This is a genomic window from Microbulbifer maximicatervae (SeqCode) (assembly GCF_052467225.1).
On the sequence record NZ_CP174303.1, the window covers coordinates 3,939,359 to 4,170,044 of the forward strand.

A 230,686-nucleotide genomic window follows, 5' to 3' on the forward strand; every position below is an offset into this window, starting at 1 on the left:
GCAATCAATGCCCACAGCTTCACCATGCATCAACCTAAAAGCCTCATCACGCTCCAACCAGCGGGATAACGTATGTCCAAAGTCCATTGGTCTGGATAAGTTCTCTTCTTTTAAGTCTCCCGCAATACTATCCAGCATGGCATCAATACAATTTATCAGCAGTTTATAGGATGCATCTCCCGGCAGGCCATCAGGTTCTAAAAAACTGTTTTCCAACAGAGTGGCACCCTGAGCTGACAAGGTATCGAGCACATCCTTGTTGAATACCACTCCAACCTTAATCATTTCACCAATCGCACTTTTTAATACCCGCTGTGGATTAGTTTTCAAGAAGGAGGGATCAATAATGGTATGCAAGGGACAATGAAAAGCACCAATCCCATTCTTAATATTGTGGTTCACACTGACTTTAATGCCGATAGAGGAGTCAATCATTCCCATTAGAGTCGTTGGAATACGTATCCAGGGAGTATTGCGTCGCCACACCGCACTGACAAACCCAATCGTATCGGTTACCGCCCCTCCGCCCATAGCTAAGATTGGCTCCCTGTAACGAAGAGGGTTTGCCTTCCATATCTCATCAATCATACTGATAAGACTATTAATATTTTTTGACTGTTCGCCACCCTTCATAACTATCGGGATGAACTCAACCCCCATGGACTCTTGCCACTCGGTAATACCCTTCCCATAGAGTTCCCATACCTTGTCATCAACACAACAAATAATTCTGTTCTGCGGCGGTCTTAGGAGTTCTATAAGGAATTTATTACCAGGATTAAAGAGTCCATGGTGGTACCAGATTCTTTGGTTTGTTGGAGCCTGACAAATAGTATCTGAAATTTGTACGATAGAATGATGGCTTTCATCTTCTCTTAATTGAGCCTTAATACTGGGCTCTATCCCTGCGGCTAATTCGAGAACACCACATGCATGAAGCAGTCGCGGCAGGCTCAAGTATTTCTCATCATCGCTATCTAGAATGGATTCAATAAACAGCCGCTTCAGATTGTAATAATCTCGCTCAAACAAGTAGCAATACCACATCCCTCCCTTTTCTTTTCTAGTAAGCTCAAGTGCCCGATCAAGGACATCTTCCATGGCCTGCCGAATAAAAACAGGGTCACCTCGAAGGCCTTTTCGCATCACTATGCAATTTTCTACGCCTTCACAACGGGTAGCCAGAAAAGAGAAGCTTACTCCCAGATTAGTTTTTAGCGTAAAAGACAGCTTTTTGAAGTCCTCGATATCACCGAAGCGCTTCTGCACGGTTTCATCTCGATTCACTACTACATCAGTAATGTTGTGAGGAGCAAGGTTCCACTTTGCTATACAGAGTTCAAGTTCATGGCAACACTGGTTGAGCAGCATACCTTCGGAATTTTGCCTAAAGATGCTTTCCAGGTTGGCTTCCGGATGCGGGTTGTGATGAATGAATCCGACACTCCTGGACTTCAACTTCCATTGCTCGTTAAGCCTTTCGGCTCTATCCACATAATTTGCGATATGCTTTTGATAGCCAACAACAACATTTACATTGTTTCTGTCGGCGATCCTTTCCATTTCACGCAGCTTTTCCAGCGAGTCTGCACCTGGTTTTTCAAGGTATATATTCCTATATCCTTTATTAACTACCGATTTAAAAATCCCCTTCGCGAGTGGAGTCCTCACCGAGATAACAACCAAATTTTTAAAGGAGGGATGCGCATCAGGTATTTGCGCCACCGAGGAATAAGTTTTGAAATCGCCATACTGAGCTTTTAGCCTTGCCATCTCATTTCGGAAAACCATCCCTTTTTCAGATGACTCGACATCACTGGAAAGCCAATACTCTTCAACAATCGCATCTACCACTACATTTCGCATATTCATTAGCTGAGACAAATGCAGCCATCCGATTGACTCCCCAGGCAGACCGACACCTACCACCGTGACATGCACCACATTCTGATTCATAGCGGCAACATTTAACCTCGCATCCGCTGGCACTACCCAGCTCGTCAGAACCGGGCTTCCACTTCTAACTTATTGCTAATGTGCGCTGATTAACGACTCAACTCTTTTTTGATGCCTGAGGGTATAGACCGCGATCAACACTTCTATATGTCGTCTTTGCGGCTCAATAGACATCAGGATGCGCCGATAAGGTTTCACCTAACGGCTATCGCTTTGCCAAAGCCATTAAATTGCGGCTAAACACCCAACCAATCAAATAGCCAACAACGATTGCCAAAAGCTATCGCACGCATTTACATTAATAATTTTTATCAAATAGCATCGACCGATAGTATAGATCCCACTTCCAAACAACGACCGACAAGACAGTGATAAATAAGGAGCTATCCATGTCACGTTACATCGAATCCCAGCTGAAACCCTTTAACGCCAAGGCTTATCAAAACGGTGACTTCTTCGATATCAGCGACGCCGAGGTTAAAGGCAAGTGGGCCGTATTCTTCTTCTACCCCGCGGACTTTACCTTCGTCTGCCCCACTGAGCTGGGCGATCTTGCCGACAACTATGAAGAGTTCAAGAAATTGGGCGTTGAGATCTACTCCGTATCTACCGATACCCACTTCACTCACAAAGCCTGGCACGACTCTTCCGACACCATCGGCAAAATCCAATACCCGATGATCGGCGACCCCACCGGCACCATCACCCGCAACTTCGGTGTGATGATCGAGGAAGAAGGCATAGCCGATCGCGGCACCTTTGTAATCGACCCGGAAGGCCGTATCCAAATTGTCGAGATCACTGCCGGCGGAATCGGCCGCGATGCCAGCGAGCTGTTGCGCAAGATCAAAGCGGCCCAGTACATCGCCGCTCACCCCGGTGAAGTCTGCCCGGCCAAGTGGAAAGAAGGCGAAGAGACCTTAGCCCCCTCCCTAGATCTGGTAGGAAAGATTTAACCCAAATACCTCTGACCCGGCCCATCAAAAGGTGGGCCACAACCAAGCCTTAAATTGTTAGAGAAAGGACACACCGATGTTGGACGCAAACCTGAAAAAACAACTGGACACTTACCTGCAGAATATCGTCAAACCGATCGAGATTCGTGTGTCCACAGATAACAGTGAAAAATCCAAAGAGCTGGAGGCGCTGGTAGATGAAATCTCCGGACTCTCCAACAAAATTACTGCACAGCAGAGTCAAGCCAAGCGCACGCCGAGTATGGCCATCGCCCCTGCCGGAGAGGAACCCCGGGTTAGCTTTGCCGGTATTCCCCTGGGACATGAATTTACCTCACTCGTACTGGCACTATTGCAAGCGGGGGGCCATCCCTCAAAAGCAGACCCGGAGCTACTGGAGCAGGTACGAAACCTGAAGGGTGAATTCCACTTTGAAACCTATATCTCCCTCTCTTGCCAAAACTGCCCGGATGTTGTCCAAGCGCTGAACCTGATGGCAATCCTCAACCCAAACATCACCCACGAAATGATCGACGGTGGCCTGTTCCAGGAGGAAGTTGAAAAGCGCAATGTTATGGCTGTACCTGCGGTTTACCTCAATGGTGAACACTTCGGCCAAGGCAGGATGTCCCTCGAAGAGATTGTTGGAAAACTGGATACTGGCGCAGCCGAGCGTAAAGCTGAAGAACTGAATGAAAAAGCACCCTACGATCTTTTAGTGGTAGGGGGTGGCCCAGCGGGCGCAGCGGCTGCTATTTATGCCGCTCGCAAAGGCATTCGCACTGGCATAGTGGCAGAACGCTTCGGCGGCCAGGTAATGGATACCGTAGGCATCGAGAACTTTATCTCTGTACCTTATACCGAGGGCCCCAAGCTCGCAGCCAGCCTTGAGCAACACGTAAAAGAGTATGGTGTTGATATCATTACCGATCAACGCGCAGCCAACTTGCGACGCAACGAAATGGTAGATATCAAACTACAAAGCGGTGCTACCCTATCCAGCCGCTCTGTAGTATTGGCTACCGGTGCCCGCTGGAGAGAACTGGGGGTACCTGGCGAAGCGGAGTACCGCACCAAGGGCGTAGCCTACTGCCCCCATTGCGACGGCCCCTTCTTTAAAGGTAAGCGTGTAGCCGTTATCGGTGGCGGCAACTCGGGCATCGAAGCAGCTATCGACCTCGCCGGAATCGTCGAGCACGTCACTGTACTGGAGTTCGCGGATAAACTGCGCGCAGACGAAGTACTGGTACGGAAAGCACAGCTGACAGATAACATCGATATTATCGTCAATGCGCAAACCACCGAAGTACTCGGCGACGGCAACAAAGTTAACGGCCTGGCCTATACCGATCGAGAGAGTGGTGAAAACAAGCAACTCGACCTGGCAGGCGTCTTCGTACAGATTGGCCTGGTACCCAATACGGAGTTCCTTAAGGAAACCGATATAGAGATGAATCGCATGGGCGAAATCGTGATCGACGAGCGCGGCGCAACTTCAGTCCCCGGCGTCTACGCCGCCGGCGATGCGACCACTGTCCCCTACAAACAGATAGTGATCTCTATGGGTGCAGGTGCAACTGCTTCGCTGGGCGCATTTGACTACTTGATTAGGTCTTCGGTTGAATAACACCAAAGCGTTAAAAAGGGCCAGTCATTGACTGGCCCTTTTTATATTCACTTTAAGCATGGACAATATAGGAGAACAGATTTCAAGATAAGACCTGAGCCCACATAAAATATCATGCGCCATTTATAAACCTATATTTATAATGGACACTAAATCCGCACCTTTAATTTATATATATTATTAACAAACCAAAAACAAACTGGTTAAACCCTATAAAATACCACTTGGCATCACCTATCAATTACTAATCGAAAGAAAACTTTAGAGTAAATAATAGACTCATTATCTTGGGAGCCCCCCATGAAGAAGCCAAGCCTAACGCTATTTTTATCCCTGCTACCAACCTTTGGATTACCTTTAGCCTCAAACAGTTTTGCTGTGAGCTGTGGCGACACGATTACTACCCAGGAATCCCTCACAGAAGATCTCTCTTGCGAAACCAATCCAGCCCTCACAATCGACGGCCCCGGTGGCGGGCTGAACTTAAATGGATTTACTGTTACCTGTATAGAACCATTACATGAGGGCATCTATCTAACAGGCCTAGCTGCAAGCCTATTTAATGGTGTAATAGACAATTGCAATGACTCAATAGCACTTACGGAAGATGGTGTTCATTTTGTCAGTGATATTGAGATTAATAATCTTGTAGGTGTGGGCGTACGTATTGAAAGTAACAGTAATTTTGTTACCGGCATCGTGATACCTTTTAATGGTACGCAATATGCAATAGGCATAGAAACAGCTAATCCCGCAAGCCTCAATCAGATCACTGGAAATTTTCTAGAGTTCCCGGGATTTTCAGGAATATATATAGAGGGGCGAAGCAATACAGTCACCGGAAATGAAATTCTTAACCCTGGTGATTTTGGCATAGCTCTTGATTCTGATGGAGGGAGCAACTTAATCCTACTTAACACTATAATCAGTGACAGTAAAGCGAGAATACTCAACACTCTCAATGGCGATGGAGATGTGGGAATATATGTAAGTTCAGATTCAAATCTCATATCCCAAAACAGTATATCGAACAGCACCACTGGAATCAGAATCAATAACAGTGACAGCAATACAGTAAGCAGCAATGAAGCTGACAATAACATTGACTATGGCATAGTGATCGAGGGAACTAGCGCAGAATTCAATAACATTTTATCTAATACAGCCAATGACAATGGTATATTCGACCTTTACTCCCCTGATGATCCGAACTGCACATCTTCGAACAACTGGATTGGCAATAGTTCTACCATTAATGACCCTAACTGCTTGGATTGAGGCTTTGCCAAACTAAATCCATAAAATTATCTAGTTAAGCAATAGCCGAGCGGTATATTGCTTACTTATAAAGTATAAAAAAGTAAAGAATCTCTTAGCAATCATTCGTAGCTAATACTCCCCGATAACGGATTGAGAGTGAAATCAATACTCACATCTTCATAGCCCCCAAATTACAACCATGCCAGCACTAATGGGATAAAGCTAAAACTGACTTCTACCAGAAAAAAAGTATTACGCAAAAGTTCCAGGCACCCATAAACCTTACTGAAAGTAAGATTCAATATTTACAATGGGTTTTAAAATCAAAGCCATAATTTAAATTAAATATTATCGAAAACAAATAAAAAAGCTAATAATAGTAAAAGTAACGCTAGCCCAGCTTACGCACTCATCCAATCTAACCATAGAAAATGAATCACCCTCAATAACATAACAACCGCGAACAAGGAATGGAAAGTATGAAAAAACTAAAGTTAGCCCTTGCCTATTTTCTTTTGCCCGCTGCTGGAATAGCAATTTCCTTCGAAAGCTATGCTGTTAGCTGTGGAGATACCATTACCTCCCAAGAAACACTGACTCAGGACTTAGTCTGTGCCACTAATCCCGCACTAACAATTACCGGTCCCTTGGGCGGACTTGATATGGATGGATTTACTGTTACGTGCTCTGCCTCAACAGACGACGGCATACTCCTAAATGGCCTATCTGCTAGTTTAACCTCTGGAGTTATCGATAACTGTAACAACTCTATTATGTTACAAGACGATGGGTCCCACTATGTTACAAGTGTTGATATAGATGATCCTGATGGAGTAGGAGTACTTATTTCAAGCGATAGTAACTTTGTCACCGGCATCCAGATACAATCTGATGGCGTAACCTCCGGAAATGGTATAGAAACTGAAGATCCCGCTAATTATAACCAAATCATCGGAAATACTATCGATAGCACCGGTGGAGATGGAATATATCTAGAGGGAATCTCAAACAATGTTACTAGCAATATAATCACAAATGCTGGTGGTGACGGTGTTGATTTCGATCCCGATGGTCGTTCAAATATCCTTATATTGAATGTTATTGATAACAGTACAGACGTTGGCATTGAGATAGATTCCAACTCTAATCTCATTTCTCAAAATGTAGTGACAAATAACGTGACAGGTATCAGGGTTGAGAGCGCTGATAACAACACCATTAGTGTAAATAGTGTAAGTGATAACAATGACTACGGAATATCTATTGAAAGTGGAAGCGCCGACGGTAATACCGTCTTATCTAACTCCTCCTTAAACAATGGGATCTTTGACCTTTACTCACCCAACGATCCAACTTGCACTGATAACACTTGGATAGGTAATACTTTTGTTACCCGTGACCCTTCATGTTTAGAATAAATTAAACCCTAAATAACTCAAAAATAAAGGCGATAATCAAGTTCTGTATCGCCTTCTCTCAATGACTATCATTTGGGCAATAGAATACCTTGTAAGTTAAATCATACATTGTTACCGGCAGTCCTCTATCAAGCTTTCTTCAGCAAGAATTTCAAACCGACAATAAGTAAAACCTCCCATTAAACTAATGTCCCACTAAATCAGCACTTACCTCTCATAGCATCTATCTAGGCCATCTATCAAACTCATACTTGTATCAACCCCATTCACAAGGAGTACGTGCCAGATTGTCGGCCAAATTCCGATGATCAGGCTAGTGAACGGTGATTGATACGACCTCAACCTTGAAAATGCAATGGAAAACGACATTGGTCGTACAGTCTCATCACTAAAGGAGTTTATGATGAAGAATATTGCACCTCTAGCCGCCAGTATTGCCCTGGCAATCATTAGCCAGGGCGCTATCGCCGACACCAATACTGCAACGGTTTACCAAGAAGGTCTTGGGAACACTGCAACAGCTGATCAAAGTGATCCAACCGCCACAAACAATACCATCGATCAAACTCAGATCGGTGATAACAACACCAGCTATGCGGAGCAATCCGCTAACAGTGATGGTGGCACGATCATTCATAACCAAACTGGCGATATGAATACCGCCGAGTCCTATCAGGATAACTCTGTAGGCGCCTATATCGAGATCAATCAGGGAGACAACAATCAGTACGTCTTCACTCTCCAGTCATTTGTTGACGGTAGCACCATGTCCATTACCCAAGATGGGGATGGCCACAGTGCAACCTTAACTCAAACCAATAGTACCGATGATGTTATTGTGGTGACTCAAGCTGGGGTAAACCAAACCGCATTTGTTACCCAAACACTGACGTCAAACAGTGAAGTCTATGTAGATCAGCTCGGCGACTCCAACCTGGCGACCCACAATCAAGTCAATGGGGACTCCAACTACTCCTACTCATATCAGGACGGTACTACCAACACCCTAAATGTGATTCAAACCAACGATGATCACGAGAGCAACCTCTGGCAAATTGGCGACAACAATGTTGCCATTCATAACCAGACGGGTTCAGATCACTACGCACTGACCGAGCAGCTCGGAACTTCCAACTTTGCCAATATTACGGCAACAGGTATTGGTTCTTCCGCTCAAACTTACCAAAATGGTGTGGGTAACGCCCAGACAACAACGCAAATTGGCGATGCGCAATCTGCTTTTGCCAATCAAACCGGAAACGCAAACGTAGGTGTGATTCTACAGTAAACGCTTCATCTCGCAGTGCTGCCCATAAATGGGCAGCACCCATGGACTCATTGGCACCGAAAGACCATCTTCCAAAGAGTTATTTCCCAAATAACTCTTCCCTTACATCCACATACCTAGCAATAACCCAAGTTCTTTACCAACTTATATAGGCGACTTCGTGTTCGTCATAGGTACAATCCGCACCGTTAGTTAGTCTCTCCGTCCCATCTATCAGGATGGGTCGCCTCTATCTGATGACGCAACATACCTTTACCCCACGCATAACTAGACAAAGGATAGCCAAGACTTCCTCGCCGTTCAGCAGCCCTATTCGCCACTTATCCTAATTTTAATCCAGAAGAAAAAGATTCCTCTAAGATGGCAAGCATTCAGCAGGTGAACACAGAGAGAATAGTTGTGCGATATATTCAAACTAGATTTTCAAAGACAAACGCAAAGTTAAAGTCGCTTTTCTTAGCCGCCGGCCTGTTTTCTACTACAGCAAGTGCTGGTGGCATTGATGGAGAATGGAAGGCCACTATCCAAACAGAGAGTGACAAGGTACTTCCGATTGTCCTCCATTTTGATCAGGATAACGATAAATGGACGGGCGTACTGGATAGCCCTTCACAAAATGCCTATGGCATAGAGATGTCATCCTTGGACATTAGCGGCAACAACATATCCTTCGAAATTGAAGACTTACAAATCAGCTACGAGGGGGCGTACAACCCAGTAGTTGAGCTTATGTTCGGATCATTTACTCAAGGGAAGTCACAGACTCTTAACTTCAGAAAGATAAATACTGCTAAACCGGATAACCGTCCACAAATACCAACAGGCCCCTATCCCTATACTGTTGAAGAGGTAAGTTTTAAAAGTACAATCACAAATAATATAATCTCTGGAACATTGACCAAACCAAACTCAAGGATAAAAGCTACTGCGATCCTGATTAGTGGTTCGGGGCCGCAAGACCGGGATGAAACCGCATTCGGCCATAAAGCATTTGCGGTAATTGCCGACTATTTAACCCGGCAAGGGTACGCGGTATTGCGTTATGATGAACGAGGAATTGGTGACTCTACCGGGAGTTTCTCCACGGCAACTACCGAAGATTTTGCCAATGATACCAGTGCAATTGTGGATTATCTGAACAGTCGTAACGATCTCCCCAAGGGTAAAACGGGCTTGATTGGGCACAGCGAGGGGGGGATGATTGCCCCCATGGTAGCCAGCAATCGTGATGATATTGCGTTTACAATTCTTCTCGGCGGCCCAGGGGTTAAAATGCAAGAGCTCTTTTTCGACCAGTGGCACAGGGATAGAAAGCACAGCGGTGTGACTGAGAAAAACCTACAAGAGTTACGCAAGCTTGATAAAATTATTTTTGAACAATTTGCTCGTCTTCCCATAGGGGGAACTATCAGTGATGGCTTACATCAAGCTCTTCATAAGAGTGTTAAACTCGAAGGTTTGGAAGGAGGCAAACTGGAAGCTCAAGTTGAGGTACTTAAGAAACAGTATTCCACCCCTTGGTTTCGTTATGCATTGAACTTCAACCCTGAGCCCTATTTAGAGGGTACAAAATGTCCTATTTTGGCTCTTAACGGCTCACTGGATTTTCAAGTTGATGCGGAAATGAACTTAGGCAATATAGAAAAGGTGTTGAGTAAATCCAATCATAAGGATTATGAAATTATTGAACTCGATAAAATGAATCATCTCTTTCAAACAGCCGAAACCGGCAGCTATGCCGAGTATGCGGAAATAGAGGAAACCTTTTCCCCTATTGCCCTCGAGATGATGTCAACCTGGCTGAACGAGAGATTCTGATTTTAACTAAACTCTGTGGCCCCAGAACAAGGGGCCATTTTATTAACATGTATTAATTTATGAAGTTACTGAAGTCCCCCGCACCTACGACAAAGTTCTTAGCGTATCATTTTGGCGGCTGGCTAATATTCGCCCTAGTGAACTCCATTTCTCGGGGCTTACTTACCGATGAAAGTTTCGAGCAGCTCGCCATACATGCACTCACCCTGATATTAACCTGCGGAGCTTTAACGCTAATTATCCGAGAAGTGATTTATCGCTTTGACCTCTTAGATAAAAACTGGAGGCAACAGTGGCCCTACTTCTTTCTATCTTCAATATCACTTGCATTTGCATGTGCCTATATTTCAGTTATCTTTCTATTCTCATATTATAATTTAATGGGGTATGCCATCCCCGAATCAATTTGGCACAACATACTTGGCAACTGGCTTATCATGACTATTTTATTAGTAAGCTGGACCCTGATTTATGTTACAGCAGTTAATCAAGACCGTTTACTCAAAGCTGAACAGGAAGCCATTCAACTTAACCTACAGCTCAATGAGGTTAAAATGGCAGCACTTATGGGGCAGCTTAACCCACATTTCCTTTTCAATGGACTAAACAATATCCGGGCCTTAATTCTTGAGGATGCTACTAAATCAAGAACGATGCTGACAAACCTCTCTGATCTACTGAGATATACATTGATGGCACATAAACAGAAAACCGTGCCACTCAGAGATGAGCTGGAAATTGTTTGTCAATATATCGACCTCCTCAAAATACAATATGAAGATCGTTTGACTTTCAGGTTGATAACTGATCCAGAATTGATGGGAGAACGAATCCCTCCTCTTATTATCCAACTGCTTACAGAAAATGCGATACGCCACGGAATTGAAAAGTCCAAGCATGGCGGTGAAGTAACCATCAGAGTATCCCATGAAGAGGAACACCTAGTCATCACGGTATCTAACCCAGGGACCTTAGAACTAAACACACCTCTAGAAACAAGGCCCAGCAAAAAGAAAAATGAAAATACCGGATTGGGGCTAGCTAATATAAAAAAACGATTGACTCTTCAATATGGTAACAACACATCCTTCCAGATAAAGCAACAAGGGCAGCAAGTTATTGCCCAATGCCATATTCCTACTTCATCTCTACAGTTGGCGGTATAATAAGTGAAAGCCATTATTATTGAAGATTCCAGACTCGCTCGTAATGAATTGAGAGAGCTGTTAAAGCCTCACAAAAATATAAATTTAGTTGCAGAGGCAAAAGATTGTGAGCAGGCAGTTTCTCTGATTCTAAAAGAACAACCAGACTTACTTTTTTTAGACATTGATCTACCGGACGGGACTGGCTTCGACATACTAGAACAGCTTGAAACTGCACCCCAGGTTATTTTCACAACCGCTTATGATGAATACGCCATACAAGCATTCGAAGTCAACGCATTAGACTATCTCCTCAAGCCGATCAACCCGGAAAAATTAAAGCGGGCCCTTAACAAAACACTAAGTGATTCTTCCTTACAGGATGATAATCACTCATCGAACTACCTAGACACCGACAACAAGATCTTTATCAAGGACGGAGAGCGTTGCTGGCTAATAGAAATAGGAAATATCCGTTATTTTGAAAACTGTGGAAATCATGCTCAAGTATTCTTTGATAGCAACAAACCGTTCATTTATAAATCATTATCTAAAATTGAGCAGCGTTTAAATCCTGAGATTTTCTTTCGCGCCAACCGCCAGCAAATCATAAACCTGAATTTTATTCAGGATATTCAACCATGGGTCAACAGCGGACTACTAATAACAATGACCGATGGAAAAGAAATTGAGGCTGCAAGACGCCCCGCTACTCGCTTACGGGAGATGCTAAGTTTGTAGGTCAGCCGTATAACCTGCTGTCAGTTATCATACTGGCAGCAGCATCTCTATTACTCACCTCGTATACATACTCTGCCGCTAATCTGAAACATCAATCTTAGCGGCAGACTTTTAATCCAGTAAAGTCTAAAGATGGACAGCTTGCCAAACTACCTGAATATCGGTTCACCTTATGGAATATGTGTCCATAATAGGAGATGACACAATTCTTTGCTCATTTTTAATATCGTTCAAAAGACGTCCTGAAACACCCCCTCACTTATGTAAAAAGGAATCTATCAAATGTTCAAACGAGCTTCCTGTTTTGTTTTAGTAGCCCTTTTATTCAGTATTACCAATTTGGTGGTAGCGCAGCCAAATAACCTAGAAGAGAATAAAAAACTCGCAATGCAAGCTGTGGGTTTGTGGCTAAGCGGAAATAAGATAGATCCCATGACAATTTTATCTCCTAACTATATAAACAACCTGGATTCTGCGACAACGGATAGCGCAGGCCCACAAAAGCGTAACCTCAAACAATTTGAACAAGAAGTGGCTAAGTTTCACAAAGCATTCAAAGACATCAAGGCAGTCAGTACCAAGCAAGTAGCTGAAGGAGATCTAGTCGCAACTCATGTTACAGTCAGCGCTAATCATGTCGGCTCGTTTATGGGGGAAACTCCAACCAAAAAAATAATCACCTGGGATGCTGTGGAATTCTCCAAGATTCAGGACGGCAAAATAGTCGAAGCTTGGGTCACTTGGGATAAATATGGATTCCTAAAGCAGCTTGGTGCACTGAAGTAGTCAATTGCGGAGTAATACTATCCTTGACAGCAAGTCAGGATACATTCCCGAATGCGGCATTCATGCTGCTCTGACCCCAAATAATCAAGATCGTCGATATTTTGATCGGTGTCTTTTATGAGTTTAGAAACTCCATCTCGAGAACTTGGCCCACAAGAGGCCTTGTTTATAGAGATGACAAGGCTGTCCTATGGTGGCTTACAATTTGTTTCTTTCATTAGAGTCTGCAAATCGTTAAGTGTTGACACTTTACGCACAGGGTTAGAGTACCTACACAGACGCCACCCTCTTCTACGCGCTCGAATCCAAAGAGGGGAAAAACTTCGCTGGATTTGCGACGTTGACTTCAATGATATCCCGTTAAATATATGCCAAGTTGGTGATACCCTCAATTTAGAGGATGAGTTTAGAGATCACGGCATAAACTGCCTGGACAGTGAAAAATATGTATACAGCATAAAGCTCTACCTCAACAAAGGAGGTCTCGTAGAGTGGATTTCCGTCATCAATATTCATGCGGCATTTGATGGCAGATCAGTAATGACTATATTTTCAGATTTAGACAAATTTCTGCGATCTAACGAAACACTTGAACAGACCAAGTCACTACCACTACAAGAGAGTATTGCAAGCCAGCTAGAGTCAGCTGGATACTATGGAGAAAAAGAAGTTGAACATAAGAACACTGACGATTTCATCTGGCCGGTAGAAAAGCAAGTCGCCCCCAAAGAGCGTAGGTCCTGTGCTATTTCATATGTTATGCCGCCAGAAAAAACTCAAGAACTCGTCAATTGGGGCAAGAGTAACGGCATAAAAATTACTGCAATTTACTGTGCCATTGCATCTATTGCCGCGCGAGCAGTACCGGTTGACAAAAAATTAACAGAAGTCACTTTATCGATGGATGCCAGGGGGCTATGCTCCCCTAACATTCCCTTAGGACATATTGGAGCCTTTTCCGAAACTGCTAGCTTGAAGCTCCCCCCAAATATAGAGTCTGCCAATGTTGTTGATGTTGCCAAAATGCTACAAAATCAAATCATTTCGGTATTGCTCAAGCAAAGGCCTATGAGTAAAAATCTCAGCTCAGACTATAAGATGAGCGATATAACCCATATGGCTACTGAAATCACAGCACAGCACAAATCATTTCCCGCAGGGATTATTGTTTCCAATGGAGGCAGCATACCCTTTTTAGCTGATGAAATGGAGTACTTTGAAATTCAGATGCCGATGATTACTCTAACTAACGGCATTAATCCATTAATGGCTGCAACCTTTACCACTTACCGTAATTCGGTCTTTGTTTTTGGGTATTGTGAACCATTGATTAGCAGGCATAGTATTGATTTATTTGTTAATGAATATATGCGTATATTAAATGGCCTTATTTCGGAATAGCATTCCATGCAAGCAAATACTTTAAGCAAACAACCTTAAAATGGAAACCCTGAAAGCAGCCATTAAAAAATTAACTCTTATACAAATAAGCACCTCACAAACCCGCTAAAAATCAACTTGCTCTTTGAAGTGCCAAGCAATTATTTATATTAGCAAAGCTACTTAATCTGGAACATATTGCTCATCCTATAAGCTGAATAAATTTCTTGCATCGTCTCTTCTGTGGCCTTGTTAATTTTCCCAATCATGGAATTTAATCCTGTACCATCAACAGTTGTTCCAAATGAATGCTTACCAGGCTGAACAATTAGAGACTGAATGCCAAATTGAGCCAGCTCCACGCGGTAGTTTTCTCCGATTCGCTCTATCGCGTGCTTGGTAGTATTATATGAGCCAATAAAAGGTAATACGAATCCTCCCCTAAACACTTGACTTGTGGATAACAGCTCCACTACTACGCTGTTTCATTTGCGGCAAGACCGTGCGAATTATTTGTTACAACCCAAACACATTAATTTCAAAAACCAAGATACATAATCTAGCCGCATTACTTCCGCTAGATATCATTGCATATGCTATATCAATAGAAAGGCGGAGCTTACCAGCGTCGGATTTCGAGACAAGTCACCACCATCTAGAACAATTACACTTTCTACTTAAGCTCCGTGTAAACTCCTTACTATATTGCTTATAGATTTTGATTTATTACCATTCAGTCTTTGAAGATATAAAATAAAAGTTAATATACCCTTGGGGGTTTGTCTTTTAAAAGGCAAAACCCATAAGGAATAGATGGTTTTGGGTACAACATGGCAAGTAAGTTCAACGCCTCTTTCAAAAAGACTATTATTGCACTTGTGTATATTGCTGTTGGTTATGCTTTTTTCGCCTACGTTTATAACAATTTTTTTACGCAAACAACCACATTCCCCCGAGAGTCGGTCACCTATGATCTTACTCACAATACCGATTATCTCCAGCAAAAAGACACGATTAATATCCTCGTCGTAGCAGGCGGAGGAGTCAGAGGCTTAATTCCTCTACATGTACTGCAGTATATTGAAGACAAATTAGGGAAACCCCTTGATCAGGTGTTCGACGTTTTTTCAGGGGTTTCCACTGGAGCCATTATCGCAACAGGCCTCAATATTCCTGATGAAGCTATTCCCAGCAGAAACGGGCAAAAGCTATCCCATCTCGACTATCTGGTTGATATCTATGAGAACGAAGTAAATTACCTTTTCTCTCCCCCTTGGTATCACAAGTTCCTAACCGCAGGCGGTCTGTTTTCACCCTCTTACTTTGGCAGCCGATTACATGAGGTAATGGAAAAACATTATACTAAAGACCTTAACTTTACTGAACTTGGGAACTACGTAATCATTCCTTCTTTAAACTTAAAGGACGGACAGATACATCTTTTCAAGAACAAAGGTGAGACGGTTAATTATCTCCCCACCGATCGGCTTTATCAATTAATGACAGCTGCGGTAAGTGCTGAAACTGCTTTTCCGCCTGTCGTATTCAATTATTCAGAAGATGAAGGTATCCAGCATTGTGAGCCTGAATTTGCAGAGTCGGAAAACGAATCCCAATGTGTGTTTGCAGATGCAGCTATAGCTATGAACAACCCGGCCAGTATGATTCTTCGAGATGTTATCAACGAATTTCCCGATAAAAATTATTACATCCTGGTATTAGGTGCTGGCAGCCCTCGACTCCTTAGCTCAACAACAAACTACGACACATTGAAAAACTGGGGACAAATAAACTGGTTTCGAGATGCATTAACAAATATGCAGCGCTCAATGGATACACACCAGCTCCATACACTGGAAATTGCAAAGTCTTTATCTGAAGAAGGGAGGATAGAATACGACTATCTAAATATCGAAATTCGAGAGCCTTTTATCGGCATATTTGAGCATAAGAAGCTCCCAAAGTTAAAGGACTATTCGGACCAACTAATCAAAGACAATCAGGCCCAAATCGATCTAATTATCGACCATTTAAAAAGTGAGAGCATTAAAAATTCAAGTGATAAGTCTTGACAGGTGACTCTTAAATCAACATGGGGGAAGCCTAGAAGGTTTCCAGGCATCTATGTGTTACCTCCTTGCCCTACCTGTATATTTACAAATGCCTGGTACTGACTTAAAAATACTTCGCCAGAGAGCTTTTGTAAAAAGCTACTTCTCTCCAAACGGTCCATCACCGGACCTTTAACTTCAGAAAGATGAAGTCGAACACCTCTATTAAGCAAGTTACTGTTTATACTTTCCAGTACTTCCAAGGCACTCCAATCAATTTCATTAACGGCACTACACATCAGGATAACATGCCTGACCTGGGAATTACCTCCTAGACGGCTATAAATACGCTCTTCCAATGTACTTATATTAGAGAACATCAGACGGCCATCTACTCTAAAAGTAAGAATCTCAGAAGCAGTTTTAACTGGGTGTCGATCTATATTGCGGAAATGCTCAGTGCCTTCGATTAATCCTACCTCTGCAATATGAGGCTTTGATGCGCGCCAAATGAATAATAGTAGCGATGCCCCCACTCCACAGAGCACGCCCGACTCAACGCCAAATAATAGAGTAACGAAGATTGTCACCGCTACAGCAAGAAAATCCGCCTTGGAAAATTGCCAAGTTTTACGCAAGATAGAAAAATCTACCAGTGAAAGTACTGCAACAATAATAGTGGCAGCGAGAGTAGCTTTCGGAAGAAAATATAGTGGTGACGTTAGAAAAAGAGCCGTGAATCCAATGCCCATTGCGGTAAATAGGCTGGCAAACTGTGTTTGTGCTCCCGCGTCAGCATTTACAACTGAGCGTGAGAAGCCGCCACTTACCGGAAATCCGCCAGAAAAACCTGCCCCAACATTTGCAAATCCTAAAGCCACTAGCTCTTGGTTGGAATCAATTCTTTGTCTACGTTTTGTGGCTAAAGTCTTTGCTACGGATATCGATTCTACATAGCCGATGATAGCAATCATTAGCGCAGGTAACGCAAGTGACTCAAATAGGGAAAGCGACAGCTTTGGCAAGGTAAATTGAGGCAGCCCCGAAGGAACACTGCCAACAAGGGCTACTCCCCATGCTTCAAGGTTAAAAGTATATGAGAAGTACACGGTTATCAGCACTGCTACTGCGGGGGATGACTTAGACAGAAGATTAGCGGTATCAGCTGTAATTCCTAATCTTTGCAATAGTTTTGCCGCACAAGCTCTAGATAGGTATAGAAATAGCACCACCCCCAAACCGACTAACAAGGTCAACTGATTATAGCCACCCAAGTTTTCAAACAAGCCAGGCAACAGCTCTAATATTGTATCTCCATGAACCGATAGCCCCAGCAATTGGGTAACCTGATTAAGTGCAATTAATAATGCAGAGGCAGTTATAAAGCCAGAGATTACCGGGTGTGATAAAAAGTTAGCGAGAAAACCTAACTTTAATATACCTAATACGGTGAGAATTCCCCCGGACAAGAGCGCCAATATCGCTGCTGCAGTGAGGTAGTCTACCTCACCGCTCGCTGTTACCTTTCCAAGAGCAGCGGCGCTCATTAAGGAGATTACCGCTACAGGTCCTACGGATAGTGTTTGACTGCTGCCTAACAGGCCATAGACTAGCAGCGGAACAATACTCGCATAGAGGCCCACCTCAGGTGGCAATCCTGCAAGCAAAGCGTAAGCAAGGGACTGGGGAATAAGGAGCACGGTAACAATTGAAGCCGCCAGTAGGTCCTGGGTTAGCAGCTGCCGATTATAGGAGTGAATAGTTGCCAGAATGGGAAACCATCTGGTGAGATGCTGCATCGCCATGATCTGTTTTCCGCTCTGGCCTTACGGCCTGAGTTCTATCACCTTAAAAGAAGGGTTTGAATTGCAGCACCGAAAGTGCTGCATTTTAGAGCTAGGGTTCAATCGATATCAGCACTGCACCAATATCGAATCCTGCGGCCTGGGCCTGGGAGTTGAGCTGCTTTTTATCTGCCCCCATCAGGACCTTAGCGCCGGCCCATACCTGGCTGGAACGATTACCCGTCCGGCAAAACGCGTGCACTTTGTCTCCTTCCTGTAAAACATCACGAAATGCCTCGCAGTGATTTCGCATCATACGTCCGCGAGTAAAAGGAATAGCCACAAATTTAATGCCCACCGCCAATGCGGCCTGCTCCATTTCCACGTAGGAGGGGTGAGTTTCACTCTCACCTTCCGGGCAATTGCATACTACAACTTGTACCCCACTCTGAGCCAATGGCACCATACTTTCACAGGCTATATGCTCAGAAACGCTCACCTGTTCATCTAATTGTTTAATATTCATTGTCACCTCAGTTCTATGCATTCAACTGAATAAATATATCGATCAATAATTTCGTCTAAAGCTGATTAAGCGGCACTTTCAAATAAACCGTACCATTCGATTCTGCCGGGGGCATTTGCCCCGCTCGAATATTCACCTGCACAGACGGTACTATCAGCCGCGGCACAGATAAAGTGGCATCGCGCTTGCGGCGCACCGCGACAAAATCTTCCTCGGCAACCCCATCGCGCAAATGAATATTCTCCCTGCGTTGCTCTCCCACGCTGGTCTCACACTGATAGCCCCGCTTACCTTTAGGCGGGTAGTCGTGACACATAAACATGCGGGTTTGGTCGGGAAGGGACAAGATCTTACGCACTGAGCGATACAGCTCTGACGCATCGCCGCCGGGGAAGTCACATCGCGCACTGCCAACATCCGGCATAAATAAGGTATCGCCAACAAAAAGCGCATCGCCGATTAGCCAGGCCATATCTGCGGGGGTGTGGCCGGGACTGTAAATCACTTTCGCTGTCAGCTTACCCACCTGGAAAGTCTCACCATCCTTAAAGAGATGATCAAACTGACTGCCATCTGCCAGGAACTCCCGCTCAAGGTTAAATACATCGCGGAAGATTTTCTGCACCTGGCAAATGTGTTCACCGATTCCGATACGTCCACCCAATTGCTGGCGTAAAAACGGTGCCGCTGATAAGTGGTCAGCATGGGCATGAGTCTCCAGTATCCACTCCAGAGTCAGGTCTTTCTCTTGAATAAATGACACCAGCTCCTCAGCACCTCGGCTACTGGTGCGACCCGAGGCTGAATCAAAATTCAGCACAGAGTCCACAATAGCGGCGGAACCCCCTTCCCTGTCGTACACCACATAGCTCCAGGTTTCTGTATCCCGATCCAGGAACGGCTGTACTCGGGCACAGTGTTCTTCATGAGCCATCTTCTGCTCTCCCGTATTCACTACACCAACAATATACAATGTGATATTATATAAAACAATATATTGTAATTGTGTAAATTGATTTAGTTCCTATGCCTGATACTGAACATCTCGATCTCAACAAAATGCGCGATTCCGCTGGCCAGGCGGCAGCGATGCTGCGCTCCCTGGCCAATCAGGACCGCTTGCTACTTCTATGTCAGCTCAGCCAGGAAGAGTTAAATGTAGGCGAATTGGAAGAGCGCCTGGGTATTCATCAACCAAGCCTGTCCCAACAACTGGGTGTCCTCCGACGCGAAGGCCTGGTCGAAACACGCCGCGAGGGAAAAAACGTCTTCTACCGGGTTGCAGACCCGCGAGTACTCGCCCTGCTGCAAACCCTTTACCAGCTCTACTGTGCGGAGTAATCCCATGACCATCGATTGGACCGCTTTCACCCCGGGCACTTCACTCGCCGGGGGGCTGCTGATTGGCCTTGCCAGTGCCGCTTTACTCGCCTTTAACGGTCGTATCGCAGGTATCTCTGGCATCATTGGCGGACTGCTTGACCAAATCCAGGGCTCCCTATGGCGCCTGGCCTTTATCGGGGGGCTATTGATAAGCCCTCTTGCCTGGAAAATCTTTGCAGCAGTGCCCGACATTGATATCCAGGCAGGTTATCCCACCTTAATTGCAGCGGGATTACTGGTGGGCCTGGGCACGCGGATGGCTTCCGGTTGTACCAGTGGCCATGGTGTTTGCGGCTTGTCCCGACTCTCCACTCGCTCGCTAACCGCCACCCTGATATTTATGGCTGGGGGCTTCGCAACCGTGTTTCTAATGCGACACCTCCTGATCGGCCAGCTGGGGCAATGATGATGAAAACCAATATCAGTGCACTTTTGGCCGGGCTCACTTTCGGCCTGGGGTTATTGCTCTCCGGTATGGCCAACCCAGAGAAAGTTCTGGGCTTCCTCGATTTAGCCGGCGCCTGGGACCCCTCTCTGGGACTGGTGATGTTTGGCGCTATCGCCGTGGGCCTGCCACTATTCCATTTCATCAGACGGCGGGGACAGTCTATCTGGAAGCAATCGCTTCACCTGCCGGCAAGTAACCAGGTTGATCGCCGATTGGTATTGGGCAGCCTTCTATTTGGCGCCGGCTGGGGACTGGCGGGGTTTTGCCCCGGACCGGCGATTGTCGCTACCGGGGCGGGACAACTTAAAGCGGTAATTTTTGTACTCGCCATGCTCACGGGTATGGGGATATTCCAACTCTTCGGGATCAAGCGCACTGCCGCAGTGGAGTAACTTACGCCCAAGCACAACGGTGAGGCAGCCGCCGTCTATCTTGTTTGAGCAGTTCACACAATTGCGGCAGGAAGAGAGCGGAAACAAGTGTAAGGATGCGGCTACTCCACCTAATCCCTCCATGGCTTCGACGCTACCAGCCCAAGTGGCTGGTGGGAGATAGTGTTGCCGCCCTCCTGGCCAGCATGATGCTGATCCCACAGGCCCTCGCCTATGCCGCACTTGCCGGCTTGCCCCCATATCTAGGGCTCTACGCTGGGCTACTCCCATTAATAGGATACGCACTGTTTGGCTCCAGCTCGGTGCTGTCAGTAGGTCCAGTGGCCGTGCTCGCCCTAATGACCGCTTCAGCTCTCACCCCCATAGCCTCACCGGGAAGTCCCGAGTACATTTCCGGCGCCATATTATTAGCACTCTTGAGTGGAGCAATCCTGCTACTAATGGGGTTTCTTGGCCTCGGCAGCCTCGCCAACCTCTTGAGTCTTCCGGTTGTTGACGGTTTTGTCTCCGGCGCCGCGCTGCTGATTATTGCCGGGCAGATTGCCCCCTTGCTGGGAATATCAAGCAATGGCGATACGGTTCTCGAGATATTGATCAGCACCTTTAACCACCTGCCCGAAACCGATCGGGAAGCAGCTCTGCTGGGGCTCATTGCACTGGCCAGCTTAATTGCCGCCCGTCTAGGCTTGCCCTTCCTGCTCAGGAAAATCGGGGTCGGCCCAGCACGATCCAAATTGCTTTCGCGGTTGGCGCCCATGCTTATCGTGGTGATTGCCATTGTGCTCACCGCTATTTTTCACTGGGAGAAGGAATTACCCGTTGTGGGGGTTATTCCCGCTGGCCTACCGCACCTAAGTATCCCCTCTATTAACCCGGGGCTGATTTACAAACTGCTTTTGCCCGCCCTGATTATTGCCCTGCTCGGCTTTGTCGAAAGCTTATCTATTGCTCACTCTATCGCCCAGCGGCGCGGCGAGAAGCTCAACACTAATGCGGAGCTGCGGGGGCTGGGCGCCTCCAACCTTCTCAGCGCATTTTCAGGAGGGTTTGCGGTAACCGGCAGCTTTGCACGGACAGCCGTTAATGATGAGAGTGGAGCAAAAACCCCCCTCAGCGGCGTGATAGCCGCAGTGCTAATCGCCCTGCTACTTCTGTATGCCACCAAAGTCTTTACCGAACTGCCAATCTGCGTGCTAGCCGCCACCATCATTGTTGCAGCCGCAAACCTGATCAACTTCCAGGGTATGGCCCACCACTGGCGCTACGATCGCACCGATGGACTGGCTATGGCCGGCACATTTCTCGGGGTAGTGTTTTTTGGCGTGGAAACAGGGATTGCCTTGGGTGTCGGGCTCTCATTCGCCACATTGATCTGGCGAGCCAGCCGGCCACATATCGCTGTCGTGGGGCGCGTACCGGGTACTGAGCAATTCCGCAATGTACTTCGCCATACGGTGAAAACCGACTCTGAGATTTTGTTCCTGCGTATTGATGAGAACCTGTTTTTTAGCAACATCAATGCGATTGAGGAGCGACTTTTTGTAGAGATAAAGCGGCATCGCAATACCCACCATATGGTGCTGATCTTATCGTCTGTTAACCGGATCGACAGCACAGCGATAGAGCGTCTGTTACAAGTAAACCGGGACCTGCAATGCCGGGATATTCAGCTGCATCTGGCTGAAGTAAAAGGGGCTGTACTGGATCGCCTGGGCCACTCCAAACTACTACAGGAATTGAGCGGCCGCGTGTTCCTCTCTCCCTACATCGCAGAGCTTGCTCTTCGCCACCATCAAATCTCCGATAGCGACAAACCACCCAAATAAGTTAGCGCGACTTGTAAGACAACATCAAACACTGGCAAAATATCCAGTATTTGAGCAATGAGCGCGATGGGCGGAAACAACCTTACCTCTGAACAACAGGCAATTGCAGATCATGCCGGTGGTCACGCCAAGATCATTGCCGTTGCCGGCTCCGGCAAAACCACAGCTCTGCTGCACTACATAAAGAACCGCCTTGATGCAGGTATCGCCCCCGATCGACTGCTGGTATTAATGTACAACCGCAGTGCTCGGGAGGACTTCGACCGTCGCTTACGGCAGCTGGCTGAAGGCTCGACACCAGCGGTACATACCTTTCACAGTGTTGGATATCGTTTATACCAACGCATGATCGCCAATGATCATATCGCTGCTGCCAACCTATCCCCCCTGTCACAATCCACAATCCAATTACAAATCTGGAAGGCCATTGAAGAGTGCGCGCCCACTCACGAACTCGAAGAGATTAGAGCACGGAAGCAATCTGAGATTGAGGCCGCTGAATTTTTTATCGACTACACCAAAACGATTCTGTCGGGAGACCTCAGCGCATTTCAGGAACTGAAGCTCGGCGATGAATACATGTATTTTCTGCAAGTATTTCGCACTTTTGAAGCTTGGCGCCGCAGCCAAAATGCGGTTACCTACGCCGATCTGATTTATGACCCAGCCATGCTGCTCAGCATGGATGAGGAAATGGCCGAGGAGTACGGCAGCTATTACGAAGATATCCTGGTGGACGAATACCAGGATATCAATGAGATACAGCACTTTTTACTGCGAGTTCTCTACGGAAAATCTGGCAACGTCATCGCGATTGGCGACCCAGACCAAACCATTTACGAATGGCGAGGCTCCAAACCGGATTTCCTGCTCACATTTTTCGATGGGGATTTTCCCCCTTCGAATATTTATCACCTGAGCCGTACTTTCCGTTACGGCCACCAGCTATCCTTGGCCGCCAATCACTTTATTGAGAACAATCGCGATCGCGCCGATATATTCTGTGTTTCAGCCAATGAAGATCAGCAAACAGAAATCGAGTTGGTAAAAACCGATAAGGAGGGACGCTGGCTTGTAGAGCACCTGCGCCGATGTCAAAAGCAAGGTCAGTCATTCAGGGAGGTCGCCGTACTGGTGCGGCTGTGGTCTATCGCCGCTCCTATTGAACTGGCACTGCTGGCCAATAATATTCCCTACCGTTCAGCAAGCCGCAACACCGTCCTTTCGCGCCGGGAGCTCCGCCCCTTATTTTGGAGTTTAAATATTGCCTCCGGTCGATTCACCGAACTTCCACCCAAGCGTCGCCAGCAGGGACTTTACGAATGGCTGACCTCTCCCCATGTGCGTATTCCGCGCAAAGTCCTGGAGCCCATCTGCTCCTCTCTGGCAGTGCTGGACAAAGGCTGGGGCAAGAAGCTGATTGCCCTACTACCTGAAAACCTGAGCAAACCCCAGACCAAACGCTTGCGCCAACGGGCAGACCTGCTTACCCAGATCGAGAACTGGCGCGGTCACGCCGGAGAGCTACTGCGTCGCCATATCGGTGAACTGGAACTTCTCAGCGGAATCGCTGACGACGCCTTCACCCGCCAACAAGGGGAGGAGAGGCAGCAAACCATCCTCGCTTTCTGCAAGTACCTGGACACACTGAAGCAGCCGCCCACTGAAGCCCTGGCACATCTACAAGAGCTGCAACGCCAACACCGGGAGGGTGAACAAACTGAAGCGGATGCCATACAGATAACGACGATGCACCAGGCTAAAGGTTTGGAGTGGGAACAAGTGATTATCCCCACCCTCACCCAGCACAATATGCCCTATCAACCTCAACGGGACTTCAGCACACCCGCGTCACTGGAGAGCGAACGCCGCTTGATGTACGTGGCGATGACCCGAGCCAAGTCAAAACTCTTCTTGTTGGCCCCTGCAGAAGACTCCAAAAAGAATGATCCAGAGGCTTCGCAGCCTTCATTATTTATTAATGAAATGCAGCTTCCTTTAAGTAAATTGATGGCAGACTCCTTAAAGGAGCGTCCGGAAAAAATCGACACCGATGTACCGGTTTCACGCCAAGCGCTCCACTATTTAGAAGCTTGTGATTACAACCCCAATATCAGTGCACCCAGGGCACCAATGCGAAAACCCGAACCTGGAGAGGGACTGCGGCATCGAAAACTTGGCTATGGAAGGGTTTTGGGATGGGAGGACAAGCGTATCGAGGTTTTATTTAGCGACGGTAAGGCTCGGCGGTTTGATTGGGAGACTTTGTCACAATATCTGATGTAGCAATACCTAGGAACGTGCGTACCAAAAAAATTAATTCACTCCGCTGTTATCAGGTTACCTAATGCAAATATCTATCAAGAGCCTTCTTCATAATCATCTTTCCCAACTGCTTTCCATTACGACTAAAATTCCGCATGAAATATTTCACAAGCAGCTGGCACCTGACATGTTCAGCTTAGCTGAAAATGCAAAAATTGCGGCCAATTTTTCTCTTCGCGGATACTGCCCGCTCGTTGACCAGAAAATTGTGACATTTGAAGAAGATGGGAATACAAAGGAAGGTATTCTGAGAACTATCCAAAAAACACTAAACTATTTAGATTCTTTACCCGAAGTAACCGATCTGGACAGTAGTAGAAGAATCAATGATAAAGCAGGTTTTACAACCGTGGATCTCCCACAGCCACAATATATCCATCAATATATACTTCCAAACTTTCTATTCCACATAAGCATGGTTTATGCAATTGCACGCCACTGTAGTGTAACCCTTAGTAAAGGCGATTTTGATGGGTTCCACAGCTATCCGGCTGAATTTAGCTTTATGTAAAACTCACCAAAATACTTCAACACCAAATTCTACCAGCTCTTTACTATCAAACTACTTCGCCGAACATACCCCCTCACGGCATTAACCAGAATATCACCATGAGCTGTAACTATTACTATGGTGCTAAAAATTCAGACTCAGAAAATTTCACCTCATTTAAAATAACTTGACCAATTTCATAAAAAAAAATATAAACGCGATACAATTCGACATCTACACCAAACTTTTCATGGAATAGAAGTAACCGGTATGAAAATCTCTAAACTATTATTAGTCCCCTTAGCTCTAACAATCTCTAATGGCTCTTTAGCCGAAGAGAGCCCATTTTATATGGGCTTTGGCCTAGGCTACTATGACCTTGATGGCCAGAAAACTCTATCCGGCAACTACCTTGAGGGGCAGCGCTTCGGCGATCAAACAAATTCTGTCAATATTTATTTGGGCTATAAATTTAGCCCTCACTTCTCTTTGGAAGCTGCATACAGCAATTTTGGCAGCGCCTCTGACAAATATTTCGCCTCGGGCACCTATTATGACGAATCGGAGGAAGAGTACAGACACTTTTACTACGAGGAAGACGAAACACTTGAAGTCAGCAGTTTTCAGCTGAATGGTGTCGCTCACTACCCGGTTCTCGAAAAACTGACCTTGAGTGCGAATCTTGGTATTTCCTACACCAGGGTTGACAGTGAGTTCAGACCTTACGGTTATTGGGCCCCAGAAGTTGAAAGGTACAGTGAAAAAGATGTGGACCTAACTTACGGCCTTGGTGCTACCTATGACTTTACCGATAAATTTTCAGGAAAGCTTCAGTGGAAGACAATCGATAACGACATTGTAGCCGTTAACGGGTTTGACCTATCACTGGAAGCCCGCTTCTAATCCACCTTGCAAGTAGTAGGGGCTACAGAGAAAGCAGCTGCAGCTCCCTTCACTTACCAGAGTTAAAAACAATCAAATGCCTCTCAGCCACCTAGAGATAGCCGGGAGTCAATCGGCAACCAAGAAAATCTCGGCTTGCACTAAATACCCCCAAAGTGCCTAATCTTTAGCCAACATAATGATTTTTAAGGACTTTTTCATTCTTTAGGTTGACTTGCACCAGGGGCATCTATAATATCCGCACCCGTAACGCGCTCGTAGCTCAGCTGGATAGAGTACCTGGCTACGAACCAGGCGGTCGGAGGTTCGAATCCTCCCGAGCGCGCCATACAAACAAAGGGCTTATGCTTAACGGCGTAAGCCCTTTTTTGTTATAGCGCGGTAAAACCCGCATGCATATATCACCGCCAGCACTACCTTTATGCCTGAGTCGGCCCCACCGCTATCAACTCCCCCAGAACTCCACTACTAGACATCTGTCACCAGGCCGTAATACAAGAACTTCTAGGAAGTATTCCTCACATTGAACCCATTGCTAGGAGCTAGTGATGGAATTGGCGGTTCACTGCCAGAAACATAAATTGCCGGTGATACAGATAAATTTATACAAGCAGGGGCTGAGCCAGCTCCTCTTTCCAAGAAGAAAGCCAGCGATTGGGTAAGTACTAGATTTTAACTGAGCTCCACTAGCAACAATTAAGTGCGCGAACCCCAGTCGACAAACAGTCAACGGAAAGCCATTATCAGGTGTAATAGAATTACGCATCAGCACTCTCTGCTGAAGAGCAATAATCATACCCCCTCGCGTACAGGTCATTTTAGATGTTAGATAAATTGAGGGGCGAGTTTCTCGATGATATAACCTACCTCCTCCACATCAACTCATGAATGCAAATGATGCTCTCAACATCACCACCAACCTATAAGCAATACACCTTATAGTATCGACTCAATAATTCACAACTTAGCTAACGTTACTATGCTAATAGGAACGTAAGATCGAATCAGTCACCATAAATCAGATTGGCTGATTGTAAGCAGCCCTCTTTTACACTTGCTGGCGCGATCGTAATTATCCCAAAAGGAATGACGCAGGCATAAACTATATCGCTTATAGTTAATGAGCACAGAACATGACACGTTTCCTATCTTTTCTGACATGGAAAAAAATACTTGTCGGCTATTTTTCAGTAATCTTCATCTTTGCTGCCATATATAGTGAATGTGACTCCTGTATAAATGAAAATCTCGATTTCACAAAAAGCATCTACTTCAGCATTGTAACAATAACAACTTTGGGCTATGGAGAAATTCACCCTATCAATGAACTCGGCTATCTACTAACCTCCATTGAAACACTGACGGGAATTGCAACATTTGGGTTACTTTTGAATGAATTTACAAAATACCAATCAAACCGACAAGAAAAATTAAGACAAGAAAAAAGAGTTGAACAATTAAAAAATGCATACCACTATTTTCGAGTTCATATGGCCGACTTTTGTGCCGCGGCTATCAGCACCATAACCCACAAAGAACAAGCCCCAGCATCCTATGACATGATGGGTTTTAGAGCATATTTGGAGAACAATAATAATAGAAATGCAAATATCCTTAAGGAAGCCCTTCCTCGAGACTACAAGTTCAGAGCAATGGTCATGACGGAATACAAAATATACGCCCGACAAATAGAATTGGCTTGCTCAACGATAAATCTCCACGATACAAGGCTATTGGACTTCTTCTATACCCATATAAGCCAGTCTGTCCGACTTGAAGCTGTGAGTGAAGCATCAGAGACCTTATCGGAAACTCTATTCAATCTAATCAATGACATTATGGCAGGAGTCGATGCAAATGGAGACAGGCGTGACCGAGACATATATATGGGTTATATCAATTCACTAGAATCGCACGTTAGCCAAGGCTAATAAACCGCCAAGAGGTTAAGGGCAAACTAGATCCAAGCCTTAATATTTATCTCAACCATAAGTCATCCTGTTCGGGGTATACAAGGGCCCCACCTAAATAACAGATACTGCCGTACATGCTATATCCAGCTTCCAAAGTTCCAATTCAAGTATTATTTATCAGTAGCAAGTAGCAATTTTTCGAATTGTACTACGATTTAAGTCGGGAGAGGTCTGCTTAATGGCCTTTCATCTTCGCTGACAATATCCACTACTTAAAACCTAAGATAATTTTTAATAGAAGATATTACTTGGAATTTAATGGGCACTAAAACCTGAACTTTCTTCCTAGTAATTTAACACTGAGTTCCTATGGCAACTTCAACTCAGATCATCAACACTTTCCCTGCACCGATTGACCTGATCAAGATGTCGCGAGAAGGATGGCTGCACCGGGGTTACCCAAAGGGCTTCCCGTGAGACGAGTGACAGAGCATAAATGGGGTCAAGTTGCGTGAAGTCTTTCGCCAGACGCCTCCTACAATTTGATAGCCTCCTTTGCAGTATTTGGCTACAACTGCCCTTAGCGCCACTCAAAACAGCCCCCAATTTTGACACTATCAACTTCCCCTTAGAGGGCAACATAACCAAGTATGCGCATCCTACTGATATCAATCCAACTACTATTTCCATTTACACCCTAGAGGTCGCACTATGAAAACAAATTTTTTAGTTATGGCAGTTGCACTTACTACTTTCAGTGCACATCTACAGGCAAATAATAATACTTCCATTGTACAGCAGACCGGTACCGGCAACATGGCAATGACGGATCAATCCGACTCAAGCACTCAGAACAGCACCATTCTACAAGTGCAAAATGGCAACAATAATTTCTCTGAAGCAATCCAATTTGGAGCTACCCTTGATAGCTCCATCAGCCATACACAAATAGGCAACGCAAATACCACTCTAAACTTAGAGCAGGAAAATGCTGAATTATCCAGTATGACTATCCTACAGAATGGTGATGGAAACACACTGTCAAATTTTCAGATTGATTCTATTGGAACGACATTATCCCAGACACTTTTTGGGATCAATAATGGAACAGCCGGCACGCAAATTCGCTCTTCTAATGACACTGCCATCTCCTTACAACAAGGCGATTCTAATACTACCTTGCTCACCCAAATAGATAGCACCAATAATTTCATGAATATGACTCAGGATGGCACTAACAATGTCGGAGTATCTATACAGATTGAAAGCTCACTGGGTACCGTTCAAATTTTACAAATCGGAGATCAAAATGAGAGTGGAATATCTCACAGCTTAAGCATTTCTGATTTTGCCAGCTCTACACAATTTGGCACTGGAAATATATTCAGCCTTGGTCAGAGTGCAGGCGGTAATAATTTTGCTATTGGAGATCAAGTTGGTGAGCTAAATACCGTGTCAGCCAATCAATCCAACAGTTCCTTTAGCCAATTAAATATAAGCCAACAAGGCATGCAAAATTCACAAACACTGTTTCAGACAGGCTCACAAATTAACTCATGGACCACCCAAAGTGGCATGGAGAACTCTGTAATGTCGAATCAGAGCGGAATGAACCACACTTTAACATCCCTTCAAAACGGGACCCTGAACAGCCTCACAGCTAGCCAAAGTGGAACCTCACAACTTGCCAATGTGACCCAGCTGGGAACAAGCAATAGCGGAACGATCAGTCAGTAGTCGCCGCAGAGCCTCAAAAGCCTCTTATAACCTCTAGAAAGCCCTACCCGCGGCTCCTGAGCCAAATCCCTTTGTGAGAAAGCAGAAACAGACAAACAGGCTTTGCGGTCACCAAACACCAAAAAAGCACTTCATATGAAAAAAATGCTTGACTCTACCTACACCAATCTATATTGTGCGCCTCCTCGACGCGCTCGTAGCTCAGCTGGATAGAGTACCTGGCTACGAACCAGGCGGTCGGAGGTTCGAATCCTCCCGAGCGCGCCACTTTCAAGGGGCTTACGTTTTTTGACGTAAGCCCCTTTTTTATTGCGACAACCTCAACACCAAAACACAGCTAGGCTTTGGATTATGGAAACAAGGAGAAGTTTTCAAGGGGTAGCGCCATGGATATCACGACTCTGAATGTACTTAAGCAGCTAGGTTTGTTAGCCGCAGTCTTTACCCTATCTACGGCCGCACTGGCCATTGAATGCGGCGACACTATATCTGAGCCCACCACTCTATCTCAGGACCTGAATTGCGAGTTGAGTATCGCCAATCCTGTAGCACTCACCATTGTAGGCCCATCAGGGAGCCTGAATATGGCGGGGTTTGAGCTTAGCTGCGTATCGCTGGACCCAACCCAAACAGATTTCTACGCAATAGACCTCCAGGGCACCGCAGCATATCTCAGCAACGGCCAACTAACCAACTGCACCAATGGTGTCATCACCTCCAGCTCAGGCTTCCACTCCATCTCCAATATGGAAATAAATAGCGCTGTAAGAAATGCAATTTTGCTATTCGGCAACGGCAATACCATCACCAACGTCGATATTACAGGTCCTGCTACTTCAACCATCTCTGATGGTATTGAGGTTTTTGGCGATTACAACACCATTAGTCGCAGTTCGGTACTAGGAGGCGGAGACGAAGGCATTGAAATCCTGGGAGACTATAACAATATCTCCTTTACTACCGTTTCTGGGTTTAGCGAGGACGGCTTCGAGATTGACGGCAACTTCACATTTGTATCTAACAGCATCATTGAGAATAACGGTGAAGCTGGAATCCTGATAAACGGTAATTTCAACAACATAGCAAGTAACAATGTGGCGGATAATGGGCAGGTGGGCATTAATCTAAGTGGCGGCTCAAGCAATTCGATTGCAAGCAACACGGTATCCAATAATGGGCTATCGATACTATCAAGCAATGGCGGTATTATCGTTACTGACTCGAATAGCTTAAACAACCGGATTACCGGGAATACCCTAAACGGCAACCAGCAATTTGACCTCGCAGATCCCTTTGACCCCGACTGCAATGAAAGAAATCTTTGGAGTGGAAACCAGTTCACTACTTCAGACCCCACATGCTTAGACTAACTACCCAAACTAGAGAAGTGGCTTGCGCTGCAAGACCGGACACCTCCAGTCTCACGAAGGCTATATCCGGGATTTAAACAGAAGCAAATAAGACTCAAGTACCAAAATTACTGTTCAAAGTTAAACCAAGTTGAATCAAGAGTCTCAATAGTTAAAAATGCATGAGGAGCTGTCAAAATCAGAAGTAAGGGACTACATGACTGATATCCTCAAAGATATACTTCAGTTCGTACAGAATGTGGGGCTTAAGAATGGCCTCTTTGTCATATTTTTCATCTTTGCGCATTACCTCCTCTTCTGGATGTACAGTGGGCGCCTGAAGGACCGACAAGTTGAAATTGACCGGCTTGCAGCAGATAATAAAGAATATAGGGACAGGTTTTTAAAGTTGATGGACAACGCCTTCTCTTATTCACCTCCCACTAGGAAAAACGCGCCCAAGAAGCCAATTAATGAAAAGGAGTTTGAGTAGTGCTCTATCTATTGCCGGCAATTGCTCTTGTCTTCATTTTCGCGAAAATATATCAGCTTCTGGAAGTAAAGAAGCATGATCAACACTTATTTGAGTTTTGTCAGCTACGGAGAGATACGATCGGCTATCTCTCCGATTCTTATACCGACCTATCAAGAAATGATTACATAGCCTTACGCAAGATCAATGATGCACTCAGCACCATCATTGCCGGATATAAAGAGCACAGAACGGTTGTGTTTAATCTCAGGTTATTTTCAGAGTATGTCAATCAGCTAAAAGCCTTTGAGAAAAAGGCCGAGAAGATATCAACCAGCAATCCAGATATACAAGAGTTACTAAACAGAGTTCATCAGTCTATATTTAATGCCTTTCTGGCATTTACCCCCTACCTAAAATCAGAACTCGCGTTCAATGTAGTGATGAAATTGATCTCTCTGGGAGTAAATGCCGGGGCCAATTCATTCAGGGCACATTTGCTAAGCCTTAAAGAAGCCAAAACCCTGCTCAATACATTTAAAAAGCATTCCTCCCCTTGCTGAGCCCCTCTTTTTCAGCCACCGAGAGCTTTTTGGCTATTTGCATGGCAAGCGCTATCAAGGGCAAATTTGATACCAGCCAGTACGCCAAGCGCTGATATCAATCCTGCTGGGAGTCAGCCAATAAGGCTGGACTCTGTGGACACTCAAGATTCTATGCGTGAAAAGTAACTAAAGGCGGAATTTTCAGTCAAGCAAAAAGCACTGAAAAATTAATGGGTTAATACAGAAATACACTTATTTTTTGAAATGTGTATTATCCTAAATTAGGACAGCACTCCATCCAGCATCAAACTATTGATATTTAACTAAATAGTCATCTTCAGCTCATATTAAACCATTCGGTCATCATCGATATATCGATAATTTCGAAAAAATCGATATACGAAATAATCATTACCAGAAAACTGAAAATAAGACGCACAGACCTAGAAATCGCACTTTTTTCTCACCGAAAGCCCTTACAACCGAGAAAAAACTACGGACCGTTCAACCCATAAAAAGTAATATCATACGTTTTTTCCGCCCCCCCTTCTTACCCGACAAAACCCGCTCTCTCCATTTAGTCAATATCAAAGATTCGGTGTCTATATCCTTGCGACGTAAATACCTTATAGGTGCAGAAATGGAACTCAGTTATTTCCTTATTATATGTACAGTGATCATCGTGATTTTCACTGCCTGCGCCTATCTGTACAACTACATCCTTACAGCAAGCGCAACATTTTATCACTCACCAGTGCAAGAGGATGAGACTGCGATACGCAATCATCTCAATGATAAAGATACGATCAACATACTTGTCATTGACGGTGGTGGTATCCGTGGACTCATACCACTATATGTCATTAAACACTTGGAAAAAGCACTGGGGCAACCAGTTGACGAGCTTTTCGATGTGTTTAGTGGTGTCTCGACGGGCGCTGTCATTGTTACCGGGTTGAATGTCCGCTCATCTCACCTGGCTAAAAACTATGCCAATGTCGATTCAAAAACAGACTTGCTTATTAACTTATACAAGTCGAAAAGTAATTATCTGTTTTCAACGCCTTGGTATCATAAACTGCTTACGGCATCCGGTCTTTTTTCTCCAAAATATTTGGGTCGCCGCCTTCACAAAGTGATGGAGAAGCACTATACACCAGAGCTTAACTTCACCGATTTGAAAAATTATGTGATTATCCCCTCACTCAGTGTAAATACTGGTGAACTTCACCTCTTCAAAAACCGAGGAGGAGATACCAGTGAGCTTCCTACCAACAGCCTATACCAACTGGTCACAGCTGCAGTTAGTGGGGTTTCACTGTTTCCCCCAGTTGGCTTTATGGCTGACAGCAAAGAAGTGGGCCATAAATACTTTGCCGACGCAGGTATTTCTGCCAACAACCCTGCAAGTGTTGCGCTCCTGGATATCATCAAAGAGTTCCCTCACAAGAACTACTATGTGCTGATTCTTGGGTCCGGCACCTCCCCGCTAACCAGTTCGCAGGTGAAATATAAAGACCTGAAAAACTGGGGCATACTACAGTGGGCACGAGATGCTATCTCAAGTGTTCAAAGATCAATGGATGAGCAGCAATTGCACGCCCTGGAAATTGCTTCATTACTCTCCAACAATGTAAAGATCAAATATGACTACCTCAATGTAGAGGTAACTGAACCCCATGTCGGTCTATTTGAATACGACAATATCGATTCACTCAAGATTCACTCAGATCGACTCATTGAAAACAATAAACAGAAGATACAACAGGTAATTGACCAATTGGCCACTGCCAACGGATAAAAATCTCATCACAATATAAGGCGACAACTCAACAAAACGGTTGCCGCCTAATCTAAGGACAGTGGCATTCACTCTATCAGAAAATACACGCTTAGCACCCATCATCCGCTCACCCGCCTGCCAGCAAACCAACCAACAAATATTTTACTGATTTATCGTTAGTGACATTACTCTTCAGAAGCAAAATCAAACGGCGTTTAACCATGCCAAAGCTACGCTATCTAATCACAATTCTAATTACACTGACTTCTTGCCTCTTTGTGAATGTTAGAGCTGGAGAGCTTCATGATCGTGAGGCTCGAAACAGGTGTATAAAAACCTGTAAGAATAGCTACTATGACTGCATTAGAGATAATGAAAATCAAGACTGGTGCGTAGAGAAGAAGATCCACTGCGATAATATATGCTATGAGTACGAAGAAGATCGCTGGCACTGGTATCGGGATAAATCTTCCAACCATTAACCAATAAACAGATATATGTAAGCCGTCCTATAGGACATCAAAGCAACATAGGATAGCTGTGCATTAAGCGTATATTTTGCTAAGATCCAGGTCCTGCATAAATTATCTACCAATAAGAAAATATGAAACTCCTCTCTATAAACGTATCCAAAAAAGTAGATTGCGAATACAAGGGTAAAACTGTAACAACGGGGATCTTCAAGAAGCCAGTCCAAGGAAAAATTTTTGTTGGAAAGAATAATTTGGAAGGAGATGAGCAGGCAGACTTAAAAAATCATGGCGGCAAAGATATGGCCATATATGCGTTTTCTAATGACCACTACCCTTACTGGGAAGACCTGTTAGGCAGAAAGAGCCTTAAGTATGGCGCATTTGGTGAGAATTTAACGGTAGAAGGGCTTCGAGAACAAAATATCTTTGTTGGAGACCAATTCCGCATAGGCAGTTGTATCCTTGAGGTAAGTCAACCCAGAATACCCTGCTTTAAGCTAAGCATGGCCCTAGATAATGACGCTGCAGCCAAGATTCTCACTAGCAGCTTTAATTGCGGTGTATATTTTAGGGTTGTTAAGGAGGGGCATATTAAAGAAGGGGTTTCGATTTGTAAGATAGCTGAAGCTCCAAACTCAATCGACATACGATCTATGTTCAGAGCTTTTTTTGATAAGCAATTTCCCAATACCAAGCAAGTACTCCAGGCTGCAAGTCAGCTACAACCCTTATCCAAAGAGTGGAGAGAGAAAGCTGTAAAGCGGCTCTCTAAGCTCTGACAATTGAGTAATTTATCACATCAGCCTACTAACTACATTCCTTCCGAAAGTCAGCCTCCGGGAGGGCTGTGTAGTAAAAGTTAAAACCCGGCACTACCCCGGACTTAAATGTGTTAACCGTAGTTTTTTGGGTAAAATTACTAACTTATTAAACAAACAAGGATTAATAGGCTTCCTCAAGTTGATATTACTGCGCGAGCTATGCTCGAACACCCCCTACTGCCATCTACCAATATATTTGCGGATAAAATGATAGGTATTATCAGGCATGCAAAAACTTAAACGGATCATGTCAGAATTGGCCTAGGTAATAGAATTCCTGACTCAGCACTTAACGGTTTAGCGCTATCAAAAGGGTTCACTAATGTACTTGGATGCGCCCAACACACTGGAATCTTTTACTAAGATCACAGACACCAACCATTTAAAACCATACATCAAACTACAGCTTATTATATACCCTGCAAAATTTAACATAGGGCTTCGAAGATATTAACAAATAAAAAGCAACTGAAAAAATAATTACCGCCCAAGTATACTGAATAAAATATAAAATCCATAAATATATAATAAACGGCAGAACTAACACTGATAATTTCTTAACCCCAATACTGGCAATATGCAATGATGCATAAATACAAATAAGTACTGTCAAAGAAGCGCACACCAACAAAAGGGATGATGAAGTTATGGTAATCATGAGCACCCCCAGTACAGCAAAAACAGCAACCCCAAAGCATCTCGTACCAGGTTCAAGTGCTCCCATGCTAATGGGGGCGGCCATATATCCAACTATATGATAGCCAGATACGATCACCATAAGTGCTGCCCAACTATCAGCATGAGCAAGTACAACTGCCGCTATCAACCAATTAGTAAGCATCGAGCGCCTTGATAAATTATGTACAGGATCTAAAACAGCTAACCATCGCGGCATTTGCCCTACAGAGGCCATTGCAAATAGAATTCTTGACGAGGCCCCCAAATAAGTATATCCAGATGCCGAGGGACTTATCACACTGTCTGCAAGTAGTATCATCGCAAGAAAGTGCAAGCCAAGCAGTGTCGCCAAGTCCAAAAGCGGCGAGTCAAAATTAATCCCTTGCCAACCACCATTTTCCACCAGAAGATCGTTCGGCACTGAGGCCATAAAAGCATATTGCAATGCAAGATAAACAAGCGTCATTATTGTAATTGATAAAGTAACGGCCAGAGGAATATTGCGCTTGGGATGTTTTATCTCACTGGCAAAGGCAACACTGATCTGGAAGCCATTGAACGAATATATTAGACCCGCCCCAATAACAGCGGAAAAAGCGCTTCCAAACCCAAACTCCTGATTAGAGTCAATTGAAAAATTTGACCCACTTGTATCACTACTAAATACAACTATAAGCAATACAACTATTGCAAAGGTGGGAGTAAATATCTTTAGAACAGTGACAACATTGTTAATCTTGGCAAGAAACCGTATTCCATAATAGTTAATCAGCAAATATACAAAAAGAATACTTAACGCGAGAACCTTCCCCCAAGGAGTCAAGGTGTGATTGTCAATTAACAAAGAGGAATCTATAGCAGATGAGAGGTATTGGGTTGTTGCCTGCGCCTCGGTCGCAACAACCATTAATGTGCCAAACCAGTTAGCAAACGCGAATGGCATTCCAAAAATACTATTGTGCGACAATGCACTGGATTGAGCGAGGGCTCCACGGACTGGGTAGAATGCAACGACACGGCTTAGGCACAAGCCAACCATCAAGACCAAAAGCGCCGCTAATACCCAAGCTCCAAAAGCCCAATTACCTGCATAGTTTGCCGTAAGCTGTGCACTAAACAACCAGCCCGAACCTATCATACAGGTGGCACTAAGCAGCGTAGCACTCAACAGAGAAACGCGTTTTTTTCCGCCTTTGGCACAACCCATATCGACCGTTTTCTAGAGTGTTATGCAGGCGTCTTCTCTATTTAATCTGATAGCTCCTGCTACTAGTATCTTTAGTTTAGCCAGCCCAGTTCATCTCAACCAAAAACAGTAAGTTATCTCTTTCTACTTCAGGTATAAGTCAAAATTAAAAATGGAGATATTGTATAGAAGCCTTTAAAGTCCCTATCGAAATTTGACATGAGCATCAACCCGCCTTTCCAAAAGCTCAGGGCTGCCTGCCGGGAGGCACGTTCAACATATGCAGCAATGAAAGTTAACGCAACTATACAGAGGGCTGAAGGAAATCCCAGCGGTTGCATCTTTCAACATCAAGGTATTCTTTCAAGATTGACGCCATACGCCCCCGCATCCGCCAGAATTTTTCTGGCACATAGTTAGTCGCAAAAGCTATAGAGGCCTTACATTCAGGAACAACTAAAAGGTAAGCCGTAGCCGCATCATCAGTCACGCCACCGTGATGCAGTACCAACCATGGCTTATCTTGCTCCCCTAGATTTATACCACCCACCCGCCAACCAAGGGAATATTTTTCCTTGTTGATTTCGCCATTGCGTAATTTCAATGGCATAGAAAGCGCTCGTAGGGCATCTGTAGACAAAAATCCATTTTCATAGGTAGCTTGAGCCATTCTTACCAGATCAGAGGGTGTTGATATAAATCCTCCACCTCCAAAAAGGAAACTCCTATCTCGCTTGGTCGTTGATTTAACATGCACACTCTCTTTACTGGTACTTGAATAATAGGCCGCTTCATTTTCGTGCCCTGCAAAAGAAGTGTCCAACTCTGTGGCTTTCATTCCCAGGTAATCCCAGATTTCGGAACTGAGATAATCAACGTACCCTTTTTGCGAAGCCTGCTCTACAACAGCGGATAGCAAGATATAACCATTCGATGAATAACGATATTCTGTTCCAGGTTCAAATAGCAGAGGGTGTTTATCAAATACGTAAAATGCATCAAGTGGGTGTTGATGATCTTTTACATTGGAAAACTCAGCCAAATCTCTTTCCGATGTATCATGTGGCACACCAGCGGTATGTGCGGCAAGTTCAGCAACACTGAATAGCCGAGTATAATGGGGCCTCTCTACATACTTACTTACCGGATATTGCAGATCGAGTTTACCTTTAGTAACTAGCCGAGCTACAGCTAATCCCGTCATCGGTTTAGCCAAACTACCAACTGAATACTGTGTACTTGAATCGGCTTCCAAACCCTTTTCAATATCAGCAAGACCTACCGCTTGGGCAAAAGCCACACGATTATCCAACCCTATCGCAACGGATAAAGATGGTAAATTGTACTCCTTCTTTAATTCTGCAACCTCAGTCATAACTTTAGAAAAATTATTCTCGGCTGCTGAGGCTTCCATAGGAAACCCTACGAAGAGCACCATTAAACCAAATAGCAAATAACTTCTTAACATTTTTCTCACTTCAAATTCACTATAATAATTCTGGGAATCATAAATTCGTAAATAATAGCTGATCTACTACCTAGTAAAGCCTCCATCTTCAGCTATGAAAAGGGGGATCACACTTAATCAGTTACAGTTTAATTAGACGCAATCAATACTGAACTTGGATTCAATAGATCAATTATTTTTTATATCGACACGCACTTTAATTATACAGAGACATACTTGACCCATCTCTCATTGGAGCATCCATAAGGGGTACCCCATATAAGTTGCTAAAGTAGCACGGCTATCGCTATATCGAGGCTATCAAAATTTGGGTAAGTTCTTTGGGCATATCTAGCATCACATCATGACCACAGGGAAGGTTTATCGTCTCCCAACCAAGTTCTCTCTGGGCTCTCTCAAAGAACGGCCTACCAATTCCTGGTGCCCACCCCGACGCATAGATGTATCGGTGCCGAGCTACTTGCTTCCATAAGCCCTGTAGTTGAATCGGTTGCTCAAATGACCCCAGTGGATGGTCGACACAACGCCGATCCACCCACGCCTGATCTTGAATGTTAACCCCGAAATCTATTGCAGGACTTGGCGCTACGCGAAATCCATCACCCTGAGTTCTGGCAATATCCTGAAAACTCAACCCGACCTCTACAGGCAAAAGATCTAAGACGTTTTGCCCATCCTCTGGAACTAAGGCATCAAGATAGACAAGGGATCGTATATGCTGGTGCACCTTATCAGCCACACCGGTTATTACCACTCCACCATAACTGTGGCCACACAAGACAATATCCGTTAACTCTTCACATGCGATAACACCCAGAATGTCTTGTATATGCGTATCCAGGTTGATTGTGCCATCTAAAAGGTGCGCCCTTTCTCCGAGCCCCGTCAGAGTTGGGCTATAAACCTCATGGCCGTACCGCCTAAGAAACGCTGATACCCGCTTCCAACACCAGCCTCCCTGCCAAGCACCGTGTACCAGAACAAATGTTGCCATAAAGACTTAACCCCACAACCAGGCACTCCACCTGTATGAATTATCGCCACTTTTAGCTTCCCCCCCCATCCCAAATGATAAACGGTTGACAGGTGTAGGACGACTGACCTAGCATTATTGATTCTAGGTCAGGCGTCCTAGGTCCTGTAATGCTAGTTAAAGAGGAAGTACAGCATGGCAAATCTATTTCAATCCTTCGATTTATCAGGTCTTCGACTTACAAACCGCATGGTTATGGCGCCGATGACGCGAAATCGAGCGGACAAAAATGGAGTCGTAACACCCATGATGGTTACGCACTACCAACAACGGGCAAGCGCTGGCCTAATTATCGCTGAATCATCTCCTATCTCTACGCAAGGTGTGGGATACCCTTACACCCCAGGTATATACACCGCTGATCAAGTTGATGGTTGGAGGAAGTTAACCCATGCAGTGCATCAAGCTGGTGGGAAAATTTTTATACAGCTGCAACATTGCGGGCGCATTTCCCATCCTGACCTGCAACCAGATAAAAAGGCTCCCGTGAGCGCATCTGCAATTAAACCAATTGGGCAAGCGGTTACCTACGAGGGGCATAAGGACTTTGCTCTTCCTCGTGCACTAGAAACTAGTGAGATTCCAAAAATCGTGGAGCAATTTGGCTTTGCTGCACAAATGGCTAAAGAGGCTGGCTTTGATGGAGTTGAAGTTCACGGCGCTAACGGGTATCTGATTGATCAATTTCTGCGTGACGGGACTAATCATCGCAGCGACCTCTATGGTGGAAATATAGGGAATCGCATGCGTCTTTTAAACGAAATAATTGATTCCGTGATGGAAGCTTGGCCTTCAAACCGTATAGGCGTGCGTCTAACACCAGAGAATAGTTTTAACTCAATGTCTGACTCTAACCCACAAGAAAATTTCGAGTATGTTTTAGGGCAGCTAAGTAACCGGAATATTGCCTACGTTCATATTCTGGAAGGCGATATGATGAAAAAAGAGAGAACCGTAAATTATCCAGCTTTACGCAAATGCTTTAAGGGTGTGTATATCGCGAATAATGGCTATAATCTCGAACTGGCCCAAAAATCCCTGAAAAGTAATAATGCCGATCTAATTGCATTTGGAACACCATTTTTAGCCAACCCTGATTTAGTTTACCGACTAAAACAAGGCATATCACTCAATCAAGCCGATCACTCAACTTTTTACGGTGGAGATGAAAAAGGCTACACTGACTACCCATTTGCCTCAACCCAAATAGAAATTCAGTAAAGTAATCGATATGGAAAAACTAGACACCCGCGACCGAATCATCGCAACAGCAGATGACTTATTTTATCAACAGGGTTTTGAGCATACCTCATTCAAGGATATCGCTAATCTTTTAAATATTTCTCGCGGAAACTTCTACCACCATTTCAAGACTAAAGATCAAATTCTATCTGGTGTTATAGAGAGAAGATTGCAAAAAACCCAAGCAATGCTGGAAGAATGGGAAGCACAAGGGAATACATCTGAGCAACGGATAAAATGTTATATCCGTATTGTCATTACCAACTGGGATAAGATCAGAGATTTCGGCTGTCCCGTAGGTACTCTCTCCAATGAACTTGCCAAGTTGAACCATGTAGGGCGAGAGGATGCCAATAAAATTTTCAGTCTGTTTCGGGAATGGCTAAAAACACAATTTACACAACTAAATCCCAACACTGATGCCGATAAACTAGCTCTACAGGTTCTCTCTTGGAGCCAGGGTGTTGCAACCTTAGCAAATGCTTTTCAGGACAAGGACTATGTTGAGTACGAAGTCAATAAAATGTGCTCTTGGGTTGACACATACAAGGCGAAAGCTTAGCGCTATTTACAAGGAACTATGAGTATATGTTTGTTATTTTATTAAAATTTTCAGAAAAAAAATCACAAGCAGCAAAATATATGACTGGCCACAGAGAGTGGTTACAGAAAGGTTTCGATGATGGAGTTTTTATACTGTCTGGAAGTATAAAACCTGGAATTGGTGGCGGTATCCTAGCATTTAACACCACTTATGAAGAATTGCTAATACGCGTCGAACAAGACCCTTTCGTATCTGAAAAAGTGGTTAGTGCCGATGTCATAGAAATTGATTCATCCAAAGCTAGTCCGCAGCTTGAATTCTTATTAAGACCCGAGGCAAACAGTTAGGTAATTGGTATGGCCGCGCAACTTATTCAAAGCCATGATGGTAAATACCGTTGTAACTGGTGCGCTTCTGCACCAGATTTCCTGGAGTACCATGACAAAGAATGGGGCTTTCCAGTTAGTGACGATTTTCGCCTATTTGAAAAGCTATGCCTGGAAGGTTTTCAGTCTGGTTTAAGCTGGCGTACAATTCTTGCCAAAAGAGAAAATTTTCGGGAAGCTTTTTATGGATTTAATTTTAATAAAATAGCCCGTTTTACCAATACAAATGTGGAAAAGCTGCTATTAAATGAGGGAATAGTCCGACACCGAGGTAAAATCGAAGCCGTTATTAATAATGCCAAATGTGCCAGGGAAATCGTAAAGAACGAAGGATCTCTTGCATCATTTCTCTGGAGATACGAACCTAAAAAAGAGATGCTTGGCAAGCCTCAGTCCATGTCTACCTCAAACGAATCGATCACACTATCGAAAGATTTGAAAAAGTTAGGCTGGAAATTTGTAGGTCCAACAACTGTCTATGCCTTTATGCAAGCAATGGGATTAATTAATGACCATCTAGAGGGATGTGTAACGCGATCTAAGGTAGAGAGTGCAAAAAATAGGTTTGTAAAACCCTGATGCTTGACTAGAACTAACCCGCACGATCATAGGTAATCTATAAAAGGGTAGAGCTTGATAGGGGATGCACCCAAGGTAAAAGATATTACCTCTGATACATCCCCTATCTTACTCACCAAGCTGCTCACATATAAAATTGTATAGTAATTTTAATCGATAGGAGGACATACGGTCCCCAGGCCTAAGTGAATAAAGGTTTAGCTCAGCGGTTTGGAAGCCTGTCAAAATCGGAACTAATCGCCCCTCTCTAAGGTCATCATCAATAATAAAATGGGGGATCAGTGCAATGCCCTTCCCCTCTAATAAAGCACAATGGAGTAATTTACTGTTATTAGAAGTCAACCTAGGTTCCAGATAAATATCGAGCCATTTACCTTTATCTTTAAACTGCCACACACTGGGTTTACCCGGTAAGGTATATACCAAACAGTGATGGTCACTTAACTCACGGGGGTGGCCTGGCTCCCCATATTGTTTAAGGTACTCAGGCGCAGCACAGGCAACTCGATGGTAACTGGTAATTTTTCGGCACAACAAGGCGCTATCAGCTAGTTCATTAGTTAGCCGTAGCACAAGATCAAACTTCTCTTCTAACACATTCACATAATGATCTCCCATTTGAATATCTAGAAGGATTTCCGGGTACCGATCCATAAACATATTCAAAATGGAACCGAACTTGGATAACCCCCAAGACATCGGGACGCCAATCCGTAACTTTCCTCTAGGGCTATCATTGGATTCACATAAGTCATCCTCTAAAGCATCCCACTTGCTGAGCATTTCAAGTGCCCGCATGTAACACCGTTCCCCGGAGCTAGTCACCTGCATATGCCGAGTACTGCGGCGCAAAAGCGTGGTTCCCAGGCGAGATTCCAATCGCTCTACCGACTTAGAAACCCAAGCTGCAGATACACCTAAACGATTTGCAGCAGTAGTAAAGCTTCCACACTCCACGACCGCACTGAAAACCCTCAAGCTCTCTAATTGATTAATTCCTGCCATATTCAATAAATTGTTGAAACTGTAATTACCTAATGTCTGATTTACACAACAATTCGTTAATTGTCAAAATATAAAAAATCTTAATAGGTAAGAAATATTTATGGCTACCAAATATCACAATCTATTCAACACCGTTGAAATCGGAAACTTACGTATTCCTAACAGGCTCGCAGTCGCACCGATGACAAGGGTCAGCGCCGGGCTGGATGGTCGCGTTGGTCCATTGATGGAGGAGTACTATGAGGGATTTGCCCATGGAGGGTTTGGGCTGATTATTACCGAGGGATTACATACTGACAGACTTTATAGTCAGGGTTACAAGTATCAACCTGGTATGGCCTGCCACGATCATGCACAGAGCTGGAAGCCGATTATCTCAAGAGTTCATAGACAAGGAGCCCGGATATATGCCCAATTGATGCATGCCGGCGCCCTTTCGCAATATAACCCTTATACCGATCAAAATGCTGGCCCCTCTATGGTTCGTCCCCAGGGAAGTCAAATGCCCTTCTACTATGGAGAAGGCCCCTATCCCATGCCGGAAGCCATGACACAGCGAGATATTGCAATGGTTGTTGAGGGCTTCGCTCAGGCTGCCCGCCTGGCACAACTTGCCGGCTTTGACGGTGTTGAGATACACGGTGCCAATGGCTACTTGTTAGACCAATTTTTAACCACCTATACCAACAAACGAAAAGACTGTTATGGAGGAGCACTCACTAACCGTTTACGTATTTACAAGGAAACACTTGAATCAGTAAGGACAGCGGTCGGAAAGGACTTTGTAGTGGGCGTTCGTTTCTCTCAGAAAAAAGTGAACGATACCAGCTATATTTGGCCTGAAGGCGAAGCTGGAGCTGCCGAAGTTTTCGAGCTAATGAAGCAATGTGGTGCCGACTATATTCATACCACCGAACCAAAAATAGACACTCCCGCCTTTGAAAACAGTAACTCATTAGCATGTCTGGCAAGGAAATATAGTACTCTACCGGTTATTGCCAACGGCAGAATTACAGGCCCAAAACTCGCAGCTCAGGTCCTAGAAAACAATGAAGCAGATATTATCTCGCTTGGTAAAACGGCCCTGGCCAATCAGGACTGGCCAAATACCATAAAACAAAATCAGACTCCAAAGAACTTTACTTTTGATATGCTTTCACCCCATGCGACACTGGAATGTGCTCGTGAGTATTTTCAAAGAAACAGCTAAATAGTTACCTGAGGACGGCGGAGGAATTTAATTACCCTTCCCCTCCTTGTAGACCAGACAATGGCTCTAAGCGAGTGAAGGGTAATCTTAAAATTAGCAACTTTAGCTTTCTGACACCTTAAATTAATTAATTTTTATTATGGAAAATATCTAATGTTTTCAGAGATAGCTCTATCAAGTCAGCCGTTTGATCACTATCTACATTCTTGACAACGCTTATAGAGCGGGCATGATCAGGGCAAAGCATTAGCATGGTACTTCCGCCAACTCCTTCACCGCTCATCAATTTAATGTTTGGATGCTCCTCGATAACTCTAATCAGCTCCGCATCCTCCTCCGGATCATACCAATTGCTTAAACTGATAAAGTCAACAATCCAACCAATACCGTAGCTAACTTCCTCACCACTTGTTAGAGTTCCTGGGCTAAAAAGCTCAGAAAGCGATTCATCACTCAGATAGCCACTATCAAGATGTGACATAGCAAACCTAACCAGGTCACTTGGTGTAGAGAGCATACCTCCGCCAGCATATTTATAGCTACTATTTACTTCTGGAGAGTTGATTAGACTTCCTCCCCAGTAAGAATAAGCTCTTTGCCTGTGGGAAATTATGGGAGAGTTTTCATCAAAAGTACTATTTTTGAGGTTCAAAGGATCAAATACTTCCTCTTGAACTAACTTCTTAAATTCAGTTCCTGATGCAGACTCCATTGCGGCAGCGAGCAATGTCCAAGCATAGGTCGAGTAATTAGAGTCTGTCCCGGGGTAGAAAAGTAAATCGTCATCCTTAAAAAGGTCTAACGCATCTATTGTGGAACTATATTCCACATTGTAAAGAAATTCTCCCAAAGATTGGTAGTGGCGAATGCCGGAAGTATGACTTGTTATCTGTCTTAAACTAATATCAGCGTGTGAATCAGGCCAAGCTTCTACCAGCGAAGAGACATAGGTGTCCAACTCAATAATCCCCTGTTCTTTCAACCTCATGAGAGCAGCTGCAGTGATAACTTTCGAAACACTGGCGATTCTCAATTTGGTTTTTCTAGTCATTGGAACATGAGATTCGAGGTCAGCAAAACCATAACCTCTTGCCCATCGAACATGCCCATTTTCCCCTACAGCCACACTAATTCCAGGCACAGACTCCTCAGAAACCGCATTTATAAAAAGACTATCCAAGTCATTCGTATGCGCTACTGAATTTTCAGCCAGAAATACCGAACATAAAGAAAGTACAGTACTTAAACTTATACGTTTGTACATATTATTAAATCCTTTTAACCTTCACATACTAAATAAAGACATTTACTAATTGACTTTATCACTCAAATATAACCCGGACAATTAAAAAATACCCATCAACTGCACTAGTTAGCTTTAAACACTCTACTCAATAATTGATATATAGGAGGTTTTACAAGAACACACATAAACAGACTTTTAATTTAAGGGATATCATTCTCCACCCATAAACAAGTAGTCGTTGGCGAAATTCGAAAGTACTACGTGACTGCAACCTGTGACAATATCTTTATCCGATCAAGATTAGAGAAACTTCAACATCCAGCACAACAATAATACCCAGAATTAAGCTGTCTTTTTAATTTATATCTAAATAACTTCAGCAATTACTTTTTCTTCAACTTCCGTTACTCTACACTTACTCAGACAACATTACCTAGAGTTAGGGCATTTAAATTCCGCTTCTCCAATACCCTAAAACAGACAAGTAATGACTAAAGTTATCGCTCCAAAACTGAAACCCAAAAAATACTCTTTATTTTTTGATAGTTTTCTGTAAACATTCATACTAGTCCTTATCCATATAGAGAATAATAATGAAGGATTATGTGATTATTGGTGGTGGTCATAACGGCCTGGTCTGCGCTTGTTATTTAGCAAAAGCAGGGAAAAAAGTAACGATCCTTGAACGCCGGTCTATAGTCGGGGGGGCAGCAGTAACTGAAGAGTTCTACCCAGGTTTTAGAAATTCTGTAGCAAGCTACACAGTAAGTTTGCTCAACCCGAAAATCATCAAAGATCTCAATCTCCGTGAACATGGCTTGGAAATCAAGTTACGGCCACAAGCTAACTTCTTTCCACTTTCAAATAGTCAAAGTCTCTCTTTCCATAAAAATATCTTGGATACACAAGCTGAGATTGCACATTTCTCAGAAAAGGACGCAGCCACCTTACCTGACTTTTATGCCATGTTGGAAACCGTTGCAGATATTTTGCGCGACGAATTACTCCGCTCCCCCCCTAATGTGGGCGGTGGCTTTGTGGATTTAGTTCGTGCTGGGGGCTTTGGCTTAAGAGCGAAAAAGTTGAGTATGTCATCTCGTCGCGATGCACTTGACCTGTTCACCAAGAGTGCTTCAAGTGTACTGGATGCCTGGTTTGAAAATGACCATGTCAAAGCTGCATTTGCTTTCGACTCTATAGTCGGAAATTATGCAGCTCCCAGCACTCCTGGCTCTGCCTACGTGCTGTTGCACCATGTATTTGGCGAGGCTAACGGTGATAAAGGCGCTTGGGGACATGCTATGGGCGGTATGGGCGCTATCACTCAAGCCATGCGAAAAGAAGCTGAGCGCCTTGGGGTCAATATTCGTACAGATGCTGAAGTCAAAGAAGTTCTGGTAGACCGCAGTCGTGCCAACGGCGTACGACTTAGCAGTGGAAAAACTATTACGGCCGACAAAGTAATCGCCAATGTTGGTCCCAAGCTGCTTTACTCCCGGATGATTGACGAACAACACCTAGAGCCAGAGTTCCGCCGCCGCGTACGTGGATTCAGGGTGGGTTCCGGTACTTTCCGTATGAATGTGGCGCTGTCTGAACTCCCAGACTTCATCTGTAAGCCTGGAACTCACCTACAACAGCATCATCAATCTGGGATAGTCATTGGTCCAACAATGACCTACTTGGAGCAGGCGTTTGTCGATGCAACTCAATACGGCTGGTCAACACACCCCATTGTAGAAATATTGATCCCCTCCACCATCGATCCTACTCTTGCTCCAGAAGGCAAACATGTCGCCAGCCTATTTTGCCAGCAATTCGCTCCAGAACTTCCGCAAGGAAAAAGCTGGGACGACTATCGTGACCAAGCTGCAAAAACAATTATCGATACCGTCACTAACTATGCCCCCAATTTTCGTGATGCGGTAATCGCCCAACAAATTCACTCACCGCTAGATTTAGAGCGCAAATTTGGCCTCATGGGAGGTGATATATTCCATGGTGCCCTAGGACTGGACCAACTATGGAGTAATCGCCCCTTTATGGGCTTTGCAGATTACCGCACGCCGATACAGGATCTGTATCTCTGTGGCTCGGGTAGCCACCCGGGAGGCGGAGTTACTGGAGTACCTGGGCATAATGCTGCTATGGAGATTCTCAGAGATAGATAAGAGTGGCCTGCAGTATGCGGGCCCTTTATCGCTTTACTACCAATTAGCTTTGATTCCAACTAGTAGCTCTAAAGATTCTGCTATTTTAAATAGTTGGAACACCTATTTCGAACACTTCACAGATTCCTCTGACGCTACAAAATATATGAGTGCCAAACAGTTATTTCCTTTGAGGATGATTGAATATCTAGTGCCCAGCGCCACAAAAACCTTTATTTTGATTATCGCCCTCTACCATTTATAGCCATCAAGGTTCTTCACGATTTTAACGGGTATCTGCCGCCGCAGCTGATTTAGAAAATAGCACTTCTATAACAGTTTATTTATCTTGTTGGTTCCTACACTTATGACCTCTATACCTCTTACATAAACATTCCATATTTAAATAATAACCAAGATCATATGCAACCATAAGCTGAGCAAGTGATAATCTTCAGCTGTGAGAAATATTGGATAAATGACATAGACCTCACTATGAACCAATTAATTTAATATTCGCATACTAAAGAATCTTAGCTTATTCACTCAATACTTTAACAAATATTAGCAACCACAAAACCCTCAACACCTAAAGCAATTAATATAATCTTTTAGACAAATATTTTCTGCTTTCCCTCGCATAAAAACTGGCGCCGGTTATTTTCTAATTAACTATCATCGAGTTGTAAACATGTACGACGGTACTATATTATGCGCCCGCACATAAATTAAGTGCGAAAACAAAAATGGCTGTACCACTACTTAAAACCTATTAATTTAGAGGGATCAGATATGAACAGAAGTCATATTTTTCTTTCATTGGTAGTGCTCTCAGGGGCTTCCCATGCAGCCCCCCTTTACAACTTTGTTGAGATAGACCAAACCGCAAGTTTTATAAGCGGTCATAATGTTGCAAAACAACCGGTAGTCAATGATGCCGCGGTAAGAAAAGAATATACGTTAATGGAACGCACCGCTTCTTTAAGTGCTGTTTCGGTTACTCCAGACGGTAGGCAATATACTGCAGAAGTAGATCAAGAATCCTTATCGCTATTGGAGCAAGCGATCGCAATTATTGAATCTCATGGTTTGGATTCAAGGATTTTTTCATCAAAAGGACAGGCGCCCACCATGTTTCGTGGTGAGGAACAACTGCTCCCCACAGTTGTAATTGGTACTGACGATAGAGTTCAAATTACTAATACCGTGCAAAATCCTCACTGGTACAATGGCCGCATTGATGTAGGCTGTACCGGTACATTGATTACCGCAAAGCATGTGCTAACGGCAGGACATTGTGTTTCTGATGGCTCCGGCAACTGGTATAGTTCTCTTGATTTTACAGTGGCTCAATCTGGTAATTATGAGCCCTGGGGGAGTGAATCCTGGACAAATGCTGTGACTACCAGTGCTTGGCATAATAATTCAGATACGAACTATGACTATGCAATTATTGTGTTAGCGGAACCACCACACAATGGATATTCCGGATGGGGTGTCTATTCTGGCGGCACTCATAGTGTTACTGGATACCCAGGAGATAAGCCATTTGCTACTATGTGGACAGATTCCGGTAGCACGTCTTCAAGTACATACAGAGTGTGTTACACATTAGATACAGCTGGCGGTCAGAGTGGCAGTGGGATTAAAGACACGTCCAACAGTGTTCGCGGAATCCACACAACTGGATCATCCTCGCAAAACTGTGGAACGCGTATAACCAGCTCCGTCTATAACACTTTGCAGGATTGGATTGAGAATTACCCATAAAGTAAAATTACCTCACCCAAATTTAGGATATGGCGCCATTGGGCGCCTTTTTTAAAAGTATGAGAACGCTAATTTCTTTAATATTTTTTCTAAGTGCATGTGGAATGATGGCAGATGATGAACCCGAATGGCAGCGAATAATGGTGAGAGGCAGCCTAAATACACCTGATCCAGTTTTACAGGAAGTGCAGCGTCTGGAAGAATTAGGAAAGGTAAAAGATGTAGTTATTCTTGAGTCCTATCCATTACAGATATGGTTTAGTTCCGATTTTGAGACAGCTGAGAAGCTGAAGTCCCTGTCAAATAAATATAGTTCATCTCGCTAGCTTTCTCTTTACCTACGCGCGAATGATAATTTTTTATAGGTTCGTGCTAATAGTAGAAGCCCGCCACAGCAGATTATAACTCCGAAACACCGAAATTAATCTAACGACCTTTCCTCCTTGTTATTCTAGTTCAGATTTTTTTCGACCATAGCAATGCTCCACGAATCAAGGAATAATGAGCTTTAAGCAGAAATCTACTCCTCAGCTAGTAATAGGTGCATATGCAAGCTCGAAACACTAACCCGAGATCGTCCGGTCAAATGGTAGTCCCTACCGGTTGCCATAGTTCTTCTAGGAGGGATAGTGGTGAAGCCGCGCAACTGACACAGGCCCCACCACTCTCATTTCCCTAATCTCCAAATGCCGAGATAACAACATCTTTATCTTGGTCATCACTCCAAAGCAGATAAGATCGATTTTTACGAATGTCAACGATTACGAAGATAAAATGATCGATGCCTTTCCTTTTCTTTATCTCGCCCATAGCAGATTTCAGCTCGTATCTCCTATTAATCAACGACATTTCCTTACATCTTAACCGGGTTAAGATCTACCAATGCTTATACGCTTCATGTAACTGACACCTTTCGCCAATTCTGAAATATCTTGAATAATTCATTCTGTGAGGAGCTTGGTGTTATAATTCAGGTGTCGTGATAATAACAAGGTGTAAAAATGGCAAAGTATATTTATCTCCCCGTAAACAGTGAAGAAATGCTAGAGTTTGCGGAGAATATGGCGAGCGCATGGAGTATTCCGAAGAACCATATTCTTGCCAACAAGGTGACATCCGGTATTGGTAAGTCTATGTACCGATGGATTGATAAATGTCTTAGTAGCCTAAAGTCTGGTGATACTCTTTATATTGTTTCTCATGGTACCGGCGCTGGCGATGGTGAGCAAATTGGTGCTCAACGCAATAACGGTAAGAATAAACAAACAAAAGTTTTCGAGAGGGGCGTAGAGTCGTGGCAGGGTGGAGAGTGGAAAACCTACACTCCCACGCAACTAGCAGCTACTTTGGTTAAAGAAGGTTTGCCTGGTAGTTTTGTGGACCTGCATCTCTGTGCTTGCGGGTCAGGTTATGACGGTGAGAGGCTAAGGCCCTGGGCACAGCGTTTACGTGAGGCGATGGCTACTACCCATAAAAGCCTAGAGGTTACTGGGTACCTTGGTTGGTTTGACGCTACTGGTAGCTCTGTCAAAATTAAGGTTAATACCAAGTATTATGATTTGAATGAGCGTGCAGTGACTTTTTCTTGATGGTTATCGATTTAAGAGTAGTATAAGCATCTACTAGAATACTCAAAATTCTCTGCGAGCTAGAAAGCGAATCGCCAACTGTGGTCGTGTCAGACTCTAATATTGAATCGGGCACGTCCAAGGTTCGGGGCATTAAATCTTATTATTTAAGACAAATTCTGGCATATCATTTTTTGATTCATAAATGTAATGCGGCTCACAATTACAAACTTAAATCAAATTCCCCTCAAAGAGTTATACTTTGAAGATTATTAGGTATTGCAATGATATCCCTCCCCCCCTTTGGCTTCCGCTTTAAGCACTTGACAGGCTGAGTTGAACTGATACAGCTGATTGAGATATAGCAATATACGGGGTATGGGCCTGTTAAGTTTTTTTACCTTTCATGACCCTACTAGCTAGCGGCCAGAGCGCAGCCTCAGCCGTCCGAAGGGAAGTAGCAACGTACCTGTGATTGTTAGCTGCCTTTGCGTAGTTACTCATTATATATTTCCTGTATCTCAGCATAGCCAATTACTCTTGAGCCTTCTCGAACCTGTAGATTGGCACCTACCTCTAGGCATTTTGGGTATGCTTATAGTGTAATGAGGACGCTATCATTCTCCAGCCTACTAATATTGACTTACTATCTAATCTTTAAAACTTCATGCATATAACAACTTAGTCAGCAGTATTTTGGTTCTATTAGAATTTTAACGTAAGGTGGCGCAGCCATGACAAAACGGAGCGTAGACCAAAACATCAGACGCGATAACTATTATGTATTTTTAGCTCTTCGCTTAATTATCTCTTTCAAGTTCCACACATTGACATATTTTACCCCGGCAGGATCACCAGCCTTAACCCAATACCGCCCACGAGGCCATTCAAACACATCTCCGCGTTTTACAACCACTGGCTCCGTATTAGAAAATGTTAATTCACAGCTACCAGATATAATAAAGCATATGCAATTTTCAGAAGAGCCTGAAAATTTGCTACTGGCATCATACTCGTACGGACTCACGCGAAACTCACTTTTGCCTGGGTACAATGTACGAATTTCTTCAATGTTCTCTTTATAGACTTCACTTACAGGAAACTTTCGTATATTAATACTCATTGCTCATCTACCACACATAGCATCAGGTGCAACGGCCACGACAAGCGAAGCTTGACGGGTCCGCTGGAGGCCGAAGCCCAAAACATTGTGCAACCTTTTGTTATATATTTTCAGCTATTTTCTTTATAAAAATTATTTTACTTTGCAGGGGACTGCCTTTGTTTTCATACCCACACACTTGATATCCGTGAGATATAAGAAGATGCAGCATTGAAGGAAATCTATTCATCGATTTAACGCTAATAAACTGAAATCCTTTGTTCATCACCCACCGCTCTTGGAGCTCAAGTAGAGACTTTCCTATACCTCGGCCCCGGTAATCTGGGCGGACTGCACCAGACCAACTATAAAACTCTGTTTCGGATACTTTATAACCAATTTTGTAGCCTACTTTCTTATTACCAACTGAAGCTACCAGTAATAAGTAAAGGCGCCCCTCTAATCTTTGCTCTATTTTATCTTTACTATTTTTAGTGTCGAACTCTGGAATCTCAGAATTGATCTGTATGACATCTTCTATCGTGCCTTCGCTGAAGGAAATGTTCATGTCGCCACCCCGGTTGGTGCATAATGTTCGGCTCTGCGTTAATCAAAAGCGGAGGCCGCTTTTGGCTGGAACTTTTATATCTGACAGCATCCGATTGTTAGGGACGCTGATTTCTTAGCTCAATTTCACCAAATGTCATATAAACAAGAGGTCCACCCGCATCAGCTCTGTAAGCTCCATTTGCTTCAGCCAAACGACTGGCAACGGCTGAAAACTCCCATGCTTGATCTTCGGAAACATGGACCTTTTTTGAGGTAAAGAGCTTTACTCCGTGCTTTTCACCATACTCTTTAACTAAACGTGAATGTTGCTGAAGAGGTTTTAGCACTGAAGGGTGATCCCACCCCCATAGAAAGCTTCTATCTTTCGGATTGTAAGTACCTATTATTTGAACAGGAGCTACAGCGATCCGACCATCCTCAAGCGACCAAAATATAAGGCCTTTGTCTTGGTCGACATTCCATGTTTTAGCAGACCCCAGCCCCCATGTCTTATCGTGAGCATCAGTTTGAATTCTTAAACCTTCAATGCTCCCTTCAATAAACTTTTCGACCTCCACAGAGTAACCTCCAGCATGCGTGTTAATTGATATGAATAGTACAAATATAACTGATACTAAATTTTTCATAACTCTCTGATACTTGATTGCCTTAACGACTGGTTTTTGAGCTGAATTAGAGCAGCGAAAGGATTGTGATTGTCAAACGCAGAGCTAAGCAAGAATCCCAGAACTGAAAACCCAATAGTAAATTGGACCGCAAACAGCCCACCCTGCGACTACAAATTTGAAAAAACTATCCCGCCTTGGCGCTCCTATACTTGCAAGGCCCGTAAGATCTTTCTCTTGAATTGGTTTTATAAGTCTGTAGGTTTTTACCAGCAGCCATCCAACCAGAAGTGGAAGTAATGTCAATAGAATGATAGTGCCGATTGTAAGTAAAGCTTCAGGCGATGATTTTCTCATTTATCTTATCAACTATTTAGAGTATTGGGGATAAATATACCGAGCGCACGCCAGTGCGTCCGGTGCTTTTACTAGTTAGGCATAGTACTGAATCGCCTACCAAAAGGCGGCAGTAGCTACCATACCCACATAACACATGAAAACAGCAGGCCTATGACATGTACATAGCTGGACAAGCTTGTCCGGCCTGATTATGTGTAGCTTTGTTATCCATGGCTTCTAGTCTTCAACATAGATTCAAATAAAAGTATGAAAAAAGCGCCACTTATAACTGGTAAAATTATTCCGAAAATGAAAATAATAGCAGCCAATGAGCGACTACCTGCCTTATAGCGTCTATAGCCCTCTATGAACGGATACAAGAGGAATCCTATCAGTACGCTATATATGATGAACTCCGGAACCCTCAGTAAAGCTCCGCCCCCTAACCTTTCCAGGCCGAGGAGGTAGATTACCGGATAAAGAAGACCGGCCAGTACAAAAATAACTAAAAGATAAAGCCACTTACTCAAAATTCATACCTCTTTATTGGAGCATATAACACTAAGCTTAGGGGCTGGCCACGCAGTGAGCCGCCCCAGCAGCCAAAGGCTGTGACAACAGTGCCTTGTTATGTATTTATACGCGTCTTTATTGATTTGTAGGTAAATATCACTGCACTGAGAGCAATACTGTAAATAAACGAGAAAACACCAAACACTATTACCCCGGTTATTAAACCACCCTCAAATTCAACGCTTAGGACAAATACGCTAATGATAGCCAAAACTAAACATATGAACGTGGCAAGATACGGATTGATAGAAAAGATATTTGGCCAGAACCTCTTGCATAAAGCCCAGATCAGCAATGACGGACCTAGAAACACTATCTGTAGGATGATGCCAATCGCTAAGAACATTAATTCTATCAACCTCTACCTAGATATTTAACAACTACAACGGGGGCTGCTGCGTAGTGTAGGCAGTCCCACGAAGGGCCAAAGCCCCTTAACAACCTGCTTGTATTTGTTAACTTTGACCATATTCCGATAACAGCTCTAGAGCTATAAAAGCAGGCTTTTTCCCAATGCCTTTAGAATGAGCAGACACTTCAGGGTGAACCCTAGACCAATCATCAATTTCCAATAACTCTTTATTGGCTCGATCTGTCATTACATCAAACTCGTAGAACTCTTTTTTCTTCGTTAGCCATGTGCCCATCCATTGAGTTCCATACTGCTCAAAAATATCGGAACAATTCAATAGAATTCCCTCATTCGCGGACATCCCCTTTTGGGATAACAGCAAGCTTAACCATGGGTACATACTTTCATCATTTATAAATTTGTCCGCGCACTCTTTCATTTCAAGGAACGAGAGTTCATTTTGTTGTTCAGTATTCTTGTTTCGAATTCGGCGAAGCTGTTCGATATTCATGATAAAGTTAACACTCTAAAACCGGCAGCCGGAGCGCAGACTCTCCGGCACGCGCCCTTCGCGCGTAAAGTTAATTAGTTTGTTATGAATTTCCCTCACGCAGCTCCCCGATAAAACTATCTACTAATGACTTGCGAACCGACATTGGCCAGCTCACTGAAAATGTAAAGGGTATTCGCAGGTAACCAGAAAGCAGGTGACATATTCATCTTTACGCTTTATAAGTACTAATTTTCTATTCAAAGAATAGCTCGCGAAACACGATATTGGGTAGTTGGCCCATTGAATCGGATGTGAAAAAGAATGAATCTAACCTACTTTTTTTCGAAAGTTTAGTCTCTAGGACCTCAACCCACTGTTTTCCATTACTTCTGAATATAGCCATTGTGTTGTTTTTTGAAAGGACTTCAAACTCTACGTCCAAATTCAAAAAATTGAATGTATACCTCATACCATTTCTCATAACGCCCTGTTAAGTGGCCAAAGTAATCGTGGTAAAGTGAGCGAAAGCGAACCACGCTTACTTTGGCCCGCCACGACAGTTTGTTATGCTTGCGTTCATATTAATACTGGTAACACCCATAAAAATAAAATAAAACAGAAATTTACCGAACACAAAAGCCCCCTATAAGATGGCTTAAAACTCATTAGCTTCAGCTGATAAATTGAATGTAAGCTCCAAATTATAGAGTGAATAATAACCACCACAAACAGACTTGATATCGTCCAAAGTAACATTTCTACAGGATCAACTACAGCATCAGTTCTCGGCCAGTAATGACTATGATCATATAACCTCATGAGGCCATATACATAGACAAATGCAGTAACAACAAAACCTACAAAATATTTCATTAGGATTTAAAATTTTGGACTAGAAAGCATAACAGTTAATTCAAAAGAAGCTTCTTTATATCACCCTGCTTTATATTTCTACGCCCGATTTCCTTTCAAATCTCAATAAAATCAATAAGTTACCTTATTTTTGTGTAAATACGCAAGAATATATACAAAGCAGCGCCTTTATAATTCTGTATTTTCTCAGCTTTACATCACCTTTGGCACCCTTTAAGTATCAATGAGTTACTGAGTTTCAACTAGCAGTAGGTGCAGCTTCTGCTGGCTTTTGTTATTGAAAGTACAACTGTACACTTTTCGATCAGCGCCAACTAATTTACATGGCCCAAAACTGATAATCTGAGGGTTATGGCTTGCTAGCCACTTGTGCCGTCTAAGCAACCCCATCACTGATATGTGTTTGCACGCGGTATGCTCCATATCATCAGGCATAGCCTCCCATCCAAGCTGTAAGCCTAAACTTCACTGTGTTGTAAACACTGGTCGATCCCCTCTTCCTTGACCTTATTGATATCCTGATTTTTGTCACACGGCGTCAACAGATTCTCCGTTGCTACCATTCTTATACGTGGCGGTAACGATTCTGCGGGGCTGACTATACAGGTTCGGAAGAGCGTGACGAATTGAAATCTAGCGATGTGGAGGGACACCTTGTATGTTAGGCGAGGAACAGAAAAACCAAAGCATAGATTCCGTCAAAAGTGGAACCTCATCTGCTGGAGCTGGATTAATCACTGACTCAGCACACAAGAGCTAGGGAGCATTGTTGGGAATATTCCTCCTTCATCAAAAGGCTAGGCATCTTCACTTAGCGTAGGCTCTGTCTTTAGCCCAATCCTGAAGGCTGCTTGAAGCAGCTGGTGGGCTCGGCGACATTCATCTGGAGGATCTGTGTATAGCAAGCCAAGCATTAAGTACACCTCTTGTGGCGCTGGCAAGGCTTGCTTACCCTCTCTTCCTGTCGGATAAGAAGGTCTGCTTGTTAAACACCTCCAAGACATCAGCACGGCCACTCCGAATTCGCTACCTAATCACCTTTGGCACCCAAGAGGCATACATATCAGAGCGCGTACATCGCTCCACGAACAGAGGCGCAATGATTCTTCTTGGAATCCCTCTTTCAATTATTGGGTGCCTCAAGTTGCCCTACCTTCAAGCATATTCAGGCCTTTGCTTTCTGCTGCTTTTTGATCCGCACATAGATTTCTTCACGGTGGATGGGGAGTGATTTGGGGGCGCTTATGCCTATCTTCACTTGATTGCCTTTCACCTCCAGCACTGTGACTGAGACATTTGCTCCAATCCTTAGAAGTTCACCTGTCCGTCGCTTTAAGATCAACATACTTATTTCCTTCGATGGTCAAAGTTTGGGCGCTTCCGAGGTGGGGAAGCTTGGGCTTAACGTTTGGAGGAAATATGGGGTGGTGCGCGGGGGCGGTAGGCAGAGAAGAGGAAAAGGCGGGCGCTAGGCTTCCAGAGCTTGGGAAAAGGCCCCAACCTGCTGAATGTACTCCACTTTATTGAAGACGAGCGGGTTTCTAGCGTATTATCCATATAGCCATTTTGATAGTGATGATATCAATTTGGTCAGCTGGCCCCGGGTGTTCCTAGCACCTTGGGTCAGCGCCTTTTACTTACTCTTACGTCACGCTACCGTTCTCCTTTGAGGGATGGGTCTTTTAGAAAATTCTCGGCTCTCTTGAAGCTTCCAAAATCTTTTAAACTTCTGAAGCCTTTTTAATCGGCTCGCTCAATTACGGCCAAAATACCAAAAATATCTATCGATTTTACGCAGCTTTGAGATTTAAACAAACTGAATAAATTCCAATAAGATTATTTTCGCGCCTATATTTTAATATATTTGCGGCTAAGGAAATCTCAGTCAACTATTGGAGAATTCAGCTCACATTGGAATTTACCCCATGCTGTTCTGAAAAGATTAAAGAGTAATGCTCTCAATTACATAGCGTGCTAGTTTTATGCTCTTAGAGACAACACTCCGTTGTTAAATACAGCAAGTGCGTGAATCCGCTGCAGGGATAAATTCTGAGTGCAGCATGGAATTGCCACCTTGCAAGCTATCTCCCCCATTCGTGTTAATGCTTGGTTATTCCTAGATTCAGACCAATCGTACAGACCGCTTTTGGAGAGGTCATTTTAAATTCTGGGCTTTACTGGAAGAAAAGGCCCTCACTGCCTGTATGGACCTTGTGGACCTTAACTCTACCCGTGCCAATATCACTAATTAGAAATGGCTTTAAAGGCTTTGTGGTATTAGTGAAGGCTATGCAACAAGCTTACAGACAGTTCAATAAAAATTGTGTACATGGAATAGGCCACTACCGGCATTTCCTCTTAGTTACTCCCTGCTTATCTAGCCCTACTCTAAATACTCGACGCCACAAGTGCGGATTTTCTATCCAAGAGTAAAACTACTCATAGACTGAACACAATTTCCCGGCCTTTCATGGCTATCGCCCCTAAATCAGAAATGAGTAGCTTTTAGAGCTGATGTTTGTTGCGTAACTGACACATTTTTAATGTCTTTAGATATTCAGAAACCATCCTGTAAAACCTGGCTTAAATATGCACACCAAACTCGAACACAAATTCTTGTTTACGCTATTGCAAAAAAAATGAGGTAAATCAATTAATCCAGAATTAAAAGTTATCAAATACAAAATTGCCATAGAATCTATCAACCACTAAATTTAATACTGTGCTAGTAAATGCTTAGCAAAAATCTTTGCCACCTTAGTTAACCGAACGGAAGGTCTACCCCCCATGAAATTACTTCAAATGCTACCTGCTTTTTTTTCCATTTTATCCCTCAGTGCCGTTAGCTTTAACAGTTCTGCTCAAATTGACTTTGAAAGTATACCCAATAGCGCTCCGGTAGAGGGCATGGCTATTGGCAATCAATTCGAAGAGCAGTATGGCGTTAGGTTTTCTATGAGTGATGGTACCTTGCCGGTATTATCAGAAGTAGGGGCTCCACTTACTGCTTTTGTGGGGCCAAACAGTGCAGATGATACTCCTGCTGAAAATCAAAGTGTGGGCCAGTTCTTTTTAACTGATGATAATTACCTGGGGCTAAATGCTGACCTTATTATTGACTACACTTATGCTGTGTCCGCTGCCAGCGGTGCCTTACTTGATATTGATGGTGAAGAGGAGTGGACTATTACAGCCTACAATATTCAGGGTGACCTAATAGGCACAATTATCATTAACAACAAAGTGGTAAATACGGGTGATGGATTAGCAACAGCTTGGTCTTTCGAGCACGATGAAGCTGACATAAAGCAATTACGTTTCTCGGGTACTAAGCCCAACCAACACTATTTTGGTCTTGCATTTGACAACTTTTCACCTTCCTCGCCCTCATCTTGTGAGCCCTCATTAGATTAGTCACCTTAAATGAACGAAGGATAAGCTACTGCAAGGTAGCCGCTAAAAGTCAAAGCCCGGCCTTGCCGGGTTTCCTAATTCATAGAGCGTCTTATTTCGTTGCATTTCCCTCTAAGTACACAGGACGCCGAATTGTGAAAAATAGATACTCCAGTAGAAACTGTACTCACAAAGACAAAACATTTGATAAATTTTTTATTATTTTGGATACAGAATAAATTATATCAAAATACTTAGTACTACTTACTACCATTCGAGGGTACTGAGCATTTGAATTCGCGCTATATAAGCCAACTTCGATCTTGCTCACCATTCCCCCTCCCACCCATATTTGTAAATATCATCGCTGGTCATGAAATTTACATCTCCTTTTACTCTTAAACCAGAGAAAAATGCTTGTTATAGCGGATATTAATAGCATTATTTTTAATCCTTCAAACTATGGCCATCCTAGATCGTTGGGTACACGGCATAGGCGACTGCTGACGCCTCCTCTCAACCCCTGCTAGTCTGGCCCCGCTCTAACCTTTAAGTGTCCTAAATTTTTGAGGACAAAACCCTATCAAATTTGAGAAATATACTTAAAGAGATATTCGATTAGAATTGACCACAATATCCAATACCTCTCCTCAACACAAAAGCAACCTACTCAATATCATCACATTAATTCAGCATTTAACAGCCATGAACTTCACAAACTTGTATCCATTCTTAATAAATCAAAATTTTCGAATAAATCACCTCCATGCTAAACAACAAATACCTCTCATATCGACTCTTCAACTTGGCGCCTATATATGGCATCGTAAGCTAGTGTTAGCTAAGGACGGCCTCCAAATTCATGCAATCTATAAGCAAAAAAACTATACAAAGATATCAGTATTGAATCGGCAATTTTTATGCTTAATCGTTGCACAAGAAACCATATCGCACCGATTAAAGGGATATTTCATTAAACGGAATTTAAGAATGAAACGGAACCTCAGATCTATCGATCTCAATTTACTACCGGTATTCGAAGCCATAATGGAGCATGGTCAGCTGGGTAAAGCGGGGGAATGTATCGGTATGAGCCCACCGGCAATGAGTGCCGCACTTCAGCGATTGCGACATACTGTGGGCGATGAACTTTTTATTCGCAGGCGTATTGGCTTTTTGCCAACCCCAAGGGCTGAACGCTTACATGCAACGGTGAGTGAGGCACTCAGGCAAATACGTGAGGAGATTGAAGAGAAGGTTGATTTTGATCCCTTCGTAGAAAAGCGTAATTTTAATATTATCGGCGGCGACTATGCCGATATTATCTTTTTGGGGAGCCTGCTTAACCACCTGGAATCTATCTCTCCCAATATAACTGTTGAGATTTGTCCGCTTGAGGTTGGCGGCTTGGAATCCAAGATGAAACACGGTGCAGTAGATTTTGCACTCTATTATCAGCCCGTAGATTCCAAAGAATTACAGGCAGAGCATATTGCCTCTGATCGCCTGGTTGTTGTAACCAAAAATAATCACCCCAGGATCCGCAGAGAAATTAGTTTGGAGCAATTCAATGCCGAAAGGCATGTCACTCTACACCAGAATACCTCAGGTTTGACCCACCTCGAGAATCATGTGGGGGAGTGGGGAGATAACAGCTCGCAACGGGTTGGAGCTCAAGTAGACCAATTAGGTAGGAAAGTAGCTGTTCGAGTCTCTCATTTCCAAAATATGATTCCGGTCGTTTTGAATACCAACTACTTGTGCACTATGCCGGAGGGCATGGCACAGCAATTTGCCGCACATAACCCCATACAAATACTGCCCTTCCCTGTGCCAATTGCACCCCTGGAGATTTACCTTGTATGGCCCCGGATTTGCAATAGCGATATTGTGCACCGCTGGTTGCGGCAACAACTGAAGATTGCTAGCAACACAAGTAAAGAACCCATTAGCGCAGATCTCGCCAGCTAATCAATAGCTGATGCCAGCAAAGGTCCTCGCTAACTTATAAAATTTAAACCATTTTTGGAAAAGTAGCTACTAGAGATACCTCCTATCCTTTGAATACGTATGAGCCATATCATTACCCAGAACAATTTCTATTCATGCAGGACATTCTAAGTCAATGTTCTCAGCAACCCGACTCTTGACTCTCTTTATTTCAGCCAACTGGTAGCCGGTAGTTTCTAGCTACCACCCCTCCCTAGGCTGCCCTATATAAAACCGTTAACAAAGTTATGTCTGGACACCCAGCAAATAGGAAACTTGAGACGCCACACTCATTGACACAATATAGGGGATACAATAATAATACTGGATATTAAAACAGTTAAATCCCTATCTCATGGCCCAGCCTCGGCATTCGCAGATATCCCTCGATGCAACCCCTTACTATCACTGCGTCTCCCGTTGTGTGCGCAGAGCTTTTCTTTGTGGGAAAGATATCCAATCCGGGAGAGGTTATGAGCATCGGCGTCAGTAGATTGAGGGCAGAATGCAAAAGCTGGTCGGCATCTATGCGCTTGATATTGCTAAGGCTGGGCATTTCACCCAAACAGTGGCTTTATCTGAATTGCAACTTTGAAAGCCGCTTCAAGCGTCTAGTCGGCGCAACTGAAAAAGCCAAAGAAGTCTGTACCCCGCAACATAAACGCTGGGTGCATGGCCTGCATGACTGTGAAATCTATCTCTCTAGCAGCACCTAAAGCAATTACAAACCACTAATAATCGAGCTAACCATACCGCTATCGCCCCGCATGATCAAATTATAATCAACCAGGAAAATGTGCGACTAACTAATCTGATACCTACTTCTTGACTACCAGCAAGCCCAGAGAAGATGAAATACACGATTTGAAAGCAATTCTTTCAATTTATGGGTGTCCTGGATCGTACTGGTCCTGGAGCGCACGGGGTGTCCTAGATTGTTTTTGTTAGATGAACACTAGTATTCACCCTTAAATTTATCAAACTTGGACCCTTCGAGCTTTCCCCACGGATCCGTAGGCAATTGAATATCGACTCTGTCCACTCCCTTGCATGAATACTTTAGCTGCCGCAATTTCGTGTTTGTGTTCGTCGTTACTCCCAACACTCCCTTCTTGACCGCTCTTATCAGAAGGTGCTCCGCATTAAACCTTCCGGAAATCGCCCCATTAATCTCCTTCCAAGAGCCTGTGCTGTTTTCGACTGGGACGCATGCGGCACACAAGACAGTCTGTGCATACGTCTGCGTTATGCCAAGGCAAAAAAACGCCTCTGTGCGCGTACTCCATCTGTGATTTGCGTCGGCTGCGTATCCCACGTATGTATGGTTAGTTGTCGAATTGTGAATGATATATATACACCTGTTTGTTTTGGGCGCAGGGTTATGAGAAGGGGACGCGCATGCAGGCCCCATATTCCAACTACATTGTTGAAAGTCGAAACCGATCGATGCCATCTTTACTACTCCTTTTTGAAGAGTTGATTCTTGCCCGCCAACGCCTTACCTGTGTTTTTTACACATATTTGAGTCCTATTCAAAGCCTCAAACAGAGAAATAGTCATCCCCCAATCGCGGTATATAAAATTTAGCCACTTATAAGACTGAAACCATTTGAGCTTTACAGCATATCTAGAGCCTTATGAAGTAAGGCGTATATTGATTAGGTAATCCCCTCCCTATTTAGTTAGCTGATCTTGCCTGTAGTAGGTTGATGATGATGTCTGGGTGTCCTAAATCGTGCCCTCATTGCGCCATGAAATACCCCCCCCTATTATTCCTATCATTAAAAATGATGCTAAGGGAAAAATTCACACGAAGGTCATATTTTGAATTACCATTCCTTCAAATCACATCGTCAGTTTCAGAAAAGATTTGAGGACGAATAGTATCGACCACCTTTTGATATGGCCACGGCGACGCTATTATCCCACACTTATTTTGAAGCATCGCCTCTACCGCTCTTTTGAATTCATCCCACTTTTCCGAATAATTCCCTTTCTGATAACACCTCGAACAGAAATGTCCCACTAAATTTTTTTCGTCTACCCCTACTGCGACAACAACTATACAATCTGAAATTTCGTCTATTACAAAATACTCATTATCACCATTCATGGTAAAGGCTGTATATTCACACTAACCATCATTTATACCTGACATATTTTGGAACTATAAAGTTAGTATATTGATGCTTAACGACTAGCCAACGACCCCTGAGTTTTTAGCAGGGAATCGTCCCGCGCCTTGTTAGATTTTAGCCAAGTAGAACGGTAAATCATAACCAGCTTCTCCAGACTTTTTTGTCTCTACTTAAGCAGAGCCTATTAAACTGTTTGGGCGTTAAGTTGCGACTGAAAGGGATAGTAGATGCGATAAAATTCCTTACCATCAAATGAGACTTTCGACCGCAACCACCCGTGCTTGCGAGCAGAAACAATGCTTCGCAGTAACACAAAAAATACTAGACCATCATCTTCGTTTTAGAAAAAATTTCACAGACCTCTATAATTTTTTATTTCTATTCTGTATATATACATTTAAGACTCTGTATAATTCAAAAGCCATGCACTCCACTGCTGACAAAATCTAACACTCAATTAAATGAAGCGTCTTTATAATTTTGTATTTTTTCTTTTTTATATCACTCTTGAAATTCTTTAAGCATCAATGAGCTACTAAGTTTCATCCAGAAATAGAAGCAGCAACTGCTGATCTTTGTTATAGAGCGTACAGCTGTATATTTTTCACCCAACATCCATCTATCCACACAACAAAAACCAAGTGCCGTGACGGAGAATTGATAAAGATCTCGATTGCAAATTACGATCGCTAAGATACAGCGTTATGCAATACTATAATCTATTATTAGTTCCCGCCTTTAGATCCACAGCGTATCATTCTGTTAAATAAATAATTTTTACACCCCAAAAAACTCGTAAATACCCTAAAACTCCCCAACCTCTAACAAAAATATAGCTCACCCCAATTTATTGCGTCAATTTGGAATTTAATAACTATAACTTCCAAAAAACTGAACTTAGCACTAAGGCAAAAGCCCTAGGATAGAGCACTTGTACAGCAAGCCACACAAAAATCCCATACCTCCACTTCAACTCAGTGCCTAAATACCACCTCGCAAAATACTATTAATTGAGCAAAGCCTCCTAATTTCACACCATCAATAGGGAAGAACACCTAAAAATATCAACACTAAATCTACATCTTCTATATCTAATCGTTACACAAGAAACCATATCGCACCGACCAAAGGGAAATTCCAATAAAGCGAATTTAACAAACAGAGGAACCTCGGTTCTATTGAGCTCAACTTGCTAGCCGCCGGCAATAAGTGCTTGGCCTCAACAACTGCAACGCAGTGAAGACAACAAACTATTTATGCGCGGATATGGTGACTTTTTATTTTGCCGTCTCCACAGAGGGGCGCAATCTAAACAATATCGAGGGTGCCCATACTGATATCATTTTTTGGAGTACTTCAATAGTGAGAGACATATCACCCTGCACCAGAAGAAATTAGATATCGCACAACTGAATAACGCTGCAGAGGAGGATAACAACCCTAACAAAGTGGGAAGCCGAGTCGAGCAACTGGAGGAGAGCCATGCCGCTCGCTGTGAATAGCAACAAGCTGTGCACTATACCCAAGGACATAACACCGCAATCTAGCCCAAACACCGCTATCCCGATTGGCACCAGGAGACTTGCCTAGCGCGCTCAAAAATCTGCGCTGCGATATTGTGCCGCTGGTGTCGCCCAAGATCCTTGATTATTGAAGACTCCCAGCAATACAACAGCTAAGTAACCCCAGAATAGGTGCGGGCCAGTAAGGAGACCCATCTATTAATTGACTTTATTTTGGACACAAAAAAAACCCGCTAAAAAGCGGGTTTCTTGGCCGTTGCAATGCAACTATATATATGGTCGGAGCGGCCGGATTTGAACCGACGACCACCACACCCCCAGTGTGGTGCGCTACCAGGCTGCGCTACGCTCCGATTTTGAAAAATCGCTCACTTCGCTAAGTGATTGATTTTTAAAGACATCGTGTCTTGATGTGGCGTGAATCATACCTGAGTGCGGCTGGATTGCAAGCCCAGGTTTACAGTTTTTTATAAATTATTTTTCCCTTCCAGCAGGGCCACCACGTCCTTTAGTTCTGCGATCACTTCGGGTAGTACTTGCTGTAGCTGTACCACCTCTGCCCGCTCGCTACCGGTTTCGATCTGCTGGCGGGCTCCACCAATGGTATAGCCCTCTTCGTACAGGAGCGCACGAATCTGGCGGATCATGATGACATCTTGGTGCTGGTAGTAACGGCGGTTGCCGCGACGTTTGACGGGTTTCAGCTGGGGGAATTCCTGCTCCCAGTAACGCAGGACATGGGGTTTAACGGCGCACAGTTCACTCACTTCACCAATGGTGAAATAGCGCTTACCGGGGATTGCAGGCAGCTGAGCGTTATTGCTCGGTTCCAGCATGCTCTTCTACTCGTGTCTTGAGTTTTTGCCCGGGTTTAAAAGTGACTACCCTGCGGGCCGAGATGGGGATTTCCTCGCCGGTCTTGGGATTGCGACCGGGACGCTGGCTTTTATCGCGCAGGTCGAAATTGCCAAAGCCGGAGAGCTTGACCTGCTCGTTATTTTCCAACGCATTGCGGATCTCCTCGAAGAAATATTCGACGATCTCTTTCGCTTCGCGCTTGTTAAAGCCCAGCTCTTCGTACAGTTTCTCGGCGAGCCCGGCCTTGGTCAGTGCCTCTGTCATTGGATCCTACCAATTGATTCAGAGGCGTCGACTCCAGATCGGAAGCGGCCCAAACCGCGGCGGCTTTCAACCCGGTAGCAGACGCTCTCGGGGTGCAATTCAGCCTGCACCCGAGAGCATCATGCTCTACTAGCGCAGACTAGCGTTATATTTTTCTTCTAGTTTTCCGACCACCGCATCTACAGCGGCATTGATTTCGTCGTCATTAAGGGTGCGTGACGAATGCTGAAACGTCAACCCCAAAGCGACACTTTTTCTATTTAAATCAATACCTTTGCCCTGGTAGACATCAAATATCTTGAGGTCCGTCAAGGTTTCACCTGCAACTTCGACAGCAGTTTCCACCAGGCTGGCGGCAGGAACCTCTGCATCAATCAGCAGGGCCAGATCGCGGCGCACTTCCGGGAACTTGGACAGCGGGCGGAATGCGGGGGTTTTGCCCTCGCCGATCGCTTCCAGGCTCAGTTCAAATACGAACGCGGGCTTGGACAGGTCCAACTTCTTCTGCAACTGCGGGTGCAGGGCTCCGATAACCCCCACTTCGCAGTCGCCGCGCATAATCTTGGCGGTTTGGCCGGGGTGCAGCGCAGGGTGTTGGCCAGCGACAAAGCGGAATTCATCGGCTACACCAGTGCGAGCCAACAGGGCTTCTACATCGGCTTTCACGTCGAAGAAGTCCACGGCGTCTTTGCTGCCAGTCCAGTTTTCTGCGTAACGGCTGCCGTAGGCAAGCCCGGCAATCATTTGCTCCTGGTGCAATTCTGCACCCGGCACAAAGCGCAGGCCGGTTTCAAACAGGCGCACGCGGTTTTGCTGGCGATTCAGGTTGTACTGCAACGCTTTGCACAGGCCCGGCAACAAGGTGGTGCGCATAACCGCCAGCTCAGCACTGATCGGGTTTTGCAGGGCCACAGGATCGGCTTCCGGATCAAACAGTGCGGCGCTGTCGCTATCGATAAAGCTGAAGGTAATCGCTTCGTAGTAACCGCGGCTCAGCAGGGTTTGCTCCAGGTTGTCCTGGGCAATGGTGCTCTCCGGGCGCGGGGCGATTTCCAGTTCGGCAGTAAAGCTTTCACTGGGGATACGGTTGTAGCCGTATACACGGGCCAGCTCTTCCAGCAGGTCTGCTTCGATGGCGATATCGAAACGGAAGCTGGGAGCGAGGAAGGTCCAGCCTTCGTCGTTCTGGTCGATTTTTTCCAGGCCCAGACGGGTGAGGATATCGACGATTTCATCATCGGCCAGTTTGATGCCCAGACCCAACTCTACTTTCGCACGGCGCAGGGTAATATGGCGCTCGGCGGGCATAATTTCAGTCAGCTCGCGCACGTGTACCGGGCCGGGTTCACCGCCGACGATATCCAGCAGCAGCTGGGTAGCGCGCTCTACCGATTTCTCTTGCAGGTGGTAATCCACGCCGCGCTCGAAACGGTGGGAGGAGTCGGTGTGCAGGCCGTAAGAGCGAGCCTTGCCGGCAATGGCCAGCGGGCTGAAGAAGGCGCTCTCCAGGAAGATATGCTGGGTGCCTGCGGTAACGGAGGAATCCAGGCCACCCATAATACCGGCCATCGCCAGAGGTTTTTCCTCATCGGCAATTACCAGGGTGCCCTCTTTCAGTTTGACTTCCTGGCCGTCCAGCAGGGTCAGCTCTTCACCAGCTTCTGCCATACGCACTTTGATACCGCCGGAAAGTTTTTCCAGGTCGAAGGCGTGCATGGGTTGGCCCAGTTCCAGGAGTACGTAGTTGGTTACGTCCACTACCGGATCGATACTGCGCAGGCCGCTGCGACGCAGGCGCTCTTGCATCCACAGAGGCGTTACCGCTTTGATATCGATATTGCGAATGACACGACCTACGTAGCGCGGGCAGGCGGCTTCGGCCAGCAAGGATACGGGCATGCTCTCGTCGATCTGCTGGGGTACCGGAGCAACTTCCGGGCCCTGAACGGCGCAGCGATTCAGTACGCCCACTTCGCGAGCGATACCGGCAACACCGAGGCAGTCGGAACGGTTCGGGGTGAGATCCACTTCAATGGTCTCGTCGTCCAGCTGCAAGTATTCACGCAGATCGGTACCGGTGGGTGCATCTTCTGGCAGTTCCCAGATACCGTCATTGTCTTCGCCCAGTTCCAGTTCGGTCTGTGCGCAGAGCATACCGAAGCTCTCTACACCACGGAGCTTGGCTTTCTTGATTTTAAAATCGCCCGGCAGCTTGGCGCCTACCAGGGCAAAAGGAATTTTGATTCCGGTGCGCGCATTGGGAGCACCACACACAACCTGCATTTCACCGTCGGGGTGGCCCGCCACTTTACACACGCGCAGCTTGTCCGCATCCGGGTGCTGTTCACAGGCGACAATCTCACCGACAACCACTCCGGAGAAATCGCCCGCAACTTTTTCTATACCGTCCACTTCCAGGCCGGCCATGGTGATTTGATCGGCCAGTTCCTGCGTGGTGAGTTCCGGGTTTACCCATTCCCGCAACCAGGAGTTGCTGATTTTCATAGTTGATCTCTTTCTGTATTCCGTCAGCGCAACTTGGTGCGCATTTCGCCTGGGGCTATTTCGCCTCCCAGGCCTCCACAATTCGACTGCTGTTGCGAAGGGCCATTGCCATTCGCGCTGTCACTTGGCTTAGAACTGTTTCAAGAAGCGCAGATCGTTATCGAAGAACAAGCGCAGGTCGTTTACGCCGTAGCGCAGCATGGCGAGGCGCTCGATACCGATACCGAAGGCAAAGCCGGAGTATTTTTCGCTGTCGATATCGCAGGCGGCGAAGACATTCGGGTGCACCATGCCGCAGCCGAGAATTTCCAGCCAGCCGGTGCCGGAACATACGCGGCAGCCTTCACCGGAACAGGCGGTACACTGGATGTCCGCTTCTGCGGAAGGCTCGGTGAACGGGAAGTAAGACGGACGGAAACGCACCGGTACTTCCGCTTCGAAGAAGGCTCGCAGGAATTGGTCGATGGTGCCTTTCAGGTGGGCGAAGCTGATGTTCTCGCCGATTACCAGGCCTTCTACCTGGTGGAACATGGGCGAGTGGGTGACATCGGAGTCGCAGCGGTATACGCGGCCCGGGCAGATAATTCGCAGCGGTGGAGACTTTTTCTCCATGGTGCGGATCTGCACTGAGGAGGTGTGGGTTCTCAGTACGGTGGTGGGGTCCACGTAGAAGGTGTCGTGCATCGCGCGCGCGGGGTGGTGCGCGGGAATATTCAACGCTTCGAAGTTGTAGTAGTCCTGTTCGACTTCCGGGCCGTTCTCAACAGAGAAGCCAATGCTCGCAAAGAATTCTTCCACGCGCTTTAAGGTGCGCGTGATGGGGTGGGCATTGCCCTGCTCTTCGCCGCGCCCCGGCAGAGTGACATCAATGGTCTCTTCGGCCAACTTCGCATTGATGGCGGCCTGCTCCAGCATATTGCGGCGCGCGTTAATTTTTTCCTGAACCTGCTGCTTGGCTTCGTTGATCTTGGCACCCGCCGCCGGACGCTCCTCAGCCGACAGCTTGCCAAGGCCTTTCAGCAGTGCCGTCAGCTGGCCCTTTTTGCCCAGGTAATCAACACGCACCTGATCCAGTGCGGCGAGGCCATCGGCCTTCTCCACCAGCTCCATAGCCTGCTCGGTGAGGGACTGCAAATCTTGCATCGAACTGTTCCCGTTTGAATCCAACTTCGATTAATTTTTTCTGCTTTGTTCGGCCGGTACTTTCTGTACCGGAGGGAATTTCCCCAGGCACCGCCACCGGTAAAAAATAGCGGAAACTCCATAAAAAAATAGGGAAGGGCCACTACAGCCCTTCCCTATTTTGAGTATTCAGTTTTACAACTGAAGTGACAGCTTACGCTGCCAGGGCTGCCTTAGCTTTTTCAACTACGGCAGCAAAAGCGACTTTATCGTAAACAGCCAGATCAGCCAGTACACGGCGATCCAGTGCGATGTCCGCTTTTTTCAGACCTGCGATCAGGCGGCTGTAGCTCAGGCCTTCAGCACGGGACTGGGCGTTAATACGAGTAATCCACAGAGCGCGGAAGTTACGCTTTTTAACGCGACGGTCACGGTATGCATACTGACCAGCTTTAATTACTGCCTGCTTGGCAACGCGGAATACGCGTGAACGCGCACCGTAGTAACCTTTAGCCTGCTTCAGAATCTTCTTGTGACGACGACGCGCCTCTACACCACGTTTTACACGGGCCATACTTCTATCCTCTTAAACCTTTGCGATTTGGGCCAATTACTTGGCGCGCAGCATACGATCGACCAGTCCAGCATCAGACTTGTTCATAGTCTGAGTGCCACGCAGCTGACGCTTGCGCTTGGTGGTCATCTTGGTGAGGATGTGGCTCTTGTTAGCGTGCTTGTGCTTGTAGCCCGCAGCCGTCTTCTTGAAGCGCTTGGCAGCGCCACTGTGAGTCTTTGCTTTCGGCATTTTGTACTCCAAAGTTAATATTCGCCTGTAAAACAGGCACCTTTAGTAACTGCCGACAACCGAAGTTACCGGCACTGCGAGAGTGGGGAGGCAGCCGTCGCCCAACCACTTCTCAAAGGAGATCCCGGGAATGACTTCCCCAAACCTCACTTTTTCTTTTTGAGCGGAGCAATCACCATCAGCATTTGACGACCTTCCATTTTCGGTCGCTGCTCTACGGTGCCCAGCTCTTCAAGGTCCTTTTCGATGCGCTGCATCATTTCCATGCCGAGCTCTTGGTGAGCCATTTCGCGGCCACGGAAACGCAGGGATACTTTGGCCTTGTCACCCGCTTCCAGGAAGCGGGCCAGGTTGCGCAGCTTGATCTGGTAGTCACCGACATCGGTGCCCGGGCGGAATTTCATTTCCTTGATCTGCTGCTGCTTCTGCTTCTTCTTGGCGGCATTCTTAGCTTTTTTAGCTTCGAATACGTGCTTGCCGTAGTCCATGATCTTACAGACTATCGGCGTGGAGTCCGAGGCAATTTCAACGAGATCCAAGCTAGCTTTCTGTGCAGCTTCCAGCGCTTCATCCAGGGAGACAATGCCTACCTGTTCGCCATCAGCGCCTATCAGGCGGAGTTCTGACGCTTCAATCTGATCGTTTATGCGGGCCTTTTTGGACCGTCCCTTAGTGTCTCGTTTAATAGCTATGGTCTCCCAGTTGCCAAGTTGTTATGCATTATCTTCTGTCAAACGACCGCGACGATTCACGTCTTGCTCGAGGATCTCGAGGAATGACTCATACGTCATTGTACCAAGATCTTCACCGCTACGGGTACGTACTGCCACGGTCTGACTTTCTACTTCCTTATCGCCAATTACCAATAGATAAGGAACACGCTGAAGCGTGTGCTCGCGGATTTTAAAGCCGATCTTCTCGTTTCTCAAGTCAGCTGTGGCGCGGTATTGCAGCTCACCCAAACGATCTTGCAAATTGCGACAATATTCGGCCTGGCGATCGGTGATATTCATGATCGCCACCTGCTGCGGCGCGAGCCAGGTGGGGAACGCACCTTCGTAGTGCTCAATCAGGATTCCGATAAAGCGCTCGAAGGAACCCAGGGCTGCGCGGTGCAGCATTACCGGGGACTGGCGCGAGCCATCTTCCGCTACAAACTGGGCATCCAGGCGGCCCGGCATGGAGAAGTCCACCTGAATGGTACCGCACTGCCATACACGGCCGAGGCAGTCTTTCAGGGAGAATTCGATCTTCGGTCCGTAGAAAGCGCCTTCACCCGGCAGCTCTTCCCACGGCAGGCCAGCGGCATCCAGTGCGTCGGCCAGGGCTTTTTCAGCCTTATCCCAGCTCTCATCGGAACCTACGCGCTTCTCCGGGCGAGTGGAGAGACGGTAGATAACGTCCTGGAAGCCGAAATCCTTATAAACGGAGTGCAGCAGATCCATAAAGTCAGAAACTTCTGACTGAATCTGGTCTTCGCTACAGAAGATATGGCCATCATCCTGTACAAAGCCGCGCACGCGCATCAGGCCGTGCAGGGAACCGGAGGGCTCGCTGCGATGACAGGAGCCAAACTCCGCCAGACGCAACGGCAGGTCGCGGTAGCTGCGCAGGCCCTGATTGAATACCTGTACGTGACAAGGGCAGTTCATCGGTTTAATGGCGAACTGACGCTCTTCACTGGTCAGGGTGAACATGTCATCGCCAAACTTATCGGCGTGACCAGACTTTCGCCACAGGCTGAAATCTACCAGCTGCGGAGTCTTGATTTCTTTGTAGCCGAATTCGCGCTGGCGGCGACGCATGTACTGCTCGATAGCGCTGTAAATGGTCCAGCCGTTCGGGTGCCAGAACACCATGCCGGGGGCCTCTTCCTGGATATGGAAAAGGTCAAATTTCTTCGCCAACTTGCGGTGATCGCGCTTCTCTGCCTCTTCGATGCGACGCAGGTAAGCTTTCAGTTCTTTTTTGTTGGCCCAGGCAGTGCCGTAAACACGGGTCAACATTTCATTGCTGGAATCGCCACGCCAGTAGGCACCGGCCACTTTGGTCAGTTTGAACGCTTTCAACCTGCCAGTGGAAGGTACGTGGGGACCGCGACACAGGTCTTCAAAGTCGCCCTGGCGGTAGAGAGAAATATCTTCATCACTGGGGATGCTGTCGATAATCTCAGCCTTGTACTCTTCGCCCATTTCGCGGAAATATTTCACCGCTTCTTTGCGCGGCATCAGGCGGCGGCTGACAGTGATGTCTTCTTTGGCCAGCACTTCCATACGCTCTTCGATCTTCTCGAGATCTTCCGGCGTAAACTGGCGCTCGTAGGCAAAATCGTAATAGAAGCCGTTTTCGATAACCGGGCCAATGGTGACCTGGGCTGTCGGGTACAGCTGCTTAACTGCTTGTGCCAGCAAGTGCGCTGTGGAGTGACGGATCACTTCCAGGCCTTCGGGCTGACGATCAGTAATAATTGCCAGATTTACGTCGGTATCAATAACGTAACTGGTATCGACTTCCTTGCCGTCTACAACGCCAGCAAGTGCGGCTTTTGCCAAACCTGGGCCGATATCAGCGGCTACATCGTGTACGGAAACCGGAGCAGAAAATTCTCGACGGGAACCATCGGGGAGAGTAACAACGGGCATTGTTTATCCTTTGTTCTCAGTGGCGATCCCTACCAAAGACCGCATGAAACTATCCATGAATTTTTTCATGGAACTCTTGATCGGGATGGGCAATCCATCCTTTTGAAAGGTGGTAGACCCGGGCGGATTTGAACCGCCGACCTCTGCCATGTCAAGGCAGCGCTCTAACCAACTGAGCTACGGGTCTAAAGCTCTACAGCGGGGGAACCCTGTGCTGTGAAGAGCGCGAACTTTAGCACCGCTTTTCAGTGTTTTCAACAACTTACTGAACTTTTGTGTAAAATTTTTTAAGAGCGACCAAGCACCAACAAGGCAGTGCGGGACTATCAAAATGTAGATCCAAGTCCCGCCCTTCAGCAAGGATTATTCCACACCTTTTAAGTGGGTAATCTCATCACGCAATTTTGCTGCTGCTTCAAATTCCAGGTTCTTCGCATGCTGGTACATTTGCTCTTCCAGCTCGGCAATTCGGGCCCAGCGCTGCTTATCGGTAAGGGCCTCAACATCCACCTTGTATTCGCCTTTACCCTCGGCAACTTTGCGGCGCCCTTTCTTGGGTACGCCGGGGGCCACCGCTCCCTCCAGAATATCCGCCACACTCTTGCGGATACCCTTGGGGGTAATGCCGTGCTCCTCATTAAAGGCCAACTGCTTCTCGCGGCGACGACGAGTCTCTTCGAGTGCTCGCTCCATAGAACCGGTGACTTTGTCCGCGTAGAGAATCGCCCTCCCCTCCAGGTTTCGCGCAGCCCGCCCAATGGTCTGAATCAGCGAGCGATCGGAACGGAGGAAGCCCTCTTTATCGGCATCGAAAATTGCCACCAGGGCAACTTCCGGCATATCCAGGCCTTCTCGCAGCAAGTTAATGCCAACTAGCACGTCAAACTCACCGATACGCAGGTCCCGGATAATCTCTACCCGCTCGACGGTATCAATATCGGAGTGTAAGTAGCGGACGCGGACACCACTTTCGGAGAGGTATTCAGTCAAGTCTTCCGCCATCCGCTTGGTCAATACGGTAATCAGCACCCGCTGATCGGCATCCACGCAACGGTGAATTTCAGACAGGGCATCATCTACCTGGGTCAATGCTGGGCGAACTTCCACTTCCGGGTCCACCAGGCCGGTCGGGCGAACCACCTGCTCGACCACTTGCCCTGCATTCTCCTGCTCGTAAGGGCCGGGAGTCGCAGAGACAAAGACCGTCTGGGGCGCCAAGCCCTCCCACTCCTCAAATTTAAGGGGGCGATTATCAAGCGCCGACGGCAGCCGGAAGCCATACTCCACCAAGGTTTCCTTTCGCGACCTGTCCCCGCGATACATGCCGCCAATTTGCGGCACCGTTACATGGCTTTCATCGATAAACAGCAGTGCATCGCTGGGCAAGTAATCGAACAGCGTGGGGGGCGGCTGGCCAGATTCGCGACCGGAGAGGTAGCGGGAATAGTTCTCCACCCCATTGCAGTAGCCAAGCTCCTGCATCATCTCCACATCGTAGCGGGTACGCTGATCTAGCCGCTGCGCTTCGACCAGCTTGTTGTTGCCACGCAGTTGCTCCAGGCGCCCTCGCAGCTCATCTTTGATTTCATCGATAGCACTGACGATGGTCTCTCGCGGCGTAACATAGTGACTCTTGGGAAAGATAGTGACCCGAGGCACCTTCTTGAGCTGCTCTCCAGTGAGCGGGTCAAATATAGTGATCTCTTCGATCTCTTCATCAAAAAGAGACAGGCGCACCGCTTCCAAATCAGAGTCTGCCGGGTAAATATCGATAATATCGCCGCGCACCCGGTAAGTGGCGCGACGGAAATCTGCATCGTTGCGGGTGTATTGCAGTTCAGCCAGACGCCTGAGGATAGTGCGTTGATCAACGAGATCACCGCGATCCAAATGCAGTACCATCTTCAAATACTTGTCGGGGTCACCCAAACCGTAAATTGCCGAAACTGTGGCGACCACAATCACATCGCGCCGCTCTATAAGTGCCTTGGTGGCCGAGAGGCGCATCTGCTCAATATGTTCGTTTACGGATGCATCCTTTTCGATAAAGGTGTCCGAAGAGGGAACGTAAGCTTCCGGCTGGTAGTAGTCGTAGTAAGAGACAAAATATTCCACCGCATTCTTCGGGAAAAACTCTTTAAACTCACCGTAGAGCTGAGCCGCCAGCGTTTTATTGTGAGCCATCACAATGGCCGGCCGCTGCAGGCGCTCAACAATATTCGCCATAGTGAAGGTCTTACCCGAACCGGTAACACCCAGTAGCGTTTGATGGCTCAAACCATCATCAATCCCTTCTGACAACTGCTCTATCGCCAGAGGCTGATCGCCCGCTGGCTGATACTTGGATTCCACCTTAAAAGGTCGCGACTCCATACACTTCCCCCAACCGCTTAATCATTCATGCAACACAGGATTGTAGGCTGTCGTCATACGACCCACAATTACAAGAGAATAGCGTCCTACCCTTCCTAACTCTGACCTGCGGCATTTTGCGCATGACCCCAAAAAATAATTTCCTGACAAATCAATTAGTTAAAGATGAAAAAAGGGGTTGACCTGTTCGGAAGTGCTCTATAATATACGCGCCATCTCAACGGCACAGCCGAAAAGATATTCCGCCTTAGCTCAGTTGGTAGAGCAAATGACTGTTAATCATTGGGTCGCTGGTTCGAGCCCAGCAGGCGGAGCCAAATTTCAAAGCGCAGCTTAATTTGCGCTCTATAAATTAGATTAAATTCCGCCTTAGCTCAGTTGGTAGAGCAAATGACTGTTAATCATTGGGTCGCTGGTTCGAGCCCAGCAGGCGGAGCCAAACAAAAGCCCGGATAGATTCCATCTATCCGGGCTTTTTCTTTTCTGTTCAAATGTTTTTTAATCTGCATAGAGCTAGCGGCCAGCCGTACTGGTTAGCCGCTCAAAATAACCAGCTAGCGGGAGCCAGCCTCCCCAACTAACGGCAACCTCTCTACCGTCGCTCCTCCACTTGGTTTTCGCACCTGCCCCTGCCTCGACCAGACAACATCGACCAGCCCCTGCTTGGGTGAATAGCCTTTTACTGCCCGACATAGAATCCTGCGGACCTGCTCGCAATCATGAGAGCCGCACGCATCCCTAAGATCCGAAACCAGGAGCTGCAAAGCCTCGCTATCGAGACGCTCCTCTTCGGCGCGCATAATCATTGGATGGTCCGTGCCCAGCACGTTATCCCCCAACAACAGCTCTTCGTACAATTTCTCCCCAGGGCGCAGTCCAGTGAGCTGAATTTCAATATCACCATCAGGGTTTTCTTCATCCCTTACCGTGTGCCCCATCAAACGAATCAAGCGCTCAGCCAGATCGTAGATGCGAACCGGTTCACCCATATCGAGAACAAATACATCCCCGTTGCGCCCCATACTCCCAGCCTGCAATACCAGCTGAGCCGCTTCGGGAATTGTCATAAAGTAACGGGTTACTTTTGAGTGGGTCACAGTTACCGGACCACCGGCATTGATCTGATCCGTGAACAAGGGAATTACCGAGCCGGAAGAGCCGATAACATTACCAAACCTGACCATACACACACGCATCTTGTTGAAGCGGCGACCAAAATCCTGGCAAATCAGCTCAGCAAATCTTTTAGTGGCCCCCATAACATTGGTTGGCCGGACAGCCTTATCAGTAGAGATAAGCACAAACTGCTCAACCCCACACTGCTCCGCAGCCTCAAGTACAGAGAGAGTGCCCAGAACATTATTGTCGGCACCAATAACAACGTTCTGCTCAACCAAGGGCACATGCTTGTATGCGGCCGCATGGTAAATTGTATGCACGGAGAAGCCCTGAATGATTTCCGCCATACGCTCAGTGTTACGCACATCGCCAAGCAGCGCAGTTACTTCAAACTGGACCCCGTCATCCTGATGCTGCTGTCGCAGCTCGCGCTCTATCTGATAGAGAGCATATTCAGAGGACTCAACAACAACCAACCTGGCAGGCTTCCATTGCGATATCTGCCTGCACAATTCTGACCCGATGGACCCACCAGCACCAGTAACCAAAACCACCTTGCCACTGATGGAGCCAGAAACTAGCTCCTTTTGCGGCTCAACAGGAGCGCGCCCCAGGATATTTTCATAGGTCTGCGAAACATCCTCTGCTCGCCCCACACCGTCGAGCAGCTCCTCCACTCCAGGAATGGCCTTTACCACCAGGCCTCGCTCTCTGAGCGCCTTGGTTATCTCCCTGCGGCGGCGCCTGGGCACTCCCGGCATAGCCAAAATAACTTCTGCTATATCTTTACCCGCAACCACTTCAAGAATGTCTGCGGGGTTATACACGAGCAGCCCATCAATAAATGTCTTTTGTTTGGAGGCGTTATCATCAAAAAAAGCAACGGGCTTATATAGCTGCCCATGAACCAACGCCTTATACATTTGCAGACCCGCAGTACCAGCACCATAAATGGCCACCCGGGTTTTATGAATTTCAAGCGCTGTCTGATAGTAAAGGCGGACCAACCAGCGGGACCCACCCACGGCAATAAATGCAAAGCACCAATAGATCACAGGGACAGAACGAGGAACCCCTGCAGTAGTCAAGTAGGAAAAGAGCGCCAGCATCACTGCAGAAAGGGTTACCCCTTGCAGAACCGCAATAATAGCTTTTTGCCCCATGTACCGGATAATTGTCCGGTACAAACCTAGCCGAAGAAAAATAAAACTAGTAGCGGCTAACGTTAAGCCCAGGCAGGCAAACATTCGCCACTCAAGAAATTGTGCGACACCATTGAGCCGGATTGCCATAGCCAGCAGAAAGGCCAAACTTAACATCAGCATATCAAATGCCAACATCAATACCGGCTTTTGGATTCTCTTTACGCCTCGCCAAACCCTTGTCACATGACTCCCCGGAATCTACCTACAAACAAAAAACCATCCTCTACAGAGGCTACTCAGACCTTCTCAAGTACGGCAACTGCTAATGCCGCTGAAGAGAAGAGCACCATCACGCCCAACTGCACAACGAGCGCTTTTTTTGCTCCAACCCGAATCGCATATCTTTGATAAAAGTGCTCGCGATGAGCCTCCCACCAACGCTGACCGCCCAACATTCGCTTTAATAACGTATAAGTAGCATCCAGCCAAAAAGGTGCAAATATTAGCACCGGCATCCAAAGCTCAAACGCTCCCCGTTGCCAGCCATACAAACTGAGAGCAACCACCGCCAAACCTATACCTGTTGAACCGGCATCACCCAAAAAAATCTTCGCCGAAGGCCAATTGAAGACCAAAAAAACAGACGCACATACAGCCAGCAATGCACAGAGCCAAGCTAGCTCAGCATCTCCATTTAAAGCGCAAACCAACCCCAGAGAAGAAAAGCCGACAAGCGTCATTGACCCCGCCAAGCCATCCATCCCATCCATAAAGTTATAGAGGTTGATAGCCCAGGCTCCAGCCAAAATGAATATTGGGTAGAGCCACCAGTCCAACCTTCCCGGTAGTGCAATTAACAGCAAGGCTACCGCCAGAAGATGAGCTGAAAAGCGAAAATGTATAGCTACACTCCTCAAGTCATCCAGGGCGGACACAGCTAACAGTAACGCAAACGCTCCCAACACCAGCGGAGACAAATCAAGTGGGCTAGCAACTACCGCGACCAAGCAGCCAAGCAGGAAAGCCCACCCACCTGTACGAGGAACCGGCACCGAGTGCATCGAACGATTATTTGGTATGTCGAGCGCAAAATTGCGCATTCTTACAATAAACACCGATGTAGCGCCGTAGCTTGTAGCCACAGCAAGCAATAGTGGAATTACCCACTCCCAAGCCACACTACTCAACCAACCAACCCCTTATCACTTTCACGCAAACCAATCCCTCCAGCCACTCTTAACACAGACAAATATTTGCATCGCAAGCAATTACAATTTACACAGCCCTGAAGGAAAACCCTAGAGGTAGTCCAAGCAGAGAACATTCGCTAATGATTAAAGGAAGATCAGAGCGGGGGGTAGAACACAATAAATTACGAGGCTTTGTGACTAATGTAATCCAAGTATTACATTTTACCGGGGAAAGCAGTTGAATGGTACCAAGGGGGCTCATCTATCGCGACTCTCTTGTCTATCAACTCAAAACCCCGACCGGAGGCAACTATGGACCTACCAGTCGGGACCCGTAAATCTTCAGAGCCGAATTATACCCCTGTTCTTGTCCAGGGTTGCTGCACCTACACCTTTAACATTCAACAACTGCTCTACAGATGTGAACGGGCCGTGCTCTTCTCGATACTCAACTATCAGCTGCGCTCGCGCCTCGCCAATGCCATCCAATTTCTCAGCAAGCTCAATGGCTGAAGCACTATTAACATTGACTGACAGCACAACTTCCTTGGCATCAACACTCTCCAACTCCTCTGCATATATAGAGGGGTTTAGAAAGAGCGAAACAGCTAGTGCAAAAACAACAGAAAACAATCGGTAGGTCAATTTCATGGTCAACTCCCAGTGAATTATCAGTTTCACTTTGGGACTGCAATTACCTCCCCTAAGCAATGCCATGATATCAACAGGCGACTTTCTGTCGGCTCAGGCCTAATTACACATCATTACAAGCTACGAAGCAAGATAACCATCCTAATCTGCCACTTCAGCCAGTACTGACTTTAGGGCCGCTAGAGGTTCAGGAGCCGCGGTGATGGGACGACCCACAACCAAATAGTCAGAACCTTGCGCCAAAGCTTCAGCAGGCGTCAAAGTGCGTCGCTGATCCCCGGCATCAGAGCCCGCGGGACGAATTCCCGGCGTCACCAGGGAGAAACCGGCTCCGCATTCACTTCGCAGCAGTTGGGCCTCCCGTGCGGAGCAGACTACACCGTCGAGACCGCAGGATTTAGCTTGAGAGGCCAGGTGCAACACCTGCTTTTCCAGCGGAGCAGCCACACCAACTGCAGCCAGTTCCTCTGCAGTTGTGCTGGTAAGTACAGTAACCGCAATTAATAGAGGCTTATCTTCGCCAAATTCCCGCAGGGCCTCGGCGGCAGCCAACATCATCCGCTCACCGCCACTTGCGTGAACATTAACCATCCATACCCCCAATTTCGCAGCAGCTTTAACGGCCTTTGCAACAGTATTGGGGATATCGTGAAATTTAAGGTCCAGAAATACCTGGAAGCCACGGTCAACCAGCGTTTTCACCAGGTCTGGACCAGCGGCAGTAAACAGCTCCTTACCAATTTTGACCCGACACAGCGACGGATCGAGCTGATCTGCCATTGCCAGCGCAGACTCAGCATTGTCGTAATCCAGAGCAACGATAACCGGAGAAGAAACTTTAGACTGCAAGAAAAACCTCATTCATTTCAAAAGCCGCCCCGACCAGGCCCTCAGCCCGATGAACAGGACAGTCATTACTTTACTCGCCCTCAATCCCCTTAACGGAGCGTACCGAATCCCAGTGTTTGCAGCTCGGGCACAACCAGTGCAACTGATTGCCCGAAAACCCACAATTGCTACACCGGTAGTGAGGGCGGCTCGCTATTAGCTGATCAATTAGCGTCTTGAGCAAAGAGAGATTCTCTCTCGCCCTACCCTCCGTACTATCTATATGCAGATCGAGAAAGCGTCCCAACCCCCTCAACGATGGGCGCAGCGCCAGCTGCTTCCCCATAAATGCGGCCGCCGCAGCCTCACTATCCTGCTGCTGAATACGCTCAGTCAGGGCAATCAATACACTATTAGAGGGGTGTTCTTTCAACAGGGATTCAAGATAGCGATCCAACCCCTTGCCATCCCCTAAATCCCCATAACAAGTAATCAACAGTTCAAGGATTTCAGGAATATAGTCTGGACTCTGCTTGGGAATCCGCTGCAAAACCTTGATCGCCTCTCTCGGCTTGCCAAGCAGATATTCGAGGCGACCCCACAGCAAATTTGCCCGCACTGAGCTGCGCTCATAACTCAGAGCAGAATCGATATGCTTCCTCGCACTTAGGTAATCCTTTGCCGCTATTGACTCCTCTGCCAATTCGCAACAAAAATGAGCCTGAACCGGGGCCCAGTCAGCCGAGAGGCGCTTGAACCGTCGGCCATGCAATAGGTTTACAGCGTGAATCGCTTTAGCCCACTCCCTTTCATCCCGGTAGACTTCAATCAGACGCTCCAGGCTAACAGCCTTTAACTCCTGAGAGGTCTCAACCAACTCCTGCAGCAGGCGCTCAGCTCTATCCAGCCAGCCAGCAGAAATATAGTCACAGGCAAGTTCAAGTTGAGCTTTGTTTTGACTAACCCTGGACAAGCTCGGGCGCCCGAGTAAATTTTGATGGACTCGGATCGCCTGATCGTACTCCCCTCTTCGGCGCAACAGACTACCAAGAGCCAGGTGGGTATCAAAAGTAGCCTGACTTACTTCCAAAGAGTCAATAAATTTATCAATAGTATCGTCATGGCGCTCACTCAATAAATAGTTTAAGCCCTGGGCGTAAGACCTCACCAGCGCATGCTCTTGCTCACTATAATCCGCCACTTTCTTTTTGGCGCTGCCTCGCCCCAGCACCCAGCCGATCGCGATTGCCGCAAGCAGGAAAAAGAAATAGGTAAAATCGAGCAAATCAGTCTCCAGAAGCCTTGCGGTGGGCGGTGTGTAATTCCCGCTCCATTTTCTTCAATTGCTTCTCGAGCGACCGCACTTGGCGACGCTTGGCATAAACAGGCTGCAGGCTAACGACAAAACCCAGCAACAACCCCAGCAACAAGAAACCAATCAACCAAAAGCCTACACTTCCCGCCGGCAGTTGATAGCCCACAATATTTGGCTTGATAGTCTCCGAATTGGCAACTGCGAAATAAACCCCCAAAGCGATGCAAAGCAGGGCGACGACCCCATAGACGATGCGTGTCAGCCAACGCAAAAATGACAAGGGAACCTCCACGTTCCACAAAAAACTTTATCGATTAACGACGAAGCTCACCCCGATTAATGGCAGTATTTATACTGCTGCCAGGGAATCTAATCATACTTCGATACTCGCCTCATCGTGCATACTTCGATTCACTCTGTCGCGCAACTCTTTGCCAGGTTTGAAATGCGGGACATATTTCCCGGCGAGATCAACCGCGTCCCCAGTTTTGGGATTCCGGCCCGTACGCGGGGCTCGATAGTGAAGAGAAAAGCTACCAAAGCCGCGTATCTCTATACGCTCACCCTGGGACAGGGCATCTGACATGGTGTCGAGCACCACTTTTACCGCCAGCTCTACATCCTTAACTGGCAGCTGATCCAACCTCAACGCAATCCTTTCGATCAGTTCGGACTTGGTCATGCGCTCCGCAACCTTTGTAAGTCATTGATTATTCTGGAGTAGAGCACCAATCATCTAATAGAAAGCCGGACTGGGCAACCCCAGTCCGGCTTTCGGGTCACTCCAAATGATCCATTTGGAGCTGTGAACACTCAAAGACAATTAGTCTTTGTTGTTCATTTGCGCCTTAATCAGGTCACCGATAGTAGCGGGCTGAACTTGTTCAGACTGCTTCTTGCTGTGATCCTTGATAGCTTGCTTCTCGTCGTCCTGGTCTTTGGCTTTGATAGACAGGCTGATCACGCGGTTCTTGCGATCCACGCTGGTGATCTTAGCTTCTACTTCTTCACCTTCTTTCAGAACGTTGCGAGCATCTTCAACCTTGTCGCGGCTGATTTCAGAAGCGCGCAGTACACCTTCTACTTCGTCCGCCAGGATGATTACTGCTTGCTTAGCGTCAACTTCCTTAACAGTACCTACAACGATGCTGCCGCGATCGCTGGTGGTAACGTAGTCGGAGAACGGATCGGACTCCAACTGCTTGACACCCAGGGAGATGCGCTCACGCTCGGAATCGATACCCAGGATAACAGTCTCGATTTCGTCGCCTTTCTTGAACTTGCGAACAGCTTCTTCGCCAGCTTCGTTCCAGGAGATGTCGGACAGGTGGACCAGACCGTCGATGCTGCCGTCGAGACCAATGAAGATACCGAAATCAGTGATGGACTTGATCTTACCGGAGATTTTGTCGCCCTTAGCGAATTTACGCGCGAAGGCATCCCACGGATTTTCCTGGCACTGCTTGATACCCAGGGAGATACGACGACGCTCTTCGTCGATATCCAGAATCATCACCTCTACCTCGTCGCCAACCTGGACAACTTTGGACGGGTGAATGTTCTTGTTGGTCCAATCCATTTCGGAAACGTGTACCAGACCTTCCACACCTTCTTCCAGCTCGGCAAAGCAGCCGTAGTCGGTCAGGTTGGTTACAACCGCCTTCACGCGGCTGTTCTCTGGGTAACGCTGCTTGATGGATACCCAAGGATCTTCGCCCAACTGCTTCAGGCCCAGGGATACACGGCTGCGCTCGCGGTCGAACTTCAGTACTTTTACTTCGATCTCGTCGCCAACGTTCACGATCTCGCTCGGGTGCTTGATGCGCTTCCAAGCCATATCGGTGATGTGCAGCAGGCCGTCGATGCCGCCCAGGTCTACGAAAGCACCGTAGTCGGTCAGGTTCTTCACGATACCCTTGACGCTCATGCCTTCCTGCAGGCTTTCCAGCAGAGCTTCACGCTCTTCGGAGGTGGCAGCTTCCATAACGGCGCGGCGGGAAACAACTACGTTGTTGCGCTTGGAGTCCAGCTTGATAACTTTGAACTCGAGCTCTTTACCTTCCAGGTGCGCAGTGTCGCGAACCGGACGAACGTCAACCAGAGAGCCGGGCAGGAACGCACGGATATTGGCAACATCAACAGTAAAGCCACCTTTAACCTTACCGCTGATAACACCTTTAACCACTTCGTCAGCTGCGTGAGCTGCGTCGAGGATTTTCCAGGCTTCAGCGCGCTTGGCTTTTTCGCGGGACAGACGGGTTTCACCGAAACCGTCTTCTACAGCTTCCAGGGCAACCTGTACTTCGTCGCCCACCTGCAGCTCAACTTCACCTTTATCGTTGGCGAATTGTGCAGCAGGGATAACGCCTTCAGACTTCAGGCCCGCGTGAACGGTAACCCAGTCTTTATCTACGTCGATTACAACACCAGTAACAATTGCGCCCGGTGCCATTTCAACGCTTTTCAGGCTCTCTTCAAATAGATCAGCAAAGCTCTCGCTCATTACATTACCTATAGTGCTGGGTCCAGCCGTTGGTAACTGTTAAGTCTAGTCAACCGCCAGCCGCGACCCCAACCGCGCTGCCAGCACGCGGGTCGGATTACGATAACGGCCGGGCGATTCTGGCTGATCCCGGCCGCTGTCGTTAGAAAACTATTTACTGCCCGAACTTCAGGGTGAAATACGGTCCTGAACCAAATCGAGCACTTTTCGGAGGACTTCATCGATACTCACCCCCGTACTATCCAGCTCAACCGCATCCTCAGCGGGAGCCAGGGGGGAGGCTTTTCTGTTCATATCCTGTGCATCTCGGGCACGGATGTCCTCCAGCAGGTCGCGGAGGCTAACAGAAACCCCCTTCTCCTGCAACTGAGCGAAACGCCTGTTAGCGCGCTCCTCAGCGCTGGCGGTTAGGTAAACCTTGACCGGCGCGTCGGGAAACACGGTAGTGCCCATATCCCGACCATCGGCAACCAAGCCGGGGGGCTGGCGGAAGTCCCGCTGGCGCTGCAGTAGCGCTGCCCGCACACCGGGAATTGCCGCAACCTTGGAAGCAGCCATGCTTACCCGCTCCATACGGATATCTGCGGTGACGTCACTCTCTTCCAGCCACACCTGCAACTGACCGGCACTCACGGTAAAGCGCACATCGAGATCTTTCGCCAATTCGGTCAGCAACTTGTCATTGGAGAGGTCAACTTCCTTATTAACTGCGGCCAAAGCTGCAGCCCGATAAAGGGCCCCGGAGTCCAACAAGGAAAAGCTCAGGCGATCAGCCAAAAGCTTTGCAATGGTCCCCTTACCCGAACCACTGGGACCATCAATGGTAACTACTGGTGGCAACCCGTTTGTATCACTCATATTTTCTTTACAACTCAACATCTCTGGCGGATGCACTCAAGCGAACCACAACCGCCCAAACCTGAATGCCCGTGTCACGCCAACTGCAACTTGAGACCCGCGCCCGTTGCCAGTTCGGCAAAGTTCGGGAATGAGGTCGCCACATTGGCGCAGTGAAGGATGCGGATTGTATCCTTTGCGCGCAGCGATGACACTGCAAACGCCATAGCAATACGGTGATCCCCCAAGCTATCGACGGTGCCGCCAGAAAATACCGCACCCTCTTTGCAGCCCTGGATCACGATACCGTCGGGTGTTGGCTCAGCTTTCACCCCAAGTGCAATCAAGCCATTTGCCATCGCCTGAATCCGGTCACTCTCTTTGACCCGCAACTCCTCCGCACCAGTCAGGACGGTCTCACCTTCTGCACAAGCTGCCGCAACAAACAATGCGGGAAACTCATCAATCGCCAGGGGTACCTGATCCTCAGGGATGCGAATTCCCTTCAAGGGCGCATAGCGAACACGAATATCCGCCACCGGCTCACCCCCCACTTCGCGCATATTCAGCAATTCAACATTGCCGCCCATTGCACGGAGGATATTGATAACCCCATCGCGGGTCGGATTGATCCCCACATGCTCCAGTACAACATCAGAACCGGGAGAGATAGCGGCAGCAACCATAAAGAATGCGGCTGAAGAAATATCGGCAGGCACATCGATGCGACAGGATTTCAGTGAGCCGCCGCCCGCTAACTTAGCCTGGGCACCATCCCGCTCCACCTTATAACCAAAGCCCTGCAGCATGCGCTCGGTATGATCTCTTGTGGGCGCTGGCTCAACGGTAGACGTTTGACCCTCACTATAGAGCCCAGCCAGCAATACCGCTGATTTCACCTGGGCACTGGCCATCGGCAGCGGGTAATCGATCCCTTTCAATGCACTACCACCCTTAATCAAAAGCGGCGGACGGCCTTCCGGGCCAGTCTCAATATCTGCACCCATCTCACGCAGGGGATTAGCCACGCGATTCATCGGGCGCTTTGACAGGGACTCATCGCCAGTGAGTGTTACGTCGAAATCCTGTCCAGCAAGCAATCCAGCCAACAGGCGCATGGAGGTCCCGGAATTACCGAGATATAGCGGTCCGGGCGGTGCCTGTAAGCCATTAAGGCCCACACCATGAATTACAACCCGACCATTGTCCGGCCCCTCAATCACGACCCCCATATCGCGGAAAGCCTGCAGGGTTGCCAGTGCATCCTCACCCTCCAGAAAGCCCTCAACTTCTGTAACTCCCTCGGCCAGGGAGCCCAGCATAATTGAGCGGTGCGACATGGATTTGTCTCCCGGCACCCTGAGCTTGCCATTTACAGCCTCGCCCGGCTGCACGATAAAAGTAATCTCTTGTTCTTGCATAGGTTCCGAATACGCTTGTTTTGCCAACATTTTGGTGAAGTGATCCCGTGCCGCTTTAGCGCGAGTAAAAACCCCCATCAGGGCAGCGCTATCACCGGAGGCAATAGCGTCGCGCAGGGAAGAAAGGTTGAGGCTGTATAGGTCGATGGCCTTTAAGATGGCATCCCGATTGGCGAGCATAATATCTCGCCACATAACCGGGTCACTGGAAGCGATACGAGTAAAGTCACGGAAGCCTCCCGCCGCATAGCGGAAGATATTTTCGTTTTCCGCATCGTGGGCCAAAGTGTCCACAAGGCTAAAAGCGATGACATGGGGAAGATGGCTCGTAGCAGCCAGAACCTCGTCGTGCTCCTCCACTGACATTGTCAGGGGCTCAGCTCCCACAGCCTGCCATGCTCGCTCCACGAGCTGCAAATGAGCAGCTCCTGTATTCGCAAGCGGCGTCAGGATAATGCGGTGATCCCTATAGAGGTCATATCTCGCCGCGGTAACACCACTTTTTTCAGAACCAGCAATTGGATGCCCTGGCACCAAAAAATCTGGAGCACTCCCCCACACTTTTTCTGCCGCTGTCACCACGCTACCTTTTACGCTGGCGCCATCTGTCACAGTGACTCCCGCCGGCAGGTGTTCTTTCAGCTGCGCGAATACAGACTCAATCGCCAGTGTCGGCACAGCCACAAACACCAAATCGCCCGGCTCCAGCTGCGGCAATACCAGCTCGAGACTGGTGCTGGCCCGATCAACAATACCGAGCGCCCTAGCTTCATCGCAGACACTCTCTTCCAAAGCGACCCCGATAACCTCTCGGCAAGCCCTGGCAGCTTTCAGTGCAAGGGCAAAACTCCCCCCAATTAAACCGATCCCAACAACCAGCAGTCGGCCAATTTGAGCTTGCGCCATCACAGCACTCCGCGAGGGTAGGAACCCAGCACTTTCAGATCTGAGGCACAGCCTCCAACCTCTTTTAGCGCCTCGGCAATTCCCTGGGTATCGCGGTGGCCGCTAAAATCGATAAAGAACACATAGGTCCAATTGCCAGACTGCGATGGCCGGGTCTCTACCCGAGTCAAATCGACACTGTAGCGACGAAACGGCTCCAGAAGATCGTGCAGAGCACCCGGCTCATTGCGCATTGACACCATCAATGAGGTCTTATCATCCCCACTCGCAGGCACTTGCTGGGTACCAATAATCAAGAAGCGGGTGGAATTATCCGGGCGATCTTCTATTTTCTCCGACAGCACTTTCAGCCCGTAGAGTTCCGCTGCCATATCGCCAGCTATCGCCGCAGCATTCCACTCACCCTTAACGCGCTTGGCCGCATCCGCATTGCTGGCAACTGCAACACGCTCCACATTGGGATAATGGGCATCAAGCCACTTGCGGCACTGCGCCAGGCTCTGCGCATGGGAATAAATACGAGTGATTGACTCTGGGCGCGTTACATCTGAGATCATCAAGTGATGATGGATTCGCAGCTCCACCTCACCGCAGATACTCAGATTGGAGTGCATAAAGTTGTCCAGGGTGTGGTTGATCACCCCTTCGGTAGAGTTTTCTACCGGCACAACACCGTAACTGACGGCACCTGCCTCTACTTCACGGAAAACTTCATCGATTGCCGCCAGCGGCCGGCTCTGGGCAGAGTTGCCGAAGTGCTTTAATGCCGCCTGCTGGGTAAAGGTACCCTCAGGGCCCAGGTAGGCCACTTTGACAGGCTCTTCCAAGGCCAGGCAGGCCGACATAATTTCGCGAAACAGTCGCGCCATTTCTTCATCAGTCAGCGGGCCATTATTGCGCTCCATAGCCTTGCGCAGCACTTGTGCTTCACGCTCCGGCCGATAATAGAGAGCATCCTCGCCAGTAGCTTTCTTAACCTCTGCAACCTCCAGGGCGCAGCGAGCCCGCTCACTAATTAAGCGAGCAATCTCTCCATCAATACTGTCGATCTGATTGCGCAGCTCCAGCAGTCGCTGGTCACCACTCACAGTTTCCTCTGCCATTCGTTTATCTACTTTCTCTAGAAATCATCAAGATTGAATTAACCACCTAAGCCTTGCGCGCTTCAAAATCTGCCATAAATGCTACAAGCGCTTCCACTGCCTCCATGGGAACGGCGTTATATAGCGACGCGCGCATACCACCCACAGAGCGGTGCCCCTTTAAGCTCAACAAACCCGCTCCTTCTGACTCAATCAAAAACTGCTTATCCAGGCGGTCGTCAGCCAACACAAAGGGCACATTCATGCGGGAGCGACTTCCCTCCTCAACCGGACTGGAGAAAAAGTCACTGCTGTCGAGGAAATCGTACAGCATTTTGGATTTAGCATCGGCCTGCTTAGCCATCGCATCAACCCCCCCCTGACCTTTCAACCACTGGAAGACAAGACCAGACAAGTACCAAGCGAAAGTGGGTGGCGTGTTATCCATAGAGCCCGCTTCTGCAGCCACCTTCCAGCTCAAACTGCGAGGAATATTTTCCAGTGAGCGATCGAGTAAATCATCCCGAATCAAGGCTACAGCGATACCTGAGGGGCCAATGTTTTTCTGCGCGCCGGCATAGATAACGCCGAACTTTTCCACCTCAATCGGTTGAGACAAAATAGTTGAGGACATATCCGCCACTAGCGGGCACTCCACTTCCGGCACATAGCCAAACTCAACACCGCCAATCGTCTCGTTGGGGGTATAGTGGAAATAAGCCGCATCACCACTCGACTGCCAACTGTCTGCCGCAGGTGCATAGCTGAAGTTGCGATCCTCACTGGATGCAACCACATTTACCTCACCGTAGCGACGAGCTTCTTTGATCGCTTTGGCCGCCCAACTACCGGAGTGTATAAATTCAGCTTTGGATGAACCGGCACCGAGAAGATTCCAGGGCACGGCACTGAATTGCCCAGTTGCCCCGCCCTGAAGAAACAACACTTTGTAGTTGCTCGGCACACTGAGCAGATCGCGAAGGTCCTGTTCGGCCCGCTCAGCTACTTCAACAAACTCTGGAGAGCGGTGGCTGACCTCCATTACAGAGCAACCGAGCCCCTGCCAATCGAGCAACTCCCTTTGCGCCTGCTCCAGTACGGGCTGCGGTAAAGCGGCAGGGCCTGCACAGAAATTAAACTTCCTCATGAGCTGATTTCCACAATACAAAAAAGGTTTCAAATACAACTAGATGTGCCTACGCACAAATTGCCATTCAGGGGGATAGATATCGCGCCTTTAGCGTTTTTCGTGGGAGCCAAAGGCAAGAAAGGCCGCGATAAACGCAGCCTTTCTTAGTGGTCTGGAGCGGTGGGTCACTCTTCCCCACCGTTTTCTTCACCGTCATCTTCGGTCTCTTCAATGCGACCGAGACCAACCAGCTTCTCGCCAGTCTTCAGGCGAATCACTCGCACCCCCTGCGTGTTGCGCCCAAGTACAGACACTTCATCAACACGGGTACGCACCAGAGTGCCCTGGTCGGAGATCAACATCATCTCCTCACCTGGGTGCACCTGACAGGCCCCAACCAAGGCACCGTTACGTTCACTTTCCGCGATCGCAATAACACCCTGGGTACCGCGTCCCTTAGTGGGGAATTCGCTGATAGCTGTGCGCTTACCGTAACCATTCTCAGTAGCCATCATCACAGAGCCACCCTCTTCAGGGATAACCATAGCGATAACCTGCTGACCTTCCTGCATACGAATACCGCGAACACCACGGGAAACACGGCCCATAGAGCGCACATTGGACTCGGAGAAGCGCGCTGCCTTACCGGCACTGGTAAACAGCGCTACATCGCGCTCACCATCGGTAATCGCAGTGGCTACCAGGCGATCGCCCTCCTCCAGCTCAATTGCACGCAAACCAACACTGCGGGGGCGGGCAAAAGCGGTGAGGGGGGTTTTCTTCACGGTGCCATTGGCAGTGGTGAAGAAGATAAAGTGATTTTCGTCGTACTCAGACACCGGCATCATGCTACTGATACGCTCGCCCTCTTCCAGGGGCAGCATATTAACCATTGGGCGACCACGGGAGGCTCGGCCAGCGGTGGGCACTTCGTAGACTTTCAGCCAGTACACCTTGCCCTTATTGGAGAAGCACAGAAGGGTGTCATGGGAGTTGGCGATCAATAGATGCTCGACGAAGTCCTCGTCTTTTACCTGGGTCGCGGATTTACCCATACCACCACGGCGCTGGGCCTGGTAATCGGTCAGAGGCTGGCTCTTGGCGTAACCACCGTGAGAGATAGTTACTACCTTGTCTTCCGGGGTAATCAGGTCTTCAACGGTCAGATCCTGGCGAGACGCAACGATATCGGTACGACGCTCATCGTTAAAGTCCTTTGACAGCTGCTCTAACTCTTCGCGGATCACTTCCATCAGACGCTCGAAGCTACCGAGGATATGCAGATATTCTGCAATCTGCTCCAGTCGATCCTGGTATTCTGCCAGCAGCTTGTCGTGCTCCATGCCCGTCAGGCGGTGCAGGCGCAATTCGAGAATTGCCTGAGCCTGGGCCGGGGACAAGTAGTAAGAGTCGTCGCGCAAACCAAATTCTTGCGGCAGATCATCTGGACGGCAGGCATCAGCACCAGCCCGCTCCAGGAACTGCTGTACATTGCCCACAGGCCAGCCTTTAGCCAGCAACGCCTCGCGGGCATCTGCCGGTGTGGCGGAAGATTTGATCAGTTCGATTACCGGATCGATATTGGCGATGGCAATCGCCAGACCTTCCAGAATATGACCGCGCTCGCGGGCTTTGCGCAACAGGTAGACCGTACGACGGGTAACGACTTCCTGGCGGTGGCGAATAAAGTGCTCGAGCAGTTCTTTGAGATTCAATACCTTGGGCTGGCCATCAACCAGGGCCACCATATTGATGCCGAAGACGCTTTCCAGCTGGGTCTGGGAATAGAGGTTATTCAGAACCACATCACCCAGCTCTCCCCGCTTAAGCTCAATCACTACGCGCAAGCCGTCTTTGTCGGACTCGTCGCGCAGCTCAGAGATACCCTCGATCTTTTTCTCTTTCACCAGCTCAGCAATACGCTCGATCAAGCGCGCTTTATTCAACTGGAAGGGGATCTCAGTAATGATGATAGTTTCGCGATTGGTCTTGTCATCGCGGATCACATCTGCTTTGGCACGCACATAAATGCGGCCACGGCCAGTGCGGTAGGCAAGGAGAATACCGGCGCGGCCATTGATGATGGCGCCGGTGGGGAAGTCCGGCCCGGGGATGTACTCCATCAGGTCGTCGACGGTCAACTCGGAATTATTGATCAGAGCCAGACAAGCCTTGATCACCTCACCCAGGTTATGGGGAGGGATATTGGTGGCCATGCCCACCGCAATACCGGAGGAACCATTGACCAAGAGGTTCGGCACACGCGAAGGCAATACCTCCGGCATTTGCTCGGAGCCATCGTAGTTATCGACAAAATTAACAGTTTCTTTATCGAGGTCGGACAGCAGCTCGTGGGCCAACTTGTCCATACGAATCTCGGTGTATCGCATAGCAGCTGGACTGTCACCATCGATAGAACCGAAGTTACCCTGGCCATCTACCAAGGTGTAACGCATAGAAAACGGCTGCGCCATACGCACAATAGTGTCGTAGACCGCAGTGTCTCCGTGCGGGTGATATTTACCGATTACATCACCAACGACACGCGCTGATTTTTTGTAAGGTTTATTCCAGTCGTTTTTAAGCTCGCTCATCGCGTAGAGCACGCGGCGGTGTACCGGCTTGAGGCCATCGCGTACATCCGGCAGTGCGCGCCCGACAATCACGCTCATGGCATAGTCGAGATAAGACTGCTTGAGTTCTTCTTCGATATTAATCGGAGAGATTTCTTTGGCTAATTCGCCCATGGCTTACGGCGTTCCTTTTATAGCGCGGGCGTACGTACTGTGCCCGGGATAAGCGGGCGATTCTACCATAGTTTGAGATGTTTGGAGCCGCAGGACTCGGAGATATACAACTGCGGCACAAACCACGGTTGTCGCCCCCATTGACTGCAGCTACAGTAAAACACCCCCACACAAGCCACCAGATAACTCCTCATGCAACAAGCTGTCGATACCCTGATCCACGCACGCTGGATCATACCCGTCGTACCCGAGAAAAAAGTGTACGAAAACTGTTCGCTCGCGATAGAGAAGGGCAAAATCTCTGCCCTGGTACCCACAGCTGAGGCCTCAATTCGTTTTCAGGCAAAAGATGAAGTCGATCTGGGGCAACACGCATTAATTCCAGGGTTAATTAATACTCACAACCATGCGCCCATGACGCTATTGCGCGGCTACGCTGATGACCGCCCACTTAAAGAGTGGCTGGAGCAGCACATCTGGCCGACAGAGCAACGCTGGGTAGGTCCGCAATTTGTAGCTGACGGCAGCCGGCAAGCGATTGCCGAGATGCTGCGCTCTGGTACTACTACTTTTTCTGATCAGTACTTCTTCCCGGAAGCCGTCGCCATTGCTGCGCGGGAAAGCGGAATCAGGGCCCATATCGCCTTCCCCGTGCTGGATGCCCCAACCCCCTGGAGCCGCAATAGCGACGAGGCTCTGCACAAAGGATTGGCGTTACGCGATGATTACCGTGCGCACGATCGAATTGAGGTGGTATTTGCACCTCACGCCCCCTACACCGTGGGGGATAAAACACTGGAGAAAATTGCAGTCTGCTCTGCCGAAGCGCAGATCCCCATGCAAATGCACCTCCACGAGACCCACGCTGAAGTTGAAAGCGCCCTGAAAGCTAATGGAGAGCGGCCCACCGAGCGGCTATTCCGCCTTGGGCTATTGGGGCCGCAGACACTTTGTGTACATATGGTGGCCACTAATCAACAAGACATTGAGCTAGTGAGTTCAAGTGGCGCCCATGTTTCTCACTGCCCATCATCTAATCTCAAGCTCGCCTCAGGCTTCTGCCCAGCCTATGACATGCTGGAAGCCGGCATCAACGTATCCCTTGGCACCGATGGCGCTGCGAGCAATAACACCCAAGACCTGTTCTCCGAAGCCAACACAGCCGCACTACTGGCAAAAGCTGTTAGCGGGAACGCAACAGCCCTACCCGCGCATCAGACACTGAGCATGGCGACCATCAACGGAGCCAAAGCACTGGGAATTGAAGATATAACCGGAAGCCTGGAAGTAGGCAAAAGCGCAGACATTGCTGCTATCAATCTCGGCGGTCTAGAACAGCAGCCTTTGCATGACCCAGTGTCCCAGTTGATTTATGCCAACGGAGGACACAATGTCAGCGATGTCTGGGTTGCAGGGCGACAACTTTTAAAGGAGCGCCAGCTACAAACCTTAAACGAAACTGAGGTTATCCAGCGGGCGCAAATATGGCGTGATAGAATCAGCGGAAATTTACGCTAGATAACTGATTCCGGCCCAATCACTGAAAAATGCCGGTTACGAGCGACGGAGTTTGCAGAGAAGTTCATGAGCAATGTAGATCCCTCAGAAATCGCCAAATTTGAGCAACTTGCCAGCCGCTGGTGGGACAAGGAAGGCGAGTTCAAACCACTACACGAAATCAATCCACTGCGTGCAAATTACATTGACCGGTATGCTCCGGTTGCCGGTAAGAAGCTCCTTGATGTGGGCTGCGGTGGTGGCATCCTGGCTGAAGCCATGGCGCAGAGGGGAGCCGATGTCACTGGTATCGATCTAGGGGAAGCCCCACTCAATGTCGCCAAACTCCACGCCCTCGAAAGTGGCGTCAGCGTCAATTATCGCAAAGTGGCAGTAGAGGACCTGGCAGAAGAAGCGCCCGAGAGCTTTGATATTGTTACCTGCCTGGAGATGCTTGAGCATGTACCAGACCCCTCTTCTGTCATTCGCGCCTGCGCAAAACTTGTAAAACCTGGCGGCAAGCTATTTTTCTCTACGATCAACCGCACCCCTAAAGGGTGGCTGTTTGCCGTAGTCGGAGCAGAATATGTCCTACGCTTACTGCCCAAGGGCACTCATGAATACAGTAAGTTTATCCGCCCCTCAGAAATGGGCGCCTGGCTGCGCGATGAGTCCCTGGAAGCGCACGATATAACCGGTATGACTTATAACCCGGTTACCCGAAGCTACAAATTGAACCCCCGGGATGTCGACGTCAATTATTTGATGTATGCCAGCAAACCAGAATAAGTGAACTGCAAAATGAAAGCCGTTTTATTTGACCTGGATGGTACCCTGCTTGATACAGCGCCAGATTTTATTGTTGTATTAAATCAACTGCGCCAACAGGAACAGTTACCTCCACTGCCTGACGAGACGATCCGGGGAACTGTATCCAATGGTTCCAGGGCGCTAGTCACATTGGGGTTTAACAAAGAAGAAGGTGACCCCGCCTTCCCAGGATTATTGCAAAGGTTGCTGGACCTCTACTTGGCACATCTTGCAGAGAAGACGACCACTTTCCCCGGTATCGACAATCTGCTCGACAACCTGGTTGAAAAAAACCTTCCCTGGGGGATTGTCACCAATAAACCGGAGGCCTACACCACTCCTCTGATGGAGGCTTTTACCCATCTACCGCCAGCCTCTGCAATTGTTTGCCCTGACCACGTCAGCAAATCCAAGCCGGACCCCGAGCCCCTATTTTTAGCCTGCAGCCAGATTGGCTGCGCTCCCGCTGAAGCAATTTATATCGGCGACCACAAGCGCGATATCATCGCCGGCCAAAAGGCTGGTATGCCAACTATCGCTTGCGGGTATGGTTATATTGACTCTACAGACAACCCCGCCAATTGGGGGGCAGACCACCTGGTAAATTCCGCCAATGAAATTTGGCCCCTTCTAGAACAACACTATTTTTGAAACTTGAAGCAATACCGGGCACCCAAGCCCGGTGACAGTATCGGGATATTTCATGTCAGACTTTGTTGGCGACTATCAAGCGCCCTCCGACCTATTAAAGAGCAAAATTATTCTTATCACCGGTGCCGGGGATGGCATAGGTAAAACTGCAGCAAAGACTTTTGCTGCTCACGGGGCGACAGTAATTTTGCTAGGCCGTACAACCCCCAAGCTAGAAGCGGTCTATGACGAAATCGAGACTGCCGGCGGACCACAGCCGGCTATTTTCCCCATGGACCTGGGCGCGGCAAAAATAGAGGATTTCGAGAGCCTCGCAGAAGCTATTCGCAACGAGTTTGGCCGCCTGGATGGACTCCTGCACAATGCCGGCCTACTCGGGCAACGCACCCCTATCGGCAATTACAATTTCAACACTTGGCAACAAGTAATGCAGGTGAATGTTAATGCAGCGTTTGGACTAACAAAGGCAATGCTGCCCCTGCTAGAGGAATCAGAAGCCGGCTCTGTTGTCTTTACAAGCTCCAGCGTTGGGGTTAAAGGGAGAGCCTACTGGGGGGCCTATTCAGTATCGAAGTTTGCCACCGAAGGGCTGATGCAGGTACTCGCCGATGAACTGGAAGGGGTTTCCAACACCCGGGTCAACTCCCTAAATCCAGGGGCAACCCGTACATCAATGCGAGCAACTGCCTACCCAGCAGAAAACCCTCAGTCGGTAACCTCTGCAGAAGATATTATGCCCACCTACCTCTATTTAATGGGCAGAGACAGTAACGGAGTTAGTGGGAAGCACTTCAGCGCTCAGAAACAATAGATACCCTGTCTCCTGGACAAGAATCCGGGCTTCGGTCTCGGGTACTTGTCCATATAAGTCCTATTGGCATTGCACTTGATAGCTACTCACCGAAGCCCTTGTCATCACTGTCTTTTGCGTCTACCCCCTCTCCAACTGGCGGCATATGCTCCGGAGCATCGGCAAATACATCACCTTCAAACTCCATCATATGCGAACCATCAAACAGCTCTATATCTTGAGCATCTCCCGAGTACTGGTTGTAGTCAACGGACTGATCATCCCGCTCACTAAATACAACCCCCACAGCATAAGCTGCAGATCGATCAGACACCGCAAGGCTTATTGCCTCGCAAGACATATACCCAACCACAACAGCAAACAGTGCTGCAGGTGTTAGCAACCCCTTCATTTTTCCGCCCCCGGATAATTAGCCTTATAGTTTTGCTTGTATCGGCAGGTTTTAGTCATCTTTCTGTCTCAGCATGGCACGTCCAATACCACGACACCCAAGCCTACACAATTAACTCCATAAATTCTTTCATGTTGTTTCCCCCAAATGTGTGAACATCTTCTCAAATTTATTTGTCCAGCCTAATCTTGTCAGGCAGAATGAACCCATAGTTAGCAAATAAGCCAGTGTCCTGAATCATGAAAACAGCACTTATTTTCAGCATGCTCGTACTCATTTCCCCATCAATCTTCGCACAATCAGTCGCCAGCCAAATCAAGTCTTGTTCCGAGACCAAGCCGCAGGATAAGCGTCTCTCATGCTATGATCAGATCGCCGCTTCTTTGGAGCAACATGCGGTTAGAGACTTCGGCCGCGAACAGAAACTTGCAAGCGAGGAAGCACCTGAAAAAATTGACGCCAAGATAACGGCTATTCAAATGGGTGCTTATAACAAGCGATTCATTACCCTTGATAACGGTCAAGTGTGGAAGCAAAATGACTCAAGTAGAGTATTTTGGAACGTTGGTGATTCTGTAATTGTTGAAAGGGCCTTGCTGGGCTCATTCTTTATGAAGCCAGCCGACGGCAGCCGAAAACTCCGTGTAAAACGTATTAAATAATCTTTATAGCCTCCACGGGTGCCCTCATGCACCCGTGCCACCTGCCTCTCCCACCTCAATTATAGTGACCTATTAGCCACTTCCATCTCCAGCAGATTTCTACACACTCTTCTATAGTGAGAAAGGAATAGGCGCCAAAAGCGCCTGAGAGACTAATCAGCGTGTAGTACTTACACAGCCAACAGAAGGTTTAAGCACTTGTCCCGAGAACATTTTTACTCAAGGGATGAAGAATGGCTGAAGGATACAGGCGAACCACTCTCTGACTCCTGCCAGGGTGCCAGCGAGCCCGACCCTCAAGTCGAGCGAGACCCTGACTCGGAAGAGATTCATGCAGCGGGTGATACCCTCTCCGAGAGCGGCACCACCCCAATGCAGAGCTATCTCAAGCACCTCTACAGGCTTGAGCTATTAACTCCGGAGGAAGAACACAGCACCACCTGTCTATTGCGCGACCTGGAAGAAAAGCTCATTTCCAACCTTCAGGAGAGCGGCACCGAGTTAGTCCAGCTACGCAGCGAAGGAGTGGAGCAGCGCGGAAGTACAGGCGCCTACGACCATGGACTTATAATTGCCCACACTGAAATCCTGCTTACCAGCAATTTCCTGGATAGGCGCGGTCGCAGCAGGCTGACCGGGCTCCTACAGCGCTTTCAACAACAGCGGAAAAAACTGATCCAATGTAATCTGCGCCTGGTTATTGCCATCGCAAAACGTTTTCGCAATCCATCAGTTCCCTTTATCGATTTAATTCAAGAAGGCAATGTTGGATTAATGAAAGCCATTGAGCGATTCAAACCACAAATGGGATACCGCTTTTCGACCTATGCCTACTGGTGGATTCAGCAAGAAATTCAATTAGCTTTAAGGCGCAATGAAGATCTTGTCCGACAACCAGCCAATGTCCAGGATGATTTAAGAGCGATTTACAGAGCCATTGGTGAAGTGCGCGCTCAGGGGCAACCTGCATCCGATGACAATCTGGCCCGCCACACAGGACTAGATATTGAGAGAATCCAGAGCTTATTAAAACTCCCAGGACCAACTGGGTCTCTCGATGACCCAGTCGCAGACGACCAGAGCAGTACCCGACTGGACTACGCACCTGCTGATGAACTTTACAATACCGATGAGCTTGTAACTAACCAGGAGCTAGCTCAACGCCTCCGTGAAGCTGTTGCCCGCCTCCCCGCACGACAAAGGACAGTCCTCAACTTGCGGTATGGATTAATTTCTGACAAAGATTGCTCTTTTCGAGTTATTGGCGAGCAATTGGGGCTTAGTCAGGAGCGCGCGCGACAACTTCATTCTGACGCACTTCGACAATTGAAGCGGCAGTGGCGTTAGAAAAGGAAGAAGTCGATGGCAAGCCTCTCCTGAGAGCTTGCCATCGAACCCTTTCCCACTAGTCTTTAAAACAGTTCTATCAGTTAGTACTGCGAAGTTATGCGTAAGTTAGCGGTCTTCAACGAAAAATACTGTGCCTTTAAATGCTGTACCTATTTTTTTGTCGGCGGACTACTTCTAGCCCCACCGACGCAAGCAGAATCCGAGCTCATTGCAAGCGCAGGTAAAGGGTTAGGAAATGAGTTAATGCAGTATCGCTCTATCTCAGCTTCAGAAATGGCTGGATTCAGCTACTCCTATCTACTGTCTTCATTTAGCCTTGGCGACAATTCACTTCAATGGTGGGGACAAGGCAGCTACTCCCATATGCGAATTGAACACCACAGCGAGAAACAGCAACAAAATATTCTCGAAATTAAACCTATTTTGCGCTGGTACCCCCGAGGTGAATTACGGGGCGGCTTTGCTGAAGCAGGCGCAGGAGCATCCTACTTAAGCCAAAAGAACTTTGGTGATATTGGATTGAGCACCAAACTAAACTTTTCTCTGCACTTTGCTTTCGGGTACCGTTTTTCCAGAGGCCACGTCCTTTCTTTAAGATACAGTCATTTTTCAAACGCCAGAACCAATACACCCAATCCCGGTTTTGATTTCGCCTCCTTGAACGGGCACCTTAACTTTTAGAAATTCAACCATTCAATACTTTCAAGATTGCTAACGACTAAGATTGCTTTTAAGGAACCTCTGAATAATTCTGAGTCAATTTGGTAATATTCACCTACCCATCAAGACTACGATGAATCATGCACCAAGTCACCTTTGCCGAAGCAGAATATAAGCTAAAGCGCCGTATAACTCGCCGAGAGAAGTTTCTTTCTCAAATGGAAACTCTCATCCCATGGCAGCGACTAGAAGCTCAGATCACTCCTTGTTACCCACAAGGCAAACTTGGCCGACAGCCATATCCATTGAGTGTCATGCTTCGTATTCATTGCATGCAACTATTTTACAATCTCAGTGATCCCGCTATGGAAGATGCACTGTATGAAATTGAATCCATGCGTAGTTTTGCTGGATTGACTTTGAGTAACCCAATTCCCGATGAAACAACGATTCTTAACTTTCGCCACTTACTGGAGCTCAATCAGCTAGGTGCAGCTCTTTTTGATGAAATCAACAAACATCTTGCTGAGAATGGCATGGTGCTGCGTGAAGGCACGATTGTAGATGCCACTATTATCTCTGCGCCAACTTCAACTAAGAATGAAAAGAAAGAACGTGATCCGGAAATGCATCAAACAAAGAAAGGCAATCAGTGGCATTTTGGGATGAAAATGCATATCGGGGTTGATGATGTGCTCGGAGTAATACATAGCATAGATACAACAGCAGCGAATTCGCATGATGTCACAACTACAGAGCGAGTTCTCCACGGGGAGGAGAAAAGAATCTGGGGAGACTCTGGGTACATTGGTGCGGAGAAACGTGAAGAGTTGAAAGAGCGGAAGGCGGATTGGTATATAGCAATGAAGCCGAGCAAGCTAAAAACTCTTCCAGGGCGTGATGCACTTCGTAAAGCGGAAAAGATCAAGGCGCAGATAAGAGCGAAGGTCGAGCACCCCTTCCGCTACATCAAACGGGTATTTGGTTATGACAAGGTCCGCTATCGGGGACTGCTAAAGAATACTGAGAGGCTGTGCTTACTGGCAGGCTTTACCAACTTATTAATAGGGAGAAAATACTTGGCTGCCTAGGGGTGGTTCGCCTGAAACCCGCCTATTGAGGGTTTCAGATGAAAATTAGGGGACTATTACGCGAAAATTACACATTTGTGCGTAATAAAGTGAATTTTTCAAGCAGCTCAGCTTAATTCTGGAAAAATGCCTCGTTGATCAGAGGGTCCCTAATTTAATTAAGCAAGCTCTGAAAAAAGTCTATGGTTTTTCCAGCTGAAGCTGCATAGCTAAACTCTTGAGGGTTTAGGTTATTTGGCTTGCTTACCAAATTCAAACTCGCCTCAATTAAAGATTTCAGATCACCTTTCTCCACCAGCCCTTCAGGAAAATGTTTCTGCAAAACCTCCCCTGTACAACCTTCGGAATAAGCAACTACCGGGCGCCCCATCGCCAGTGCCTCCTTGGAATGTTTTGCGTTCCCGTCTTTCTCGCTGGCGAGTTGAAAAACTAGCTGAGAAGTTGCGTACAGTTCACGCATATCACGGCGTTCACCGAGTAATGTAACCTTACTACCGAGGTCCAAATCTTGTGCGAGCCCTTCAAGTTTTTTCAGATAGCGCAAATCATCTTCAGCCAAAGCTCCTGCAATCACTCCGTGAATATCATCGCTTTGTGCCGCAGCCTGCGCCAACAAATGTAAAAACTCCTCCTGGCCCCCACTTGCAGAGATCTCTCCCGGCATTAACCACCAGTTTTTCCCTTCCAGCTGGGGATAACTATTCAAAAGCTTCAGTTGCCACTGGCTCGCTACCGGTTTTTCACGATCAAACTCGCGAATATTGATACCGTGATAAATAACCTCTATCGAGTCTTCTGCAATCTTGGGGGAGGACTTCTTCAGGTTCTCTGCAACCCCCCGGGAGCTTGCAATAATTCCATCTCCTGACAGCATACCTTTATTAAAATAACTGTTGGGGAAATCTTGATCCACAAGGGGCACCAGCTTAGGGCGACTTGTAGCTGACTCACCCTTTAAGGCGCGCCAAGCTAGAAAAGCCGTTGAGCGGCCATAGGTATGGACAATATCCGGTTGCAACCTTGCGAGAATCTTACGTAGGCGGGATTTGTGCCGCAAAGACCAAATTGACTCACTGATTTTTGGAAAGCTGATAAAGTCACTACCGTGCAAACGAAACCGCGCCTCCAATGGTCCACCAGTAGAAATCACCAGGGACTCGTGGCCTTTTTTGACCAGTTCATTTGCAAACTCAAGCGCAAGAGTTGCTGTGATCCCAGGCTCTAGACTGGGCAAAAACTGTACAACTTTCAATTTGACTTCCGTGAAACAGACCAAAAGGTCTATTTTGACTTCCAATAAGATAATTTCCCAGTAAATCATCACTAATTTACAAGTCAGTGACTTCATGCCTAAAAGCCCCTCTGGTACTTGAAGGTGTTAGTGATAGTATTTGCAAAGGCAAATTACTCAGGGACCCGACAATGCTTCAGCGACAAATAAGTTACTTTCTCGCCTTTACACTGCTTCTACTAACAATAGGAGCTTCAGCCGCTGAGAGCGATAAAGGCATCTTCTGGAAAGCAACTAAAGATAATAAAACCGTTTACTTATTAGGCTCGGTTCACTTGGCAACTGAGGACTTTTACCCTCTAAGATCAAAAATTGAACAGGCCTACTCCAATAGTGATGCCATTGCCGTCGAGGCTGACATTCTCGCTGCAGAAGGCGACAGCCTGTTACAGCAGCGAATCATGATGGAGTCTATCTACCAAGGTGAACGAACTTTAAAAGACGAACTTCCACCCGCGCTATACAGCCAACTGAAGTCGTGGATGCACAAGCGTAGTATGCCCGAGGCTATGTTTATCCGGCAGCGCCCCGCCATAGCCATGATCTCTATGAGCATGATTGAGATGCAAGCCCACGGCCTCAACCCAGAACTAGGCATTGATAGGCACTTTTTACAAAAAGCAAAAAAGGATGGGAAATCCGTTCTGGAGCTGGAAGGTGTCTTGCAACAATTCAAGATGTTAAACGACCTGGACAACCCTGCGCTCCTCTTCCAGCAAACCCTTGAGCAAATTGGGGATATTTCAACCTTTTTACCCAAACTTACCAGCGCATGGAAGCGAGGAGATGAAAAAGCTTTGAATCGCCTTATTATCCTCGACGGCCTAACTGAAAACCCTGAATATAAGCCGCTCTATGACACACTTTTTTTTAATCGCAATGAAAGGATGGCTGAGAAAATTGCCCTTAAGGGGCCAAACTACCAGTCTCTGTTTGTCATTGTCGGCGCTGGCCACTTGGTGGGCGAACGCAGTGTTATCGAGTTTCTAGGCGACACTGGTTACAAATTAGAACGCCTTTAATCAACTATCCAGTAACCCTCGGCGCAGATTTTCTGCGCCGTCCCATCCCCCCTCCCCGTCCAAAGTCTTTTCTATTGCTAAACTCGAATAGCACTTTTCCCGTGACCAATGACAACTCTCAACTAGAGGCGTCCGATGAAATGCTGGGGAGCATACTGTGCCATATCAATTCTTTTTTTTAGCTTCCCGGCTATTGCTGATGAAGCCGAGACAAAAGGCGGGCTGAAAATTGTCTCTGACGATGGGGATTTCTCCGCACAACTCGGCGGAAGGATTCACTTCGATACATACATTTTTGACAAAGACCTAGAAGATCCGGTCAATACAACCGACTTCCGTCGGGTTAGATTGACAATGAAAGGCAATCTATGGAAGTGGAACTATAAGCTTGAAAGAGACTTTGCGGATGATGGAGCTGGGGGGTTGAGGGATGTCTACTTAGCAACAAAGTTCTCTACCGGAAAACTAACCATCGGCAATTTTAAACCCAGCCGCTCAATCAATGAGCTGACAAGCTCCAATGACCTAGTGCTTATGGAGCGGGCATTTACCAGCGCTGCAGGTATTTATTCTGGACGTGGACGTCAACAGGGTATCGACTGGCATAAGCATTGGTGCTGTTATACATTTGGTTTTACGTTATTCAATTTACGGGACCCCGGTGACCCCAGAAATTCTGGGTTTGGCGCAGCAACCCGACTGACCTGGGCCCCAATTAACGATGCCTTATCAACAGTTCACCTAGGTGTATACCGTAGCTACGAAAAAGCGAATCAAAACAGTCCCGATATCGTTGCTGAAGTTGCCTATGCGGGCCGACGAGGGCCGGAGCAGCTGATAGCAATCACACCTGGCGGATCAGATAATTTTTTTGGCGAGTTTGGTGACGATGAGTTTTTCCTTGGAGATGGCGGAGGCCGGGTCAATACTACTGGTTTCGAGCTAGCTGCGACTTACGGCCCTCTATTCGGCCAAGCGGAATATGCGTATGGTCATTTCACAGGGAAGATATACCTCTCTGAATTGACCTATGAGGAATTCTTCGGTCTTCCGCCAAGTTTTTTTTGCGATCCCATAAGCGGATGCTTTATTGGGGGGCAGGATGTTCACGCCTGGTACATTATGGGAAGCTGGGCAATTACCGGCCAACATAAACCCTACGACTCCAAGATCGGAGTATTTAAATCTATCAAACCATCTCCTCCAGAGGGTGCCTGGGAAGTTGCCGCAAGATATACCGCTATAGAGAATCGGGATTTTCGCCAGCTACGAGCCAGTAATTTTACACTTGGGGTCAATTACTATTTCAACCCAAAAGTCCGGGTAATGATGAACATCACCCTCGGCGATGACGATTTTACTGGAGATAAAACCAACCAATTCGCCATACGATTACAAGGGGTTTGGTAGGGGGGTATAAAGTGACTCAAGACAGTCCTCGAGCCACTTTATCAAACAGGCAATTAACCTACTTGCTGTGCCTTAGCTGGGTCAAAAACCTCAACTTCCGCTGAAAGTTTTATATCCCGAACCGGGTTTTCAAATCGATTTAATGCGATATTTCGCTGTTCTTTTGCTTTCTCAATATTGGCCTCCTTCACCGGGCCGTAGCCCCGGATGATATCCGGATATTGAAGTAGCTCAACTGCAGCAGCGTGATTCTGCGAATTTAATTGGCCCAGAACTTTCTTAACCAACTCTTCATATTCGCTAATCAGTGCCCTCTCCATTTTTCGCTCTGCTGTATAGCCAAAAATATCAAGCGCCGATCCGCGCAAGAATTTCAGCTTCGCCAAAACACCAAATGCCTTGTACATCCAACCGCCAAATTTCATTTTGCGGGGACGCCCCAAGCCTTTATCGAAGCGCGCCAGTAATGGGGGAGCCAAATTGAACTCCAGCGTAAAGTCACCACTGAAGTTTTCTTTTAGCGATTCGGTAAAGCGGCTATCGGTGTATAGGCGGGCCACCTCGTACTCATCCTTATAGGCAAGCAATTTTGCGTAATTGCGCGCAACCACCTCGGCCAACTGGACATTCCCGGGCACTTTTAAAATCTCAGCAGATTTCACCGTATCGACCAAACTGCGGTAACGCTCGGCGAGGTCCGTATTTTGATAACCGGTGAGGTGCTCCACCCGGTGAGCCACAATCGCTTCAAGAGTTTGTGGTACCTCTACTGCAACTTTTTCGTGGGTTAACAGTTTGTCCAGAGCGTTGCGATTTTCTGCCGCCAATCGACCTGCAGCAAATCCCTGCAGATTTCCTTCCACAGCGACACCGTTTAAGCGGATCGCTTCCAGCAGGGAGACTTCAGTTAGCGGAATCAGCCCTTTCTGCCAGGCGTAGCCGAGCATGAAAATGTTGGCGGCGAGCGTATCACCCAGAGCTGCTTTGGTCAGGCGATGCGCTTCCACAGAACTGAGCTCATTAACCGCGCCACTCACCGTATCCAATACCGCTTGCGGTGAATGGACATCCTCACGCCCGAGAACCGTTGCCGCAGTTGGGCTCAAGTGGGTATTCACTACCGCGCGACTGTGCGATTTATCCAGTTTAACCAAGCAAGCTGCCACATTGCCGGCTGCAATCAGGTCACAGGCCATTAGGGCATCGGCACGACCGTCGGAAATACGTACCGCCTGCAAAGACTCGGGCGCAGCCGCAAAGCGAATATGGGAGTAAACCGCTCCGCCCTTCTGAGCCAATCCGGTCTGATCAAGGGTGCTGCACGCTTTGTCCTCGATATGTGCCGCCATCGCTAGCAAGGCGCCAATGGTCACTACACCCGTACCGCCAACGCCGGTAACCAGGAAATTATACGGCTGCTGTAAGCCCGGAAGCTGTGGCGAGGGCAACTTGGCCGCTTCAGTTCGCAACACGTCACCTACCCCGGCGCCCTTGGCAATATTGCCACCCTTCACAGTGACAAATGAGGGGCAGAAGCCGTTAACGCAGGACATATCCTGATTACAGCCGGTTTGGTTCACCCTGCGTTTATCGCCCAGCGCCGTTTCCACTTTCTCAACAGCGATACAGCTCGACTGCTGGACGCAGTCCCCACAGCCTTCACACACCAGCTCGTTGATGAAGGGGCGCCCCTCGGCTTTAGGCAATAGCCCGCGCTTGCGCTTGCGGCGCAGTTCGGTGGCACAGGTCTGGTCGTAAATAATAACGGTACAACCTTCAACCTCACGCAGCTCATCCATTACAACGGGCAAGTAATCCCGGTGACGAATTTCAACTTCACTGGGGAAGGACAGCGCACCCTTGTATTTATCCGGGTTATCCATCACCAGGACAACTTTCTGCACCCCTTCTGCCAAAACTTGGCGACAGATCATATCCGGAGCCAACTCACCATCGTGGGGCTGGCCGCCGGTCATGGCGACCGCATCATTAAACAGGATCTTGTAAGTGATATTGACCTTGGCAGCCACGGAAGCGCGAATCGCCAAAATACCGGAGTGGAAATAGGTACCATCACCCAGGTTTACAAAGACATGCTTTTCAGTAGTAAACGGCGCCTGCCCTACCCAGTTGACCCCTTCGGCACCCATTTGGGTGAAGGTATAAGTCTCCCGGTCGAGCCACTGGGCCATATAGTGACAACCAATACCTGCTAAGGCTCGGCTTCCTTCTGGCACCTTGGTGGAACGGTTGTGAGGGCAGCCGGCACAGAACATAGGCAAGCGAGACACACTTGAGCCAGTCTGCTGGGAAATACGTTCAGCCAGCGCATTGAGACGCATCAAGCGGTGCTTGCCGCCTTCATCCAACTTGTCCTCACCCAAAACAAAACCCAATACCTGGGCAATAATCGCTGGCGACAGCTCGCCATAAGCGGGCATCAGCGGCTGATCACAATCGTCCACTTTACCGAGAATACGCGGGAAATTCGGGTCCTTCACATGGACGTTGTACAGCTCTTCTTTCAGCTGTACTTCCATCAAACTGCGTTTTTCCTCAAGCACCAGCAGCGTATCCAAGCCACGGGCAAACTCCTGGATACCCGGCACATCCAACGGGTAGGTCATACCCACTTTAAGGATTCGGATACCGAGCTGCTTGGCCTTCTGCTCATCGATACCCATATCTTCGAAGGCCTGCATCAAGTCCAGATGGGCCTTACCGGTAGTGACGATGCCGAGGCTCGCCTCAGGGTTTTCCAATACAACCTTGTTGAGTTTATTGGCGCGGGCAAAAGCCAGCGCAGCAGGGCGCTTGTAGCGCCACAGGCGCTCTTCCTGCTCGAGAGGGTTATCCTGCTTGCGAATATTCAGGCCGCCCTCGGGACGTTCAATATCCGGGTAGTGGAATTTAACCCGCTCAGGGTCCACTTCCACGGTCGCAGAGCTATCCATATTTTCTGCCAGGGTGATCATTGCCACCCAGCAGCCGCTAAAGCGGGACAGCTCCAGCCCGTAGTGACCATAATCCAACACTTCCTGCACGGTGGCGGGGTTAAGTACTGGAATATGCATATCCACAAAGGCAAATTCAGACTGCCCTGGATAGGAGGATGACTTACAGCCGTGGTCATCGCCGGCAACGATCAGTGCGCCACCTTTGGGAGAGGAGCCAGCGGCATTGGCATGGCGAAATGCATCGCAGGAGCGGTCGACACCCGGTGTCTTGCCATACCAAATCCCGCAGACGCCATCCACTTCTGCACCCTGGAACAAGCCCACCTGCTGGGAACCCCAAACTGCCGTAGCCGCCAACTCTTCATTGACGCCAGGCTGGAAACGGATGTTGTACTCTCCCAGCAGTTTTTTCGCCCTGGATAACTGCAGGTCGTAGCCACCTAAGGGCGACCCCCGATAACCGGAGATAAAAGTCGCGGTATTGAGGTCGCGATCCCGGTCCATTCGCATCTGGTCTATGGGTAAGCGCACAAGGGCCTGGATACCTGAAAGGAGCACACGGCCCTTGAGCATGGTGTAGCGGTCGTCCAATGAAACCTGTTTTTTTACTTGGGAATCCGCCGTACTTTGAGGACTGGTTACTTTTTCAGTCATACACCTACTTCCGGTTAATTATTCTTCTCGAAACCCGGTTCGAGTTATTAGTCATTATTCTTCCGAATAGTCCGTTTTCTGTGGTTAGATGCGCCTGTTTTTACATTTGCCGCAAAGTTCCAGAGCGGCTGAGGGCACACTGCACCTATCCCGAAACGGTTTAGTCAGGTCATACTAGTTCGTTAAGCGCAATAGAGCATTGCTTTATTCACGCAAATATGCGTAAATTTGTGATAGAAGTTTCGATTTAGATAATTTTTATAGGATAGGAGTCTTTATGAAGCGTTCGACAGACCTGGATGATTTTGACCGTAAGATTCTGCGAGCGCTGCAGGAGAACGCAGATTACTCCATGGCAGAGCTGGGCGATAAAGTCGGCCTTTCGCACACCCCCTGCTGGCGCAGAATCAAGCGATTGGAAGCCGAAGGCATTATCCGTGGCCGTGTTACCCTGCTGGACCCACGCAAACTGGATCTGGGTGTCACCGTATACTGCTACGTTACCATCCACAATCACGATGAGGAATCCCTGAACAACTTTGAATCAGCAGTTCAGGATGTCCAGGAGGTGGTCGAGTGCTATTCCACCAGCGGAGACAAAGACTATGTCCTGCGCGTTGTAGTGGATAGTGTGGAACACTATGAGCAATTACTGAAGCGCTCTCTGGTACACCTGCCAAACGTGGCCTCAGTCAACTCCACCTTTGCCCTCAAGCAGGTGAAGTACACCACCCAGCTGCCACTTTAAGCCAAAAGTGTGAAAAGTAAAGCCCCTTGCTTTAACGCATGGGGCTTACTGAGAAAATTTCGGTTACTCTGCAAGCTCCCGCAGCGCATTAAGTAAATGATCAAGCGTTTCCTGCAGTGATTTACTGTCACAATCCACCGTTATTTCTGCATATTGCCGGTAAAGGGCCTGTCGCTCTTCAAATAAGTCCGCAAAAGACTGCCCGGGCGCCTTCGCTATGCCACGGCTTTCATAATTGTGGATACGCCGACGCAGTTCCTCCGCTGAACACTGAAGAAACACTACCACACCCTGACTGCGTAGATTCGCCATACCCTCTTCGCTATAGACGGCGCTTCCTCCAGTGGCAATAACATCACTGGGGAGGGTGGCCTCGGCTAATACCTCCCCTTCAATGGCACGGAGATTAAGATAGTCACTTTCGGCCATAATTTGCTGCAAAGTCTTGCCCTCCCTGGACTGGATCAGAACATCAGTATCTGTAAACCCCAGTGCCAGTTCCTTTGCCAACAACACCCCCAGCGTACTTTTACCGGCGCCGGGCATTCCAATCAGGACAACACTTTTTCTTTTTTTCATTTTATTAATACTTGCACATTCAATCGCTACGGCGGGGAAAGAATACCGAGCGCAACCAACCCAATAAGGTGTTCCCACCCAACATCATCTTATCCAATTCATCCAGATTATGCGCTTGGCGAAAGGCATCGGCAAATAATGCCTCCCGGGTAATCATTCGCCGCTTGGGATTAATTGATTTAATGGGTTTTGCCGGATTACCGGCGACAACCGTATTTGCGGGGACATCCTTGGTGACGATACTGCCGGCTCCCACTACAGAATTATCACCGATAGTGACACCTTTGCAGATGGTTGCACTATCTCCAATCCAAACATTGTTACCCAGACGCACCGGGGAGGTACAACGGAAGGGCCGCGTGCGATTGTAGAGCCCATGCCAATCAGAATCGGAAATATACACATTGGCTGCGATCATACAGGCGTCGCCAATCTCAATAGATTGAGCCGCAGAAATACGTACCCCTGGAGAGATCAATACGAAATCCCCAATAGTAATAAATGCCTCTCCCCCCTTGTGCCCAAAAGTGGTAAAGCGAATACACTTCTCGTTGTTGGAGATTAAGTGAGGATAATTTCCGAGCCGAACATTTCCGCCAAAAACATGGACAGAACCCGGATCCATTACTTCCGGCTCAACCCCAACCGCATCGAATTGTGGCAGAAGGAAATACTCTGTTCGCCATTTTCGCCAACGCAGCTGCAGTCGCTTGAGCCAATAGGGCCTGTGATCCTTACGCATATTTTAATTTCTACTTATATTTTATGGGATTTACGGAGCCCTGAGTAAAAACCCAATTGCTTTTGTATTAGTGGCAGTTTAGTGTTTCGGCCACGAAAAATAGCAAGCGTTTACCCATGTCCCTAAATCTACCTATTGATATTCGAGCAATTAAAGGTTTCCTCGCCGCCCATGAAGGGGAAGCTCTCTACCACCTGGCAGCTGAAGCCAGCTCACTGGGTCCCTGTCTTGAAGTGGGCAGCTACTGCGGCAAATCATCAATTTACCTGGCCAGTGCCTGTAAGCTGACCGATAACGTCCTGTTCGCCGTGGACCACCATCGAGGATCTGAAGAGCACCAGCCCGGAGAGGAGTATCACGATCCCGAACTGTTTGATGGCCAGGCCAATTTAATGGACAGTTTTCGCACTTTCCGCGCGAATATTCGCGCGGCTGAATTGGATGACTGGGTTGTTCCCGTCGTCGCCCCCTCCGCAACAGCTGCACGCTGCTGGAATACCCCTTTGGGTCTCGTATTTATTGACGGCGGCCACTCCCTGGAAGCGGCCATGACCGATTATCGCAGCTGGTCCCGCCATATCGTGCCCGGCGGCTATCTGGCTATCCACGATATTTTCCCGGACCCCGCCGATGGCGGCCAGGCGCCCTACGATATTTACAAGCTAGCCCTGGCTTCCGCTCAATTCGAGCTGGTCGAAACTGTCGACACCCTGGGAATCCTGCGCCGTATTTAAGGGCAGGCACACCGATGTAAACAGCTCGCTCGCTGGCGTTAATCCGGCGAGCGCATCGGCAGCCAGAAGCATGGCTCCTACAGTCCAGGTGGTTTTTTCCTCCGGCCAGATGGCCTCATCCCGGTAGACATAACCGGTCCAGTAGCCCCCATCTTTATCCTGCCAGCGGTGCAAGCCGCGATACAAAATTTCCGCCCGCGAACGCTGGCCAGCAGCGATTAGGGACATGGTGAGTTCGCAGGATTCAGCCACCGTCACCCAGGGCTCATCGCTGACGCAACGACAACCCAAACCGGCCACGACAAACTCATCCCAGCGCTGCTGAAGCCGCAACTGCGCTGCCTCACCAGAAAAGGCACCGGTTAATACGGGATAAAACCAGTCCATTGAAAAGCGCGCCTTGCTTTCCCAGGTGCGATCAAAGCGCTCCGGTTTATTGCGCAGCGCATCACCCAGAGCTTCCCGGGCAAGTAACCATTGGGGGCGAGCAACCCCCAGCTGGTGGGCAATATTAATTGCGCATTCCAGACTTTTATAAATGGAAGAGCAACCAGTGATCAGGGCATCTTCCATAGGGGCGCCCTCTGAATCTACCGCCCAATGAATTTCGCCAAATTCCGTTTGCAAGCGCAATACAAACTCGATTGCACGTTCTACCATCGGCCAATAGCGCTGTAAAAACAGTGTGTCTCTACTAATCAGAAAGTATTGCCAAATTCCTGTTGCCACATAGGCAACAAAATTGGTTTCACGGCGCTCCCGGTTGTCAATATCGCCATCTTTATAAGCGGCCCACCAACTGCCGTCTTCCAGCTGAATCTCAGCCAACCAGCAATAGGCGTTTTCAGCAGCACTAAACTCTCCGGCAATGGCGAGCCCCATAGCGGCCTCAACATGATCCCAGGGGTCGGCATAGCCCCCGTTAAACCAGGGAATTGAGCCATCGGGGAGCTGCTGGGAGAGAATATAGGCGGCGCTATCCTGGATAAATCCTTCAGGGAAAAGACCAGAAGCTTTTGCCGGCACAGAAATTTTACTCATGCTTCAGCTCCCTCAGATAGGGAGAGAGGCGTATCCACTCGTTGTGTCGACCCGGCAGGTTTCACAAAATAAAGAGCGATACTTTTTCCCAACAGCGGGTTCAATAGTTTTTCGAGAATCCGGGTAAAGGCTGGTTTCTTCATCAGATCCCACACCAACAGGCGGTGATAGGCAGAGACCAAACGGGAATCGGGCTTGTCCCAAAACAAACACTTTAACCACCAGTAAGGTGCATGTAACGCATGGGCCTTATGCCGGGCAAAATAGTGGTGTCCCAGCCTTTCAATATCCTCTCGCAGCTCGCGCTCGCGGAATATTCGGATATGCCCACCCTCAACCTGATGGTATTCATCGCTGAGTTTCCAGCACACCCACTCGGGAAAAAATGCCGGTACTGTCGCGGCAAAAATACCGGAGGGTTTTAATACCCGGTTAATCTCAGCCAGGACAGACTTGTAATCGGGGATATGCTCAAGTACCTCTGAACAGATAACCACATCAAAACTCCCATCGGCAAATGGTAGTTGCAAGCCATTGGCAACTCCAAACTGCAAGCGACCTTTTGAATGCTCGGGAGAGCGGAAAGGTTCCGCTCGCTCACTGGCAGTGCGCACATCATCAAAACACAGGTCAATGCCGTAAACATCAACCTCATCGGTGATCATCAAGTGAATGGAATGGCGCCCTTCACCGCACCCCAAGTCGAGGACTTTTTGGCCAGGACGAAGCTTTAAGTGCTGGGGATCTACAGTAATCATCAAGCCGCCTCCGCACTGCGCATATTCGGAGTTTCTATTTCATGACTACTGGGTTGTTCCGCCAATGTATGTCCGAGAATTTCCCGGTAATATTTCACCAAACTCTCTGCAGCGATTTTCCAGGAAAATTTATTTTCAATGCGCCGGCGACCTTTCTCGCTGAGTTCTTTTCGCAGCGCTTCGCTGGATAAAACCTGGCGTAGGGCATTGGCCAAAGCTTCGTGATTTCCTGCAGGGACCACGATTCCTGCATCCCCAACCACTTCGGGCAAAGCACCCCCGTCACTGGATACTACCGGAGCACCACATGCCATTGCCTCCCCAGCAGGTAAGCCAAAACCTTCGTAGAGCGATGGGCAAACTACCGCTGTAGCCTTGCGGTAATTATCGACCAGTTCTTCGTTAGAAATACCGGAGACAAACTGAACCCTACCCTGAAGATCCAGGTCGTGAAGCAAACGTTCCGTGGCGCCACCTTCGCGTAATTTGCCAACCACCAACAACTCTATGTTTTCATATTCCTGGCGCAGTTCCGCCAACGCCTGTAATAAAAAGCGCAGACCTTTAAGCGGCTGGTCTGCCGATGCAGTGGTCATAATTCGCAGAGGCAAGCGCTTATTCTCTGCCCCTGGGTTGAATAATTCGGTATCAATACCGTTGTAAATCAGGTGAATCTGCTCGGGAGCTACGCCAAACTGCTCGATAATATCCCGCTCAGATTGCCTGGAAACGGTCACGATATGGCGAAGCTTCCGCGATACCTTGATCTGCATATTCAAAAAATTATGCCAGCGACGTACCAGCAAACGAAAACGCCAATCGGGGGCGGCATCTAATGCCAGTTGACGATCCCGGGTAATGGGGTGATGAATTGTCGCGACAACAGGCAATCCATTTTTCTCGATATCCAGCAAGCCGTAACACAGTGATTGGTTATCGTGAACAATGTCGTATTGTTTGCCGTGCTTGCGCAGGTATTTATTTACCCGACGGCCAAAGGTATAAGGCTCGGCAAAACCGCCGGTAAGCTTACTCCACCATTCAAAAAAATCCGCCCACGAGAGCAGGTGGCGAGGTTTCAAGGCCCGCGCTGGACGCTCAACTTCATAGAGATTCAACCCTGGCATTTTGATGAGTTTTACGCGCTCATCCAGTTCTGGATAGGGCTGGCCAGAAATAACATCCACGGAGTGACCAGCATCAACCAGTGCTTTACTCAGGTAGCGCAGGTAGATGCCCTGACCACCACTATGTGGATTGCTGCGATACCCCAAAAGGCATATTTTTAGTGGCTGCGTCTCGCCAGCCGTTGGACCGTCTGCACAATTTCCCAAGGCGGTCATAGTTTCCCCATCTGCAATATTCTTATACCCCATAACATTATCCGCTCTCGCACAGACATTCTGCGAATGCCAACGTCTAAGAGCCGACCGTCTGGGGTGTCTCGCTGGTAAAGCGGAAGAATACACTGGCGGAGAAATGACTGCTAGGCGGAAGCGGTCCACACTCTTGGTATCCTGGCCCAAGGGTGTGTGCTCGCAAGCCAAAATAGCGACAAGCCCCAGCAAACGCACACCGTGTTAGTCCATGCACTCAAGACATGGCAACTTTAAAAGAAGAGGCTAATACCAACAGGAAGTGGAAATAAGTCAATCGAGAATAAAAAAATGCCCGCCAAAAGGCGGGCCAGATTTCTCGAACACACTTTCAGGAGGAGAGTTTCAAGCACATTACGCACTTAAATTTAGGTATAGCAGAGGAAATACCCCCACTAACTCTCCTGTCGTGAAAGCCGTTCACTAAAACGGCAATCGGCGCTAAAGCACACCGCCAATGTTTATACCCGATGCAGATAACTCTGGTATTCAACATCGGTAACGCGGGCAGCTATCTCTGCTTGCTCCTGTCTTTTCAACAGAGAGAACAATTCCACAAAGCGCGGATCAAGATACTCGCGCCACAAGGGGCTCTGCTCAAAGCGCTCCAGTGCGCCACTCCAGGTATTGATCAACTTCTCACTCTCCACCTGATAAGCATCGCCTTCCACAGGTGCAGGCGCTTCCATCTGGTTCTCAATGCCATGACACACACCAGTGAGAATCGCAGCTAACACCAGATAGGGGTTAACATCCGCCCCCGCAATGCGGTGCTCGATACGCCGCGCCACAGGATCGCTGGCGGGCACACGCAAAGTTGTAGTGCGATTATCGTAGCCCCAGCAGAGATTCAACGGTGCGTGAGAGCTCTCCTGGAAGCGGCGATAGGAATTGCTGTGAGGTGCGAAAAACGCCATCGCATCGTTGGCAGTCGCCAGCATTCCTGCTGCGGCATAACGCAGTAAATCGGAGCCAGTGTCAGAACCGTCATCAAAAACGTTCTTTCCATTGGCATCGATCAAACTCATATGCACGTGCATTCCGTTACCCGCCTGATCCCCGAAAGGCTTGGCCATGGTACTCACGCGGAAGCCGTGACTGCGCGCCACCCCTTTTAACAAGCGCTTAAACAGTAATGTTTGGTCGGCCACTTTAACGGGATCGGCACTGTGCAACAGGTTGATTTCAAACTGTCCCGGCGCGCACTCCGACAATACTGAATCTGCGGGAATACCCTGCGCCTCGCAGGCAGCTCGCACATCGGCAAAGAAGTGTCGCTGTGCATTGAGCTCGGACAGATCGTAAACATCGGTAGAAGGCACCAGTTCGGCGTCGTTATCGCTAACCGGGCGCGGACGCGCCAGATGATCCACCTCATCGCGGAGCAGATAGAATTCCAGCTCGGTCGCACACACGGCGGTATAACCCAGTTTGCCGAGACGCTCTACCACGCGTTGCAACTGGCTGCGGGGATCGGCATAGAGAGAGGAGCCATCTGCCTCATGCAACTGCATATGCAGCTGGGCGGTGGACTCGCGATGCCAGGGCGCCAGGCTAATAGGCGAAACCGGCAGACAAACGCCATCGCTGTCTCCACTGGCAAATACCAGCGGGCTGTCTTCAATATCCCGCCCCCAGATATCGAGACTGACCGCGCTACGCGGCATTTGCAGACTGCCCTTGAGCAATTTCTCCGCAGCTTCTGCCGGCAACCACTTCCCTCGCGGCACGCCATTGATATCGAACATAAAGCCTTCGATCCACTTTAGGTCCGAGTGCTCTGCCAGGAATTTTTGCGACTGCTCCAGCAGATCGGGCTGGGCAGTGAATTCTTTTTCTTGAGACATAAGGTGCCTGGGGTGATCCAATCTAAACGCAGAGACGGCCCAACACCGCTTTTCCATTCAAACTATGGAAAACGGGGTATCAGACCGCCTCTGCAACAGAGTATCTTGCCGCTATGTTACGCCAGTGCTTTAGCAGTGTCGTCCAGGGCGCGGTGCGCTTTTTCTACCAGCTCATCGACCTGTTCAGTGGTCATAATCAGCGGTGGTGCGATAACCATGGCATCGCCAACGGCGCGCATCACCAAACCGTGCTTGATACTCAGGTCACGACATACCGCACCAGCGGTGCAGTCATCATCAAAACGAGCGCGGCTGGCCTTATCTTTTACCAGCTCCAAGGCACCGACCATACCCAAACTGCGGGTTTCGCCAACGATCGGATGCTCCGCCAGTTCAGCCCAACGCTTGGACAGGTAGGGGCCGGTTACATCGCGGACATTCTCGATAATCTTCTCGTTGCGCAGAATATTGATAGTTGCCAGACCTGCCATACAGGCAGCCGGATGCGCGGAATAGGTGTAACCGTGGGTAAACTCGCCACCTTTGGTTTTGATCACCTCAGCGACACGATCACTCACCATGGTACCGCCCAGGGGGAAGTAACCGTTGGTTACTGCTTTGGCGAAAGTCATCAGGTCGGGCTTCATGCCGTAATAGTCGGCACCGAACCACTCACCGGTACGACCGAAACCAAAAATCACTTCATCCATCACCAGCAGAATGTCGTACTGGTCCAGCACCTTCTTGACTTCCGGCCAGTAAGTTTCCGGCGGGATAATTACGCCGCCAGCACCCTGGATTGGCTCAGCGATAAACGCCGCAACATTATCCGGGCCCAGCTCCTGGATTTTCTCATCCAGGCTGCGAGCCGCTTGGATACCAAACTCCTCCGGAGACATATCGCCACCCTCACCGAACCAGTAGGGCTGCTGTACGTACTCAATGTAGTCGAGCGGCTGGAATTGCTTGTGCATACCGCTCATGCCACCCAGGCTGGCACCGGCAATGGTAGAGCCGTGATAGCCATTCTTACGGGAAATAACGATGCGCTTCTCCGGCTTTTCCTGGATATCCCAGAAACGGCGGATCAGGCGCAGGTTAGTATCATTTGCCTCGGAACCGGAACCCGTGAAGAACACATTGTTCATATGCGCCGGGGTCACTTCAGCCAGGGCATCGGCCAGTTCAATCGAGGGCACCGTAGTGCACTGGAAGAAGCTGTTATAGAAAGGCAGGGTATTCAGCTGCTCGTAGATCGCATTGCTGATTTCTTTACGGCTGTAGCCGAGGTTGCAACACCAGAGGCCTGACATGCCATCAAGCATTTTGTTGCCATCAATATCGGTGATGTAAGCGCCCTCGGCGCTGGTAATCACACGGGTCCCCTGCTGGCCCAAGTCATGGAAGTCAGTAAATGGGTGTAGCAGGTGCTCACGGTCGTGTTGCTGCAGCTCAGTCTTGTTCATATTTCTCTCCTGGCTTTCACAGGCCTTGCTCAGCGCCCACCAATCGGGCTCAAAAGGCCAAATCGTTACCACTAATTTGTGATCACATTCTAGTGGGGCCATCGACAGAAGCGCAAGGTCTATCTGCCCTTACCGAAAACATAAGGTCGAATCGCGCCAGTGCGAGGAGAAAAAAAGGGAACTAAATAGTCAACTGGGGGGGGAAGGAGCCGCTACAGCAGCTCCTCTGCAGAGATAGAGCCGAGCCCCTCTTCAATATCCTGCTGAATGGCTTTGCGCACCTTCAACTCATCTTTACTGGCAATAGCTTCGAGCAGATCTTGATGCCGGTCTGGCAGCTCCTGCACGCCAAAGCGCTGGAAAACCAAGTGCTGGAGGGGAGCTGTCTGTAGCCACAGGCTCTCGATAAGGGACAGGATGATATGGGGCTGCCCCAGGCGATAAAGGGTAAAGTGAAATTCCAGATTAGTGGTTACATAGCGCTCGATGTCTTTCTGAGCGAGAGCTTCTGTTACACGCTCATCCAGCTCCCGAAGTTGCGCTAATTCAGCATCCCCGACCAATGGCAGTGCCTGTTCAGCGGCCTGACACTCCAGGGCCACGCGAGCGGCACAAATCTCTGCCAGTTTTTCCGGGGTCATTGTCGGTACCCTGACCCGGCGGGTATCTGACAGCTCCAGGGCCCGCTCCGAAGTCAGGCGGCGCAACGCTTCGCGAACCGGCATTGGACTGCAATTAAGCTCCGAGGCCAGACCCCGGATAGTAATCGCCCTACCTGGCAAAAACTTTCCCCGCAGAATGGCATCCCGCACCTGAAAATAAACCCTCTCCTGGGTTGTGCGGTACTCTTCCTGGGGACTGTTAAATTCCTGCACCATACCTATGCTGCCCTGACCTGCTCCAACATATGAGGGACATCCTCCGCACCCACCTCAATTAAATGTTCAGCCGCCCGGCCACTTTGCCAAATTTCATAAAAATCATCTGCCACCCGGCGACTGAGATCAACCACCCGCCCCCAGTACTTCAAACGGTCTTCACGGTCGAGCTTGTAGAAATCATTGCGGTCTGGAATTTTTCCATAGGGCAAGGAGGCAACAAATTTGGGCGAAGGAGCCACAACCAGAGTGGATTGCATGGCATCTCCGCGAACCCGTCGCCAAGAGAGCCCTTTATCAAACCAGCCGGGCACCATATAGGGGAAAAAGTGCGGGTAGAGCACTAGGCCCCGGGGGTGGCGGAAGCGCAGATCAAAGTGGTAATCGGTGATACCGCCATCGCGATAATTACCCTGTGGAGCTCCCTCCGGTGTCTGCACCCCTGTCATTACCAAAGGGATACAGCCGCTGGCCAGTACAGCAGCACAGGTATTTTGCTCGGTCAGCGGAATATTTTCGGTGCTCAAGTTCTGGAAGTGGATGCCTGCCGACTCTTGCGAATGAAAAACCACCCGCTCCCAAAAAGCGCTCAGGCTGTTGCGAGATACAGCATTTGCCAGTGCCGAGGCGAGTAATGCCGGCGCCAACAGTGCCTTGTTTTCACTGGCCAATGGCCCCCTGCCCCTGACCGCCACAAAGTGGCTGTGCCAAATGGGATTTTCCACTACCTCGCGCGCACCTTCAGCACCCAACACTGCCTGCAGCATCTTGCGACCGCCGGCAGTAATCTCTTCAGGGGAGGGTTTGTCAGAATAGGCTTGGTAGATGTAGTGATGCTCTAATCGTTCAAGTGCTGACAGCGGCTCTGCCATTGCGTAACACATGTTGCGAAAACTACCGATAGATGATCCCAAGGTGACAATTGGCTCGCTCCTCGCCTTGAAGAACTCCCCCATCAATACCCGATCCAACTGACTAATCACCAGCCACTTGGGACCGCCGGAAGCGCCGACCAGCGTCGAAAATTGCCTCTGGGACAATCCTTCTTCACGTATGCGCCGCGCAGCCGTCTCTCCGGCCAGTAGAATACAACTGGTATTTTTCACTCACTTTCTCTTTTTCTTGGCCGTCAGAATTTATCTCAGGTTTCAACTATCCCGGACTACCACTCACCCTGATTTTCCATAGACATCCAGGGCTCCTGTGGTGGGAGAGGCTCTCCACTTTGCAGCAACTCAATGGAAACTCCATCTGGGGAGCGAAGAAATGCCATATGACCGTCTCTCGGGGGTCTGTTGATAACCACCCCCTGATCCATCATGCGTTGGCACACCCCGTAAATATCATTTACCCGATATGCCAGGTGTCCGAAATTCCGCCCGCCAGTGTAGCTTTCCGGGTCCCAATTGTAAGTGAGTTCCAATGTCGGGGCCTTATTCTCCCTGGCCGCTTCAAGATCCTCGGGAGCTGCGAGATACACTAGTGTGAAACGCCCTTTATCATAATCATTTCGACTAACGACCTGCAGGCCCAGCTTTTCACAGTAAAACGCCAGAGATTCATCCAGATTGGTTACGCGAACCATGGTGTGTAAGTACTTCACCCTCTACTCCTTCTTGTTGCCAAGCTCTACAATCAGCCCATAACAAATAAATCAGCTTTTTAAAGCTAAACGCATATGTATAAAAAATTCTATCGCGAGTTCCTTCAGGCGCCCAGTGGCAGCCCCTCTTCCATGCTGCACATGGCTTGCCACTCCCACCACTACTGGCCCGATGTTACCCTTGATGCAGTACAGCAGTACTGGCGCGATTCAGCACTTCTGGCCGATGAAAAATGGGGGCCAATTTTTGAGGAGAAGATACCCTCATGGCAAGCGGCGATCGCAAAATCCCTCAACCTACCCAGGGCAGACTTGATCGCTATAGCTCCAAATACCCATGAACTAGTGTATCGGCTACTGAGTTCATTCGATCCCAGTAAACCATTGCGCATTCTCACTACAGACGGAGAGTTCTACAGTTTTACTCGCCAATTACAACGTCTGGAAGAGCTTCCTCAAGTAGAGGTAACGAGAGTTGCCAAAGAACCCTACGCCACCCTGGCGGAAAGATTTGAAACCGAACTACATAAAAATGAATACCATCTGGCCTATGCCAGCCTGGTATTTTTTGACTCCGGTGTGGTGTTTCCCCGGCTGCTGGAGGTTGCGGCACAGAAACCGCATGACACACAATTCGTTATCGATGGATATCACGGTTTTTTTGCCCGCCCAATCGATCTTTCAACCGTTGCAGACAAGGTTTTCTTTACGGCAGGATCATATAAGTACCTAGGCGCCGGTGAAGGCCTGTGTTTTATGACAATTCCTGCGAACTGTACACTGCGCCCTGTAAATACCGGCTGGTTCGCAGAAATGGCTGAGCTGGAGAATCGCTCGGGAGAAGTCGGATATAGCGACAATTGGCTGCGCTTTGCCGGGGCGACCATGGACTATTCAACACTCTACAAAGCCCTGGCTATTTTCGATTTATTCCATCGCGAAGGCATTACCATTGAGAAAATACACAGCTATGTTCTCAATGCGCAAACCCGATTCCTGAATAGCATGGATAACTCAGACCATCCCATCTTGAATCGCAACAACTTGATTTGTCATGATCTGGAAGAAGGTCACGGCCACTTTTTCACATTTAACTGCTCACAACCAGAAATCTCACAGAGGGTTCAGGAAGAACTCAAGGCTCGAGCAGTTCTGTGTGATCGCCGACAACAGTTTCTCAGGCTGGGATTCGCCATCTATCACGATAAGGATGAAACTTACCAGCAGGTTTTTAACTCTTAAAGCTTCAGAGCTAAGAGGACAGAGTGATTTTTACCACCGCCGCTAGAGCATATTTAACACCTAAAAGGCACACCGGCTCAGCTGCGGTTCAGGATTCAATCTATAAAATAATGGCGCCATTTTCGTCGCAACAATCAGCACTCAATGGATAAGGAAGCGTTATGAAAGCAGTAAAAATTTCAGTAATTTCCCTTCTCGCCCTGCTCGCCACCGCCTGTGGTAACGAGCGGGCTCCAGAAGACCGGGGGACTATGGTATCAATCGCTGCACGAGGGGAGGCAAGTCAGGTTCCTGATATCGCAAAAATTTCTGTCGGAGTGGTAACCGAGTCAGAGGACAGCAAACAGGCAATGCGCGATAACGCCAATCAGATGGAGTCTTTAATGGCCGCCATCAAAAAATCGGGTATCAACAAGAAAGATATTCAAACCACAGGCGTTAACCTGTCTCCGCGCTACCAGTACCAGCAAAACAAAAAACCCCGGATCACTGGTTACACCGCGCGAAATACCGTCAGCGTGAAGGTTCGCAAACTGGATGAACTCGGCAAGGTCTTGGACAATCTTACTGCCGCTGGCGCCAACCAGATCAACGGTCCGAGCTTCGAAATTGGTGAACCTGCTCCAGTTCAAGCCAAAGCCCGGGAAAAAGCCCTTGAAGACGCCCAGGAACGTGCAGAAATGTACGCTAAAGCGCTGGGTACAAAAGTGCGTCGCATTGTCAGTATTTCAGAAAATGGCAACGGCGGTATGCCACGCCCCATGTACCGCACTGAAATGGCGGCCATGAAAGATAGTGCTTCCACCCCCATTTCACCGGGAGAAACCACACTTACCGTCAATCTGGATCTGGTATACGAACTCGAGGACTAATACGGAGCAATAGCTACTCACATACGGAGGCAGGAAGGATACACGGTGCTTGGGGCCATTCAGGGCTTGAATATATTCACGATTCTTCCCTGCTGCCCCGTAGTAGCTAATGTCTTGCCAGCAGTGAAACAGCACAACAGCCTTGCTGTTTCACTGCCATTCTTCTCTACCGACTAACCGCTGATATCTTGCTCAAGAAACACATCACTTGGCAACTCGCTGGACTCTTTGTAAATAACGCCTTCTTTCATTACAAACAGAACCCGTTGCATTTCCGAAATATCTTCCAGGGGATTTCCAGCCACAGCGATAATATCAGCTATCTTGCCCTCGCTAATGCTGCCCAGTTCATCCTGTACTTGCAGCAACTGGGCCGCATTCCAAGTCGCTGAACGCAATGCATCGGCCGGGCTCATTCCACCCTGCACCATCAGTAAAAATTCACGGGCATTATCGCCGTGACGGGTAACACCGGTATCGGTTCCAAATGCAATTTTTACTCCGCGCTTGTGAGCGCGGCTAAAAGTATCCTGCATTAAAGGCCCCATAGTCGCAGCTTTCGGGCGCACCAGGTCTGGCAGGAAGCCTTCAATCGCCGATTTTTCTGTCACCCACTCACCAGCCATTAGAGTCGGCACAAACCAGGTGTTGTTACGGCGCATCAGGTCCATCACTTCATTATCCATATAGGTGCCGTGTTCAATGGAGTCCACTCCAGCACGAATTGCGCGAATCATTCCCTCCTTACCGTGGGCATGTACTGCAACTGTGAAACCATAGTCCTTAGCAGCCTCAACAATTGCCTCCAACTCATCCTGCATAAATTGAGGGTTCTGGCCGCTCTTTGCCACACTCAAGACTCCACCAGTCGCGGTGATCTTGATCAGGTCAGCGCCGTCCTTATAGCGTTGACGAATCGCTTTGCGCGCGCTGATAGGCCCATCAATAACACCATCCACCGGGCCAGGGTTCTCCATCAAGTCCTGCCTGAGCCCATTGGTGGGGTCAGCGTGCCCACCGGTAGTTGCGATTGTCTTTGCCGCCGTATAAATACGCGGACCTTCCACCAGGCCTTTGTTGATTGCATTACGTAAACTCACAGTCACGTTGTCGTGATCACCAAGATTTCGAATCGTGGTAAATCCAGCCTGTAGAGTGCGATGAGCAGCATCCACGCCGCGCAAGGTAAAATCGGCAGTATTCCAGCTGAAAGACTCCATATAAGCACGCGGCCCAAACTCGTAAGTGAGATGGCTGTGCATATCCATCAAACCTGGCAATACCGTATATTCTCTCAAGTCGACCAAGCGCTCTCGATCGCGCTTGGCAAACCCCTTCTGTACTGACTCAACCCGCCCATCGACAATATGAATGGTGCGGTCTTCCAATAATTTTCCATTACTGCTATCAAATAATTTGCCAGCGTAAATTGCGATGCTCTCGGCCCCAGCCTGTAAACTAAAAAGCCCAGCAAATACCGACAAAGCCACGGCGGCTGCGCGGTTGACAAAGTAGCTTCGGTTGGTCTTTGTTGTCATTGTCGTCCCCAGTAGATCTCTTTTAGATTCTTAACGTCCTTTACCAAGATCGCACAATCTACGCAATTACCCAGGCGAGAGGAAGCCTCTATGAAAATCTATGAGTTCGCAGCAGCACCAAACTGTCGACGTGTTCGCATGTTTATGGCAGAAAAAGGTGTGGATATCGAATATGTAACAGTAGATATCGCTAAAGGGGAAAACCTTACAGCAGAGTATGGGAATAAGAATATTTTGAAAAAAGTTCCTTTACTGGAGCTTGAGGACGGCACACATATTTCCGAATCAGCCGCCATTCAACGATATATTGAAGAACTACATCCAGAGCCTCCTCTATTTGGCAGAAATGCAAAAGAAAAGGCTCAGGTTGAAATGTGGAATCGTCGTGCTGATTTCAACATGATGTATCACATTGCTATGAATTTTCAGCATGTAACTGGTTTCTTTAAAGACCGGATGAACGTTTATCCAGAGTTTGGGAAGGACTGCGGCAAGGAGGCCATGAAGTTTATTGGCATCCTTAACGACCATTTATCAGATCATCAATACTTGGTTGAAGACTACTTCTCCGTAGCAGATATTGCCATGGTGACCTGCATGGACTTCGGAAAGATTCAGGACTTACGACCCAATACTGAAGAGCACCCCCACGTAGTCCGCTGGCGTGAACAACTTAAAGAGCGCCCCAGTTTTAAAGCTTAAACCCTATTTCCCCGCCCAAACAGGGCGGGGAAATAATTCCAATCAGTCCTTTGCAGGAAGCACCTCAACGGGGCCAATATCCAAGGCTTCAACCTCGCCTTTAATCTTACTCAGATCCCCAACAATCACCCAGGTGAATTGATCTGGCGCAAGATACTCCTTCGCGGAGGCCTCCACTTTCTCCTTATTCAGTGCTGAAACCCGCTGTGGATATTCGGCAATATATTCCTCTGGAAGCCCCTTTTCCACTTGCCAGTTAATACTGGAAAGCAATTGACCTTTGGTCTGGAATCGAGCACTTTGTTTTAGGACTTCATCATTCTGGTAGTCCTCAAGCTCTTTTGCAGTAATAGGACGCTCTCCTAAGTATTCCTCATACTCTTTTACCAATTCCTTAATGGCTGGAGCTGTTTTATCAGTTTGCACAGGAGCAAAGAGGATATAAGGACGCTGCCCTTCTGTATCGAGGGAAACCGCGCGGGCACCATAGGACCAATGCTTGTTCTCACGAAGATTCATATTGACCCTGGACGTAAACTTTCCGGCAATAATATTTGTCATCGCATCAAAAGCTTCAGCTCCCTGCGGCTGCCAAGGCGGCATCAGCAGACCTGCCATGATATAACTCTGTTGTGCGCCGGGGCGGTCGAGCAAATAAACTCGAGCCTTTTCCGGGCGGGGCACCTTGGCAACTTCAATTTTGGGAAGCTCTGATTTAGGAGCAGTCCACTTTCCGAGAGTTTCATTCAGCAGAGGCTCTATTTCTTTTTCAGTAACATCGCCCACGATCGTCAGGGTTGCATTATCCGGTCGCACCCAGGTCTTTTGGAAATTAACCAGATCCTCACGGGTTATGGACTTAATACCCTCGGGAGTACCCGATCCCGTCAAGGGAGAGCCATAAGGGTGGTTTTCTCCAAATAGTAGCGGCGGCAGTTCACGCATAGCCAGGCCCTGAGGCTGGGCTTTTTCCTGGGCTATTGCATCCAGGCGATTGGACTTAACCCGCTCCAGGTCAGACTCTGGGAAACGAGGTTCAGTAACCACCTTCTCAAATAGCTCCAGCGATGGCTCCAGCTGCGTCTTAAGGGCACTCATGCTGATATTGTTATAATCAAGGCCGCTACCACCACCAATATTTACACCAAGCTCTTCTGAGCGAGAGCTAAATTCCAGGCTATCCAGATCACCCGCACCTTCGTTCAGCATTTGCGCCGCAACTGAAGCCAGACCTGGCTTATTTTTATCTGCGGAGGCACCACTGCGAAATTGCAGATTCATTAGTACAACGGGAGTATCGTGACGTTCGGCCAGGACAACCTTTAATCCATTTTTGAGGGTAAATTCTTTTTGCTTTGGCAGTTCCAGCTCTACATTTTTGTCTACCTCGGGGAGCTTGCTGCGGTCAGCACCCTCCGCCGCTGCCGTATACTTCTGCTTCGGCTCCATAATTAAGGTGTAGGAGTCCTCTTTCAACCACTGCTCAGCCACTTCTTGAACTTCGAGAGCGGATACTTTTGCATAATCCTCCACGCCTTCTATCAAGGCTCCGGGATCGCCAAAATAAAACTCCGACTGGGCAAGGATGTCACTCTTACCACCAAAACCACCGGTTTTTTCCAACCCCTTTACCAGCCCGGCAAACTCACTCTGTTTAACCCGGCGCAGCTCATCCGCATTCACACCATTTTTTGCGAATTGCTTTAATTCTTTATTCAGTAAGTCTTCAACTTTTTCTACAGACTGCCCAGGTTTCACGTCGACGATAATCATCAACTGCCCTGCAAGCTGACGGCCATAATAAAAAGCGCTGACACTGGTGGCCACTTGCTCATCGCGAACTAAACGGCGGTAAAGAAGAGAGTTTTTTCTATTGGCGAGAAGGGAAGTCATTAATTCCAGCGCATCTTCCACTTCACTACCCACTGCAGGCACATTCCAAACCTTGTAGATTCGAGTTTGGGGCACCTGATCGTAAACCACCTCCCTCTTTTTCACCTGGGTAGGTAGTTCCCAATTCTTAATGCGCGGTTGCACTCCAGTGCTCGGGATATCACCAAAATACTTGCGTACCTTGGCCATCGCATCTTTGACCGTAACATCACCCGCAATCACCAAAACGGCATTAGCAGGCTGATAATGGTCTTCAAACCATTTTTTGACATCTTCAAGACTGGCGTTATTCAGGTCCTCCATCGAGCCAATCGGCGTCCACGAATAGGGGTGCCCTTTGGGGAAGGTGCTCTTGGCAATAATATCGAACGCTTTGCCATAAGGTGCATTCTCCCCCTGGCGCTTTTCATTCTTTACAACACCGCGCTGCTCATCCAAAACCTCCTGGGTAATTGCACCTTTAAAATGCCCCATTCGGTCGGACTCCATCCACAGCGCCATATCCAGGGCGCCTTTGGGCACGGTGACAAAATAATTAGTGCGGTCATTGCTGGTGGTGCCATTCATATCGGTGGCCCCAGAGCGCTGGAAGGGTTCGAAATATTCCCCTGGGAAGTTTTCGCTACCGTTAAACATCAAGTGCTCAAATAAATGAGCAAATCCGGTTTTACCTGGCGGCTCGTCCTTAGAGCCCACTTTGTACCAAAGATTGGTAGAAACAACGGGGGCTTTGTGGTCTTCATGTACAATCACCGTCAGGCCATTGGGTAATACTTCCTTATGGAAAGGAATCTCCAACTTGGGTGGCGGGACATACGCCTCTTTATCGGATGCAGCAGCCTTACTACTGGCTGCTGCTTCCTTATCCACCGAAAGCGCATGAGGCGTATCATCGGTAGACTTTCCGCAAGCGGTAAGGCCAGTAATAGCGATGGCAACGCTGATAAGTAGCGGACGCAAGTCCATATTGTCACTCCCTTTTAAAAAACCGCAATTTCAGGATGGCAAGTTTAGGCCAGCTTTCCTCCAGAGTGTCAGCAAAACCTTTTACCAACCGCAATTTAGCAAATATTCCAGGCAAAAAAATGGGCACCGAAGTGCCCAAATCAATACATCACAGAGAGAAGCGAGATGACAATCGCCCAAGGAATCAGGTCACCAGCTCTACTCCTGCGCTGAAAACATTACGCTGCCACAGTACCAGACTTGTCTTCGGCCTCGCCTACAACCGTATGGTGACCAAAGCGCTCCTCGGCAACCCGGTCCGCTACGTGAGCGGTGGTCTGGCCGGTTTCATCGGCACGCTCGAACACTTCTTTCATAGTGTTGCCAATCTCTTCGATATGAGCGCGCACTTCTGCAGCGTCGTAATCGCCTTTCTGCTGGTAGTAAACATCGATAATACCGCCAGCATTAATGACATAGTCCGGTGCGTACAAAATACCTTTCTCGCGAAGCACTTCAGCATGGCGCTCTTCCGCCAACTGGTTATTGGCCGCGCCAGCGATCGCCTGAACCTTCAAACGGCTGATGGTGTCATCGTTGAGAATTGCACCCATCGCACAGGGGGCAAACAGATCTACGTCCAGGTCAAAGATTTCGTCGGCAGTTACGGCTATGGCACCAAGCTCTGTAACTGCACGATCGATATTGTCTTGGAAAATATCGGTGACAAACAGTTCCGCACCGGCATCCTTCAATAGTTTACCCAGGCGGAAACCGACGTTGCCCACGCCTTGAATAGAGACTTTTAAGCCGGTCAGGTCAGTCTTGCCCCAGCGGTGTTCTACCGCAGCTTTCAGGCCAACAAACACACCGTAAGCAGTCGAAGGGGAAGGATCACCACCATACTCGGAGCCCGCGAACAGGCCGGAGACAAACTCGGTTGTCTCACCGATAACACTCATATCCGCCACGCTCGTGCCAGAATCTTCAGCAGTGATATAACGGCCGCCCAAGGTATTAATAAATTCACCCATAGCGCGCAGTAACTCAGGAGTCTTTTCCTTGCGCGGGTCACCAATAATTACGGACTTGCCACCGCCCAGCTTGAGGCCGGCCATTGCGGACTTGTAAGTCATACCCCGGGAAAGACGGAGAACATCATTCAGGGCCTCGCCATCGTCGGCGTAGGGCCACATACGGCAGCCACCCAGTGAGGGACCCAAATTCGTATTGTGTACCGCGATAATGGCCTTCAAGCCACTCTTTGCATCTTGGTAAAACGCCACTTGTTCGTGTTTATCGTAGGCGGAATGGGAAAAAATACTCATTAACTGTTCCTCTCCGGAAGGCCGGTTCTACAGCTGGGGAACAACCACAGCCCTTATCTGTTTTTATCTGGAATAAGATTATATCCAGCTCCCACAGACAAAGTTTGCATATTTTGCACACATGAGCATTAGAATAGCTAAAACATCACACCAAAATATCATTTTTAGGATATTCGTTTGCCCCAGAATAACTTGGGCCGCCCAGTCATTAATCTAGGCGGCTAGCTCTACGCTCTTATTTCTCCATTAATTGGCATTGAATACCGGGCCCTCTCCTACCGCTGGCGGCTCTCTTATAAATTTCCTATAACTGCCCCTCAAGAGAACACGATTCCTGTATAAATCTTCTGGCAAAGAACCTCCTTTTGAAGCCTTCCTTAATATGCCTACTTTTTCAAAAATTTTTGAAAATCTCACAACACTGGCAACTAAGATCATTTCCACCGCCTAAGCGCGTTACATCCTCTGCGCATGGTCTGGTAGAATCCGCGCCCAAATCGACCCATAGAGATAAACTCGATGCTGAATGCCGACGCTCTAAAACAACTTTCGCAACTGAAAACAGATATTCGCTCCAGTAAGGAGTTTGCCGAAGGCCGGGTTCGCGGCAGTAACGGCAAGTTTGGCTTCGTTGAGTTGGATGACGGGAGGGAAGCCTTCCTGCCTCCCAATGAAATGGAGCGTGTATTTCCCGGTGACCGGGTTCGAGTAAGTCTCTCCGAAGAGAACAAGGGTAAACTCGCGGCAGAGCTAGATGCATTGATCGACAGCCAGCTCGACTACCTAGTTGGCCAGTATGTACAGCGCGGCCAGGGCCACTTTATCCAGCCCACGCAAAATGGCCTGTCCCGCTGGATTTTTCTCCCTCCCAAGGCTCGCGGCAAGGCCCAGCCGGGAGAGTTTATTGCCTGCAAAGTAAACCGCCATCCATTTAAAGACGGCAGAGCCCAGGCCAAGGTGGAAACCGTTATCGGCAAGCCCGATATGCCCGGTATCGAACACGCCTATGTTGTCGCCCAATTCAAGCTGCCTGAGCAATTTGGTGCCGCTGCACAAAAGCAGGCGGACACAATTGCGGAGAAACTGACAACAGTTACCGGTGAGCGCACCGAACTTTCCGAGCTGGGCTTCGCAACTATCGATGCGGAAACCACTCGCGATATGGACGACGCTCTGGCCGTAAGCAGCCGTGACGGGGGCTGGACTCTGCACATTGCTATTGCAGACCCATCGTCGCTAATTGATGAGAACAGCCCCCTGGATAAAGAGGCGTTTAATCGGGCCCACAGCCAGTATTTACCGGGCGAAACCCTACCCATGCTGCCCCGCAACCTGTGTGAGAACCTGTTCTCCCTGGTTCCCGGCGAGCTGCGCCCCGCCCTGGTTATCCATATCGACATCGATAGCGATGGCACCATTGGTAATAGCCACTATGAATTTGCCGCTATTCGCTCCCAGCACAAACTGAGCTATGAACAAGTCAGCCGCTTTATTGAGGGTGACGACTCCGCCGTGCCCCAGGAGCAACAGGACAGTCTGCGTAATTTGGCGGCGATCTACGAAGCGCGCGCCGCATACCGTGCCAGCCACTCACTGGCAATGGAAGATCGCCCGGACTATGAAATCCGCTTGAACGATCAGCGCAAGATCGAGCGTATCGAAAAGCAGGAACGCAATATCGCTCAGCGAATGGTCGAGGAAGCCATGCTCGCTACCAATATCAGCATGGGTGGCAAACTCGCCGAGATTGAGCAGGGCTGCTTCTCTGTTCACTTGGGCTTCCGCGAAGAGCGCATGGGAGAAGTTCGCAGCCTGCTGAAAGAACTGCTGCCTGAGCATGCAGAGGCCGATCTGGGGCAACTGGAGCATTACCTTGCACTGGTTAAGCACCTGGAAAACCATGAAGAGCCGCAGATGAACAACCTGCTCGCCGTGCTCAAGCGTATGCTGCGCCCGGGCCAGCTCGATAACAAGGTAGGGGCTCACCTGGGACTGGGCCTCGAGGCCTACGCCACCGTCACCTCTCCAATTCGCAAGTACAACGACCTGCACAACCACCGCGTTCTGCGCGCTGCTGCGCAGGGAGAGAAAGCTTCCACCCTGGCCGATGATAAAATTGAATCCCTGCAGGAAAGCCTGATTCGCGGTCGCCAGGCCAACCGAGCCCTGGAGCAATGGCTCTACGCTCAATTTATCGAGAAGAAAGTTGGCCAGGAATTCACAGGTAAAATTACCCTGGTAAACGGCGCAGGCATCGGCGTGCGACTCGACGACTTTGGTATTGACGGCTTTGTGCGCATGAATGGCGATAAGAAGAACCTGCCCACCTTCGATGGCAAGCACCTGGTTCTTACGCACAATGAAAAACGCTTCCACCTAGAACAGGAAGTTTCAGTTAAAGTAGCGTCTGTCGATGTAGACAAACGACGCATCGCCTTTGAACTGAACGCTGAAAAAACTGAGGCTGCCGACGCGGCCCAGAAATAAATTCCTGCACATTTACCCAAGCCCGGCGCTCGCCGGGCTTTCCTGCCGGGGGCCAAAGCCCACCGCCTTTGATCGGCCAGCTAGCTTATAGCTCCGGCACCAATAGAATAAATCGAGGCCACTCATGAGCAATATTGCTGAATTGAACCCAACTCCACTGTGGGCACACTTTTCCAAGCTCTGTGAAATTCCACGCCCATCCAAGCATGAAGACCGCGTAGTGGAGCATATCGTTAACTTCGCTAAAGCACGCGGCCTAGGCGTTCAGCTGGATGAAATCGGCAATATTGTTATCAAGAAGCCGGCCTCTCCTGGTATGGAAAACCGCAAGACACTGGCCCTGCAGAGCCATGTGGATATGGTGCCACAGAAGAATGCCGACACTGAGCACGACTTTCTCACTGACTCAATCAAACCCTACGTGGATGGAGACTGGGTAACTGCGGAAGGCACCACACTCGGCGCAGACAATGGTATTGGCGTTGCCGCAATCCTGGCCCTGATGGAATCTACTGATATTCCCCACCCCGCCTTGGAAGCCCTGCTGACAATCGATGAAGAAGCGGGCATGACCGGCGCCAAGAATCTTAAGCCTGGCTATTTTGAAGCTGACCTGCTCCTCAACCTGGATACTGAAGATGAAGGCGAGCTGTATATCGGCTGCGCCGGCGGTGTCGACGTCAATGTCAGCCTGCCCTATACGCCAGAAGCAATCCTGCCCGGTGCCGAAGCAGTAAAACTCTCTGTTCGCGGCCTCCGTGGCGGGCATTCTGGCCTGGATATCGACAAAGGCCGAGGCAATGCCAACAAGATCGCAAACCGCATTATCCACGCCGTTCTAACCCAGGTCCCCGAGCTGCGTATTGCCAGCCTGGATGGCGGTAGCCTGCGCAATGCGATTCCCCGAGAATCCTTCACAACCCTGGTCGTGCCTTCAGTAGCGGTCGATAAAGTACAGGAAATTGTAAAAAGCGAAAGCGCTCAAATTGCCCGTGAACTGGACAATGAAGCGGCACTGGGCATCACCCTGGAAGCTACCGAAACTCCAGCCAACACCCTGGACGCAGATAGCCAGTTGACCCTTATTCGCGCAATCCGCTGCTGCCCCAATGGCGTTGAGCGAATGAGCACTGCTCTCGAAGGCATTGCTGAATCATCCAACAATCTGGCCCGTGTTGTAACAATGGAGGAGAACGGTGAGCATCGAGTAAAAATCCAATGTCTTGTACGCAGCCTCTCTGACACTGCCCGCGACCAACACGGCCTCAATGTCGCCGCCACCTTCCAGCTGGCAGGTGCAGAAACAACACTGGACAACGACTACCCTGGCTGGACACCAAATCCCAATTCGCCGCTGCTGGCGATGATGAAGGATGTCTATAAAGATATGACTGGCGAGGAAGCTGAAGTAAAAGTCATTCACGCCGGCCTGGAGTGCGGATTGCTGGCCAAACCCTACCCCAACTGGGATATGGTTTCCTTTGGTCCAACCATTCGCCGCGCTCACTCTCCTGAAGAGAAGGTACATATCCAGAGTGTCGCCAATTTCTGGGATTACTTTATTAAAGTGGTCCAGGCAATTCCCACTCGCGACTAACCGCCCAATCGGGCCTCGGCTTTCCCCGAGGCCCGACACCCAGCCTTTCCACTCCGCCCTCCAATTACTACACCCAACGCATCAACCACACTAAAAACTGCTTTCTAGCTATTGTTAGAGAGCCACTGGGCTATTTTAATATTTCTTAACTCCACAGGTGCCCCGGGAAAATGAAGGAGAGTTATTCACTTGGTGCAAAAGCCTCAGAGCAGAAACGCCTGCTGTTACAGAGGAAAATCTACGGGGATACAGAAGACATACATTTTCCTTCAAACTATCAAGTAGCAGAGTTTGGTTGTGGTGCAGGCGCCAATCTCTGGATTGCGCAAGAGGTATCCGCTGGTAGTTATATTGGCCTCGACATACAGTCTGCCCAGTTAAACAAAGCCGAGCAAACGGCCCAAATGTTGGGGCTTTGCAACACAGAATTTAAGCTCTGTAACGCAGAAAAATCAGGGTTAGCAGATTCATCGGTAGATGCAGCTTTTGTACGCTTGGTTTTGATACATCTTCCAAACCCAAAAACCATGCTGCAAGAAATGATTCGCGTTGTACGCCCCGGTGGCAGACTTATTATTCACGAGCCTTACGACGCAACCTATTACACTGGCCCCGACAAGTTCAACCTAATGAAATGCTTCCGTGCACGTAATACGCTGGCCTACGGCAATGGGCGCGGTTCTCCTGAAATAGCCGTTAATCTTTTTCCAGTACTATCCTCCCTAAAGATCAGCGAAGTTGTAGTTTCACCCCATGTGATCAATGCCAATGGAAAAAGTGACGGGATTAGGTGTAAAAACTTACTGGAAAATATCATTGGACTTATAGAGCCTGTATCCGCAGAGTTAATTGCACAGAGCAAAATCACCCCTGAAGAATGGAAATCTGCACAACAAGAGGCCGGTATAGTTACCGCATACACTTTCCACACACAAACGCTTTGGAAAGCTACCGCCCAAGTTATCTAGCGGTAGAGAAATTGGAGATCCAATGTTGCGCTACCTCGTTGCGGCGACAAATCCAAATGGGTTCAAATCGCTGGATATATTTCAAGAAACGATAAACTCCAGCAGCCCTGGCAGGGTGGCCGCTGACTCGCCCATGTAGTCCAACACTCATCAACTTAGGGCTCACGCTCCCTTCCCGCCAAAGCTGATCGAAAGCGCCTTTTAGCAGTAAAAAGAAATCATCGGCAGTCGTGCACCCACTGGGCAGCAGGTACTGAATATCGTTATTCACCAAGGTGTAGGGAATCACCACCAATGAATCTGATTTCTGTTCCCAGAATGGCAAATCATCACTGTAGGAATCTGACGTATACAGTAATCCATCAATTTCTCGTACCAATGATTTAGTATGGGAGCTTACCCGGCCTGTATACCACCCAAACGGAGGCCTAGCGGTTAACTGCTCGATTATCTTAACAGTGAGCTGAATATCGTGTTTTTCTCGACCCTTAGGAGTATCTTTATAATCAATCCACCGGTATCCATGGCCAGCAATCTCATGTCCCGCTTCAACCAGGGCTAGCGCTAAAATCGGATTAAGCTCTAACGCCTGACCGGTAGCAAAAACTGTTAAAGGTACGTTGTAAGTATTAAAGATATCGAGAAGCCGCCAGACACCAGCGCGAGAACCATACTCATACATACTCTCTACACTGAAATCCCGCCCTCCAACCCGTGCAGGCCTGCCAGGAAGTTCATGCAGGTAAGATTCAGATTGGGTATCGCCGTTTAACTTGGTGGATTCTGACCCCTCCTCTAAATTCAAGACAAACTGAATTGCAATGCGGGCCTGATCAGGCCAGCGGGGATGAGGCGGACGCCCAGCGTAACCCTCCAGATTTCTCTTGTGCATCAACCCAGCTCAAATGTCGTTACACCAAAAATTCGGTCCCGCGCAATATCTGGCATTGGCCCCAGGTACATCCTTGCGCAGCCAAAAACTTCCTCCATTCCATAGTGCTTGGCCAGCGACATAGCCGCAGGATTATTTTCCGGCACATCCAGAAAGATAGGTCCATCATCTGCAAATGAGACCAGTCGCTTCAGCAACGTATCTGCCACTTTATAGCTATTTGCAAACAGAGGACCGACTTTACATCCATTGCGGCAGCGCCTGATTACACCATAGCCACAAAGACTTCCAAATTGGACATAGCCCAAACTCAAAGCCTCTGGCAGGGAAATCCATGCTTTCAGAAATACCCGTCTACTTGCGGGAAAGCAGGTCCTGTCGTAAGCAATTATTTGATCCAAAGAAACTTCACTAAGCGGGATAATTTCATCAGGGCATTGAGCACTCACACCCTCAAAAGCAGAGTGCTCGACTCGATAACGGAGATTCCGATGGGAGAAGTTAAAACCGCCGCGGGCATAGTAATCCTGCATCGCAAATACCCCATCCATACCGATGCTTGCATCAGGTCTCAACCGGGTTTTTAAGCGGTCCCGTCGGATATACCAAAGCCTGTTACCAAACCCATGACCTCTGAATTCAGGCCTAACGATAAAGAATCCCATGAAACCGAAATCATCACCGTACGCAGTAATTGCCCCTCCTCCGATCAAGTCGCCCCGAACTTCCGCCGCAATGTAAGCTTCTGGATCTGTTTTCCAGAAAATTTCTGCATCGTGCAACCCCGGATTCCAGCCTTCAAGTGCAGCCCAGTCAACCAGTAAATCCACTTCTTTACGTGTCATCTCCCGAACAGTAAATGATTCATGCATTGACTTAGACTCTTCTCGTTATCGTATTTATTCAGCTACCTGGAGCGAGGAACTTAAAGGGTTCTGAAGGACTCAACTTAGATGCCACTTCCCCACCAGTGTCCATTGGAGTATCTAATTTCATTGTCATTACTTTAGATCCCGGCTCAATAGAAACATTATCCATATCCAACCAAATTACTGATGGATTAATAACAGAGTCGAAATAGTAGCGGCTACTTTTTTGATCAATAACCGACCGCCACAATGTTGAAGCTATATTGGGTTTATCGGGATCATCCATTCCCAGCGGCACGCTGACAGCACGAATTTGGGAGAATGCGGATGCCAATGCATCGCGATACTTTTTATATTCTGGTGATGTTTTTAAAGCATAACTCGCCCGTACAAACCTGTCCGCCGCACTAATTGTACCCGGTAGAAAGTTTTGGCCTCCAATTGAATTCCAATAGGAATTGATTGCCAGTTGCTGATCATAAGGAGGAGAATTAGTCATTACCGTAAACTGCTTACCGTGATGGATCTTTAGCACACCATCAAGATATTCAAAAATAGCGGAATCACCACTGGGGTCTGAAATTGCAATATGTGTACTTGCCGGTCTCCCATTGGGAAGATCTGCGCCAACCACAGTGAATGGGTCACTCTTTAACCCCTTTACCGCAGCATCAACCGTTGCGTAGTTATCCAGGATGTATTGCAACCAGGCCCCAACAGAGATAGTCGGCTTATCCCTATCGGCAGCACTCCCATAATCTGCCTCAGCCAAGTATAAAAGGTTGCCAACGAGGCCCTTTTCATTGAGCCCATCAGTTGTAGCCGCATCGTAAATACTGATAACAATTGAGCCAAACTTCGATGTCCAAGTAATAGATTTTGGGCCCAAGCCACCATTGCGCTCCATCCCCTGAGGGAAAACCCAAAATGCCATAGCTGCATCGGTATCACTCCAGTCCATGCTACGGGCAGTAATATAGGTCTTATCACCAGTTTCATAGAGTATTCGGGTACAAGCAATCGAAGACCTGGGCTCGAGTAGGCACAGCACTACAACAACAAAAACCATAACGGAGTTTATAGCTTTAGAAAAACATGAAATCCTTTTCACTTTGCCAACCATCCCTCGAAATCATTAATCAGCAACCACCCGCATAGCGGGTGGTATGGTGAAAGCCCCCAGAGGGGGCTAGTTACAACCCTGCCAGTCGCATCTGCTCTTGGCGGCGCTCTTCAACCTCTTGATTTTTGATGTACTCACACAGTAGCCCCGAGCCCAAAAGTGTCTTCCTGTGAAATTTCTCTGTACATGCTTGTACTTCCGAAATATCTGGATCGCAGATTTCCCTTTCAGAAACCCAATCGTATTGGAAACACTGAACTTCGGAAGAATCATTAACAACATATGGATGTGATCCTTCATTGCGTACTCCTCGACCAACTCAATGCCCTTTTGACGACATAAGTCTCGACATATTGCTCCAATCTCCCGCCTTAATGTCCCAAATAACGCTTTCTTTCGATACTTGGGCACAAACACCACGTGGTACCTGCAATAATGTTTCACGTAAGCTTGGCACTGCCAATCTCGCATATGGCCCCCTTATAGAACTTGCCGGTTCATGGAGGCCATATTTTTACTCTGCACGCCGGAACGGCAGAGCCCTGTCAAGTCTCACCGCCAGAGGCGGTGGTTTACCTAACTGTTAATTAATATACTGATCGTTTACAGTCACTATAATCGGCTATAAACAATAGAAAGTCCGGTTTCCATCATAGATGGCCAACAATGGTGAGACTGTCTTTCATTCCAATACTTGGCAACCTTGGCGTAAAGGTCCAGAAACTGACACCGCTTTCAACATGTACAGTTCAAATATCTTGTAACTTCAGTAAACTTTTACAGCTAATCAGCTTCACGCTAAAAGCATTCATTTTGGTATAGGCTACTCAAATAAAAACTATTTGAAAAACTGTACACCTATTAACCAAAAAGAAATAATCCCTCTTATCGAAGTAGCAATAAGGCCAATCACGGAGCCCCTAATGAACTCAATTGGCAGACTGGTAATCCTAGTCAACAACTATGAAGAAGCTATTGCCTTTTATCGTGACAAATTGGGGTTTGAAGTATTTATTGACTCTCAAGCAGCACCACATCGATTTGTTCATATTCGACTTCCGGCACAAAAAGATATGGGTATATGGTTACTTCAGGCAACTTCTGAAAGCCAGCAAAAGAAAGTGGGAACACAAACTGCAGGGCAGCCTTGTGCCGTTATTTATACAGATAATTTTGATAGAGAGTATAAAAAACTTGCAAAAAATGGCGTTCACTTCAGCAAGCCACCCACTTCTGAAGGGGGGGCAGAATTTGCCCACTTTAAAGATCTCTACGGCAACGAATTTATTTTAGTTGAACTACAAAAAGAAACCGTAGAGTAAATTTTAACCTGTCGCTTCTGATTCCTCCACAGAGTGCGGTGTAAGCAGCGACAGTTCTTCACCTTCGCTAGTCTCCCCCCTTAGCCGCGATGGGATAACTTCCGGTAAGCAATTTAAGAAAAGAGCCACGAAGCGGCTTTTCCCCCTCCAATCAATAAATCTTTTTCTTTTCTATATTTACATCTCGTTTTGTATCACATATAAATCGAGTAACACTCAGTTGACATATCTCTATGTCCAATGTCCTTCGATTAGTGTAAAGCTGACTATCGCACAAAATTTCACCACTGAGATGCACCACAGCTAGCTACTGGCTCGCGTACTTATATATGGAAATACTCACTTACTGAAACCATTTTCACACAGAAAAAACAAAGGCAGGAGCAAACCTTGGCAGAAGGTTATATCTCCAGAGTAGAGCCAATTGGAATAACAATGAAAAGAAGCTTAATTATGCTGGTGCCCGGATTGACGCGAGTCACCAGCACCGCCCAACTGTCAGAGTTCACCGAGGGAATGATCGCAGCCAGTGAGCGTATGCCTCTCACTCAGATTTCTGATCCTACCGTCCCTGCCGGCATCAACCGCCTGAGGGTCAACGATAAACAGGAGCTTGACCTGGCTGAAGCTTACTGGAACGACTTGGTTCCCAGTATCACGCAGCAGAGTCTGAAAGTCCGCTTAGCCCGAGGCTTCTCCCTAATCTGGTTCTGGCTGGCCAACCTCCATATTTGGAAAGGAGTGCTTAAACGAAAGTACCTGACATTTGGTCTAACCCTTTCAGCATTAGCCTTTATTGTTTGGTACATAGGTACCATTATCTTATTTGTCGAAGCTGTTGAGCCCACCAGCGATAGTCCCTTTTATCCCGCAGTACAACAGCTCAAGCAAGGTGTTGAGTATATAGGGGGTTGGCGGATCTGGCTGATTGCGACTGCCGTAGTTGCCGTTATGCCGGTTGCCTTACTAGTAGATATTTCTGACTTTTGTAAGCGCTATCTCACCAATGAGCCGGCGGCCAAGGGCAAACCTGCAGTCCGCTTTGAGATTATCCGACGGGTCAGAGAACAGTTGGAAAACAGTATTAAACTATACGACTACGATTCCGTAACTATTGTCGGACATAGTTTTGGCAGTGTTGTTACTGTAGACCTTTTTGCCGATCTTCCGCCAATCGGTAAACCTATACGTATCTTAACAATGGGGTCCCTAATCGAAGTTCTGGGTAAGCAAGCTCCTTGGCTGCAGAATGAAGTAGAACAACTGTCACAAAGGAAAGATCTAATCGAGTGGATTGATATCAAATCTCACTCAGACTGGTTTGCCAGTGGTTCTGCGGTCCCAGCACGTCACCACTGTTATGAGAGAATTATCGGGTCTTACGGTACTTTTCCGGACAAACTGGCAGCCCGAGTTCACTCCCGATATTTCGATAATCAGGAGGCTGTTCGCTTACTGCTGACTTACTTTGAAAAGAAAAATGATCCCAGTATTTCGCCGACCTCGCATGAGATATTGGAACCGGTATAAATGGGTACCCAGACGAAAAAATTGGAAAGAACTGTATATCTCTCAGCCACCCTTTAGGCGGCTGAAAAGAACCGAATTGAACTATTAAAATGAAAATTAAAGGGGGAGTTGTCATGATAAGGCAGCCAATAGCAGTCTTTGCAGTTTTAGCCTTTCTTACCATTCTAGTTAGCGGATGCTCACAAATGGCGCCGCGCTATGATGCCGCGCTATACTCAGATTTAACCACTGTCAATGTAGAGATAATGGAATTTTTCTCTTCAGTTTCCAGTGGAACCAACAAAGATTCTTACTCAAAAAGAGATGAGAGATACCATGCATTGATCGGCAAAGTAGATGCGCTGGCAATGCAATCGAAAACCCGCCCTGCGCCTGAAAGTAAACTACTCAAAAAGATTAACAACTATTTGGAATCCTCCGGCAGGAATATTAGCTTTGAGCGGGAACCCCCCAGTGTTGCGTCACTGGAGAAAATTTCAGAGAGTTTGAACATGATGCGCACGGTAGATGAAGATAAGGGCCTAAACGCAACCGCTGTTTCTCTATTCAAAAATGAAATTGTTGTTTCCATGGACCAAGCACTCACCTATGAGTCTTTTCTGAATCGCTGAGGAAATTACTATGTCTATTGACGTTAACCAACTCGTTGCCGATATCAAAGGGGCAGCTTCTGCGGTAATTAACAGTGATATTTCTGAACTCAGGGGATTTTCCGAGCGCCAGTTATCCGCAATGGCTCAGCAAACAAAAATGATTGCTAAAGCAATTGCATCTGATGAAATATCTGGCGATCTGCAAGATTACTTTCTCGACTCCCTGGAGGATATGGCCAAGAACTTCGCCAATACTTTACGTGGACTCCTGTTAGTCACCATTGAGAAAGTCTGGAATGCAGTTCTGGGAGTTCTTTGGGGAACAATTGAAGCTTGCACCGGCATTTCCTTGAAAGCTGCTATCTGATTTCTATTTAAATTGGGCTGGGGTAACTCAGTCCTCCCCCCTACACTCAATCAAGATTACTCACCGGATCACCCCCACTACCAAGGACACTATTCAGTCAGTCTGAAACAGCTCATGTTTCTGACTCTCAGGATTTATTGAGCATTCACCAACGGGTAAAAAGAGTTTAACCCCCCTGTAAAGAATTATTCATCAAGACGCGTCAATGTACGCGCGCAAATAACCCAAGCCACTAACCAGGCTGGTTAACACTTGCTGAATCACTACAAACTGGGGTATCCCGATGAATACTAAAAAGACCTACCTGGCAGCCGCCATTTCAGTGGCCACAATAATGAGTGCCAGTCCCGTGACCGCTGAAGACCTCAGCAACGCACAAATTGAAGAAGTAATGGTTCTGGGCTCCGGTAGCACTTTTAACAGCAGTGAAGTATCTGAGGCAATGCGCAAGCAACAGTCCTCTATCACCAGCGTTAATGCATTGATCGATAACCTCCCCGGTGTCTCAGTCAATGAAGGAGATACTTACGGCTTTGACGACTGGTCAACCAATATCAGTATTCGCGGATTTACTAACAGCTTAGATGAACAGCAAATTGGCACCACCATCGATGGTATTCCCAATGGCGGTTCGAATTACGGTGGAGGCTCAAAAGCAAACCGCTTTGTTGATCCGGGTAATATCGGTTCAGTAGAAGTATCACAGGGTACTTCAGATATCGCTTCACGTTCCCACGAAGCCCTGGGAGGCACTATTGATTATCGCACTGATGATCCTTTGGACACACAGCGCAGTCGAATAGAGCTGTCCACAGGCGAATTTGATGCACAGAGAGTATATTTTCGCTATGACACTGGTATTTTTGCCGGGAATAGCAAAGCCTGGATCTCATACTCTAACCAGGAAGCGACCGACTGGATTACTGAAACTGCTGAGAATGAACGAGAGCACATCGCGGCAAAACTAGTGACCAGCTTGGAAGCTGGTACCATCAAGGCCTACATATCCTACGACGATATCCACGAAGATAATTATCAACGAGTCTATTCGGACGCCCAATTTGAAGAGTACCCTGAAAACGATTTCCTTACCGGCAACTGGTCCGGTATTCCTTATATCGATCAACTTTATCGCCGTGGCTGGTCTACCTTGCGCGAGAACCTGCTGGCCTACACCCAGTTCGATTTTGACCTGACAGACTCATTCAATCTACAGGCCGGACTCTACTACCACAGCAACGAAGGCCGTGGGGACTGGGTGCCCCCTTTCCTGGTTGACATTACAGATGACAGCGAACAGGGAGAGTCCGAGTTCCTCGGCGGCTCAACTGCCTATGGCGGTAGCCAGTCGGGCATCATTTATTTTGTTGATGCCAATGGCAATGCCCTTACTTACGATGAAACATGTACAGCGTCAGTCACCAATATCTATGGCGATTCAGGACCAGCCTACAATCCAGATTGCTATGCAGAGGGCGCCATACCCGCGATGTCTTATCGGCACACTCATTATGAGAAAGAGCGTGCCGGACTGACTCTAGACTTTACATACGCTACCACCATCGCCGGGTTAGACAATGAGCTGCGCGGCGGCCTCTGGTATGAAGACTCCACCCGTGACGAACACCGCGATTGGCACAAAATCACTGATGCAACTCAAGGTGCCAGTTTCAATTCAACACCCTATTGGGTGCAATACGACCGCAGTTACCCCTCCACCAGCACAAAGTGGTATTTACAGAACTCCCTGACCATCGACACTCTCACTTTGACACTGGGCGCCAAACAGTTCTTTGTCGATGTTGAAAGGGAAGATCTGTTTCAGGAGTCTTCCGATGCAAGTGTTGACTCTGATTCAGATATCCTGCTCTCCGCCGGTTTGATTTGGGAAACACCCCTGGAAGGTGCAGAGCTGTTCGCAGGCTACGCTGAAAACTTTAAGGCGATTGGAGACAGCGTATTAGAGCGGCCCGATTCAGATCTCGACAATATCGAACCGGAAACCTCAGAGACCACAGAGCTAGGGCTTCGCTATACCGCCGATAATTTCTCGGCAACTGCCACCTATTTTCAAAATGATTTTGAAAACCGGATCATTTTCCTGGATAACAATACTTCCGCAGGTAATAACTATTTGATAGGTACCAATGGGACCTATTTTAATGCCGGCGGAATCGAATCTGATGGTCTGGAACTTTTCCTGGACTACGATTTATCAGAAACTCTAAATCTCTATACATCCTATACCCTGCTGGACACTACCTATATTGGCTCAGGAAACTCAGCAGTAGATGAAACTCAAGGAATAACACCAGGGAATGACGTAGTCGGAATAGCTGATCAACTCTATGTGATTGGCCTGGATTGGAATTCTGAAATATTTTACGGCGGTATCTCCAGTAAGTTTACCGGAGATCGCTTTGTCGACTTAGACAATAGCTGGACAGCCGACTCCTATATAGTTGTCGATGCCTACCTGGGCATGAATCTGGGAGAATTTAGCCCGGCACTACGGGGAGCCAACCTGAATTTAGTGATAAATAATTTACTGGATGAGGATTACTTAGGAACTGTCGTCTCTGGCGGTGCCTGGATTGGTGCTCCACGGACAGCCTCACTCTCTGCAACTATTGATTTCTAAGTTTTTTTGGCAGCCACACAATCGGCTGGAAATGCTAGCCGATTGTGCGTATGTTTAGTCAGGCAGTAGATTCAAAAACAAAGTGCAATAAATAATAAATATAGTCGAAAATAATTTTGATTATTTGCGACAAATATAAATAATCCAAAAATATGCAAAGAGCTCTTTCAATGAACAGATTGACTACAGCAATCCTGGCCCTGTTTCTTTCTACTCAATCCCTTGCCGCAGACAACCTCGTATTAGTTACTATCGACGGTTTGCGCTGGCAGGAAGTGTTCTCCGGTTATGACCCTGAACTTCTCAACCACACAGAGTTCACTGAAAATAAACAAGACCTTATCAATCACTTTCACGGCGATTCACTCACCGAAAAACGTCAGAAATTATTGCCTTTTATCTGGCAAACAGTGGCTAAAGAAGGGGTTTTAATAGGCAATCGCGACAAGGGGTCTAAAGCACAAGTTACCAATAGCTGGTGGTTTTCCTATCCCGGTTACAATGAGATTTTAACCGGCTCCGCCGACCCCAAAATCCATAGTAACGACCCAACTCCCAATGCCAATACTACCTTTCTCGAGTGGCTAAACAGCAAATCTGAGTACAAAGGCCAAATCGCTGCATTCGGTAGCTGGGGGGTATTCTCCTCGATACTTAATCGTGATCGCAGTGGTATTTACATTAACGCGGGCCTGGAAGCTGCCGATTGGCCAAAATTGAGCCAAAGAGCAGAATTTCTCAATGATTTGCAGGGGCAACTGCCGGTTTTCTGGGAAAACGTGCGGCCCGATGCATTTACCTATGGATTTGCAAAAGAGTACTTAATTAGCAAAAAGCCCAAGGTAATGTACATTGCCCTGGGTGAAACCGACGATTTTGCCCACGATGAGGAATATCACCAGTATCTCCACTCCGCACATCGGAGCGACATGATACTCGCCAAACTCTGGCAGACACTGCAATCTCTTGATCAATACCGAGACAATACCAACCTACTCATTACCGTTGACCACGGGCGCGGCAACACCGCTGAATCCTGGCCCCACCACGCCAGTGGCCCAGCCCTGACCCAATACTTCGGTAAAGAAGACCACCCCCACAAAGCGGGAATACCTGGCTCCAATGAGATCTGGATTGCCGCGCTGGGCCCAGACATCAAGGCCTTGGGAGAAGTATTCAGGGGAGAAGCCATTTTTCAGGATCAGATAGCAGCAACCGCACTACAACTGCTCGGCCATAAGTCAGAAGAGTTCTCGCAGGATAGTGGCAAAGCAATAGACCGCATTCTCAAATAAACCTTTGTTCAGCCAGGCCTGACAAGTTCGGCTGAACAAATTTTCACCGCCTTGGACCAGTAATATTCTGGAGCTTGATAACAACTTAAAGAACCCATCAATTAAGTGTTAACAGGCTCTAGCTGCCCCGCCCCGGTTTCCGCATAATGCAGGCCGCACTCGCAACTGAAAACAGATGGCCTGATGTATGTGGTTTAAAAACCTCCGTATTTATCGTTTGACGAAAGAATTTTCCCTGGATGCTGAAAAATTGAACGAATTGCTGGAGCCCCATGCATTTGTTCCCTGTGGCAGTCAGGACAGCACTCGCTATGGGTGGGTGCCTCCACTAGGGCGCCACGGCAGCCAGTTGTTGCATGCAACTAATGGCTACCTGATGGTCTGTGCTAAGAAGCAAGAAAAAGTAATTCCTGCTGCGGTAGTCAATGAGAAAGTTGAAGAGCTGGCACAGGCTATTTCTGAAAAAGAAGCCAGGCAGGTAGGTCGCAAGGAGCGGCAAAATCTTAAAGACGAGATTCTCCTTGAAATGCGTCCCAAGGCATTCGCTCGGTCCCGTCTGCAATATGCCTATATTGCACCTCAGGATGGCTGGGTAGTGGTTGACGCCTCTTCTGCCTCCGCCGCCGAGGAACTGCTGGAGAACCTCCGCGAGGCTATCAGTAGCCTTGCCGTGGTACCACTCTCCGCTAAGAACCTGCCACAGCAAACGATGACCCACTGGCTCAGTGCCCCTGAAGCACCGCTTCAATTCGATTTTGGCCACGAATGCGAGTTGCGCGACCCCAAAGACAGCGGCAGTGTTATTCGCTGTAAAAACCAGGACCTTTGTGCCGAGGAAATTCACAATCACTTGGTGGCCGGACTACAAGTGCACAAACTGGGGCTGACCTGGCGTGGGGGCGTTGAATTCCTGGTAGATGATCAGCTATCCCTAAAGCGTATCAAGTTCAGTGACGAGCTTCTGGAGAAGGCCGATAGTACCGATGCAGAAAGTGCAGCCCAGCGATTTGATGCAGATTTTGCGGTGATGACTCTGGAAATCTCAGCCCTGACCAAGGACTTGCTCTCCGCCTTCGGTGGCGTCAACACCGAGTCAGCTAGCGTAGAGGAACTGGTGGCCAAAGCCAGCCGCCAAGAGACGGAGGCTCTGGCCAAAGAGGTAGAAGAGGTCGTTCTTTAGGGAACTCACATAGTGATACGTACCTGAAAGGCACGTATCACCTCCCCCCTACCCCATCAATCAGATCTCAACCATTGGGCGGCCAGGTTCGGTCCACTGAACGTGGTACTTGCGCTGCTCAGGCTGGTCCACACGTGCAAAGGTATGGGCTCCAAAGAAATCACGCTGTCCTTGTAGCAGGTTCGCCGGCAGCGACTCGGTGCGGAAGGCATCGTAGTAATTGAGCGCCGATGACAGGGCCGGCACCGGAATACCATTCAGAGTGGCGCTCGCCACCGCTTGGCGCCAGTTGGCCTGGTGATCGGCAATCTGCTGGGTGAAGAAATCATCCAGTAGCAAGTTGGAAAGCTTGGAATCTCGATCGTAAGCATCGCTGATAGATTGCAGGAACACTGCTCGAATGATGCAACCTGCACGCCAAATTCTGGCAATTTCAGAGAAGTTCAACTGCCATCCCTGCTCCCGCGCAGCCAGCTTCATCAAATCGAAGCCCTGAGCGTAAACACAGATCTTTGCGCAGTAGAGAGCGTCGTGCAGCTGTGCAATCACTTCTTCCCGTTGCTCTGGAGCCACTGGTGTCAACTCAGGCCCTTGCAGTTTCTTCGCTGCGCGGGTACGCAATACCTTCCGGGTAGATAATGAACGGGCGTAAACCGCTTCGGCAATACTCGGGGCCGGACAGCCCACTTCCAGGCTGCTCATGGCTGTCCACAGACCAGTACCTTTTTGGCCTGCACGGTCGAGGATAACGTCTACCAGCGGCTGTTCTGTCACGGAGTCCAAGGTAGAGAGCACTTCCGCACTGATATTGATCAGATAGCTGTTCAGCGGGCCTCGATTCCACTCGCGGAATACCTCTGCAATTTCCTCTGGGGCCATACCCAGCGCCGTGCGCATCACATGGTAGGCCTCACAGATCATCTGCATATCGGCATATTCAATACCGTTATGCACCATCTTCACATAGTGGCCTGAGCCTATCGGGCCGATATAAGCCGCGCAGGGCTCACCTTCGCGAACCGGGTTGCCAGGCTCAAAGCGCTCAATCGGCTGGCCGCTGGCTTTATCCACTTTGGCGGCAATAGCATGCCAAACTGGCTCAATACGACTCCAGGCATAACGGTCGCCGCTGGGCATAAGGGATGGCCCAAAACGAGCACCCACTTCGCCACCGGATACTGCGGTGGTGAAGAAAATCAATTTGCCTTCATACCGTTTAGCCCGCTCTACAGAGTCGGTCCACAGGCTGTTACCAGTATCAACAACGATGTCGTCAGCCTTCAAGCCCGCATCGAGCAGCTTGCTGCATACGTCATCAACGGGGGCTCCAGCCGGAACCGAGAGAATAATCAAGTGCGGGGCTTTAACCTTCGCCAACAGCTCTGTGTAAGAGTTGCAGGCTTCAACACGCGCAGGCTGGTCTCCACGCTCTTTCTTGTCCTGCTCCAGCAGCGCATTCAGCCGGTTGTGATCCAAATCAAAGGCACAGACCCTATAGCCATTGTCGGCCAGGTTCAGGATCAGGTTCTTACCCATCACACCGGCGCCGATAAAGCCAATATCGCACTGTGAATCAGACATCAAGTTCTCCATATAAAGACAGGGGGCTTTCAAGGGCGCGGAGTATAGCAATATGAATCTGGAGCAGGGAGAGCAAAAACCAAACAAAATTGCCTTGAGGGCAGCAAATACAGCCTACAAGGTGTAGAAGCCGATAGCAGGTGGTCCGCTATGGGCAAATACTCCCGACCTGGTGTATTTTATCTTTTAGTGCCAACCGGCAATTCAATTGCCCCGACACCAGAGCTCCATAAGTTATTTCAAGTCTATGACGCTTTATAAGAAAAGCTAATAACGAACTGTAAGAGCAAGGACATATCCGCCCAATACGCTAATTGGGGAAATCTCTTCCGATGAGGCTGAGTTTCCTAACGATAACGTAGCCGGTTTCCCATGCACCGTAAGTGGCACTATCTTTACTAACCCATAATTCTCCATCACAAATACTTAATCCACCTATAAATCCATTTTATCGATTAAATTGAAATTTAATAAAATAAAACACATATTATTGGGGAGTTTGACTAAGAGGGATGACCTTGGACACTCTACTTTACTGAGCTTACTTACCAATGAAAGCCAACATTAAAATAAATCATAAAATACAATCAATCCATTATTTGGTCTTTCAGGATTTATCGCCGACACCTCGATACTGGCATTTCAATATTCGCTTCACTACAGCAAAGCGTAAAATAAAAGCTCTTAACCTTACTGAAAGCAAGAAGTAAGCGATGAAAATAAATTGATTTTTTCAGCAAGATGGACCCTCACGATTTATCCTATAAGTACACGAGCAATACCATGGTCATTAAAAATAGACTTATTAAGACGACAGCCGGTGAATATGCTGGAGACCTCATAAGACCATTGAATCAGCCAAATGGAAAACTACCTTCAACAGCACCAAAACTCCCAGCACAGGTTCAGACAGCTAGAGGGAAATTAATAGTGTAATTTCAACAAGCTCTCATTTCACCTATACAGTCTCTAAGTCTATCCCGCCTTAATTAATAGCCCTAGATGCTAACAACACTAGCATTACGGAAACAGTTAATTTATATACCTGCCAATAATAATCAATGACTATTTTTGTAACCCAAAACTCATATGTAGTACAAAAACTGGCAGCGCCCCTAAAGTCAAGACCGCTAGACTTCAGAAGTCATCTATAAAAATGCAAAAATAGGTTGGCAAGAAATCCTCTCACCAACCTAGATATTCATTCAATCAAATCTAAACAATGAATCACAGATTCCACCGGATTAATCAAAACCCTTTGCTAACACTTAAGCCAACAATACGAGGCTCTAATGTAAACACATTAGTAGTAAGACCTGAATCATCACTATTAGTGAACATATCAGTGATAGGCGTATCATCAAAAATATTCTTCACGTAGAGCTGCATATATAGATCAGAGTCAGGATTGCTGAGGCTAACTGAAGCATTGAGATTACTCCAAGCCTTCAAACGATCATACTCAGTATTATATACACGAGCATAACTTTCCGACTGGCGGTAGTAATCTGCTCGTAGAGTTAAATCCCAATTCTCAATAGGAATCGTATGTTCCACTCCGAAATTAACGGTGAAACGTGGTGCGTTGGGTAACTCATTTCCACTTAAATCAGCAGCAAAACCACGCCCCCCATTAGGTGCATCGGTTAGCGGGTTGTAGGGATCGACTCCATAATTGATATCATGGCGCAATGCATCCGAGACTTCGATTTCTGGAGAGAATGAACCATACTGGGCGGAACCTGCACAAAGCGACCAAATAGCGAAAATATTAGGCGCAGCCATAACCGTTTCAACTAAATCCACAGGTGCAATACAGTTAGACGGCACCTGGATGCTAGGACGAACCAGTACCCAATCTTCATTGCCCTGAGTACGATCCATCACGTCAACAGACTCCTCTCCATCTGCAATTCGGGTTTTTAGGTACCCTAAATTCATATCTATTCGTGTTGCATCTGTAAGCTGCCAAGCCAGCTCAAGCTCAAGCCCCATAGTTTCTGCATCAAAATTCTCATTGAGAGAAATTCTGTCAACAATTTGAGAGACTTGATAGTCAGTATAATCGTAGTAAAAGGCACTAGCATTAAGCGATAAGCTACCATCGAAAAGAATGTTCTTACTGCCAAACTCAATTGCGTTGACAAACTCCGGCTCAAAAGAATCTTCCAGAGGCTGAAACTGTACTATTGCTGGATCAACCTCGGCTCGGGGAGGGTTAGTACCACCCCCTTTGTAGCCGTGGGCAAAGGACATATAGAGCATAGTTTCATCCGTAAAAGGCAGATCCGTCCTCCAGTCCAAAACTGCGCGCCCGGTGTACTCCTTCCAGTTCTGCGTAACCGGATCACCTTCCGGATAGCCTCGATGGACAAGCCCCCCGGAGACTTCACCGGAGGAGACTTCCCCCGTTACCGGATCATAAAAAGTACCTAACAATAGCTGACTGGGTACCGGAGTAGAGCGCTTGCGATCATTTGTATAGCGAAGGCCGGTAGTTAGCTTTACATCATCATTAATTTGCCAATAAGTTTCACCAAATAATGCCCAAGAATTAACTTCTACCAAATTTCGGCTCAAGAAATAGTTATGTCCTTCCTCATCAATGTTTTCTATCGAGTTAGGGTCAACATAAATACAATCTGAACCAACATTTACTTCTGGATCAGTACAGTTTTGAAATACTAAGTTGAAATTTTCATCGCGGTCGGCATTATATAGGTATTGCGCCACCATACTAAATATATTATTGAATACAAAATAGTCATCTTGGGTTTTAAAGTCTAAATAGTTTGTGCCCACTGAAAAATTCCAAGGACCATCGAAAGATGTCTGTAATCGGAATTCCTGGCTCCACTGTTTATTATCTGATCGACTAATATCAACCGCCAACAGTCCTTCAGAGGGTCCCAACTGTGGATCAGTAAAAACTCCCCCCGGTGTAGGTTCTAAATTACCCCCATCATTAAAGATGGGATCTGAAACATAACGATTATAATCTTGGGATGAGTAGTAATCGTCCTTAGCATAAGTCGACTGAGAGTAAAATGTGAGAGAGTCTGTCAGGCCCCATTCGAAGTTCAGTTGCACTAAGTCATTCTCTGCGAGAAATACCGGATCATAACTGGTTTCAATTTTACGAAGATCACGCGACTGTGTTGAATTCGCATAAGGGTCAGTAAACCAGTCAATTACCTGGCCATAGCTAGTGATAATTAATCCGGTAGCCAAAACGCTCGCAAAACCCTGGGCATTGGGTGCGCTGTAAGCGTCATCACTATAAATCGAGCTAGGCAGACAACCCTGACTAAAAAACACTGGTGTAAAGCCTGTTAGTTCAGTATCACCAATATGTGTTCGGCCTGGATCTTTTGTACAAAGTTGCTTGCCCGTGCGCGAGCGTCGATCATCTTCTTCAAAGTGCTGCCATATTAAATTGGCACTAAAGGATTCACTGGGCTCCCACTCAAAGATTGCACGAGTAGAATATAGATCGCGGTCATTAACATCGTTACCGGTATAAGTGTTGTAATCAAAACCATCACGCTTAGTCATGGCCCCGGAGAAACGCAACGCCATGGTCTCCCCCAATGGCATATTAAACATTCCGCTGGCGCGCTTGGTGTTATAATTGCCCACCTCCGCCTTGATCTCAGAGGCAAACTCATCTCCAGGCATAATTGGCAACATATTAACTACGCCAGCTGTCGCGTTGCGGCCATAAAGTGTACCTTGGGGGCCACGCAAGACTTCAACCCGTTGCACATCAAAGAATTCTTGCTCAAATAATCGATTGCGAATTAAAGGAGTATTGTTGAAGCTCACAGCAACCGCCGGGTCTGAAGCAGCAGAAACAGCTTTAGTGCCTATACCGCGAATAGAGAAGTTATAAGTGCTGAAGTTGGATTTAGAAAAATTGGCATTTGGGACAGCTCGTAGCAACTCTTCCCCCCGCTCAATTTTAAGGTCATCCATACTGTCACCACTGAGTGCAGATACTGCAATGGGCACATCTTGAATACTCTCTTCAATCTTCTGCGCAGTAACCGTGATCTCCTCAATCACCTGTCTTGGGTGTTTGCTTTCTTCACTCTCCTGGGCACTGGAAATGGTAGGAACAACTGCAAATGCCAAAGAGGCAACAATGGAGCTGTACCAGGGAGTAATTTGGCATGAATGTCCAGATTGATAAATCGCTTGTGCAATCAATGTTTTCTTTTTGACAGGTTTCATCATCACACTACGTCTCTCTTTATTGTCGGTATTATTGGGTTATTGACCTGATATAAACCTATTTCAGGCTCAACAACATTTAAGACGCGAGAGCTAAAAGAAAGGGGGGATAAAAAATAAACTTGATTTTTGGGGGACTAAAGCAGAATTATTAACTAAATATTTAGAAAGCTGCAACAGTTAGAGCTAAAAAGCCAAACCTCTGGCGTAGCGCTAGCAGAATCACTCACCAAAAAATTTCTAGTTGAGCTTGTTGTCCCGTTAGACATCTACTCGAAAAAAGGTCACAACCTACAGCACAATATGACCTATTTTGCGCCATCAAGGAGCTTCCTCTGCCACCTGCCTAACCTTGGTCAAAGCACGCTGTATTAACTCTTTAACCGAATCCTTAGAGATTCCCATTTGCTCCGCAATTGCTTGATAAGTCATTCCCTCAAAGCGATGATAGCGAAAAGCTGTACCAGCTCTTGGCGGCAATCCTAAAATAGCTTCCAGAACTCGGGTATAAGCCTGTATTCCCATCACCGTCCGTTCCGGACTAATCATGTAAGGGATGTCGACTTTGTGATCAATAGAGTCATGTAACCCTCCACACCTAGACTTTTGACGCCTACCATGACTAATCAAAAGATTTCTTGCCATGGCATAAATGTAAATTCTTGGGTTTTCGATTTGCCCTCCATACTTTTTGATACGAATATATAACTGAATAAAAACCTCCTGAACTAGATCATCAACATCAGATAGATTAACTCGGGAAGAAAAGTAACGTTTCAAATCCAATCCATACTCACCAACCCACTGCGTCACATCATCCTGATAAAAGTTTTCCATTTTTCTAGTAAACCATCTCGTGTGACCGACCGGTTTCCCTGAGCTTCTGGAAAATTTTGCAATACTTAGTACAACTTACAGAGGCTCTCTAGAGACAATGAACAAAACAAACCATCGATCAATTATTTTTTGGTCAAATTATTTTTGTAGTACAAAACCAGCCTTCTTTTCAAAATCGAGCATCAACTAGCTAAATCGATATAAGTCTTTAGTTTTACTAAAGCTAACTTCCCCTAAAAACACAGAGAGCAGACAATAAACATACGATAAACGACCACCTCCAGTGACTGGAAAAAAGTAACGCCTAAATTACAAGCATAGAGAGGTATTACAATGAACTTCAGCACCTAAAGGCTAATCAAATCGTAGACTATTAACCTTCAAAAGGAGGGAAAATAAAAGAGGGGAAAATGGAACAAGTACTTGGATAATTGTAGATATGAAAAAGTTACATTACGAAATATAAAAATAGAATTACTTACTTCTTCCGTTTTTGTAGTAGTAAAGTAGATTTTTACACTTCCACAGAAACATTGAGAGCTTCATACTCTTTATCTTATTACAAAAAAAATTGCTATCTTTTGAATAAATCTTATGCGAACAGTTTTCAAGATGAATCATTTCTATACGCTAGAGTACTTTCCTGACTTTTTGTTCACGCCGGCATAGTCGCAACTGGGAAAGAAAATGACACTTTCGTTTATAGAGCCTGTCAAGCCACTATACAAAAAGTACAAGCGTTTTATCCGTGCTAAAGCCCTGAGAGGGCCCTAAGCAACCTTGTTTTGCGCTCTCAGCCTTTGTTCAGCCTCTTCACTTTCAGTGAACGCAGACATCTCACCGTTCCAAATTCCTCGAAGCAGCAGCCTGGAGTTAAAGATCCTATCAGTACTAGGTCCTATTCACTTTACGTTAAGTTACCTAAGAGTTACGAAAGTACCCTCGACTAACGATATCCTTTAGTGCTTATGACAGATGCAGACTCAGCCTTTCAGGCCACTTCAGGTACAACTCAAGTGCCGATGGATTTTGGCAAACTGCAGGAAGTCATTTTAGTTGGACTATCTTACTCAAAAGGGTCAAAAATCATGCCAGCCGTATTCGGGACTTTACCCCCATCAGCGATAAAAACTGGAAATATTTAACTGGCAAGGCCTATGAGCATGCCACTTTTATTCATGACGTCATTTTGCCCCTCCTAGCAAGATCACATCGCCTATCTGACATCGGACACACCTTTACAGCGCACTCTCTAGGCGGGCTATTTGGCACATATATGTTGCTTACCAGGCCAAGCGGCTTTGATAACTATATCCTCAGCAGGATATCGGTGTGGCACAATCGTGCAAGAATCCTTAATGTGAAAGCTACTCCCAGCTCTAATCACCGAAAGGTGTTTATTGAAGTTGGTGCTATAGAAACTCCAGAAAAAAGCCAAACTCGCAACGACATATTAAGGGGAGCGAGGCAGCCCCAAAGAAAATTAGTCATTGAAGAAGGCTAGAGATAAGCCCCCGACTGCTCATTATTCCAGAAGAAAATCATGGCACTTCATTTCCAACTACTGCCATTTAGGACTTGGCTTGCTATACAGAACGAGAATGCAAGAGCAATAATAATATGAACTACTAGATGACAGTTTTATCAATACAAAGGTCTTTTATATCAACGATATACAACCACTAAAATTTATAAAAATCTCATAGGCGTGATGAACAAACCAAAGATAAAAAGGCTATCCTTATTGTTATAGCTGGCATTTTTTCATTGACACTATAGCCTCACTTTACCAAAGCTATTATCTAGGGATGATGAATTTCAAATCGCCATACGATTCGCTCTCAGACACCCTACTTCAGGTAAAATATCTACATCAGAGGCGCCCCATGAATCTGAGCATAATGATTTTATATAACAACCCATAATACCTGAACACTTGCCACCCCAGGCGTAGAACCATTTTTTAGTTATTTTAGAGCAAGAGCTTAATTGCTATATAGTGAATTTAAGGAAAGCTAGCTTTCATAGAGTTGCAATATTGCCTGTCATTGATTATAACCTTGCACGGACCCCATAAGCCCATTAGTACTGGGGTTTAAACATCCACCTACTATTTTTCGGACTTCTGTCTGACAGCCTAATTAAACCGAAATCCCTAGTGAGAGGTTAATAGCTTATATTACCGATATTCACGGGGTATCTATATCGAGAAAAGCCCCATGAGCTCTCGAATAAACTTTTTATCCACTTGAAAATAAGAGCCCAATCTAAAACAATAACATTCGCCTAAGTTCGACAATAAGGAAGTATCGAAACAATGAAAAATAATGCCAAAAAAGCACATCTTTTCGCTCCGCTAATAATAATGCTATCACTGAGCCCTGTCAGCGGATCAGCAAAGTCCATTAACAATGAAAAACCGCACACCTTTACTACATGGAGCAAACAAACTGCAGAGGGCTATCAAGGCTTTATTGAGGTACCAGAAGATCGCACTAAGAAAGATAGCCGTAATATCACCCTCCAATATGTAAGGTTTCCTGCAACAGGAAAGAAAGTGGGTCCACCAATAATCTACCTGGCAGGAGGCCCTGGTGGCTCAGGAATTACGGCCGTTAACTATCGCTTTGATATGTTTATGGCGTTGCGACAATTTGGTGATGTTATCGCATTAGATCAACGTGGTAGCGGCCGTTCCAATGACCTTCCCAATTGTGAATCCAAGCAAATTGTACCTTCCCTTGAACCAATCACCGATACCCAGTATATCAACTACCACCGCAAAGCCCTAAAAGAGTGCTTACATTTTTGGGAGCTTACTGGTGTAAACCTAAATGCCTATAATACTCTCGAAAATGCCCGAGATCTTGATGCCATACGGAGCCATTTGGGTGCAGAGAAAATAGTATTGTGGGGAACATCTTATGGAAGCCATCTCTCTTTGGCAGCGGTAAAGGAGATCGAAGGTTCTATTGATAAGCTAATTCTATCCAGTGCAGAGGGTTTGGACCAAACCATCAAGCTGCCCGCCCGAACAGATTACTATCTAAACCGTCTACAACAGGCAGTCAATCAGCAACCCGCAGCAAAAAAAGCCTATCCAGATATTAAAGCACTTATAAGCCGAGTCCATAAAAAACTTGAGTCACAACCATTGAAAATTAAAATCCCTCAACGGGATGGCAGGGAAGTCGAATCCCTCCTACAGCGTAGGGATATGCAACAACTAGCCTCGGCATTCATTGCGGACCCTAAAAGTGTCAGCCATCTACTAAGGTTTTATCGCGATTTGGACCAAGGAGCTACATTAAGTTTCGACAAGGTGCCCAGACGTTACTTCCCCGATGAATTTCTGCAACCAGGCATACCCATATCCCTGCGCCCGATGCCTACGGCGATGGATATAGCCTCTGGAATTGATATGAAGCGTAAAGCACAGGTTGTAGAACAGGCACAAAAATCTCTACTGAAAGACTACCTAAATTTCTCTCTGCACTACGATAATTTAGCGCCAGAGTTGGATCTTGGGGATAAATTTCGGGAAAAGCCAGTCAGCAATATTCCGGTATTACTATTTAGCGGGACCTTGGACGGAAGAACTTACCTGGAAGGTCAATATGAAGCCATTTCAGGGTTCAAAAACGCCACTAAAATAACAGTCGAAAATGCAGGGCATAATTTATTAATGGCTTCCCCTGAAGTCCAGGATGCGATAAACCTATTTATGGAAGGGCAGCCTATCCCGAATACCCATATCGTAGCCAAACTACCCAACTTAGCTCCATAACCAGTATCCGCCGATCGATAGCTGCGCTGTTAGGGTAAAAGACTCTTCCGCAGCTTTCTCCCTTTTTCGCATCCAACAAACCCTCACATTACCCTTGTCCTAGAAGCAACTGGAGGCTGGGGGATGACCAATATCACCGACGAAGTCCATCGTGGTGCCATCTGTGACCTCAGGGCGTTGCAGCAACCTGGTCTCGACACCTTTAAACGTTACATTCGCGGCAGCTTACCCGGGCCCCCTTTTTGGCGACTAACGGGTATGACTCCCACCGAGGCCGGCCTTGGTAAGGCCACCTATTCTATGCCTATTACGCCGTGGCTAGCTGATGGGACCGGGATCTATTGGGGGGGGATCTATGCCATGTTTGCAGACGCCCCCTTGGCCTCCGCAATATGGACAACCTTGCCCGCTGGTAAAGTCTTGAGCACATCAGAATTAAATATGTGCTTTATTCGACCCATCACTAGCAGTACACAAAATATTGTTGGTAGAGCTACGACCGTTCATTCAGGCAACCAGGTGGGGCTCTCAAGTATTCAGATTAACGATCAGGAGGGGAGAACCCTCGCTTTCGGTAGCACTCGCTGCCTTATTGCCGACTTTCCAGTCAACCCAGATCAGGAGCTTCCAATTCCCGACCTAGGACCAACAGATACACCTGACCCTTATCTTCGCCCTCCTCCAAAAACGTTCTTTTGCGACATGGCACACTTACCGGAGCAAGTCCCTATCGAATTGCAGAGAACCACGATTAGTGAGGGGCGAACTCACCCTATCTGGATGCTCACAGGTTACCGCGCTATAGAGGTTGAAAATGGTCGCTGTATCTCGACTATGCCCTCCTCTCCCTGGTTCTCCAATGGGACCCTTTCTATATATGGTGGACTTTTGGCTTGGGCCGCAGATTTCACCATGGGAGGCGCGGTCTACTCCACACTGCCTGCAGGATCTATATTCGCTACTCTGGACATGCATATCCGCTTTGCTCGCCCAGCCAAGCTCAACAGTGGCGACTTGATTCTGGAGGCACAGGTACTCCACCGCGGCCGGCAGCTGAGGGTTTCCTCTTGTAACATTGATACTCCCAGTGGCAAGCGGGTGGCTATTGCTACTGGCTCAGCCCTGGTAATTCCAGGGGGTGCTCAAATGCTGAGTGACGGCAAGGAACCCGATGAAATCATCGCAACTGCTACCTCCGGTAAGCCTTGGACACCATAAAAATCTTTAGCGGTAGTTGGACCGTCTTCAGGTAAAATACCCTCACAAACTATCAACCCATATGGTTGGTGAAAATTTGATCAGGCATACCTGTAAAGGCTGCCGAAACTTTAGACTTTCACGGGGAAGAGACTATGGCCTCATTGCAAGACCAACTACTCCAAGCAGGACTTGTCGATAAAAAGAAAGCCAAACAAATCAGCAAAGATAAACGGAAGCAACAGAAAGTTGCGAAGAAGTCTTCACAACCCCAGATTGATGAAACAAAGCTAGCAGCACAAAAGGCTCAAGCAGAGAAAGCCGCTCGTGATCGCGCCCTCAATGCTGAGCGCGATGCGGCTGCACAGCAGAAAGCTATTGCCGCGCAAATCAAGCAATTGGTGGAAAAAAATCGCCAACCTTATTCTGGTGAAATTACTTATAACTTCACTTTCGACAAAAAAATCAAAACCATCTATGTCAGCGAAGAATTAAGGGATCACTTGATTGCGGGGCGCCTGATGATTGTTGTCCAGGGAGAACAATTTGAGTTGGTTCCACGGGTTATTGCCGAGAAAATTGCGGAGCGCAATAGCGATATCGTAATCAGGCCTGCTGAAAGTTCAGCAGTGGTAGATGAAGATGATCCCTATGCAGACTTTCAGATCCCCGATGATCTTATGTGGTAAGCAGTCAAATGGAAAAAGCTGTTACTCAGGCGGTAGAACAATGGCTTACTGATGTGGTTGTCGGTCTCAACCTCTGCCCTTTCGCACGCAAACCTCTGCGTGCAGGGCAAATTCGACTCAAGGTGAGTCCTGCCACAGGAGACGAGGCGCTACTCAGTGATCTATTGTCGGAATTACGTCGGCTCGATACCACTTCGGAATCTGAATTGCTTACCACCTTATTGATTATCCCTAATCACCTAGGGAAATTCAGCGACTACAACCAGTTCCTGGATTTAGCAGAGTGGTTACTGGAACGCAACGACTATGTAGGCACCTATCAATTAGCCAGCTTCCACCCAGATTATCAATTTGCTGGCACTGCAGCCGCCGATGCGGAAAACCTAACTAATCGCGCACCCTATCCTATCTTACACCTGCTGAGAGAAGAAAACCTGGAAAAAATGATAGATCTATATCCAGATCCAGAGAGTATTCCAGAAAATAATATCCGTCGTATGGAATCATTAAGCCATGAGGAAAAACTAAAGTTATTTCCCTACTTATTTCTTCAGGGCAACAAGAAATAATGAAGCCTCTGGCAGAATTATTACGATTAAGGAAGCAGATCCGAGTTATCGGTTTTGATGACGCCCCTTTTGAAAAACGAAGGGGCGCGCCGGTAAAAGTAAGCGGTATTGTCTGCACCAAAACTCGCTTTGAGGGAATGCTTTGGGGGCAGGTAAGCAAAGATGGGATGGAAGCTACAGAAACACTTGCCACACTGCTGAAAGAAAGTAAATTCTACAGCCAGGTAAATGTCGTATTGACCGATGGAGTAGCAGTGGGTGGTTTCAATATTATTGATCTACCCAAGCTAGCCGATATCTTACAACGCCCTTGTATCGCGTTAATGCGAAAACCACCAGACATTCAAGCCATTGATAAGGCGCTGCAAAATTTTCCTGACTATCTACTGCGTAAAGAAACCCTGATGAAAGCTGGGAGTATCCATAACTACAATAACTTCCATTTTCAAGTGCAGGGATGTGAACCGGAGATTGCTGCCCAGGTGTTAGAGCAAGCCACCGACACTGGGTATGTCCCTGAAGCTCTACGTTTAGCCCATATGATTGGCGCAGCAGTAATGACCGGACAAAGTGGCAAACGCGCATAACTCCAATAGCATAACAGATCTACCATTTGTCGCGGGCAGCTATAGCTCTTCTTTTACCGCGAAAATTATTATATTGCCCACAAATCCTGATATACCCACCTTAAACCTTTTGCCAACCCCACCGGGAAAGTGGAATAGTGGTCCGTACCGCTCACCACCTCTCCACTAAGCTTTAATCCACGATAATTACGCGACTGTAATTTAGCAAGAAATCTCTTATGCCCATCTACCATATCATTACGCATGTGGCTCTTTTGTATTGTCTCCAAAGCGCCAGTGGCAATATAGACGTTTACAGGCAGTGTGTTGTTATGGCTTGCATATTTATTCTCCAAATCAAAGATCATTTCATCCTTAAACCAAAGAGAAGGACTTGTCAGGATATAAGTGGAAAACAACTGTGGATTGGTAAGTAATACCCAAGCACCAAAAGATCCACCCAATGAATGACCTGAAAGAATCCTACGTGTGGGATCCCCCCTAAAAATCCCCTCAATAAAGGGCATTACTTCTTTTTCAATAAACTGTAAGTACTTACTGGCTCCACCAGTTGTATAACGCTTCCACCCACTATCGACTACGGGCGTGAGATCTCGAACTCGACTATACTGCCCGTTTTCTCCGTGAGCGAATGAAATAGCAACTACGATGGCTTTATCCATATCCTTAAAGTGTGTAACACCCGAGGCAACCTTAAATGTATGAGGCCCATCATTAAGGTAAATTATCGGGTAGGTCTTATTTTTATTGTCATCGTTCGAGTAACCTGATGGTAACTTCACGTACAAGTCGTATTTGCGTTTGAGAATATCAGAGTCAACTGTGTATATTTTAGATCCACTTAACTCAAAAGATTCAGAAACCTTGGTAATGAGGGGCTTTGCGATTAGTGAATTAGACAGCACCAGAATGGCTATCAGCAGAATAGCTCTAATCATATTTAACCTAGTTTAATTTTATACTCAATATTGCTTTAAGAAAAAATTCGCTACCAACAAAAATGTAAGTCAGTTAAACCCTGAATATAATAAGGTGAGAGAGAAATAAAAAAGATAAAAAAGCTTAATTATGAATCAAACTGATTTGGTTGAGCGTACTTTATCAATTCATCTTGAATCTTTTGAACCTGTTGAGAAAATTGATTTAAAGAATCTCCTACCAGCCCCTTACTAATAGGGAGGTCAAGCCTTAATGGATCAACAGCCGTACCATTTTTATGAATTTCATAGTGCAAGTGACGCCCCTGCACACGACCTGTAGCGCCAAGGTAACCGATTACCTGCCCCTGTTTTACTCTTCCCCCTTTACTAATTCCTTTCGCGTACCCCTTAAGGTGCGCATAAATAGTCTTTATCCCGGAGCCATGGCGAATACGAATATAGTTGCCGAAACTACCAAAATAAGAAGCTCGCTCAATAATACCATCACCTGCAGCCAATATCGGCGTGCCCAAAGGGGCTCCAAAGTCCAAACCTTTATGTACTCGGGTATACCCTAGGACTGGGTGCTTGCGGCGCCCAAAATAAGATGACAACCTTGCATTCTCTAACGGAGTACGCATTAGAAACCCTCTAGAGCCTTGGCCATCAGGGTAAAAATAATCCACCCCCTGAGGTCCCTCAGTAGAAAACCGATATAAACTTATCTTTTCTCCACTAAGAATAAGCTCAGCAAATAAAATTCTATTTAGTTTTTCCTTTCCAGTTTGGCTATTGAACAAGGTATCATAGAAAACAGAGAATTGATCACCTGCTCGAATCTGCCGTTGAAAATCTACGGAATAACTAAATATTTCATTTAGTTTTGTGAGCACAGAATTAGATAGACCAGACTCTTTTCCACTTTGGTATAAACTGCCCGAAATTTCACCTTTAACGTAGTATTTCCTGGCATCGACAGGAGATTCAAATTGATTAGCTCTATAATTGTCTCCATGTCTAACCAACTCCAAACTCTCTGCAAAGCCAACAACCAAGGTAAGCTTATTAAGCTTTCCAGTGGTATCTATTGTTAAGTTAAATTCCTTACCAACTGGTAGGATACTGACATTGACATGTTCCGACAAAGCCTGAATTATTTTATACGCTTCTGCACGATCGACTCCACTATCCACCAATAGTGATAAAACCCCTTGGTTTTTAGCTAGTTGAACTTTTTTTGTGCGCTCTAGATATTCTTCCTCAACTCTATATGGAGGGGCCACCTCCCTACGCTGCATCCCTTCATCTTGATGTACCAAGGATAGATCATTGAGTAGGGGCAATGTAAAAGATAAATCATATTGTACCGATTTAACATTGGAATGGTTTTCCAATAACGGCCCTGCTATCGCCAGTGATTGAATCGATAAAAGAACCAGCAACAAAGCCATCCTCCAGATATCGATCAGAAAGAAAATAGTTAATCGCCTCACAGGTAACCCTACTTTTCTTAAGTAATAAATCACACTCCCCCCTTACTTCGCAAGCAAAGTGTCTGGGTTGATTCGCTTGCCTTCTTTGATAAGTTCAAAGTGAAGATGTGGCCCTGTTACACGCCCTGATATACCCACAGTTCCTATCGCCTGGCCGGCACGAACTGACTGCCCTGCCTCAACCTCCCGCTCATTTAAATGGGAGTACAGAGTTTTCGTATTATTACCATGATCAATAATTATGATTTTCCCATAATTTTTATGCTTATAATCATCAGTAGAGACTATTACAACACCACTTTCAGCTGAAACCACCGGAGTACCAATCGGTGCCGCAAAGTCAGTACCTTCATGGGGTTTTTTACGAATTTTACTGAAATCACCAAAAGGGCTACTAATACGGGCACTCTCAACCGGGACTGTCAATTTGGTAATCTCCACTGAAGCCATTGTTAACCCCGGTTTTAACAGTAGCCCTCCGAGTATTAAAATGGTTGAAAAACTGCAGAACAACATAGCGCGTAAATAGACACCTAATTCGCCATTATTAGACCCCGCCCTTGAGGCTTCCATAATATTCAAAAGTCTGCGTCGGAAAAAAGGAGCCTGACTCGTACCACCAGAGAAAGAGAAAGCTACAACCCAGTCACTTGTTCTTTGTGAAGAGTTCCGTCGAAGAGTGTCAATCATTGCTTGTGCATAAACACGGTGCAATTCTCGCTTACATGACTTTAGAACTTCGCGATCGCACCCCAACTCTATCGCCCAGCTGAATCGAGACTTCATCCAACCTAAGAAGGGATTGAACCATAGGATGCAAGTAAATATATGCACAATCAGAATCAACAAGGGGTCAAGCCTTTTCAAGTGCATAATTTCATGCTCAATGATTAGATGACGCTCCGTTTCATTCATTGATAAAATATAGGAGGGAAGCACCAATTTACGACTGAATAGCTGCATCACAAATGGTGTAATCGATGAGTATGTTATAAACACCTGAGTCTTACTTCCGATTAGAAAATCACTTTGAGATGAAGTAAAAAACTGGTCAAATTTAACTACAGAAAGCTTATTATTTGCTATTAAACGCAATTTCTTGCCATAGAAAAACTGACTCACTACCACTTTAGATAAGGTAAAAAACACCCCGGACAGATATATAAGCAACCAAAGAAAAGCCAGTAATTCAACAGAACTCAAAGAGGTCGATACATACTCATGCAGAACTATGTTAATTGGTGGTATAGAGGTAGCCTCATAAGCTGGCGGTAATTCAAAATTCAGATCCGGAGCAATACCCAACGTTAACTGGTCGCTCAATTGCGCAAGAAAAAATGGGGAACCAGCAGCAACCATTGCACACAACCAGAAACTTCGCCATTGGTATATCTGTATTAGTTCAGACCAAATCTGACACATCCTCTTGAAAAAGAGGGGTTTACCGGTTTTGATGAAGGTGCCTAAACCTAAAAACAAAACCAAGGATAAACCCCATGATCCATACTAATGATCGTATCATCAAACACAAGACCGGATTGCTCAATCTTGCAGAAGAGCTTGGCAACATCTCAAAAGCTTGCAAGATGCTTGGTGTTTCGAGAGACACTTTCTATCGGTACAAGGAAGCTGCTTCAAGTGGCGGTGTGGACGCCCTTCTTGAAAAGAGTCGACGGGTGCCTAACCACAAGAACCGTGTTGACACAGCAATTGAAGAGGCCGTGTTGACTTATGCCCTCCAAGAGCCTGCCCATGGACAGGTTCGAGTCTCCAATGAGCTACGTAAACGTGGCGTATTCGTGTCCCCTAGTGGTGTTCGGAGTATCTGGTTACGGAACGACCTGGCTAACTTCAAGTTACGATTAAAAGCACTTGAAGCCAAGGTGGCTAAGGAGGGGCTAATCCTCACGGAGTCGCAGGTTCAGGCCTTGGAAAGAAAGCGACATGATGATGAAGCCTGCGGGGAAATTGATACTCAACACCCCGGCTATCTAGGTTCTCAGGACACCTTCTATGTAGGAACATTTAAGGGGGTTGGGCGTGTTTACCAACAAACCTATGTCGACACCTATGCAAAGGTAGCCCATTGCAAGTTGTACACCACTAAGACGCCAATCACAGCAGCAGATCTTCTGAATGATCGTGTATTACCGTTTTACGCCATGCATGATCTGCCGGTGTTGCGTATTTTGACTGACCGCGGTACTGAATATTGCGGCAAGCTGGAGCAGCATGATTATCAGTTGTACTTGAATATCAACGAGATAGAACATACCAAGACAAAAGCCAGGCACCCACAAACAAATGGTATCTGTGAGCGCTTCCATAAAACTATATTACAAGAGTTCTACCAGCCATCGTTACGACGAAAGATCTATGGATCAATAGAAGAGCTACAAAAGGATCTGGACGAATGGCTCGTATATTACAATAATGATCGAACTCATCAGGGTAAAAAGTGTTGTGGTCGCACACCGATGGTAACCCTTGAAGAGGGTAAAAGTATCTGGAAGGAGAAACTCGTAAACTGAATTTGACCTGACAGAGTACCTTCTGAAAAACCGGTAACTGTCAGATCAAGTCTGAACTACTACAGTATATCGCATTAAAGCTGTCTTTATTTCTAGCTGTTGCCAGCCAAATAACAATAAAAACCAACCCCGCCCACAATATTGAGAAGAAAGAAGTAGCTAGAAAATCCAGTGCAAATGGTAGAACTGTAGAGACTATCTCGGCCATAGCCTATTCACCATCCTTGCTGACCGGCTCAGAGTCAGGCCAGGAATCGAGTACTGCCTGAAGCTCCTCGATATCTTTATCACTCATTAACTTACTGCCGGCAAACATCGACACAGGAAGGGGACCATCAAGCTCTAATACTCTTTCAGCGAAATCTATTGCATATGACGCCAAAGTTTCCACCTTCTCAATCGCAGGGCTATAAACATGGATTCCATGGATCTCAGATTGAGCCACAAACGACTTATCCCGCATCCGATCTAGTGTCTTTCGAGTAGAGGAGTATGACCAACCCAATTCAGGTCCCACCCGATCATGTAACTCTCTGGCACTCAGCGGTTCTCGCCTCCAAAGGGCTTTCAACAGCGCAAGTTCTGATGGGGACGGTTTTACCTTTTTCATTTTATCTTCCCGTGTGACAGTCAGGGCTAGTGTGCGACAAGTGTCGCATTCGGTCAACCACCCTGCAGGGAAACTTGTTAGGTTGTTTTTTATACAGCCAGGATCGTAAACAGTTCTTGCCGGCTGGCAAAAAGTTAAAAGCTATCGATAGACCAATCGATTTTGATCAGTTTAAGCACCAACCAATATAAGGTTTGAAAGCGCTTGCAACCAACTCAAAGTCTCAGGGCTTGCTGCACCAGCGCCAAGCAAAGCCCCAATCCAAAGATATAAGTGCCTACGGCACCCAAGAAGCGCATTGGGTTAGGCTTTGCCATAGTGGAGGGAAATAAGATGCCTGCAACAAAAAGAAATCGACAAGCGGTCAGCAGAATAACAAACCACCAAACCCAGGTAGAAGACTGCCCTAAGCTCACTAAGTAAATAAGTACCATCAAAAGGGGAGCATATTCTGCTGTATTTGCATGGGCCCTTACCCATTTGTGCAGGGTATTATCGGGGTCGAAAGAATGCCCAACTAAAACCTCATACTTACCGCGCCCAACAGTAACCAAGGCGCCGAGCAGAAGGGATAATGCCGCTAAGAGCCCAATACACAAATAGTAAACATTCATAGAAATCTCCATTTTCTATGTTATTTGTACAGGGAGGGCATTTTAAGCCTCGCCTCCCCGCCCTAGTTGTTCACACTATATAAGCATCGTTTTCAGCTATATTTTAAAGAATCACAGCAGTATCTCTGGAGCCTGCCGCGAACAATGCAACCAGAGAAAACTGTGAAAAACCTTGATCAGTAGATAAATACTCTTTACACCAAAACCTAAGTTCATCCGACCATTTAACCAAAGCTTCCTGCCTCTTCGGCTCAGCATCATATTGGGAGGCCAGTCCAGCAAAGTGACAGAGCACAACTACTTTAGAGTCATTGCTCCGACTATCATCAACTACAGATACAGTCATAGAAGCAGATACAGACTCCCAACTAATCAGGAAGTACAGAGAAGTATCACTTACATTTTCATCAAGCTTGGAAATTGCGAGCTGTAATACCTCGGAAAGGTCCTGATAAATATCATCAGTCGCCAAGGCAGTACTTTCCGATCGGTGTAACTCATGCTCCGTAGCAGCTTTATTTTCACCACCAAAGAGACATGTCGACTTTTCTATCTGCCAAGCCAATCTCATAAACCCTCCAAATACATCAAGACTGAACAGAGAAATATTCTACGAGATTTATGAGTAGAGCACACTTTATCGCCTCCCTGCCGGCATACTCTTCTCCATATTCAAGCTCAAAGTAAGGCAATTCCCCTTGTAAACACACCAAGAATTGACCTCAAATGACAACTCTACTGCTTCGCGCTGGGGCGCTCTGATACACGCATGGTAATATCGGCATGAAATACTTCCTCTCCATTAGTATCAATAACGCTCACAGGCATAACAACATCGCCAGCCTCAATGGTTTTATACCCTGGATACTCACAAATGGCTCGCAGATTAGTCTTCGCCATCTTTAAGTACTTGACTTCCATCCCCACTGGTATCCAGCGAAAGCGTCGATCCAAAGACACATCCAAACAAACACCGCCAGCTAATTCAGCGGCGTTACACATAGCGATAGCATGTACAGTACCGATATGATTTGTCACGCTCCAACGCTTATTCAGTAAAACCTCCACTTTACCCGGTGATAATTCCAGGAAACGCGGCTTGATTGAACGAAAATACGGTGCCTTAAGTACCACTAATTTAGACACCAGCCAGCGGCCCAATGCCGAGCCGCCAAATCGCCCCCAAAGATTAAGTACCGGGCTTTTAGAAGATTGATAGTCCATCTTACCTCTCCATCCTATACATCGAACCACCACTCTATATGGGCGGTCTTAAGCTATTTAGGCCACTATATATCAACTTCCGGTAGTCCAGGATAATCAGATCTATCAGTTTTATTGACATAGGCTATTCCAAGTGCAGAAATGCCCAAGAGGAGGTTTGGTTCATAAGCGAGTGCAACTAATAAGGCTAGACCTAATAATTTGTATTCCTTAAAAGCATATCCATTAATAGGTAAAGTAAGTATATCTGCAAGCTGAGAGGCATACTAAATGGCAATCGCTACTGCACACCTTGAAAGACTGTTTTTGATGTCCAAAAAATTCTCTCAGGCAATCTTTTATAGAAAAGCTTAGACTGAGTAGCTAATTATATGTCAATTAATACTGAAGATTAGATATCGTAAATTGTCAGGCCAGAAATCTTAGATTAAATTCTAACTATACTTCTCGCTGCAGCACCTGCTTTTCCCATTTCTAAGACATCTAACTTTCAATATATCCACCATAATTAAGGGTACATTATAAATTTTTCAGAAATTTAATATTGCGAAGGGTATGATCTCGACTCCCACAACGCACCAACAATATTAGATTCCCAGAATATCTACACCACTAAAGGGCTTCCGTTCATGGGTCTAATTTTATTTAGCCGCAAATCTATCACTATTTTTTCGCCACACCTATATATATCGGGATATGATTTTATGCTATATCACTTACCAATTGCTACCGGCCTGGTCCTAATAGAGACCGAGAAGCTCGCAGTCTACCGGTGAAAATTGGAGCTTCTAGTTAACACAACAAATTAATTCCTATTCATGGGAGCGACTCAATCAACCCTAGCAAGGTTATATAATGGAGAGAATCAAGCTGTGTAAATTATCGAGTAAGAATAAAAAGCTAGCTAAAAGATTTTTCCCAAATGCAAATCTAGTGGAGGTATCTACAAAATGAAAGACAAGCAAGAATTAGGTAAGAAGAACAAAAATCTCTAACAGAAAATGTTATTTATATTTGTATCCAAGGATAAAAATATCTTTTCTGAAAATGAGACAGCCCTACCGAATAGACTGTCCCATAAATTATCTCACGACAACTTTCGACGGTATTCCCTCGGCAACATACCCTTATTTCGGCGAAATGCCCTTCTAAGCTGCTCTTGAGACTTAAAACCACAGATAGTAGCTATACGCTCCTGAGTTAACGCTTGAGTTGCTAAAAGCTGGCAAACCTTTTCAATGCGAATTTTCTCAACGAATCGACCTGGAGTTACTCCCATATCCCGAGTAAAGCAGCGAGCAAAGTTTCTCGGACTCATAGATGTCTTTTCCGCGAGACTATTAACGCATAAAGTTTTATCCAAATTACTATGAATCCATTGCACCAGCTCTAAAAAACGATCACTCTTTAACTGGCTCATAAGATAAGTGCTACTCTGTTTATGATCTCCATCTCTCTTGAGATATAAGACCATTAATTGAGCAACAGCTAAAGCAATACCCCGACCAAAATCATCCTCTACCATTGCCAAAGCCATATCAACCCCCGCACTAACACCTGCAGAAGTATATATATAATCATCTTTGACAAATACAGATTCTGAATCGACATCCACTTCTGGGAATCTCTTCAGCTGATCAATATATCTCCAATGGGTAGTGGCACGCCGACCATTTAGCAAACCTACTTTTGCGAGAATCAGAGCTCCATTGCCAATAGAGCCTATGCGCTTAACTAAACCAGACTGAAGAGAAAGCCATCTACTCAAACATTCACTGATATTCAAATCATCAGCAGCATTAAGATTACCGCTCACAAGGAGAGTATGAATTCCTCTTGAATCAGTAAAACATCTATCTGAGCATATCCTTAAACCTGATGAGATTTCCTTGGTATCTCCATCTTCGGCTAAGAATTCAACCTCATACTGATCATCACAACTAAAGCCCCTATCCTTTAGCTGCTGATTTGCCAGTGAAAACACTTCTGCGGGCCCCATTACATCTAATGAGTGTGCCCCAGGGTAAAATACGATAGATACTTTCTTTTTACAGTTCATTTTAAATTGCAGAATAAGCGTAAAACTATATACCAAACTCAAAAATCACTGTGCGGATTACTAACTTATTAAATGAAACTTCAGGAATACTATCTTGGGTAGCCCAACCACCTCAGAGGAAGGTGAAAAAACGCCATAGCGGAAGCTGAATAAAACCTAAATAAAATCCAGATTAACTGGAAACACTACTAATAAGTTAATTCTTCACTTGATCTGAGTAATATACCAGGTGGCTACTACCCAATAGTGAGAATTGATCACACGATGATTCTTACCCCAATTAGAGACTACAGGCAAACACACTATCCATCAGCCATACTCTCATCATCCATATACATAAAAATGCTATTTAATAAGGCACCTTCAGAACCAATATCACAAACTGTTAATCCTGTATAATTAAGCAATCCTGACCCTAAGGTACCAGCTTTTTCTATTCTGTAAAGTAATAACGATATTTTTTTTCGGAATATATAGTCGTATATGAAACAGCCCTGCATCCTGCCAAATAAACTTTGATTGCGGCCAATAATTACAACTAAGAAACACTACCCAGCCACATCAACAGAAGAGCCACTTCAAAGACCTAACGCCATTAAAGGAAAAAGATAATCATTCCTAATAAAAGGAGCTGTAAATATCTAAAGCCCTATTCATCTCAGCTAATATGAATTGATTCAAGGCAAGAAACAAAAGAAATTCACATTTATCGCCTAAAGCCTTCGCTCTATCGTATAACGACCTAAAAGCCCGCAAGAAGTGCACCGCCGTACCACTTACTTATTCGCTCATATGAGCATCAAAATATTGATGATCTCATAGAAATTTAAATAATTTATCGACTCAAATAACCTCAGGCTTAGTAAGCTCTCTAACATATTGTTACAGTCGGTTGGGTGCTGAGCCCCATAGCTGGGACTTTCGAGGGTTATTAAATATAGATAGGCTTCAGGCTACGCATGGTAATCTGCTACTTCCAGGGCGGATAAGCAATGACTACCGACAACCTTGGCAGGATAGCCAAGACTTCAGAAAGTGAGTTTTTATTATTTATGGAAAATAACACACTAAAGCTATTGCCCTTTATGTTGCCGAAAGCCCTATCTAGCAATTTAACCCGCATAGACTTATATAAGCTAAAAAGGACAGCAACTTGTCTTCATGTAAAGAAGCACTGAATATGATTTATCTCAAAATGCAATACTGCTGTAAAAACTTACGAAAATTAACGTATTCAAGCTTTCGAGTTAACCCCCTATATCACAGACAACTTATAAGCCTTTACGAAATAATACTTCATTTACTTTGATCGTCATTCTTAAGCTGTTGAATAAGCGTATCACCAGACCAAAAGAATCTGACACAACCATCATAATTTTCCTTTCTTACACATCGCCCCAAGGGGTCGTATTGATACCGAATCACATCCTGAAATTTCTCTACACCTTTTTCTACTTTTAGATTTTCTATTTTTATCAACTTTTGCTGACAATTATAATGGTATCGAATCCTCTGTGCCCCCTCCCCTCCAACTTCTTCAACACGACCTGTAGAAGAGGTATAACCACGGGATATATTGCCATTATCAACGATTCTATTCTCAATAACTTCTTTGCCAGGAATCTGACTATCAAGCTTACTCGTCGAGTTAAGCTTACCTAGGAGACTATCAGCGGGGTCATAAATTAAGAAGGCAAGAAACTGATCTGAATCACTCTTACAAAAGTTATGAACATTAAAGATATTTTTATTAACCTTGCCGGAATGATTAACTATGGCAAGTGAACAGCTACTATTCGGCAATAAATTCAAAATATTTGTAACTGTATCAGTTGACCTTTCAAACTTACTGACAATAAAGCCTTGCACATAAACCTGAGGATCATAATTGTCCAGAGGTTTCAACCCTTCGGTTGTTTTTATCAACAAAGAATTGAAATTTCCATTTACTGAGGAGAAGGGTGAATTCTCAGATTCCACAGAATGATCAAAGATAAATTTAACATCTTCTTTTCTGGATAGTGAAGTTGCCGTAAGATTACCTGAAATATCATACTTATAACTGAGCTTACTATCATCTTGCCATTCCGCTACAATACGACCACTAGCATCATATTCCCACTTCAGACTACAGTAATTATTTTTAGCTTCGATCAGTTGCCCTAGGCAATTATATCTAAAGCTATTAACGCCCTCTAGCGTAGTTTCTTTTATTAACTGGCCCAGCAAATCACGTTCAAAGTAGATATCGATACCAATGCCTGATTGAGAAGCAATTACTTCCGTAGAATTTACTAAGTGCCCAGCGACATTATATGCATAGTGGGTAACACGGCCATAGAAATCCTCCTCTTCTATTAATCGGTTATTGAGATCATATTTCAGCCGATAACACTCACCCTTTTCATTTATAAGGCAAATTAAATTGCCCTCTCCATCATAATGATATTCTAATTGACTGCCACTGGAACTAGTCTTGCTCTTTATTTGATGGAGTGCGTTATAAGAATAACGCGTATAATTCCCATCCTTATCTAATATTTCTGAAACTAATCCATGCTGGTTAAATCTGCACTGAATATCTGTATCTTTTTGAGCAACCTTAACATTGATCCGACCCTGATCCTCATTCTTGCAAGAAGCCTCTTTCGTCTCAGCAGGCGTTAACAATTCCGTGCGACTATCAACATCATATCTACAATCAATAGATCGTCCGAAGGGGCAACTTATTCTTATTAGCTTATTGCTGCTTCCCCACAGATAACTCGTAACATTACCTAATGAGTCACTAATAGAATTAATCATGCCAGCAGAGGTATAGTCATATTTCACTTGGTTGCCAAGCGGGTCTTCAGCTACCACCAGCTGTCTTTTTTTATTGTAACTATACTGCCAACTGCTATCTGATGGGTCAGTATACTTTGTCGCGAGACCTTCATTGTTATATTCAATTTGATAATTATTACCGGCCACATCTATCTTCTCGGTCAAGCGACCCTGATTGTCATATCGGAATAACTCCTCACGTATAGTCCCATCAGTACTGGGTAGCCGTACTTTTGTAACGTGACCTAGATCGCTGTATTCATACCACGTTTCTCCACCTTCAGCATCTTGATGGAATGTGAGTAATCCGCGATTATTGAAGTGAAAACGTTGCCGTCCCCCTCTCGTGTCACACATCGTTGCTCCGTGACCACTTTCCTCCCAGATAAATTGATAACTGTAAGCAGCTTTTTCGCCAATAGGGTCCCCCCACTGCCGTATACAATGCGCTGAACTACCCTCAGCATCCCACTGAAAATAGAAACTATAACCAGTTTTTAAAGTTCTTTTTTTAATAAGGCCTTTGTGATAAACATACTTTTCATTATTGCCAACACTGTCTACAGCTTCAGTCAGATTATTTTCACTATCAAAGACATATTGAGCTACTACTTCAGAACTTCCCGAATTATTTTCTTTTGTCAAAGTATTTATAAGGTGACTTTCAGGAGATTCATCAAGCGAGCTAATGTATAAAATTTCACCGGAACTACTCTCGACCGATCTTAAATACTCCCCTGAGTAGTTGAATAAATAAAAGTTATCGTTATCATCCCGAATCTCAGCGAGCTTTAACGCACCAGTTTCACCAGTAGCTTTAAAATGTCTTTGTGCTCCATTGGAAATTCCATATGTCGTAATGATCCAATGCTCATCGTTTACTCGCGTGAGAGTTAATCTCTCATAAATATTATGACTGCGCGAGCTATTTCCGGGAGCTGGCAAGCTAATTATTCTACCTTCAGAATCAAAGAAGAGTATGGGTTTGCCTGGACGCCAAACCAAGCGCTCGCTAAATGTATGAGTCCAGCCACAACCCAATCCGAAATTTCTTGAATTACTACTGCGATAGGTACGAGTTACCGATAAGGGTAGTGCCCCCTCCAATACCAAATCTTCTAAAGTAAACTGAACCTCTCCAGTTTTTAGATTTACAGACCTAGTTACTTCACCAGTAACATTATCGCTCTGACATATATCGGAGTTATAATTTTCACCTACTTCGCTAATGTGGTTATCAGTATCATATGAATAATCCCTGACACAATTTATCTTATAAAATTCAGACTTTACATCATGGGGCACTGTGAAAGCTTGTTCTCTACCCCTTTTATTTTCTCGCAGCTCGTTACCCACTTTGACTTGCACTAAATTTCGACTATTTTTTCGGGGTGCAGCTATTTTTGGGGTTTTCTTTCCGGATACAGCAGTGCTTTTGCCTACTGTCGGATATCCTGAATTTTTAGCAAGTATTTTCCTTTGCTTTTTTGTCCTGGCAAAATCAAACATTAAATCGCCAATATTACGGAAAGCATTCACTAAGTGCTTATTCTTAGTTAAGGATGTTATAGCTACATCTCCCTCAGTCAATGCCGCAAGTGCTATAGTCAAAATGATCTCAAAAGTACCACTTGCAGTTAAGTTTGTGTGCTGCAAGCTATGTTGTGTTTTGATGTAGTCCTGGGCAAAATGAAAAACTGCTCCCCGAAGAGTTGGGTCACTATAAATAACCTCAGCTATGTTGAAACTCAAGCGGAGCTGCTTTTTTGAAACAGAACTGGGATTAAAACCTAGTACATCAATCACACCTCGATACAGGGAGGTTACACATTCATCAGCTTCTTCTTCTGGAGTTTCTTCATATAAGACATAATTGATTGCTGCAGAGCTAAACTCAAATGATTGACGTGCTGGACTTACTATTTTCTCAACATCAACAGCACTCTTTGACCAAATCGATAAGCGCCACACAGAACTGTCAGTTTCTTTTACTTTCTTTTTTACAGTTGTTACACGCTTCACCCAACTCCAATCAGTTTGCTGGCTAATAAAAGCCTTATCTGCAACTTCCTGCGTAATAATTTGCTGCAAGCCCATACGAATCTTAGCAACCAACTCTGTTTGTAGATCCCCCAATGCCGAATATGGCAGTGGGGCCTCTTCAATAATCAGTTGATCCTGAGTCAATGCCAGATAAATGGCTTTATCCCGCTCATTAAGATAGCCAGGCACATTACTTAATCGCGATTGAGATGGGGGACGCTCTTGCTCAGGGTCTATATCTGGCGCAAAGGTTGTGTATAAGCCAAGGTACTGGTCATATACTAACTGAAGAGTGTTAGTATCGAACATCCTCAATAATTCAGCAGCATCAATCTTTCTAGAGGGACCTGTTTGGCATATCCATCCAGGCCTCACCGCATAACGAGAGCCCTGAGAGTTTTCGATATAGAGCTGTATCAAAAGTTAAATCCTGTCAACCGCTGACCGACAATTCTACGGTCATCAAAAAACGAATCCATTCGAGGCACCTAAACCAGGTGCCCATCTTCTACATAATCACTTCTACTTGAACGATTTTTCTTTCAAAAGACGAAGAAATACATTTCAGCCTTCTTACATCGGTATTAAAAAATCGCCTGAACCAAGAACAGTTTCTGTGTCCAAAATTTTGACAATGAGTGTGAATTTTAGTAGTGCGTGTTTCAACGCCGGGAGCAATAAGCTCTCGATTCACATTCAAGTCTTCAATATCACAAGCAAAATGTTAAAAGTCAAAATAGCAACATCAAAAGCTATACCAATAGGAAAGCCATAATTCATCCACATTTAAAGACTTTTCAAATGATCTAAACGAAATAGTTATAATCCCTATCTAATAGCTACTAGGCCAATCCTCCAAGATACCTAACATACCACCATCTTTCGGAGTGGCTAGAAATTAGGTGAAAGCTAACTTAATTTGTATTGTTGAGATAGGAGAAAACGATTACAGGAGAGTACACTGCATATAGTGCAAGTAAATTTGACTAGGATCAAAGAAAGAAAATCACAGACAAGCGATATATAGCAGCATATTCTGACAAAAAAGTACCATTTAGCGACATTAAATATAGTTTGAAGTTATGGGTGATAAACTAATCTCAAAGAGAACACTTGAACTCTATTAAATTTTTGCCGTAATTTATAGTATTCGCTCAAATGTATAATAAACACCTAATAATGATTCAGCGGTAGAACATATCACGTCTATTACAAGTATCGACATGCAAATCGGCTAGATTATCCAGCCGATTTGTGATGAACTCTAATTGCTAACAGTAAAACTGCTCGATTTACCTGAATAGCTGGAAATCTTCCCAGTCCAACCACTCTTCCAGTTACCAAAGTGCTTTATTCGGTAAGTGCCTGATGGCGCATCATCTCCGATGATCCACTGTCCTTCAGCAAATGAACAGGCCATACAATCAATAGCCGTATCTCGTGTCCAAATAAAGCGTGTATCCAAATCATCATCGGTAAGATAAGTTTCCCAACTACCATTAACTTTACGCTGTACCTCAATGAACGTACTCTCAGTCTTCAGGTCATTTCGGGGATGGCCAGAACGGAAAGTGACAGATACAGTATCGCCAGCACTGTAGCTGGTACCTACATCATCCCAGACTTGACCAAAAGACTCCCATAGGCGTTTATCATCATAAACAACTCCAATTACATTAATGATTTGGTCATCAGACAGATCTTTCGGAGTAGGCCCTGCAGTAATATCTACGCCATTGACCATAGCGTGTGTCATTTCGGTATAAATCTGTCTATAGGCTGCAAGGGTATTGGGGCCGTATATGGTATGTGCTCCCTCATAGTGCTGCCTATCAAACTCTTCAGGGGTAGTTATGTAACCGGAATAAGCATTTGCCAAACCGGCAATCACCACAGTGTTTACACCGCTTCCTTCAAAAGCTGACAAGACTTCAGCCTCAAGACGTCGGCCTGCCATAGTCGTCATTTCACCCGGGGCGGCGACCAAAACAAGTGAGCCTATGCGAAACATTTGGAAAGGTAGGTAAGGGGTATAAAGTGCTTGGCCTATTACCTCACGCTCTACAAATGTAGGTTTGGGGTACTGGCAGGGGTCATCCTGAGTATCCTCATATACTGCGGCTGCAGAGAATGCACTCATCAGGCCAAAAAGGGGGTAACCATTAATAGCCGATTCGAATAGTCCCATATCTCTATCCCAATCCACCCCCTCATTTTCAACAGACATTCCCTCAAAAATACCATCAATATTGCTGGGACCATCCCAGGTTGATCCTGCTGTAAATGACCAGCCGACAGCACCTTCACAAATATCTATTTGCCCCTCACCGGTAAATTCACCTGCTACGGTATAGCCAGGGAAATAGATATATTGATGTCGATAATCTAATCCACCTTCAAGTTTCACAGTAGCTGATTGGTAAAGAGACTGAGCTTTTGCAACTTGCTTTTCAGCAGATAAAAGCAAACTTTCATACTCAGAATTTCCGCATCCATCCCTAGGGCCACAAATATTCGGAGACGCATCACCTAAGTTGCTATTAGCAAATGCCGCAGTAAATTGACTTGCAGCACCCTGCTCGGCAGCCCAAGACTCGAGCAACTGACTCGCCGCCCCCTTATTATCCCCGCTAAGTTGCCGCTGCCCTGTTCCTAAAGAGACATTGTGTACTGCAAACCAATTAATAACTCCCAGTGCTTTGTTGTTGGCATCGACCAACTTGAGTTGGGTCATGGTTTTATTGGTATCGTATTGATAGTCGCTTGCATCAGTATTTGCTGAATAAGGGTCTGGGTTTCGATTGATACTAGTATCGAGCAAGATCCCCTGCTCAATAAAGATGTCACCTGGAGTTAGTCCACTGTCCGCTTCAACGATTGACTGAAAAATACCATCAACAATAGCGTCATAGTTATCTTCCGCATACCCGAGAGCACTCATATTCAACATGACATAATGATCATACCCCCCGGGACCTACATGGGTATGTGTAGCAGTCAGCATTACATTCTTTTCGGTGTACTTACTATTACCATAGAGATTTTTTAATTTATCTACGACACCCTGCTTCACGCCCTGCGGAATACCTTGCAAATCTGCTGATACGAATACCAAACGCTCATTTTCAGAGCTATCAGAAATTATGAATGCGCGGGACCATAAACGGGTATGAATTCCCTTGGTTGTCTGCCCCGTTTCTCCATATCCTACCATTCCAACATCTGCTGCCGGGCCAGTTATATCATACTTACCAACACCAACACGCCAGTCAGATGCTTTAACAGTGGAAGAAGCTCCAATAAATACTATTAAAGCAATGACGTAACCATTAATTATTTTCATTTTTTCTCCAGAATCTATACACGCAGGAGTACATTCGCCAGTTCACAGAAGTGAAGGCGTATCCTTTTCGTTGAAAGTTGATATCTGAATAAGCTACTTCCGATCAACTCGAACGCGGCTCTCTAGATAGTTAGCCAATGTAATCTTGACTTTTATTATCTCATCCTGAAAAGCGGCTTTATTATTTTAAAAATACACATAGTAGCCATAACCTCCCTGCTGTCAGCACACTGGAACTGAGAGTACAGCTCTAGTACGCATGTTCAGAATACCCTAACTGGCTGTATTTGGTAGCACCCGCAGAGTAATTACCCGCCATAAATCCGTTAATTTAGAGTCGAAAGCAAAATAATTTTAAATATGCGAAGGTTTTCTGAACTACAGCAAACCTAAATATTTACAAATCAAGCAAGTACAATCTAAAAATGAGTGTAAAGAAAGGATAGATTAGGGGATTTGAATTACGTTTAGAGAGGAAATGTAAAAAACTTTCGCCATTCAAAATTAGCACTCAATCAGTTTCCAATTATATTCCATGGTTTGACCTCTTGTTCACAAAACAATTAAATTAGCAATTAATTAGGCAAACACCTGTACTTAACATTCAAAGTTGTCTTGACAGGAAATAAGGTGGAAGTTGAATAACATTGATAATCGGCCCTTTTAGCATTTGACGCCCCTGACTATAAATATGTGAACTTTATGTAGCTATCAATATCTGACTCCTCTGCAGTAATCCATATAGATACATAAATAATGCACGCTAAACTTCTCACCCTCTCAGTTTTTTCTATATTGACCTTCTTATCCCTACCATCCCTGGCCGGTCAAAAGTGCGATGTACAAATGACGATACAGAGCGAATGGGAAGGCGGATATATGGCTTCAGTGGTTGTACGTAATACAGGTACCGAGCCAGTAAGTGATTGGGAACTTTCATGGCAATGGCCCTCAGACCAAGAAGTCACACATATATGGAATGCTACTTCAGCCCAGGATGAAAACCTGATCTCTGTAGTTGGAAAACAAGGCTATGTAAGAGTACCCGTTGGCCAAGCCCAATCTTTTGGTTTTAATATTCGCTACTCGGGTGGTGAAAAGACGCCTGCTCATATTAACGCTAGTTGCAACAACACCATCAATAAACCAGATCCGCCCCCACCTTCACGAGACCTGTTAGACCCCCTTTCACAATACAATTTTATTTTAGGCACTCAAACGATAAACCCTAGGTATACATTTACAGATAAGGGATCACTTGTTGAAAGTGCTGAAGCCATTTACTCAATGGGCTCTAACTTACTCAAGATAGCCCTTTCTCCGAGCCTATATAGCGAGCTAAGTAACTCTGGACTCGACTATCAATTCAAGCGAATGCTGGAAGAAATACCAGAATTTCAGCAAGTCTTGGGGATGGATTTCTCCATCTACATGTTTTGGGTCGAGGACTCCGGTTCCTGGATGGATAACAAAGGAATGAGTGAAGAAGAGCTAAAGTGGCAATATGACAAAATTTATTCGTTGGCTGAATATTTACTAACTGAATATAACGGCTCCGGTAAGACATTTATGATTGGGCACTGGGAAGGCGATTGGAACCTGGTTCAAAAAACTGATGGTACTAGAGATGACAGTCAGGAAACTATCCCTCCTAAGCGTTTACAGGGTCTAATTGACTGGGTCAATATTCGACAAGAAGCCATTGACGATGCCAAAGCAAATATCACCCACTCTGACGTTAACTTATATCACTATATTGAGGTCAATAGGGTTGAATCTGCAATGCAGGGCAAAGAACGGATAACCAATGCCGTACTTCCCCATACTAATGTAGATTTGGTGTCTTATTCAGCTTACGATCTCACTACCAAAGAAAAGCATTCAGATTTTGCCACTCTACATAGTGAGTTGACTTCGGCTCTAGAATTTATCAACTCAAATCTTCCAAAAAAATCTGGGCTGCCATTTGAAAAGCGGGTTTTCATTGGCGAATATGGTTACGGAGAGTCCTGGTTTAAGGATTGGGGAGCCCGCTCTGGCGAAGCCCAGGATATGCTATCACGCAATGTAATAAAAACGGCGCTCCAGTGGGGTGCTCCATTTATTTTGTACTGGCAAATGTATGACAATGAATATGATAGCTGGATCAATGAATTCACTGGCTACTGGCTGATTGACAAGGATGGTAATAAAAAGGAGATTTATAAGACTCACCAGGAGTACTATAAGGACGCGAGAGCATTCTTAGATAACTATTATATGGAAAACTCCTCCCTTCCGTCAGAAAGTGAATTTCGAGCCTATGCCTTAAAATGGTTTGAATCATCGAAAATCCCACCACAACAGCCCAAACCTGACACTCCCCCTACTATACCGGAAGAACCCAGTGAACCTTCAGGCCAGTGTAATGTGGAATATGCAGTGCAAAACGATTGGGGAAGTGGCTTTATGGCAAATGTGGTTATTTATAATAAAGGAAAGACATCTCTCGATAAATGGCAGCTACAGTGGAACTGGCAAGGTAACCAGTCAATCACACACTTCTGGAATGCACAAGTCACAGAAAGTAACGGGACTATAACTGTTACTAGTGAATCATCTATTCCGGCAGGAGAGGCCCGAGCTTTTGGGTTTAATGCAAATTACTCTGGAGAAAACACCCCACCAATTATAATTGGCAACTGCACGGGTACACTCACAACAGAATCTTCACAACCTATTCAGCGCCCCAATCAGCCCCCCAATCAGCCCAATGAATATTCAGATAGTAGCAGTATTAAGCTATGGTTTATTGGTGATTCGATTACTTACGGCATGACAACACTCCCTTATAATTCAAACGGGTTTCGTAGCCAGATCTGGGACTATCTTGTCCAAGCAGCCGATGGCAACTCAATCTTTCCTATAGATCAAGAATCTACCAGTGAGCAGCTAATTCTAAAATACAATGGACAACAACTAGAAACGATTGGCACTATTACTGGACCAACAGGCCCTGATGATATGTCTCAACAGACCAAGAATTACTGGCACTCTGGGATACCTGGAGCTACAACCAGCGATTTACTTTGCTATCTTGATCCGATAGGCCATCAAATCACCCCTGGCTACAATTTCACCAACTGCCTCAATTCCATCAAGAACTTCAATCAATTTCTCAGCGAAATGTGCAGGGAGGGCGAAACTAGTGCTGGCTGGCTCACTAATCAAGCCTGCAATTTAACGCGGGATATAACCTCTGAGGATAGCGTTGTCATACCTATACAGCTCGGGACTAACGACATCACCTTCCTTAGCATGAATAATGCGATTGATTGTAGCCTTCCTATAGAAGAAAATAGTGAATCCGCCCAGAAGCTAAATATGGTCGTTAGTAAGATAATATCATCACCCAATAATATTCAAGGCATATCAATAACAGATAGAATACAAAATTATTTTGAGAGCATAGATATTCCAACTGAGAAAATTGCATTCGTAATTTCAACTATCCCTCGTCGAAGTGATTTAGACGGACAAGATCCGAAAAATTACTGTACGGACTTTTATAATCAAAAAATCAGGAAGTCACTATCAGAGGCCTCCAATACCAAAAATATTTTCTTAGCAGACCAAGAAAATATTGTCCCAACTGGAGACCCGGTACACCCTACAACTGAGGGCCACAAGATTATGGCTTGCAACTTACTTTATGGTAAAAATCTTGGCCATTCAGATATTCCTTCTTGTATTCTTCCCAGTAACATCCCAGATAAAGGGCTATTGAAAGCAATAGATCATGTATCCAATTAGCTAGGATTTCGCTTAACAGGCCCTGATTAGAAATTTTCAGGGCGCTGCTTTTACTCACCAATAACTTTGGGAGCCTTTATAAACCCGCCTTCTATAGTAGCCGGCCTAACTCTGAACCAGATTTAAGAACTGCTTCCTATATTCTGCCCAAATCACTTTCCCTGAGAAATTACTTAAATCAACTTTTTTTAATTTTGAACCCGATAGAATTGACAAAAACATTGATTCCAGCTTTTTTACTGCATCATTACAGTCTAAATAACAAAAGTTTTCGGAATAGAACTCTGGGTAGCACTGTTCATCTGGCACCAGTGGAGTCGCACCGAGAATAGCTGCTTCCATCACCGCCAAGCCTTGGAATTCATGGTAAGCCGTAGAAAGGAATATATGGCTATGTCGCAGTACTTGACGATAGTCTTTAGCGCTTTCAAGATACCCGAGTACCAATAAATGGTCGGCAAACTCTTCTTGTATTTGAGCAAACTCAGCAGGGCTATTACGAAATGACTGCCCCATTAGATTAACGAGAAACTTAACATTTCTGGCTTTCAAGCCCCGAAGGATATCCAGCAATCGGTCCGCGCCTTTGTCATATTCCCAACGGGCCGCCCAACTGATAATCAAAGTATCTTGATCTATTTCGCCCCCATAAATGCTCTCTGTGCAGGAGTTCCAGGAAAAGGCCTCTTCAGTTTTCGCACTATCAAAAACGATGTCTTCTATTGGCACAGGAAGAACTCGCGACTTTTCCTCAATCTCCTCACAAATTCCGGGAGGAACACAATCAGGAAAGCGCTTGAGTAATTTCTTTACTCCTCCTAACAAGGTACTGCGGTTGTATTCAGAGTTGAACAAGACCAGATCACCGGACAAGGCCGTGTAAATATTCAACAACTGGGGTTCTACCGATCGAAACGCATCAGAGCTCACTGGGTAAGCAAATTGATTCTCATGAAAATATACAACTGTAGGCACCCCAACGATTTCGGGAACTAAACCGCGCAAGGCACTTAGATCGGTCATTGAGGTTGTAACAATAAGGTCCCAACGCTGCTTCAATATTTGCGCAGTTTCCCCTCGGCCCCAGGAAAGGCTATTACCGCGAATTCGCCAGCTAAAGTATCGCGGTGGTAAGGTTAGTACGGTCCATTGCCAATCAGAAAATGCCGCTACCAGCCCTTTACGCCAACGCTTGTGACTGTCCGCATCATAAGCGGAGAGTAATAAAACTTTCATTAAATAGTAACAAGAAGAAGCGGCACCGGGATCAAACTTAACCCCGGTAACTATTGATTGGAGGGATTAATCGAAAGAGCGCACATTCATTAATCGTGCAAACAAGCTGGAAGTATCCCAACGAGCACCACCAATAGCTTGTACCTCACTATAAAACTGATCTACCAGGGCAGTTACGGGCAGTAAAGCTCCGTTATGTTGTGCCTCTTGAAGGACTATAGCCAAATCCTTACGCATCCAGTCCACAGCAAAACCGTGGTCATACTCGCCAGCTAACATAGTTTTTGAGCGGTTTTCCATTTGCCAGCTCTGTGCCGCCCCCTTGGATATCACATTGACAACCTGCTCTCCATCGAGGCCAGCTGCCTTGGCAAAATGTAAACCTTCAGCAAGCCCCTGAACGACACCCGCGATACAAATTTGATTGACCATTTTACACAGCTGGCCGCTACCTACTGGCCCCATCAGGTTGCTTGCCCGCGCATAACAGTCGATAAGAGGTTGCACTTTATCAAAGTCTGCCTTATCTCCCCCAAACATAACCGTTAAAGCACCATTCTCAGCGCCGGCCTGGCCTCCAGAGACAGGTGCATCCAGAAAACCGATTCCCTTTTCGCTGGCTGCAACTGCCAATTCCCGAGCAACATTGGCAGAGGCTGTTGTATGATCTACAAACAAAGCCCCGTCACCCATACTCGTGAATGCCCCCTGCTCTCCTGTCACCACCTGGCGGAGATCGTTGTCATTGCCTACACAGGCAAAAACAACCTCCGCGCCCTTTGCGGCTTCAGCGGGCGTTGCAAAGCTCTCTCCATCATATTCTTGTAGCCATTGATCCGCACGGCTAACAGTGCGATTGTAAATTCGCACCATGTGGCCAGCATTAGAAAGATGCCCCGCCATGGGATATCCCATCACCCCCAAGCCAATAAATGCAACTGTTGCCATTTCCTCTACCCCCATACCATCCAAATAAGTATTACACCGAGAACCAAGCGATAAATCGCGAATGGAGCCATCCCAATGCGGCTAATAAACTGAAGGAAAAAATGAATACACAAATAAGCACTAATACAAGATAAAACGGTACCAAGCAGCAAGTCATTCCATGGAACACTTTCCAGCGCAAGTAATTCAATCGTTAACAAAATAGCGCTGAGGGCAATAACAGGAATAGACATCAGGAACGAAAAGCGCGCTGCAGCCTCTCTCTTCATGCCAAGCATCAAACCAGCAGTCATTGTGATACCAGAGCGGGAGGTGCCAGGGATTAGGGCCAACACCTGTGATAAGCCAATCAGAAGTGCTTTTTTCCAATTTAACTGGGCTAGAGATTCGACCCTGCGCCCCTTTGCATCAGCCCACCAGAGTAAAATACCAAAGCCAATAGTCGTAGCAGCGATAACACCGGCTGAACGCAGGTGAGTTTCTATGAACCCTTTGAATACCAGGCCTATCAGTCCCACAGGTATAGTGGCGAGAACAATTAACCAGGCCAGCCGCCCCTCATCGGTAAATTGTTTATCCGTAAATCCTCCTAGACCATCCCTAATCAGCACCCAAATATCTTTGCGGAAATAGAAAACTACTGCCAGTAAAGAGCCAAAATGAACAGCAACATCGAAGGCCAGCCCCTGGTCCTGCCAACCCAATACCTCAGAAGGTAAGATCAAGTGCGCGGAACTGGAGATGGGCAGAAACTCTGTCAGCCCCTGTATCAGGGCCAAAATTACAATCTGAAATGTTTCCATGTGTTATTAAGATCGGATTTTTTGTCTTTTCTTCCAAGTCACTTCATTGCGCAAATAAACAGGCTCAAGCTCTTCAGCGGTCACTGTATGACCCTGCTCCCATAGTGGTACTGCCAGCTGCGCTATATCCCGAGCGTGAATGAGACTGGCTTGATCAACGGCAGCCAATAACGCCCCTTCAAAAGCCTCATAATGTAATCCCGGGCCCGCCCCATAGATCGGAGTACAAATCTCCGATTTCTCTAAAGACAGCAGAACCTCCTCCGGGTTCTGTACCGCCTCCGGGATCAAGCTATCGCAGGGAGAGTCACTGGAGTAAACCCCCCAATATACTTGTTGCATACGAGCATCCAGCATTGCCACGACCGGTGACTGTCCCCAGTCCGGGTGCGATCGCCGAGCTCCAAGTGCTAGGGCTGCGAGGCTGGAAACCGGAACCACTGGTAGATCTGCAGCATAAGCCAACCCCTGCACACTACTAATTGCTATACGGAGACCAGTAAATGACCCCGGCCCGCGGCTGACAGCAAGAGCATCCAGGCCTGCCAGCTTTATGCCGGCTTCTGCGAGAACGTCATCCACCATTGGCAAAAGGCGACGGGTGTGATCGCGCTCTGCCTGTACAAAACGCTCAATCAGCTGGCCATCAGATATGAGAGCAACAGAACAGGCGCCCGACGTTGTATCCAGGGCAAGTATTTTCACAGCGTTCTTAATCCTGGTCATAAAAAAGGGAGGGAATTGTGGCACGGGAGCGGAGGGGAGTCATGCCCAATATCGCAACCCGCAACTAAAAAACCCCGGACTAACCGGGGTTTATGAGGAGCCTGCCAAAGTTCACATCGTTGAGCCCATATATATGACCCTAGGCGGCCTTTTTCGGTGGCCGACCTCGACGGGCAGCACCAGCCTTCGGTGGACGGCCGCGACGGGCTGGAGCCTTCTTAGCAGCTGCTGTCGCAGTCGCTTTCTTGGGTCGTCCGACTCTTTTTGCTGGCTTAGCCGCTGAAGTTGCCTTCTTTGGACGGCCGGCTTTTTTCGCCGTCGCTGTAGCGACCTTCTTGGGGCGTCCGGGCTTTTTCGCTGCTGTGGCCTTGGCTGCAGGTTTCTTCTTGGCCTTTTGAGTTTCGGCTTTTAATTTGGCTTTAGCCTTCTTCTCTAACTCTTTAACTTTAGCGGCAGCTTTCTTTGCAGCTGCTTTAACCTTAGCTTCAGCCTTCTTCTCAGCAGCCTTCAATTTCTTGGCATGAGCCTTTTCTTTGGTTTTTACCCAGCGTGTTTCAAATGCCTTGAGTGCGGCAGCTAACTCTTTATCTGCTTTGCTGGAGAGGCTCTTAGAGAGACTTTCCACCTTTTCTTTTGCAGCAGCTTCAGCCATATGTACGGCATCCATAGCCTTAGCTTTGGCAAGATCCATCTTTGCCGCTGCCAGCTTGGCGCGCAAATCCTTTGCCTTACTATTGGCACTGGCCAGCGAAGTTTTCGCTGTTGCCGCATTACTTTTCTGCGCTCGAGCCTTAGCCTTAGCAACACGGTCCATTTGCGCATCCAGCGATTTGGTCGCTGAATCTACCGCCTTCTGCGCTTTCACGACCGCTGGCGACGCTGCGGTCGCACTAGTTGCTCGTTTCGCGCGTGTACCTTTTTTTACTACTCTTGCCATCCCTTGTCTCCTCACTGAAAGAAGAAGTACATCCAAAAGTGTGCCGGCAGCATTGCCTTTTAGCTATCGAATAAAAACTGGAATCGGCCGTTTTTATTACTTATGCAGAGCGCCGCACCGCCTATTTCGATACAACTTTATCAAAGTTAATAAAAATACCCGGCATTGCAAGTAAAAAAGCGAAAAATGAGAAACTTTTTATAAAAAAAGTATATTTTTCTTATCAATTTTCACTTTTGGGTCCCGTTTTAGCACTTTGGTAGAAATTATTTTGTCCCATTGAGCTTAGTTTGCACAATTCCCGCAAGCGCCTCTATATGATCCTCACGTAAATTTAATGCGGGAATATATCGGTAGTCACTGCCCCCAGCATCAATAAAATTAGCGCGATTCTCTACCGAAATTTCTTCCAATGTTTCCAGGCAATCCGCAGAAAAAGCCGGGCAAATTACATCGACACTACTAACTCCTGTTTTACCCCATTCAACAAGAGTCTTATCGGTGTATGGCTGCAACCACTCTGCCTTACCAAAGCGCGATTGAAATGTGACTTGCCACTTATCCTCACTGATTTCTAGTTCATCCGCTAATAACCGTGCGGTTTCCATGCAATGGCGATAATAGGGGTCCCCCTTATCAACATTGGCTTTTGGGATACCGTGAAATGAAAGTAACAATTTTTCCGCTGGCCCTGCTTTTTCCCAGTGTTCTTTTACTGAATTGGCCAGGGATTTTATGTAGAGCGGATTTTGGTAATAATCTCGAATCAGAGAAATATCCGGAATATCGCGACTATTGCGAAAAATTTGCGCCACCTGATCATAAATTGCTGCAGTTGTGGTAGCCGAATATTGGGGATATAGGGGAAGCACTATAAAAGACTCGAAACCTTTCTCGCGCAGAGTTTCTATGGTGTTGTCGAGGCGGGGCTCACCATAAGTCATGGCATATTCAACAGCGACATCGCAACCTTTTGCTTTTAAACGCTGCTGCAACAGCTCTGCTTGCTTCTGCGTATAGTAGAGAAGCGGCGATCCTTCCACTTTTGTTTCATCTGCACTGCTATTCCATATTTCCGCATAGGCAGGGGCAATACGTTGTGGACGAAAAGGCAGTACCAAGCAATTCAATATGGTCAGCCAGATTGGCCGCGGTATCTCGACAACCCTCGGATCTGAAAGGAATTTCCGCAAAAAACTTCTTACTGCTGTAGGTGTAGGCTCAGCTGGAGTACCTAAATTCATCAAAATTATTGCCGTAGACATAAACCGCCCCGTTAGAAATCTTATCCTTTCAAGAAATCCTGCCAGTTATCAGGCAGGGAAGAGCGCATACTGCCAGGCCAATACCGCCGTGATCAACTCGCTCTATATCACTTCTGGAGATACAAAAAAGCCCCCAAGTGGGGGCTTTTAAAAAATGTTAGCGATGATCTCAGCTGAGAGCTTCCAACACTTTCTCGCGAATCTCATCCATACCGCCAACACCCATTACCTTGCTGTACTTGGGAGCCGCTTCAGGAGAGCGTGCTTCCAGCTCGCGATAGAAGCCTACCAGCGGTGCCGTCTGCTCGTGATAAACCGCCAAACGGTTGCGAACAGTTTCTTCAGTATCATCTGTACGCTGGATCAGTGCCTCGCCAGTCACATCATCGACACCCTCAGCCTTGGGCGGGTTGTATACGATGTGATAGACGCGACCAGAGTTTTCATGAACCCGGCGGCCCGAGAGACGCTTTACGATTTCTTCATCGTCAACAGCGATCTCCAGAACATGATCGATATGTACATCGGCTTCCAGAAGGGCTTCAGCCTGGGGAATGGTGCGAGGGAAACCATCGAACAGGAACCCTTTAGCGCAGTCTTCCTGGGCAATGCGCTCTTTAACTAACGCAATGATCAGGTCGTCAGAAACCAATTTTCCCGCGTCCATAACATCCTTGGCCTGTAGGCCAAGAGGGGTACCCGCCTTCACCGCAGCGCGAAGCATATCGCCGGTGGAGATCTGCGGAATGCCGAACTTCTCTGTTATGAATTGAGCCTGAGTGCCCTTGCCGGCTCCCGGCGCGCCCAAGAGAATAATTCGCATGTTCAGTAAGCCTCCAATACTATCGACGAACCAAAAGCCGCCGCGCTAAAAGAGCGCTACCTTACACTCACACCTCAGATTGGGCAAGATTGCTACCGATACCCCCACAATCCATACAAACCACAGAGTACTAAAAGGGGCTTAAAGCTCCGCTCTATGTAAGCCTGTTAAGATCCCTAGCTATCAGCACCGGGCTCCCGCTGAACTTTGGCCTTGTCCCAAAGTCTGTCCAGTTCCTCCAGCGTTGCCTCTGATACTTGCCGACCTTCACTGTGTAAACTGGACTCAACATGACCAAAACGCCGCTCAAATTTCCTGCTACACCCCCGCAAAGCTGCCTCAGGATCAACCTTCAGGTGGCGGGATGCATTCACACAAGAGAAAAGCAGATCCCCCAGCTCCTCCTTTGCATGCTCCGTATCCCCATTTGTCACGGCCTCCCGCAACTCTGCAACCTCTTCCTCAATCTTATCGAGGACACCATCAATATTGGGCCAGTCAAAACCGACACGGGAGGCGCGCTTCTGCAATTTGGCTGCACGCGTCAAAGCCGGCAGCCCCACAGCTACTCCTGCCAGGGTTCCTGCATCCCCTTTGGCAGTGCGTTCGGCCTCTTTAATCGCCTCCCAATTCCTCTTTACTTCAGCTTCATCAAGAGCTTCGGCAGATCGGTCGCCGTAGAGGGTTCCACTTGGAAAGACATGGGGATGCCTGCGCACTAGTTTGCGTACCAAAGTGTCAACAATCTGGGGGAAATCAAAGTAGTCTTTCTCACGCCCTAACTGGGCATAAAAAATGACTTGGAAGAGTAGATCTCCGAGTTCTTCGTGCAAGTGCTCAAAGTCTTCCTGCTCAATAGCCTCTGCTACCTCATAGGCCTCTTCAATCGTAGAGGGGACAATACTGGCAAAGTCCTGTTTCAGGTCCCAAGGGCAACCGCCCTCAGGGCTGCGAAGCTGAGCCATCAAGTGGAGGAGGTCCTCCACAGAGTAATTCTTTTCCACGTTATTCCTTACTCAACGTTCAGCGCAGAATTCGCCGCTTTGCCGCTGCCACATTGGGCAGTTGATTGATCCGATGTAAAACCTGGCTCAACTCTTCAAAGTTGTGGATCTCAGCAGTCACGATCATTTCTACCGTATGCTTGTTCTTATTAGAGCGGGTTTGCATAGCGGTAATATTAATTTTCTGACTGTCCAGCATCACCGTGACATCCCGCAACAGGCCCTGGCGATCGTAGGCTTCGATCATAATTTCAACGGCGTAAAGTTCACGGGGTTTTTCCGCCCAACTTACCTGGAGTACCCTTTCAGACTCCTCAACCTGCATACGCAGCATATTTGCGCAGTCTTTACGATGTATAGAAACCCCGCGCCCAAGGGTGATATACCCCATAATTTCATCGCCTGGAACGGGGTTACAACAGCCGGCAATATGGGTGAGCAAATTACCCACTCCGTCGATATAGACATCTGCCTTGCCTTCTCCCCGGGCAACTGGAGCCGTCAGCGATGGTACCCGAGGCACATTGTCGACCTTCACCATTCGCTGGGCTGCGTTGAGAACCTGACCCACGCCTATATCACCGGCACCCACTGCCGCATAGAGGTCCTCTAGGGAATGCATGTTGAGCTTGGCTGCCAACTTATCGAAATCGAAATCACTCAGCGCCAGCTGCTTAAATTCCCGGTCGAGAATACTGCGGCCATCGGCGATATTCTGATCCCGAGCCTGCTGCTTAAACCAGTGAATAATCTTGGCTCGGGCACGGGAGGTAGTGATATAGGCCATGCCCGAAGAGAGCCAATCGCGACTCGGCGCTTCGAGTTTTCCTGTGAGGATTTCAACCTGATTGGCTGTCTCCAACCGGTGGTTGAGCGGCACGATTCGGCCATCTACTTTAGCCCCGCGACAACGGTGACCAATTTCTGTATGGATCTTGTAGGCAAAATCTAATGGTGTTGCACCCCGAGGCAGGTCTACAACATGACCGCCGGGGGTAAATACATAAATACGTGAATCTGCCTCACTGGAGCGTAAATCATCTTGTAGTGGGTTACCTCCCACCTCTTCATGCCAGTCGAGCACCTGACGCAACCAGGATATTTTTTGCTCGTAGCTATCTTTACTCTCGCTCTTAAGATCAGTGCCCTTGTAACGCCAGTGAGCACAAACACCGTATTCCGCCTCTTCATGCATAGCAAAAGTTCGGATCTGAACCTCAAGCACCTTTCGCTCGGGGCCAATTACAGCCGTGTGCAGAGAGCGATAACCGTTTTCTTTGGGGGAGGCGATATAATCATCGAATTCATTCGGTATGTTGCGCCAGAGGTTGTGCACTATACCCAGAACCGCATAGCAATCCCTTACTGTTGGGACAAGAATACGCACTGCGCGAATATCATAAACCTGGGAGAAGCCAATATTTTTCCGGCGCATTTTCCGCCAGATACTATAGATATGCTTTGCTCGCCCGTAGACATCACCTTCAATATGGGCGCGCTCGAGTTCAGAGCGCAATAGCTCCAATACCTCGTCGATATACTGCTGCCGAGCCAGTCTTTTCTCATCCAGCAAGCGAGCAATCTGCTTGTAATCTTCCGGCTCAAGATAACGAAAAGATAGGTCTTCCAATTCCCATTTGATATGACCAATTCCCAGGCGGTGGGCAAGGGGTGCATAAACATCGGCCACTTCACGAGCAACTCTCTGGCGTTTAGCCGGCTCTGAGTTTTTTGCAGCACGAATGGCACAGGTACGTTCAGCGAGTTTGATCAAAGCGACTCGCACGTCGTCGACCAATGCTACCAGCATACGACGGATATTCTCTGAATGTTCCTCTACCGCACCACTCGGGCTTTCTTCTCCGGTATCTGCGCTGCGACTGCGAATCGCAGCCATACGCAAAACACCACGAATCAACTTGGCAACTCGCTCACCAAATTCTTTTTCCACAGCTTGCAGTGGCAGGCGTTTTTCACGTACGGCACGGTACAGCACCGCCGCGACAAGTGCTTCTGAGTCTATTTGTAAGTCGGCGAGAATCTCAGCCATCTCAAGGCCTGTGGCAAAACTGCTAGCGCCCTCAGCCCAGATATTTTCCGCCTCAATTGCGCGCTGTTCTGCTTCGGCACTCACCTCAGCTGCGCGCCGCAAAGTTACTATCGCAGAACCATCCAGGCCCGCGAGCTTCTGTACATGGCGCAACCAGGATTCAAGGTCGAGTTCACCTTCTCCACCAAAGGAATGATGCTTTCTTACTTGAACCATCTTTTAACAAGAGTCATTTGTGTTATTGGCATAATTTTGTCGTTACCTGGCTTAGCAGCACATTTACTCAGTGCTCATGCTGGATTAAGCGCTTCTCTATCATAGGTTTGAACTCACCAAAGTCCATGATTTTCTGTATACATTTCAATAAGCTGCGCGAAATTCAGCAGTTTTTCGTACCAATTTGAGTGGGAGGGTATAAGTCTTGTCCAGCTTGTTGACCTTTTAACCAACAGTAAACCTGGAAAACCAATGCCTATAGAAAACTAAAATTGTGATATTGGGGAATATCGAGAGAAGTGAACAGGTTGCATTTGTTACTTAAAAGTGAATTTCTCCACCTCTACATGAACACAAAACAAGGCTTTACCGAACTTTACAAACTATCAGTTTTTTGTATTTACCGGCTTAGTTATTGCTTTTTTTAACTGGCAATGCACATATAGCAGGAGGATTAGAGGCTCCCCCCAAAAAAAGGGGCAAAAGAGATGATTGTAAATTGATTGGCGAATCACTTTACAAAGCTGCGAATCTCACAAAGTTTTTGCTAGTAGATATCAGGCACAATGCTGGAGTTAAAGCACTTTATTTCCAGCATTGATCAATAAAATAAGATAAATTAGAGAATAAAAGTAAGAACTATTTTGGGGAGGCAAAAAGTCCTGAAGATAAATAACGATCTCCACGATCACAGACAATTGCAACAATCGTCGCATTTTCTAGCTGCGCAGACAGCCTTAAAGCACCGGCTACCGCCCCTCCAGAGGAAACGCCACAAAAAATACCCTCTTCTTTCGCCAGCCTGCGAGTCATATCCTCAGCTTCTCGCTGGTCCATATCCATGACCATATCCACTTGTTCAGGAACAAAAATCTTAGGTAAGTATGCCTCCGGCCAACGGCGAATCCCCGGAATACTGGAGCCTTCAGTTGGCTGCAATCCAACGATTTGAATATCGGGATTTTGCTCCTTCAAGTAACGCCCGCATCCCATAATGGTACCGGTTGTACCCATTGAGGAGACAAAGTGAGTCACCGTTCCAGAGGTCTGCTGCCAAATCTCCGAACCGGTTCCCTCATAGTGAGCCAGGGGATTATCGCTATTGGCAAACTGGTTCAGTACCAATCCTTTCTTATCCTCTTGCATTTGCAAAGCTAAGTCCCGCGCACCCTCCATACCTTCTTCAGCGCTAACCAATATCAACTCAGCGCCATAAGCTGTCATTGAAGCCTTGCGCTCCTCTGTAGCACTGTCGGGCATAATCAATATCATTTGATAGCCCTTAATCGCTGCAGCCATTGCCAGGGCAATTCCCGTATTACCGCTGGTCGCTTCAATCAGGGTATCTCCCGGAGAAATATATCCTGCAGCTTCCGCATGGTTGATCATTGAAAGTGCCGGGCGGTCTTTTACCGAACCCGCAGGGTTATTGCCTTCCAGCTTGAGCAAAACAGTATTACTGGTATCACCTGGCAGGCGCTGTAGTTTAACCAGCGGGGTATTGCCTACGCAGTCAGCAATTGTTGGATAATCCATAATGCAATAAATTCCAGAAAAATCTCGCGGGAGCCAAGTGTACAGCAAGCGGTACTATGCACTAAATACCGTCTACTTTGGTCTACTCCCTACCCAGGTTATTAAGGGAGTTATACCTGAAGCGGTATTATTCAGATGGCTATGCCGCGCTATCTAATTTTGGCAAAGTGAATCTTTGAGCCTCTAAAACGCGCATATTGTGACAAAAAAGAAGCATTTTCTGATAAGTGAATGAGTGCGCTCAGATGTACATGACGGTAAAATGAGGGAAAAACAATCGTACAAGGCCCCTCTTAACATGGCCCCAGGCAACCCTATTCTCTCAATCGAGGAACCAGAGCAACCTCGATCCTTACGAACCCTGGTATTTCGCCTTACTGTAGCACCCGCACTAATTCTGTCCTTGCTCCTCGCTCTCGTTTTCACCCTGCAGCAAATGCACGATCGTCGCCAATTGCTATTAAGCCACGGTCGAGCCAGCGCCGAACAGCTAGCTGAACTAATTGAGATGAGCGGGGGCCATCCAGCTGAACTTAGAATGGAATGGCTGCGTAAAAGTTTGCTGGCGCTTATGCTGGAAAAAGATATGGTCAGATCTGTTCATGTCTACTCCACCGAACCCAGCCCCAAGCTAACCCTCAACCCCAGCACCGGACTCAGCTTGCTGGCCAGTGTCGGCCCGCGTCCACGCACCCCCATTAGCAGGGACACCCTTAACAAGCGCGAACCCTTTATTTTTGAAGATGATGAGACCCTTCAGGTTTTACAGCCACTGAAAGGCGATATCACCACCTGCTGGATAAGTATTGAGCTACATCGCCCCTATTTCCTGGTGGGAACTTACCAAGTTTTACTCGTAGGCTTGGTGGGGTTGATTCTCTGTACCCTAGCCGCGCTGGCCTGGTCGGTCATCATGTCTGAGCGCTTTGCTCACAGCCTGATTAGAATGGGGCATACTCTGGAGGCGATTGGCAGAGGTGAATTTGATCGACGCACCCATGAAACGGAGAATCGAGAACTCGCTCAACTGGGAAACCAAATTAACGAGATGGCTGAAAACCTGTCCAGTTACCAACAGGAATACAAAGCCAACTTACTCCAGTCTATGGATGACCTGCGCCAATCCCTGGACAGTATGGAAGAACAAAATATTGAGCTGGACTTAGCACGTAAAAGGGCGCAGGAAGCAAGCAGGATTAAATCGACGTTTCTCGCCAATACCAGTCACGAGATTCGCACACCTTTAAATGGCATTATCGGTTTTACCAACCTGTTGTTAAAAACTGGAATTGATGAGCTACAGCAGGATTACCTGCAAACCATTTTACGTTCATCGGAAAACCTGTTGACTACCATCAACGACATCCTGGACTTTTCCCGCATTGAGTCCGGCAATCTGGTCCTTGACCATATCCCTATGGACCTTGGCTTACTACTTGAAGAGACCCTGCAAATACTGGCCCCAAACGCCTATGAGCACCATCTGGAACTGGTGCCCTTGATCGATTCTCAACTCCCTCCCACTTTAATCGGAGACCCGTTACGAATTAAGCAAATACTTACAAACTTGATCGGTAACGCGGTGCGCAGCTCAGCAAATGGCAATATCCCTGTGCGCCTGTCAGTACATAGCATTAATAACTCAGAACTTGTACTCCGTATTTCGGTTACCGGCCTGGGTAACCGTATTGACGAGGCTGGTCGCCGTGAAATTGAGAACATCCTCACCAGCAAGTCCCCACAGCTCACCCAACAAATCAGCGCAAATGGTTTAGGGATGTCTATAGCCCGCAGCCTAGTTGAGAGGATGAGCGGCTGCACAGGTATTGAAGAAACAGCCAATGACGGCAACACCTGTTGGGTGCAAATTTCCCTCCAGGCTGAACGCAATCGAGGCATGTATCCGCGTATTCAATATCCTGGCTGCCGAATTTTACTTGCAGACCCCAACCCAGTTACACGGACCCAGGTAGCCCAGCTACTCAGCCAATGGCAAGTGGAGCCCATAGAACTCGGCGATACCGATACTCTGCAACCGGCAATCGAGCAAATGTGGCGGCACGATGCCTTACCGGATGCGGTTATTATCGATACAGCTACTGCCAAAGGTGACTTTGATAATTTCAGTAGCAAAGTGCAGTCGCTGGTTGATACCTATCAGTGCCGCGTGATCGTACTGGGCCCACCCGCTGAATTGCGTCGCTGCTACGACCAACTGCGCACCCGCACTCTCACTTTCCTTAGCAAACCCGTCACCCGAGACAATTTGCTGCGATCCCTGAAACGAGCAGTACCACAGCAGGGGCAACAACGGGTTAGTGGCGGGGTACAGGCGCTACCGTGGCCCGCACCACCGCGTGTGCTGGCAGTGGATGACCACGCGGCAAACCGCCGACTGGTCGGCGAACTTCTGCGAGCACAAGATGTAGAAGTCGTTATTGCAGCAAGCGGCGAAGAAGCTCTACAGCTCTGGCAGCAGGGAGCTTTCGACCTGGTGTTTATGGATATTCAAATGCCCGAGATGGATGGTATCGAAGCTACACGCCTGATTCGTGAGCAGGAGACCGGCCGCCGTACTCCAATCATTGCCCTTACCGCCCACGCCGGCGCCGAAGAAAAAGCACGCCTGCTGTCTGCGGGACTGGACGACTACTTAAGCAAGCCTGTTAGCGAGGCCCAGCTCTCCCATATGATCAAGCGCTGGCTTAAGATCATCACTCCCCAGGCCGCAGAAAAAGTGAAGATTGAAGAGATGCGCCTGGTAGACATTGGCGAATGCCTGACCCTCGCCAACGGGGATGCCAAGCTGGCCAGGGACATGCTGCGCATGTTGATTGACGGTCTCAGTTCAGATGAGAGAGAGCTGGAAAGGTTGTACAACCTTGGGGATTACAAGGGCATGTTCGAACTCACTCATCGCATGCACGGTGGCTGCTGCTATTGCGGAGTTTCACGTTTGAGAGAATCAACTTGCGTGTTACAAGAGGCATTGCGCACTATCCAAGGCTCCGATGCCCAAGCCTTTGACCAGCGCAAACTCAATGCTGTTCTCAGGGAGATCCGGGCCCTGCGCGAGTGGGCTTCTGAACAGGACTTGGATGCGCTCTTTGGCCTGGAGGTAGTTGCCTAGCAGGATTCAAATACGACGAATGCCAGGGCCGAGTCTTTTTCATCAGACAGGCTGAGGTGGATTCTGTCCACACCAAGTTTTTCGGCCCTCTCCTCAGCTGCGCCCGCCAGCACCACCTGCGGTGCAGCGCCCTTGCGGCGACGGACATCGATGTCTTGCCAGGAAACCCCTTCACCAATCCCAGTGCCCAAGGCCTTGGCTACAGCCTCCTTCGCCGCAAATCGCTTGCACAGATATGCAGCACGGATGGGCTCAGCCATAGCATAAAAGTCCTTCCTCTCCGCACTGTTAAGAACACGCTCAACAAAGCGATCACCAAAGCGCTGCCACGCCACCTCGATACGGTCGTAGTTACAAATATCGGTGCCAATACTAACAATCATTTTTTTCCGTAAACCTGTCGAAAAAGCTCTCTGCTCTGCAAAGGCTTATCCCCCAATACTTTCCTCAACAATAATCGTGTAAGGCGCTTTGCAGGTGCTAAAGCCTCACCTGACCAGCCACCCCCATTCATAGCGCTGTCCATCCCCAATAGTTCGGCACCCGAAAAAAAATACTCTCCCAGGCTCTCATCTTTGGAGCGGTGAACAGGAATTAAACCCCACTCATCATCCAGGCGATAAACCCCATCTTCACTTACAGGGTCTCCTTGCGGGCCGCTAATATTGAGGGACGGGCAGGTACCGAGCTCCAGGAGCAGTTGTAACTCAAAGCGACGAAGCGGACCTTCCAGTTCAGCGTTGTAGAGTCCCTCCAGCTGAGACAGAGATTCCAGCAGGCTCTGATAAGCTGCAAACAGCGTGTAATGCGCCTCGCCCTCGGGAAGGAGCCTTACCATCAGTTCATTGGCATAAAGGCCCGCATAAACCGCTCGGCTCTTGAGCCATAGTGGTACACCAACATTCTCGACTGGACCGAGTGTTTTAAGTGAACCCGCTCCCATCAATGTGACAAGCAACGGGGTGAAGGGCTGCAACGCTTGCTGGCGGCGTTGCTTGTCACGGCGGGCCCCACGGGCGACACAGCCCAGTCGACCGTAATCGGGAGTGAAAAGCTCCAGGATCAAGCTGGAGTCTTTGTAGGGCCGCGAATGGAGGATATACGCGGGTTGAGGCGGTTGAGGCGTTTTCATAGGTTCAGGGGAAATTACCCTGATGATTACTCGTCTCTATAACCGAGACTGCGCAGAGCCCGCTCATCATCAGACCAGCCAGATTTCACCTTCACCCACAAATTGAGCATTATCTTGCTATCAAACAAGCGCTCCATATCTTCTCTAGCCTGGCTGCCAATCTGTTTGATTCGCTCGCCCTTATTTCCAATGATGATACGTTTTTGGCCTGCCCGCTCAACCAAAATAGCAGCGCTGATATGCAAGACCTTACCCTCTTGGGCAAACTCCTCTACCTCCACAGTAACTTGGTAGGGAACCTCGGCACCCAGTTGACGCATAATCTTTTCGCGAACAATTTCTGCTGCGAGAAAGCGCGAGCTGCGGTCAGTCACTTGATCTTCGGGGAAGAAATGCTGCCCCTCAGGCAAGTGCTTTAGAATAACCTCTTCCAGAGTATCCAGATTTACGTTGCGCAAGGCTGATATGGGAACAATTTCAGCTTTTGGATGCTCCTCAGCCAGGGCTTGTAGCTGGGGCAGTAGATCAGCTTTATCCTCGAGCTGATCCACCTTGTTCACGGCGATAATTAATGGGCATTTAATACCTCGCAGCTTATCTGCCACCAACTGGTCTGCCTCACTCCAACGAGTGCGCTCTACAACAAACACCACTACATCCACGTCCCGCGCAGCGCTGGCAGCCGCTCGATTCATATAGCGGTTAATCGCTTTTTCTTGATCGGAGTGCAGACCCGGAGTATCGACAAAAATAATCTGGTTTGGACCTTCGGTTTTAATACCGAGCATATTGTGGCGGGTGGTCTGCGGCTTGCGCGAAGTAATCGCGAGTTTCTGCCCCAGCAGGTGGTTCAACAGTGTGGATTTTCCCACATTGGGGCGGCCGACAATCGCGACATAGCCACAGCGAGAAGGTTGTTCGCTCAAGAAATTTCTCCGAAAGAGTTGGAGGTCTCCGGGAAGCCCCGGAGCCAGAAGCGCCCCCAGTGATACAGGGGGCTATCATTACGATGCGGGAAATGGATCCGGCGCGTCGTTTCTATTGTAAGGTTAGTCCTGCCCGGTGAGGAGCTTATAAGCTTCCACCGCCGCAGTCTTTTCAGCATTACGGCGACTGCTGGCTTCGCCTTTTACGGGCTGTGTAAGGCCACTGACACGGCACTCCACTACAAAATGCTGGGCGTGTTCAGCGCCAGAAACATCTACGACTTTATATTCCGGCAGAGGTTTTTTACGCGCCTGCAGCCACTCCTGCAAGCGGGTTTTGGGATCCTTCACAGTCTCTAATGATAGGCCCTGCAAGCGCAATGCAAACCACTCAAGTACCCGGGCGCGCGCAGCCTCCAAACCGGCATCCAGATAGATGGCCCCAATAAGAGCCTCTACGGCATCGGCCAGAATCGATGCCCGACGAAAGCCGCCACTCTTCATTTCACCTTCACCGAGGCGCAGGCAATCGCCAATTTCCAACTCCCGGGCAAGTTTTGCCAGGGTTTCTCCGCTAACCAATTGTGCCCTCAAGCGGCTCAACTGCCCCTCGCGCCCGTTGGGGAACTGCTCGTAAAGTGCCGCGCCGATAGTGAACCCGAGTATCGAGTCGCCGAGAAACTCCAGGCGCTCATTATTACGACTCCCGTGGGATCGGTGAGTAAGAGCCAACTCAAGCAGCTCGGCTTGATCAAAATCATGGCCGAGGCGCTTGCAAAGGCGTTCCAATAAAAGATCAGTCACGTTTGCGGAATTGCTCCAGATCGATCAGCGCATCACAGCAAAGCTCCGGCTTCGCAGTGTCGAGCTGTTTATTAAACTTCATCACAACATCCACGTTGTATATCAGTGGCTGGCGCAGTTCGTAGTTGATGCTCACCACAGATCCCTTTGCGCCGCGAACTACCTGCACGGATTTAGTGGGTTCTCCGCGCACATTATTAACCTGGAAAAAACGGTTCAGCTCTTTTTTGATTTGACCCGTGGTCATACTTTCCAGATTTGGGTTTTGACCTAGATTTTTTAGCCCTTCGTTAACGTAACGAGCATCTAGGTAGGCCGGTGCCATCTTGGACACACAGGTCAAAGCAAATCCCAACATCGCGATAATCAGCAGCCAACCCCAGTAGCTCATACCGCGCTGCTGCTGCAGTGAAAGGTTGAGTTTACTACCCATAACTATGCCCTCTATCCTTTATACATAACCGGGCTAACGCCCGGCTGGTTTCTTTATTGGATTGAGCCTACACGCTTAAAGCTGGGCAAACTGAGCAATTTGTCCCAGTGCATCCAAATGGCGAAAGCTTTGCCGACGATATCCTTCTCTGGGACAAAGCCCCACTCCCGGCTATCGAGGCTGTTATCGCGGTTATCGCCCATCATAAAATAATGCCCTTCCGGCACTACACCACTAAAGTTACTGTACTGCCGGGGACGGACACTTTTCTGCATCTCATGGCGATAGCCATCGAGATCTTCCCACATGACTTCTGTTTGCGGGTTACTCGGCGGGATAGCCCGAATCAGTTCTTGGCGAGCCATTTCACCGTTGACATAGAGCACATTGTTCTTCAGTTCTATCTTGTCACCGGGTAATCCAATCACCCGCTTGATGTAGTAGGTATCGTTATTGTGGGGCGGAAAGAACACCATGACATCGCCGCGCTTGGGCTCACCCACATCCATTACCTTGGTTCGGGACACTGGCAAGCGCACACCATAGGCATACTTGTTGACCAGAATAAAATCCCCGACTTCCAATGTTGGAATCATTGAACCTGAAGGAATCTGGAAGGGCTCGACAATAAAAGAGCGCAGAACAAATACGATCGCCAGAATCGGGAAGAAAGACTTCGCGTACTCGACAACGATCGGATCTTCTTGCTGGTCCCCGACATTCTTCTTGCGTTGACGGGCGAAAAACAGACTGTCAACTAACCAGATTCCGCCACTAATCACAACCAACCACAGCAGAATCAGAGGTAAATTTATATCCATTACTTTTCTCTACTATCCCTTATTTTTCGTCGTGGCGTAGGGCCGAAACCCTACTGATCCACCTTCAGTACCGCCAGGAATGCCTCCTGCGGCACTTCAACACGGCCCAACTGCTTCATTCTGCGCTTACCCGCTTTCTGCTTCTCCAGCAGCTTCTTCTTACGAGTAACATCACCACCGTAACATTTAGCTGTCACGTTTTTGCGCAGCGCCTTCACCGTGGTTCTCGAAACTACCTGACCACCAATAGCCGCCTGGATCGCCACATCAAACATCTGACGGGGAATCAGCTCTTTCATCTTTTCCGCCATAGCGCGGCCTTTCTGCTGCGCATTATCGCGGTGGACAATCAGCGCCAGAGCATCCACCCGGTCACCATTAATCAGGATATCCAGTCGCACCAACTTGGCCGCTTCAAAGCGGACAAAGCTGTAATCCAAAGAGGCAAAGCCGCGGCTTACGGATTTGAGGCGGTCGAAGAAGTCCATAACCACTTCGCTCATTGGCAGTTCATAGCGCAGGGACACTTGTGAACCTACGTATTGCATGTCTTTTTGAATACCGCGTTTTTCAACACACAAAGTGATGACGTTGCCCAAATACTCCTGAGGTACAAGAATATTCACCTCGGCAATCGGCTCCCTCATCTCTTCGATGGAGCCTACATCGGGTAAGCGCGATGGATTATCTACCATCACTATCTCACCGTCTGACTGCTCAACTTCATAAACCACGGTCGGCGCTGTGGTAATCAGATCCAGGTCGTATTCCCGCTCCAGACGTTCCTGGATAATTTCCATATGCAGCATGCCGAGGAAACCACAACGGAAACCAAAGCCCAGGGCATCGGATGTTTCTGGTTCGTAGAACAGGGAGGCATCGTTCAGCGACAGCTTCTCCAGCGCATCCCGGAAAGCCTCATAATCGTCTGAACTAACCGGGAACAAGCCTGCATAAACCTGGGGCTTAACCTTCTGGAAGCCCGGCAGCATATCAATGTCATCGGCGCCCTTAGCATGGGTCAGCGTATCGCCCACAGGAGCGCCATGAATATCCTTGATCCCTGCCACCACAAAGCCCACTTCACCTGCGCGAAGCACACCGGTTTCGTGGCGCTTGGGTGTAAAGATTCCCACGCTGTCCACAACATGGGCACGACCGATAGATTTGGTGACAATCTTTTCTTTGGTTTTCAGGGTGCCCTGGACAACACGCACCAAGGAAACAACGCCCAGGTAGCTGTCAAACCATGAGTCGATAATCAGCGCCTGTAGAGGAGCATCGACATCGCCTTCCGGCGGTGGTACCAAGCGCACCAGATCTTCCAGTACATCCTCAACACCGAGGCCAGACTTAGCACTGCAACGAGTCGCTTCGGCGGCATCGATACCGATAATATCTTCAATTTCTTCGGCAACCTTTTCAGGGTCTGCCTGGGGCAAGTCCATCTTGTTCAAGACAGGGATAACTTCCAACCCCTGTTCAATGGCTGTATAGCAGTTGGCAACCGACTGGGCCTCAACGCCCTGGGCGGCATCTACCACCAGTAGCGCGCCTTCACAAGCTGCCAGAGAACGGGACACCTCATAGGAGAAATCCACGTGTCCGGGGGTATCAATAAAGTTCAGCTGATAGGTCTTACCATCGCGCGCTTCATAGTCGAGCGTCACACTCTGCGCCTTGATGGTAATCCCACGCTCGCGCTCGAGCTCCATGCTGTCCAGCACCTGTTCAGCCATCTCCCGATCGGAGAGGCCACCACAGTCCTGGATAAAGCGGTCAGCCAGGGTAGATTTCCCGTGGTCGATATGGGCAATAATGGAGAAATTGCGGATATGAGAGAGATCTGTGGCCACTGCGGAATAAAAACCCTTGCAAAATCAAATGATTAGCTGGCTATAGTGCCAACTGTGTGGCGCAAGTCTAACAGAACTCATGGACAGAGGTGAGAGCTAGGTGGCCCAATGGGCCACCAATCGCTGGAAAGCGGCTAGCTTTCGATCTTAATTGTACGGAAAGTGGACTGCCCGGCCCGGAAGAAGCGAATCGGCAATAGCTCATCCTCCGGCAGATCCTTGACGACAGTTTTGTAGTCACTAATGTCGCCAACTTCTTCAAAACCAAGTTGCGCGATGATATCGCCACTGCGCAAACCTGCTTTGGCACCGGGCTTGCCTGGAATCACTTGTTTCACCAGCACCCCAGTTTCCACATTCCAGCGCTGCTTCAGGATATCGGGAATTTCCTCAACCACGACACCCAGGCGCCCACCCACTCCAGAGCTGGGATTGGCTGCCACTTGCCTCGCTTCATCTTCAGAACCCGGCAGGGTGCCGACAGTAACACTCAGACGCTCGGGTTTACGATTGCGGATCAACTCCACCTGGGCCTGTGTACCCGGTCGAATCTGCCCTACAACGTGCGGCAGGTCGCCAAAAACCCCTATCTTCTGACCATGGAATCGCAAAATGATATCACCGGGCATAATTCCCGCTTGAGCTGCGGGCGACCCAGGACTCACCTGATCGATCAGGGCGCCGGCGGGCTTACCAAGGCCCATGGCTTCCGCCATATTGCGGTCGACATTACTGATTCCTACTCCGAGCCATCCTCGATCCACCCGCCCTTTTTCCTTTAACTGGGCAACCACATCCTGGGCAAGGCTTGCGGGAATAGCGAAAGAGAGTCCGATAGAACCGCCACTGCGGGTATAGATCTGAGAGTTGATACCCACTACTTCGCCATCCAGGTTAAACAGCGGGCCTCCGGAATTTCCGGGGTTAATTGCGACATCTGTCTGGATAAAAGGAACGTAATTCTCGCGGCTCTCATTGGGGATACTGCGCCCCATCGCACTGACGATCCCGGCGCTTGCGGAGTAGTCCAAGCCGAAGGGAGAGCCAATAGCGACAACCCATTCTCCCACCTGCAGTTCTTCGGAATCCCCCCAGCGTACTGACGACAGGTCTTCCGCGTCGATCTTTAACAGGGCCAGGTCGGAGCGCACATCCTTGCCAATAACCTGCGCCTCGTACTCGCGACGATCAGTCAATGTAACGGTTACCTGGTCTGCACCATCGACCACGTGATTATTGGTTACGATATAACCGTCTTCAGAGATGATAAAGCCGGACCCCATACTCGCTACCGGGCGCTGCTGGCGCTGGCGCGGCTCGAAAAGGTGGCGGAAGATATCGGGAATTTCCTGTTGAAGCTGCGGCTGGCTACTGCGACTAGTGCGGTTGCGATCAACCGTGTTGATTTTGACGACTGCCGGAGAGTTATCTTCGATTAACTCCGTAAGTTCGGGTAGTCCACGGGCACTGGCAGCCCCGGAAACCAACAGACAAAGAACCAGTAGATATTGTGTACAACGTTTAACCATAGGTTTGTTACCCCTAGTGATCCCTTCTAATATGAAACCATTGGATTTTCGAGTCCTTTCAAGGGCGAGCCTTGGCTTGTCCAGCCCCTTAGGGACTCTCAGTAACGACTTAGTGGCGATCTAGTCACCAAAGTTCTACAACAGACTGTAAAACTGTGTAAAGAGTTAACGATGTCCGAAATGCGCCCGCGCCCAGAACGCGGTCAGTTTCACCTGCCCACCGAGCTCTACGGCCAAAGTGTTTTGGGCGCCCCCCTACTCTATTTTCCCGCGCAAACCGGCACCCACCACGGCCTCATAATGGCCGGCACCCACGGTGATGAAGTCGCCGCAGTCGTCGCTCTATCCTGCGCATTGCGGGCCCTCGCCACCAATTCATTGAGACATCACGTAATCCTCGCTGTCAATCCGGATGGCTGCCAGCTGGGCACCAGGGCCAATGCACGCGGCGTAGATCTCAACCGCAACTTTGCCACTGCAAATTGGGATGGCAGTGGCAATGTCTACCGGTGGAATAGTGCTGCGGAAAAACGCGATGTTAGGTTAAGTACAGGTGATAGCGCCGCCTCTGAACCCGAGACCTCTGCACTTTGCCAGCTGTTTGCAAAGCTGGGACCGACCTGGACCGTTTCCATTCACGAGCCCCTTGCCTGTGTCGAGGACCCCAGCAACAGCCCTCTGGGAATGCAGCTTGCCAGCGATTTTAAGCTCCCTCTGGTTGGGGATGTGGGTTACCAGACCCCAGGATCATTCGGCACCTGGTGCGCAGAACAAACACGGCCCTGTATTACCCTTGAATTCCCCCCAATATCAGCTGATGCGGCAAGTGAAGACTACCTGCAAGCACTAATTGATCTGCTGACTTACGACCAATAAACTCTTCCTGCCTCGAAACGCAGAGGGGACTCCACATCGCGGGCCAGCCAAGTGGGCCCATCCAGGTCCAGAAAGCTCGCTCGACTTCCCAAGGGCCAGGCTGCGCGGATAGCCCGAGAGGTACAAAGCATACATCCCAGCATAATTTCCAGGCCGAGTTCAGTCGCCTCATCTGCCAGTGCCAGGGCCTCGGTAATCCCGCCAGTTTTGTCCAACTTGATATTGATCATCTCATAGCGTTTGAGCAACTTCGGCAGGTCTTCCCGAGTATGGCAACTCTCGTCCGCACAAATCGTCAGCGGGTGTTCAAAGTTCTCCAAAAATTCATCTTCACTCGCAGGAAGTGGCTGCTCAAGCATCGCCACCCCCAGCTCGCTTAAATCATGACATCTCTGTAACAAGGTCTCTTTTCGCCATGCCTCATTGGCATCAATCACCAACCTGGCATCCGGTGCTGCAGAGCGTACTGCCGACACCCTTTCTTGCACATGTTGGTCATCAAGTTTCAACTTGAGAACATCAGCTCCCGCCGTCACAGCAATTTTCGCAGCACTTGCCATTGCCTCGGGACTATCAACAACTAATGTCTGTACGGTAGGGAGAAAATCCGGAGCCGGATGTAGACGCCTCGCTTTTTTAGCCTCCCAATCTGCCAGCGCACAATCCAGTGCATTTCGCGCCGCTCCGGCAGGCATACGCAGCTGTAATTGCTCTCGGGTCAACCCATCACTCACTTCTTTGAGCATCGGCTGCAGCTGGTGCAAAACAGAGGCAGCACTTTCTCCATAGCGAGCATAAGGCGTGCACTCACCGACGCCAGAGACTTCACCATCACTAAGCTCCACCACCACAACCTGAGCCTCAGTGCGCGCGCCACGAGAGATGACAAATGCAGTGCGTAGAGGCCAGCGCTCATCAAAACAGCGAGCCCTCATTGACAGAGCCTCCAGGCGATAAAAGGAACTCTCAGTTTAGGTCAGGGAGACGAGGGCTAGCTGGCGAAGGCGGAGGCGGCGGACTATTTCTTTTGGGAGGGCTCAATCTGCAGAAGTACAGGGGTGTAGGTGGGGTTTTGCGACTGGGACCGACTGTACCAGCGAACGCCCAAAGCACCGAAGACCAGACCGATCAAGGCCCCGATTACAGCACCGGGCTCAGCGAAGAGCGAATCCCCAATCAGTGCAACTAGCACCAGGGACATCAAGGGGACGAGGTAAACCAGCAAGGCACTACTGGTCAGGGCATTCTCGGTAATACCAATTACTGCCACATCATCGAGGTGGATTTTATCAGCAGAAAAACCGTTGAGAGCTACTTTAACGCGGGTCGAAGAAGAAAACAGATCGCCCAGCAATCCAGTCCCACAGCTGGACTTGGTAGAACAGCCATTACAGGCGCTACTCTGGGCGGTCTCCACCCAGATAGCATCGGACTCTATGGCCACCACCCGACCACGCTCTTGAAGCACCTATATGCTCACTTAGCTCTTTGCGGTAATTGAGCTGGCGACACGGCGCGCTGTAGTTTCGGGGATTTCACCCACCACTGTTACAGTGTAAGCAACACCTTCAATTTCCAGACGGTCCATATAGGCTGTTGTGGCTCCGCGGATTGCGCGGCCTTTAAAACCCTCAAGTTCTGGACCGAGGCGCTGGACAAATACAGAGAACACTCCCAGCCCGTCGCTAAACACCATCATATCGCCATCAGATAAGGGCTTGACGGACACTACCCGGAAACCATCGGGCAACCAGCCCACCTGCCAGCGGCTCTGTGAAGCCGTACACTCATTCCGATTATCGATGCGCCGGGCATTATTGGAGACCGCCTGTAGTGCGGCATCCTCTACAGGGGAGAGATCCAGTTGTACAAACTGGTAACGCTCCAGTACGCGGCCCTGGGTGCTAACCAGCATGGTCTTCAACGGCAGCCCAGTCTGTTTATCGAGACTCACTACCAAGCCCAGGCGATAGCGATCCCTAGGTCGCGCCTCAATCACAACAGCATCGCGATCCGCGATTCGCTCCTCACCCCGCAAGATAAATTGGTAGGCGCGCTGAGCCTGTTGTTGGCCCGCCGAGTTCCATGCTGTAGCACGATTTCTTGGCGAAGCACTGACATCGCAATTTCCGGCACTGCCGTGGCTGATCAACTCTCTGGGCTCACCACTGAGGTAGCGCACGCGCTCTACCTGCTCACCTTCTCGAACCGCGTGAACCACTTGCAAGGTCTCCAGGAGGCCCGCATGCTCAAAGGTCACCAGACCACTGTATTCAAGCTCAGTTACTGCCTTTGCCAACTTGGCTAGCCAATGCTCAACCTCGTTATTACTCACCACACCCGGGCTTACCATGCCGCTCTGCGCTGCAGGGTTGAGGTTAACTACGCCAGATGTCACCGCCTCTTGCGCCGGCACGCCGCCAACAGCACTTTCTGGAGTTGCAGTTGCTGGAACGGCCGGTACCGCAGCGGGACTTTCCACCTCTCCCGAGCCCCCGTCCGTCATAGCAACTTCCACAACAGCCGGGGCTGCTGCGGGAGCAGTACTCATATCGAGATTGATAGTGGTGGGGGCACTGGGCTCTACGCCAGCGTCAACCTGGGCAAATGACATGGGTGCCAATAACGAGGAGGCCAACAGTAGACCGTTGGCCTTGAGAATCCCACTGAGGATTCGGCGCCCCCTGGTTTCGACTTTCGTCACACTACATTCCAACTTGTTCGCCGTAAGTGGCGCGAGCAAAAGGCACCATGCCCTGACTGCCCACATGAGCGGCTTGTTCTGAGTGCTGAATCATTACGCGATTCAGGTGGCGCATCAACTCGGGGGTTGGTGCCTGCTGTATTACAGCCTGCCCCACAACACCTGTGCGCTGCTCGGGTACAAAGCGGGGAGCCGCAGTGCTCACAGAGCGCGTAGAGGGAGCGGGCACATAAAAACCGGAAGGCTGCGGAGCAGACTGAACCACTGGTTGGGCTTCACGCTCAACCGATGCTACTGGCTGGCTCCCCCCCTGGATGGTGTTCTGCGGAGAATCTGTCATTTGCTGCACACCCAAAATGGCAGCAAAAGCCACCGTCGCAGCAACAGCACCACGGGACAGCGGACGCCACCAGCGATTGTTGACCAAATTGCCAGTAACCGCAGCCCCCCCATTGCCGTTTTGCGACAGAGGCTCTTCCTCATCGATGGCGGCAGAAATACTCGCTGCAAGGCCGATGTCGACCGGCGCGACCTGTTCGCGGCGCATAACACTCGCCGCAAGTTGGTAACGCGACCAGCGCTCACCGAACTCTTCAGAGGCCGCGCTGGCCTTCAGAAGCCGTTGCAGCTCCAGTTCGCTGACTTCGCCATCCATGAGCGCCGAGAGCGACTCGTTAAGACGTTCCTGATGATTCCCGTGGGACATAGGGGTTAACCCTCTTGTGCAATCATTTATTCGGTGCCCACAAGCACCATATTTGGTTACATGTTATGACCGGAGTCTGAGCGGTTGGTTTCCCCGACTGGGAAAATTTTCCGCAATTTTAACCCCTGTCACCCAGTGTTTCCGGCTCGCCGGCCATCACGGCCTGGACTGTCCGGTCTATCGCCTCCCGTGCGCGAAATATTCTAGAGCGCACAGTTCCCACCGGGCATCCCATAACCTCGGCGATTTCCTCGTAGCTCAGTCCCTCAAGCTCTCTCAGCGTTACCGCTGAGCGCAGATCCTCTGGCAGTGCGCGAATAGCGCGATGCACCGCCGCTTCCAGCTGGTCGCGAAACATCTGACTTTCAGGTGTCTCGTTGTCACGCAGCAGGTCAGCACCCGAGTAAAACTCAGCATCTTCCAGTTCAACATCGGAAGATGGCGGCCGACGACTGCGGGAAACCAGGTGATTCTTGGCGGTATTGATCGCAATCCGATACATCCAGGTGTAAAAAGCACTCTCGCCGCGAAAATTGGCAAGAGCACGATAAGCCTTAATAAAAGCTTCTTGGGTTACATCCTGTACTTCACTGTGGTCCTTAATGAACCGACTCACTACAGCAACAATTTTGTGCTGGTACTTGAGTACAAGAAGGTCAAAAGCGCGTTTGTCCCCTTTTTGTACCCGTTCTACCAGCTCACGGTCACTCGTTGACGCCTGATGCGCTGTCATCCCCAACTCCCATATCCAGCCACACTGCGGGCGCCACAAAATTTGACTGCGGGGCCACCGGCGCAGGCGTTTCTTTTACTGTGTTGATGACAATGACAATAGGACATAAGTTCCACGTCAAATCGACGAATAATCAGGAGGCGCTATACTACGCGACCCTTAAACATAATTGAAATCTATGAATGCCCAGGCAAACTACGACGTTCTCGTAATTGGAAGCGGTGCAGCAGGCCTTACACTGGCCCTGCATCTCGCCTCCCAGTATCGCGTGGCCCTGCTCTCCAAACAGAGATTGCAAGATGGCTCTACCTGGTTCGCCCAGGGAGGCATCGCTGCAGTGCTGGATGAGATGGATTCGGTTGAGTCGCATATTGCAGACACATTAGACGCGGGTGCAGGACTCTGCCACCCCGCTTCAGTGCGCTTTACCGTAGAGGAGAGCACTGCTGCGATCAGCTGGTTAATCGATCAAGGTGTGGACTTCACCCGCGAGGAGCAGGGCTACCACCTCACTAAAGAGGGGGGGCACAGTCACAGGCGCATTATTCATAGCGCTGATGCCACCGGCCAAGCGGTACACAGCACCCTGATCACCAAGGTGCTAAACAGCCCCAATATCGATTGTTTCGAACACCACGTTGCCATCGATCTAATTCGCCAGCCGGATCCAGATAAAGGCCGATTTCGCTGTGCCGGCGCCTACGTACTCAACAAGAGCAACGATGAGGTCGAGCTGATCCAGGCTAAAGCCGTCGTCCTGGCCACCGGGGGGGCCAGCAAGGCCTACCTTTATACCAGCAACCCGGACGGCGCCAGCGGCGATGGAATCGCAATGGCTTGGCGCGCCGGGTGCCGTGTGGCCAATATGGAGTTCAATCAATTTCACCCCACTTGCCTTTACCATCCCAAGGCCAAAGCCCTGCTGGTAACAGAGGCTTTACGCGGTGAAGGCGCTGTACTCAAGCTTCCCGACGGCAGCCGGTTTATGGACCGCTTCGACAAGCGAGGAGAGTTGGCGCCACGGGATATCGTCGCCCGCGCTATCGACCACGAAATGAAGCGGCTGGGGGCAGATTGCCTCTATCTGGACATTTCCCACAAAGATCCTCAGTTTGTACGCGATCACTTCCCAACGGTTTATAACAATTGCCTTCGATATGGCATTGATATCACCCGAGAGCCTATTCCAGTGGTACCTGCAGCTCACTATACCTGTGGCGGCATTATGGTCGATCGCCATGGGCGTACAGATCTGGACCAGCTCTACGCCATTGGCGAAACGACATTTACCGGCTTACACGGCGCCAACCGCCTTGCCAGTAACTCGCTGTTAGAGTGTCTGGTTTACGCTCGCTCAGCAGCCCTGCATATCGATGAGCACCTGGGTATGGTACAGGCGCCCCGCCCATCTCCTGACTGGGATGCATCGCGAGTCACCGATTCCGATGAAGATGTAGTGATTTCCCATAACTGGGATGAGCTGCGCCGGTTCATGTGGGACTACGTAGGCATTGTGCGCACCCGCAAGCGACTCTTGCGCGCACAACACCGAGTCACATTGCTGCAGAAAGAAATTCGCGAGTTCTACGCCAATTACCGCATCAGCAGTGACCTGGTTGAACTGCGCAATCTCTCCCTGGTATCGGAATTGATTATTCGTTCGGCCCTGGATCGCCGCGAGAGCCGGGGGCTGCACTACTCCCTCGACTACCCCCAACTGCGTGAACTTGCTATGGACACGATTTTGGTGCCAGAGAACTTTGCCGGCCAACGCCAATTTATTTAACCGACCAATTTTTAGTCAACTGGGCCCGCCACGGCAACCCAGCTAACTAGCGGGAATAGCGCAGTGCCACTTGTAGCCTACGCCAATCCTGCGGCGCCAGCATATCCTTGGCCAACACCAAACGGAGCCGGCGCCCAGCCCTGTCTCGACCATTTATCACCACCAACCAAGACCACAACACCAGCTCATTTACAAACTGGAATTCGCGACGATCTGCGCCATCAGGGTGCCAAAACCACCTTCGCTCGCGGGTCGATAAATGGCCGCTCACAGTTTTCACCCGGCGCCACTCTATCCCGGCGTAAACCATAACAAAAAGGCTCGCCAGCCCTGATAACACTAAAGGCAGGTTACACAACCAGACCAGTAAGATCGCCAGGAAGGTGATCAGCAAAAGGAGCAAATGCAAAAGAAAGGAAGGCGCAACGACGCAACTTAAGCGGGCGCTGCGCTCATAAAGCGGGGGTGTCGAGCTATTCCTGGAGTCCGGTGTTGTCACGGATGATTTGCACTATACGCTTCAAGTCCGGGTCAGCCGGGTCTTCTCGACGCAAGAACCAGGCGAACAGATCCTGATCCTGCTCATCAAGCAGGCGGATATAGCGCTGCTGATCCTCTGGCTCCAGGGTCTCGTAAACATTATCCAGAAACGGCAGCAAAACCAGATCCAATTCCAACATGCCACGGCGACTGGCCCAAAACAGGCGGTTGCGATCCATACTTCTTTCCAACCAGATAAAAAGCGCAGTATACCCCCTGCCCCACCAAACTTGAAAAGGGCGCGAAGGACCCCCAAATTATGCCCCGAATACAAATGCAGGTGGCAGGATTATGGATCAGCAACAGTGGCAGGATTTTCTCAGCAACGAGGGCGCCATTTGGGAGGGCAGCAAAGCTCACTTCCCTCTCACTAGTCGCGAAGACCCTCAGAGTTTGCACCTGCTGGACCTGGGCCCAATCGGAGCTATTTCCATTACCGGACCCGACAGCCAGAAGTTCTTACAGGGGCAGCTCACCTGTGACTTGATCAACCTTCCCGATGAACACAGTACCCTGGGAGCTCACTGCAATCCTAAGGGGCGTATGATCAGTGCTTTTAGTGCACTGAAACTTTCACAAAGTGAGTTCATCTTCCGGTTGCCCAAGGATTTGGCCCCCATCGCCCAGCAAGCGCTGGCCAAGTACGCCGTCTTTTTCAAGACAGAGCTGCACGACATCAGTGATGAAACCCACTGGTTAGGCCTGCAGGGGCGCGATGTGGCAGAGCGCACCTCCAAACTGCTGGGCTTCGAGCAACCCTCAGTCGGCGAGGTGAAGCTATTTGACTTCGAAGGAGAGCGCTGCATTGCCCAATGTATTACCGACCTGCAGCTAGCCATCCTGGTACCCACCAGCAAGGTCCAGCAACTGTGGCAAAAGCTATCACCAGAGTGTGAAGCTACCGGCTATGACTGCTGGCAAATGCGCCAAATTGAAGCCGGTATCCCTCAGGTGGACGCCGCCACGACAGAGATGTTTATCCCGCAGATGACCAACCTGCACCTGCTCGGTGGCGTGAGCTTTAAAAAAGGCTGCTATACCGGCCAGGAAGTAATTGCCCGGATGCAATTCCGCGGCGCTGCCAAACGTCGCCTTTACCGGGCCAGCTGCGCTTCGGGGGATCTCCCTGAATCGGGCATGGAGATATTTGGAGATGGAAAGCAAAGTATTGGTAATCTGGTGGAAGCCTGCCATAGCAAAGAAGGCATTCAGCTACTCGCCGTACTCACCATATCCAAAGTGGCCGCAGGTGAAACCTTACACCTGAAAGATGGCCGCACTTTGGATATCGGAGAACTTCCCTACGATGCAGACGCCGATCCGCTAGCCTAAACCGGAAAAGTACTTTTAATCAAAAAGGCGGCTTTTTAGTCGCCTTTTTTGTTTATGATTTAACAACCAGAAAAAACCTCTGGAAAGTAAAAAGGTTTGCACCAATCAAAACGCAGCTTACTACCGCTACTATATTTATGGATATTTCCCTGGGCTTCAAAATTTCAGCTAAATAAAGCAGTAGAGGGAGGCAATATTGAAAGAGTTAGACCAACTAATTGTCGTTCTTGAATGCTGCATTATTCTGGCAGGCTTTGCTGCAATAGTTGGCACACTCCAACCCAGAAAAGGCAGAAATCTTGGCAAAGGAAGAATTGTATCCCTCGCGATGATTATTTATATCAGTTTGATCAACGCATTACTGGCTGCCTTCACCCTGACTCTATCCAATTTTGATCTCGCTGATCGCACCCTGTGGTCAGTAAGCAGTTTTGCCATGAGTGTGGCTACGTCGTTTTCTATCGGCTACCTATGGATAAAGAAACGACTCAAATCTGTTTCAATTGTTGCCAAGGTTACCTATTTCCTTCTTTTCGGCATTGCCGGCTCAGTAGTTATTATCAATATCATGAATACGCTAGGGATCGTTTTCAACAGGGAGTATGGACCGTATTTTTTATCCTTTGTTTGCAACCTATTTGTCGTCGGTTATGCATTTTCAAGACTGCTTATGCGCCCATTATGGGTAGCTGTTAAAGAAAATGAACTAGGCCGAACCGACAAGGAGAAAACGGCGGCGTCCGGCTGATTTTCAGCTAAAAGTGTGGCGTCAACCATTGGACACCTACACCTAACAACAATTATTAACCATATAGCAAGCGGGTTAAAATAAAGCTAATTGTGAGACGGGAAACAACTTACCAGCTCTCCATTTCACTCATATACTGTTATCAGCTTTCCTATTTAACCTTTCTGCTTGGGACAATAGCGGAAGATGGAAAAACTGTCGGTACAAATCGATCAATTACTTGTCATTATTGAAATATCCATAGTGCTGGCAGGGTTTGCGGCAATGGTTGCCACATTTCAATCAAGGAGAATAGAGAGTATCTCTAGGGGTCATGTGGTGTCCCTGGCCATGATTGTCTATATCAGCCTATTCAGCGCACTGCTCGCCGCCTTTTCTTTGGCACTTTTGAACTTCCGTATCGATGCTGGCTATGTTTGGTCTACAAGCAGCTCCTTGATGGGAATAGCCACCACAGGCTTTATTGTCTATCTGTGGAAAAAAAGACACTTCAAATTTGTGTCTATTGTAATGAAAGTTACCTACTATGGGCTTTTCAGTATCGCTTCATCGGTAGTTATCGTCAGCACCCTCAACGCTACTGGCATATTTTTCGAAAGAGAGTTTGGCCCTTATTTTTTAGCCTATATCTGTAACTTATTTTTTGTCGGCTTCGCGTTTGCCCGGTTGTTAATGCGGCCTCTTTGGAAGGCCGTTGAAACCAAAAAGAAACACCCTGTGAAGGGCCGCTAATCCAAAACAGAAAAGATTATTGAGCAATTAATATATCACCACTCAACTGAAAATACTTCCTGATTTACTCAAGCCCTATATTCACAGTCAATTCCAACACGATTTTAGCGCCATTTGTTTTACGCTCAAATGATTTTTACCTATAAATACTAATTTTCTCTATTTACAATCCGGGAGAGCTGAAAACTCTTCTTTTTTTGACTCGTACCACTTCTGCATGGATTCAGGATCCTTCATCAGTTCCTGCATTTTCTTCATAGCCAGTAAGTGTTGGGCATCATTTTTACGATACATCTCGATTCCGTGCATCTTACTGAGTTCCGCTACCTCTTCAAAACTATCCCCGTGAAACCCCACATCGCAGGCACCTCCCAACTCCTTACAAGTCATCATTTTCATAGCAATATCACCTTAGATTTCATAAGTTATATTTTATCTGACAGATAAATAACTTCAAAAGAGCCCAAAATAGATAATAGCTCTGATTGGCTTTCAAGCCTTAAAGACTCCCATCACAAAACACTGCCGAAGCAGAGAGTTGACGCATATAACCACTAAAAAATAGAAAGATTTTTTATCCGGAAGCCAAAAGAAGGATAACAGAAATAGAATTTTTGGCTCTCTGGATAAATACAAACCCGGATAGATAATACCTATCCGGGTCAAGCCACTAAATCTCCACAGCAATCCGCTTCAATTGACCCGCCTCTGGCAAAGCCCACTCAATAGGCTTTTCTCCACGCTGTTGCAACCAGTGATTTGCCTGGGAAAAAGGACGGGTTCCAAAGAAACCCCGGTGCGCAGATAGAGGAGAGGGATGTGGAGCACGCAACACTAAATGCTTATTGCGGTCGATAAAACCTCCCTTCTTTTGGGCATAACTCCCCCAAAGAACAAAGACTAACCCTTCACGCTGTTCCGCTAGCTTGTGAATCGCCGCATCCGTAAATTGCTCCCAACCCTGCCCTTGGTGGGCGCCGGCCTTGCTGTCCTCAACAGTAAGGGTGGCATTTAGCAAAAGCACGCCCTGCTCTGCCCATGGTTGCAGGCAACCGTGGTGTGCAGGAGGAATACCCATATCGGAGTGCAACTCTTTATAAATATTTTGCAGCGACGGGGGAATGCGTACTCCGGGCATCACAGAAAAGCACAGACCATGGGCTTGGCCAACGCCATGGTATGGATCCTGCCCCAGGATAACAACTTTTACCTGATCAAAAGGTGTGGAGTTAAATGCATTAAAGATCTGGCCACCGGCTGGGTAGATCTTCTTGCCGGCAGCCTTCTCCCCCTTTAAAAACTGACGCAATTGGGCCATATAGGGTTGGTCAAACTCCCCGCCCAAAACATCGTACCAAGAGGGGTGGATCTTTATTTTGTCCGGAACCGGCATTCTTAAACCTTCAATATCTTTTTAACATAGTGTTGTAACTCGGGCACAACTTCCTCCTCAAACCAGGGCCTGCGACGCAACCACAGGGTATTGCGCGGGCTGGGATGCGGCAAGGGAAAGTACCCCGCTGGCAGAGCATCGCGGTAATGGCGAACATTCTCGGTAATACTGCCATACCAGTGAGGGAGGTAATGACGCTGGGCGTATTGTCCCACCAACAGCGACAGTTGCAAGTTGGGTAGTTGTGCCATTAGGCGCTGGTGCCAGGTGGCGGCACACTCGGGTCGCGGCGGCAGGTCACCGCCCTTGCCGCGACCGGGGTAACAGAAACCCATGGGAATAATGGCAATCTGGGATTCGTCGTAAAAGGTGTCCCGGTCAATCGCCAGCCAATCTCGCAGGCGATCTCCTGAGGGATCATTCCAGGGAATACTGGTAGCGTGGACCTTGGTGCCCGGGGCTTGGCCGACGATCAATAGGCGTGCTGACGCTGCAGCCCTCAAGACTGGATTCGGCCCTAGAGGAAGCTGTTCTTCACAGAGGCGACAAGCCCGTATTTCCTCCAGCAGTGCCGGTAACTTCTCAACTACCACCTACTATATGTCCCTATTGTTTACCGTCGGGGAAAGCCAAATGTAACAACCGCGCGCGGCGATCCTGAGGATCACGGGCTCGACTAATATTATTGTTATTGAAAACCACAAATACCCCCTGGTTATTTACAGCAACTCCAGACCCCATTCCCCCCAATCGCGACACTTCATAGGCGTGCTCTGGGGATTCTTCAATCTCACGGTAAACCAAGCACCATTCAGCTTGCAAGCTCGGAAGAGCTCTCCTACATACCGCATGTGCGTTGCTTTCAAGAGTAAAAAGAGCGCCGTCATGATAATCAAGCCCCCTTAAATTTTCAGGATGTCCTCGAAAATCCAAGTCAGCAACTGAGGGCAGTGAAAAAATTTGAAACTCTCCATTAGTCCCTATTTTTAATAGGCCTCTAGGCTCCCGCTCCATCGCAATCCATAAGCTGCTTCCAACCTCTACAATCCCCTCTCCACCATTATTGTATTTTAGGTTATAACCCATGTGTCTTAACACGGCTGACCACTTATCATGTAACCAGGTTGACCTACCACCCTCTTCAACATGTGCCACTCGATGATAACGCTCGCTTAACACAAAGGTACCATTATCTCTGCAGCAAACCCCACCAAAGCGCATTGCAGACTTGGGTCGAAGGAGATCCATAACGAAGTGAGAAACGTTGTTGGTTTCTCCTCTCCTGGGAGGAGGTAAACTACTAAAATTCAGATGACTTTCTAATGTCGCGCCCTGATCATATAAATTGATTCTATATATTTTTTCTGATTCTTTAGGAGATATCGTTATTAACTGGTCACAAAAAGTTAAACCAGAAAGGCCCACCCCTGAACTGTTATCTATCCAATAGCTTGCTATACTCTTGGCGGGAAATATATCCGCAGTAATTCCCTTGGTGGGAATAAGTGCAAGAATAATTACAATGAAAAATAACTTAATCACACTATCTCCCTCTAGCCACAAAAAATAATTGAGGAGTTTTAATTTTTATAAAGGCAATTTTTCTTGTAATTTAGTCCGTTTTTTCAGGCAAGGCCAAATGTAGGAAAAGTGCTCTGCGATCCTGAGGGTCGTGAATACGGCTGATATTATCATTGTCAAACACAATAAAAACGCCCCGCTCTCCAATAGCCAAACCATCTCCCTTGCCACCGGTCCGCGATACCTCGTAGCCGAGTTCAGAGGAGTTTTCATGTTCCCAGTAATCCAGGCACCACTCAGCTTTCAAGCTGGGTAATTCCCTGCGGCAAACTGCATAGGCATTAGGTTCCAGGGTCCACAAAGCCCCATCATAGTAATAGAGGCCTGCCATATTTTCCGACTCATCACGAAAATCCAGCCCTTTTACTGGCGGCGGTGTAACAATCTGTACACTTCCCTTGGGGCCGAGTTTTACCAGGGCACGGGGATCCCGCTCTATAGCCATCCAAAAGTCATCGCCCACCTTCTGTAGCCCTACACCGGAGAGATTGTACCCGTGCATATAGCCTTGGGCTTTAGCCGTGGCCGACCACATATTTTCTAACCAATGCCCCTTTCCCTCCATATTTATTTCGGCTATGCGGTTGTAACGTTCACTCAACAAATAGAATTTATCATCGGCACAGGTGATGGCTTCAAAATCCATCGCTGCGGCTGGGCGAGTAAGATCCAGTAGGAAATGCCATAAATTGGTCGGCCTATCTTTTTTCGGAACCCGGAGCCCAGCCAGCTTGATATAGGGCTCCAGGGTTGCACTCCTGTCTCCTAACACTATCTGATAGATCTCCCTGGATTGCTTATCCGACACCGTAACCATTTTTCCATCGCAAAAACTCAATCCAGATATACTTAACCCGGCACTATCATCCACCCAGTAATGAGCTATTTTTTTTGCGGGAATAATTTCAGCTGCCAGCCCCATAGATGATAAGAGCGCACATACGATAGTTAAAAAAATACGCTTAATCACGATCCTTCCAATTTATCGCCAAAGTGATTTAAGAACCGGGAGATTCCCTGCGGCCAACGGACACTACCAAGCTGTAAGGTCCCAATAGCTATTGGTACACAGCATAGTTACCCCAATTGCTCTAAACAATTTTAGCGCTAGTGACTAGAAGATATTTTAAAAATGGAGGGAATTGTTGAACGGGAGAGAACTAAAGGGATGGGATTAGCGCCGACTCCCGGAAAGTACGGCGCCAGACAGAGTCAATTATTGCTGCCTACTGGCCTCATCTGGCATTGCCAGATGCAACAACAGCGCGCGCTTGTCGTCAGGCGCCAGGGCACGGCCGACATTATTGTTGTCGAGGATAACGAAAATACCCTGCTCTCCGACTGCCAGCCCCTCGCCCTTTCCATAGCGGGTTTCTTCATAAACCCGCTCGGGAGATTCTTCAAGGGCGCGATAATCCAGGCACCACTCGGCTTCCAGGCTAGGAAGTGCCCTGCGGCACACGGCGTGGGCGTTGCGCTCCAAGGTAAAGAGTGCGCCGTCGTGGTAATCCAATCCCGCCAAGTCCTCTGAACGGCCAGCAAAGTCCAGGCCATCTACTTGAGGCAGAGTCAGTGTGCTGGCCTCGCCATCTGCATTAAGCCTCAACAAACCACGGGGTTCGCGCTCCATGGCCACCCAGAAAGTATCGTCGGCTTTCACCAACCCCTCGCTGGAAGCATTGGTCTTCTTTAGAAACCCCTGGGACCTGGCTAATGCCGACCAGCTATGCTCCTGCCAGCGTGCATTTCCCTCGATATCTACGATGGCAATTCGGTTGTAATGCTCACTGACCAGATAGACCTGGCCATCGCTACAGGTAACACCTTCAAAGTCCAGATCTCCTGCCGGGCGGAACAACTCCTTGAAGCCTTCCCAAGCGCTGACAGGCTCATCCTGCTCCGGTATCCCAAGGCCGCTTAAGCGAAGATGTGATACCAGGTCGGCACTGCCATCGCTAAATTCAAGCGTGTAGATCTCTTCAGAATTCTTATCGGAGACTGCCAGCAGACTTCCAGAACAGAAACTTAAGCCGGAAATATCCAGGCCTGCACTACTATCAACCCAATAGCTGGCCAGCAACCTAGCCGGGGTAATTTCTGCGGCTATCGCCAATGGCGACAACAGCACGGATAGAACACTGAAGAGAGTACGCTTGATCACTGCAAAACCAATTAATCGCGGAAGTTATTAAACTGCAATGGCTGTTCCAGCTCTTTACCGCGTAACAAGGCGATCACCTGCTGCAAGTCATCGCGCTTCTTGCCAGTAACACGCACCTGCTCACCCTGAATGGCAGCCTGCACCTTGAGCTTTTCATCTTTGATCAGCTTAACAATCTTTTTTGACAGTTCTTTGTCAAGGCCATTTTTCAGGGTCACGTCCAATTTGACCTGCTTGCCGGATTGCTCTTTATCACCTACATCCATCGCCAGTGGATCGATATCGCATTTGATCAGTGCGCCGCGCAGCATATCCACCATCTGGTCTACCTGCATGTCCACTTCAGCGCGAACTACCAGGGAGAACTCACTCATCTCCACTTCCGCATCCACACCTTTAAAGTCAAAGCGGTTGGTAATAGTACGATTCACCTGATCCACAGCGTTGGTGAGTTGATGCTTATCCACTTCAGATACAATGTCAAAAGAAGGCATTAAGTTGTCTGCTCCTATTTCCAGGTTTCCGGAGTAATCTCCGCGTTGTTGTCACTATCAGCCAGCCAGATATGGCCATCCTGAATGGTTGCACTCAGGTCCATATTGCGCTCAGCCATAGCCGCCAATTGCTCAGTGGCATCAGCGGCTAAATGGTAGACGGTAAGGTTATCAAAGCGCTCCAATTGGCTGGCCTGTTTCTGCCACCAGATTGGTGCTGCACGGCGCCCGTAACTGTATACGATAACGCGCTTCGAGCGGTTGCAGGCTTTGCGAATTCGTTCCTCAGTGGGAAGCCCCACTTCAATCCAGAGATCGATTTCCCCGCTCAAGTTCTTTTGCCACAGATCCGCTTCCTCATCGGAGGACAATCCCCGGGTAAACTCGAGCGTTTCCGCCGCATTGTGTGCAAAAGCCAGTAGGCGCACCATCATACGCTCATCTGTTTCCGAGGGATGTCGCGCCAAAGTGAGCGGATGTTCGGCGTAATAATCCCTGTCCATATCGGATATCTGGACTTTGGCCTTAAATATTGTTGCTTTTAACGCCATTTTGGCTCCATGGTGATGCCTTCTCCAGCGCCGGGAGTCAGGCGGACTATTCTTGATGGGTTCACGTGAGAATAAGGATATTCCGCATGACCTCTGCGCTCCCCAGCGGCTGGCCCTTTTGGCAGAGCTCACTGCTACTGCTGCTGGCAACCACCCTCAGCGGCTGTGGTGTCAACAATATCCCAACCTATGACGAGCAGGTTAAAGCCACCTGGGCCCAGGTTCAAAACCAATACCAGCGCCGTGCCGATCTGGTTCCCAATCTGGTGCAAACCGTAAAAGCTTACGCATCCCACGAACGGGAAACCCTACAAGCCGTCACTGAGGCCAGGGCCAAAGTCAGCTCTCTCCAGGTTGACGGCAACCTTCTCAATGACCCAGCCAAGCTGCAACAGTTCGAAGCAGCACAAGGCCAGTTAACCAGCGCGCTATCGCGCCTTATGTTGGTGGTAGAGCGATACCCCGACCTCAAAGCCAACCAGAACTTCCTCACACTGCAATCTCAGTTAGAGGGCACCGAAAACCGCATCAGTGTCGCGCGCCGGGATTATATCCAGGCTGTAGAGCGCTACAACCGCGAGATTCGCACTTTTCCAGGAAGAATCTGGCATGCCGTGCTCTACAGGGATATGCCGCTTCGAGAAACTTTCGAAGCCACCAGTGAAGATGCCGACAAGGCACCTGAGGTTAAGGAGTCTCTGAATAACTCCATGATACCTCTGGCATGCAGAGCGGTTCACAATCAAGGCGCGGCTTCGCAGGAATGTCTAGACCTTTCAAGAAGTCGCAACGCGGAGTGTGAATCGCTCTGCAAGCCCCGAAGGGCGGGCCTTGAAGGCCACAACTGCTGCGTTGCAGCTCTTGCAAAGGGCTACGGCCATTCGCGGCGAGCTGCGCCTAACATCTGCAGCCTTCAAGACCCGCAGAGGCATTACGGAGTTATTTAGAGGCTCCTCAACTTCCAATAGACAGGCGCCATCGACCCCAAAATGAACCGCCCCAGTCTTGCCATAACCATCCTGATCGCTCTGGTCTGTGCCTTAGCAGCCTGGGCCGATGTACAGTTTCCAGCGCTTTCCGGCCGGGTAGTAGATCAGGGAGAGTTATTAAAGGCCGATGAGAGATACCAACTTACTGAGTTAATACAGCAGTATGAGCGCGACAGCGACAATCAGCTGGTTGTAGCCACCATCCCCGAGCTTCAGGGCATCACTATAGAGGAGTATGCCAACCAACTGGCACGCAAGTGGAAACTAGGAAAAAAAGACAAAGACAATGGAGTGCTTTTCCTGATTGCGCCCAATGATAGAAAGGTCCGTATCGAAGTAGGCTACGGCCTGGAAGGAGCCCTAACCGATGCACTGGCGGCAAATATTATCCAAACCAAAGTACTGCCAGAGTTTCGCAATGGCAATTTTAGCGGCGGAATCAATGCAGGGGTTCGATCAATTATCGCCGCGACGAAAAATGAATATGTCGCTGAACCCGTAGAAACCAAAGAGGGGCGTCGAATTGCTGTACTGGTCGGCCTGTTCCTTCTGCTGGTCATGCTACACCTCTTCGGCAGTGCCGCACTGGGTTCACCTGCACAGAGCCGCATTTTTAAGCGGGGGCGCTACGGCGGCTACTATGGTGGAGGTGGATTTGGCGGAGGTCTATCCGGCGGCAGCTCTGGGGGCGGGTTTAGCGGGGGCGGCGGAGGTTTTGGCGGAGGGGGCGCATCGGGAGGATGGTAATGCTCACCAATACTTATCAACGCCAGGTAGCAGAGGCAATCAAGGAAGTAGAGTCCCGCACCGACGCTGAAGTCATGGCTGTGGTCGCCAAGGAAGCCGACAACTACCTTTATATCTCTACTCTATGGGCCGCATTCCTAACACTGTTAGTCTCCCCTCTGATCGAATTCCTGCCGTTCTGGATCAACCTCCAACAGGCGGTGACGCTTCAGTGGATTTTATTTATTGTCCTGGCAGTAATATTCCGCTGGCGCCCCATCACCATGCGCCTGGTACCAAAGAAAATAAAATTCTGGCGAGCTTCAAATTTAGCCCGCAGGCAATTTCTGGAGCAGGATTTACACGCAACCAAGGACCGACTCGGGCTACTGATATTTGTTTCAGAAGCCGAACACTATGTAGAAATACTGGCCGACAGAGGCATTGCCCAACACATCACCAATGACAACTGGCAGAGAGTAGTTGAAAATTTTGTGCAACAAATCAAGCGGGGAAAAGCTGGAGAGGCATTACTGGCATGTATTGAGCAATGCGGAGATCTACTTCACGAAGCGATACCCACCAGCACCATTAAAGATGAACTGCCGAATCATCTAGTCGTCATCAATTAAATCCCCGTATCCCCCAAAACTGGCAACACCAACTTATTCAAGTTTCAAAACGAAACTCCACGCCATACCAACCTACCCTCATATTGTGACTTGAATCATCAACTAAGCTGCCTAAAGGCATAAAACCCATAAGTAAACTCTGTACAAGAAGATGATTCCGACTAAACCCCTATTGCAGCGTTTCAGTATTACTCTTCTGTTACTGGCATCCGGATTCAGTGATGCTCTCTGGTCTCAAGAACTACAAAAGAAAAATACGACTTCGGCAATCGGGGACGCTTACTTGCCCGGCACTCGTATAGCCTCCCCTCGCCAAAAGCAAGCCACCACCTACTTCCTGCCAGCATTGAGTAACAGCGACAAATTAACTTTTCATGTCGAGCATTTGCTCAGCAACCACATTGGCGATCTCGACGCCCTCAGAATGGAATGGGTCATCAGTAACCGGCAAGTGAAATTTCCGACCTGGGACCCCAGCAGTACAAAGGCGGAGTCCGAAAAGTTACCAGCTGCCCCTACTGAGGTTGTATTCATACCTACCATTTATGGCGGAAAAGTAATTTATAAAAAGCTGATTGAGAAAATCTACGGGGAAGTCAATGCAGCCTTCGGTACTAATCTTGAAGCACCAGACTAAATTAATCCCCCTTCAAAAATGAATAAGGTGCAACTGATAAACTCTGCTCAAACAACACATGACTCCCAAATCGAAATTTTATTTATCATTCAACAAAATACTTATCAGCCTGGCCTTGATATTATTCATCTGTGCATTATCAACAACCAGCAAGGCTGATTTCATCAGTTTAAGTGGCGCTGAGACCGCCAACAATATTGCGGAGATCGACATACAAAAAAATATCCTAAACATTAGATTCGAGATATCAGCAAGCGATGCCAAACTATTTTGGCCAGGAATTGAAGATACACCAGACATTTATCGACTGGCCCAATCAGCAAAAACCCAGCAATCTTTCGATTTTCAAGTACTCTCTGAAAATAAGAACATTAAGCCCAAAGTCATCTCAATTCGAGTAGCCCAGAGGAAACCTAGAATTTCCCCTTTTGCTGGGCAAACCGATCCCCGCACCGGCATAAAAATGCCGGATTTCCCAGCAGATAAAAAGGTTCTTTTAACTCAGCTGAAATATCCAATCGGTGGACTTTCAGACCTGCAACTAAAACCACCCATGGGTAGTGATGAGCTGGCATCCGTGACAATTGGCTTTACCAGTCGCCACGGGCAAACACCTATCAGCGGCTTTCACTACCTATCCCAACCTGAACCACTCATTATCGACTGGAAAGACCCATGGAATACACATTTTAAGAACACTGATATTAGTCGGCATAATCGCTACCCTCTAATGTCTTTCCTCTACGTAGAGCCCCGCCAGATACGCCATGAGGTACTCGTGCGCACCAAGGACTTACTGGAGTGGACTAATCACCCTTTTGATGCCTGGCAACCATTAACACCAGAAAGTAAGGCCTTCCTGCACCACACAGTACGCAGCTATCTAAATAATAAAAATCCAACTTCTATTGATCAGTCGCCCTCACAGCCGAATAGCATTGAAACTGTTTTTCTCCGCGCAAATAACAGCGGGTACTCACAGATTTCAGAGAATGACACTATTGAAATGGGCTCAGTGATGATTGGCTACCGGGAAAAATTTTCCATCGATGCACTGCCCCAGAGTGTTACCGTAGACTGGAATCTATTCACCGATACGATCAACTCCGTTCCCACCCTAATTCAGGACCCCACAGGCCCATTCCCCACCCATGTAATTCCCTCATTTCCTGATATTCAGTGGCACAACTACCTATACGATTACCGACCTCCAAATAGCGATCCACTTGCAATAGAAACCCCCAGCCTGGCGATCCCTATGGCAATCCTATTTTCATTTCTTATTATTACGATAATTTTATTGACGCTATCCACAAAACACTCACTTATAGGCCGCAAGGGTTCAACTACTCTCTATACCGCCATAATAATCTCAGCTGTCGCTTTGTACCTCAATCTTCCAGAAGAATACCGGGTAAACCTTCCAGGAACCGCTAAAAAACGAGACTTGGGTCAAGTAACAGAACAGCTACTGTTAAAAGTTGCAGCCGCATTTAAAGAGCCTCTACCGATCAATCTGGAATTAAAGCTAAAAAACCTGATTACCAAGGAAGGATTCGAAAGTACCTATTCAAATCTGGCACAAATTTATCGCCCCCAAACAACGAGTGGTGGCTTGGGATCAATCAGTGCTATTACAAATCTTAAAGTCGAGTACTCCAGCCAAATTAACCTGAATGGCAACAAAGGATTCCGGTTAATTACAAGTTGGCAGGCGGTAGTAGAGGACCGAAGCTGGGGACACTTTGAACAAAGACCGCAAGAGACCCGGGCCAATATCGCAATTATCCAGTCTGATAACCACTGGAAAATCGCTGGATTTACGCCCCTATCCGTACGGTAAGAACAAAAATAGAGAAATAGTTTGAGCCATGAAAAACAGCACACTCAAGTTGCCCGCAATGATCGCTCTATACCTCCTCATATCCAGCCTCAGCGGGCAAGCACAAGCGCACTTTCTTCTTAACTTCAATGTACGGATTTTCCATATAGAGCACACAGCCAGTGGTGCCAACCTATATATGAGAGTGCCTATGCCCTATTTACTGGCAGATAAAACAAAAAAGGGTCGCGACCCCTATACTGGCAAACTCCCACAACCCGCGCCCTATACCAAAAACTCATTGGATCAAGGCGGATTGGTCCATTATGTGGATTTTCAGCAGCTGGAGCTAGCGCCTCTAGGACTCGGTAATATTGCAGAGAGAGCCACTCTTCTCCGCAATACTGACAAGCAGATAAAAGGCGATGTAAAAGCCGTGCGCCTGTATCGGATAGGAAATGAACCAGGTTTTGCAACGCTGGAGGAGGCACAGCAGGCATTTTTGCACCAATACTTACCTGAAGACACCAATCAAAGGTTGTATGTGGGTGACACCTTGGTTGATATTCAGATCTTCTACCCTCTGGAAGCTCCCCTTGGAGAATACCAACTATCCAGCTCTCTTAACCCCGGCCTCCCCAACCAGGAAGACACCGCCAACCTGGTACTGGATTACAACCCAGGTAAGACCCAGGTCATTCGCTCACGCGGTCTTATGCAAAAGCCACTACTGATTACCCACTCCTCAATAGACGCTATGAAGACTTTTCTGGCGGAGGGCATCGCCCATATCCTAAAGGGGTTGGACCACGTGTTGTTTGTACTCTGCCTAAGCCTCGGTGCACTCAGCCTACCCCTACTCTTGTGGCGCGCTACCGGCTTTACCATCGGTCACAGTATCACCCTCTCAGCCGGATTCTTTGGCTTTGTTCCCACAGTCAGCTGGTTCGTACCTATGGTAGAAACCGGTATCGCCCTATCCATAATCTATATGGCCTGGATATCACTACACAGGGAAGACACTAAGATCACAGGCAGCGAAAGTACAATTTTTATCGGCACCTGCATGCTCGGCCTACTCCACGGCCTGGGTTTTTCATTTGTATTACATGAAATACTCCAAGTTGACTCCCCGAATATCTGGCAAAGCCTCTTGGCCTTCAACCTGGGGGTAGAAGTCGGGCAAGTACTCATAATTCTTGCCATATGGCCCCTTGCCTATTTAGCCAGGCTGTGGAAAAAGGAATGGGAAATCCGGATACGTTATTCTGTTGCTGGACTCTGCAGCGCAATTGCTTTTATTTGGACATTAGATAGAGGATATGAGCTTGTTTCGGCAATTTCCTGAACAGAAGAATGAGTTTCCTCTCTGGCTATTACACCCGAGATACTAAAAAGGGAGAAGGAAATAATACACTGCTCTCGAGACCCTATGAGGCATGGATGCCGATTAGGAGCTTACAGGGATGTATTCACAGCGTGTCTCGAGTGCGGTGTATTCTTTCCTTACACCCCAGTAGTAATACACCTAAAAATGCCTTGTATTCTCAAGATCCAGAGACAAAACTCACTCCAAAATTAATCTCCCTGTCACTACACACGTAATAATGAGTAAAATATAAAGCGCAATAAACCAGAACGTTAAATAAATTAAGACCCAAACCCCTTGGGATGCTGCTTCCCGGCGTCACCTATTACTTCCCAAGAGGCCTTTGAGTCAACCCATAAATGATGAACCACTTTTAGATTCTCGTTACCATCCACCAAACTTCCTGCAGGAATGTAAGTATTTAAAGAATCATTCTCTCCGGGCAGAGTAGAACCGCAAGTAGCGCAAAAATTTGTATGCCAATCATGCCCGGGCTTAGACCAATACTTAAGGTTCTCCTTACCTTTAACCCAACTAAACTTCTCGGTAGGCACAATAGCTACAGTAATAGCGCCACTCCCTGTGGAACGACGGCAGATTGAACAGTGGCACATATATAAATCTGTGAGGGATTCTTGTATCTCATAAGCTATCTCTCCACAATTGCATTCACCTTTAGTCAAAAAGACACTCCTTTATTATTAATATAAAGTCTCGAAAACTGAGATATCTACATCACCTTTTATAATTTCTACACTACTAAAGCAATATAATTTGGCTGTAGAAATAAGCTGATAACTCGTCCTTTTTAAATAAGGCATAGCCACTCCTAGATACATGACTTTGATCATCAGTGAAACGTCGGAGTACATCTCCCTCCTCATACAACAACCACATACACTCTATTTCAGGACCCAAACCTGCTGGATTTTTAAGATAGTCAATTAAAATTGGTAAGTAATGCTCATCTGGGCCACTTAGCTTATAGTCCCAATTTGCAACTTTTGTAATTTCTTTAGCGTATTGAATAAGGTTTTCTTGAGCAACATCTTTTAAATTAGACTCCTCATGGAATTGAATATTTGAAAAACCCCCAAAATATTCATTGCTAATTTCAGAATTTGTACAGTTTTCAACTTCAGCTGCATTGATACCTAAGCAGATCATAAAGCAGCACACAAAAAGGATAGTTTTCATAATAATTTCACAGTTTATTTTTATAAAAGTTATGCCATATCCAAAAGTATAAAATCAAGCAAGAGTAAATAGTTACTTCCTGCAGAATTAACCTTACAAGTTGTGTTTATCGATATAGCCAATTGCGAACTTCCAGAAGCCCATACCCCAACATTCCAAGAAAGATTACCCAAAACAAGGAGATTCCCTTTTCAAGAACTGAGAACATTGGCAGGACTGGATTATAATATACAGTTCGCATTCGCCCTATCATTGAGGGAGAGCCTATTTTCATCCAGGCTCCACTATATGACGATTTACCTACCGTATATTTGTATCTAAATAAAACAAAGTTTGTATTCCCTCCATTATTCTTCGCATAAGAACCAAACCTTCCGACCGGATCAGTATACCCATTTTGATATAGTGTAATCTCCTTTATATTGAAGTATACAGGCTTTACTTCCACATAAAACACAGAAACTAAACCTAAAATAAATAGGCAACCTGAAGCTGTAAGGAGAACACGACTAAAATACTTAAGGAATCCATTCATACATTTTAAATCAACTCAAGTAATACAAGACAATCTCTATCATTGATAAATTTTAACCGACCATGGGGCCCCAATCTACTAACACTGAACGATCTCCCGGACTAACTTTAACTCCGGCACTAGCTATCTGTTCTACAACAAATGTCTCAGGCTGAACATCGGTTCCAAATAGAGAAATGACTATCTGAAAGCCCAGGTTTTTTGTGGCGTGCATATTTATTGCGTATTCTAGTTGCACAAACCTCAATCTAACCTGATTTCTATCAACATTGTTTCAAGTTTTCGGTAGTTTGTGGCTAATAGAGGCTAACACATAAAGGTGAACGCTCACATACTTGGTGTGGCGCTCACCTTCTTACTTGGTGAAAGGATTCTATACAACTTAACAGGTTGCTGCGGGATCAACCGGGGCTTCATGTATCGTGAAGACCGGAAATATCAAAAAAGAATTTAAATTTAGCAACATGATGATAGATACAGAGAACTAGGCGTAGCTTAGTGTAAATTTTATTTAGGCCTAAGGGCCTCAATAAACTCCGCATCTACCCACATTATTTCAAAATTCGGCGGGGTACAACGCCGACAGTAAAAAAGGTATTTCCCATCAGGTGTTACATATCCACCACCATCTTCCCCTTCTGTATTTATATTATCACCGAAGTTAATAGCCTCACCCCATGAGCCATCTTGTTGGCGAAAGCTTATGTACATATCGCTATCACCATATCCACCCTCTCTTTCACTATCCCAGATAATGTAGGACTCATCAGGGGCAATAAACGGGTGAGCAGTCCACTTACCTGTATTTATCTGTTTTCCAAAAGGTTTTGGCACTTCACGCTTACCATCTAACAGACGCGAATAGCGAAGAATACCATCTCCATTTGAACCTACTTCATCAAATACAAAGGTTCCATTTGCAGAAGCCGTAAGGCGCATGATACGAAAGTCTTCAAATAGTGGCCCCAGGCTTTTAGGTTCTGACCAACCATTGTCAGTGCGCTCTCTATATCGATTTCTAGAATACATTGTTTGACCATCAGGTGAGATAGAGCCACCCCAGGCCACTTCCGATTCATACCAACGATTACCCTCAAGCTTGAATGCAACTTTCGAAGACTTGCCACTTTGGTGATATCTTCTTGTAACGTAGTACTCTTTCATATCAGGCGTGAAGTAACCACCCCAATCCCGATACTCTTTCGAGGGACTAGGGGGCGAATAACTTTGGAGTTAACCCAGGAGGTTCCTGTCCAAGATAGGGTCCTTCAAGAACTGTAAGTGTATCCTGACTATAACTGTTAACACTCAGGGTTAACAGTGAGAGTAGAACCATTGAAATACAAAGGTGCCTCATGACATATCCTTGCTTAAACATGAAGTAATAAGCAACCAATGTATCTATTCAGGCTTTATAACACCTGACGTCCATATGAATTTTGCCTGATTCTTGTGAGAAAAGGTGTGATCCGCCAACTATTTGTATGAAATATACTCAAAAGTGGCTCTGCACCGAGGGTTCGAACCTCCCTTTTGTCTTCCATTTATACTGACCTTGCGGCTCATCTCGTATTGCCAATCCGCCCCCCAATTACAGAGAGAGTTATCGGGACACGACAATCTTGAACCTACATAAATACACCTCAGATATTCACCTATTCGACGTAAGTTAATCTACAAGTTTGTCCAGAAGAAATAGATGAAGGTGGGAACTGTAGAGTAACGAATACTATTTTCTATTCTCAACCGTATGATCAATCTTCATTCTGGGGGATGAAGATTGAGCGATACTATAGCAACAATTACTACTGCACTTTCACAAGATAGATATCAATAAGGAGTGTGCAGCTCAATTAAATACTATATTTGATACACACTTCCTTATATATTTACCTGTTAAAGTTTAGATATCCTCAAGTATATTGATTGTCTTTAGGTGGCTCCAATTAAAATAGATCGATTTATTCTAAGTTATAGACAGTTAACACCAAGTTCTTTAACCGTTTTCAACCAGGAGTCCTGTTGATTCTTATCAGACATAATCATTGAACCAAATAAACTAACCTCTGCTTTCGAGAAGCCGCAATATTGAAGAGTAAATCGATCAAGCTGCTCTAATACTGGCTTTGCTTGTTCTTCTAAATATTCTGTAGGGGCATCCATTGTCAAAATTATTCTTGATGTTTTGCCTTTAAGAAGCTGTATCGGTTCTGCACTACCACTCTCAAATTTAAAGGTAATTCCGGGAAGAAAAGATCGATCAATCAAGCCTTTGAGCTTTCCAGGCAATCCGCCCCACCAAATAGGCGACACCACAACAATATGCTGTGCCCATTTAAGAGCCTCTTGAAATTCAGATAGACAATCCTCCAATACTTGATAATCATCGTACCCAAACTCTAAATTCGAATTGAAGTCCATTTCCGACAGGTTATATCGCCGAACATTAGCCTGTCTCTTTGCTTCAGACTCATAGACATCGCTCAACTGCTTAACAAAACTGTTCTTCTTTGGATTGCCATTTAAAAGTAGGATATTTTTCATCTCGTCATACTATTGCTTAAAGACATGATGAAAAGTCTACCGTCTCCCCTTAAGGGGAGAGTCAAGACTTTTATGGCAGGAATCTATAGAAGCAATACACTGATCAACCTTTTCAGCTTTATTAGAAAGTGATTCCAATTCAGCCTCAATTTTCCTTTTTACTTTCTTCAGAAAAACGCTGATTCGAGCCCAATCAACCTCTCCATTATGGTACTGAATAACATCCTTCAACTCAGCCAAAGTCACCCCAAGTACTTTGGCTTCTGAGATCAAAGTAAGAATTTCAACATCTTCTGCCGTATAGACTCTATATCTGCCCTGCCTTTTAGGAACGGCAATGAGGCCTTTTTCCTCATAAAATCTTATCGCTTTTACAGTGAGATTCGTTCTTCTTGACACCTCTCCTATAAACATACAGACCTCCTACCTATGCTCAATTTCCCGTTGAGATTACAGCCTATGAAAAATATTCATCACATGAAAGGAGCCTTCCATGAGTTTGGGACCTTCGCAGCTCTTACGGGTACCTAGTAGAACCCCATAAGAGCCGGGACTCACTTCTTACATTCTCATGCTTTCGGCACAAACATTACGTTGAAGAACGTAAATACGCAATACCGCAAATTAAGAAGACAAGGCCCTCTAATTTCCTGTAATAAATTCAGACGGGGAACCTAACTACGTAAATAAACTATGTTGTGGTCAACTCCAACCGGACACTTCTTTAAGCACATTTCTCAAATTCGATAGGGGCTAGGTCTCCCAGTGTTGTATGTATTCTTCGTGAGTTGTAATAAGCAATATAGGCTCTTACATCTGCTACCGCATCCTCCCTTGTCGGATATAGGTTTCCCGTTACCCACTCCCGCTTCAGGCTGCTGAAGAAACGTTCAGTCGCTGCGTTGTCCCAACAATTTCCCTTACGGCTCATTGAACACACCATCCCATGCTGACTCAATAACGTTTGGTAGGTATGGCTGGCATACTGACTGCCACGATCAGAGTGATGCAGGAGACCTTTTGGGGGCGAACGCAAATTGACAGCCATCATCAACGCACGAGTTACCAGGGCCGTTTCCATCTTCCGATCTAGATGCCAACCAATAATCCGGCGCGAATAGAGATCAATCACTACCGCCAAGTACAACCAGCCCTGCGAAGTCCAAATATATGTAATATCAGTCGTCCAAACTTGATTTTTAGCACTCGGTGAGAACTCCCTATTCAGAAGGTTCTCTGCGACCGGCAGGTGATGTTTACTGTCTGTCGTCAGTGTAAATCGCTTCTTACGCTTTACTGCCAAGCCTAGCTTTTTCATGAGC

The 230,686-nt window shown here is 47.4% G+C and carries 194 protein-coding genes and 6 tRNA genes (2 of these 200 cut by a window edge); 87 read left to right on the plus strand and 113 right to left on the minus strand.

What is annotated here, in order from left to right:
* Positions 1–1,956: the 5' portion of a Gfo/Idh/MocA family oxidoreductase gene (locus tag ACJJIZ_RS16915; RefSeq protein ID WP_444914215.1), read on the minus strand. 1,401 nt of this gene lie to the left of the window's left edge; only the first 1,956 of its 3,357 coding nucleotides appear in the window; it begins with the start codon at positions 1,954–1,956; the stop codon falls past the left edge of the window.
* A gap of 389 nt (positions 1,957–2,345) precedes the next feature.
* Here ACJJIZ_RS16915 and ahpC point away from each other — a divergent pair, with 389 nt between their 5' ends.
* From ahpC to ACJJIZ_RS16965, 10 genes are all read left to right on the plus strand, one after another.
* Entirely contained in the window at positions 2,346–2,912 is a 567-nt protein-coding gene (gene ahpC / locus ACJJIZ_RS16920; protein ID WP_444914216.1) for an alkyl hydroperoxide reductase subunit C, read from the plus strand.
* Positions 2,913–2,988: 76 nt separating this feature from the next.
* On the plus strand, positions 2,989–4,539 hold the full coding sequence (gene ahpF, locus ACJJIZ_RS16925) for an alkyl hydroperoxide reductase subunit F (protein WP_444914217.1): 1,551 nt from the start codon (positions 2,989–2,991) through the stop codon (positions 4,537–4,539).
* A gap of 300 nt (positions 4,540–4,839) precedes the next feature.
* The gene (locus ACJJIZ_RS16930; protein ID WP_444914218.1) at positions 4,840–5,817 is read left to right on the plus strand and encodes a right-handed parallel beta-helix repeat-containing protein; all 978 of its coding nucleotides are present in this window, start codon (positions 4,840–4,842) and stop codon (positions 5,815–5,817) included.
* A gap of 461 nt (positions 5,818–6,278) precedes the next feature.
* Positions 6,279–7,217, plus strand: coding sequence for a right-handed parallel beta-helix repeat-containing protein (locus ACJJIZ_RS16935; protein ID WP_444897832.1), 939 nt, complete (start codon positions 6,279–6,281; stop codon positions 7,215–7,217).
* A 355-nt stretch (positions 7,218–7,572) separates the two neighbouring features.
* A complete protein-coding gene (locus tag ACJJIZ_RS16940; protein WP_444914219.1) occupies positions 7,573–8,505 on the plus strand; it encodes a hypothetical protein in 933 nt (310 codons plus the stop codon).
* A 360-nt stretch (positions 8,506–8,865) separates the two neighbouring features.
* Positions 8,866–10,323, plus strand: coding sequence for an alpha/beta hydrolase family protein (locus tag ACJJIZ_RS16945; protein WP_444914220.1), 1,458 nt, complete (start codon positions 8,866–8,868; stop codon positions 10,321–10,323).
* A gap of 59 nt (positions 10,324–10,382) precedes the next feature.
* The gene (locus ACJJIZ_RS16950) at positions 10,383–11,489 is read left to right on the plus strand and encodes a sensor histidine kinase (RefSeq protein WP_444914221.1); all 1,107 of its coding nucleotides are present in this window, start codon (positions 10,383–10,385) and stop codon (positions 11,487–11,489) included.
* A 3-nt stretch (positions 11,490–11,492) separates the two neighbouring features.
* A complete protein-coding gene (locus tag ACJJIZ_RS16955) occupies positions 11,493–12,209 on the plus strand; it encodes a LytR/AlgR family response regulator transcription factor (RefSeq protein ID WP_444914222.1) in 717 nt (238 codons plus the stop codon).
* A gap of 282 nt (positions 12,210–12,491) precedes the next feature.
* Entirely contained in the window at positions 12,492–12,995 is a 504-nt protein-coding gene (locus ACJJIZ_RS16960) for an ester cyclase (RefSeq protein ID WP_444914223.1), read from the plus strand.
* A 117-nt stretch (positions 12,996–13,112) separates the two neighbouring features.
* The gene (locus tag ACJJIZ_RS16965) at positions 13,113–14,396 is read left to right on the plus strand and encodes a condensation domain-containing protein (protein ID WP_444914224.1); all 1,284 of its coding nucleotides are present in this window, start codon (positions 13,113–13,115) and stop codon (positions 14,394–14,396) included.
* A 158-nt stretch (positions 14,397–14,554) separates the two neighbouring features.
* On the opposite strand, the gene ACJJIZ_RS16970 is transcribed toward ACJJIZ_RS16965, so the two are convergent.
* Positions 14,555–14,848 (minus strand): hypothetical protein, encoded by a 294-nt coding sequence (locus ACJJIZ_RS16970; RefSeq protein WP_444914225.1) that lies wholly within the window; start codon positions 14,846–14,848, stop codon positions 14,555–14,557.
* Between the two features lie 357 nt (positions 14,849–15,205).
* Between ACJJIZ_RS16970 and ACJJIZ_RS16975 the strand changes: the two genes are divergently transcribed.
* A complete protein-coding gene (locus ACJJIZ_RS16975) occupies positions 15,206–16,447 on the plus strand; it encodes a patatin-like phospholipase family protein (protein ID WP_444914226.1) in 1,242 nt (413 codons plus the stop codon).
* Between the two features lie 50 nt (positions 16,448–16,497).
* Here ACJJIZ_RS16975 and ACJJIZ_RS16980 read toward each other — a convergent pair whose 3' ends face one another.
* The 3 genes from ACJJIZ_RS16980 to ACJJIZ_RS16990 all read right to left on the minus strand — a co-directional run bounded on the left by ACJJIZ_RS16980 (position 16,498) and on the right by ACJJIZ_RS16990 (position 19,670).
* Positions 16,498–18,231 (minus strand): SulP family inorganic anion transporter, encoded by a 1,734-nt coding sequence (locus ACJJIZ_RS16980; protein WP_444914227.1) that lies wholly within the window; start codon positions 18,229–18,231, stop codon positions 16,498–16,500.
* 91 nt (positions 18,232–18,322) lie between these two features.
* On the minus strand, positions 18,323–18,736 hold the full coding sequence (locus ACJJIZ_RS16985) for a protein tyrosine phosphatase family protein (protein ID WP_444914228.1): 414 nt from the start codon (positions 18,734–18,736) through the stop codon (positions 18,323–18,325).
* A 55-nt stretch (positions 18,737–18,791) separates the two neighbouring features.
* Positions 18,792–19,670 (minus strand): MBL fold metallo-hydrolase, encoded by an 879-nt coding sequence (locus ACJJIZ_RS16990; protein WP_444897842.1) that lies wholly within the window; start codon positions 19,668–19,670, stop codon positions 18,792–18,794.
* A 92-nt stretch (positions 19,671–19,762) separates the two neighbouring features.
* On the opposite strand from ACJJIZ_RS16990, the gene ACJJIZ_RS16995 reads away from it, so the two are divergent.
* From ACJJIZ_RS16995 to ACJJIZ_RS17070, 16 genes are all read left to right on the plus strand, one after another.
* Positions 19,763–20,077, plus strand: a complete 315-nt coding sequence (locus tag ACJJIZ_RS16995; protein WP_282932131.1) for an ArsR/SmtB family transcription factor — start codon at positions 19,763–19,765, stop codon at positions 20,075–20,077.
* Positions 20,078–20,081: 4 nt separating this feature from the next.
* Positions 20,082–20,525 (plus strand): YeeE/YedE family protein, encoded by a 444-nt coding sequence (locus ACJJIZ_RS17000; RefSeq protein ID WP_444914229.1) that lies wholly within the window; start codon positions 20,082–20,084, stop codon positions 20,523–20,525.
* The gene (locus ACJJIZ_RS17005; protein ID WP_444914230.1) at positions 20,522–20,959 is read left to right on the plus strand and encodes a DUF6691 family protein; all 438 of its coding nucleotides are present in this window, start codon (positions 20,522–20,524) and stop codon (positions 20,957–20,959) included. Before ACJJIZ_RS17000 ends, ACJJIZ_RS17005 begins: the two co-directional genes overlap by 4 nt.
* A gap of 95 nt (positions 20,960–21,054) precedes the next feature.
* The gene (locus ACJJIZ_RS17010) at positions 21,055–22,785 is read left to right on the plus strand and encodes a SulP family inorganic anion transporter (protein ID WP_444914231.1); all 1,731 of its coding nucleotides are present in this window, start codon (positions 21,055–21,057) and stop codon (positions 22,783–22,785) included.
* A 57-nt stretch (positions 22,786–22,842) separates the two neighbouring features.
* Positions 22,843–25,071, plus strand: a complete 2,229-nt coding sequence (locus tag ACJJIZ_RS17015) for an ATP-dependent helicase (RefSeq protein ID WP_444914232.1) — start codon at positions 22,843–22,845, stop codon at positions 25,069–25,071.
* Positions 25,072–25,132: 61 nt separating this feature from the next.
* Positions 25,133–25,621 (plus strand): DUF1993 family protein, encoded by a 489-nt coding sequence (locus ACJJIZ_RS17020; protein ID WP_444914233.1) that lies wholly within the window; start codon positions 25,133–25,135, stop codon positions 25,619–25,621.
* Positions 25,622–25,870: 249 nt separating this feature from the next.
* The gene (locus tag ACJJIZ_RS17025) at positions 25,871–26,503 is read left to right on the plus strand and encodes an outer membrane beta-barrel protein (RefSeq protein ID WP_444907793.1); all 633 of its coding nucleotides are present in this window, start codon (positions 25,871–25,873) and stop codon (positions 26,501–26,503) included.
* Between the two features lie 251 nt (positions 26,504–26,754).
* Positions 26,755–26,831 (plus strand) — tRNA-Arg (locus ACJJIZ_RS17030).
* Between the two features lie 805 nt (positions 26,832–27,636).
* Positions 27,637–28,434 (plus strand): potassium channel family protein, encoded by a 798-nt coding sequence (locus ACJJIZ_RS17035; RefSeq protein WP_444914234.1) that lies wholly within the window; start codon positions 27,637–27,639, stop codon positions 28,432–28,434.
* 693 nt (positions 28,435–29,127) lie between these two features.
* On the plus strand, positions 29,128–30,153 hold the full coding sequence (locus ACJJIZ_RS17040; RefSeq protein ID WP_444914235.1) for a serine-rich family protein: 1,026 nt from the start codon (positions 29,128–29,130) through the stop codon (positions 30,151–30,153).
* A 190-nt stretch (positions 30,154–30,343) separates the two neighbouring features.
* Positions 30,344–30,420 (plus strand) — tRNA-Arg (locus ACJJIZ_RS17045).
* 119 nt (positions 30,421–30,539) lie between these two features.
* The gene (locus tag ACJJIZ_RS17050; protein ID WP_444914236.1) at positions 30,540–31,523 is read left to right on the plus strand and encodes a right-handed parallel beta-helix repeat-containing protein; all 984 of its coding nucleotides are present in this window, start codon (positions 30,540–30,542) and stop codon (positions 31,521–31,523) included.
* A gap of 157 nt (positions 31,524–31,680) precedes the next feature.
* Positions 31,681–31,995: a hypothetical protein gene (locus ACJJIZ_RS17055; protein ID WP_413662626.1), complete on the plus strand. Its 315-nt coding sequence runs from the start codon at positions 31,681–31,683 to the stop codon at positions 31,993–31,995.
* A complete protein-coding gene (locus tag ACJJIZ_RS17060) occupies positions 31,995–32,537 on the plus strand; it encodes a hypothetical protein (RefSeq protein WP_413662627.1) in 543 nt (180 codons plus the stop codon). Before ACJJIZ_RS17055 ends, ACJJIZ_RS17060 begins: the two co-directional genes overlap by 1 nt.
* Positions 32,538–33,159: 622 nt before the next feature.
* Positions 33,160–34,320 carry a patatin-like phospholipase family protein gene (locus ACJJIZ_RS17065; protein ID WP_444914237.1) on the plus strand — a complete coding sequence of 387 codons (1,161 nt, stop codon included), beginning with the start codon at positions 33,160–33,162 and terminating at the stop codon, positions 34,318–34,320.
* 586 nt (positions 34,321–34,906) lie between these two features.
* The gene (locus ACJJIZ_RS17070) at positions 34,907–35,554 is read left to right on the plus strand and encodes an MOSC domain-containing protein (RefSeq protein ID WP_444914238.1); all 648 of its coding nucleotides are present in this window, start codon (positions 34,907–34,909) and stop codon (positions 35,552–35,554) included.
* A gap of 442 nt (positions 35,555–35,996) precedes the next feature.
* Here ACJJIZ_RS17070 and ACJJIZ_RS17075 read toward each other — a convergent pair whose 3' ends face one another.
* The 3 genes from ACJJIZ_RS17075 to ACJJIZ_RS17085 all read right to left on the minus strand — a co-directional run bounded on the left by ACJJIZ_RS17075 (position 35,997) and on the right by ACJJIZ_RS17085 (position 39,922).
* Positions 35,997–37,481, minus strand: coding sequence for an APC family permease (locus ACJJIZ_RS17075; RefSeq protein ID WP_444914239.1), 1,485 nt, complete (start codon positions 37,479–37,481; stop codon positions 35,997–35,999).
* Between the two features lie 283 nt (positions 37,482–37,764).
* Positions 37,765–38,928 (minus strand): serine hydrolase domain-containing protein, encoded by a 1,164-nt coding sequence (locus ACJJIZ_RS17080; RefSeq protein WP_444914240.1) that lies wholly within the window; start codon positions 38,926–38,928, stop codon positions 37,765–37,767.
* Between the two features lie 286 nt (positions 38,929–39,214).
* Positions 39,215–39,922, minus strand: coding sequence for an alpha/beta hydrolase (locus ACJJIZ_RS17085; protein WP_444914241.1), 708 nt, complete (start codon positions 39,920–39,922; stop codon positions 39,215–39,217).
* A 174-nt stretch (positions 39,923–40,096) separates the two neighbouring features.
* On the opposite strand from ACJJIZ_RS17085, the gene ACJJIZ_RS17090 reads away from it, so the two are divergent.
* From ACJJIZ_RS17090 to ACJJIZ_RS17105, 4 genes are read left to right on the plus strand one after another with little or no spacing between them, the layout of a single operon-like run.
* The gene (locus tag ACJJIZ_RS17090; protein WP_444914242.1) at positions 40,097–41,182 is read left to right on the plus strand and encodes an alkene reductase; all 1,086 of its coding nucleotides are present in this window, start codon (positions 40,097–40,099) and stop codon (positions 41,180–41,182) included.
* Positions 41,183–41,192: 10 nt separating this feature from the next.
* Positions 41,193–41,765: a TetR/AcrR family transcriptional regulator gene (locus ACJJIZ_RS17095; RefSeq protein WP_444914243.1), complete on the plus strand. Its 573-nt coding sequence runs from the start codon at positions 41,193–41,195 to the stop codon at positions 41,763–41,765.
* Between the two features lie 26 nt (positions 41,766–41,791).
* Entirely contained in the window at positions 41,792–42,094 is a 303-nt protein-coding gene (locus ACJJIZ_RS17100; RefSeq protein WP_444914244.1) for a YciI family protein, read from the plus strand.
* Between the two features lie 9 nt (positions 42,095–42,103).
* A complete protein-coding gene (locus tag ACJJIZ_RS17105) occupies positions 42,104–42,712 on the plus strand; it encodes a DNA-3-methyladenine glycosylase I (RefSeq protein WP_444914245.1) in 609 nt (202 codons plus the stop codon).
* A 108-nt stretch (positions 42,713–42,820) separates the two neighbouring features.
* Here ACJJIZ_RS17105 and ACJJIZ_RS17110 read toward each other — a convergent pair whose 3' ends face one another.
* Entirely contained in the window at positions 42,821–43,717 is an 897-nt protein-coding gene (locus ACJJIZ_RS17110; RefSeq protein ID WP_444914246.1) for a LysR family transcriptional regulator, read from the minus strand.
* 100 nt (positions 43,718–43,817) lie between these two features.
* On the opposite strand from ACJJIZ_RS17110, the gene ACJJIZ_RS17115 reads away from it, so the two are divergent.
* Positions 43,818–44,927 carry an oxidoreductase gene (locus ACJJIZ_RS17115; RefSeq protein ID WP_444914247.1) on the plus strand — a complete coding sequence of 370 codons (1,110 nt, stop codon included), beginning with the start codon at positions 43,818–43,820 and terminating at the stop codon, positions 44,925–44,927.
* Positions 44,928–45,054: 127 nt separating this feature from the next.
* On the opposite strand, the gene ACJJIZ_RS17120 is transcribed toward ACJJIZ_RS17115, so the two are convergent.
* Complete coding sequence (locus ACJJIZ_RS17120; RefSeq protein WP_444914248.1) at positions 45,055–46,191, minus strand: serine hydrolase domain-containing protein; 1,137 nt, start codon at positions 46,189–46,191, stop codon at positions 45,055–45,057.
* A 575-nt stretch (positions 46,192–46,766) separates the two neighbouring features.
* On the opposite strand from ACJJIZ_RS17120, the gene ACJJIZ_RS17125 reads away from it, so the two are divergent.
* The 4 genes from ACJJIZ_RS17125 to ACJJIZ_RS17145 all read left to right on the plus strand — a co-directional run bounded on the left by ACJJIZ_RS17125 (position 46,767) and on the right by ACJJIZ_RS17145 (position 51,682).
* The gene (locus ACJJIZ_RS17125) at positions 46,767–48,344 is read left to right on the plus strand and encodes a phytoene desaturase family protein (protein WP_444914249.1); all 1,578 of its coding nucleotides are present in this window, start codon (positions 46,767–46,769) and stop codon (positions 48,342–48,344) included.
* Between the two features lie 771 nt (positions 48,345–49,115).
* Complete coding sequence (locus ACJJIZ_RS17130; protein ID WP_444914250.1) at positions 49,116–50,093, plus strand: trypsin-like serine peptidase; 978 nt, start codon at positions 49,116–49,118, stop codon at positions 50,091–50,093.
* Between the two features lie 104 nt (positions 50,094–50,197).
* Positions 50,198–50,419: a hypothetical protein gene (locus ACJJIZ_RS17135; protein ID WP_413662641.1), complete on the plus strand. Its 222-nt coding sequence runs from the start codon at positions 50,198–50,200 to the stop codon at positions 50,417–50,419.
* 675 nt (positions 50,420–51,094) lie between these two features.
* Positions 51,095–51,682, plus strand: a complete 588-nt coding sequence (locus ACJJIZ_RS17145; RefSeq protein WP_413662643.1) for a hypothetical protein — start codon at positions 51,095–51,097, stop codon at positions 51,680–51,682.
* Between the two features lie 757 nt (positions 51,683–52,439).
* On the opposite strand, the gene ACJJIZ_RS17150 is transcribed toward ACJJIZ_RS17145, so the two are convergent.
* From ACJJIZ_RS17150 to csrA, 5 genes are all read right to left on the minus strand, one after another.
* Complete coding sequence (locus tag ACJJIZ_RS17150) at positions 52,440–52,784, minus strand: hypothetical protein (RefSeq protein WP_444914252.1); 345 nt, start codon at positions 52,782–52,784, stop codon at positions 52,440–52,442.
* Positions 52,785–52,884: 100 nt separating this feature from the next.
* Positions 52,885–53,331 carry a GNAT family N-acetyltransferase gene (locus ACJJIZ_RS17155; RefSeq protein WP_444914253.1) on the minus strand — a complete coding sequence of 149 codons (447 nt, stop codon included), beginning with the start codon at positions 53,329–53,331 and terminating at the stop codon, positions 52,885–52,887.
* A gap of 97 nt (positions 53,332–53,428) precedes the next feature.
* Positions 53,429–53,959: a DUF6882 domain-containing protein gene (locus ACJJIZ_RS17160; protein WP_444914254.1), complete on the minus strand. Its 531-nt coding sequence runs from the start codon at positions 53,957–53,959 to the stop codon at positions 53,429–53,431.
* Between the two features lie 1,346 nt (positions 53,960–55,305).
* Entirely contained in the window at positions 55,306–55,713 is a 408-nt protein-coding gene (locus ACJJIZ_RS17165; protein WP_444907772.1) for a hypothetical protein, read from the minus strand.
* Positions 55,714–57,733: 2,020 nt separating this feature from the next.
* Positions 57,734–57,913 carry a carbon storage regulator CsrA gene (csrA, locus tag ACJJIZ_RS17170; protein ID WP_353376628.1) on the minus strand — a complete coding sequence of 60 codons (180 nt, stop codon included), beginning with the start codon at positions 57,911–57,913 and terminating at the stop codon, positions 57,734–57,736.
* 1,442 nt (positions 57,914–59,355) lie between these two features.
* Here csrA and ACJJIZ_RS17175 point away from each other — a divergent pair.
* From ACJJIZ_RS17175 to ACJJIZ_RS17190, 4 genes are all read left to right on the plus strand, one after another.
* Positions 59,356–59,982 (plus strand): hypothetical protein, encoded by a 627-nt coding sequence (locus tag ACJJIZ_RS17175; RefSeq protein WP_444914255.1) that lies wholly within the window; start codon positions 59,356–59,358, stop codon positions 59,980–59,982.
* A gap of 969 nt (positions 59,983–60,951) precedes the next feature.
* The gene (locus ACJJIZ_RS17180) at positions 60,952–61,932 is read left to right on the plus strand and encodes a LysR family transcriptional regulator (protein WP_444914256.1); all 981 of its coding nucleotides are present in this window, start codon (positions 60,952–60,954) and stop codon (positions 61,930–61,932) included.
* Between the two features lie 491 nt (positions 61,933–62,423).
* On the plus strand, positions 62,424–62,666 hold the full coding sequence (locus tag ACJJIZ_RS17185; RefSeq protein WP_413662661.1) for a hypothetical protein: 243 nt from the start codon (positions 62,424–62,426) through the stop codon (positions 62,664–62,666).
* A 2,768-nt stretch (positions 62,667–65,434) separates the two neighbouring features.
* Entirely contained in the window at positions 65,435–65,590 is a 156-nt protein-coding gene (locus tag ACJJIZ_RS17190; RefSeq protein WP_413662662.1) for a hypothetical protein, read from the plus strand.
* Between the two features lie 297 nt (positions 65,591–65,887).
* Here the strand turns inward: ACJJIZ_RS17190 and ACJJIZ_RS17195 are convergent.
* The 11 genes from ACJJIZ_RS17195 to uvrB form a co-directional block, all read right to left on the minus strand.
* A tRNA-Pro gene (locus ACJJIZ_RS17195) sits at positions 65,888–65,964 on the minus strand.
* Between the two features lie 114 nt (positions 65,965–66,078).
* Positions 66,079–66,447 carry a MerR family transcriptional regulator gene (locus ACJJIZ_RS17200; protein WP_108733836.1) on the minus strand — a complete coding sequence of 123 codons (369 nt, stop codon included), beginning with the start codon at positions 66,445–66,447 and terminating at the stop codon, positions 66,079–66,081.
* Complete coding sequence (gene ihfA / locus ACJJIZ_RS17205; RefSeq protein ID WP_444907762.1) at positions 66,428–66,733, minus strand: integration host factor subunit alpha; 306 nt, start codon at positions 66,731–66,733, stop codon at positions 66,428–66,430. Before ihfA ends, ACJJIZ_RS17200 begins: the two co-directional genes overlap by 20 nt.
* 129 nt (positions 66,734–66,862) lie before the next feature.
* Complete coding sequence (pheT, locus tag ACJJIZ_RS17210; protein ID WP_444914257.1) at positions 66,863–69,238, minus strand: phenylalanine--tRNA ligase subunit beta; 2,376 nt, start codon at positions 69,236–69,238, stop codon at positions 66,863–66,865.
* A 129-nt stretch (positions 69,239–69,367) separates the two neighbouring features.
* A complete protein-coding gene (gene pheS, locus ACJJIZ_RS17215; RefSeq protein WP_108733839.1) occupies positions 69,368–70,381 on the minus strand; it encodes a phenylalanine--tRNA ligase subunit alpha in 1,014 nt (337 codons plus the stop codon).
* A 193-nt stretch (positions 70,382–70,574) separates the two neighbouring features.
* Positions 70,575–70,934, minus strand: a complete 360-nt coding sequence (rplT, locus tag ACJJIZ_RS17220) for a 50S ribosomal protein L20 (protein WP_108733840.1) — start codon at positions 70,932–70,934, stop codon at positions 70,575–70,577.
* Positions 70,935–70,970: 36 nt separating this feature from the next.
* Positions 70,971–71,165, minus strand: a complete 195-nt coding sequence (rpmI, locus tag ACJJIZ_RS17225) for a 50S ribosomal protein L35 (RefSeq protein ID WP_020413351.1) — start codon at positions 71,163–71,165, stop codon at positions 70,971–70,973.
* A gap of 146 nt (positions 71,166–71,311) precedes the next feature.
* Positions 71,312–71,857 carry a translation initiation factor IF-3 gene (gene infC / locus ACJJIZ_RS17230; protein ID WP_444916218.1) on the minus strand — a complete coding sequence of 182 codons (546 nt, stop codon included), beginning with the start codon at positions 71,855–71,857 and terminating at the stop codon, positions 71,312–71,314.
* A 21-nt stretch (positions 71,858–71,878) separates the two neighbouring features.
* Positions 71,879–73,807 carry a threonine--tRNA ligase gene (gene thrS, locus ACJJIZ_RS17235; protein WP_444914258.1) on the minus strand — a complete coding sequence of 643 codons (1,929 nt, stop codon included), beginning with the start codon at positions 73,805–73,807 and terminating at the stop codon, positions 71,879–71,881.
* A gap of 110 nt (positions 73,808–73,917) precedes the next feature.
* Positions 73,918–73,994, minus strand: a tRNA-Val gene (locus ACJJIZ_RS17240).
* Positions 73,995–74,170: 176 nt separating this feature from the next.
* Positions 74,171–76,180 carry an excinuclease ABC subunit UvrB gene (uvrB, locus tag ACJJIZ_RS17245; RefSeq protein WP_444914259.1) on the minus strand — a complete coding sequence of 670 codons (2,010 nt, stop codon included), beginning with the start codon at positions 76,178–76,180 and terminating at the stop codon, positions 74,171–74,173.
* A 241-nt stretch (positions 76,181–76,421) separates the two neighbouring features.
* Here uvrB and ACJJIZ_RS17250 point away from each other — a divergent pair.
* A tRNA-Asn gene (locus ACJJIZ_RS17250) sits at positions 76,422–76,497 on the plus strand.
* Positions 76,498–76,543: 46 nt separating this feature from the next.
* Positions 76,544–76,619, plus strand: a tRNA-Asn gene (locus tag ACJJIZ_RS17255).
* Positions 76,620–76,734: 115 nt separating this feature from the next.
* On the opposite strand, the gene ACJJIZ_RS17260 is transcribed toward ACJJIZ_RS17255, so the two are convergent.
* From ACJJIZ_RS17260 to gyrA, 13 genes are all read right to left on the minus strand, one after another.
* On the minus strand, positions 76,735–78,687 hold the full coding sequence (locus tag ACJJIZ_RS17260) for a polysaccharide biosynthesis protein (RefSeq protein ID WP_444914260.1): 1,953 nt from the start codon (positions 78,685–78,687) through the stop codon (positions 76,735–76,737).
* A 53-nt stretch (positions 78,688–78,740) separates the two neighbouring features.
* On the minus strand, positions 78,741–79,622 hold the full coding sequence (locus ACJJIZ_RS17265; protein WP_444916219.1) for an MraY family glycosyltransferase: 882 nt from the start codon (positions 79,620–79,622) through the stop codon (positions 78,741–78,743).
* Between the two features lie 354 nt (positions 79,623–79,976).
* On the minus strand, positions 79,977–80,285 hold the full coding sequence (locus tag ACJJIZ_RS17270) for a ComEA family DNA-binding protein (protein WP_444914261.1): 309 nt from the start codon (positions 80,283–80,285) through the stop codon (positions 79,977–79,979).
* 141 nt (positions 80,286–80,426) lie between these two features.
* Positions 80,427–81,134, minus strand: coding sequence for an orotidine-5'-phosphate decarboxylase (pyrF, locus tag ACJJIZ_RS17275; protein WP_444914262.1), 708 nt, complete (start codon positions 81,132–81,134; stop codon positions 80,427–80,429).
* A 70-nt stretch (positions 81,135–81,204) separates the two neighbouring features.
* Positions 81,205–82,398 carry a lipopolysaccharide assembly protein LapB gene (gene lapB / locus ACJJIZ_RS17280; protein WP_413662668.1) on the minus strand — a complete coding sequence of 398 codons (1,194 nt, stop codon included), beginning with the start codon at positions 82,396–82,398 and terminating at the stop codon, positions 81,205–81,207.
* Position 82,399: 1 nt separating this feature from the next.
* Positions 82,400–82,708 (minus strand): lipopolysaccharide assembly protein LapA domain-containing protein, encoded by a 309-nt coding sequence (locus ACJJIZ_RS17285; RefSeq protein ID WP_444914263.1) that lies wholly within the window; start codon positions 82,706–82,708, stop codon positions 82,400–82,402.
* A gap of 93 nt (positions 82,709–82,801) precedes the next feature.
* Positions 82,802–83,110 (minus strand): integration host factor subunit beta, encoded by a 309-nt coding sequence (ihfB, locus tag ACJJIZ_RS17290; protein ID WP_282932044.1) that lies wholly within the window; start codon positions 83,108–83,110, stop codon positions 82,802–82,804.
* Positions 83,111–83,251: 141 nt separating this feature from the next.
* The gene (rpsA, locus tag ACJJIZ_RS17295; protein ID WP_444914264.1) at positions 83,252–84,931 is read right to left on the minus strand and encodes a 30S ribosomal protein S1; all 1,680 of its coding nucleotides are present in this window, start codon (positions 84,929–84,931) and stop codon (positions 83,252–83,254) included.
* A 168-nt stretch (positions 84,932–85,099) separates the two neighbouring features.
* Complete coding sequence (gene cmk / locus ACJJIZ_RS17300) at positions 85,100–85,789, minus strand: (d)CMP kinase (RefSeq protein ID WP_444914265.1); 690 nt, start codon at positions 85,787–85,789, stop codon at positions 85,100–85,102.
* A 74-nt stretch (positions 85,790–85,863) separates the two neighbouring features.
* Complete coding sequence (locus ACJJIZ_RS17305; protein WP_444914266.1) at positions 85,864–88,095, minus strand: bifunctional prephenate dehydrogenase/3-phosphoshikimate 1-carboxyvinyltransferase; 2,232 nt, start codon at positions 88,093–88,095, stop codon at positions 85,864–85,866.
* A complete protein-coding gene (gene pheA / locus ACJJIZ_RS17310) occupies positions 88,095–89,198 on the minus strand; it encodes a prephenate dehydratase (protein ID WP_282932042.1) in 1,104 nt (367 codons plus the stop codon). The genes ACJJIZ_RS17305 and pheA overlap by 1 nt, the downstream gene beginning before the upstream one ends.
* 46 nt (positions 89,199–89,244) lie before the next feature.
* Positions 89,245–90,324 carry a 3-phosphoserine/phosphohydroxythreonine transaminase gene (serC, locus tag ACJJIZ_RS17315; protein ID WP_444914267.1) on the minus strand — a complete coding sequence of 360 codons (1,080 nt, stop codon included), beginning with the start codon at positions 90,322–90,324 and terminating at the stop codon, positions 89,245–89,247.
* Positions 90,325–90,491: 167 nt separating this feature from the next.
* Positions 90,492–93,053, minus strand: a complete 2,562-nt coding sequence (gene gyrA / locus ACJJIZ_RS17320; protein ID WP_108733855.1) for a DNA gyrase subunit A — start codon at positions 93,051–93,053, stop codon at positions 90,492–90,494.
* A 192-nt stretch (positions 93,054–93,245) separates the two neighbouring features.
* On the opposite strand from gyrA, the gene ACJJIZ_RS17325 reads away from it, so the two are divergent.
* The 4 genes from ACJJIZ_RS17325 to ACJJIZ_RS17340 all read left to right on the plus strand — a co-directional run bounded on the left by ACJJIZ_RS17325 (position 93,246) and on the right by ACJJIZ_RS17340 (position 96,822).
* Positions 93,246–94,571 (plus strand): TRZ/ATZ family hydrolase, encoded by a 1,326-nt coding sequence (locus tag ACJJIZ_RS17325; protein ID WP_444914268.1) that lies wholly within the window; start codon positions 93,246–93,248, stop codon positions 94,569–94,571.
* A gap of 66 nt (positions 94,572–94,637) precedes the next feature.
* On the plus strand, positions 94,638–95,339 hold the full coding sequence (gene ubiG, locus ACJJIZ_RS17330) for a bifunctional 2-polyprenyl-6-hydroxyphenol methylase/3-demethylubiquinol 3-O-methyltransferase UbiG (RefSeq protein ID WP_444907754.1): 702 nt from the start codon (positions 94,638–94,640) through the stop codon (positions 95,337–95,339).
* Positions 95,340–95,351: 12 nt separating this feature from the next.
* Complete coding sequence (locus ACJJIZ_RS17335; RefSeq protein WP_413662676.1) at positions 95,352–96,011, plus strand: HAD family hydrolase; 660 nt, start codon at positions 95,352–95,354, stop codon at positions 96,009–96,011.
* Between the two features lie 52 nt (positions 96,012–96,063).
* Positions 96,064–96,822, plus strand: coding sequence for a YciK family oxidoreductase (locus ACJJIZ_RS17340; protein WP_444914269.1), 759 nt, complete (start codon positions 96,064–96,066; stop codon positions 96,820–96,822).
* 82 nt (positions 96,823–96,904) lie between these two features.
* Here the strand turns inward: ACJJIZ_RS17340 and ACJJIZ_RS17345 are convergent, their stop codons facing one another.
* Positions 96,905–97,213 carry a hypothetical protein gene (locus ACJJIZ_RS17345; RefSeq protein WP_444914270.1) on the minus strand — a complete coding sequence of 103 codons (309 nt, stop codon included), beginning with the start codon at positions 97,211–97,213 and terminating at the stop codon, positions 96,905–96,907.
* A gap of 239 nt (positions 97,214–97,452) precedes the next feature.
* Here ACJJIZ_RS17345 and ACJJIZ_RS17350 point away from each other — a divergent pair, with 239 nt between their 5' ends.
* The 4 genes from ACJJIZ_RS17350 to ACJJIZ_RS17365 all read left to right on the plus strand — a co-directional run bounded on the left by ACJJIZ_RS17350 (position 97,453) and on the right by ACJJIZ_RS17365 (position 100,976).
* Complete coding sequence (locus ACJJIZ_RS17350) at positions 97,453–97,875, plus strand: hypothetical protein (RefSeq protein ID WP_444914271.1); 423 nt, start codon at positions 97,453–97,455, stop codon at positions 97,873–97,875.
* 198 nt (positions 97,876–98,073) lie between these two features.
* Positions 98,074–99,222 (plus strand): sigma-70 family RNA polymerase sigma factor, encoded by a 1,149-nt coding sequence (locus ACJJIZ_RS17355; RefSeq protein ID WP_444914272.1) that lies wholly within the window; start codon positions 98,074–98,076, stop codon positions 99,220–99,222.
* A gap of 99 nt (positions 99,223–99,321) precedes the next feature.
* Entirely contained in the window at positions 99,322–99,906 is a 585-nt protein-coding gene (locus tag ACJJIZ_RS17360; protein ID WP_444914273.1) for an acyloxyacyl hydrolase, read from the plus strand.
* Positions 99,907–100,025: 119 nt separating this feature from the next.
* Positions 100,026–100,976: an IS5 family transposase gene (locus ACJJIZ_RS17365; RefSeq protein ID WP_444914274.1), complete on the plus strand. Its 951-nt coding sequence runs from the start codon at positions 100,026–100,028 to the stop codon at positions 100,974–100,976.
* 154 nt (positions 100,977–101,130) lie between these two features.
* Here ACJJIZ_RS17365 and ACJJIZ_RS17370 read toward each other — a convergent pair whose 3' ends face one another.
* On the minus strand, positions 101,131–102,324 hold the full coding sequence (locus tag ACJJIZ_RS17370; RefSeq protein WP_444914275.1) for a glycosyltransferase: 1,194 nt from the start codon (positions 102,322–102,324) through the stop codon (positions 101,131–101,133).
* A 74-nt stretch (positions 102,325–102,398) separates the two neighbouring features.
* Here ACJJIZ_RS17370 and ACJJIZ_RS17375 point away from each other — a divergent pair, with 74 nt between their 5' ends.
* Together ACJJIZ_RS17375 and ACJJIZ_RS17380 are read left to right on the plus strand one after the other, a co-directional pair.
* Complete coding sequence (locus ACJJIZ_RS17375; protein ID WP_444914276.1) at positions 102,399–103,289, plus strand: TraB/GumN family protein; 891 nt, start codon at positions 102,399–102,401, stop codon at positions 103,287–103,289.
* 135 nt (positions 103,290–103,424) lie between these two features.
* Entirely contained in the window at positions 103,425–104,699 is a 1,275-nt protein-coding gene (locus ACJJIZ_RS17380; protein ID WP_444914277.1) for an OprO/OprP family phosphate-selective porin, read from the plus strand.
* Between the two features lie 53 nt (positions 104,700–104,752).
* On the opposite strand, the gene ACJJIZ_RS17385 is transcribed toward ACJJIZ_RS17380, so the two are convergent.
* The gene (locus ACJJIZ_RS17385; RefSeq protein ID WP_444914278.1) at positions 104,753–108,310 is read right to left on the minus strand and encodes an indolepyruvate ferredoxin oxidoreductase family protein; all 3,558 of its coding nucleotides are present in this window, start codon (positions 108,308–108,310) and stop codon (positions 104,753–104,755) included.
* 277 nt (positions 108,311–108,587) lie between these two features.
* Between ACJJIZ_RS17385 and ACJJIZ_RS17390 the strand changes: the two genes are divergently transcribed.
* Entirely contained in the window at positions 108,588–109,058 is a 471-nt protein-coding gene (locus ACJJIZ_RS17390; RefSeq protein WP_020413378.1) for an Lrp/AsnC family transcriptional regulator, read from the plus strand.
* Positions 109,059–109,121: 63 nt separating this feature from the next.
* On the opposite strand, the gene ACJJIZ_RS17395 is transcribed toward ACJJIZ_RS17390, so the two are convergent.
* On the minus strand, positions 109,122–109,637 hold the full coding sequence (locus ACJJIZ_RS17395) for a shikimate kinase (protein ID WP_444914279.1): 516 nt from the start codon (positions 109,635–109,637) through the stop codon (positions 109,122–109,124).
* A gap of 19 nt (positions 109,638–109,656) precedes the next feature.
* Positions 109,657–110,379, minus strand: coding sequence for an acyltransferase (locus tag ACJJIZ_RS17400; protein WP_413662686.1), 723 nt, complete (start codon positions 110,377–110,379; stop codon positions 109,657–109,659).
* 116 nt (positions 110,380–110,495) lie between these two features.
* On the opposite strand from ACJJIZ_RS17400, the gene ACJJIZ_RS17405 reads away from it, so the two are divergent.
* Complete coding sequence (locus ACJJIZ_RS17405; protein ID WP_282932028.1) at positions 110,496–111,113, plus strand: class I SAM-dependent methyltransferase; 618 nt, start codon at positions 110,496–110,498, stop codon at positions 111,111–111,113.
* Here ACJJIZ_RS17405 and ACJJIZ_RS17410 read toward each other — a convergent pair.
* The 8 genes from ACJJIZ_RS17410 to ACJJIZ_RS17445 form a co-directional block, all read right to left on the minus strand.
* Positions 111,042–112,154 carry a prenyltransferase/squalene oxidase repeat-containing protein gene (locus ACJJIZ_RS17410; RefSeq protein ID WP_444914280.1) on the minus strand — a complete coding sequence of 371 codons (1,113 nt, stop codon included), beginning with the start codon at positions 112,152–112,154 and terminating at the stop codon, positions 111,042–111,044. The genes ACJJIZ_RS17405 and ACJJIZ_RS17410 overlap by 72 nt on opposite strands.
* A complete protein-coding gene (locus tag ACJJIZ_RS17415; RefSeq protein ID WP_444914281.1) occupies positions 112,151–112,912 on the minus strand; it encodes a class I SAM-dependent methyltransferase in 762 nt (253 codons plus the stop codon). Before ACJJIZ_RS17415 ends, ACJJIZ_RS17410 begins: the two co-directional genes overlap by 4 nt.
* Positions 112,912–114,288 (minus strand): glycosyltransferase family 4 protein, encoded by a 1,377-nt coding sequence (locus ACJJIZ_RS17420; RefSeq protein ID WP_444914282.1) that lies wholly within the window; start codon positions 114,286–114,288, stop codon positions 112,912–112,914. Before ACJJIZ_RS17420 ends, ACJJIZ_RS17415 begins: the two co-directional genes overlap by 1 nt.
* A 461-nt stretch (positions 114,289–114,749) precedes the next feature.
* Positions 114,750–116,135, minus strand: coding sequence for a glutamine synthetase family protein (locus ACJJIZ_RS17425; protein ID WP_413662690.1), 1,386 nt, complete (start codon positions 116,133–116,135; stop codon positions 114,750–114,752).
* Between the two features lie 116 nt (positions 116,136–116,251).
* On the minus strand, positions 116,252–117,601 hold the full coding sequence (locus ACJJIZ_RS17430) for an aspartate aminotransferase family protein (RefSeq protein ID WP_282932024.1): 1,350 nt from the start codon (positions 117,599–117,601) through the stop codon (positions 116,252–116,254).
* A gap of 212 nt (positions 117,602–117,813) precedes the next feature.
* Entirely contained in the window at positions 117,814–118,479 is a 666-nt protein-coding gene (locus ACJJIZ_RS17435) for a GntR family transcriptional regulator (RefSeq protein ID WP_282932023.1), read from the minus strand.
* Between the two features lie 2 nt (positions 118,480–118,481).
* Entirely contained in the window at positions 118,482–119,585 is a 1,104-nt protein-coding gene (locus ACJJIZ_RS17440) for a hypothetical protein (protein ID WP_444914283.1), read from the minus strand.
* 56 nt (positions 119,586–119,641) lie between these two features.
* On the minus strand, positions 119,642–120,082 hold the full coding sequence (locus ACJJIZ_RS17445; protein WP_444907736.1) for a VOC family protein: 441 nt from the start codon (positions 120,080–120,082) through the stop codon (positions 119,642–119,644).
* A 75-nt stretch (positions 120,083–120,157) separates the two neighbouring features.
* On the opposite strand from ACJJIZ_RS17445, the gene ACJJIZ_RS17450 reads away from it, so the two are divergent.
* Positions 120,158–121,324, plus strand: a complete 1,167-nt coding sequence (locus tag ACJJIZ_RS17450) for an aminotransferase class V-fold PLP-dependent enzyme (protein ID WP_444914284.1) — start codon at positions 120,158–120,160, stop codon at positions 121,322–121,324.
* Between the two features lie 161 nt (positions 121,325–121,485).
* Positions 121,486–122,196 (plus strand): SIMPL domain-containing protein, encoded by a 711-nt coding sequence (locus ACJJIZ_RS17455; RefSeq protein ID WP_444893270.1) that lies wholly within the window; start codon positions 121,486–121,488, stop codon positions 122,194–122,196.
* A 173-nt stretch (positions 122,197–122,369) separates the two neighbouring features.
* On the opposite strand, the gene ACJJIZ_RS17460 is transcribed toward ACJJIZ_RS17455, so the two are convergent.
* A complete protein-coding gene (locus tag ACJJIZ_RS17460) occupies positions 122,370–123,734 on the minus strand; it encodes a metal-dependent hydrolase family protein (protein WP_444914285.1) in 1,365 nt (454 codons plus the stop codon).
* A 90-nt stretch (positions 123,735–123,824) separates the two neighbouring features.
* Here ACJJIZ_RS17460 and ACJJIZ_RS17465 point away from each other — a divergent pair, with 90 nt between their 5' ends.
* Positions 123,825–124,436 (plus strand): glutathione S-transferase family protein, encoded by a 612-nt coding sequence (locus ACJJIZ_RS17465; protein WP_282932017.1) that lies wholly within the window; start codon positions 123,825–123,827, stop codon positions 124,434–124,436.
* Positions 124,437–124,478: 42 nt separating this feature from the next.
* Here ACJJIZ_RS17465 and ACJJIZ_RS17470 read toward each other — a convergent pair whose 3' ends face one another.
* The 3 genes from ACJJIZ_RS17470 to ACJJIZ_RS17480 all read right to left on the minus strand — a co-directional run bounded on the left by ACJJIZ_RS17470 (position 124,479) and on the right by ACJJIZ_RS17480 (position 129,040).
* Positions 124,479–127,295, minus strand: coding sequence for a M16 family metallopeptidase (locus ACJJIZ_RS17470; protein WP_444914286.1), 2,817 nt, complete (start codon positions 127,293–127,295; stop codon positions 124,479–124,481).
* Positions 127,296–127,513: 218 nt separating this feature from the next.
* Positions 127,514–128,602 (minus strand): Glu/Leu/Phe/Val dehydrogenase dimerization domain-containing protein, encoded by a 1,089-nt coding sequence (locus ACJJIZ_RS17475; RefSeq protein ID WP_413662699.1) that lies wholly within the window; start codon positions 128,600–128,602, stop codon positions 127,514–127,516.
* A gap of 246 nt (positions 128,603–128,848) precedes the next feature.
* Positions 128,849–129,040: a hypothetical protein gene (locus ACJJIZ_RS17480; RefSeq protein ID WP_444914287.1), complete on the minus strand. Its 192-nt coding sequence runs from the start codon at positions 129,038–129,040 to the stop codon at positions 128,849–128,851.
* An 81-nt stretch (positions 129,041–129,121) separates the two neighbouring features.
* Between ACJJIZ_RS17480 and ACJJIZ_RS17485 the strand changes: the two genes are divergently transcribed.
* From ACJJIZ_RS17485 to ACJJIZ_RS17495, 3 genes are all read left to right on the plus strand, one after another.
* On the plus strand, positions 129,122–131,089 hold the full coding sequence (locus ACJJIZ_RS17485) for a VacB/RNase II family 3'-5' exoribonuclease (protein WP_444914288.1): 1,968 nt from the start codon (positions 129,122–129,124) through the stop codon (positions 131,087–131,089).
* Between the two features lie 124 nt (positions 131,090–131,213).
* Positions 131,214–132,686: an aminoacyl-histidine dipeptidase gene (locus ACJJIZ_RS17490; RefSeq protein WP_444914289.1), complete on the plus strand. Its 1,473-nt coding sequence runs from the start codon at positions 131,214–131,216 to the stop codon at positions 132,684–132,686.
* Between the two features lie 170 nt (positions 132,687–132,856).
* Entirely contained in the window at positions 132,857–133,654 is a 798-nt protein-coding gene (locus tag ACJJIZ_RS17495) for a class I SAM-dependent methyltransferase (protein ID WP_444914290.1), read from the plus strand.
* Here the strand turns inward: ACJJIZ_RS17495 and ACJJIZ_RS17500 are convergent.
* The 4 genes from ACJJIZ_RS17500 to tnpA form a co-directional block, all read right to left on the minus strand.
* Positions 133,647–134,546, minus strand: a complete 900-nt coding sequence (locus ACJJIZ_RS17500; protein ID WP_444914291.1) for a polysaccharide deacetylase family protein — start codon at positions 134,544–134,546, stop codon at positions 133,647–133,649. The two genes, ACJJIZ_RS17495 and ACJJIZ_RS17500, sit on opposite strands and share 8 nt — an antisense overlap.
* Entirely contained in the window at positions 134,546–135,418 is an 873-nt protein-coding gene (locus ACJJIZ_RS17505; RefSeq protein WP_444914292.1) for a GNAT family N-acetyltransferase, read from the minus strand. The genes ACJJIZ_RS17500 and ACJJIZ_RS17505 overlap by 1 nt, the downstream gene beginning before the upstream one ends.
* A gap of 31 nt (positions 135,419–135,449) precedes the next feature.
* Entirely contained in the window at positions 135,450–136,484 is a 1,035-nt protein-coding gene (locus ACJJIZ_RS17510; protein WP_444914293.1) for a bile salt hydrolase, read from the minus strand.
* A gap of 120 nt (positions 136,485–136,604) precedes the next feature.
* Entirely contained in the window at positions 136,605–137,009 is a 405-nt protein-coding gene (gene tnpA / locus ACJJIZ_RS17515) for an IS200/IS605 family transposase (RefSeq protein ID WP_444913664.1), read from the minus strand.
* Positions 137,010–137,461: 452 nt separating this feature from the next.
* Here tnpA and ACJJIZ_RS17520 point away from each other — a divergent pair, with 452 nt between their 5' ends.
* From ACJJIZ_RS17520 to rdgC, 7 genes are all read left to right on the plus strand, one after another.
* The gene (locus tag ACJJIZ_RS17520) at positions 137,462–137,860 is read left to right on the plus strand and encodes a VOC family protein (protein WP_444914294.1); all 399 of its coding nucleotides are present in this window, start codon (positions 137,462–137,464) and stop codon (positions 137,858–137,860) included.
* A 435-nt stretch (positions 137,861–138,295) separates the two neighbouring features.
* Positions 138,296–139,390, plus strand: a complete 1,095-nt coding sequence (locus tag ACJJIZ_RS17525; RefSeq protein ID WP_444914295.1) for an alpha/beta hydrolase family protein — start codon at positions 138,296–138,298, stop codon at positions 139,388–139,390.
* A gap of 89 nt (positions 139,391–139,479) precedes the next feature.
* A complete protein-coding gene (locus ACJJIZ_RS17530; RefSeq protein WP_444914296.1) occupies positions 139,480–140,001 on the plus strand; it encodes a hypothetical protein in 522 nt (173 codons plus the stop codon).
* A 10-nt stretch (positions 140,002–140,011) separates the two neighbouring features.
* Positions 140,012–140,350: a hypothetical protein gene (locus ACJJIZ_RS17535; RefSeq protein ID WP_413662708.1), complete on the plus strand. Its 339-nt coding sequence runs from the start codon at positions 140,012–140,014 to the stop codon at positions 140,348–140,350.
* 283 nt (positions 140,351–140,633) lie between these two features.
* Positions 140,634–142,991 (plus strand): TonB-dependent receptor domain-containing protein, encoded by a 2,358-nt coding sequence (locus ACJJIZ_RS17540; RefSeq protein ID WP_444914297.1) that lies wholly within the window; start codon positions 140,634–140,636, stop codon positions 142,989–142,991.
* 170 nt (positions 142,992–143,161) lie between these two features.
* A complete protein-coding gene (locus tag ACJJIZ_RS17545; RefSeq protein WP_444914298.1) occupies positions 143,162–144,286 on the plus strand; it encodes an alkaline phosphatase family protein in 1,125 nt (374 codons plus the stop codon).
* Positions 144,287–144,473: 187 nt separating this feature from the next.
* Positions 144,474–145,466, plus strand: a complete 993-nt coding sequence (gene rdgC / locus ACJJIZ_RS17550) for a recombination-associated protein RdgC (protein WP_444914299.1) — start codon at positions 144,474–144,476, stop codon at positions 145,464–145,466.
* Positions 145,467–145,526: 60 nt separating this feature from the next.
* Here rdgC and gnd read toward each other — a convergent pair whose 3' ends face one another.
* From gnd to ACJJIZ_RS17565, 3 genes are all read right to left on the minus strand, one after another.
* A complete protein-coding gene (gene gnd / locus ACJJIZ_RS17555; protein ID WP_444914300.1) occupies positions 145,527–147,047 on the minus strand; it encodes an NADP-dependent phosphogluconate dehydrogenase in 1,521 nt (506 codons plus the stop codon).
* 1,248 nt (positions 147,048–148,295) lie between these two features.
* On the minus strand, positions 148,296–151,283 hold the full coding sequence (locus tag ACJJIZ_RS17560; protein WP_444914301.1) for a TonB-dependent receptor: 2,988 nt from the start codon (positions 151,281–151,283) through the stop codon (positions 148,296–148,298).
* 318 nt (positions 151,284–151,601) lie between these two features.
* Complete coding sequence (locus ACJJIZ_RS17565; RefSeq protein WP_444907717.1) at positions 151,602–152,117, minus strand: RNA polymerase sigma factor; 516 nt, start codon at positions 152,115–152,117, stop codon at positions 151,602–151,604.
* Between the two features lie 1,117 nt (positions 152,118–153,234).
* On the opposite strand from ACJJIZ_RS17565, the gene ACJJIZ_RS17570 reads away from it, so the two are divergent.
* From ACJJIZ_RS17570 to ACJJIZ_RS17595, 6 genes are all read left to right on the plus strand, one after another.
* On the plus strand, positions 153,235–153,621 hold the full coding sequence (locus tag ACJJIZ_RS17570; protein WP_444916220.1) for an alpha/beta hydrolase-fold protein: 387 nt from the start codon (positions 153,235–153,237) through the stop codon (positions 153,619–153,621).
* Between the two features lie 813 nt (positions 153,622–154,434).
* Complete coding sequence (locus ACJJIZ_RS17575) at positions 154,435–155,904, plus strand: alpha/beta fold hydrolase (RefSeq protein ID WP_444914302.1); 1,470 nt, start codon at positions 154,435–154,437, stop codon at positions 155,902–155,904.
* Between the two features lie 123 nt (positions 155,905–156,027).
* On the plus strand, positions 156,028–157,122 hold the full coding sequence (locus ACJJIZ_RS17580; protein WP_413662716.1) for a PaaI family thioesterase: 1,095 nt from the start codon (positions 156,028–156,030) through the stop codon (positions 157,120–157,122).
* Positions 157,123–157,256: 134 nt separating this feature from the next.
* Complete coding sequence (locus ACJJIZ_RS17585; protein ID WP_413662717.1) at positions 157,257–157,790, plus strand: DUF2058 domain-containing protein; 534 nt, start codon at positions 157,257–157,259, stop codon at positions 157,788–157,790.
* 8 nt (positions 157,791–157,798) lie between these two features.
* Complete coding sequence (locus ACJJIZ_RS17590) at positions 157,799–158,359, plus strand: DUF1415 domain-containing protein (protein WP_413662718.1); 561 nt, start codon at positions 157,799–157,801, stop codon at positions 158,357–158,359.
* Positions 158,359–158,946 (plus strand): endonuclease dU, encoded by a 588-nt coding sequence (locus tag ACJJIZ_RS17595; protein WP_444914303.1) that lies wholly within the window; start codon positions 158,359–158,361, stop codon positions 158,944–158,946. The genes ACJJIZ_RS17590 and ACJJIZ_RS17595 overlap by 1 nt, the downstream gene beginning before the upstream one ends.
* Positions 158,947–159,014: 68 nt before the next feature.
* On the opposite strand, the gene ACJJIZ_RS17600 is transcribed toward ACJJIZ_RS17595, so the two are convergent.
* The 3 genes from ACJJIZ_RS17600 to ACJJIZ_RS17610 all read right to left on the minus strand — a co-directional run bounded on the left by ACJJIZ_RS17600 (position 159,015) and on the right by ACJJIZ_RS17610 (position 162,781).
* Positions 159,015–159,884 (minus strand): alpha/beta hydrolase, encoded by an 870-nt coding sequence (locus ACJJIZ_RS17600; RefSeq protein WP_444914304.1) that lies wholly within the window; start codon positions 159,882–159,884, stop codon positions 159,015–159,017.
* 128 nt (positions 159,885–160,012) lie between these two features.
* The gene (locus ACJJIZ_RS17605) at positions 160,013–161,392 is read right to left on the minus strand and encodes a M23 family metallopeptidase (RefSeq protein WP_413662721.1); all 1,380 of its coding nucleotides are present in this window, start codon (positions 161,390–161,392) and stop codon (positions 160,013–160,015) included.
* Between the two features lie 9 nt (positions 161,393–161,401).
* Positions 161,402–162,781, minus strand: coding sequence for a peptidoglycan DD-metalloendopeptidase family protein (locus ACJJIZ_RS17610; protein ID WP_444916221.1), 1,380 nt, complete (start codon positions 162,779–162,781; stop codon positions 161,402–161,404).
* Positions 162,782–162,855: 74 nt separating this feature from the next.
* On the opposite strand from ACJJIZ_RS17610, the gene ACJJIZ_RS17615 reads away from it, so the two are divergent.
* Positions 162,856–163,890, plus strand: a complete 1,035-nt coding sequence (locus ACJJIZ_RS17615) for an IS481 family transposase (protein WP_444913809.1) — start codon at positions 162,856–162,858, stop codon at positions 163,888–163,890.
* A gap of 211 nt (positions 163,891–164,101) precedes the next feature.
* On the opposite strand, the gene ACJJIZ_RS17620 is transcribed toward ACJJIZ_RS17615, so the two are convergent.
* From ACJJIZ_RS17620 to ACJJIZ_RS17650, 7 genes are all read right to left on the minus strand, one after another.
* A complete protein-coding gene (locus tag ACJJIZ_RS17620; protein WP_444914305.1) occupies positions 164,102–164,500 on the minus strand; it encodes a BlaI/MecI/CopY family transcriptional regulator in 399 nt (132 codons plus the stop codon).
* Between the two features lie 215 nt (positions 164,501–164,715).
* A complete protein-coding gene (locus tag ACJJIZ_RS17625; protein WP_444914306.1) occupies positions 164,716–165,114 on the minus strand; it encodes an MAPEG family protein in 399 nt (132 codons plus the stop codon).
* Positions 165,115–165,217: 103 nt separating this feature from the next.
* A complete protein-coding gene (locus ACJJIZ_RS17630) occupies positions 165,218–165,685 on the minus strand; it encodes a hypothetical protein (protein ID WP_444914307.1) in 468 nt (155 codons plus the stop codon).
* Between the two features lie 164 nt (positions 165,686–165,849).
* Positions 165,850–166,338, minus strand: a complete 489-nt coding sequence (locus tag ACJJIZ_RS17635; protein ID WP_444914308.1) for a hotdog fold domain-containing protein — start codon at positions 166,336–166,338, stop codon at positions 165,850–165,852.
* A 1,087-nt stretch (positions 166,339–167,425) separates the two neighbouring features.
* Positions 167,426–168,397 carry a GlxA family transcriptional regulator gene (locus ACJJIZ_RS17640; RefSeq protein WP_444914309.1) on the minus strand — a complete coding sequence of 324 codons (972 nt, stop codon included), beginning with the start codon at positions 168,395–168,397 and terminating at the stop codon, positions 167,426–167,428.
* Between the two features lie 1,296 nt (positions 168,398–169,693).
* Positions 169,694–173,686, minus strand: a complete 3,993-nt coding sequence (locus ACJJIZ_RS17645; RefSeq protein WP_444914310.1) for a DUF6531 domain-containing protein — start codon at positions 173,684–173,686, stop codon at positions 169,694–169,696.
* An 844-nt stretch (positions 173,687–174,530) separates the two neighbouring features.
* Positions 174,531–176,609: a neutral/alkaline ceramidase gene (locus ACJJIZ_RS17650; RefSeq protein WP_444914311.1), complete on the minus strand. Its 2,079-nt coding sequence runs from the start codon at positions 176,607–176,609 to the stop codon at positions 174,531–174,533.
* A gap of 756 nt (positions 176,610–177,365) precedes the next feature.
* Here ACJJIZ_RS17650 and ACJJIZ_RS17655 point away from each other — a divergent pair.
* Positions 177,366–180,401: a cellulose binding domain-containing protein gene (locus ACJJIZ_RS17655; RefSeq protein WP_444914312.1), complete on the plus strand. Its 3,036-nt coding sequence runs from the start codon at positions 177,366–177,368 to the stop codon at positions 180,399–180,401.
* A 105-nt stretch (positions 180,402–180,506) separates the two neighbouring features.
* Here the strand turns inward: ACJJIZ_RS17655 and ACJJIZ_RS17660 are convergent, their stop codons facing one another.
* The 10 genes from ACJJIZ_RS17660 to cysM all read right to left on the minus strand — a co-directional run bounded on the left by ACJJIZ_RS17660 (position 180,507) and on the right by cysM (position 191,945).
* Positions 180,507–181,637 (minus strand): tRNA-queuosine alpha-mannosyltransferase domain-containing protein, encoded by a 1,131-nt coding sequence (locus ACJJIZ_RS17660; protein WP_444914313.1) that lies wholly within the window; start codon positions 181,635–181,637, stop codon positions 180,507–180,509.
* A 66-nt stretch (positions 181,638–181,703) separates the two neighbouring features.
* Positions 181,704–182,585 (minus strand): NAD(P)-dependent oxidoreductase, encoded by an 882-nt coding sequence (locus ACJJIZ_RS17665; protein ID WP_444897995.1) that lies wholly within the window; start codon positions 182,583–182,585, stop codon positions 181,704–181,706.
* 5 nt (positions 182,586–182,590) lie between these two features.
* The gene (locus tag ACJJIZ_RS17670) at positions 182,591–183,388 is read right to left on the minus strand and encodes an undecaprenyl-diphosphate phosphatase (RefSeq protein WP_282931976.1); all 798 of its coding nucleotides are present in this window, start codon (positions 183,386–183,388) and stop codon (positions 182,591–182,593) included.
* Positions 183,389–183,394: 6 nt separating this feature from the next.
* Entirely contained in the window at positions 183,395–184,093 is a 699-nt protein-coding gene (gene tsaB / locus ACJJIZ_RS17675) for a tRNA (adenosine(37)-N6)-threonylcarbamoyltransferase complex dimerization subunit type 1 TsaB (protein ID WP_444897996.1), read from the minus strand.
* A 160-nt stretch (positions 184,094–184,253) separates the two neighbouring features.
* Positions 184,254–185,051 carry a hypothetical protein gene (locus ACJJIZ_RS17680; protein WP_444914314.1) on the minus strand — a complete coding sequence of 266 codons (798 nt, stop codon included), beginning with the start codon at positions 185,049–185,051 and terminating at the stop codon, positions 184,254–184,256.
* A gap of 266 nt (positions 185,052–185,317) precedes the next feature.
* Positions 185,318–186,316, minus strand: a complete 999-nt coding sequence (gene hemH, locus ACJJIZ_RS17685) for a ferrochelatase (RefSeq protein WP_444914315.1) — start codon at positions 186,314–186,316, stop codon at positions 185,318–185,320.
* A 169-nt stretch (positions 186,317–186,485) separates the two neighbouring features.
* Complete coding sequence (adk, locus tag ACJJIZ_RS17690) at positions 186,486–187,139, minus strand: adenylate kinase (RefSeq protein WP_282931972.1); 654 nt, start codon at positions 187,137–187,139, stop codon at positions 186,486–186,488.
* A 176-nt stretch (positions 187,140–187,315) separates the two neighbouring features.
* The gene (gene mazG, locus ACJJIZ_RS17695) at positions 187,316–188,143 is read right to left on the minus strand and encodes a nucleoside triphosphate pyrophosphohydrolase (protein WP_444914316.1); all 828 of its coding nucleotides are present in this window, start codon (positions 188,141–188,143) and stop codon (positions 187,316–187,318) included.
* Between the two features lie 19 nt (positions 188,144–188,162).
* Positions 188,163–190,409 carry a GTP diphosphokinase gene (gene relA, locus ACJJIZ_RS17700; RefSeq protein ID WP_444911202.1) on the minus strand — a complete coding sequence of 749 codons (2,247 nt, stop codon included), beginning with the start codon at positions 190,407–190,409 and terminating at the stop codon, positions 188,163–188,165.
* 639 nt (positions 190,410–191,048) lie between these two features.
* Entirely contained in the window at positions 191,049–191,945 is an 897-nt protein-coding gene (gene cysM, locus ACJJIZ_RS17705) for a cysteine synthase CysM (protein ID WP_444914317.1), read from the minus strand.
* Positions 191,946–192,243: 298 nt separating this feature from the next.
* Here cysM and ACJJIZ_RS17710 point away from each other — a divergent pair, with 298 nt between their 5' ends.
* Complete coding sequence (locus ACJJIZ_RS17710; RefSeq protein ID WP_444914318.1) at positions 192,244–195,075, plus strand: response regulator; 2,832 nt, start codon at positions 192,244–192,246, stop codon at positions 195,073–195,075.
* Here the strand turns inward: ACJJIZ_RS17710 and acpS are convergent.
* The 8 genes from acpS to ACJJIZ_RS17750 form a co-directional block, all read right to left on the minus strand.
* A complete protein-coding gene (gene acpS, locus ACJJIZ_RS17715; RefSeq protein ID WP_282931967.1) occupies positions 195,072–195,458 on the minus strand; it encodes a holo-ACP synthase in 387 nt (128 codons plus the stop codon). The two genes, ACJJIZ_RS17710 and acpS, sit on opposite strands and share 4 nt — an antisense overlap.
* Positions 195,455–196,207: a DNA repair protein RecO gene (gene recO, locus ACJJIZ_RS17720; protein ID WP_444914319.1), complete on the minus strand. Its 753-nt coding sequence runs from the start codon at positions 196,205–196,207 to the stop codon at positions 195,455–195,457. The genes acpS and recO overlap by 4 nt, the downstream gene beginning before the upstream one ends.
* Before the next feature lie 26 nt (positions 196,208–196,233).
* The gene (era, locus tag ACJJIZ_RS17725; protein ID WP_282931965.1) at positions 196,234–197,133 is read right to left on the minus strand and encodes a GTPase Era; all 900 of its coding nucleotides are present in this window, start codon (positions 197,131–197,133) and stop codon (positions 196,234–196,236) included.
* A 123-nt stretch (positions 197,134–197,256) separates the two neighbouring features.
* Positions 197,257–197,937 (minus strand): ribonuclease III, encoded by a 681-nt coding sequence (gene rnc / locus ACJJIZ_RS17730; protein ID WP_282931964.1) that lies wholly within the window; start codon positions 197,935–197,937, stop codon positions 197,257–197,259.
* Positions 197,930–198,370: a DUF4845 domain-containing protein gene (locus ACJJIZ_RS17735; protein ID WP_444914320.1), complete on the minus strand. Its 441-nt coding sequence runs from the start codon at positions 198,368–198,370 to the stop codon at positions 197,930–197,932. The genes rnc and ACJJIZ_RS17735 overlap by 8 nt, the downstream gene beginning before the upstream one ends.
* Before the next feature lie 53 nt (positions 198,371–198,423).
* A complete protein-coding gene (gene lepB / locus ACJJIZ_RS17740; protein ID WP_413662745.1) occupies positions 198,424–199,191 on the minus strand; it encodes a signal peptidase I in 768 nt (255 codons plus the stop codon).
* Between the two features lie 50 nt (positions 199,192–199,241).
* Positions 199,242–201,047 carry a translation elongation factor 4 gene (gene lepA / locus ACJJIZ_RS17745; RefSeq protein WP_413662746.1) on the minus strand — a complete coding sequence of 602 codons (1,806 nt, stop codon included), beginning with the start codon at positions 201,045–201,047 and terminating at the stop codon, positions 199,242–199,244.
* Between the two features lie 134 nt (positions 201,048–201,181).
* Positions 201,182–202,576, minus strand: a complete 1,395-nt coding sequence (locus tag ACJJIZ_RS17750; protein ID WP_413662747.1) for a Do family serine endopeptidase — start codon at positions 202,574–202,576, stop codon at positions 201,182–201,184.
* 171 nt (positions 202,577–202,747) lie between these two features.
* Between ACJJIZ_RS17750 and mpaA the strand changes: the two genes are divergently transcribed.
* The gene (gene mpaA, locus ACJJIZ_RS17755; RefSeq protein ID WP_444914321.1) at positions 202,748–203,452 is read left to right on the plus strand and encodes a murein tripeptide amidase MpaA; all 705 of its coding nucleotides are present in this window, start codon (positions 202,748–202,750) and stop codon (positions 203,450–203,452) included.
* Here the strand turns inward: mpaA and ycjG are convergent.
* From ycjG to rpoE, 5 genes are all read right to left on the minus strand, one after another.
* Positions 203,440–204,387 carry an L-Ala-D/L-Glu epimerase gene (gene ycjG / locus ACJJIZ_RS17760; RefSeq protein ID WP_444914322.1) on the minus strand — a complete coding sequence of 316 codons (948 nt, stop codon included), beginning with the start codon at positions 204,385–204,387 and terminating at the stop codon, positions 203,440–203,442. The genes mpaA and ycjG overlap by 13 nt on opposite strands.
* A gap of 83 nt (positions 204,388–204,470) precedes the next feature.
* On the minus strand, positions 204,471–204,920 hold the full coding sequence (locus ACJJIZ_RS17765) for a SoxR reducing system RseC family protein (RefSeq protein WP_444914323.1): 450 nt from the start codon (positions 204,918–204,920) through the stop codon (positions 204,471–204,473).
* Between the two features lie 12 nt (positions 204,921–204,932).
* Entirely contained in the window at positions 204,933–206,156 is a 1,224-nt protein-coding gene (locus tag ACJJIZ_RS17770) for a MucB/RseB family sigma factor regulatory protein (protein WP_444914324.1), read from the minus strand.
* Between the two features lies 1 nt (position 206,157).
* Entirely contained in the window at positions 206,158–206,862 is a 705-nt protein-coding gene (locus ACJJIZ_RS17775; protein ID WP_444914325.1) for a sigma-E factor negative regulatory protein, read from the minus strand.
* Between the two features lie 118 nt (positions 206,863–206,980).
* Positions 206,981–207,595, minus strand: a complete 615-nt coding sequence (gene rpoE, locus ACJJIZ_RS17780) for an RNA polymerase sigma factor RpoE (RefSeq protein ID WP_282931954.1) — start codon at positions 207,593–207,595, stop codon at positions 206,981–206,983.
* A gap of 178 nt (positions 207,596–207,773) precedes the next feature.
* Here rpoE and nadB point away from each other — a divergent pair, with 178 nt between their 5' ends.
* Positions 207,774–209,381, plus strand: a complete 1,608-nt coding sequence (gene nadB / locus ACJJIZ_RS17785) for an L-aspartate oxidase (protein WP_413662753.1) — start codon at positions 207,774–207,776, stop codon at positions 209,379–209,381.
* Between the two features lie 46 nt (positions 209,382–209,427).
* Here nadB and ACJJIZ_RS17790 read toward each other — a convergent pair whose 3' ends face one another.
* Both ACJJIZ_RS17790 and ACJJIZ_RS17795 read right to left on the minus strand, forming a co-directional pair.
* On the minus strand, positions 209,428–209,880 hold the full coding sequence (locus ACJJIZ_RS17790) for a protein YgfX (protein ID WP_413662754.1): 453 nt from the start codon (positions 209,878–209,880) through the stop codon (positions 209,428–209,430).
* Positions 209,855–210,100 (minus strand): FAD assembly factor SdhE, encoded by a 246-nt coding sequence (locus ACJJIZ_RS17795; protein WP_282931952.1) that lies wholly within the window; start codon positions 210,098–210,100, stop codon positions 209,855–209,857. Before ACJJIZ_RS17795 ends, ACJJIZ_RS17790 begins: the two co-directional genes overlap by 26 nt.
* 112 nt (positions 210,101–210,212) lie before the next feature.
* On the opposite strand from ACJJIZ_RS17795, the gene ygfZ reads away from it, so the two are divergent.
* The 3 genes from ygfZ to ACJJIZ_RS17810 all read left to right on the plus strand — a co-directional run bounded on the left by ygfZ (position 210,213) and on the right by ACJJIZ_RS17810 (position 212,733).
* Complete coding sequence (gene ygfZ, locus ACJJIZ_RS17800) at positions 210,213–211,253, plus strand: CAF17-like 4Fe-4S cluster assembly/insertion protein YgfZ (RefSeq protein ID WP_444914326.1); 1,041 nt, start codon at positions 210,213–210,215, stop codon at positions 211,251–211,253.
* 196 nt (positions 211,254–211,449) lie between these two features.
* Complete coding sequence (locus ACJJIZ_RS17805; protein ID WP_444914327.1) at positions 211,450–212,001, plus strand: hypothetical protein; 552 nt, start codon at positions 211,450–211,452, stop codon at positions 211,999–212,001.
* A 186-nt stretch (positions 212,002–212,187) separates the two neighbouring features.
* Entirely contained in the window at positions 212,188–212,733 is a 546-nt protein-coding gene (locus ACJJIZ_RS17810; protein WP_282931949.1) for a hypothetical protein, read from the plus strand.
* A gap of 159 nt (positions 212,734–212,892) precedes the next feature.
* On the opposite strand, the gene ACJJIZ_RS17815 is transcribed toward ACJJIZ_RS17810, so the two are convergent.
* The 8 genes from ACJJIZ_RS17815 to ACJJIZ_RS17850 form a co-directional block, all read right to left on the minus strand.
* A complete protein-coding gene (locus ACJJIZ_RS17815; protein ID WP_444914328.1) occupies positions 212,893–213,132 on the minus strand; it encodes a DUF1059 domain-containing protein in 240 nt (79 codons plus the stop codon).
* 271 nt (positions 213,133–213,403) lie between these two features.
* Positions 213,404–214,126, minus strand: a complete 723-nt coding sequence (ung, locus tag ACJJIZ_RS17820; protein ID WP_282931947.1) for a uracil-DNA glycosylase — start codon at positions 214,124–214,126, stop codon at positions 213,404–213,406.
* Positions 214,127–214,128: 2 nt separating this feature from the next.
* A complete protein-coding gene (locus ACJJIZ_RS17825) occupies positions 214,129–214,719 on the minus strand; it encodes a uracil-DNA glycosylase family protein (RefSeq protein WP_444914329.1) in 591 nt (196 codons plus the stop codon).
* A 13-nt stretch (positions 214,720–214,732) separates the two neighbouring features.
* Positions 214,733–215,668 carry a hypothetical protein gene (locus ACJJIZ_RS17830; RefSeq protein ID WP_444914330.1) on the minus strand — a complete coding sequence of 312 codons (936 nt, stop codon included), beginning with the start codon at positions 215,666–215,668 and terminating at the stop codon, positions 214,733–214,735.
* A gap of 70 nt (positions 215,669–215,738) precedes the next feature.
* The gene (locus ACJJIZ_RS17835; protein WP_444914331.1) at positions 215,739–216,677 is read right to left on the minus strand and encodes a hypothetical protein; all 939 of its coding nucleotides are present in this window, start codon (positions 216,675–216,677) and stop codon (positions 215,739–215,741) included.
* A 246-nt stretch (positions 216,678–216,923) separates the two neighbouring features.
* Positions 216,924–217,868 (minus strand): esterase-like activity of phytase family protein, encoded by a 945-nt coding sequence (locus ACJJIZ_RS17840; protein WP_444914332.1) that lies wholly within the window; start codon positions 217,866–217,868, stop codon positions 216,924–216,926.
* A gap of 11 nt (positions 217,869–217,879) precedes the next feature.
* The gene (locus tag ACJJIZ_RS17845) at positions 217,880–218,362 is read right to left on the minus strand and encodes a YajQ family cyclic di-GMP-binding protein (RefSeq protein WP_108733959.1); all 483 of its coding nucleotides are present in this window, start codon (positions 218,360–218,362) and stop codon (positions 217,880–217,882) included.
* Between the two features lie 14 nt (positions 218,363–218,376).
* On the minus strand, positions 218,377–218,913 hold the full coding sequence (locus ACJJIZ_RS17850) for a YaeQ family protein (protein WP_282931942.1): 537 nt from the start codon (positions 218,911–218,913) through the stop codon (positions 218,377–218,379).
* 86 nt (positions 218,914–218,999) lie between these two features.
* On the opposite strand from ACJJIZ_RS17850, the gene ACJJIZ_RS17855 reads away from it, so the two are divergent.
* The 6 genes from ACJJIZ_RS17855 to ACJJIZ_RS17880 all read left to right on the plus strand — a co-directional run bounded on the left by ACJJIZ_RS17855 (position 219,000) and on the right by ACJJIZ_RS17880 (position 225,067).
* Positions 219,000–219,860, plus strand: a complete 861-nt coding sequence (locus ACJJIZ_RS17855) for a LemA family protein (protein WP_444914333.1) — start codon at positions 219,000–219,002, stop codon at positions 219,858–219,860.
* A 42-nt stretch (positions 219,861–219,902) separates the two neighbouring features.
* On the plus strand, positions 219,903–220,649 hold the full coding sequence (locus ACJJIZ_RS17860) for a TPM domain-containing protein (protein ID WP_444914334.1): 747 nt from the start codon (positions 219,903–219,905) through the stop codon (positions 220,647–220,649).
* Complete coding sequence (locus ACJJIZ_RS17865) at positions 220,649–221,260, plus strand: TPM domain-containing protein (RefSeq protein WP_444911226.1); 612 nt, start codon at positions 220,649–220,651, stop codon at positions 221,258–221,260. Before ACJJIZ_RS17860 ends, ACJJIZ_RS17865 begins: the two co-directional genes overlap by 1 nt.
* Before the next feature lie 151 nt (positions 221,261–221,411).
* Positions 221,412–221,897, plus strand: coding sequence for a hypothetical protein (locus ACJJIZ_RS17870; protein WP_444914335.1), 486 nt, complete (start codon positions 221,412–221,414; stop codon positions 221,895–221,897).
* Positions 221,898–222,012: 115 nt separating this feature from the next.
* Entirely contained in the window at positions 222,013–223,740 is a 1,728-nt protein-coding gene (locus tag ACJJIZ_RS17875) for a hypothetical protein (protein ID WP_444914336.1), read from the plus strand.
* Between the two features lie 28 nt (positions 223,741–223,768).
* Positions 223,769–225,067, plus strand: a complete 1,299-nt coding sequence (locus ACJJIZ_RS17880) for a HupE/UreJ family protein (RefSeq protein WP_444914337.1) — start codon at positions 223,769–223,771, stop codon at positions 225,065–225,067.
* 302 nt (positions 225,068–225,369) lie between these two features.
* Here ACJJIZ_RS17880 and ACJJIZ_RS17885 read toward each other — a convergent pair whose 3' ends face one another.
* The 7 genes from ACJJIZ_RS17885 to ACJJIZ_RS17915 form a co-directional block, all read right to left on the minus strand.
* Entirely contained in the window at positions 225,370–225,771 is a 402-nt protein-coding gene (locus tag ACJJIZ_RS17885) for a GFA family protein (protein ID WP_413662774.1), read from the minus strand.
* Between the two features lie 76 nt (positions 225,772–225,847).
* Positions 225,848–226,285, minus strand: coding sequence for a hypothetical protein (locus tag ACJJIZ_RS17890; RefSeq protein ID WP_444914338.1), 438 nt, complete (start codon positions 226,283–226,285; stop codon positions 225,848–225,850).
* Positions 226,286–226,872: 587 nt separating this feature from the next.
* Positions 226,873–227,034 carry a hypothetical protein gene (locus ACJJIZ_RS17895; protein ID WP_444914339.1) on the minus strand — a complete coding sequence of 54 codons (162 nt, stop codon included), beginning with the start codon at positions 227,032–227,034 and terminating at the stop codon, positions 226,873–226,875.
* 293 nt (positions 227,035–227,327) lie between these two features.
* Positions 227,328–227,984 (minus strand): TolB-like translocation protein, encoded by a 657-nt coding sequence (locus ACJJIZ_RS17900; protein WP_444914340.1) that lies wholly within the window; start codon positions 227,982–227,984, stop codon positions 227,328–227,330.
* An 807-nt stretch (positions 227,985–228,791) separates the two neighbouring features.
* The gene (locus ACJJIZ_RS17905) at positions 228,792–229,364 is read right to left on the minus strand and encodes an NAD(P)H-dependent oxidoreductase (RefSeq protein WP_444914341.1); all 573 of its coding nucleotides are present in this window, start codon (positions 229,362–229,364) and stop codon (positions 228,792–228,794) included.
* A gap of 36 nt (positions 229,365–229,400) precedes the next feature.
* Complete coding sequence (locus tag ACJJIZ_RS17910) at positions 229,401–229,778, minus strand: MerR family transcriptional regulator (RefSeq protein ID WP_444914342.1); 378 nt, start codon at positions 229,776–229,778, stop codon at positions 229,401–229,403.
* A gap of 310 nt (positions 229,779–230,088) precedes the next feature.
* The gene (locus ACJJIZ_RS17915) for an IS3 family transposase (RefSeq protein WP_444914343.1) occupies positions 230,089–230,686 on the minus strand; it runs 541 nt beyond the window's last position. Within the gene, positions 230,089–230,686 belong to an annotated coding region that runs on past the window's edge; the region does not span the whole gene.

Bases quoted from the DNA above. Each gene is read 5' to 3' on its own strand.
- ACJJIZ_RS17620 (WP_444914305.1), bottom strand. From the start codon at position 164,500: ATGAAAAAGGTAAAACCGTCCCCATCAGAACTTGCGCTGTTGAAAGCC.
- gyrA (WP_108733855.1), bottom strand. From the start codon at position 93,053: ATGGGCGAATTAGCCAAAGAAATCTCTCCGATTAATATCGAAGAAGAA.
- ubiG (WP_444907754.1), top strand. From the start codon at position 94,638: ATGAGCAATGTAGATCCCTCAGAAATCGCCAAATTTGAGCAACTTGCC.
- ACJJIZ_RS16965 (WP_444914224.1), top strand. From the start codon at position 13,113: ATGAGTTTAGAAACTCCATCTCGAGAACTTGGCCCACAAGAGGCCTTG.
- ACJJIZ_RS17390 (WP_020413378.1), top strand. From the start codon at position 108,588: ATGAAGCGTTCGACAGACCTGGATGATTTTGACCGTAAGATTCTGCGA.
- ACJJIZ_RS17345 (WP_444914270.1), bottom strand. From the start codon at position 97,213: ATGAAGGGGTTGCTAACACCTGCAGCACTGTTTGCTGTTGTGGTTGGG.
- ACJJIZ_RS17450 (WP_444914284.1), top strand. From the start codon at position 120,158: ATGTATAAAAAATTCTATCGCGAGTTCCTTCAGGCGCCCAGTGGCAGC.
- pheA (WP_282932042.1), bottom strand. From the start codon at position 89,198: ATGGCAGAGGAAACTGTGAGTGGTGACCAGCGACTGCTGGAGCTGCGC.
- cysM (WP_444914317.1), bottom strand. From the start codon at position 191,945: ATGGATTATCCAACAATTGCTGACTGCGTAGGCAATACCCCGCTGGTT.
- ACJJIZ_RS17100 (WP_444914244.1), top strand. From the start codon at position 41,792: ATGTTTGTTATTTTATTAAAATTTTCAGAAAAAAAATCACAAGCAGCA.
- ACJJIZ_RS17305 (WP_444914266.1), bottom strand. From the start codon at position 88,095: ATGGCGCAAGCTCAAATTGGCCGACTGCTGGTTGTTGGGATCGGTTTA.
- ACJJIZ_RS17410 (WP_444914280.1), bottom strand. From the start codon at position 112,154: ATGAGTAAAATTTCTGTGCCGGCAAAAGCTTCTGGTCTTTTCCCTGAA.
- ACJJIZ_RS17810 (WP_282931949.1), top strand. From the start codon at position 212,188: ATGGAAAAACTGTCGGTACAAATCGATCAATTACTTGTCATTATTGAA.
- ACJJIZ_RS17855 (WP_444914333.1), top strand. From the start codon at position 219,000: ATGACCTCTGCGCTCCCCAGCGGCTGGCCCTTTTGGCAGAGCTCACTG.
- ACJJIZ_RS17505 (WP_444914292.1), bottom strand. From the start codon at position 135,418: ATGCATGAATCATTTACTGTTCGGGAGATGACACGTAAAGAAGTGGAT.
- ACJJIZ_RS17630 (WP_444914307.1), bottom strand. From the start codon at position 165,685: ATGAGATTGGCTTGGCAGATAGAAAAGTCGACATGTCTCTTTGGTGGT.
- ACJJIZ_RS17600 (WP_444914304.1), bottom strand. From the start codon at position 159,884: ATGATTAGAGCTATTCTGCTGATAGCCATTCTGGTGCTGTCTAATTCA.
- ACJJIZ_RS17520 (WP_444914294.1), top strand. From the start codon at position 137,462: ATGAACTCAATTGGCAGACTGGTAATCCTAGTCAACAACTATGAAGAA.
- ACJJIZ_RS17890 (WP_444914338.1), bottom strand. From the start codon at position 226,285: ATGAAAACTATCCTTTTTGTGTGCTGCTTTATGATCTGCTTAGGTATC.
- csrA (WP_353376628.1), bottom strand. From the start codon at position 57,913: ATGTTGATCTTAAAGCGACGGACAGGTGAACTTCTAAGGATTGGAGCA.
- ACJJIZ_RS17340 (WP_444914269.1), top strand. From the start codon at position 96,064: ATGTCAGACTTTGTTGGCGACTATCAAGCGCCCTCCGACCTATTAAAG.
- ACJJIZ_RS17535 (WP_413662708.1), top strand. From the start codon at position 140,012: ATGTCTATTGACGTTAACCAACTCGTTGCCGATATCAAAGGGGCAGCT.
- ACJJIZ_RS17470 (WP_444914286.1), bottom strand. From the start codon at position 127,295: ATGGACTTGCGTCCGCTACTTATCAGCGTTGCCATCGCTATTACTGGC.
- acpS (WP_282931967.1), bottom strand. From the start codon at position 195,458: ATGATTGTTAGTATTGGCACCGATATTTGTAACTACGACCGTATCGAG.
- ACJJIZ_RS17775 (WP_444914325.1), bottom strand. From the start codon at position 206,862: ATGTCCCACGGGAATCATCAGGAACGTCTTAACGAGTCGCTCTCGGCG.
- ACJJIZ_RS17015 (WP_444914232.1), top strand. From the start codon at position 22,843: ATGAGCGCGATGGGCGGAAACAACCTTACCTCTGAACAACAGGCAATT.
- ACJJIZ_RS17270 (WP_444914261.1), bottom strand. From the start codon at position 80,285: ATGAAATTGACCTACCGATTGTTTTCTGTTGTTTTTGCACTAGCTGTT.
- ihfB (WP_282932044.1), bottom strand. From the start codon at position 83,110: ATGACCAAGTCCGAACTGATCGAAAGGATTGCGTTGAGGTTGGATCAG.
- ACJJIZ_RS17750 (WP_413662747.1), bottom strand. From the start codon at position 202,576: ATGGTTAAACGTTGTACACAATATCTACTGGTTCTTTGTCTGTTGGTT.
- ACJJIZ_RS17005 (WP_444914230.1), top strand. From the start codon at position 20,522: ATGATGATGAAAACCAATATCAGTGCACTTTTGGCCGGGCTCACTTTC.
- ACJJIZ_RS16985 (WP_444914228.1), bottom strand. From the start codon at position 18,736: ATGAATATTAAACAATTAGATGAACAGGTGAGCGTTTCTGAGCATATA.
- ACJJIZ_RS17865 (WP_444911226.1), top strand. From the start codon at position 220,649: ATGCTCACCAATACTTATCAACGCCAGGTAGCAGAGGCAATCAAGGAA.
- ACJJIZ_RS17120 (WP_444914248.1), bottom strand. From the start codon at position 46,191: ATGTACAAACGTATAAGTTTAAGTACTGTACTTTCTTTATGTTCGGTA.
- ACJJIZ_RS17710 (WP_444914318.1), top strand. From the start codon at position 192,244: ATGGCCCCAGGCAACCCTATTCTCTCAATCGAGGAACCAGAGCAACCT.
- ACJJIZ_RS17580 (WP_413662716.1), top strand. From the start codon at position 156,028: ATGACCAATATCACCGACGAAGTCCATCGTGGTGCCATCTGTGACCTC.
- relA (WP_444911202.1), bottom strand. From the start codon at position 190,409: ATGGTTCAAGTAAGAAAGCATCATTCCTTTGGTGGAGAAGGTGAACTC.
- ACJJIZ_RS17360 (WP_444914273.1), top strand. From the start codon at position 99,322: ATGCGTAAGTTAGCGGTCTTCAACGAAAAATACTGTGCCTTTAAATGC.
- rdgC (WP_444914299.1), top strand. From the start codon at position 144,474: ATGTGGTTTAAAAACCTCCGTATTTATCGTTTGACGAAAGAATTTTCC.
- rpmI (WP_020413351.1), bottom strand. From the start codon at position 71,165: ATGCCGAAAGCAAAGACTCACAGTGGCGCTGCCAAGCGCTTCAAGAAG.
- ycjG (WP_444914322.1), bottom strand. From the start codon at position 204,387: ATGAGGGCTCGCTGTTTTGATGAGCGCTGGCCTCTACGCACTGCATTT.
- cmk (WP_444914265.1), bottom strand. From the start codon at position 85,789: ATGAGTGATACAAACGGGTTGCCACCAGTAGTTACCATTGATGGTCCC.
- ACJJIZ_RS17595 (WP_444914303.1), top strand. From the start codon at position 158,359: ATGAAGCCTCTGGCAGAATTATTACGATTAAGGAAGCAGATCCGAGTT.
- adk (WP_282931972.1), bottom strand. From the start codon at position 187,139: ATGCGAATTATTCTCTTGGGCGCGCCGGGAGCCGGCAAGGGCACTCAG.
- ACJJIZ_RS17485 (WP_444914288.1), top strand. From the start codon at position 129,122: ATGCTGAATGCCGACGCTCTAAAACAACTTTCGCAACTGAAAACAGAT.
- ACJJIZ_RS17115 (WP_444914247.1), top strand. From the start codon at position 43,818: ATGGCTACCAAATATCACAATCTATTCAACACCGTTGAAATCGGAAAC.
- ACJJIZ_RS17615 (WP_444913809.1), top strand. From the start codon at position 162,856: ATGATCCATACTAATGATCGTATCATCAAACACAAGACCGGATTGCTC.
- ACJJIZ_RS17085 (WP_444914241.1), bottom strand. From the start codon at position 39,922: ATGGCAACATTTGTTCTGGTACACGGTGCTTGGCAGGGAGGCTGGTGT.
- ACJJIZ_RS17525 (WP_444914295.1), top strand. From the start codon at position 138,296: ATGAAAAGAAGCTTAATTATGCTGGTGCCCGGATTGACGCGAGTCACC.
- ACJJIZ_RS17135 (WP_413662641.1), top strand. From the start codon at position 50,198: ATGATGGCAGATGATGAACCCGAATGGCAGCGAATAATGGTGAGAGGC.
- ACJJIZ_RS17540 (WP_444914297.1), top strand. From the start codon at position 140,634: ATGAATACTAAAAAGACCTACCTGGCAGCCGCCATTTCAGTGGCCACA.
- ACJJIZ_RS17145 (WP_413662643.1), top strand. From the start codon at position 51,095: ATGGCAAAGTATATTTATCTCCCCGTAAACAGTGAAGAAATGCTAGAG.
- ACJJIZ_RS17200 (WP_108733836.1), bottom strand. From the start codon at position 66,447: ATGCTGGAACCGAGCAATAACGCTCAGCTGCCTGCAATCCCCGGTAAG.
- ACJJIZ_RS17385 (WP_444914278.1), bottom strand. From the start codon at position 108,310: ATGACTGAAAAAGTAACCAGTCCTCAAAGTACGGCGGATTCCCAAGTA.
- ACJJIZ_RS17610 (WP_444916221.1), bottom strand. From the start codon at position 162,781: ATGTGTCAGATTTGGTCTGAACTAATACAGATATACCAATGGCGAAGT.
- ACJJIZ_RS17480 (WP_444914287.1), bottom strand. From the start codon at position 129,040: ATGATCTTAGTTGCCAGTGTTGTGAGATTTTCAAAAATTTTTGAAAAA.
- lepB (WP_413662745.1), bottom strand. From the start codon at position 199,191: ATGGATATAAATTTACCTCTGATTCTGCTGTGGTTGGTTGTGATTAGT.
- ACJJIZ_RS17335 (WP_413662676.1), top strand. From the start codon at position 95,352: ATGAAAGCCGTTTTATTTGACCTGGATGGTACCCTGCTTGATACAGCG.
- ACJJIZ_RS17380 (WP_444914277.1), top strand. From the start codon at position 103,425: ATGAAATGCTGGGGAGCATACTGTGCCATATCAATTCTTTTTTTTAGC.
- ung (WP_282931947.1), bottom strand. From the start codon at position 214,126: ATGCCGGTTCCGGACAAAATAAAGATCCACCCCTCTTGGTACGATGTT.
- mpaA (WP_444914321.1), top strand. From the start codon at position 202,748: ATGTCCGAAATGCGCCCGCGCCCAGAACGCGGTCAGTTTCACCTGCCC.
- ACJJIZ_RS17090 (WP_444914242.1), top strand. From the start codon at position 40,097: ATGGCAAATCTATTTCAATCCTTCGATTTATCAGGTCTTCGACTTACA.
- ACJJIZ_RS17080 (WP_444914240.1), bottom strand. From the start codon at position 38,928: ATGTTAAGAAGTTATTTGCTATTTGGTTTAATGGTGCTCTTCGTAGGG.
- ahpF (WP_444914217.1), top strand. From the start codon at position 2,989: ATGTTGGACGCAAACCTGAAAAAACAACTGGACACTTACCTGCAGAAT.
- ACJJIZ_RS17575 (WP_444914302.1), top strand. From the start codon at position 154,435: ATGAAAAATAATGCCAAAAAAGCACATCTTTTCGCTCCGCTAATAATA.
- tnpA (WP_444913664.1), bottom strand. From the start codon at position 137,009: ATGCGAGATTGGCAGTGCCAAGCTTACGTGAAACATTATTGCAGGTAC.
- ACJJIZ_RS17565 (WP_444907717.1), bottom strand. From the start codon at position 152,117: ATGGAAAACTTTTATCAGGATGATGTGACGCAGTGGGTTGGTGAGTAT.
- uvrB (WP_444914259.1), bottom strand. From the start codon at position 76,180: ATGGAGTCGCGACCTTTTAAGGTGGAATCCAAGTATCAGCCAGCGGGC.
- ACJJIZ_RS16935 (WP_444897832.1), top strand. From the start codon at position 6,279: ATGAAAAAACTAAAGTTAGCCCTTGCCTATTTTCTTTTGCCCGCTGCT.
- pheS (WP_108733839.1), bottom strand. From the start codon at position 70,381: ATGCAAGATTTGCAGTCCCTCACCGAGCAGGCTATGGAGCTGGTGGAG.
- ACJJIZ_RS17095 (WP_444914243.1), top strand. From the start codon at position 41,193: ATGGAAAAACTAGACACCCGCGACCGAATCATCGCAACAGCAGATGAC.
- ahpC (WP_444914216.1), top strand. From the start codon at position 2,346: ATGTCACGTTACATCGAATCCCAGCTGAAACCCTTTAACGCCAAGGCT.
- ihfA (WP_444907762.1), bottom strand. From the start codon at position 66,733: ATGACAGAGGCACTGACCAAGGCCGGGCTCGCCGAGAAACTGTACGAA.
- ACJJIZ_RS17325 (WP_444914268.1), top strand. From the start codon at position 93,246: ATGCAACAAGCTGTCGATACCCTGATCCACGCACGCTGGATCATACCC.
- ACJJIZ_RS17660 (WP_444914313.1), bottom strand. From the start codon at position 181,637: ATGAAAGTTTTATTACTCTCCGCTTATGATGCGGACAGTCACAAGCGT.
- hemH (WP_444914315.1), bottom strand. From the start codon at position 186,316: ATGTCTACGGCAATAATTTTGATGAATTTAGGTACTCCAGCTGAGCCT.
- ACJJIZ_RS17455 (WP_444893270.1), top strand. From the start codon at position 121,486: ATGAAAGCAGTAAAAATTTCAGTAATTTCCCTTCTCGCCCTGCTCGCC.
- ACJJIZ_RS17640 (WP_444914309.1), bottom strand. From the start codon at position 168,397: ATGAACTGTAAAAAGAAAGTATCTATCGTATTTTACCCTGGGGCACAC.
- rplT (WP_108733840.1), bottom strand. From the start codon at position 70,934: ATGGCCCGTGTAAAACGTGGTGTAGAGGCGCGTCGTCGTCACAAGAAG.
- ACJJIZ_RS17035 (WP_444914234.1), top strand. From the start codon at position 27,637: ATGACACGTTTCCTATCTTTTCTGACATGGAAAAAAATACTTGTCGGC.
- ACJJIZ_RS17180 (WP_444914256.1), top strand. From the start codon at position 60,952: ATGAAACGGAACCTCAGATCTATCGATCTCAATTTACTACCGGTATTC.
- ACJJIZ_RS16945 (WP_444914220.1), top strand. From the start codon at position 8,866: ATGGCAAGCATTCAGCAGGTGAACACAGAGAGAATAGTTGTGCGATAT.
- ACJJIZ_RS17375 (WP_444914276.1), top strand. From the start codon at position 102,399: ATGCTTCAGCGACAAATAAGTTACTTTCTCGCCTTTACACTGCTTCTA.
- ACJJIZ_RS17365 (WP_444914274.1), top strand. From the start codon at position 100,026: ATGCACCAAGTCACCTTTGCCGAAGCAGAATATAAGCTAAAGCGCCGT.
- ACJJIZ_RS16940 (WP_444914219.1), top strand. From the start codon at position 7,573: ATGGAAAACGACATTGGTCGTACAGTCTCATCACTAAAGGAGTTTATG.
- serC (WP_444914267.1), bottom strand. From the start codon at position 90,324: ATGAGGAAGTTTAATTTCTGTGCAGGCCCTGCCGCTTTACCGCAGCCC.
- ACJJIZ_RS17475 (WP_413662699.1), bottom strand. From the start codon at position 128,602: ATGAGTATTTTTTCCCATTCCGCCTACGATAAACACGAACAAGTGGCG.
- ACJJIZ_RS17370 (WP_444914275.1), bottom strand. From the start codon at position 102,324: ATGAAGTCACTGACTTGTAAATTAGTGATGATTTACTGGGAAATTATC.
- ACJJIZ_RS17075 (WP_444914239.1), bottom strand. From the start codon at position 37,481: ATGGGTTGTGCCAAAGGCGGAAAAAAACGCGTTTCTCTGTTGAGTGCT.
- ACJJIZ_RS17175 (WP_444914255.1), top strand. From the start codon at position 59,356: ATGAAATTACTTCAAATGCTACCTGCTTTTTTTTCCATTTTATCCCTC.
- ACJJIZ_RS17155 (WP_444914253.1), bottom strand. From the start codon at position 53,331: ATGAACATTTCCTTCAGCGAAGGCACGATAGAAGATGTCATACAGATC.
- ACJJIZ_RS17815 (WP_444914328.1), bottom strand. From the start codon at position 213,132: ATGAAAATGATGACTTGTAAGGAGTTGGGAGGTGCCTGCGATGTGGGG.
- ACJJIZ_RS17110 (WP_444914246.1), bottom strand. From the start codon at position 43,717: ATGGCAGGAATTAATCAATTAGAGAGCTTGAGGGTTTTCAGTGCGGTC.
- ACJJIZ_RS17000 (WP_444914229.1), top strand. From the start codon at position 20,082: ATGACCATCGATTGGACCGCTTTCACCCCGGGCACTTCACTCGCCGGG.
- ACJJIZ_RS17490 (WP_444914289.1), top strand. From the start codon at position 131,214: ATGAGCAATATTGCTGAATTGAACCCAACTCCACTGTGGGCACACTTT.
- ACJJIZ_RS17545 (WP_444914298.1), top strand. From the start codon at position 143,162: ATGAACAGATTGACTACAGCAATCCTGGCCCTGTTTCTTTCTACTCAA.
- ACJJIZ_RS17650 (WP_444914311.1), bottom strand. From the start codon at position 176,609: ATGAAAATAATTAATGGTTACGTCATTGCTTTAATAGTATTTATTGGA.
- ACJJIZ_RS17845 (WP_108733959.1), bottom strand. From the start codon at position 218,362: ATGCCTTCTTTTGACATTGTATCTGAAGTGGATAAGCATCAACTCACC.
- thrS (WP_444914258.1), bottom strand. From the start codon at position 73,807: ATGCCCGTTGTTACTCTCCCCGATGGTTCCCGTCGAGAATTTTCTGCT.
- ACJJIZ_RS17665 (WP_444897995.1), bottom strand. From the start codon at position 182,585: ATGGCAACAGTTGCATTTATTGGCTTGGGGGTGATGGGATATCCCATG.
- recO (WP_444914319.1), bottom strand. From the start codon at position 196,207: ATGAAAACGCCTCAACCGCCTCAACCCGCGTATATCCTCCATTCGCGG.
- ACJJIZ_RS17850 (WP_282931942.1), bottom strand. From the start codon at position 218,913: ATGGCGTTAAAAGCAACAATATTTAAGGCCAAAGTCCAGATATCCGAT.
- ACJJIZ_RS17905 (WP_444914341.1), bottom strand. From the start codon at position 229,364: ATGAAAAATATCCTACTTTTAAATGGCAATCCAAAGAAGAACAGTTTT.
- ACJJIZ_RS17150 (WP_444914252.1), bottom strand. From the start codon at position 52,784: ATGAGTATTAATATACGAAAGTTTCCTGTAAGTGAAGTCTATAAAGAG.
- ACJJIZ_RS17655 (WP_444914312.1), top strand. From the start codon at position 177,366: ATGCACGCTAAACTTCTCACCCTCTCAGTTTTTTCTATATTGACCTTC.
- ACJJIZ_RS17105 (WP_444914245.1), top strand. From the start codon at position 42,104: ATGGCCGCGCAACTTATTCAAAGCCATGATGGTAAATACCGTTGTAAC.
- ACJJIZ_RS17680 (WP_444914314.1), bottom strand. From the start codon at position 185,051: ATGGCAAGAGTAGTAAAAAAAGGTACACGCGCGAAACGAGCAACTAGT.
- ACJJIZ_RS17130 (WP_444914250.1), top strand. From the start codon at position 49,116: ATGAACAGAAGTCATATTTTTCTTTCATTGGTAGTGCTCTCAGGGGCT.
- ACJJIZ_RS17495 (WP_444914290.1), top strand. From the start codon at position 132,857: ATGAAGGAGAGTTATTCACTTGGTGCAAAAGCCTCAGAGCAGAAACGC.
- ACJJIZ_RS17635 (WP_444914308.1), bottom strand. From the start codon at position 166,338: ATGGACTATCAATCTTCTAAAAGCCCGGTACTTAATCTTTGGGGGCGA.
- ACJJIZ_RS16995 (WP_282932131.1), top strand. From the start codon at position 19,763: ATGCCTGATACTGAACATCTCGATCTCAACAAAATGCGCGATTCCGCT.
- ACJJIZ_RS16930 (WP_444914218.1), top strand. From the start codon at position 4,840: ATGAAGAAGCCAAGCCTAACGCTATTTTTATCCCTGCTACCAACCTTT.
- ACJJIZ_RS17055 (WP_413662626.1), top strand. From the start codon at position 31,681: ATGCATGAGGAGCTGTCAAAATCAGAAGTAAGGGACTACATGACTGAT.
- ACJJIZ_RS16990 (WP_444897842.1), bottom strand. From the start codon at position 19,670: ATGGCTCATGAAGAACACTGTGCCCGAGTACAGCCGTTCCTGGATCGG.
- ACJJIZ_RS17860 (WP_444914334.1), top strand. From the start codon at position 219,903: ATGAACCGCCCCAGTCTTGCCATAACCATCCTGATCGCTCTGGTCTGT.
- rpoE (WP_282931954.1), bottom strand. From the start codon at position 207,595: ATGACAGCGCATCAGGCGTCAACGAGTGACCGTGAGCTGGTAGAACGG.
- ACJJIZ_RS17185 (WP_413662661.1), top strand. From the start codon at position 62,424: ATGAGCATCGGCGTCAGTAGATTGAGGGCAGAATGCAAAAGCTGGTCG.
- ACJJIZ_RS17910 (WP_444914342.1), bottom strand. From the start codon at position 229,778: ATGTTTATAGGAGAGGTGTCAAGAAGAACGAATCTCACTGTAAAAGCG.
- ACJJIZ_RS17395 (WP_444914279.1), bottom strand. From the start codon at position 109,637: ATGAAAAAAAGAAAAAGTGTTGTCCTGATTGGAATGCCCGGCGCCGGT.
- ACJJIZ_RS17460 (WP_444914285.1), bottom strand. From the start codon at position 123,734: ATGACAACAAAGACCAACCGAAGCTACTTTGTCAACCGCGCAGCCGCC.
- ACJJIZ_RS17430 (WP_282932024.1), bottom strand. From the start codon at position 117,601: ATGAACAAGACTGAGCTGCAGCAACACGACCGTGAGCACCTGCTACAC.
- nadB (WP_413662753.1), top strand. From the start codon at position 207,774: ATGAATGCCCAGGCAAACTACGACGTTCTCGTAATTGGAAGCGGTGCA.
- ACJJIZ_RS17510 (WP_444914293.1), bottom strand. From the start codon at position 136,484: ATGGTTTTTGTTGTTGTAGTGCTGTGCCTACTCGAGCCCAGGTCTTCG.
- ACJJIZ_RS16950 (WP_444914221.1), top strand. From the start codon at position 10,383: ATGAAGTTACTGAAGTCCCCCGCACCTACGACAAAGTTCTTAGCGTAT.
- gnd (WP_444914300.1), bottom strand. From the start codon at position 147,047: ATGTCTGATTCACAGTGCGATATTGGCTTTATCGGCGCCGGTGTGATG.
- ACJJIZ_RS17025 (WP_444907793.1), top strand. From the start codon at position 25,871: ATGAAAATCTCTAAACTATTATTAGTCCCCTTAGCTCTAACAATCTCT.
- ACJJIZ_RS17625 (WP_444914306.1), bottom strand. From the start codon at position 165,114: ATGAATGTTTACTATTTGTGTATTGGGCTCTTAGCGGCATTATCCCTT.
- ACJJIZ_RS17050 (WP_444914236.1), top strand. From the start codon at position 30,540: ATGGATATCACGACTCTGAATGTACTTAAGCAGCTAGGTTTGTTAGCC.
- ACJJIZ_RS17895 (WP_444914339.1), bottom strand. From the start codon at position 227,034: ATGCACGCCACAAAAAACCTGGGCTTTCAGATAGTCATTTCTCTATTT.
- ACJJIZ_RS17125 (WP_444914249.1), top strand. From the start codon at position 46,767: ATGAAGGATTATGTGATTATTGGTGGTGGTCATAACGGCCTGGTCTGC.
- ACJJIZ_RS17795 (WP_282931952.1), bottom strand. From the start codon at position 210,100: ATGGATCGCAACCGCCTGTTTTGGGCCAGTCGCCGTGGCATGTTGGAA.
- ACJJIZ_RS17590 (WP_413662718.1), top strand. From the start codon at position 157,799: ATGGAAAAAGCTGTTACTCAGGCGGTAGAACAATGGCTTACTGATGTG.
- ACJJIZ_RS17870 (WP_444914335.1), top strand. From the start codon at position 221,412: ATGATTCCGACTAAACCCCTATTGCAGCGTTTCAGTATTACTCTTCTG.
- ACJJIZ_RS17500 (WP_444914291.1), bottom strand. From the start codon at position 134,546: ATGCACAAGAGAAATCTGGAGGGTTACGCTGGGCGTCCGCCTCATCCC.
- ACJJIZ_RS17010 (WP_444914231.1), top strand. From the start codon at position 21,055: ATGCGGCTACTCCACCTAATCCCTCCATGGCTTCGACGCTACCAGCCC.
- pheT (WP_444914257.1), bottom strand. From the start codon at position 69,238: ATGAAAATCAGCAACTCCTGGTTGCGGGAATGGGTAAACCCGGAACTC.
- ACJJIZ_RS17020 (WP_444914233.1), top strand. From the start codon at position 25,133: ATGCAAATATCTATCAAGAGCCTTCTTCATAATCATCTTTCCCAACTG.
- ACJJIZ_RS17585 (WP_413662717.1), top strand. From the start codon at position 157,257: ATGGCCTCATTGCAAGACCAACTACTCCAAGCAGGACTTGTCGATAAA.
- ACJJIZ_RS17070 (WP_444914238.1), top strand. From the start codon at position 34,907: ATGAAACTCCTCTCTATAAACGTATCCAAAAAAGTAGATTGCGAATAC.
- ACJJIZ_RS17670 (WP_282931976.1), bottom strand. From the start codon at position 183,388: ATGGAAACATTTCAGATTGTAATTTTGGCCCTGATACAGGGGCTGACA.
- ACJJIZ_RS16960 (WP_444914223.1), top strand. From the start codon at position 12,492: ATGTTCAAACGAGCTTCCTGTTTTGTTTTAGTAGCCCTTTTATTCAGT.
- ACJJIZ_RS17880 (WP_444914337.1), top strand. From the start codon at position 223,769: ATGAAAAACAGCACACTCAAGTTGCCCGCAATGATCGCTCTATACCTC.
- ACJJIZ_RS17160 (WP_444914254.1), bottom strand. From the start codon at position 53,959: ATGAAAAATTTAGTATCAGTTATATTTGTACTATTCATATCAATTAAC.
- ACJJIZ_RS16975 (WP_444914226.1), top strand. From the start codon at position 15,206: ATGGCAAGTAAGTTCAACGCCTCTTTCAAAAAGACTATTATTGCACTT.
- ACJJIZ_RS17465 (WP_282932017.1), top strand. From the start codon at position 123,825: ATGAAAATCTATGAGTTCGCAGCAGCACCAAACTGTCGACGTGTTCGC.
- ACJJIZ_RS17560 (WP_444914301.1), bottom strand. From the start codon at position 151,283: ATGATGAAACCTGTCAAAAAGAAAACATTGATTGCACAAGCGATTTAT.
- ACJJIZ_RS17900 (WP_444914340.1), bottom strand. From the start codon at position 227,984: ATGAAAGAGTACTACGTTACAAGAAGATATCACCAAAGTGGCAAGTCT.
- ACJJIZ_RS17065 (WP_444914237.1), top strand. From the start codon at position 33,160: ATGGAACTCAGTTATTTCCTTATTATATGTACAGTGATCATCGTGATT.
- ACJJIZ_RS16980 (WP_444914227.1), bottom strand. From the start codon at position 18,231: ATGGCGATGCAGCATCTCACCAGATGGTTTCCCATTCTGGCAACTATT.
- ACJJIZ_RS17040 (WP_444914235.1), top strand. From the start codon at position 29,128: ATGAAAACAAATTTTTTAGTTATGGCAGTTGCACTTACTACTTTCAGT.
- ygfZ (WP_444914326.1), top strand. From the start codon at position 210,213: ATGGATCAGCAACAGTGGCAGGATTTTCTCAGCAACGAGGGCGCCATT.
- ACJJIZ_RS17735 (WP_444914320.1), bottom strand. From the start codon at position 198,370: ATGGGTAGTAAACTCAACCTTTCACTGCAGCAGCAGCGCGGTATGAGC.
- ACJJIZ_RS17435 (WP_282932023.1), bottom strand. From the start codon at position 118,479: ATGGTGCAGGAATTTAACAGTCCCCAGGAAGAGTACCGCACAACCCAG.
- ACJJIZ_RS17420 (WP_444914282.1), bottom strand. From the start codon at position 114,288: ATGGGGTATAAGAATATTGCAGATGGGGAAACTATGACCGCCTTGGGA.
- ACJJIZ_RS17425 (WP_413662690.1), bottom strand. From the start codon at position 116,135: ATGTCTCAAGAAAAAGAATTCACTGCCCAGCCCGATCTGCTGGAGCAG.
- ACJJIZ_RS17405 (WP_282932028.1), top strand. From the start codon at position 110,496: ATGTCCCTAAATCTACCTATTGATATTCGAGCAATTAAAGGTTTCCTC.
- ACJJIZ_RS17165 (WP_444907772.1), bottom strand. From the start codon at position 55,713: ATGAATATCGAACAGCTTCGCCGAATTCGAAACAAGAATACTGAACAA.
- ACJJIZ_RS17350 (WP_444914271.1), top strand. From the start codon at position 97,453: ATGAAAACAGCACTTATTTTCAGCATGCTCGTACTCATTTCCCCATCA.
- ACJJIZ_RS17530 (WP_444914296.1), top strand. From the start codon at position 139,480: ATGAAAATTAAAGGGGGAGTTGTCATGATAAGGCAGCCAATAGCAGTC.
- ACJJIZ_RS17415 (WP_444914281.1), bottom strand. From the start codon at position 112,912: ATGATTACTGTAGATCCCCAGCACTTAAAGCTTCGTCCTGGCCAAAAA.
- rpsA (WP_444914264.1), bottom strand. From the start codon at position 84,931: ATGAGCGAGAGCTTTGCTGATCTATTTGAAGAGAGCCTGAAAAGCGTT.
- ACJJIZ_RS17400 (WP_413662686.1), bottom strand. From the start codon at position 110,379: ATGCGTAAGGATCACAGGCCCTATTGGCTCAAGCGACTGCAGCTGCGT.